Here is a 230,686-nt window from a genome sequence, read left to right on the forward strand (position 1 = left end):
TGTCTTCACGACCAGCGGGCGGTCGGCCGGGGCGACGGCCCGCGAGCCCATCAGGTCCGCCATGGTCACCAGGGAGCCCGGGGCAAGCGAGCCCTCGCGCATCGCCATCACGACGTCGCCCGCCTCGCGGAGGGCGGTCTCCCGGCTCTCCACGAGGACCGTGGCGCGACCCATCAGCGCGCTGTCGATTTCCCGCGCGGTCGGTTCGTGCGAGCCGACCGCGAGCACCACCGCGCCGTCGCGCACCAGACGCCCGTCGACCACCGGTTCACGGGCGGATGTCGCAGTGACGACGACATCCGCGCGACGTACCAGAGCCGCCGTTTCCGCGCCGTCCGCCGACGTATGCCGGTCCGCCCATCCGGGGACGGGGCCCCCGCGCCGGGTGACGGCCGTGACGTCGGCCACCGGAACATGGGCCCGGACGGTGGCGACGTGCCCCTCCCCCTGGGGGCCCGCGCCGAAGACCACCAGGCGCAGCCCTCCGCCGGCGTCTGCGAGCCCGTACAGCCGGTCCAGACAGGCCGCGACCGAGACGGCGGGGGTCCGCAGGGTCGTCAGCGCCACCCCGTCCAGGAGCGCCACCGGGGTCAGGGTCGCGCTGTCGTGCAGCAGATAGGTGGCGTTGATCCGCCGCAGCCCGCGCGCGGCGTTGCCGGGCGCGACGGTGGCGATCTTCACACCGAACCAGCCACCGGATTCCGAGGGCATGAGCAGTCCCTGACCGTGGGCCAGCGGAATGACCGCGCGCGGCACGTCGCCGTCCGGGTCGAGCCCCCCGGCCAGCGCTTGCCGGACTGCGGCGACGGCGCCGGCCGGGCCGAGCGCGAACACGTCCTCCTCGTCGAGCATTGTCGTCATCGCAGCACGAAGCCCGGCAGGAGGGTGTCGTCGGGGTCGACGGTGAAGCGGCAGGTCCCGGTGGCGTACGCCGTGCCCGTCACGGCCGGGACGACCGCGGGGAGGCCGTGGGCGTTGGTCAGGTGGGCGATCCGGGCGTGGAAGACGGATCCCACCACGGACTCGTGCCGCAGTTCGTCACCTGGGTGCAGTTGTCCGGCGTCGGCGAGCAGCGCGACCCGCGCGGCGGTGCCCGAGCCGCACGGGGAGCGGTCGACCTCACCGTCCGCGAACACCGTGACGTTGCGGTGGTGCAACCGCCGGGTGCCGTCGGGCCGTCGGGCCGGTGCGGCGGCCTCTTCGGTGAACACCGTCCCGTAGACGCCGGACAGCCGGGGATCCTGCGGGTGTTCGGCGGCGCCGGCGGCGTTGAGCGCGTCGCGGATCTCGCGGCCCGCCGCGATGAGCTGAGGGATGTCTTCCGGCCGGACCCGCAGCCCGAACCGCTCCACCGGAAGCACGGCGTACATGGCGCCGCCGAAGGCGATGTCGACGGCGACGGTTCCGCGCGAGGTTGCCACCTCGACGCCGCGCGTGTGGACGTAGCCGGGGACGTTGATGAATGTCACGTCCGCGACCCGGCCGCCGACGGTGCGCACGCTCGCCGTGACACGGCCGGAGGGTACGTCGATCACGACGTCCGTCGTTCCGTCGGCGGACGCCGGGACCAGGCCCGAGGCGACCGCCCAGGCGCCGAGGGCGATCGTGCCGTGGCCGCAGGCTGTGGAGAAGCCGTCCTTGTGCCAGAAGAGGGCGCCGAGGTGGGCGCCGGTGTCGTCCGGCGGCACCAGGAAGGCCCCGTACATGTCGGCGTGGCCGCGCGGTTCGCCGCACAGCAGGGCCCGCGTCCACTGGACCTCGTCGCTGGCCATCGCTGCCGTGCGCCGCTCGGCGACGGTGAGCCCGGCCCCGGTCACGGCCGGCGGGGCCTGCGGCACGATCCGGAACGGTTCGCCCCCGGTGTGCCAGTCCACCGTTTCGATCGGCACGGTGCCCAGCAGCCCGCGCGCCACCGCCGTCTCCGGCCTCTCCGGCGTCTCCGCCCTCCCGTGCCCTTCCGAAGTGTCAGCCGCCTTCGGTTCTTCCCGTGTCACCCGCATCACGCTCCCTGATGTCTCGATATGCCGTGGGCCGGTCCGCCAGGCGGCGTCCGGACAGGTGAGCGCGAAGGGCCGGACGCCGCACGGGCGGCCGGCCCATCGCGCGACTGCTCAAACGGTTCACACGGTGAACCCCGCCGGGTAGGGGTCCGTGGGATCGAGCAGATACTGCGCGGTCCCGGTGATCCAGGCGCGGCCGGTGACGGAAGGCAGTACGGCGGGCCGGCCGCCGACCGTGGTCTCTGCCAGGATCCGGCCGGTGAAGCGGGAGCCGATGAGGGACTCGTTGACGAAGTCCCGCCCGGTCGGTAGTAGCCCCCGCGCGTGCAGTTGGGCCATCCGGGCGCTGGTTCCCGTCCCGCAGGGCGAGCGGTCGAACCACCCGGGGTGGATCGCCATGGCGTGCCGCGAGTGCTCGGCGGTCGAGCCGGGCGCCTCCAGATAGACGTGGTGACAAACGTCTATGGAGGGATCCTCCGGATGCGCCACCGGGTTCTGCGTGTTGATCGCCTCCATGACGGCCAGGCCCGCGTCGAGCAGCCGGTGCTTCTCCTCCCGGTCGAAGGGGATGCCGAGGTCCTCGGTGCGCACGATGGCGTAGAAGTTGCCGCCGTAGGCGATGTCGTAGCGGACCGGGCCGAAGCCCTCGACCTCGACGACCTGGTCCAGCCCGTGACTGTAGGACGCGACGTTCTCCAGGGTGACCGACTCGGCGCGGCCGTCCCGCACAACGACCCGTGCCGTGACCAGCCCGGCAGGCGTGTCCAGACGGATGAGGGTCTCCGGCTCGACCACCTCGACCATGCCCGTCTCCACGAGAACCGTCGCCACGCCGATCGTGCCGTGCCCGCACATGGGCAGGCAGCCGGAGACCTCGATGTACAAAACGCCGAAGTCGGCGTCGGGCCGGGTCGGGGGCTGGAGTATCGCTCCGGACATGGCCGCGTGCCCGCGCGGCTCGCACATGAGGAGGGTGCGCAGCCGGTCACGTTGCTCGACGAACAGCTGCCGCCGCTCGGCCATCGTCGCGCCCGGCAGGACGCCGACCCCGCCCGTGACAACCCGGGTCGGCATCCCCTCGGTGTGCGAGTCGACGGCGTGGTAACAGGCGACCGAACGCATGTCAGTTCACCCCGGCGTCGATGAGGGCCTGGGTGGCGGCACGTACGAGGGCTTCGGTCTCCGGGCCCAGCGCCTGCCGGGGCGGACGGCAGGAGCCGCCGGTCCGGCCGATCATGTCCTGGCCGAGCTTGATGGCCTGTACGAACTCGGATTTGCTGTCCCAGCGCAGCACGGAATGAAGCTGGCGGTAGAGGGGGAGCGCGGTGTCGAGATCGCCTGCCAACGAGGCGTTGTAGAGGGCGAGGCAGGCGCGCGGGAAGATCTGGGGGTAGCCCGCGACCCAGCCCTTGGCGCCGGCGAGACCGACCTCCAGGAGGGTGTCGTCGGTGCCGATCAGGAGGTCGAGCCCGGGGGCGAGCTCACTGATGGCATAGCACCGCCGGACGTCGCCGGAGAACTCCTTCACGCCCACGATGAAACCCTCGGCATGCAGCTTGGCCAGCAGCTCCGGGCGCAGGTCGACCTTGGTGTCGATGGGGTTGTTGTAGGCGGTGACGGGAAGTCCGGCCGAGGCCACCATCCGGTAGTGCTCGAGAACAGCGCGGTCGTCAGCCCTGTAGGCGTTGGGCGGCAGGCACATGACGGCCTGACAGCCGGCGTCCTTGGCGAACTGCGCGTGCCGCTTCGCCTCGACGGCGCCGTAGGCTCCGACGCCCGGCATGACGGTGAAGCCCTCGGGGGCATTCGCGACGGCGGTCTCCACGACGCGGTCGCGTTCCTCGTAGGTCAGGGTCTGGTACTCGCCCAGCGAGCCGTTCGGGGCGACGCCGTGCAGACCCTGTTCGGCGAGCCAGGCGACGTTGTCCCCGTAGGCGCCGTGGTCAACGGCGAGGTCGTGGTCGAACGGGAGGCTGGTCGCGACGATGACGCCGTGCCAGGGCATGCGGTTCTGGGTCATTCGAGCTCCTCAGACGTGATCGGTGGTGGACTCGTCGAGACCGGCGAGCCCACCGAGGGTGGCGGGGGTCGCGATCAGCCGTTCCGCGGGCGCGTACGGCTGGTCGCGGGCCACGAGACAGTGCACGGCGGGCCCGCACATCCGGCCCTGGCACCACCCCATGCCGGCCCTGGTCAACTGTTTGACTTGCCGGTGGTCGGATGCCGATCCGTCGGCGGAGGCGGCCCGGACCGCCCCTGCGGTGACCTCTTCGCACCGGCAGACCAGCGTGTCGTCGGTCAGCCACGAGGACCAGGCCGTGGGCAGGGGGTGCGCCTGCGCCATCGCACGGGCGAAGGCACGGTGCCTGGCCACCGCGGCATGTTTCGCGGCCAGGCGCCGGACGTTCGGCCGGCCGGGCGACCGGAGGTCGGTGAGCACCGACACGGCGGCGATCGCGCCCTCGCTCACCGCGAGCACGGCCCCGCCCACGCCGCAGGTCTCGCCCGCCGCGTAGAGCCCGGGCACACCGGTGCGCTGTCCGTCGTCGACGGCGGCGGCCATGGTGCCGTCGCCCGCGTCGGCGAGGTCGCAGCCGAGGGGGATGAGGAGGTCGAGCTGGGGTACGAAGCCCCAGCCGACGCCCACGGTGTCGGCCTCGATCCGGCGCTCTGTACCCGGGAGCGTGCTGCCGTCGGCATCCAGGGAGGCGACGCGCACCATGGCGACCCTCCCGTCCCCTTCGGCGCCGACGATCGCGGTGCGGGTACGGACCGGGACGCGGTGCCGGGCGAGCGTGCCCGCGTACCGCGCGGCCTCAACCCACTTGGCGGGGTTGCGCAACAGCGGTACGGGGTGTCGCAGCCAGGCCGAGGGCGCAGCCGCCTCGCACACGGCGACGACCTCGGCCCCGCGTGCGGCGAGGGCCGCGGCGACCGGCAGCAGGAAGGGTCCCGTACCGCCGAGCACCACCCGGCGGCCGGCGGCGACTCCCCCACCTTTGAGCAGCGACTGGAGACCCCCGATGGTGAGCACGCCGGGCAGGTCCCAGCCGGGGAAGGGAAGTTGGCGGTCGTAGGCGCCGGTCGCCACCAGCAGTGCTGGTGCGCGCAGCACTACGGCGGTCTCCTCGGGCGCCCGGCTCCGGTCCATGGCGTGGACGGCGAACCCGTCGCCCTCACGGGCCGTGGTCCACACGTGGTGGTTCAACAGCAGCGTGAGCCGGCCGGTGCGCGCGTGGGCGGACAGTGTCGCGCACAGCGCCCGGTACGTGGGCAGTCCGTGGTGCAGATCCGCGGTCGGGATGGCGTGGCGCGCCTGTTGCGGGGGGTGGCGCCAGAACTGGCCGCCCAGGGCGGCGCCCGAGTCGACGAGAAGGACACGCAATCCGCCGTCCAGGGCGGTGGCGGCAGCCGCCATGCCGGCCGGGCCGGCGCCCACCACCACAAGGTCACCGGATGCACTCATCGTCGCCCTCCCCGGTCGTGATGGCCATGCCCGTGCGGGCCTGCACGAGGCACGCGCGTTGCCCGCCCGTTCCGTCGATGGTCACCAGACAGTCGAAACAGACACCGATCCCGCAGAAGACCCCCCGGGGCCGCTGTCCGAGCCGGGTGGTCCGCCAGGCGACCCGGCCCGAGGCGACGAGTGCGGCGGCCAGGGTCTGTCCTGGTACGAACGGCAGCGGTTCGCCGTCCACGGTGAACTCGCTCACTTCGGCATACCTCCGGTGGTGAGGAATCGGTCGGGCAGAAGGCCGGTGTGGGCGGCCGGATCGGCGCCCCGCCAGGGGCGGCCGAGCAGGTGAGCGGTGACCAGAGCGCCGGTTCCCGGAGCGAGACCGATACCGGCGCCCTCGTGGCCGCACGCGTGGACGACGCCGGGCACGCGGGGGTCCGGACCGATGACCGGCAGGTGGTCCGGGCAGTACGGCCGGAAGCCCCGGTAGGCGCGGATCAGATGGGCGGCGCGCAGGAACGGGAACAGACGGCACGCCTGGGCGGCGAGCGCGGCGACCACGGCCGGGTTCATGGCGGTGTCGAAGCCGACGCGCTCGCGGCTGGCGCCGATCAGAATGGTTCCCGCCCGGGTGCCCTCGACGACGCACGAGGTCTCCAGCCCCGCGTCGCAGGATGCAACGTTGGCGACGTAGTCGGCGGAGTACACCTTGTGCCGGATCGTGGGCGGCAGCGGCTCGGTGACGAGGACGAAGCCCCGGCGCGGCAGGATCTCGACGGGGGCGCCGAGTCGGCGGCCGACTTCGCCGCCCCAGGTCCCCGCAGCGTTCACCACGGCGTCGGCGGCCAGCACGGTGCCGTCAGCGGTGCGGACTCCGGCGATCCGGCCGCCGGCTCCGGTGATTGCGGCGATGGCTTCGCCGGTGTGCACCCGTGCGCCGCGCCGGACTGCGGCGCGCAGCAGTCCGGCTGCCGCGAGGACGGGCTGTACCTGGGCGTCCTGCGGGTAGTGGACGCCGCCGGGAAGTCCGGGCGCGATGTGCGGTTCGAGATCGCGGACGCGTTCGACGGGTTCGGTGCAAACGCCAACTGCCGCCTGGCTCGCGGCGAACGCGTGCAGGGCGGTGAGGGCGTCGGGTGTGCTCGCGACGACCAGGCCGCCCTTGGCTTCCAGTTCGACGGTGTCCGGGCCGAGTTCCTCGCCGGCCTCGTCCCACAGATCGCGGCTGAGCCGGGCCAGTTCCAATTCGGGTCCCGGTTCCTTGTCGGAGAGGAGTATGTTGCCCTCCCCCCGACTGGTCGTGCCGGCGCCAACGGGTCCCCGGTCGAGAACCGTGACGTCGAGGCCCGCCGCGGCGGCGTGGAACGCGCACGCGGCGCCCACGATGCCCGCGCCCACGACAACGACTTTCATGGCCACCCCTCAGTGCAATGTCACATGCTATAGCTAGGCTATACATCGGATTGATCCGAAGACAACGCCGCCGACCGGGTGATCTTCACTCCGGCGCCCGACGACGGCGCACTGCCCACCGTGCACATAGGGAGATGAATCGTTGTGAACCTGACCGGACACTCGATCCTGGCCGGCCGTGACGCCCCCGGTACGGGGGCCGCTTGGCACGCGATCGCCGCCGCGACCGGCGAGCCGATCGGCCCTCCGCTCCGGGACGCGTCGGCGGAGCAGATCGCCGAGGCGGCCCGGCTCGCCGAGGCTGACGCCCGCGCCTTCCGCGCCCTGCCGACGGAGCGCCGGGCGGGCTTCCTCGACGCCTGCGCGGAAGAGATCGAAGCGCTCGGCGACTCCCTTCTGGAACTTGCGGCCCGCGAGACCGGGCTCTCTCCGGTCAGGCTGGCCGGTGAACGGGGGCGGACCTGCGGGCAACTGCGCCTGTTCGCCGATCTGGTCAGAAGTGGAACCGCGCTCGGTGCACGGATCGACTCCGGGGCCTCCCGGACGGATGTACGGCTGCGCCGGATTCCCGTCGGTCCGGTAGCGGTCTTCGGCGCGAGCAACTTCCCGCTGGCGTTCTCGGTCGCGGGCGGAGACACCGTGTCCGCACTGGCCGCCGGCTGCCCCGTGGTGGCCAAGGCACACCCGTCCCACCCGGGCACCGGCGAGGCGGTGGCCCGCGCCGTCACGACGGCCGCCGCGCGCACGGGTGTGCCGGCCGGTGTGTTCTCGCTAGTGGTGGGCCGGGGCAACGAGGTCGGACTCGCCCTGGTCGGTGATCCGCGGATCGCTGCCGTGGGCTTCACCGGCTCCCGGGCCGGCGGGCTGGCGCTGGTCGCCGCCGCGCAGTCCCGCCCGACGCCCGTCCCGGTCCACGCCGAGATGTCCGCAGTCAATCCCGTGATCGTGCTCGACGGGGCCCTCGCCGAGCCGGGACCGGCGGCCGAGGGATACGTGGCGTCGCTGACCAGCAGCGCGGGGCAGTTCTGCACGAACCCCGGCCTCCTGCTGCTGCCGGCCGGGCCGACGGGCGAAACCTTCCTCGCCGCCGTGACTCGGGCCGTGGCGAGTACGGAGGGCCAGGTCATGCTCACCCCGGGAATCACCCGGGCGTACACAGAGGGGGTACAACGGTGGGCGGCTGTCGAAGGGGTGCGGGAGGTGGCCCGGGGCACAGCCGGGGACGGCCCGTTCGCGCCCGCCCCGGTGGTCCTCGAATGCGACGCGGCCACGTACACCGCACACGAGGGTCTCACCGGCGAGGTCTTCGGCGCCGCGGGGCTCATCGTGCGCTGGTCCGGGACGGAAGAACTCCTCTCCCTGCTGGAGAATCTGGAGGGGCAGCTGACAGCCACCCTGCAGGGAACTGACGCCGACCTGGCCACGGCCCTGCGACTCCTGCCCGTGCTGGAGGAGCGGGCGGGCCGCATCCTGTGGGGCGGCTGGCCCACCGGGGTCGAGGTCTGCCACGCGATGGTGCACGGGGGGCCGTGGCCCGCGACGAGTTCACCCGGAACCACGAGCGTCGGCACCCTCGCCATCGAGCGCTGGCTGCGCCCGGTCTGCTACCAGTCCTTTCCCGACCCCTTCCTGCCCCCCGAACTCCGCGACGACAACCCCCTGCGGGTCCCCCGCCTCATGAACGGCACCCACCCGCCCCGGTAAGCCGGCAGACCGCCCGCGCCCGTCAACTGCAGGCCCCGGCCTGGGCCCAACCCAACAACGCATCGGTCAGCCGGTCGTCCGCCGCCGTCGTTGGCCGCGGCTCAGGCGTCTGGACCGCCTCGGCCTCGGTCATGTTCGTACAGGTAGTCGTCGGTGAAAGCGAGAGCCGGCTTCGGACAGGAGGGCGATCTGAGCCGCTGTCCCGTCGCGTCCGTGCCCGCGCGCGGAGTCGGAGGCTCTCTTTCCCTCGGTTGCGTTCGACCCAATGCCTGTAGGAGCTGTCCGGGCGATCATGTTCGGAGCCAGATGGTGAGGGCTGCGGCGGTGGCGGTTCCGAGGTAGACGTAGCGGCGCTTGTCCTAGCGGGTGGCGACGGCTCTGTGCTGCTTCAGTCTGTTGACGGCCCGTTCGATGGTGTTGCGTTTCTTGTACCGCTCCGCGTCGAAGCCGGGTGGCCGTCCGCCGCGTGAACCCTTGCGTAGGCGGGCGGCCTGGCTGTCGGTCTTCTCCGGAATCGTGTGCCGGATGCCGCGGCGCCGCAGGTCCTCACGACAGGGCCTGTTGCTGTATGCCTTGTCGGCCGCGACGCTGTCGGGTTTCTTGCGGGGCCTGCCCGGCCCGGCTTTCGGGACACGGATCTTCTCCAGCACCGGCATGAACTGCGTGCAGTCCGCCCGCTGCCCGGGTGTGACGATGACGGACAGCGGGCGGCAGCGGCCGTCCGCGCTCAGGTGGAGCTTGGTGGTGAACCCGCCGCGCGAGCGGCCCAGGCCCGCACCTCCCGCACTACCTCCACCAATCGGCCGTGGAGGCTCTGCCACGCGGTGTCGCCCTGGTGTTCCGGCCTTTCGGCCCTCTTTGAGGCGGGAGCCGGCGGCGGGTCGGTACGGGCGCCGGCCGCGTGCTGGTGGGCACGGACGGTGGTGGAGTCGACGGAGACGTCCCAGTCGATCTCACCCGCCGCATCCGCCGCGGCCTGGACCTGCTGCAGCAGACGCTCCCACGTTCCGTCGGCCGACCACAGCCGGTGCCGCTCATAAACGGTCTTCCACGGCCCGAACCGCTCGGGCAGGTCCCGCCACTGCACCCCGGTCCGCACCCGGTGCAAAATCCCGTCGATCACCTGCCGGTGATCCCGCCACCGGCCGCAACGCCCATTACTGACCGGCAGGAACGGCCTCAGCCGTTCCCACTCGGCATCACTCAGATCACCCCGCCCCATGCCCATATAAACGACCCCGGCCCGAAGCAGTCACATGATCGGCCGGACACGTCCTGGCGGCGTCCAGTTGTGCGCAGCCGTCCAGCGCCGACGGCCCCAGAGCGCCGGTGCACCCCTCGGCTTGTAGGCCGAATCGGAAAGCGTGGTTGATTATGGCAACGATCAATTTGATCAACGCCGGAGACCGGGCAGGGAGATTGCTCCCCGGGCAGGCGAGGATCTGGTCGTGTGGCACCCTGGCCGCCGTCGGATCCAATGTCTCGTTGTCCGTGCTCAGTCAGGCTCAGCGGACCCCTTCGTCAGACGTGTACTCCTTGGAGCTCACCAGCTTCAGGGTTGTGACGGGACCAGCCGGGATGAACCTGAACTGGATAACTACCAACGACCACCCCACCACGGTGATTGAATCCATCCATTTCGCCTACTGCGTCATTTCGTAGCTCAAGGAGTTCAACGATGAGACGCTTTGTCGTGCACGACGAGGCAGGGAACATCGACCAGGCTGTTCGGATCCCGACAGATTCGCCGCTCCTGATCCTGACTCCCCCAGCGGGATATTTCTACACGGAGTGCGAGCCGCCGGAAGGGATGACCGAGGACTCCGACCTCCTCGCGTTCGTGAATTCCTATCGACTGGACTCGTCGCGTCCCAAGGTCACGCCGGTACGCCGGACGGACCAGTGCCGTATGAACGCCGCATAGCTGCCGGTCACCAGCTCCGAATGGAGTGACGGCCGGATCGAGTTGGACATGCCTTTCAGCATTCGCGAGACGCAGGCGAACAAGCGCGTGCACATCGTCCCGCTCGGCAGCACTGACCAAGATCGAAATAAGCCAGAGCCTCCAGCTTGCCCAACTGACCGCAAGACATACGGACCAACTCAAGACAGGGCAAACGTTGCCTGGTGCGGCACTAGTACCGGTCTGCACGAGAATGACACCGACTTTCGCCACTCGTGTCATAAGTAATCCACAGAGAATGTCAGCAGCTTGCCCTGCTCAAACCAGGTTCTCCAACTGACATCACAGTGACGATCACACGCAGACCATCACTGTGGCCGGGGAACAGCCACCGGGAGTCGCGGTTGGTCGCGGTGCTCATGTTGTCCCGGTTATCGATCCAGTGGAGCAGGAGCCCCACGGCCGGCTCGGGGACCGGGGATGGCGGGTCACCGAGCCGTAGCAGCACGAGGCCGTTGTCGTTGACGACGTCGTCAAAGGTGAGCCGGACGACGCGGCTGAGCGGTTGTGCGTAGAGCAGGACGATGGCTTCGGCGATACGGCTCCGCAGGGGAAGGCAGGCCCGCCCGGGAATCAGATGAGCCCTCAGTCCAATGTCACGGTGCCGTGCCCCGTGTCCTGACGACGGCGCTGCCGGTGGCGGCGTCCACGCACAGCACGCCGCGTCCCTCCGGCAGGGGAACATCGAGGTACTGCAGGCGCAGGCGTCCGACGTCATGGCCCTTCTCCCGGGCCTTTCCCAGGGCCTCTTGCTCGGCCTCTTCCCGCCCGACGGTCTTGCCGCCCTCCAGCACCACCACATGGTGCAGGTGCACGACGCGTCCGTCACTGGCCGGGTCGTAAACGGCCACCGTGTGTGTGAGCGACACCAGTGGCCCAATCCCAGCACTCATGTACTGCATGGTTCACATCTCCTGCCGGTCCATCAGGTGACCTGCGGCCAGTAGAACAGGTTGAGCAGCCAGGCGGTGAATCCGTTGCTGACCTGGGCTTCCCAGTCGACCCGGGTCAGCTTGCTCCGGGAGATCGCGCTGACAAATCCCGTGTCTTCGGTCTTCGTGGAGCCATCGGTGTCGATGAACTGCACCTGCGTGAAACTGGTGACGACAAAAGACCCCTGTTGCGGAAGGTCCTCATCGAACGAGGAGATCGAGAGCTGTCCGATCGTGTTCAGTGCAGGCTGTTCATAGTGGTACGAGACCGTCAGCGTCGGGACGTTATTGTTGTTCACCTGGCCGGTAGACGAATGCATGCCATCCACAGCGGCACCCTCTCAAGCCGAGTCGGAAAACACCCTGTATTTCCGAAGTTTAGACGCCATGGAAGCCCGACGGCGGAATCTTCACCCGCGACACGAATTGTCATATCGCACCCGGACACCAGGAATCCCGACCGCCCCCGGGGCCCGCTTACGCTCCGCCGTCCTGCCCGAGAACACGCCGTACCAGGGTCCGCGACATCAGGCACCGAACGGGCCGACCTCGCCGGGCCCCACGCCCAGCAGCGCGGCGCCGCCCTTCGCCTGGTGGCAGCCGGGAATCACAGCGTGTCCGCTTCGAGCTCGGCCTTGGGGCATCGGTACAGCGATTCTCGGCGAGAACGATCATGGTTCGTGGGTGGAGGTCTCCGCGTTCGGGTGGGGCTGGGTCTGAAGTCGTTGGCAGAGGTCGGCGAAGTTGGCGGGTGCCTGGGTGACGGCCTCGGGGTACGCCTCCTTGCAGATCGCCTCGTGCGGGGTGGTCGGCAGCGTGCCGAGGGAGGGCGTCCGGGTCAGGCTCCGCACCGCTCTGTCGGCGCCAGCCACGATGGCAGGTCAAGCCGTCAAGCTCGTCAGCGCTCCCCTCATCTGCCAGGACGCGGCGGGCCGCTGGCCCAGGCCCATCAGAGACTCAGAACCTCTAATTGCTATCGAATGAGAGGTGTCGCCGTCCGGGACAGCCTTGCCCCCAAGAGGTGACCTGCAGAAATGGGCGGTGTCCGATGTGGGGGTCCGCACCTTCCGCCGCACTTGTGGTCCCCCGCTGGAAGCAACCATCCCCACGGTTCAGCCCCCGCTCGGTGCAACCCTCTCCGGGGCGAGCGCAGCCTCCAGGCGGTCCAGGCGTTCGTAGAGGGCGCGGACGAGGCGGGCGCGGTTCCGGGCGCAGCGCACGGTGCCCTCCAGCGGAACGGACAGCCGGCCTTCCGCCTCGCGCAGGACGACGTCGGCGAGCGCGCTGGGCCCGCTGTCCTTGGGCAGCTGGTTCGCGCGGCGCCGGACGTCAGCGGCGGCCGCGCGGGCGTGACCGGTCAACTGGAGGCCGATCTGCTCGTAGTCGCGTTCGGCAAGAGCGTCCTCGTCGGTCCACGCGAGGACGGCCTTGACGAGGCACTCGTACGGCTCGCGGTCGAGCGGGAGCTCCGCCTCGATCAGGCCGTCGGGGTCATGGCGAGCCACTCGGGCATGGTCTTGATGAGCATGAAGGCGGTGACCGGCGGTGCGGTGTGCTCGGCGGACATGGCGGATCCTCCTGGGTGGCAGGTGATGGACGTACCGGATCGGCACGCACTCATCCTGCGGAGGACAACAGCTTTGCCACAATGGGAACTTCAGCAAGGGATCATTGCCTGAAATGGAATTACGCTGGTGAATAACTCAGAACCGGCCAGTCCGCCGCCGGTCATCGACGCCAATCTTGCCGTCGCGCTGGACGCTCTGCTGGCCGAGCAGAGCGTCACCCGCGCCGCCGCGCGCCTGCGCACCTCCCCGGCCGCCATGAGCCGCACCCTCGCCCGCCTCCGCCGTATCCTCCAGGACCCGCTCCTGGTCCGGGCCGGACAGACCATGGTCCCCACCCCCCGCGCCCAGGCGCTGCGCGACGAAGCCGCCACGGTGGTGAGCCGCCTCGGAGCGCTGCTCACTCCCGGCGCCGGCGTCGACCCCGCCACCCTGCGCAGCACGTTCACCCTCCAAACCGCCGACGTGGTCGGCGCGGCACTGGCTCCCGGGCTACTGGAGCTGGTCCGGCGGGAGGCACCGGGGGTTTCCTTGCGGTTCCGGGCCGAGGCGCTGGAGGCCGGACCGGCTCTCCGTGGCGGCGAGGTCGACCTGGAGGTCGGGGCCATCGACCACGTCGCCCCCGAAACCCAGGTCGAAGAGTGGGTCACCCTCCGGATGGCGGCGGCCGTCCGGTCCGGCCATCCCCTCACCGAGGGGCCCCTGACCCCGGCGCGGCTCGCCGCCGCCGAACACGTCGGGGTCAGCCGCCGCGGCCGGTTCACCGGCCCCCTGGACACCGCTCGGGCCGAGCAGGACCTCAAGCGGCGGGTCACCGTCGTCCTCCCCAGCCACCTGGCCGCGATGGCCCTCGCCGCCCGCAGCGATGTCGTCTGCCTCGTCCCCACCGCACCGCCCGGCGCCGCCACCTCCCCTCTCACCGATACCGCCACCGCCCTCGGTCTGCACCTCCTCGACATCCCTCTGCCCCTGCCGCCGGTGACCATCGGCATGGCCTGGCACCCCCGCCACGCCGCCGACGGAGCCCACCACTGGCTGCGCCACGCCGTCCGCCGGACGCTCCGCTAATGCGTTCGTACGAGCTGCGCACACCGTCGCCCCGTAGTTGCGGACCGTGTTCGGGGTGTCGAGCGAGTCCAGGAAGACGCCGGCCGCCGACCGAACCGCTGACGCGACTACAGACAGCAACTCACCTTCGCTGAGTGCCGAATGCCGTGTCAGCATGACGGTGGATCCACCAGCGAACTCGCTCGCGAGGGGTCCGATCACGCACACGCCGAGGATGCCGTCGTCCGTGGGGTGTGTGCCAACAGGGCCAGTCCGCTACTGGCGCGAGCATGGTGACCGACAAGCAGGACCGCGTTCTGTTCTGCACCCGCAAGCGCTGGTGCACGATGGCTGCCACATTCGACGGCCCACGCAAAAGCGCTCGGCCAGTTTCTCCGGCCGAGCGCCTGCATGAGCTGCTCGCGGCCTGATCGATACGACCGCGCAGCACGACGGCTTCGGGCGACCGCCCCGGGCGTGGGCCCTCCTGTGAGCGCCGCCACGCGTCAGCGAATGGCCTCGACAAGCCCCGAGTGGCGGGAGCCCAGGCTAGGAATTGGCCGCTTCAGCGCTTCCTGGGCCGAGGCACCGCAGGACGACGGGCCACGGCCAGAGTCGGCCTGCCGCGTCGCCCCAACCCGTCGGTGAGGCCAAGTGTTTCTAGTAGACGGGCGTGAGGTACCACTGCCGCTCGGCGTTCATGTTGTCGCAGTGGTAGCCCTTGATCTGGCCCTGCGCCTTCATGGCGTCGCCCCACGCGCGGCACTGCTCGAAGCTGGCCACCTTGATCGGCTTTCCGTCAGCTGCCTGGGCGGTCACGGCGGTACTTCCGGCGATGGCCGCGATTCCGGCCATCACAACGGCTGCCTTCGCAAGTTTCCTACGCATGTGTAACTCCTCTGTAAGGCCCGCCGACCGCCTGGTAGGCGGGCGGCTTCGTCAGGTATCCCGCGCGAAACGCTCGGCGACGAGGTGGCCGCCGACTCCCGCTTCTTGTCGGTTGCTGCCAGGCTAGGCAGCCAGTGGACCCCCGGTAAGGTCCACAATGGAGTCATTCCATAGGTCCACTCCACTCCCGTTCCGTCCGCGAGGGGGCAGGGTGCACGAGTCGTGGAGGCTCCGGACCGCTCGACCACACGATCGCCGAACTGTCGGACGCACCGGCCCGGTTCAGGCGCGCTCAAACCGGACTGAAGCCGGCGCGGCGCACCGGATTTGCGGCACACCTGCTACTGAATTTGTATGCGTGATGTCGGTCTGATCGGGGTCAGGTTTCCATGGTCAGGCCGGTGCCCGTGAGGCAGCCGTTGATCAGGTGTGGGCGGTACTGGACCTTCTTGAGGCTGCGTTCCGCGGCGGTGGCCAGCTGGTCGAGGTTTGCGGCGGCGAGGTTGCCGATGGTGCGTTTCACCAGCGACCAGATACCCTCCTGCGGGTTGGGATCGGGCGCGTAGGCGGGGAACACCTGCCTCTACGGCTCGGCGACACCGGTCATCTGCAAGCTGACCACGCTGTAACAACCACCCCGCCGAAGCAGACTGGCCCCACCCCGAAGCGGGGTGGGGCCAGTCCTGTGCTGGACGCCGGTCACACCATAGGGATCAACACCGACGGCAAGTCACCGGATTCGACAGCGGCCCGGTCAATCGACAGACCGGTATAGGCGCCGACAGCGGTGAACACCGCGTGCGGCAGCCGCTCGCCGTGCTCCTCCCGGTATGCGGCTTGTTCGGCTGCGCTGACGTCCGGCACGACCGGGAACACCGCGCCCGCCCCCTGCAGCGCCGCATCAAGGTCGGACCCTTCGCCGGTGTCCGTACCGAACTCGGCCCGCCACGCCCGGCCGTCCCCGGGCGCGTGGATGATCAGGCACGGCGGGTTCCACCAGTTCATCGTGAGGCAGACGATTTCCTCGTCCGGGTAGGGCTGCATCGACTTCACGCCCCGGTAGCCCGTGGACCACGTTGCCATCCCCCAGTCCTCCAGGACATACACCCACTCACCGCACGTCCCGTACATGGCCGGATTGACGCGGGGCGAGGGCTTGCCCGGCTGCCCCACCGGCACGACAAGATCCTTGTACGGGGTGCGCGCGGCGAGCTCGTCGAGGTCAGCACCCAGCGCGATGAGGAACTCATCGGGCTCCACTCCCCGGGCCGCGGTCAGCGAAATGCTGCCGAGCATCCCGGGAAGGGCAGCGTCCACGTCCGTGGTGCTGTGTGCGCCTATCCAGGCGATCCCTTCAGACATGCCGGTCACGCTATCGGCCAGGGCACAGGGCGCAGCACTTCTGTTGAGTCACTCAGCACCCGACTCGTCGCTCTCTTCTGCCCGCGCCGCGCGTTGGCCGTCGCCTGCGGCGAGGGCATCACGTTCATGCCGGCCGCAGCCCGCGAGTTTTACCCCCGCCCCGGAATCGTGTACGCCGACGTCGCCGGCCTGCCCCCGTCCACCGCGGCACTCGCCTGGCTTCCTCAGAACCACACCGCACGCGGCATCACGCCCTGTGCGAAGCCGCCGCCACAATCGTCCAGAGAAACAGACGACATGGGACCGGGTGCATCCCCGGATAATGCGGAGCTGCGTCACCGAGGCATCCGACGAAGCCCTGGCGAAGGCGGAGGACCTCCCGGCGTCGTCGATTGACGCGGAGCTGTACGAGCTGGAGGCCGGCCGCCAGGTCCGCCGGACCGAGTGTGGTCGGCGTGGCTGTGTGGCGACCACCTCGTGTCCGAGCGGCGCGAGGTGCTGCGGCAGTTCGCCAACGGCATCGACGCGGCCGGGCGCCGGGTACGGATGGCGCGGTGTGTTTCCCCTTGACCGCGGCCGCGGTCAAGGCGGCTCGCCAAGAAGCCCCGGCGGCGGGGGCTCGGCCCCGGCTGGCGCAGGCTGTCCTGAGCACACACCGGGCGTTGACTGCCGCCCTGTCGAGTCGCGGCGCAGCCCTGTCCCCGTGCGGCTGCGCGTTCGTTGCGTCACCCGAACGGCGGAGTGTCGTTACTCGCTATGAGCATCGCGCTGGGCGCGCGATCGAGTCTGCGGGAGGCATCAGGTGGTCACGCTCAATGTGGAGTGTGGGTTGTTCGAGGTCGACGGGGTGGTCCATGAGCTGCGGTTCGACGCTCCGCTGACTGCGCTGGCCGGGGAGACCCGGTCGGGCAAGAGCACGGTGCTGGAAGTCATTTGGTGGGTGCTGGGCGTGGACGGCGCGCGGCTGATGACGGCTGCGGCGGCGTGCAGCCGCGTCGGGTTCGTTGCCTGTATCGGGGAGTCTCGGTGGCGGATCACCCGCAGCACGGTGGATCGGGCGGAGGACGTGGTCTTCACCCATGGCACGCTGGGCACCGAGGAACGCCACCCGGTCAAGCGCTCGGAGTCCCGCAGGTCGGCCGCCGACGCCTTCCAGGACCTCCTCGGCATTCCCCGGCTGGGTACGGGCCGTACGCGTGTCACGTTGGATCTGCTGGTCCCGTGGTTCTACGCGCGCCAGCGAGACCTCCCGAACGACTACCTGGGCCGGCAGAGCAAAGAGCAGCGGATCGCGGTGGGGCGGGTGCTGTTAGGCGCCGATGACGAGGCGATCGACGCGCTGCGCCAGGAGGCCGGTGCCAAGAAGAAGAAGTGGCGGCGGGCGAGCAACCATGTGAAAAAGATCCTGCGCGATCGTGAGGAGCGCGAGCTGCCGTCCGTCGAGGACCTTCAGCGCCGTGCCGCCCAATGGACCGCGCAACACAAGGAGACATCGCTCAAGGCGCGGCAGGCCGGTGCGGCCCTCAGCCGTCAGCATGCCGAACTCGCGGCGCTCCAGGAGAAGGTCTCCGTGGCCGAGGAGGCACAGCGAGCCGCTCGTACGGCGGCCGACGAGCGGGAACGCACGGCGCGTCATCTGGAGGCGGCTGCCGCCGAGGCCCGTGGGCGCTTGGCCGGACTGCGGGAAGCGGCCACCGATCCGAGCCTGTGTCCCCAGTGTGCGCGGGCGCTCGATCTGACAGGGCTGTCGGAGGATGACTGCCCGGTGTGCCGTCGGTTCGATCCCGAGCGTCAGCAGCGGGCCGAGCAGTTCCAGCTGCGCATGTCCCAGGCGCAGCTGGCTGCTGAGCAGTCCCGTGAGGGCGCCCGTCGCGTGTCTCGGGCCGCCGATGATGCCCGCGGCCGGGCCAGCGACGCCGATCGGGCCGTGGTGGAGGCTTCGGCCGCCGCACGGGCCTTCGCCCAGGATGTGATCGCGCCGCAGCAGCAGGTGGTGTTGGAGGCGGAGGCTGCCGTGCGTGAGCTGACCGCGCGGCTGGAGCAGAATGTTGAGCACCTCCGGGAGCTCGCGGAGCTGGCCGAACTGCGCGAGTTGCTGCCGCAGCTGGAGAAGGACAAGGAGACCGCCGAGACCGCGTACGCCGCGGCACGGCACGACACCGATCTCATGGTGAAGCAGGGAACCGACCGGTGGTCCCATCATGTGCTGCGCCGGATGCGGGCATGCGACCCGGAGATCACCACCGTCTCCATCAGTCCGGATGACTTCTCCGTCACCATCAACGGCAGCGCGTTCGATGCCCGGGCCGTCGCCGGGCACGGCATGACCCGCACCAACGTCAGCGTCCTGCTGGCGTTGCGCGACACCGCGTCAGAAGTCCCCGCGATGCCTGTACCGCAGTTCCTGATCGTCGACGGCCCCTTCACGGGACTTGGCAGCAGCCCGGAGGACCGGCGGACCGCGGCCGCACTGCTCGACGGCCTGACAGACCTGGCCACCTCCAAGGATCGCTCCTCGGGCACTGGAGGGCAGGTCATCATCGCCTGCACCGAACTGCACGGCACCCCGGGACCATCCGTCCGCGAGATCCGTACCAGCTTCGCGGACGGCGTGATCCCGGGCCTGCCACCTCGTCAGGCCACCACGGCGTAGCGGAGCGGGAGCCTACGGGGACAACCGGCACCTCCGGCCGGCTCCCCTACCGCGACCGGCCCCCGGGCCTCAAGAGGCCCGGGGGCGTACTGTCTGCCGGCAGGAGGCACCTGGCGGAGCTGGTCGCCCCGACAGCCCACTCGGGCCGGAGCAAACGGCCATCTGGCTCGGGGTACGCCGCCGCACGATTGCCGACCGCGTCGCAACCGGGACGCGGGTCGTTCGCTCACCGCCCTTCCGGGGCTGGCTCCCTCACACGGGGCAGGCACGGCGGCGGCCAGGCCGGGTTCCAGCGCCAGGACGCCCACCGGTCGGCGTCCGCGAACGGCCCGGCCCGCTCGTCGAGCAGGGCGAGGACCTGGGCGCGGGCGAGCTCCACCGCCTGGTGCTCGGTGTCGGTGACGATGCCCAGGCGCCGGACGTGGGCGTACTCGTCTTCGTCCTTCCACGTCCATGTGCTCAGGTCTGGGTCGATGACAAGGTCGACGGTCAGGTCGAAGGTGTCGAACCCGGCCGCGGTGCGGCGGGTGGGGCGCTCGAAGTTGACGTACCAGTTCCGCAGCCCAGCCCCGGTGAAGAAGGCGTCGATGCTGAACCACGCCGCCGGCGGCTTCCACAGCAGCAGCTCCGTCTCCTGCCACACCCCGGGCGCAAGCTCCCACTCCCCCGACGCCATCGCGTCGAACGCCGCAATGCGCACCGTACGGTCGCCGTCGGCGCGGGCCTTGGCATAGAGGGCGGGCCAGCGGGTTTGTGCCCCCGGGGTGCAGGCGGTCACCAACGCCTCGCCGGTGTCGGTGACGACTCGTAGCGCCTGCTCGCTCCACACCCGCCCGGAGCGGTGCACATCGCGCCGCACCACCGTCTCCCCCGTCTCGAAGCTGCGCATCGGCCCCTCCCTCTGTTGGTCTCCGCCGGGACGTCCGGCAGGCCGGGTACCACCTCAGCGTGCCCGGGCCGGCATGGGCAAGCCGCCATCCGGGGCGGCGTGCCCAGGTTCCCCTTGGGCTTGCCCGCAGCTACCGGCGACGCCCGGTCCCGGCACGCTGCGGATCTTGTTCGTCTTGTCCGCGCCACAGGCCGACGACCTCTGTGAACTCATCTCCGAGCGGCAGGGACGCTCCCCCGAAATCGACCGGTCCCCGTGCCTCTTGAGGCCCGAGGACTCGTGGGTACTGTCGACGGGCCTGCTGTTCGGCGCGACGTCCACGAGAACCTGCAACACGGGGCGCAACACGCACGCCCGGACCGGCTCTGTAGAGGCGTTCCAGCAGGTCGGGCCTGCAACGCGGACCCTGTTGTATTTCCGTGTTGCAGGAACACCTCGAAGGCGCCCTCCCCGACCTGTGGTTCGCCGACAAGCGAATCGCCGCGTCGAAGCCGGGCTCCTCGAAGCTCTCCTGCCCGACGACGGGCCTGCCGACCGGCGAACCACGCAGATCTCGCCTCGTCTGCCCGCTTCCCGCGCAGCGGCGGGGCCTAGCCGAACCGAACGCTGGAGAAGGACAAGCCCTTCGGGCCTCCGTGGCCGGGGGCGATCCTCGTGGCGTTGCCCTTGCACTTCTTATCGGAGAAGACGGTGGCCGGCGAGTCCGCCCCGTTGTGCGGCGAGCGAGCTACCTGGGACATCGTCAAGCACTTGCCGTTCGGCGGGTCCTGGACGAAGAAAGGCTTGCCCCCGTTCTGAAAGGAGAACGGACCCTTCGCGGCGAGCGCTGTCCCTGTGGAGAAGGTCAGGGCTGTGGTCAGCCCAACGAGAAAAACGGTGATCGGACGGATACGACGCATCAGTGGGGCCTCCTGCTAGGCATCAAACGGAAGTGCTCTCCCAGAGAACGACGCTCCATCCCGGTGCGATACGACCGTCGTGCCGTCACCGGCCTGCTGATCTCCGACCGGAGGCAGACCTCGCCGCAAGCTGCCCGAGCGGTGACGTCCATCAGTCGGCAGCGGCGGTGCTTACCGCGGGGGCGTGACCGTACCCTCCGATGACGCGGCCAGGCCGGTGCCGGTGCGGGTCGTGCTGCCCGCCGACCCGGTGCTCGGGCACCCGGAGCAGGAGGTCGTGGCGCGGTGGTGGAGGCGGCGGCAGACCGAGGCGGGTTGGGTGTACCTCGTGGGACTGCCGTCGTATCAAGGCCGCGAGGACGGTGGTGTGGAGGCCGCGGGGTACCGGGTGTGGGTCAGGGCGTCCCAGCACGTGCGGCCGATGGACGGCGTCGACTATGACCAGGTCCCCACCGAGCCTCTTGCGTCGGCGCCACCGTCCGCGGTCCCGCGAGGTATTCGGGGAGCGCCGGCCTTCGGGCCGGGTCCTGGCGAAGGTGCGCGAGGGTCGGGGCCCGGCCCGCGGTGTGCTGCACGCGCCGGACGGCGAAGAGGCGCCCGAGGGAGCGCCGCTGCTCGATGTGCAGCGCGCCCTGGACGTCGCGGAGAACCCGGGGACGCGGCTCTGCACGCTGTGCGGGTGCGCGCAGGAGCTGACGCCGATGCTGCGCGGCTTCGACCACATCGGCGACTCCTGACTCGCGTCGGTCAGGGTGTGTCGCCGGAGTGGTAGAAGCGGCACACCACACCCGGGCCACCCGATGGGCGCGGGTCGTACAGCGCCCGGCCGCCGGGCCACCGCCCCAGCTCGTGGACAGGGCGACACCGCCGTCCATCTCTTCCGGCCGCCGGCCGGTGATGTCGAGCAGCAGGCCGTCCAGCGGCCCGCCGACCAGCGCGGCGTACGTCTGGTGCGGCAGCGGGCCCGGGTGCGGGTCGTCGTGATCGTGGCCGTACACCCGGCCGCGCAGCAGCTGCTCGTCATCGGCGTTCATCCGGCCGGCCTCACAGCCGCCACCGACAACCACCCCCGCCCCGAGCCCGTCCGCTACCGGCGGCGCCCGATGCCGAACCTGCCGCGCGGCTTCACGGCCGGCGCTTCGGCCGCCGCGCGTTCGGCTTCCTCCGCCTGGCGGCGCGCGACGCGCTCAGCCTCCGCACGGTCGGCGGCTTCCGCCGCACACGACCCCGTACAGCCGGCCCCACTCACCAGGCCACGAGGGCCGCGTGGTCTCCTGCCACCGGTCGTCGGTGAACTTCGCCCCGCAGTGCATGCACACCGGCCGCTGCGCCTCCCGGTGAGCGGCCTCGCGCTCCGCCTGGCGCCGGCGGGCCTCCCGGGGCTGGACCGCGTACAGCCGGTCGCCGTCGGGGTTGTCCAGAGCCTCGGACAGCGTCTGCCACTCATCGCGCCCGAGCCTGCGCCACACGGCGCCCGCGCCCCCGGCCGGGTCGGCGGCGATCCGCTCCAGCTCGGTGACGACCGCGGGCACCGCCTGGTGGTAGTCGACGGCCGTGAACTCCTCGCCCCGGTGACGGGTGCCCGCGAAGTAGGCGCGGGCGGCCTTCTCCAGGCGCTGGATCCGGCCCTCATGCTGTGCGGCGGTCTTCCCGGTGAAGACGAACGCCACAGCGAAGCAATCAGGCCCGAATAAACCAACAGGGTCGGGCGGCGGGCTGGGCCCCGGAGCGGCGGCGAGCCACCGCGGCCGCTCCGGCCGGGCACCCGTGGGGACCGCGCCGAGTTCTCCGGACGGACCGAGGCGCGCGCCGGGCCGTCCGCAGCGAGTGTGCCCGCCCCCGGGTTCAGCCGCCGCGCCTGTGCTGCGCGGGCAGCCGGGAGCGGACATCGTCCGGCGGCAGGAACCGGGCCCACCGCTCGGGGAATTCGGACGGCGCCCGGCCGTCGGGGCACTCGCCGATACCGTCGTCGTACTCGTCGCCGATCGGGTCGGCCTCCCGGTCGGCGGTAACGCCCGCCGCCGCCCCCGTCTCCGCCCGCTCCGTCTCCGCCCGCTCCGTCCGGGCCCGCGACCGCAGCCGGCGCTGTTTCTCCGCGCGGCCGGCGGCGGTGGCGACCGACGGCCACACCCGGTCGAGAGCGGCGTTCATCGCGGCGCCGACCAGCACCGCGAAAGCGGCCATGCCCATCCACAGCAGGACCGCGACCGGTGCGGCCAGCGATCCGTAGATCGTGGGGCCCTCGACGGTACGGGTGAGGTAGATGCGCAGCAGGAAGCTGCCGAGCACCCACATCCCGAGCGCCGCCACCGCCCCCGGAATATCCTCCGGCCAGGGCGAACGGACCGGTACGGACAGGTGGTAGAGCGTGGTCAGGAAGGCGACCGAGAGAAGCAGGACGACGGGCCAGTACAGCGCCCGGATGATGTCCTCGCTGGCCGGCAGCCAGCTCACGACCGTGTCGGGACCGACGACCATCAGCGGCAGCGCGATGGCGCCGACGACCAGCCCGGCGAGGTAGAGCCCGAACGCCAGCAGCCGGGTCTTGACGACGCCGCGCCGCCCGTCGAGCCCGTACATGATGGTGATGGCGTCGACGAAGACGCTCAGCGCGCGGGAGCCGGACCACAGGGCGATGGCGAAGCCGAGCGAGACGACGTCGGGGCGGCGGCCGGTGAACACATCGTTTATCAGCGGGCGGGCGATCTCGTTCACACCGTTGTCGGAGAGCACGGTGGCGGTGCCGTTGAGGATGTTCTGCCGGATGCTGTCGATGGTGGCGTGCCCGATCCAGGGCTCCATATAGCCGAGCACGCCGATGAGTCCGAGGAGCAGCGGCGGCAGCGACAGCAGGCAGAAGAAGGCGGCCTCGGCGGCCAGGCCGGTGACGCGGTTCTCCATGCAGGAGTTGACGGTGTCCTTGACCAGCAGCCACGCCAGCCGGCGCTTGGAGACGTTGCGGTAGAGGGCGCGGGCGCGTCTCAGGCGGCCCGCGGGACGCTCGGCTGGTTCGTTTGCTGGCTGCACCTCCTTACCGTATCCGGCATGACAGCAACGACTCATACGGTGATGAACCAGCCCCCGCCGCTGGCCGGATACGACGTCTTCGCGGCCGATCCGGTCCTCACCGAGGGCATCGCCCGGTACGTCGCCGACACCCGCCTCGACGAGGTACGGGAGGAGCTGAGCACACTGGGGCGGGCCGCCGGTTCGGCGCAGGCCCAGCGCTGGGGCGAGCAGGCCAACGCCGCTCCGCCCGTCCTGCGCACCCACGACCGCTACGGCCACCGCATCGACGAGGTGGAGTTCCATCCGGCCTGGCACCGGCTGCTCGGCCACGCGGTCGCCGCCGGCCTCACCGACGCCTGGTCGCGTCCGGACGGCCATGTCCGGCGTACCGCGGGCTTCATCGTGTGGACCCAGGTGGAGGCGGGGCACGGCTGCCCGCTGTCGATGACGCATGCGGCGGTGCCCGCGCTGCGGGCGGAACCGGCGCTCGCGGCCGAGTGGGAACCGCTGCTGACCTCGCGGGTGTACGACCCGGGCCTGCGTCCGGCGGCCGGCAAGCCGGGTGCGCTGGCCGGGATGGCCATGACGGAGAAGCAGGGCGGCAGCGACGTACGGGCCAACGCGACGCGTGCCGAACCGCTGGCCGCACCCGGCGAGTACGCGCTGACCGGGCACAAGTGGTTCTGTTCCGCGCCGATGTCGGACGCGTTCCTGGTGCTGGCACAGGCGCCGGGCGGGCTCACCTGTTTTCTGCTGCCGCGGGTGCTGCCGGACGGCAGCCGGAACGCCTTCCGTATCCAGCGGCTCAAGGACAAGCTCGGCAACCGGTCGAACGCCTCGGCGGAGATCGAGTTCGACGGGCGGAGCTGGGCGCGCCGGGTGGGCGCGGAGGGGCGCGGGGTCGCCACGATCATCGAGATGGTAGCGGCGACCCGGCTGGACTGCGTCAGCGGGGCGGCGGCGGTGATGCGGCAGGCGGTGGCGCAGGCGCTGCACCACACCGCGTACCGGGAGGCGTTCGGCGGCCGGCTGATCGACAAGCCGCTGATGCGCAATGTGCTGGCGGATCTGGCACTGGAGTCGGAGGCGGCGACGACGCTGGCGCTGCGGCTGGCGGCGGCGTACGACAGCGGCACCGAGCAGGACCGGGACTTTCTGCGGCTGGCGGTGCCCGCGGCGAAGTACTGGGTGACCAAGCGGTGCACGCCGATGGTGGCCGAGGCGCTGGAGTGCCTGGGCGGCAACGGCTATGTGGAGGAGTCGGGGATGCCGCGGCTGCTGCGCGAGGCGCCGCTCAACTCGATCTGGGAGGGCTCCGGGAACGTCCAGGCGCTGGATGTGCTGCGGGCGTTGCGGCGCGAACCGGCCGCGCTGAACGCGTTCCTGACCGAGCTGGGCGGCGTGCGCGGCGCGGACCACCGGCTGGACCGGGCGATCCGGGGGCTGCTGACCGAGCTCGCCGATCTGGACGGGATCGAGGCGCGGGCCCGGCGGCTGGTGGAGCGGATGGCGCTGGTGCTCCAGGGCGCGCTGCTGGTGCGCCACGCGCCATCCGAGGTCGCGGACGCGTTCTGCGCGTCGCGGCTGGGCGGCGACGCGGGCGCGGCGTTCGGGACACTGCCGCACACGCTGGGCCTGGGCGCGATCGTGGCACGGGCCCGGCCGGTCGTGGAGGGGTGACGGGTTATGGGTTACGGGTGAGACAGGAAGGTGGCGGGTGACCGGCCATCCCCGTCGCTCCTCCGCCTGTCCCCCGTCACCCCTTGTCTCTCCTCACCGCCCCGCGTCGTCCGTCGGCCCGCCACCATCGACACCCGCCGTCGCCGGCATCACCATTCATGGCAATTCCCTACCAAACATTGCGGTCCGTAGCAGCGGTTCTGTGCAATGGCTCCTTCGGGACGGCCCGGTGACGGCACCATGGGACGGCTCAAGCCACAGTGCGCAACGGAGAGCAGCGTGAACGACACACCGATCGACAGCATCATCTGGTCGGCCCAGGAGGTGCGCGAGACCGCACGGCGCCTCGCGTCGGTCCGTGAGGCGGCGCTCTGCGGTGACCCGTCGCACGACGCGCCCCGCCCGGTCATCGGCGAATCCTGGCGGCGGGCGCTGGGCTCGGGCGTGGACCCGGACCGGGACCGCCGTCAACCCCAGCTCACGGACGCGGAGTTGGCGCACCGGCGGCAGACCTCGCCGCTGGCGGCGGTGCTGCCGACGCTCACCGAAGGTCTGCTGCCGGCCGCCGACGCCGCGCAGCAGATCATGGTCGTCACGGATGCCGAGGGGCGGGTGCTGTGGCGGGAGGGCTGCGCGCCGGTCCGGCGGATGGCCGACCGGCACGGCTTCGACCATGGTGCCGACTGGACGGAGGAGATCGTCGGGACCAATGCGATCGGCACCGCGCTGGTGGCCAGGCGCCCGGTGCTGGTGCACTCCGCCGAGCATTTCGTCCGCACCCACCACCCGTGGACGTGCGCCGCGGCGCCGCTCCACGATCCGCGCGACGGCCGTCTGCTGGGCACCGTGGACGTCAGCGGCCCGGCACGCACCTTCCATCCCACGACGCTCCCGCTGGTCTCCGCGGTCGCCCGGCTCGCGGAGGGCGAGCTGCGCACGCGTCACCACACCTCCCTGGAACGGCTGCGGTCCAGCGCGGCGCCCGTGCTGGCGCGGATCGGCGGGCGGGCGCTGGCCGTCGACCCGCACGGCTGGACCGCGGGCGTGACGGGGATGTCCCCACCGGACCGGGTGGTGCTGCCCAAGGCCCCCGAGGCCGGGCCGCGGTGGCTGCCGCGCTACGGCATGTGCACGCTGGAGCCACTGCCCGGCGGCTGGCTGATCCGCGTCGGCCGGCCGGAACCGGCGCCCGCGCCCGGCCGGGTGCTGCTGGACGTCAGCGGCCGGGACGGTGCGACGGTCACCGTCACCGGCCCGGCCGGCAGCTGGTCGCACGAGCTGACCCCGCGCCATGCCGAGCTGCTCTTCGTCCTCGCCGCACACCCGGAGGGCCGCAGCGCCGCCGAACTCGCCCAGGACCTCTTCGGCGACGGCGGCCGTACGGTCACGGTGCGCGCCGAACTGTCGCGGCTGCGCCGCCATCTCGCCGGGGTCCTGGCGCACCGTCCGTACCGCTTCGCGGACGGCGTGGACGTCGCGCTGCTCCTGCCGCCCCGGCCCTGCGATCTGCTGCCGCAGTCCTCGGCACCCGCGGTGGCGGCGGCCCGGCGGGGGTGAGGCACGGGCCGGGCGAGGCAGACGGGTCGGGCGAGGCGGATGAAGTTCTGGCGCAGGCACACCGCCCAGGACTGACGCACCGGGCCGTGCCGTCGGCCGCCCGGACGACCATCCCGTCGATCAAGGTGTCCACACCGGTGGTACCGGTGGGTCCGGACAAGAACGGCCGGATCGATGCCCCGCCGCCCGCGGACCCCCATCCGGCGGGCCGGTACGCAGACGCCCCCGCCCCCGGGCCGGACGCCGCGCCGGGGCACACGTGTGATGTGCTGGCCGTATGAGCAACACGGTCACCACCTGGTATCTGGAGCAGACCTCGCCCGGCGATCTGGTCCCCGCCGCGGGCCCGCCCGCCGAGCAGGGCGTCCGTATCGTCCGGGCCGAGGTGCCGTCGCCCGAATTCAGCCGCTTCCTCTACACGGCGGTCGGCGGCGACATCCTGTGGACCGACCGGCTGGAGTGGCCGCACGCGCGGTGGGCGGAGTATCTCGGGCAGCCGGGGGTGGAGACCTGGGTGGCGTACGAGCGGGGCACACCCGCGGGGTTCATCGAGCTGGCGGCGCAGGCGGAGGGCGCCGTGGAGATCGTCTACTTCGGGCTGCTCCCCGCGTTCCGGGGGCGCCGGATTGGCGGGGAGCTGCTCTCCTACGGGACGGCGCGGGCCTGGGACCTGGCCGGGCGGTGGCCGGGGCGGGCGGAGACGAAGCGGGTGTGGCTGCACACTTGCAGCGACGACGGGCCGTACGCGATGGACAACTACCGGCGGCGCGGCTTCCGGCTGTTCGACACCACGGTGGCCGTGACGCCCCCGGCGCCGGCTCCGGGCTCCTGACCAGGGGTGGCGGAGACCGGCCCCGGCGACGAGTGACCCGCGACACACTGTCTCGATATGCGGGACAGTGGTGTCTGAATTCTGGATGACGGTGGACTGGCCGGAGAGCCGCGTGACACGCTTCCGGCATGTCCAGAGCTGGAATTGCCTTGGTGAGTCGGCGGCACGTCGACCTCGGCCGCATGTCCAGCGCCATGTGTCCGGCGAGCTGAACAGTCTCAGCACCGCCGTTCTTACGCCGTCCCCGTCGTCGCGGACGCGCTGACACCCCGACCTCGCACACCACCCGCCGACGGGTGGCGACGCGCCGTTTTCCGGTGCGTCCTGCCAGGTCGCAGTGGGTGCATCCTGCCAAGTCCGGACCCCTTGAGCCGCCCCGAAGGACGTACTCCCATGGCCGCCACCCCAGATGTGCCCCCGCCCCCGGCCGGGGGTGCTCCCGCCGCAGCATCGACGACCCGCCGCAGGACCGGACGACACCGCGGCGAAGGCCAGTGGGCCGTCGGCCACTTCACGCCGCTCAACGCCAATGAGCAGTTCAAGAAGGATGACGACGGTCTCAATGTACGGACACGTATTGAGACGATCTACGCCAAGGCCGGTTTCGACGCCATCGACCCCAGTGACCTGCGCGGACGCATGCGGTGGTGGGGTCTGTACACCCAGCGCAAGCCCGGGATCGACGGCGGCAAGACCGCGATCCTGGAGCCGGAGGAGCTGGACGACTCGTACTTCATGCTGCGGGTCCGCATCGACGGCGGCCGGCTGACCACCGAGCAGCTGCGGGTGATCGGCGAGATCTCGCAGGAGTTCGCCCGCGGTACCGCGGACCTCACCGACCGGCAGAACGTGCAGTTCCACTGGATCCGCATCGAGGACATGCCGGAGATCTGGCGGCGGCTGGAGGGCGTCGGCCTGTCCACCACCGAGGCGTGCGGCGACACCCCGCGCACCATCCTCGGCTCGCCGGTCGCCGGGATCGCCGAGAACGAGATCATCGACGGCACCCCGGTCATCGAGGAGATCCAGCGCCGGATCATCGGCAACCCGGACTTCTCCAACCTGCCGCGCAAGTTCAAGACCGCCGTCTCCGGTTCGCCGCTGCTGGACGTCGCGCACGAGATCAACGACATCTCGCTGGTCGGCGTGGTGCACCCGGAGCACGGGCCGGGCTTCGACATCTGGGTCGGCGGCGGACTGTCCACCAACCCCAAGCTCGGTGTGCGGCTGGGGGCGTGGGTGAGCGCCGAGGAGGCCGCCGACGTCCACGAGGGCGTCATCTCGATCTTCCGCGACTACGGCTACCGCCGGCTGCGCACCCGCGCCCGGCTGAAGTTCCTGGTCGCCGACTGGGGCCCGGAGAAGTTCCGCCAGGTACTGGAGGACGAGTACCTGGGGCGCAAGCTGACCGACGGCCCCGCGCCCGCGGAGCCCGACGGGCGCTGGCGCGACCACGTCGGCGTGCACCGGCAGCGGGACGGCCGCTACTACGTGGGCTTCGCACCGCGCGTCGGCCGGGTCGACGGCACCACCCTGACCAAGATCGCCGAGCTGGCCGCGGCACACGGCTCGGGCCGGCTGCGGAACACCACCGAGCAGAAGATGATCGTGCTGGACATCGACGAGGCGCAGGTCGACTCGCTGGTGTCCGGGCTGGAGGCGCTGGATCTGCGGGTGACGCCGTCCCCGTTCCGGCGCGGCACGATGGCCTGCACCGGCATCGAGTTCTGCAAGCTGGCGATCGTCGAGACCAAGGGCCGCGGCGCCTCGCTGATCGACGAACTGGAGCGCCGGCTCCCGGAGTTCGACGAGCCGCTCACCATCAACATCAACGGCTGCCCGAACGCCTGCGCCCGGATCCAGGTCGCGGACATCGGCCTCAAGGGCCAGCTGGTGCTGGACGACGACGGCAACCAGGTCGAGGGCTACCAGGTGCATCTGGGCGGCGCGCTGGGCCTGGAGGCCGGTCTCGGGCGCAAGGTCCGCGGGCTGAAGGTCACCGCCGCCGAACTCCCCGACTACGTCGAGCGGGTGCTGCGCACGTACCTGGCGCAGCGCGCCGACGGCGAGCGGTTCGCCCGGTGGGCGGCCCGTGCTGAAGAAGGTGCGCTGAAGTGAGCGAGCGCGCCGCCCCGTTCCACTGTCCGTACTGCGGTGACGAGGACCTGCGGCCCTCCGTGGAGGGTTCGGTCCGCGGTGAGGGCGCCGCCTGGGAGTGCCGTGCGTGCAGCCGCGCGTTCCGGCTGAAGTTCCTGGGCCTGCTCTCCCGGGGACAGGCCGCCGGGACGTCCCCGTCCGATGGAGGTGCGTCGTGACCCATGCCACCGATCTGCCCCGGCTCGCCGAGCGCGCGGGCCGCGACCTGGAGGACGCGGATCCGCTCGACATCCTCAGCTGGGCGGCCGAGACCTTCGGCCCGCGCTTCTGCGTCACCTCCTCGATGGAGGACGCGGTCGTCGCGCATCTCGCCTCGCGGGTGATCCCCGGCGTGGACGTGGTGTTCCTCGACACCGGCTACCACTTCCCCGAGACGATCGGGACGCGGGACGCGGTGGCGGCGGTGCTGGACGTCAACGTCATCACCCTGACGCCCCGTCAGACGGTGGCCGAGCAGGACGCCGAGTACGGGCCGAAACTGCACGACCGCGACCCGGACCTGTGCTGCGCGCTGCGCAAGGTCAAACCGCTCGAAGAGGGCCTGACCGCGTACGACGCCTGGGCGACCGGGCTGCGCCGGGACGAGTCCCCGACCCGCGCGGGCACCCCGGTCGTCGGCTGGGACGCCAGGCGCCGCAAGGTCAAAGTCTCGCCGATCGCCCGCTGGACGCAGGACGACGTGGACACGTACATCACCGAGCACACCGTGCTCACCAACCCGCTGCTGATGGACGGCTACACGTCGGTCGGCTGCGCGCCCTGCACCCGGCGGGTGCTGGCGGGCGAGGACGCGCGGGCCGGCCGCTGGGCCGGTTTCGGCAAGACCGAGTGCGGGCTGCACTGATGCGGACCGTACCGAGAACGGGCCCGCCGGGGCCCCACGGCCCGCAGGGCCGTCAGCGCACAGAGGATGTTCAGGACGTTGCGGATGTTCAGGAGATACCGATGACGGGCGCCACGGTGTGGCTGACCGGACTGCCGAGCGCGGGCAAGACCACGATCGCCCGCGCGCTCGCCGAGCGGCTGCGCGCCGAGGGCCGCCGGGTCGAGGTCCTGGACGGCGACGAGATCCGCGAGTTCCTCTCCGCCGGTCTGGGCTTCAGCCGCGCGGACCGGCACACCAATGTCCAGCGGATCGGTTTCGTCGCCGAACTGCTGGCGCGCCACGGCGTGATCGCCCTGGTGCCGGTGATCGCGCCGTACGCGGACTCCCGCGAGGCGGTCCGCAAGCGTCACCAGTCCACGGGCAGCGGGTATCTGGAGGTGCATGTGGCCACCCCGGTCGCGGTGTGCTCCGAGCGCGACGTCAAGGGGCTGTACGCGAAGCAGGCGGCCGGCGAGATATCCGGGCTGACCGGCGTCGACGACCCGTACGAAGAGCCCGAATCGCCCGATCTGCGCATCGCGTCGCACACCCAGACCGTGCCGGAGTCCGCCGCCGCGCTGCACGCGCTGCTCGTCGAAAGGGGACTGGCGTGACCACCGCGACCGCCCGGACCGGGACCGGCGGCGACTCCGGTGGCGACGGGAGCCCCTACGCGCTGTCGCACCTGGACGTCCTGGAGTCCGAGGGCGTGCACATCTTCCGCGAGGTGGCGGGCGAGTTCGAACGGCCGGTGATCCTCTTCTCCGGCGGCAAGGACTCCATCGTCATGCTGCACCTCGCACTGAAGGCGTTCGCGCCGGCCGCGGTGCCCTTCGCGCTGCTGCACGTCGACACCGGGCACAACTTCCCCGAGGTCCTCGACTACCGCGACCGCACCGTCGCGCGGCACGGGCTGCGGCTGCACGTCGCATCCGTCCAGGACTTCATCGACCGCGGCGAACTGCGTGAGCGCCCGGACGGGACGCGCAACCCGCTCCAGACCGTCCCACTGCTGGCCGCGATCGAGCAGAACCGTTTCGACGCGGTCTTCGGCGGCGGCCGCCGGGACGAGGAGAAGGCCCGCGCCAAGGAGCGGATCTTCTCGCTGCGCGACGAGTTCGGCGGCTGGGATCCGCGCCGCCAGCGCCCCGAGCTGTGGCAGCTCTACAACGGCCGGCACGCGCCCGGCGAACACGTCCGGGTCTTCCCGCTGTCCAACTGGACCGAGCTGGACGTGTGGCAGTACATCGCCCGCGAGCGGATCGAACTGCCCGCCATCTACTACGCCCACCAGCGCGAGGTCTTCGCCCGCGGCGGTATGTGGCTGGCCCCAGGCGGCTGGGGCGGCCCCAAGGACGGCGAGCCGCTGGAGACCCGGCAGGTGCGTTACCGCACCGTCGGCGATATGTCCTGCACCGGTGCCGTCGACTCCGACGCCGCCACCATCGAGGCCGTCATCGCGGAGATCGCCGCGTCCCGGCTCACCGAGCGGGGCGCGACGAGGGCCGACGACAAGCTGTCCGAGGCCGCCATGGAGGACCGCAAGCGCGAGGGGTACTTCTGATCATGAGCTCCACCATCACCGCCCACACGGGCGCCACCTCGCTGCTGCGGTTCGCCACCGCCGGCTCGGTCGACGACGGCAAGTCGACGCTGGTCGGCCGACTGCTGCACGACTCCAAATCGGTCCTCGCCGACCAGCTGGAGGCCGTCGAGCACGCCTCCCGCAACCGCGGGCAGGAGGCGCCCGACCTGGCGCTGCTGACCGACGGGCTGCGCGCCGAGCGCGAGCAGGGCATCACCATCGACGTCGCCTACCGCTACTTCGCCACCCCCCGGCGCCGGTTCATCCTGGCCGACACCCCCGGGCATGTGCAGTACACCCGCAACATGGTCACCGGCGCCTCCACCGCCGAACTGGCCGTGGTGCTGGTGGACGCCCGCAACGGCGTGGTCGAGCAGACCCGCCGGCACGCCGCGGTCGCCGCCCTGCTGCGGGTCCCCCAGGTCGTGCTGGCCGTCAACAAGATGGACCTGGTCGGCTACGCCGAGCCCGTCTTCGCCGCCATCGCAAAGGAGTTCACGACGTACGCGGCCTCCCTGGGCATCCCCGAGGTCACCGCCATCCCGATCTCGGCGCTGGCCGGCGACAACGTCGTGGCGCCGTCCGCCACCATGGACTGGTACGGCGGCCCGACGGTGCTGGAGCATCTGGAGACCGTCCCCGTCATCGCCGACCCGTCCGCCGATCCGGGCCGCTTCCCGGTCCAGTACGTCATCCGTCCGCAGACCCCCGAGCACCCCGACTACCGCGGCTACGCGGGCCAGATCGCCTCCGGTGTGCTGCGCGTCGGCGAGGCCGTCACCGTCCTGCCCTCGGGCCGGACCAGCACCATCGAGGGGATCGAGGCGCTGGGCCGGGCCGTGGACACGGCCTGGGCGCCGCAGTCGGTGACCGTGCGGCTCGCCGACGACCTCGACATCTCGCGCGGTGATCTGATCGCCCCGACCGCCACCGTGCCGGCCGCCTCCCAGGACATCGAGGCGACGATCTGCCATGTGGCGGACCGTCCGCTGCGGCCCGGCGACCGGGTGCTGCTCAAGCACACCACCCGTACGGTCAAGGCGATCGTCAAGGACATCCCGTCCCGGCTGACGCTGGACGATCTCTCCCAGCATCCGGCCCCGGGTGAGCTGGTCGCCAACGACATCGGGCGGATCACCGTCCGCACCGCGGAGCCGCTGGCGCTGGACTCCTACGCCGACTCCCGGCGCACCGGCTCCTTCCTGCTGATCGACCCGGCCGACGGGACCACGCTGACCGCGGGCATGGCGGGCACCGCCTTCGCGGCGGCCGCCGAAACCGCACCGGCCGCCGCGGCGGACGACGAGGGATGGGACTTCTGACCATGACCCAGGACATGTTCTCGACGTTCGCGAAGGAGGGCGGCCGCATCGGCAGCGGCGCCCGCGGCAGCGGCCAGGGCGGAGTCGGCCGATGTGTGCGCTGACGATGCCCCGCCCGCTGTCCCCCGCGTATCCCGCACCCCGCCTCCGAAGATCCACCGATCTGCCGGGCGCGCCCTGACCGGCGCGCGCTGAACCGGCACCTCCGAGAGGAACACCTCCCGTGTCTGCCGTTCGTCACCGTCTGCTGGCGGCCGCCGCCACCGTCCCGCTGCTGGCCCTCGCGCTGGGGGCCTGCGGCTACGGTTCCCAGGCCAGGAAGGACACCGCGTCCGAGGTCGTCCCGCAGGGCGCGAAGACCGACGGCCTGGACGAGGTGAAGATCGGGTTCTTCGGCAACACCACGCACGCCACTCCCCTGGTGGGCATCCGCAAGGGCCTCTTCCAGAAGGAGCTGGGCGGCACCCGGGTGAAGTCCTCGGTCTTCAACGCGGGACCCGCGGAGATCGAGGCCCTCAACTCGGGCGCCATCGACATCGGCTGGATCGGCCCCTCCCCGGCGATCAACGGGTACACCAAGTCGCACGGCAAGAGCCTGAAGATCATCGCGGGTTCGGCCTCCGGCGGCGTCTCACTGGTGGTCGACCCCAAGAAGATCAAGAGCCTGGCGGACCTCAAGGGCAAGACGATCGCGACCCCGCAGCTGGGCAACACCCAGGACGTCGCGCTGCTCAACTTCCTCGCCCAGCGCGGCTACACGGTCGACGCCACCACCGGAAAGGGCGACGTCACCGTCCAGCGCACCGAGAACAAGGTGACGCCGACCGCCCTCCAGCAGGGCGGCATCGACGGCGCCTGGGTGCCGGAACCCACCGCGGCCAAGCTCGTCAGCGTGGGCGGCACAAGGCTGCTGGACGAGAAGTCGCTCTGGCCGAACGGCAAGTTCGTCATCACGAACGTGATCGTCTCGCAGAAGTTCCTCAAGGAGCACCCCAAGGCCGTGGAGGCGGTGCTGCGCGGCTCGGTCCGGACCAACGCCTGGATCCGGTCCCATCCCGCCGAGGCGGCGCAGGCGCTCAACGACCAGCTCGCCGATCCGCAGATCGCCGGGAAGGCGCTGCCGGCGGACATCATCGGCCCGGCGTTCAAGAACACCGATGTCACCGATGACCCGCTGGCCGCCACCCTCCGGCAGGAGGCGGACCACGCCGTCAAGGCCGGTCTGCTCAAGCAGCCCGACCTCAAGGGCATCTACGACCTCACGCTGCTGAACAAGGTGCTCGGGGCCGAGGGCAGAGCGCCGGTCGACGACGCCGGTCTCGGCAGCGAGTAGTCCCGCCCCAGCAGCACCGCATCCCCAGGAGGTGACACCGATGACGACCACCACGCTCACCGAGCAGCCCGCCGCGGCGGATACCGGCACCGCGGCCCCGTACGCCGTTCGCATCGACCATGTCTCGAAGGCGTTCGGCCGCCCCGGCGCGCAGCAGCATGTCCTGGACGACATCAGCATCGATGTCGCGCCGGGCGAGTTCGTCTGCCTCCTGGGGGCCTCGGGCTGCGGCAAGTCCACCCTCCTCAACCTCGTGGCCGGGCTCGACGCGCCGTCCGCCGGCGGCATCGAGACGCCCGGCGGACGGCCGGCCCTGATGTTCCAGGAGCATGCGCTCTTCCCCTGGCTGACCGCGGGCCGCAACATCGAACTCGCGCTGCGGCTGCGCGGGCTGCCGCGCGCCGAGCGCCGCACCGAGGCGGAGCGGCTGCTCGAACTCGTACGGCTCTCGGGTGCGTACGGCAAGCGGGTGCACGAGCTGTCGGGCGGTATGCGCCAGCGCGTCGCGATGGCCCGCGCGCTCGCCCAGGACAGCCGGCTGCTGCTGATGGACGAGCCGTTCGCCGCGCTCGACGCCATCACCCGGGACGTCCTGCACGACGAACTGACCCGTATCTGGCGGGAGACCGGTCTGTCGGTCCTCTTCGTCACCCACAACGTCCGCGAGGCGGTGCGGCTCGCCGAGCGGGTGGTGCTGCTGTCCTCCCGGCCCGGCCGGATCGCCCATGAGTGGCGGGTGGACATCCCGCAGCCGCGGCGCATCGAGGACGCCGCGGTCGCCGATCTGTCCGTCGAGATCACCGAACAGCTCCGTGGGGAGATCCGCCGCCATGGCCAGCACTGAGACCGAGGCCCAGTCCGCTACCGGGAGCGGTGGCGCGACCGGCGCCGGGGAGAGCGCCGCCACGGCGGCGGCCGGTCCGGCCGGTGCCGCACCCGGCGGGCCGTCCGGGGACCTCGCCGGTCTGGAGGCCGGTCTGGACGCCCTGGACGCCGCGGTCGCCGACCGGCAGCCCTGGCTGCGTACCGTCGCCACGAAGGCGTTCCCGCCCCTCATCGCCGTCGTCATCGTGCTCGGCCTGTGGCAGCTCGCCTACCACTTCGCGCTCAAACCGCACTACCTGCTGCCGAGCCCCGTCGACGTGGGCCGGTCGTTGCAGGAGAAGTGGCTCGAAGGCACCCTGCTGAGTTTCGTGTGGACCAGCGTCTCGCGCGGCGCCCTCGGCTTCCTGGCCTCGGTCGCCATCGGTACGGCGCTCGGGCTGGTCGTCGCCCAGGTCAAGGTCGTGCGGGCCGCGATCGGACCGATCCTCAGCGGATTGCAGTCCCTGCCGTCGGTGGCCTGGGTGCCCGCGGCGATCATCTGGTTCGGGCTGAGCGACGCCACGATCTACGCCGTGGTCCTGCTCGGCGCCGTCCCCTCCATCGCCAACGGGCTGGTCTCCGGGGTCGACCAGATCTCCCCGCTCTACCTGCGGGCGGGCCGCACCCTCGGCGCGACCGGACTCGCCGGGGTACGGCACGTCCTGCTGCCGGCCGCGCTGCCGGGCTATCTCGCCGGGCTAAAACAGGGCTGGGCCTTCTCCTGGCGCTCCCTGATGGCCGCCGAACTCATCGTCAACGCACCCGATCTGGGCACCGGACTGGGCCAGCTCCTGGAGCAGGGCCGGGAGTTGCAGGACATGTCCTGGGTGCTGGCCGCGATCCTGCTGATCCTGATCGTCGGTATCGGCATCGAGTTGCTGATCTTCGCCCCGATGGAACGGCATGTGCTGCGCAGCCGCGGCCTCCTCATGAAGGGCTGATCATGTACGCGCCGCCCCCGCTCCTCGTCATCGCCCACGGCAGCCGCGACCCGCGGCACGCGGCGACCGTCACCGCGCTCTGCGCACGGGTACGGGAACTGCGGCCGGGGCTGCGGACCGAGGCCGGCTATCTCGACTTCACCGCGCCCGCCGTACCGCAGGTGCTGGAGCGGCTGGCGGCCGAGGGCGCGGAGGAGGTCGTGGCGCTGCCGCTCCTGCTCACCCGCGCCTTCCACGCGAAGTCCGACATCCCGGCGGTGCTGCGGGCGGCCACGGCGCGGCTGCCCCTGCTGACCGTGCACCGGGCCGAGGTCCTCGGCCCGTCCCCCCTCCTGACCGCCGCGCTGGAGCGCCGGCTGGAGGAGGCCGGGCTGCGGCCCGGCGACCGCCGCTCGACCGGGGTCGTCCTGGCCGCGGCGGGCTCCAGTGACCCGGAGGCGATCGCAGTGATCGCTGAAACCGCGCGGGAGTGGCGGCGCACCGCTGGTTGGTGTGCCGTGCGGCCTGCGTTCGCCTCCGCTTCCCTTCCCCGCACGGCGGACGCCGTACGGGCTCTGCGGGCGGCGGGCGTCGGGCGCGTCGCCGTCGCCCCGTACGTCATCGCCCCCGGCTTCCTCCCGGACCGCATCGCGGCCGGGGCCCGGGAGGCGGGCGCCGATCTCCTCGCGCCCGTGCTCGGCCCGGCCCCCGAACTGGCCCGCCTCCTGCTGCGGCGCTACGACCGGGCGGTCCGCACCCGCCGGGGCGCGCCCGCGCTGACGGCCTGAAGCCCCGTACCCGCGCGGCGCCGGCCGCCGCGCTCCGTGGGGGTGAGCGCGGTGGCCGGCGTGCGGTGCGGGTGTTTCACCGCGGCCCGGACGGGCGTGAGGTGCACTGCCGGGCTGGTTCAGAACCCTGTCGGATTGACGGGTCCAATTCAAGGTTCGCCAGGGCGTGTGCGGGGACGTGTGACATAAACAACAACCTTACATAAATGCAAATCACTGCACAGTCGGGCAAAAAGCCTCACCCGATGAAACATGAAGGTCTCAACTCCGTTTACTTTTACGTAACAGGGGGTGACACCGCACGAATCGTGTGCAGGAGAGTGCCGCCCGCCCGGCCGTCTCGCGCCCCGCAGGACGTCCACCCGGCGCAGCCGCCGCAGCCGCTCTCGGGACAGCCCCCACTCACCGCCTCCCGGGTCAGCAGACCGCGGCCCACCCAGTACTCGACCATCGACGCCACTTCGTCGGGCCCGACACCGACCCGCGCCGCGATGTCCTCCAGCCGTGCGCCACCGCGCGCCCGGCGCATTTCGACCAGTACGCGGCGGAGCGGACTCACGGCCCCGCCGGGCGCGCCACCGGCCGCGGCGCCCCGGCCGTCCCCGCCGCTCCCGGCCTCCTCCTCGGTCCGCTCCCCGGCCCGCCGCGGACCACGGAAGCTCACCACCACAGCCGTCCTATCTGGAAGACACCCACCGCCAGGAGCCAGGCGACGGCGAGTTGCAGCCCGTTGGAGAGCAGCGTCATCCGGCGCCCCAGCTCCTGCCACTGGGTGGCGATGGTCGTCATGCACGGCGTGTACGCCAGGAGGAAGACCAGGAACGCGAGGACGGCGGGCAGCGGATGGCCGCCGGACGAAGCGGTGAACGTCGCCCGCAGCCGCGTCCCCAGTTCGCCGCCGTCGCCCGCGGGCCCGGCGTCGTCCGGCTGCCGTGCGCCGTACGTCTGGGCGACGGTCGCCACCACCGCCTCCTTCGCGACGAAGCCGGTGCCCAGCGCGGCCGCGGCGTGCCAGTCGCCGAAACCCGCCGGGGCGAAGACCGGTGCGACGGCGCGCGAGGTGGCCCCGAAGACGCTTTGCTCGATCGGCGCCGCGCCGAATCCCGTGCCCGGGGCGGCGCCCGCCGGGATCGCGGAGAGCAGCCAGACGGCCGTGACGGTCGCCACGATGATGCCGCTCGCGGTCCGCAGGAACCCGGTGAGCTTGAGCCAGGTCTGGGTGCCGACGACCCGGAAGGTCGGCAGCCGGTAGGGCGGCAGTTCCAGGACCAGCGCCTCACCGCGCAGTTCGCGGAAGAGGGTGCGGCGCAGCAGCAGGCCGATGGTGAGGACGAGCAGGATCGAGACGACGTACATCGCGAAGACGACCGTGCCCGCCGCGCTGCCGAAGAAGACGCCGGCCAGGAGGACGTAGACGGTCAGCCGGGCGCTGCACGACACATACGGGATGATCATGCCGACGAGCAGCCGCTGCCTCGGGTTGCCGAGGATGCGCAGCCCCGCGAGCGCCGGGACGTTGCAGCCGAAGCCGACGATGATCGGGAGGAAGGCGCGCCCCGGCAGGCCCAGCCGGCGCATCGCGCGGTCCACGACGAAGGCCGCGCGCGCCATGTAGCCGGAGTCCTCCAGGACGGCCAGCAGCACGAACATGATGATCATCAGGGGCACGAAGGTGAGCAGTTGCCCCACACCGCCGATGACCCCGTCGACGAGCAGCCCGCGCAGCCAGTCCGGGGCGCCGAGCGCGTCGAGTCCGCCGGACGCGGCGCCCGCGACCGGCCCGTCGAAGAAGGCTTCCAGTCCGTCCTGAAGCGGCTTCGCAAGGGTCGTGGTGGCGGTGAACACCAGCCACATAACGCCCAGGAAGAGCGGGATGCCGAGCCACCGGGACGTCAGGACCCGGTCGACGCGGTCGGAGAGCGTGCGCCCGCGGCCCGCGCCGCCGTGCCGCTGGGTCCGGACGGCCGCCAGCACCTCGTGCACCCAGGCGTAACGGGCTTCGGCGCGCAGCAGACCGGCGTCGGAGTCTTCGTGCGGCGACCGGTCGGCGCTGTCGAGTGGGAGCGGCTCGGCGGTGCGGGCCGGGGGCGGCGCGTCGGCTTCGCGGTCCGGGTGCGGCGATCCTGCTTCATGGGCTGGGTGCGGCGATCCGGCTTCGCGGGCCGGGGGCGGCGGTCCGGTGGCGGCCGGGCCGGCGGATGCGGCGGCCGGGTGGCCGGGCGCGGCGCCCGGCTGGAGGGCGAAGGGGCGTGGCGGGCCGTCGGCGGACAGCTCCCGCCGTACGGCCGCGGCGAGGCCGGCCAGGCCCTGCCGTCTGCGCGGGACGACCGGCACCACCGGTACGCCCAACTCCGCCGCCAGCGCCGCCACATCGATGGCGATCCCGCGCGCCGCCGCGACATCCGTCATGGTGAGCGCCACCACACAGCGCACACCCGTCTCACGCACCTCCGCGATCAGATAGAGGTTCCGGGCGAGGTTGGCCGCGTCCGCGGCGATGACGACCAGATCGGGCCGCGCCTCGGCGGACCGGCCCGCGTCGGACGGCCGGTCGTCGGACGGCCGGTCGTCGGGGTGCCCGGTCAGCAGATCGCGGGTGAGTGCCTCGTCCGGGGAGCGCGGTACGAGGCTGTAGGTACCCGGGAGGTCCACCAGTTCCACGGCACCGCCCGGCCGGTCCGCAGCCGCCGGGCCGGCCGCCGCTTCCGGGTCTTCCGGGTCTTCCGGGTCTTCCGGATCGTCCGGCCGCCAGGTGCCGCGGGCGACCCGGACGGTCTTGCCGGGCCAGTTCCCGACGTGCTGACGCGCTCCGGTCAGGGCGTTGAACAGCGTCGACTTACCGACATTGGGGTTCCCGACGAGGACGACCACGGGCGCGGTACGGAGGCCCGGCCCCCGGCGCGCGCCCGGTCCCCCGGCACGCCCCTCGCCGCCGTCCGCACCGCGCCGCTTCCCGGGGTGCGCATCGTCCGTACCGCAGCAGGACTTGACCGCCCGCTCAGGCATGAACGGCCGCCCCGGGAACGGCAGCAATCGCCGAGCTTGCCGGGGCATGAGCAGTCGCAGAGCTTGTCGGGGCTTGAGCAGTCGCCGGGGCTCCAGGGGTCGCAGTGCCCGCAGCGGGCCCGGGACTGGCCGGGTCCGTGGGCGACGGGGGCAGTACGCGCACCCCGGCCGCGGTCGCGCCGTCCAGGGCCACCCGCGCATCGCCGAGGGCGACGAGCAGTCCGCCCGCGGTACCGCGCCCCACAACCCGTATCTCGGCACCTCGCACAAAGCCCAGCTCGGCGAGCCGGAGCCGGTCCGCCACCGGGACGCGGACCTCGGCCACCCGTACCCGGGTCCCGGGCCCGCAGCCTCGCAGGGTCATCGCTCCACTCCTCCCTGCAGCCCGCCCGGATCGCCGCCGGAGCAAGGCTTGGTTAGTGCACCCTAAGTGTCGGATTTCGATGATGCGCCGGGAAATTGGCGGAACCTCACCGGAGCGGCGATTCGAGGGCTTTCGCCGCCAGGGAAGGGACCTTGGCCCCGCTCGGGCGGGCAGTTCGGCCTCCCGGCCTCGATGGCGTCCACCGCCCGGTGCGTACCGCTCTCCACCGCTCCGCCGCCCCCTCGGTCACCGGATCCGGTCGGCGCGCGCGGCGGCGTCCGGATCGTCCGACGGCGGCGGCATCGCCGCGCCCCGGCCCACCGGGCACCGCACGGCGGCCCGCGCCCCGCCCCACCGGTCCGCACCCCGATCTCCCCACCCCGGGTCCCCACCTGGATCTCCCCGCCGGAGCGGGACCGCGTACCTGCGACACTGGTCCCGTCCACGCACCGCAGGAGGCAGCACGATGACCGAACCGAGCTCCGGCGCCTTTACGGAGGCACGCGCCCGGGACGTCCTGGCCGCGGCCGGGCACCCCGGAGCGGCGGCGGACGCCGAGCTGCTCTCGCTCGGCGAGAACGCCGTCTTCGCCCTCGGCGACCACGGGCCGGTCGTACGGGTGGGCCGCAGCCCCGAACTGCTGGCGCGCGCCGAGCGGGAGCTGGGCGTGGCCCAGTGGCTGGCGGCCGAGAACGTGCCGGCGGTACGGGCCGCGGAGCCGGTGGCCACCCTGGTCGACGGGCATCCCGTGACGTACTGGCAGCGGCTGCCCGAGCCCGTCCGCCCCGCGGATCCGGGCGATCTCGCCGCGCTGCTGAAGCGCGTGCACGCCCTGCCGGAACCGCCGTTCGCACTCCCCCGGCGCGAACTGCTCGACGGCGTCGAGCGCTGGCTGCGGCTGGCCGGCGACGCCGTATCGGCGCAGGACGCGGAGTATCTGCGCGGCCGGCGGGACGCGTTCGCGCTGGCCGCGACCGCGCTGGAGCCGCATCTGACCCGCGGCCCCATCCACGGCGACGCGCTGACCCGCAACGTCCATATCGGTCCCGACGGGCCGGTGCTGGTCGATCTGGAGACCTTCTCCTCCGATCTGCGCGAACACGACCTCGTCGTGATGGCACTGAGCCGGGACCGCTACGGCCTGCCCGCGGACGCGTACGACACCTTCGTGTCGGTCTACGGCTGGGACGTACGGGACTGGGAGGGCTGCGCGGTGCTGCGCGGCTCCCGGGAGACGGCCAGCTGCGCCTGGGTCTCCCAGCACGCCCCCGGAAATCCGGCGGCCCTCAAGGAGTTCCGGCGCCGGATCGCCTCACTGCGCGAGAAGGACGCGACGGTGCGGTGGTACCCGTTCTGACCAGCGGACCCTGAGCCCCTGCTCCGACCCCGTGCCCGCCGCGGCTCAGGGCTGGTACGGGATCAGCGGCCAGGCCCCCTCGACCCTCGCCCGCGGATCACCGGAGCGCCGCAAATACGCCTGGAACGAGGCGGCTTGGCCGGCCGCCGCCGTCTCCTGAAGGGCGTGCAGCGCACGGGGTGAGGGCAGCGCGACGGCCGGGTACTTCTCCCCGATGCGCCGGGCCACCCCGGCCGCGGCCATCGCGTCCGCGCCCGCTTCGTGTGCGGCGTCGAGCGGCACGCCGTAGTGCTCGCAGAGGGCCTGCAACGCACGCTTCCCCCTGCGGTAGCGGTCCACGTGCTTGTCGAGGACCAGCGGATCGACGACCGGCGCCGGGATGTGCCCGAGCCGCTCGGAGAGCGTGCGCAGGCCGTGGCGCCGGCATTCGCGGTCCAGCAGCGAGAGGTCGTACCGCGCGTTCATCACCACGAGCGGGATGTCCGCGCGCAGGGCCTCGGCGAGCGCCTCGGTGATCTCCTCCGTCGCGGTCACCGGCGAACTGCCGTGTTCTTGGACATATGAGGTCGATATGCCATGAATGGCCGTCGCCTCTTCGGGAATCGGCACGCCCGGATCGAGCAGCCAGGACCGCTTGTCCACCGCCCGGCCGTCCCCCTCCAGCCGGATCAGCGCGGCGGTGACGATACGGTCCCGCTCTATATCGGTGCCCGTCGTCTCCAGGTCGAAGCTGACCAGCAGCTCCTGATGCCAGCTCATGGCGGCCTCCTTCGGTGGTGCGTCCCCCGTTGCTCGCCCACTCTCCCACGCACCACTGACAATCCACCGGCCCGGCCCCGCACGCCCCGCACCGCCCCGTCCCGGCACCCGGTCCAGCCGCGCCCGCCCCCACCGGCCCGGCCGACGCGAACCGGTCACCGTCGCCGCGCCCCCGCCCCGGTCCGCCGAGCGCCCCTACGCTGGCCGCCATGGACCTACGGCTGGCAGGACACGGTGCGCTGGTGACGGGCAGCAGTTCGGGGATCGGGACGGCGATCGCCGAGACGCTGGCGGGCGAGGGGTGCGACATCCTCGTCCACGGGCGGAACGCCGCGGCCGCGGCCGCCGTCGCCGAGCGGGTCACGCTCCGCGGCGTCCGCTCGGAGGTGGTGCTGGGCGATCTGACCGAGCCGGGCGTCGCCGAACAAGTCGCGCTCACCGCACGGGACTTCGGGGCGCGCATTCTGGTCAACAACGCAGGTCCGTTCACCGAGCACGACTGGGACAGCGCCCGGCCGGCCGACTGGCGGGCCGCGTTCGAGGGGAACGTCCTGCCGACGGTACGCGTCACCCAGACCCTGCTGCCGTCGCTCCGCGCGCACGGCTGGGGCCGGGTAATCACCATCGGCAGCCGGGCGGTACGGACCCCGCTGCCCCGGATGGTCACGTACTCGGCGGCGAAGGCGGCCGTGGTGAACATGACCACGAGCCTGGCCCGGCACCTCGCCGGGACCGGAGTCACCGCGAACTGCGTGAGCCCAGGCGTGATCAGCACGCCGTCGCTGCACCGGATGTTCGAGGAGCGGGCGGCAGCGGCGGACGAGGCGGACCAGGCGGACGAGGCGGACGAGGCGGACGAGATGGGTGTGACGGACGCGAGGGACGTGACGGAGAGCGGCGGCGGGCGTGGACCGGTGACCCGTTCCGGTGCGCCGGTCCGGTCCGGGCCCGGACCCGTGGAGGCGGAGCTCGTCGCGGCGTACGCGCCGAACCCGACCGGGCGGCTGGGGCGCCCGCAGGACATCGCGGCCGCGGTCGCCTATCTGGCGAGCCCGCTCGCCGGCTACGTCAACGGCATCGAGCTGCGGGTCGACGGCGGCATCACCGGCACGCCGTAACCGGCGCGCACCGAGCGGCCGGGCGGGACGGCACGACACCGGCCCGCCCGGCGCCGCACAGCGGGGCGCCCGCCGCTACGACACCGGCCGCGAGTCGGCCCACTCGCTCTCGAATTCCTCGCGATACGTCTCGAAGAGGCCGTGCTCGCCGTCACGCCCCGCATGCCCGTCCCGGCCGTCCTGCCGGACCACCGCCCGGCCGCTGCCGCGCAGGACGAGGACCGGGGCCTCCATGCCACGGCTCTTGCGGAGGTAGGACTGGACGACGGCCAGGCCGTCGGGGCCGTCGCCGTCGACGAGATAGGCCGTGAAGCGCGGCGTCTCGTCGAAGACCTGGATCTCGAAGGCGCCCGGGTCGCGCAGCTGGGCCCGCACCCGCCGCATGTGCAGGATGTTCATCTCGATGGAGCGGCTCATCTCGCCCTTCTTCAGGCCGATTTCGCGCTCCCGGCGGCGGACCGCGCTGCTGGCGGGGTTGAGGAAGAGCAGCCGGACGCGGCAGCCGGACTCGGCGAGCCGTACCAGGCGGCGGCCGGAGTAGTTCTGGACGAGGAGGTTCAGTCCTATGCCCACGGCGTCCAGGCGGCGGGCGCCGCCGAAGAGGTCTTCCGCGGGGAGCTGGCGCTGGAGCCGCACCCGGTCGGAGTGGACGCCGACGACGTCGGCGTAGCGGTCGCCGACGAGGTCCTCCACGGCGTCGATGGGGAGCCGGCCGGAGGTGCGGGTGCCGGTGCCGGAGCCCAATATGTCCAGCAGCCGGGCCGAGGCGCGCTCCGCCTGGGCCAGGACCGTTTCGGACAGCGCCCGGTTGCGGGAGACAATGTTGCGGGCGACCTCCAGCTCGTCCAGGGCCAGTTCGACATCGCGGCGGTCGTCGAAGTACGGCTCGAAGCAGGGCCAGTGCTGCACCATCAGCTCACGCAGCTGGGGCAGGGTCAGGAAGCTGACGATGTTGTCGTCGGCGGGGTCGAGGAGGTAGCCCTTGCGGCGGCTGACCTCGCGGACGGCGACCGCGCGCTGCACCCACTCCTGACCGGCGGGGCCGGCCGCGGCGATGACCCATTCGTCGCCGTGCACCGGTTCGTAGACGGGGCGCAGGACGGCCGAGACGACGGCCCGCAGCCGCTGCTCGACGAGATTCAGCCAAATGTAGGCGCGGCCGGCCCGCCGGGCCCGGGTGCGTACCTCGGTCCAGGCGTCGGCGCCCCAGTCGAGTTCGGCCCCGATCTCCAGGGGGCGCGCCACCGACACCGCGCCGGGCGGTGCGTCGGCGGAGCCGCCCTCGTGGCCCTCGTGACCCTCGTCACCAGGGGGCAACTCCAGCCCGCCGCTCACCCGCCACCGCCTTCCGAACCCCCGTGCCAACGATCAAGGCAGACTACTGCGGCGCGGCAGGCGGTGCAGCAGGATGGATCGAGTCGGCTGCCAACTCCCCTTGCCCTCGGTGGCGGTTGTGGCCGGACCGCGCGGGCGGAGTGAGCGGATTCATAGCGGTGCCGCCGCGCGGCGCCCGCCGGGGGCCCCGCCGGTGGTCCGGCACCGGTTTCCGGCCCGCGCCGGCGGCCGGTGCGGGTGACCGACGGCACCTCACGCGAGGGGGTGGTCCACGGGCCCGCCGTTGACCCGGGTGCGGGCGCCCGCACCGGCGCCGGTCCGCGGCTGGCCGGATTGTCACTGGTGACCGGCTCGTATGTGCAGTAGGCGGAGACGGCCGTCGCCCGATCCTCCGGTAGGACGATCCGACATGGCGACAGATTGCCCACCTTTCAGCGAAAATCTCGCGAAGGTCCCACTGTGTTCGAGAAGTTGGGGAAAGATTCCGATTCGGTCCGCGGACGCGTGTCGTGGAGTCGCCGCAGCCCCCGACGAGAGAGTGGAAGAGTCTACGCATGCAGGTCTGGCCGGGACAGACGTATCCGCTGGGTGCCACCTATGACGGGGCGGGCACCAATTTCGCGGTGTTCTCCGAAGCCGCGAGACGTATCGAGCTGAGTCTGCTGCACGACGACGGTTCGGAGACCGCCGTCGAGCTGCGCGAGACCGACGCCTTCGTACGGCACGCGTATCTGCCGGGGGTGATGCCGGGGCAGCGCTACGGCTTCCGGGTGCACGGGCCGTACGAGCCGGAGCGCGGGCAGCGCTGCAATTCCGCGAAGCTGCTGCTGGACCCCTACGCGCGGGCGATGAGCGGCCGGATCGACTGGGACGAGGCGGTCTACGGCTACCACTTCGGCCGTCCGGAGGCGCGCAACGACCTGGACTCGGCGCCGCACACCATGGCCTCGGTCGTGGTCAATCCGTACTTCGACTGGGGAGACGACCGCCCGCCGCGCACCGCGTACCACGAGACGGTGCTCTACGAGGCCCATGTGAAGGGCCTGACGATGTGCCATCCCGAGCTGCCGGAGGAGCTGCGCGGCACCTACGCGGCGCTGGCGCACCCCGCGATCCTCGACCATCTGACGAAGCTGGGGGTCACGGCCCTGGAGCTGATGCCGGTGCACCAGTTCGTCCAGGACCACCGGCTGGTGGACGCGGGGCTGACGAACTACTGGGGCTACAACACCATCGGCTTCTTCGCCCCGCACAACGCCTACGCGTCCTGGGGCGACCGCGGGCAGCAGGTGCTGGAGTTCAAGACGGCGGTGCGGGCGCTGCACCGGGCCGGTATCGAGGTGATTCTCGATGTGGTCTACAACCACACCGCCGAGGGCAGCCATCTGGGTCCCACGCTGTCCTTCCGGGGCCTGGACAACGCCTCGTACTACCGGCTCTCGGACGACCGGCGGTACTACACGGACACCACCGGCACCGGGAACTCCCTGCTGATGCGGAGCCCGCAGGTGCTGCAACTGGTGATGGACTCGCTGCGCTACTGGGTGCAGGAGATGCGGGTGGACGGCTTCCGGTTCGATCTGGCGGCGACGCTGGCCCGCCAGTTCCACGAGGTGGACCGGCTGTCGTCGTTCTTCGATCTGGTGCACCAGGACCCGGTCGTCAGCCAGGTGAAGCTGATCGCCGAGCCGTGGGACCTCGGGGAGGGCGGCTATCAGGTGGGGAACTTCCCGCCGCTGTGGACCGAGTGGAACGGGAAGTACCGGGACACCGTGCGGGACCTGTGGCGGGGCGAACCGCGCACCCTGGCGGAGTTCGGGTCGCGGCTGACCGGTTCCTCGGACCTCTACCAGGCCGACGGGCGGCGGCCGATCGCCTCGGTGAACTTCGTGACCTGCCACGACGGCTTCACGCTGCACGATCTGGTCGCGTACAACGAGAAGCACAACGAGGCCAACGGCGAGGACAACCGGGACGGCGAACGCTTCAACCGGTCGTGGAACTGCGGGACGGAGGGGCCGACCGACGATCCGTCGGTGCGGCGGCTGCGGGCCCGGCAGATGCGGAACTTCATCGCCACGCTGCTGCTGTCGCAGGGCGTGCCGATGCTCAGCCACGGCGACGAGTTCGGGCGCAGCCAGCGCGGCAACAACAACGCGTACTGCCAGGACAACGAGGTGTCCTGGGTGCGCTGGCCGGACCGGGCCACCGGGACGGCCGGTACCGATGAGGGCGAGGGAACCGACGGGACCGAAGATGCCGACGGGACCGGGGAGGCCGGTGCGGCGGTGGCGGCGGACGAGGAGCAGGAGCTGCTGGAGTTCGTCCGGCAACTGGTGTGGCTGCGCCGCGACCATCCGGTCTTCCGGCGCCGGCGGTTCTTCCAGGGACACCCGGCGGAGGGCGCCTGCGACGAGCTGTCGGACATCGCCTGGTTCACCGCCGGCGGTGCGGAGATGGGGCCGCGCGACTGGCAGTCCGTGCACGCCAAATCGCTGACGGTCTTCCTCAACGGCAGTTCGATCTCCGAGCCGGGGCCGCGCGGCGAACCGATCAGCGACGACTCCTTCCTGCTGATGTTCAACGCGCACGAACAGGAGGAGGAGTTCACGGTTCCGGCGCGGCACGGCCGGCAGTGGCAGGTCGTGGTGGACACCGACCGGCCGCGGGCGGCGGCGCGCGGCGGCGGTGCCAAGGTCAAGGCCGGCGACCGGCTGACGCTCTGCGGACGGAGCCTGCTGGTGCTCCAGCGGCCCTCCCCGCGGCCCGCGTAGTGGCCACGGCCAGGACCCGCCGCGCGCACCGCCGCGGCGGCCCGGAGGAAACACCAACTCGAATGAAGCAACCAGCCGCCAGCGGGGTACGGGTGTTCCCATGACGCAGCCATCGAGTCCGTCACCGACCGCCACCTACCGGCTGCAACTCCAGCCGGACTTCCCGTTCTCCGCCGCCGCGGGAACCGTCCCGCACCTCGCCGCGCTGGGCGTCTCGCATCTGCACCTCTCCCCCGTGCTGGAGGCGGTACCCCGCTCCCCGCACGGCTACGACGTGGTGGACCACGCGGCGGTACGGGCCGAGCTGGGCGGCGAACGGGGACTGCGGGCCCTGGCCGCGACGGCCAAGGCGCACGGGCTGGGTCTGATCGTCGACATCGTGCCGAACCACATGGCCGTACCGGCGCCCATGTCGCTCAACGGGCCGCTGTGGGACGTGCTGCAGAACGGTCCGGCGTCCCCGTACGCCCGGTGGTTCGACATCGACTGGGACGCCGGGCACGGCGGCCGGCTGCTGCTGCCGGTGCTCGGCGGGCGGCTCGGCGACGAGACGCGGCACTTCCGCGTCGAGGACGGTGTGCTGCGCTACCACGAGCACGCCTTCCCGCTGCGGCCCGGCACGGAACGGCTGCCGCTGCCCCGGCTGCTGAACGCCCAGTGGTACCGCCTCGCCTGGTGGCGGCTGGCCCGCAGCGAGCTCAACTACCGCCGCTTCTTCACCGTTTCGGAGCTCATCGGCCTGCGCGTCGAGGACCCCGCGGTGTTCGAGGCGACGCACGGCACGGTGCTGCGGCTGGTCCGGGAGGGCGTCATCGACGGGCTGCGCGTCGACCACCCGGACGGCCTGGTGGACCCGGGCGGCTATCTGACCCGGCTGCGCGCGGCCACCGGCAACCGCTGGACGGTCGTGGAGAAGATCCTGACCGGTGACGAGCGGCTGCCGGCCGGCTGGGCCTGCGCGGGCACCACCGGCTACGACGCACTGCGCCACATCGACGGGCTCTTCGTCTGCCCGCAGGGCGCCGGCCGGCTCTTCTCCCACTACCGCGACTTCGTCACCCCGCTGGCCGACGAGGGCGGCGACTGGGAGGAGACGGTGCGCCGGGCCGCGTACGAGGTCGTCACGGACCAGCTGGCCGCGGAGGTGGAGCGGCTGGTGCGGACCGCGGCCCGGATCAGCGAACGCGTTCCGCACCCCGGCGACCACGCCCCCTGGGCGCTGCGCCACGCGATCCGTGAACTCCTGGTGCGGCTGCCCGTCTACCGCCCGTACGCGGCGGAGCCGGACGCGGACCGGGCCGAGCAGGACGCGGCGATGCTCGGCGAGGCCGCGGTGCGGGCGCGGACCGCGTTCCGGGTGGCCGAGGAGGCGCACGCGGTGGATCTGGTCCGGGACCTGGCGCTCGGTCTGTTCGGGGACGGGCCGGACTGCGCCGAGTTCGCCGCGCGGTTCGCGCAGACCGCCTCCGCGCTGCACGCCAAGTCCGTGGAGGACACCGCCTTCTACCGCTATCCGGTGCTGCTGCCGGCCTGCGAGGTCGGCGGCGATCCCGGGGAGCCCGCGCTCGGCCCGGAGGCGTTCCACGCGTTCTGCGCCCGGACGCAGCGGGACTGGCCGACGACCGGGACGGTGCTCACCACGCACGACACCAAGCGCAGCGCCGATGTGCGGGCCCGGCTCGCGGTGCTGTCGGAGTGCCCGGACCGGTGGCGGGACGTGCTGGGCCAGGTGGCGGGCGGCGGCGTGAGCGCGGCGGACGGTGCGGTCCCGGTGGACGCGATGGTGTCCTGGCTGGCCTGGCAGACCGCGTTCGGGCTGGGCCCGGCGGACGGCGGCCCGCCCGGGTCCGCCCGCGGCGCGGCGGCCACGGAGCGGGTGGCGGCCGCCGTCCTGAAGTCCGTACGGGAGGCCGGGCTGCGCACCTCCTGGACCGAGCGGAACGCGGCATACGAGGACGCCGTGGTGGAGTTCGTCCGCGGCGGCCCGTGCGGTCCGGCGGCCGGGCCGCTCACCGCGCTGGACGACGAACTCGCCCCGTTCATCCGCGCCAATGTGCTGGGCGCGACGCTGCTGCACCTCACCATGCCGGGGGTGCCGGACGTCTACCAGGGCAGCGAACGGGAGTACACCGCGCTCGTCGACCCGGACAACCGGCGGCCCGCGCGGCTGCGGCCCGAACTCCTCGCGGAGCTGGACGGCGGGGCCGCGCCGCACGATCTGTCCGGCGAGAAGCTGCGCCTGACCGCCGCGGCGCTGCGGCTGCGCCGGATGCACCCGCAGTGGTTCGGCGCCGGCGCGTCCTACGCACCGCTGCACGCGGAGGGCCCGGCGGCCGAGCACTGCGTGGCCTTCTGCCGCAGCGGCCGGGCGGTGGCGGTGGCGACCCGGCTGTCGCTGCGCCTGGTGGAGACCGGCGGCTGGTGGGACACATCGCTGCGGCTGCCGCCCGGCGGCCCGTGGCGCGATCTGCTGACCGGCCGCGAGGTGGCGGGCGGCGCGGTGGTGGGGGTGCGCGAGCTGCTGGAGCTGTCACCGGTGGCGCTGTTCGTGGCGGAGTGAGCGCCGCTCGGCCGACGGGCAGCCGACGGGCAGCGGACTCCGGCCGTCACCCGCCGCGCGCGGCGGCCCGGTGAACGTTGCCGCCGTCCCGGCCGGTTCGACGCGGCGGAAGACGGCGATGCCGCCGGGGCCGTTCGACGGGGACGGCGGCGCGGTCGGGGCCGGTGCGTTCATGGCCGCCATCAGGGCTACGCGGACGCTGGCGTCTCCCGTCACCTCCGGTGGACCACGCGTCCGTGCCGCGGGTGACACCGGGAGGCGGCCGCCCGGCGGTACACGGGGAACGGCGCGGCGGTAAATCGGTTGCGTTCCCGTGTCCGCCTGGCACCATGCCCGTGTACGTACCACCGTGACCTCAGGAGCACCGCATGCGCCGAAACCTCCGAATTACTCAGCGCCCCTTCCGGACGACAGTATTCGAGGTCTCGACCGCCCATGCAGCCCCGTCACACCACCCCGCGCGCCGCCGATCACCGCGCTGACACCTCCGCCCGGCCGCACACCCCCGGCACGGGCACGCACCACGACACCCGCGACGCCGGCGGCCCCCGCCGCGTCCGGCACACCCTGAACATCGGGATCCTCGCCCACGTCGACGCGGGCAAGACCAGCCTCACCGAGCGGCTGCTCTTCGACACCGGCGCCATCGACCGCCTCGGCAGCGTCGACGGCGGCGACACCCGTACGGACACCGGTGAGCTGGAGCGGCAGCGCGGCATCACCATCCGCTCGGCCGTCGCCTCCTTCACCGTCGGCGACATCCAGGTCAATCTCATCGACACCCCCGGGCACTCCGATTTCATCGCCGAGGTAGAACGCGCCCTGGGCGTGCTCGACGGCGCCGTGCTGCTGCTGTCCGCGGTGGAGGGCGTGCAGGCCAGGACGCGGGTGCTGATGAAGACGTTGCGGCGGCTGCGGCTGCCGACACTGCTCTTCGTCAACAAGATCGACCGGATGGGTGCCCGGAGCGACGCGCTGCTGGCGGACATCCGCCGCACCCTCGCCCCGGTCGCCGTCCCGATGACGGACGTTGTGGACCTCGGCACGCCGCGGGCGCGGGTGACGGTCCGCGCGCTGGACGATCCGGCGGTCCGCGACCGGCTCGCCGAGACGCTCGCGGAGGCGGACGAGACGGTCCTGGCCTGCCTGGTCGACGGACCGCCGCCGACCGCGGAGCTGCTGCGCACCGCGCTGGCCGCCCGGACCGCCGACGCCACCGTGTACCCGGTGTACTTCGGCTCGGCCCTCGGCGGGCAGGGCGTCGGCGCGCTCATCGAGGGCATGGTCCGGCTGATCCCGCCCGCCACGGTGGGCACCGGCAGCGCACCGTACGGCACGGTGTTCGCCGTCCAGCAGCCGCCGAACGGTGAGCGCACGGCCCATGTCCGGCTGTTCCAGGGGCAGTTGCTGGCCCGGCAGCAGATCGCGCTGCACCGCCGTACGGCGGACGGCGCGCACACCTCGCTGACCGGCCGGATCACCTCGCTCGACGTCATCGGCCGGGAGCCGGGCGCCGACGGGCCGCTCACCGCGGGCAATATCGCGGTGCTGCGCGGGGTGCCCGGTATCCGTACCGGCGACCGCCTGGGGCCGGTGGGGGACGGCGCGCCCACGGACGCGGCCGCCCACGGGCCCGCCGGGGCCGCCCTGTTCCCCGCCCCCACCCTGGAGGCCCTCGTCCGCGCCCGGCACCCCGCGCGCGCCGCCGCCCTGCGCACGGCGCTGCTGGCGCTGGCCGACCAGGACCCGCTGCTGCACGTCCGCCCCGCACCCGACGGCGCGACCTCGGTGCTGCTGCACGGCGAGGTCCAGAAGCAGATCATCGCCGCCACCCTCGCCGACGAGTACGGCGTCGAGGCCGACTTCGCGCCCAGCCGGGTGGTGTGCGTGGAGCGCCCGGCCGGGGTCGGCGAGGCGTGCCACGAGATCGCCCGGAGGAACCACACCGGGCCGTGGGCGACGGTCGGCCTGCGCGTCGAGCCGGGGCCGCGCGACTCTGGGCCGGTCTTCGCCTACGAGACCGAACTGGGCGCGCTCCCGCACGGCTTCCACCAGGCCGTCGAGGAGACCGTTCTGGCGACGCTGCGGGACGGGCCGCACGGCCGGGCGGTGACCGACTGCCGCGTCGTGCTGACCCGTTCCGGTTTCGTCGGGCCGGTCAGCACGGCCGGGCACTTCCGTACGGTGACCGCCGAGGTGCTGCTGCGGGCGCTGCACCGGGCCGGGACCCGGGTCCACGAGCCGTATCACGCCTTCGAGGCCGAGCTGCCGCTCGACGCGCTCGCCCCGGTCACCGCCCGGCTCGCCGCACTGGGCGCGGAGCTCGGCGAGGCGTCCGGCGGGCGGCACTCCTGGCTGCTCAGTGGCGCGCTCGCCGCCCGCCATGTCCCGGAGATCGAGGGGCTGTTGCCCGGACTGACGCACGGTGAGGGGGTGTGGACGTCCCACCCTTCGGGCGATCGCCCGCTGCGAGGGAGGGGCGCGGAGGACCCGGCGGCGCGCTGAACATCCGGTCCCTCCGGATGGCCAAGTCGACTGATTTATAGGTGAGTTGGCCGTACGGCATCGACGGGTTCCGAGCCGCGCGGGAAGGTGCCTGGCGCGCAACGCCCCGTGCCAGGCCGGTGTCGGACGGCCACTCCGCCCGCGCGGGGTCTCCGGCGACCTCATGCCGGTGAGCCTCCGGGCCGCGCGAGCCGGTGTCCACCACTGCCGGGCCGGGGGCAGGAGGCGCGACGGGCGCGCCCGAGGTCCCGCGGCGCGGTCTCGCCGGAACCACCCGGCAGGCCGGTCCCGGGCCGACGCCGGCCGCCGCGTCGGGCTGTCCGGCGGCGCGGCGGCGTGCTTTCTTCGTGGGACGGGTACCAGGGGCCACGGGCCGGGCGGCGGACCCGGTGCCGGGAGCGGACCGAGGACGAAGGAGGACAGCCGTGCTGTTCGAGGTGTGGGCGCCGGACGCCCGACGGGTCGGACTCCAGTGGGCGGGCGGCCGGTCGGGCGAACCGGTGGTCCCGATGGAGCGGGATACCGCCCGCGCGGGCTGGTGGCGCGCCGAGGCGCCGGCCCACGACGGCGACCGCTACGCGTTCCGGCTCGACGGCGGCCCGCCGCTGCCCGATCCGCGCGCCGCCCGACTGCCGGACGGGCCCGGCGGTCCGGGCGCGGTCGTCGACCACGGCCGGTTCGCCTGGCGGCACCCGTGGCCCGGCCGCCCGCTGCCCGGTGCGGTCCTCTATGAACTGCACATCGGTACGTTCACCTCCGAGGGCACCTTCGACGCCGCCGCCGCGCGGCTGGCGCACCTCGCCGCGCTGGGGATCACCCATGTCTCCCTGATGCCGGTCTGCCCGTTCCCCGGCACCCACGGCTGGGGATACGACGGCGTCGCACCGTGGGCGGTGCACGAGCCGTACGGCGGGCCGGACGGGCTGAAACGGTTCGTGGACGCCGCGCACGGCCACGGTCTGGGGGTCGTGCTCGACGTGGTGCACAACCACCTCGGCCCGTCCGGCAACTGCCTCCCGGCGTTCGGGCCGTACTTCACCGACACGCACCGCACGCCGTGGGGCGCGGCCGTCAACCTGGACGCCCCCGGCTCGGACGAGGTGCGCGGCTATCTCGTCGGCAGCGCGCTCGGCTGGCTGCGCCACTACCGGCTCGACGGGCTGCGGCTGGACGCCGTCCACGCGCTGCACGACGGCCGGGCGCGGCACTTCCTGGCGGAGCTGTCCGCGGCCGTGGACGAGCTCGCCGGGCAGCTGGGGCGCCCGCTCTTCCTGATCGGCGAGTCCGACCGCAACGACCCGCGCACCACCGCGCCCCGCGCACGCGGCGGGCACGGTCTGCACGCCCAGTGGAACGACGACGTCCACCACGCCCTGCACACCGCGCTCACCGGCGAATCCCACGGCTATTACGCCGATTTCGCCCGCGCCCCGCTGGCCGCCGTCGCCAAGACACTGACCGGGGGCTTCTTCCACGACGGTACGTACTCCAGTTTCCGCGGCCGCACCCACGGCGACCGGCTCGACCTGCGGACCACGCCCGCGCACCGGTTGCTGGCCTACACCCAGACCCATGACCAGATCGGCAACCGGGCGCGCGGCGACCGGCTCGCCGCCGGGCTCTCCCCCGGGCTGCTGGCCTGCGCCGCCGCGCTGGTGCTGGGCTCGCCGTTCACCCCGATGCTGTTCATGGGCGAGGAGTGGGGGGCGCGGACGCCGTGGCAGTACTTCACCGACCACCCGGATCCCGAGCTGGCCGAGGCGGTACGGGCCGGCCGGCGCCGCGAGTTCGCCGCCCAGGAGCGCGCGGCGCGGGGCACGCCCGGCGCCGGCGCGGCCGGTGACGACACGCCGGTTGACCCGTCGGACGGCTGGCCCGATCCACAGGACCCGGCCACCCGAAACCGCTCCGTACTGGACTGGGCCGAACCGGCCGCCGAACCGCATACCGCGCTGCTGGCCTGGCACCGGACCCTGCTGGCGCTGCGCCACACGACCCCCGCGCTGACCGATCCCGACCCGTCCGCCACCCGGGTCACCTACGACGAGGGGGCCCGCTGGCTGCTGCTGCGGCGCGGTCCGGTCCGGGTGGCGGTCAACCTGGCGCCGCGGGCCACCGCCGCCGTCCCGGTCGGCGCCACGGGCCTGCGCCCACTGGCGGCCTGGCCCGCACCATGTCTCCCCGACGGCGACGGGGTGCTGCGGCTGCCCCCGGAGTCGGCGGTCGTGCTCGGCCCCTGACGAGAGGGGAAGGGGGACGGAAACGGGCGTGCGCGTCCCCCGAATCGATCGCCTGATCGTCCATCGGACCGGCAGGTGATGGACACTGTGTCCATGCCGCTGCGTATCTCCGACCTGCTCGTCCGGCCCGACCTCGGCCTGTCGGTCACCTACGACGTACCGCCCGCCCTGCTGGCCCGCCGGGTCGAGGCGGCGACCGTCTCGGATCTGCCCGCCCCGGGGAAGTGGCTGCAAGGCGGTGAACTCCTGATGACCATCGGCCTGTTGCTGCCGGCGGACGCGGCCGCGTGCCGGGCGTACGTACGGGACGTGGCCGCGGGCGGGGCGACGTGTCTGGCACTCGGGCTCGGCCAAGGGCTGCCCTACCAGGAAGCGCCCGAGCCGCTGGTGACGGCCGCCCGCGAGGTGGGGCTGCCGCTGCTGACGGTGCCGGACGAGGTGCCGTTCATCGCCGTCACCAAGGCGGTCTTCGACGCGCGGGCGAACGAGCAGCGCGAGGTGCTGCACCGGGCGTTCGCGACCCAGCGGCGGCTGACGGCCGCGGCGACCGGTGACGGGCTGCGGCCGATGCTGGCGGAGTGGACGGCCGCCACCGGGGTCGGCGCGACGGTCCTCGACCCGCTGGGCCGGCTGCTCGCGGCGGGCGACCGGGAGGCTCCCGCGCCGCCCCCGGAGGCCCGCGACCTGATCGAGCGGGTGGCCGCGCGCGGGCTGCACGGCAGCGCGGCCGGCACCGCCGCGGGCCGCCGGCTGGAGGTGCAGCCGCTCGGCGCCCGCCGGCTGCGCGGTCTGCTGCTGCTCACCGGCCGCCCGGACGCCGCGGCCCGTTCGGTCGTCCCCGGCCTGGTCTCGCTGCTCTCGCTGGAGCTGGAGCGGCGGCATCTGCGCGACGAACCGGAGCGCCGCCGCCGCTCGGCGCTGCTCTCGGAGCTGCTGGCGGACGACCAGCCGTCGGCGGAGCGGGCCCGCGACCTGCTCGCCTCGGCCGGGCTGAGCGCCGAACGGGTGCGGGCCGTCGTGGTGGAGACGGCGTGCGGACCGGGCGGCGCCGCGTGGGCCGGGGCCGGGGAGGGCGCCGCGCAGGAGATGGCCGCCGATCTGGCGCTGGCAATGCCCGGCGGTCTGGTGCGGGTGACGGACGCCGGGCTCGTCGAAGCGGTGGTCGGGGAGGACCTGGACATCCGCGAGGTGCTCGGCCGGTTCGCCGTGCGCTGCCCGGCCGGTATCGGCCCGGCCACCGGTCCCGAGACGGTCCGGGTGTCGCTGCGCCAGGCGGCCGGACTGCTCGCCGTCAGCCGGGCCGGCGGCCGGCCGGCCGAGGTCCGGCAGAGCGAGGCCAGCCGGCTCCTGCTCGACCTGGGCGACCGGCACACCCTGCACGGCTACGCCGACACCGTGCTCGGCCCGCTCGATCTCGCCGACAACGGTGAGGAGTTGGTGGCCACCCTGGCGGCCTGGCTGGAGAGCGGCGGGGCCTGGGACGCCACCAGCCGGCGGCTCGGCGTGCACCGCCACACCGTGCGCAACCGCCTCGACAAGGCCATGGACCTCACCGGCCGCCGCCTCGACGACCCCGACGACCGCTTCGACCTCTGGCTCGCCACCCGCATCCGGGGCGGCGGCGCCCCCGCCCCGGGCGCCCCCGGCACGCCCGCACCGGACGCCCCCGGCACCCCTGGTACGGGCGGCACCTCCGGTCACCCGATCGTGCCGCCGCACGGGACACCGCGCGCCCGGTGAGAACCGGCGGCCGGGCGCCGGCCCGGGTCTCCCCGCTCCCCTCACCCGGGTCCTCCGCCACGGCCCCGCTCCCCTCCCGCCCTTCACTCTCGCCCCGGCAGCGTCTTTACTTTCGAGCGTGACCTACGAGATCCGCGTACCACCCGCCGCCGCCCGCTCCGCCCCGCCCGCCACCGGGTCCGCCGCGCCACCGCGCCCGCCGCAGAGCCCGCCGCCCGCCGGGGCGCCGCGGCACGGCAAGCTGGTGGCCGTCAGCGATCTGCACGTCCGGTACGAGGAGAACCGCGAGATCGTCGAGCGGCTGCGGCCGGAGTCCGACGACGACTGGCTGCTGATCGCCGGGGACCTCGGCGAGTACGTCGCCGATATCCGCTGGGCCCTGACCCTGCTCAGCGAGCGCTTCGCCACCGTGGTGTGGGTGCCGGGCAACCACGAGCTGTGGACGCCGAACGGCGATCCGGTGCAGCTGCGCGGCGTCGCCCGGTACGAGCATCTGGTGGCGATCTGCCGGGAGTTGGGGGTGCTCACGCCCGAGGACCCCTACCCGGTGTGGGAGGGCGCGGGCGGCCCGGCCGTCATCGCGCCCCTCTTCCTGCTCTACGACTACACGTTCCGGCTGCCTGGCGTGTACTCCAAGGAGGCGGCGCTCGCCGCCGCCGAGGAGGCCGGGGTGGTGTGCACCGACGAGTTCTTCCTGCACCCGGACCCGTATCCGACGCGGGAGGCGTGGTGCCGCGCCCGGGTGGCCGCCACCGAGGCCAGACTCGCCGCCGTACCGGAGGAGTTGCCCACCGTGCTCGTCAACCACTTCCCGCTGGTGCGCGAACCCACCAGGCCGCTGTGGCACCCGGAGTTCGCGCTGTGGTGCGGGACGACGGCGACCGCCGACTGGCCGCGCCGGTTCCGGGCCGCCACCGTCGTCTACGGCCATCTGCACACCCCCCGGCTGCTGATGTGCGACGGCGTGCCCCATCAGGAGGTGTCACTGGGCTACCCCAGGGAGTGGCGGCGCCGCTCCGGCACACCGGGCCGGCCGGTCCAGATCCTCCCCGCCACGGACACCCTCGGAACGACCGGGAGCCCCGCATGATCGACCGACTGCTGCCCGCGCCGATCGCGACCGCCGAGGCGTTCCACGACGACCCGCTGTCGGCGATGTTCCCCGAGGAACGGGAGCTGGTGGCCCGTGCGGTCCCCCAGCGGCAGAAGGAGTTCGGCACCGTACGCGGCTGCGCGCGCGACGCCCTGGCCCAGCTCGGCATCGCCCCCGCGCCGATCCTGCCCGGCCCCGGCCGGGCGCCCCGCTGGCCGACCGGGGTCGTCGGCGCGATGACGCACTGCAACGGCTACCGCGCCGCCGCGGTGGCCCGGTCCACGCAGATGGTGACGATCGGGCTGGACGCGGAGCCCAACGAGCCGGTGGCCGATCCCGGCGTGGTGGACCTCGTCACCCGGCCCGAGGAGCGCGCGCAGTTCCCCCGCCTGGCCGCCGCGCACCCCGAAGTCTGCTGGGACCGGCTGGTGTTCAGCGCCAAGGAGAGCGTCTACAAGGCGTGGTACCCGCTGACCGGCCGCTGGCTGGACTTCGAGGAGGCAAGCCTCACCCTCGACCCGGCGACCGCCACCTTCACCGCCCGCCTCCTCGTACCGGGCCCGGTCGTGGCGGGCACCCAACTCACCGAGTTCACCGGCCGCTGGCTGATCGACAAGGGGCTGGTGGTGACGGCGATAGCGGTACCTGTGGAGTGAGACGGGCTGCGGAGCGCGGCCGGACGGGTGGTCCGCCCGCGCCCCGCGACCCCGGCCGGGCACCTGCTACCGGGGCGGCCGCCGGGTCGGTGGCGGGTCGGTGCCGGTGGCCAGAGCGCCGGTGGTCGGCCGTGAACTGAACGCTCATCAGGCCACGGCACCCGCATCCGACCCGACCAAGGGGCTGGAGAGAGCGGACCGCCGTGATCACTCGCCGTCTGCGCGGTGCGTGACCGCCGCGACCGCCGCAGCGTCCTTTCAGGCCGCATCGTCGGCGCCCTCGATGCACCGTTCCATGCCTTTGAGGATGAGGGTCAGTCCGGCTTCGAACGCCGACTCGTGATCGATGACCGGAACGTCGGCCGGCAGACCTTCGCCGTTCCCGGGAGCGGCATCCGCCTGCTCTTCAAGCACACAGCCGACCGTGTACCGGCCGACGGCCAGCATCGCCATCTGCGCGTCGTTCTCGGGGACGCCGGAGGTGACAAGAAAGGCCATCTTGTGACGGATGCGGTCGAGATCGCCGGTCGGGGTGCTGCCGGCGTGGAGGCGTGCGCCGTCGCGGCGGAGCAGCAATGTGCGCCGCAGGCTGCGCGAGTTCTCAAGGAACCACTCGCGCCAGTCGTCCTCGGGTGACGGGAGCGGCGCGCCGGCGTGGGGGGCCATGGCCGCGTGCGCCATGGCAGCAAGAAGGTCCTTCTTGGTGCGGAAGTGATAGTAGAGCGACGGCTGCTCGACGCCGAGGCGCTTGGCCAGCCGCCTGGTGCTGACGGCTTCCAAGCCCACCTCGTCGAGCAGATCCAGCGCCTCGGTGACGACGGTCTCACGGTTCATCTTGGTCACATTGACAATCTATCGGTGATAGAAGACTCTGGAAAAAATAAAAATCAATCACCGATAGATTATGGGGTGGTCGTCATGACGGACGAGATCACGAAGCGCTCGCTACGGATTCTCGTCGCCGGTGGCGGCGTCGCCGGGCAGGCGCTGGCCTTCTGGCTCACCCGCGGCGGTCACCAGGTGACAGTCGTCGAGCGCTTCCCGGCGCTGCGCGCCTCCGGAGCCCAGGTCGACCTGCGCGGGCAGGGCATCGAGGCGGTCGAACGCATGGGGCTGCTGGACACCGTGCGCAGTCAGTTGGTGGACGAGGCGGGCGTCGCGTTCGTCGATTCCCGCGGGAAGCCGAAGGCGACGATCATGGCGAACACCTCCGGCACGGGCCGCCAGAGCCTCACCTCGGAGTACGAGATCATGCGCGGCGACCTGGTCCGCATCCTCCACGACGCGACCAAGGACGACGCCGAGTACATCTTCGGCAAGAGCGTCGACGGCTTCGACCAGGACGAGCACCACGTCACCGCCCACTTCTCGGACGGGACCTCCGGCGAGTACGACCTGCTGATCGGCGCCGACGGACAGGGCTCACGCACCCGCCGGGCGCTGCTGCCGGAGGGCTTCGATCCGTACTGGCGCGTCGGCATTCACATGGCCTACTGGTTTGTCCCGCGCATCGCCTCCGACAGCAACATCCGCGACACCTACATGGTCCCGGGCGGCCGCCAGATCATGCGGCGCAGCCACAACGCGACCGAGACCCAGGCATACTTCGTGATGCGCGAGGAGTCGGCGGAAGCCTCCGCGAGCCACCGCGCACCCGTCGAGCAGCAGCAGGAGTTCTGGGCCGGCCGCTTCCGCGACGCGGGCTGGCAGACCGACCGCTTCATCGCAGGCATGAAGACGAGCCCGTTCTTCTACTCCCAGGAGATCGTCCAGGTACGCACCGACACCTGGTCCAAGGGCCGTGTGGTCCTGGCCGGTGACGCCGCGCACTGCGCCTCCCCCTACAGCGGCATGGGGATCTCCGGCGGCCTGGTCGGCGCCTATGTCCTGGCCGGTGAGATCAACCGGCACGCCAACGACCTGCCGACCGCCCTGGCGAACTACGACAGCGTGCTGCGGCCCTTCGTCGACAAGATCCAGGCCGAGGTGAACCCCCGCCTGCTGCGCGTCGGCATGCCCATGAGCAAGCACGCGATCAGCGCCTTTCAGACCGCCACGGCGCTGGCCTGTCGCCTGCGCATCCCCGAACTCACCGCGCGCTTCGCGAAGGAAGACCGCGGCGGAGACTGGCAGTTCCCGGCGTACAGCGTCCCCGCCGCCACTTAGGCCACCCAGACACCCAGACATCCAGACACCCAGAACACACTCGGAACTCGACAGGGAAAACGACCGGTTCCTGCTCTCCTGCGTCGTGCTGCCCTGGGCCGTCGAGCCAGTCCGACGCCGCCCTGGTGCCCGTCGGTTGACGGCCCGGCTTCAGTCGGCGGCCGACTCCTCGTCGTCGTCCAGCTCGGCCGCGTCCGGGTCGCGCAGCGTCAGCAAGACCGGCAGCAGCCCCGGGTGAGATCCGCGACCCGTTGGCGTCCTCCGCCCGGTCGCCGTACCCGTCCCGAGGGCTCCTCACGGGGCTCCAGCTCGAACACGCCCTTGCAGACCGTCGTCTCACTCACTGGGGCGGCCTGCGCGGCGGCCCGGACGCCGCCACGCCCCAAGGACCGGGCACGAGCGGCCGCCATAACGGCGGGCCGCCCGCGACCAGGGTTTCGCCCCGCAGGATTCACTTGCGCGGAAAGAGGCTCTCCTCATTCACTTACGCGGAATGCGGCTCTGCTCGCCGAGCAGCCCGCTCAGCCCTCGCCCGGGATCAGCCGCAGCGAGATCGAGTTGATGCAGTACCGCTGATCCGTAGGAGTCGGATACCCCTCGCCCTCGAACACATGCCCAAGGTGCGAACCGCACCGGGCGCACCGCACCTCGGTGCGGGCCATGCCGTGCGAGCGGTCCTCCAGGAGTTCCACGGCGGCGGAGTCCTTCGGGTCGTAGAAGGACGGCCAGCCGCAGTGGCTCTCGAACTTGGTGTCGGAGCGGAACAGCTCGGCGCCGCAGGCCCGGCAGGAGTACACGCCTTCGGCCTTGGTGTCGGTGTATTCGCCGACGTAGGCGGGCTCCGTGCCGGACTGGCGCAGTACCTGGTACTCCGCCGGGGTCAGCTCGGTGCGCCACTGCTCGTCCGGCTTGTCGATCTCGTACGACATCTGCGGTCTCCTCAGCTCTCCAGGCGCGAGAGGATCGCGGGACCGAGGTCGGTCACATCGCCCGCGCCCATCGTGAGAACAAGGTCGCCGGGCTTCGCCATTCCGGCGATGGCGTCGGGGACGGCGCTCCGGTCGGGCGCGGCGGTGACATCGGCGCCCGCCTCGCGCGCCGCGTCGATGATCAGGGTGCTGGTGACGCCCGGGATCGGGTCCTCGCGGGCGGGGTAGATGTCCAGCACCACGGAGGCGTCGGCGAGGGCGAGCGACTGGCCCATCTCCGTGCCGAGCTCCTGGGTGCGGGAGAAGAGGTGCGGCTGGAAGACGACCAGGACGCGGGCGTTCTCCCCGGCCGCGCCGCGAATGGCTTCCAGGTCGGCGGTCATCTCGGTGGGGTGGTGCGCGTAGGAGTCGATGACCTGCACTCCGGCCGCCTCGCCGAGGAGCTGGAGGCGGCGCTTGACACCGGTGTAGGTGCCGAGCGCGGAGGCGAGGTTGTGCGGCGGCAGGCCGAGGGCGACGCCCGCGGCGAGGGCGGCGACGGCGTTGTGGGCGTAGTGCCGGCCGGGGACGGAGACGGTGAAGGTGAGGATCTTGCCGCTGCCGAGGACGACGGTGACGTCGCTGGTCAGGCCGCGCGGGTTGACCTTGAGGATGCGGACGTCGGCGTCCTCGGACTCGCCGTAGGTGACGACCTCGATGTCGTGCCGCCCGGAGATCCTGGCGGTCAGCTCGCGGGCGCCGGGGTGGTCGGCGGCGATGACGAGGGTGCCGCCGGGCCGGATGCGGCCGACGAAGGTCTCGAAGGACGCGTAGATCTCGTCCATCGAGGCGTAGTTGGCGTGGTGGTCCAGCTCGACGTTGAGGACGATGGCGACCTCGGGCGCGTACTTGTGGAAGCTGCGGTCGCTCTCGTCGGCCTCGGCGACGAAGATCTCGCCGGCGCCGTGCTCGGCGTTGGAGCCCGGGGCGTCCAGGTCGCCGCCGATGGCGTACGAGGGCTGGAGGCCGAGCGCGCCGAGGGAGACGGCGAGCATCGAGGTCGTGGTCGTCTTGCCGTGGGTGCCCGCCACCGCGATGGGGCGCAGGCCGTCCATCAGGGAGGCGAGCGCGTCGGAGCGGTGCACGACGGGGACGCCGCGGGCGTGGGCGGCGGCCAGCTCCGGGTTGTCGGCGCGGATCGCGGAGGAGACGACGACGCCGGTGGCGTCCTCGGCGAGGTGGGACGCGGCGTGGCCGAGGTGGACGGTGACGCCGAGGGCGCGCAGGGCCTGGGCGGTCGCGGAGTCCTTGGCGTCGCTGCCCGCCACCCGGGCGCCGCGCTGCGCGAGGATCTTCGCGATGCCCGACATGCCGGCGCCGCCGATACCGATGAAGTGCGGCCGGTCCATCGAGGCTGGGATGGCGGGTGCCATGGGCGGTTCTCCCTGATCGTCGCGAGCGGTGGTGCTGCCGACGATTCTCGCACCCGCCGCGGTCAGCGGCGGATCAGCCCTTGTGCGGTGGCGGCGGCCACCGCGGACGTGCGGGAATCGACCCCCAGCTTGGCGTAGATGTGCACGAGGTGGGATTTGACGGTGGCCTGGCTGAGGAAGAGCCGTTTGCTGATCCGCGCGTTGGACAGGCCGTCGGCGACGAGCTGCAGGACCTCGGTCTCGCGGCGGGAGAGCGCGGTCGCGGGCGTGCGCATCCGGTCCATCAGGCGCAGCGCGATGGTGGGCGCGAGCGCGGACTTCCCGGCGGCGGCGGTGCGCACGGCCGCGGCCAGTTCCTCCGGCGGGGCGTCCTTGAGGAGGTAGCCGGTGGCGCCCGCCTCGATGGCGGCGAGGATGTCGGCGTCGGTGTCGTACGTGGTCAGGACCAGTACCCGGGGGGCGCCGTCGCGGGCGGTGATGGCGGCGGTGGCCTGCGAGCCGAGCATCCGGCCGCCGAACTGGAGGTCCATCAGGACCACGTCCACATCGAGCCGCGCGGCGAGCTCGACGGCCTGTTCCGCGGTGGGGACGTCGGTGACGATCTCGAAGTCCGGTTCGGTCTCCAGGACGGCGCGCAGCCCGGCGCGGACGACGGGATGGTCATCGGCGAGCAGCAGCCGGATGGGGGTGTCGGTCACGTGGCGGACCCCTTGGCGGTGTCGGTGCGGGTACCGGGGGCGGGGGTGCCCGGCAAGGGCCCGGACGGCGCGGCGGCGCGGTCGGCGGCCGTGTCCGGTGTCCCGGCGGCGTCCGGCGCGGGGGCGGCCGGGCAGGGCAGGGTGACGGCGACGGCGGTGCCTTCGCCGGGGGCGGATTCCACGACGAGGGTGCCGTGCAGTGCGCGGGCGCGGGCGCGCATCGCGGCCAGTCCGAAGCCGGTGCCGGTGACCGCGGCGGAGCCGGGCGCGGGGACGTGCGCGGGGACGAAGCCGGCGCCGTCGTCCACGATGTCGAGGGCGACCTCGGTGTCCATGTAGCTGAGGGTCAGCTCGACGCGGTCCGCGGCGGCGTGCTGGACGGTGTTGGCGAGCGCGGACTGGGCGATCCGCAGCAGGGCGACCTCCTGCGGGGTGGGCAGGGCGGTGGGGACGCCGGAGACCTGGCAGTGCACGGCGAGGCCGGCGGTGCGGGCGGTGGTGGCGCCCAGCCGCTCCAGGGCGGCGGGCAGCGAGCCGGTCTCCAGGTCGGGCGGGCTGAGCGCGCGGACGAAGCGCCGGGCCTCGGCGAGGTTGTCGACGGCCGCCCGGCGGGCCTGGCGGACATGGCCGAGGGCGCTCTCGGGCCGCTGCGGGATCGCCCGCTCGGCGGCCCGCAGCAGGAGCTGGATGCTGGACAGGCCCTGCGCGAGGGTGTCGTGGATCTCGCGGGCCAGCCGTTCGCGTTCGGCGAGCACCCCGGCGGCGTGTTCCGCGGCGGCCAGTTCGCTGCGGGCGGCGGTCAGCTCCTCGATGAGGCGGCGGCGCTGTTCGCTCTCGCGGTAGAGCGCCTGGTAGCCGAGGACGACGGCGACCGCGACGGCGGCGCCCAGCCCGGGGCCGATGACGGTACCGATGCTGAGGGTGTGGGTGTGCCACCCGAAGCCGGCGACGGCGGTCGCGGTGGTGGCCGCGACGGCGGGCAGCGCCCAGCGCAGCGGCAGCAGGTGCAGCTGGACGAAGAAGAGCGGGAACGCCAGCCAGACGCCGTCCTGGGTGAGGGCCAGCAGCACCATCCACAGGAGCGCCACGACCGACAGCCAGAGGGCCGCGGCGGGGGTGGAGGTGCGCAGCCGGGGCAGTGCGGGGCCGGTGACGTAGACGGCGAAGAGGAGGACCGCGGCGGCGATCACGCCCGGTGCGTACGGGGCGTCGCCGGCGACCGCCCGGACGGAGGCGAGTGCGAGGAGTGCGGCCACCATCAGGTGCAGGCAGGTACGCAGCACACGTATGACGGGGGTGAGGGAGTGATCGGTCACGGCTTCTCCAGGCTAAGGGCCGCCCGGGGCCGCGGCATCCATCGAAAGGTGGAGGGCGGGCTGCACCTTTCGATCCCGGCGAACCACTCCCCGGCGCGATGCCCGCGCCCCCGCCCGGAGGAGACGGTGGGACCAGCCGCCGGGCAGTGGGCCCGGCGCCGGAACCGAGGATGGCAGAGCCTGTGTTCGTCGCCTGGAGAGACCTGGGATTCGCCAAGGGCAGGTTCGCCCTGATGGGCAGCGTCATCGTGCTGATCACGGTGCTGGTCGGTCTGCTGTCGGGGCTGACCGCCGGCCTGGGCCGGGAGAACACCTCCGCGATCACCGCGCTCCCCGCCGACCATCTGGTGTTCTCGGCGCCCGCCGAGGGCGGCAAGGTCTCCTTCACCGACTCGCGGCTGCCGGAGGCGACGGTGCGGGACTGGTCGCGGGTGCCGGGCGTACAGCGTGCGGAGCCGCTGGGGATCGCCACGACGAAGGCGGAGGCGGGCCGCCGGACGGCCGCGGTGACCGCGTTCGGGGTGCGGCCCGGGTCGCCGCTGGCGCCGGCCGGTGCCGCGCTCGGGGAGGGCGAGGCGGTGCTGTCCGCGAAGGCCGCCGCGTCCCTGGGCGTATCGGCCGGCGGCACGCTCTCGCTGGGCGGCCGGATGGTCAAGGTCACGGCGGTGTCGGGCGCGGCGATGTACAGCCATACGCCGGTGGTCTGGGTCTCCCTCGACGCCTGGCGCAAGCTGCCCGGCGGCGCGGGCGGCGCGACCGTGCTCGCCCTGTCCACCACCGGGACGCCCGCCCTGGCGGACGCCGACAAGAAGCTCGGCACCGCGACCGTGACCTCCGACGACGCACTGCAGGCCATCGGCTCGTACACCGCGGAGCACGGTTCGCTGCAACTGATGCGCGGCTTCCTGTTCGCCATCTCCGCGCTGGTCATCGGCGCGTTCTTCACGGTGTGGACGATCCAGCGCAGCGGCGATGTCGCGGTGCTGAAGGCGCTGGGCGCCTCGACCGGCTACCTGCTGCGCGACGCGCTGGGCCAGGCCGTGGTGCTGCTGGTGATCGGCACCGGCCTGGGGACCGCCGTCGCGGCCGGGGTGGGCGCCGCGGTCGGCGGCACCGTGCCGTTCGTGCTGGACCCGTCCACCGTTCTGATCCCGGCCCTGATCATGATCGCGCTCGGTGCCGTCGGCGCCGCGCTGTCCATCCGCCGCATCACGTCCGTAGACCCGCTGACCGCCCTGGGAAGTGCCCGATGAGCCTGGAACTGACCGATGTCACCCTCACCTACCCCGACGGCGGCGCGCGGCTGACCGCGCTGGACAACGTCTCGCTCACCGTCCCGGCCGGCAGCATGACCGCGGTGATCGGCCCGTCCGGCTCCGGCAAGTCCAGTCTGCTGGCGGTGGCCGCGACGCTGATCACGCCGGACCGCGGCCGAGTGGTGATCGACGGCCGGGACACCGCGGGGCTGGGCCGCGCCGCGCTGACGGCGCTGCGCCGCACCACCATCGGCACGGTCTTCCAGCAGCCGAACCTGCTGCCGTCCCTGACGGCCGCCGAGCAGCTCCAGGTGATGGCGCACCTGGACGGCCGCTCGCCCCGCGCGGCCCGGCCGCGGGCGCTGGAGCTGCTGGCGGCGGTCGGCCTGGCCGAGCAGGCCGACCGCCGGCCGCACCAGCTGTCGGGCGGTCAGCGGCAGCGGATCAACATCGCGCGGGCGCTGATGAACGAGCCGGCGGTCCTCCTGGTGGACGAGCCGACCAGTGCGCTGGACCAGGAGCGCGGCGCCGCCGTGCTGGACCTGCTCACCGCGCTCACCCACCAGCGCGCGACCGCGACGGTGCTGGTCACCCACGACCGCTCCCATCTGGGCGCGGTGGACGAGGTCGTGGAGGTGCTGGACGGACGGCTCAGCTCGCCGCGGGACCATCCGCCGGTTCGTCGTCCGCCGCGTGCGAGAACAGCTTGAGGACCGGCACGCCGACCTTGTGCCGGGCGCGGGAGGCCCAGTCGCGGTGGAAGAACTCCTCGACGAAGTGCGGGGTGGTCAGCACGATCACCTCGTCCGCGCCCGTCTCGTCGACGACGGACCGCAGCAGGTCGAGCGGGTGGTCCTCGACCACCTGCCCGACGGCTTGCGCGCCCGTGTCACGCAGCTCCGCCAGGGTGTGCGCCAGCGCGACCTCGGCGGGGTGCGCCGCCTTCGCGCCCTCCGGCTCCCCGCCTTCCCGTACGGCCTCGTCGAACTCGCCGAGGGCGACGTCGTCGATCGCCCGCAGCAGGATGTCCTGCTTGCCGCGCGGCTGCATGAGGACGACGAAGGAGACCTGGTCGTCGCCGTGCAAAGTGGTCACAAACTCGACGTCGGCGGGCGTCAGAGGCTTCTCGATCATCAATACGCTCGTGAACACGACGGGCGCCCTTCTTCTCTTCTTCTGGACGCCGCGTGGCCCGGCGTCCGACAGAAACCGTCCTGCCCCGTCGCCACACAGGGCCTGTTGGCCTTAAGTGTGCCCAACGGAAGCTAAGCGGAACGAGTTATTCCGCTGATTGTCAGGACCGACGGTAGCGGGTGAACAGAAACCCGGCTTCCTCCAGTACGGATACGAGGGCGAACCGCTCCGGAACGGGGAGCGCGGGGCCGCCGGCGATCCGCTGCGCGTCCCCCGCGGCGACGAAGGGGGCCAGCGACAGGCACAGCTCGTCCAGCGCGCCGGCCGCCGCGAACTGCCCCAGGAGCGACGGCCCGCCTTCGGTGAGCAGCCGGGTGTGGCCCCGTTCGGCCAGTACCGCGGTCACCCGCGCCGGGTCGACGCCCGTGCCCTCGCCCGCGAACAGCACCTGCGCGCCCGCCTCCCGGGCCGCCCGCACCCGCTCCGGCGGGGCGCCCGTGCCGGTCAGTACGAGGGTCGGGGTGAGCGGCTCGGTGAACAGCGGCAGGGTGAGGTCCAGCTCCAGACCGGCGCTCACCACCGCGATGGCGGGGGCCGGGGCCTGCCCGGCGGCGGCCCGGCGGGCGGCGAACACCGCGCGGGCGCGGGCCGGCCGGTAGCCCTCCTGACGAACCGTTTCGGCACCGACCACCACGGCATCCGCGAGCCCCCGCAGCACCCCGAAGATCCGCATGTCGGCGGCGCCGGAGAGCGGCTGCGAGCGGCCGTCGTGATGGGCCGCGCCGTCCAGCGAGGAGACCATGTTGGCGCGCAGCCAGCCGGTGCGGCCGGCCCGCACCGGATCGTCCGCCGCCGGGTACGCGTAGGCGTCGGCCAGCTCGTCCGGTGTCCACTCGCGGTCCGCGGCCTCGGCGGCCGCCGGTCCCGGTGCGGGGTGCGCCGGGTGCTCCTCGGCGGCGCGGGCCGGTACGTGCGGGGCGGGAAGGGGGAACAGGCGTCGCATGGCGGCAGTGTGACATGCCTCGCTCACGGCTCGGGCGGCCGCGCACAGCGGCTAGGCTGGAGAGCTGTGTCACCTTCCGAACCCTCGTCACCGCAGCCCGCCCCGATATCCGGCCCGCCGGCCGACAGGAGCGGCGCGGCCCCCGCCGCGCTCACCGCGCGCGCCCCGCACGTACCGGCCGACCGTCTGGTCGCCGAGATGGTGCCGCCGCCGCGCTTCCAGGGCGCCCGCTTCGACACCTACCTCCCGGACCCGAACCAGGCCAGCCAGGCCGAGGCCGTCCAGGTCCTGAGCGCTTTCGCGGCGGGTATCGACGGCGGGGGCGGCCCGGCCAGGCGGCGCTGGTTCGCGAAGAGCCCCCGGAAGCCCGCGGCGCCCAAGGGCCCGCGCGGTGTCTATCTGGACGGCGGCTACGGCGTCGGCAAGACCCATCTGCTGGCCTCGCTCTGGCACGCCACCCCCGCCCCGCCCGAGCGCAAGGCGTTCGGCACCTTCGTCGAGCTGACGAACCTCGTCGGCGCGCTCGGCTTCCAGCAGACCATACGGACCCTCGGCGACCACCGGCTGCTGTGCATCGACGAGTTCGAGCTGGACGACCCGGGCGACACGGTCCTGGTCTCCACCCTGCTCGGCAAGCTGGTGGACTCCGGTGTGGCACTGGCCGCGACCTCCAACACACTGCCCGGCAAGCTCGGCGAGGGCCGGTTCGCCGCCGCCGACTTCCTGCGCGAGATACAGGGCCTGAGCGCCCACTTCCGGCCGCTGCGCATCGACGGCGAGGACTACCGCCACCGCGGCCTGCCCGAGGCGCCCGCCCCGTACGACACCGAGACCGTCATCCGCACCGCGCACCACACCCCCGGCGCCTCCCTCGACGACTTCCCCGCCCTGCTGGAGCACCTGTCCAAGGTCCACCCCAGCCGGTACGGCGCCATGTGCGACGGCATCCGGGCGGTCTGCCTCACCGACGTCCAGGCGGTGCCCGACCAGTCCACCGCACTGCGCCTGGTGGTCCTCGCCGACCGGCTCTACGACCGGGAGATACCGGTGCTGACCTCGGGCAAGGCTTTCGACGAGCTGTTCAGCGACGAGATGCTGCGCGGCGGCTACCGCAAGAAGTACTTCCGCGCGATATCCCGGCTGACGGCCCTGGCCCGCGACGCCGCCCCGCTGGCGGCCGGCTGACCCTCGGCCCGCCACGGCCGGGGGCGCCGCGCTCCCGGACACGGGCGCGCCGCCCGGTCGTCCCGTGCGGCGCGCCGGCGTCCGGCGGTCACCGGCCGGGTGCGGCGGCGTCCGCCGGCGCCAGCGCCGCCAGCCCCGCCGGCAGCGCCCCCGTGTGGATCACGCCCAGCCGCTGGGTCGCCCGGGTGAGCGCGACGTACAGGTCGCTCGTCCCGAACTCCCCCGGCTCCACCACGATCACCGAGTCGAATTCCAGGCCCTTGGCCTGCCGCGGGTCGATCAGCACCACGGGGCTGGTCAGATCCGGGGAGGCGCCGGCGGAGGCGGCCGGGAGGGCGGCGGAGAGCGCCGCGTGGCGGGCGCGCGGGGCGATCACCGCGAGACGGCCCGCCTCGCGGGTCTCCCGTGCGACGGCCCCGGCGACCGCGTCGGCGACCTCGTCGGTGCGGAGCGCCCAGGGGCGGGTGCCCGTGGAGCGGATCGAGCGCGGCGGCGCGAAGGAGGGGTCCGCGGACCGGGGTACCGCCGCCGCGATCTCCATGATCTCGGTCGGCGTACGGTAGTTGACGCCGAGCCGGACGTGGTGGCGGCGGTCGCCGACGTACGGCGCGAGGATCGTCTCCCACGCACCGCAGCCGCCCGGCTCCGAGGTCTGTGCGGGGTCGCCGACCAGGGTCATCGAGCGGGTCGGGCAGCGGCGCATCAGCAGCCGCCAGGCCATCGCGGACAGCTCCTGCGCTTCGTCCACGATGATGTGGCCGAAGGCCCAGGTGCGGTCGGCCGCGGCGCGTTCGGCGGCGCTGCGGTGGTCGGCCTCCTCCTGCCGGTCCGCGAGCCGTTCCGCATCGATCAGGTCGTGCGCGGCCAGCACCTCCGAATCCTCCTCGTCGCGGTCCTCGAACTCCTGGGTGCGGGAGCCGTAGGAGAGGTCGAGCACGCCCTGCGCGTAGGCGATCCGCTCCTGGCGCTCGGCCTCCGCCGCGGCGCGGGCCGCCGAATCGTCCTCGCCGAGGAGTTCGGCGGCCTCGTCGAGGAGCGGCACGTCCGCCGGGGTCCATGCGCCGCCGGTCCGCCGGATCGCGTCCGCGTCGGCGTCCGGGAGGTGGACCGGGTCGGCGAGGAAGTCCGCGACCAGTTGCTGCGGGGTGAGGGCGGGCCACAACTCCGCGATGGCGTCGTACACTTCGGGGCTCGCCGCGATCGTCTTGCCGAGCTGGGCGATGTCGTCGGGGCCGAGGAGGTTGGGCCCGCCGTACGGGTCCGCGCCGATCCGCCCGGCCAGCTGCGCGGTGAGCGCGTCGATGACGTGGAACGCGAAGTACGGGCGGGCGAGGTTGTGCGGCAGCCTCGTCTCGCGCGCCCGGCGCCGCGCCTCGTACACCGTGTCCGCGTCCAGCCGCAGTTCGCCGTCCTCGTGGTCGATCACGGTCTCGGGGCCGGGCAGGATCTGCCGGTCCCGCACGAAGCGCGCCAGCGCGTCCGCCATCGCCGCACCGCCCTTGACCGCAGCGGCCCCTGCGGTGTCGGTCCCGGTCGGGGTCACGCCCGGGAAGAGCTCGCCGGGCGTGGCGAGCAGGACACCCGTCTCGCCGAGCGCGGGCAGCACCTCCTCGATGTAGCGGAGGAACGCCGGATTGGGCCCGACGATCAGCACGGCACGGCGGGCCAGCTGCGCACGGTGCGCGTACAGCAGATACGCGGCGCGGTGCAGCGCGACGACGGTCTTGCCGGTGCCGGGGCCGCCCTCCACGACGAGGACGCCGTCGTGCGGGGCGCGGATGATCCGGTCCTGCTCGGCCTGGATGGTCTGCACGATGTCGTGCATACGGCCGGTGCGCGCCGCGTCCAGCGAGGCGAGCAGTACGGCGTCCGCGTCGGCGCCCTCGTGCCCGGTGCGTACGGCGTCGGCGAGGTCCAGGATCTCGTCGTGCAGGGCGGTGACCCGCCGGCCCTCGGTCGTGAGGTGACGCCTGCGGCGCAGCCCCATCGGGGTGTGCCCGGTGGCCAGGTAGAACGGGCGGGCGACCTCGGCCCGCCAGTCGATGACCAGCGGAGTACGGTCCGTGTCGTCGCGCCGGATGCCGAGTCGGCCGATGTGGTGATCGCGGCCGTCACGGAATACCAGCCGGCCGAAGCAGAGCCCGTTCTCCCCGGCGTCGAAGGCGGCCAGCAGTCCGGCCTGCTCGCTCACCAGCACATCGCGCTCCAGCCGCGCCTGGGCATTGTTCCCCGCCGACGGCAGGGCCTCCCGCACCGCCGTCTCGGCCCCGGCCCGCAGTTCGGCGAGGCGCCCGTGGAGCAGATCGAGGAATTCCTGCTCGCGCCGCAATTCCCCGTCCGGCATTCTCTTGTTTGACAACTCAACCCCGCTCGGATAGAATTCGAAATGAAGCTGGATATGTGTTCCGATTCCATCGGGCACAGAAGACTTCAATATACGCAGAGAAATACCCCGGCCGTCAATTCGGTCCGGGGTATTTCTTTTTCTGCCGGGCTACGGGGCCGGGCGCCGGTGCCCGGCCCCGCGAGCTCCGGGAAGTGTCCGCGCTGCGGCCGCCGGGGCTTCCTCAGCCGAGCAGCTCGGCCGGCCGGTCGGCCTGCCGCTCCACGGTCCCCGGCGGGTTCCTTGGGTGCTCGGCGTCGTCGAGGGCGAGCAGGAACAGTCAGACAAGGGCGAGGAGTCTGCGGCACTCCCCCAGCCGCGCGCGTTCGGCGGCCGTCAGATCGAACCGGTCCAGGAAGGACACGACGTCGAGGGGCCGATCCACCCAACTGGCCACGTGTTCCGTGATCTCGGCCAGTTCGAAGGCGCGGTCGCTGAGACCGGAGTCCTCGAAGTCGACGACCCGTACGCGCGAGCCGTCCCAGCGGACAAGGACCGCACCGGCGCGGGCATCGGCATCCGCATCCCCGTCCGCCGCCCAAGAGGCAAGTCCGAACAAGCACTTCACGTCGACACCCCGCATGTTCAACACTCTGCTGCGGCACGTGCGAGCCCTCGGAGACACACCACCGCCGAACTTGAGCAGCGATGGCGCGCCCTCCAGCACGTCACGCTCAGCCCCAGCCGGATCGGCGACATCGCACGCGCCGCCCTGGTCCTCAACCGAATCTGGAAGTGATCGCTGCTGAAGGAGCACGGCAGTCCGTGGATTGATTCGGGTGCCCGTCGCGGCCAGGAGCTTATGCTTCTCGGCCATGCCTACCCACGCAGAGATAGTCGGCCTGGCCCTGGACCGGATCACGGCCGGATACGTCTTCCCCCAGCGAGCCTTGGAGATCAACAGCGCGATCCGGAGCCGGCTCGCCGCCGGGGCGTACAACACGCTGAGCGGCCCCGCGCTCTGCGAGGCCCTGACCGCCCACCTGCAGGAGGTCTGCCCGGACAAGCATCTGAGGCTGCTCTGGCAGGATGAGCCGCAGTCCATGGATCCGGCGGACGAGGATGAAGGCCGGGCGGCCTTCCTCGCCATGCTGAGGGCCGAGAACCAGGGCGTCCGCCGCTTCGAGCACCTCAAGGGCAACGTCGGCCATCTCGACATCCGGCGGATCGCCGACGCCGGCGAGGGCGCCCGCGCGATCGGTGCGGCGATGGAACTGGTCGCCCACACCAGTGCGCTCATCCTCGATCTGCGTGAGTGCCGCGGTGGCTCACCCGAGGGCGCCGCCATGTGGTGCAGCTACTTCTTCCCTGACGACCAGGTGCACCTCAACGACATCTACGAGCGCTCCACCGGCTCCACCCGCCAGTACTGGACCGCCTCGCATCTGCCCGCGCCGCGCTACCTCGACCGCCCGGTGTACGTACTCACCAGTGCCATCACCTTCTCGGGCGGGGAGGACGTGGCGTACACCCTGCAGGCGCACGGGCGCGCTGTTCTCGTCGGCGAAACGACCCGCGGTGGTGCTCACCCGACCGCCCGGCACCCGGTGACGGAACACATCACCATCACCGTGCCGACCGCCCGGACGATCAGCACCGTCACCGGGACCAACTGGGAGGGCGTGGGCGTGGTGCCGGACCTGGCCGCCACCTCGGAGCAGGCGCTGGAGGCGGCACACAAGGACGCGCTGCGACGCGCAGCGTAGCTGTTCCGGCGTAACCGTCCATCCGGGGATGACGGGGACTCAGCATTCCGTTGGGAAACCCCCATTGACCGCGTTCGAACACTGCGCCGCAGAGTCCCTGGAGGCCGGTAGCGTGCCCCGAGTGATCGTGCCCATCGTCGGGCGAGCGCCCCACGGCCGCCGGGCGAGCGGCTGCTGCACCGCCTGGCCGCCGCGGACGCCGGGATCGCGTTCGCGTCCGGTCCACGGTGACGGTCGGACCGGTCCCATGGGGTGACTTCGGCGTCAGATCGTGCTCTCGGCCGTCCTCAGGACGGCTCGTCCGTCCCTGCGGCTGCATCGCCGTCGACGTGGTGGGCAAGGTATTCCTGGAGCTCGCGGTGCCGGAACTGGTAGGCGATTCCCGCGACCCGGATCAGCCCGGCGCCGTAGCACCAGTGGAGGAACCGGCCCAGCCGCCAGGGGAGCGGTCGGCTGCCCCAGCGGCGCGTACACAGCAACAAGGCCATGTACCGAACGCTCGCCATCCCCCTGTTCCCGGTGGAGAGCCCCGCCCTGAGCCCGTCCATCAGCACACTCGCGAGTGTGATCACGACCGCGACGGTGACCACGGACACGACTCCGACCATGAGCCCGAATACCAGGCTGAACACGAGCCCGAACACGAGGAACGTCGAGAGCGAGTACAAGAGCCAGGCGGCGAGATCGTTCCGTACGACGCCGTTGGGATCCATGACCCCCGGGGTCCCGTGACGGGCAAGTCCGGTCACGAGCCCCGTTGTGGCACCTACCGTGAGCCCGAACGCCAGGCCGTACACGGGCCCGATCGTGATGGCGGACACGGCTCCGGCCGCGGTCGCGGACGCGAGCGCGAGCACGAATGCCCTGGCGAAGTGGCGCCGGCCGACAGGAGTACGCAGTCGCTCCAGATCCATGCGGACCGGTTGCGGCCAGACGTCCCTCCAAGCCGTGTATGTCGTCAGCACGCCGCCCAGGGCGACAACGCCCACGATGAAAAACATGATCAAGGAAGTGCCGGTGGGCGGCAGCAAGAGGAAAAGCACCGCCCAGCCCACCATGGATACTGCCGCGACCAGTGCGGCGCTGACGGCTCGGGGCAGGCGGGTGCCGGCCAGCGGCCATAACTCGTGCAGGACGATGTCGGTGCCCGACAGCAGCCGCCCGCCCACCTGTTGGCCAGTGGTCGCGTTCTGCTGCAGGTAGGCGGCAAGCATGGCGAGCCAGGCTCGGACGTCGTCGGTGGTGTAGGTGGCGCCGCGAGGAGCCGGACACTGGGCGGCAACAGTGGGGATGAACAGCCCCAGCAGGTGCTTCCCGACCGCCTCCGAGGTGTCCAGGGCCAAGCCGGGCAGGGATTGCGGATGACGCCGATAGGTACCGTCGGGCAGGCGCTCTTCGTAGACGGTCACCGCCAGCGTAAGCCGCCAAGGGGTGGACAGCCCGGCAGCCAGCGGCCCGTGCGGGTCCTGTGCCAATGCCTCCCGCACCCGGCTCCAACGCGCTGGGTCGTCGACCCGGTCACCGATAAACCGTTGCACCGAATCCGGATCGCACGGGCGGATCTCCACCCGTGCGGCGTCGTGGGCCCACACTCCCTCCGCTGCCAGCGCCTCGTGGACCCGGCTGCGGCAGGTCAGCACCAGCCCCGCTTTGCCCGTGGACTGCTGGTAGGCGTTGAAGGCGCGCACCGCCCGGCCCGCTCGGGAGGCGTAGCCGGGATCGGGATCGGTGTCCATCTCGTCCAAGCCGTCGAGCACCGGCAGCACCCGGCGGGCCTTCACCAACGCCTCGGCCGCCGCCACGGACAGGCGGTAGGCGTCGACCAGGTGGCGGGCGATCCACTCGTCCACCGGCTGGTCGGTGTCCCACGAGGCCAAGGACAACCGCACCGGCACCGGGTCTTCCCCGGTGCGGGTCTCCAGGAGACGGAGCATCAACTGCACGGCCAGCACTGTCTTGCCCGCCCCCGGTGCACCGGTGATCACCAGTCGGCGCGGCCGCAGGAGCCGGTAGTACTCCGCCACCTCTTTCAGCCGCCCCTCCGGACCGGCGTCATCCGCGTTGTGCGTGGGAGCAGGACGGAAGGTGAACCGGATATCAATGGTCTTGTCATGGTCACCCAGCAGTTGCCGCCCCGCCGCACGCTCGGCGTCCAGCACCTCCACGGCCAGCCGCTCCGCCACGTCCGCCGGCGCGGCTTCCTGCCAGCGCAGGGAGCGAACAGTGAGCCACCCGGTCCACACACCGACCGCCAGCGCAGCCAGACCGACAGCCATCCCCACAGGATCGACATCGCCCACCACGGCCCCGGGAAACGTCCGCCCACTGATCGCGACCGCCGCCCCGAGCAGGAGCGCGGTGACCGCCCCGAAGCCGAACGCCCCACCTCGTTTCCCCGTCATGAAGAGTCATGATGGCGCGCACACCTGGGTGCAGCTACACGGGCTGATCGCCTTCCCCCCCAAAGGAAACCGCCTCGCGAGACCGCACCCTGATCCTCAGGGCCGCCGCCGAGGCGATCCGCACCAGACGCGGCCTCGGGCGGTGCAGCACTTCGCCGTCGGCCGCCTGGGCTTGACGCGGGCCGGGCCGGACGAACCCCGCGACAGCCGCGGGGCCAGGGCGGCGGGACGGGAGCCCCGCGTGCCGTCACGGCGCACGGTGGTCACCTCCGAGGCCGGTGGCCGGTCGTACGCCGGGAACTACGGCGCGGCGGTCGGCCGGGCGCAGGCCGGCGGCGTCCGTACGCCGGCGGGGCCGCCCCTCAACCGGAGCAGGCGCCGCGCTGGGCCTCCTGCCATTCGCACACGGGGCACAGGACGGCACCGGGCTGTGCGACGCCGTACTCGGTGGGCGCACCGCACAGGACGCAGTCCGCGAAGGGCGGCCCGGCGGCCGGGGCGCTATCGGTGGGGTGGCCGGTGGGGGCGGGCGGCGCGTAGCACTCGTCCGTACCGTCCGTGTGAGCTGGCATGCCCCGACCCTACGCCCGGCGTCCGGTGTCAGCCGCGGCGGGAACTGAGCGCGCAGGTGGCCGCGGTGGCGGCGGCCGCGATCAGGGCGGTGGCGGCGAAGGGCAGCCAGGGGACGGTGATCGTGCCGTCCGCGGAGCCGGTGACCAGGCCCGTCACCGCGGCGTTGGCGGGCGAGGCGCCCAGGACGAGCAGCAGCAGCGCGGCGACCAGCCCGGCCGGGACGGCCGAGGCGGTGCTGCGCAGCACCGGCCGGTTGCACAGCGCGCCGATCGCGATGCCCAGCAGCACACAGGCGAGCGCGGCGAGCAGCCCGGCGACGGTCGCGGGCAGCACCGGCACGGCGACCCGGTGGTCGGCGGAGTGCGGATCGGACCGCAGCAGGACGTAGGCCGCGCCCCCCAGCGCGAGGAGCAGCGCGGCGCCCGCCGCGGTCAGCACGGCGGCGAGGTGGACGCGGCCGGGCCCGGCGGTGGCCGCGGCGCAGTGCCGGGCGGCCGGCGGCTCGATGGTGACGCAGATCCGGGTCAGCCACACGGCGATGGGCAGCAGTCCGGCGGCGGCCCAGCCGTACGCGTCGAGGATCGGGGCGCCGGACTGGATGCCGAGGGCCAGGAAGGCGGCGTACCCGAGGACCGGCGGCAGCCAGCGGTGCGAACCGGCGAACAGGGCCGCCTGGTAGCGGAGGAGAGCGATCACGGCAGCGGAGCCTCGTCGGGGTCGGGGTCGGGGTCGGTGCCGGGATGGATCACCGAGCGGATGTGCCAGGGTGGGCGGGCGGTGAGCAGGGCGCGCAGCAGCGCGTCGGAGTGGACGGCCGGGACGGTGAGGCGGGCCGTACCGTCCGCGCCCACCGTGACCTCGGGGTGGCCCGGCAGCTCCGCCGCACCGGGGACCAGGCCCGTCGGCCGGGTGGCCGGTTCGTGCGCGGCGGTCCGTACGGGCGGCTCGGCGGCCGGTCCGGACCACGGCGCGCTCCCCGGTGGGCCCACCGCCTCGATGACGACCCGGGGACCGGCCGCGGCCGTCGCGTCCGCCGCCGTGCCGCCCGCCGTGGTCAGCAGCCGCCCGTCCGCGATCCGGTAGTGCGCGTCGGCGAGGCCCGCCAGGCGGCGCGGGTCGTGGTCGACGAAGACGACCGTGCCGCCGTCCGCGATCCGCTCGGCGACCGCGCGGTCGAGGACCTCGCGCGCGGCCGGGTCCAGACCGGTCCAGGCTTCGTCCAGGACGAGGAGCCGGGGCTCGGCGAGCAGCGCCTGGGCGACCGCGACCTTCTGGCTGGTGCCTTTGGACAGCTTGGCCAGCGGCGTACCGGCGTGCCCGGCCGCCCCGAAGCGGGCGAGCCACTCGGTGGCGCGGCGGGCCGCCTCGGGGCCGCGCAGACCATGGACGCGTCCGAGGTGGGTGAGGTAGCCGAGGGCGGTGAACGGCAGCGCGGCCGGGAAGCGTTCGGGTACGTACGCGGTGCGCGGGCGGCCGGTGATCCGCCCGGTGGTGGGGCTGTCGATCCCGGCGAACAGGCGCAGCAGGGTCGACTTGCCGCTGCCGTTGGAGCCCTCGACGCGCAGCAGCGCGCGGCCCGGTACGTCGAGCCGCACATCCCGCAGCACCCAGGGCCCGCGCACCCCGTAACGCCGCCCGACCCCGTCCAGCCTCATAGGTCCCCCACCGTCCCCCACTCCCCTTGCTCCCCGGCTCCCCGGGGTTCCGCGGCGCCGCGCGGGCAGTGCCTCCCGCGCCACCGGCCAACGTACCGGCGCGGCCGCGGCGGTGTCAGTGGCGGCTGGCAGACTTGACCGGGTGACCAGCACTGAGACCACCGGCCCCGTAGACCCGGGCAGTTCCCGCACGTCCGGCACCTCCGGCGCCCCGGGTGGCCGCCCCGGTCCGACGAGCGCCGACAGCCCGTTCCACCATGAGGAGACCGACCGGGACGCGGCGCCGCAGTTCGTGCTGCCGCTGGTCGCGCGGATGGAGCGGGCCGAACCGCCGGCCCGTACGGACGCGCTGGAGACGGCGGCGCGGGCGGTGCTCGTGCTGCTGTCGGACGAGCGGGCGCACGGCACGGGCGAATGGGCCGAGGCGGTCCGGGACTGGGAGGACGCCCGGATCCGCAAGGTGGTGCGGCGGGCTCGCGGCGCGGAGTGGCGGCGGGCCGAGGCGCTGCCGGGTATCACGGTGACCGGCCGCCACGCCGAGGTGCGGGTCTTCCCGCCGGTGCCGCTGGACGGCTGGCCCAAGGACCTGGCCCGGCTCCAGGTCTCGGGGACGGAACTGGACGATCCGGAACCGCCCGCGGCGCCCGCCGCCGACCGGCCGGTGCTGTGGCTCCACCCCGGGCTGGGCATGTCGACCGGCAAGGAGATGGCGCAGGTCGGGCATGGCGCGCAGCTCGCGTGGTGGGAGCTGTCCGACGACGAGCGGGCGGCCTGGCGCGCGGCCGGACTCCCGCTGTCCGTACGGTCCGCGGAGCCGTCGGCCTGGGAGGCGCTGACCCGCAGCGGACTGCCCGTGGTGCGCGACGCCGGGTTCACGGAGATCGCCCCCGGGCCGACTGTCGTGGTGGAGGGGGCGCATCGAGTCGGTTCTCTCCCGCGCGTACGGCAGCCGTAGGGGGTGTCCGACGGGGCGTAGGGCGTGGCCGGCGGGGCGGTGACGGGCCGGGCCGGTGCCACCGGCTCCGTCGCGCCCGCACTCCTGGCGCCGCCACCGCGGCCAGAGTGTCCCCGCCCCGTTCCCCATCGGCTGAGCGCGCCCCGGGGGGTAGCCCTACCCGTCACCGGGCGGGTAGCAGGATCGCCCCGAACGATCACCTACGGAAATGCTGGGTCCAGCACATACCGCTGGTTACCCAATGATTCCGTAGGAGTTGGCTCGTGCGTGAGCAGGCATGGCAGAGGTTCCGTTCTTCCGGGCGGCGGGGCGGCCGTCGCAGAGCCGTGCCGGCCGTGGTGGCGGTGGCCGCGGGTGTCATGACGATGGGCGCCCTGGCGCCGCCCGCGGCGTCCGCCGCCGCCCGGCCGGACTCCGTCCAGCAGGGCCTGAACGCGCTGGTGCACGCCGACGGCATGCCCGCCGCACTGGCGAGCGTCCAGGACCGCGGAGGCCGCACCCATACCTACACCGCGGGCGTCGGCGACCTGGCCACCGGCTCGAAGGTGCCCACGGACGGGCAGGTGCGGATCGGCAGCAACACCAAGGTGTTCACCGCGGTGGTCATGCTGCAACTGGTCGGTGAACGGAAGATCCGTCTCGACGCCACCGTCGACACCTATCTGCCGGGCCTCGTCCGCGGGGACGGGATCGACGGACGCCGCATCACCGTCCGCCATCTCCTCCAGCAGACCAGCGGACTGCCCAACTACACCGAATACGACCTTCAGCTCCGGCACTACGAACCCCGCGAACTCCTCGGCATCGCGCTCCGGCACAAGGCCCACTTCGACCCCGGGAAGAAGTGGGAGTACAGCAACACGAACTACGTGCTGGCCGGTCTGATCATCCAGAAGGTCACCGGCCGGCCCGTCGCCAAGGAGATCGACCAGCGCATCATCAAACCCGTCGGGCTGCGCCACACCTACTTCCCCGCCCCCGGTGACACGACCATCCGGGAACCCCATCCCAAGGGCTACGACAGGGATTCGGCGGACGCGCCGCCGCGCGACATCACGGAGATGGACCCCTCCTGGGCCTGGGCGGCAGGTCAGATGATCTCCACCAACTCCGACCTCAACCGGTTCTTCACCGCGCTCCTCGGCGGCCGCCTCCTTCCGCCGGCCCAGCTCGCCCAGATGCGTACCACCGTGCCCGCCGACTACTTCGGCGACGGCGCCCGCTACGGGCTGGGGCTGGTGAGCAAGCCGCTGTCGTGCGGCGGTGTCTACTGGGGCCACGGCGGCAGCTTCCCGGGATACGAGACCCGGGGCGGAGTCACCGCCAAGGGCCGCGCCGCCAACATCGCGGTGACCATCCAGCCGGCCGACAAGACGGCCATGGAGCGTGTCGAGAAGGTCGTGGACACGGCCCTGTGCGCCCGCTGAACCACGCCGGTTAGGGACCTGCCGACGCGGCAGGGCGGAGCCGGAGACCTACGGCGCGGGGCATGGTGTGCCGGGTCACAGCCGGTGGGTCTGCCGCCGATGCCGCCACGGCGTCGGCGGTGCGCCTGCCGGTCACGGCGTTCGGGAACGGCGCGCTCGAACTGCCGGCGCCGCGGGCGACGGCGGTGGCGGTGGCGGTGGCGGGAGGAGTACTCCGGGCCGGCACCGAGGAGATCGCCGACCACCGCCAACACCCCGCCACCATCCGGGCGTTCGCCAAACACCACCCGCGGCCTCCGACGGTCACGGAGGATGCCCGTATGCGCCCCTTCCGTTTCCTCGCGACCGTCAACGACAACCGCCGCTTCGACGGACTGACCTCTCTGGCCCGCAAGGCCGAGGCCGTCGGCTGCGCCGCGTTCGTCCTGCCCGACCACCTCACCGCGTACGCCCCGATACCGCCGCTGGCCATGGTCGCGGCGGCCACCGAGCGGCTGCGGGTGGGCACCTTCGTCCTCAACATCGGCCTGCGCCATCCGGCCGTGCTGGCCCAGGATCTCGCCACGCTCGACGCGCTGTCCGGCGGCCGGCTGGAGATCGGCCTCGGCGCCGGCTGGAACAAACCCGAGCACGACGCCATCGGCATCCCCTTCGAGCCGGTCGGCGTCCGGATCAAGCGCCTGACCGAAGGGATCGCGATCCTCAAGGGCTGCTTCGCCGAAGGGCCCTTCTCCTTCTCCGGCGAGCACTACACCGTCACCGACCACGTCGGCGCGCCCGCACCGGCACAGCGCCCGCATCCGCCGTTCTTCCTGGGCGGCGGCGGCAAGCGCCTGTTGACCCTGGCCGCACGCGAAGCCCAGATCGTCGGTCTGGCGCCGCGGCTGGTGCAGGGCGACCGGCCCGGTCTCGAAGCCAGGAGCATGACGGCCGCGGCGACCGAGGAGAAGATCGGCTGGATCCGCGAGGCGGCCGGTGACCGCTTCGACGGTCTGGAGCTCAACACCTACTCCTCCGGCGGGCCGACGGTCGTCACCGGCGATCCGCGCGCCGCGGCGCGGCGCCGCGCCGACCACCTCCGCGAGCAGACGGGCGTCGAGCTGACCGTCGAGGAGATCCTGGATTCGCCGCATATGTTCATCGGCAGCGTCAAGGACCTGACGCGGAAGTTCGTGGAGTTGCGCGAGCGCTTCGGCATCAGCTCGTTCCTCATCGACGACCTGGACGCGCTCGCGCCGGTGGTGGAGGAACTCGCCGGACGGTGAAGACGCCGCAGGACGCGCGGGCCGGTCGAAGACCTGGGTGCGCGGCGGCTGCGGGAGACGGGCGGGCCAGGGGAACCGTCCGGCTTCGAAGTCCGTGACGGCGGTGGTGAAGCGGTACACCCGATGCCTGGACGTCGCCGTCTGCCGGGCCGAGCGTGGGGGCGTCCGGGTACGTGTGCCGAGCGGGTCCGGAACCGGGCGGCGAGCGAAGCGGAAGCCGAGGGACACCACCGTGCCGGGTCTCCGCCGCGCCCACCACGGAGGTGACCCGCTGCTCCGCCGGCCCGGGACGCCTTCCGGCCCTGGCGCGGGCGCGGCTGCTCACCGGTGACCTGCGCCATCGAATCCCCGGTGTGACTTGTGTGACGGCTGGGGCGACGACATAGGCTGCGTCGATCAGCGTGGAAGGGAGACGTTCGTGTCCGGTCCGATCGTATTCGAGGTGGCGCAGTGGCAGGGGTCGGGTGCCGCCACCGCCCGTAGGTTGCACAGCGGGGCCGCCTGGCTCGCCGAGCTGGTTCCCGCGAGCCGGCGGCGTACGGTCGCGCTCGACAGCGGCGTCGGCGGCGCGCGCGGCGGCGTACGGAACGCCGAGGTGCTGGAGCGGCATCTGCGGGCGGTGCGCGAGGCGCTGGCCGAGGTTCCGCCGGGCGAGCCGACGGTGACCATCGGCGGCGACTGCGGGGTCGACCTCGCCCCGGTCGAGACCGCGCTCGCCGCGTTCGGGGACCGGCTGGCGGTGGTGTGGTTCGACGCGCACGCGGACCTCAACACCCCGGAGTCGTCACCGTCCGGCGCCTTCCACGGCATGGTGCTGCGCGCGCTCCTCGGCGACGGGCCGGAGGGCCTGCGGCCCGTGCGGAACGTGTCGGCCGACCGCGTCGTGCTGGCGGGCGCGCGGTCACTGGACGCGGGGGAACAGGCCCTTGTCGAGAGCAGCGGCATCCGGCACCTGGGCGTCGGGCAGCTGGCGGAACCGGGGCCGCTCCTGGCCGCGGTGCGCGCCACCGGTGCCGAGGCGGTGTACATCCACATCGACCTCGACGTCCTCGACCCGCGGGTCTTCCCGGCCGTCGGCACCCCCGAGCCGGGCGGACTCGGCGTGGCGGAGCTGGTCGCGGCGGTGCGGGCGCTGACGGACGAGTTCACCCTCGCCGGCCTCGCGCTCACCGAGTACGAGCGGACCGAGGCCGCCGACCAGGAGGAGGCGGTACTGCGGCGGATCGTCGACGGCCTGTTCGGGCCCGACCGGCACGAGCACTGAGCGGCGCCATCGCACCGGCGCTCGCCGTCAGGGCCGACACCCTCGGGTCCGGCCGACACCCTCGGATCCGGGCCGTCAGCCCCGCAATGCGCACCGCCGCGTCCGGCACCCTCGGGTCCGGCCGACACCCGCCTGTCCGGCCGTCGCCGGCCGTCCGCCCCCGCGATGCGCGATAGGCGATAGGCGATGCGCACCGCCGCGTCCGGCACCGTCCGCCGCGCGCGGGCCGTGCCCGCGGGGGCGCCCGACTCCCCCGCCGTGGGCGGCCCGGGGCCCCCTGCGACCGTCCGGAGTCCTGGACGTACGGTGGTGTCCCGTGCTGACCTCTCTCCTCGGCTTCACTGCGGTGGCCGCGCTGCTGACCGTCTCCCCCGGCCCCGATTTCGCGGTGGTCCTGCGGACCGCTCTCGGTTCGGGGCGGCGGGCCGCCCTGTGCAGTGCGCTCGGCATAGCGGCCGGGTGCTTCGTCTGGGGGCTGGCCGGTGCCGTCGGGCTGACGGCGATGCTCTCCGCGTCGCAGGTGGCGTACGACGCGCTGCGGGTGGCCGGTGCGCTGTATCTGATGTGGCTCGGGGTGCAGGCGCTGCGCGCTGCCCGGCGCCTGCGGACCGCTCCGGCGGCGGACGGGGCGGTAGCGGCGGATGGGGCGGAGCCGACGGCGGCGGACGCCGGCGGCGTACGGCAGACGCCACTGCGGGCGTTCCGGACCGGCGCGCTGACCAATGTGCTCAACCCCAAGGTCGGGGTGGTCTATATGTCGCTGCTGCCGCAGTTCATCCCACATGGCGCGCCGGTCATCGCGACGACGCTGCTGCTGGTGGCCGTCCATGCCGCGCTGGGTGTGCTGTGGCTGGGCACCATCGCCGTGGCGGTCCACCGGGCGCGGGCCGTCTTCCAGCGTCCGCGCGTACGGCGGCGACTGGATCAGGCCACGGGCGGGGTGCTGCTCGCGCTGGGCGCGGCGGTGGGATTCGAGGCCGCGCGCTGATCCGGCGCGGGGCCGTACGGAGATCCGGCGGCGGAGCCGTACGGGGCGGCGGGAAGCTCAGAGCAAGCTCTGAACCCTGACGGCGCAGGATTCGGCCCGTCTTGACAGGGTCATGAGTACGTCACAGCACGGAGTGAACGGGGGGAACGATGCAACGTCTCGGTACGGGTATCGGCTGGCGGCCGGAGATCGCCGCGGAGATCGCCGGACTGTCCGGTGTGGACTGGGTCGAGGTGGTGGCCGAGAACATCTGCCCCGGCCATCTCCCGCCCGCCTTGCGGGAGTTGCGCGAGCGGGGCACCACCGTCGTCCCGCACGGTGTCTCGCTCGGCCTCGGCGGCGCCGAACGGCCCGCCGAGGGCCGGCTGACCGCGCTCGCCGAACGCGCCGTGGCGCTGGACGCGCCGCTGGTCACCGAGCACATCGCGTTCGTCCGCGCCGGCGGGCCGGGCACCGGGTCGCCGCTGCTGGAGGCCGGGCATCTGCTGCCGGTGCCGCGTACCCTCGACGCGCTGGACGTGCTGTGCGAGAACGTCCGGATCGCCCAGGACGCGCTGCCGGTGCCGCTGGCCCTGGAGAACATCGCCGCCCTCCTCTCCTGGCCCGGTGAGGAGCTGACCGAGGGGCAGTTCCTGTCCGAACTCGTCGAGCGGACGGGCGTACGGCTGCTGATCGATGTCGCCAACCTCCATACGAACCACGTCAACCAGGGTGAGGACCCGGCCGTCGCACTGGCCGAGCTGCCGGTCGAGGCCATCGCCTATGTCCATGTCGCGGGCGGGGTGGAGCGGGACGGGGTGTGGCACGACAGCCACGCCCACCCCGTGACCCGGCCGGTGCTGGACGTGCTCGCCGAGTTGTGCGCCCGGACCACCCCGCCCGGTGTGCTGCTGGAGCGCGACGAGGACTTCCCCGAGGGCGCGGAGCTGGCCGGTGAACTCGACGCGATACGTACCGTGGTGGAGGAGGCGCGCCATGGCCGACGAGCGGCCTGAGGCGGTCACGGGGGCCGGTGGCGGTCCGGGGGGCGGGGACACGGCCGCGGCCGGTCCCGGCGTGCCCGCCCGCACGGTCCCCCCGTACCCCGTCGGTACCGATACCGATACCAGTACCGACGCGGCGCGGCAGCGGCTGGCGCTCGCGCAGACCGCGCTGCTGTCCGCGCTCGTCGCCGGGACGCCGGCCCCCGAGGGGTTCGACCGTCGCCGGCTGCGCGTCCAGAGCCGGGCGCTGGCCGCCAAGCGGGCCGCCGTCGTGGGCAGGATCGCCCCGGAGCTGCCCGCTATCCTCGGCGAGGAGTACCGGCCCGCCTTCCTCGACTACGCCCGCCACCGGCCCCTCCACGGCGGCCACCGGCAGGACGCGCTGGACTTCGCGGCGCATCTGCTGGCCCAGGAGCGTCCCGCGGATCCGGCCGCGCGGCGGCAGTTGACACGGTGGTGGCGGGACCGGGCGGGGCCGAAGCCGCCGCCCGCCCGCCCCGCCGCCCGACTCGTGCGAGCCGTGCGGCTCGCCCTGCACCGAAGGTGACACCGTGTCCCTGGCACAATCGATGTATCTGGCAGTCATCCTCTCCTCGCTGGTGCTCGTCATCGGTACGGTCCGCTCCCGCCGGGCACCGCGCATCCGGCTGGTGGACGCCCCCACCCACGATGTGTGGGAGATAGCGTTCCTGGCCGGCGGGCCGGGGCGGGTGACGGACGCCGCCATCGCCGGTATGCAGGAGGACGGCCGGCTGGCCGTCGGCGGCCCCGGCGCGGTGACCGTACGCCGGGCCGTCGCGCACCACCCCGTCGAGCAGGCCGTACTGGACGCGCTCGCCCGGACCCCCGGCGGGGCGCTGAGCAGGCTGCGCGGCATGGTGATGCGGAGCCCGGCGGTGCAGGAGATCGGCGACCGGCTGGCGGACCGCGGTCTGATGCGGCGCCCGCGGCGGGGCCGGGGCTGGCGCCGGATGGCCCACGTCCAGGTGGCGGCCTCCGCGGTGCTGCTCCTCGGCGGTCTGCTGATGACGATCACGGGGACCGCCGGGGACGACGCGTTCACGGTGCCGTTCGTGGTGCGGATCGCGCCCGCGGCCATCCTGGGCATCGTCGTCGGCTCCCTCTGCAAGCTGGCCCACCGCAGCCGCCTCACCCCCGCGGGCACCCTCGCGCTCCGGGCCGCGCACGCGACCAACAGCCCCGGTGTCGTCGGCGGCGCCGTCCGGCCCGCCGCGATCGTGGTGGCGCTCGGCGGTGCGGCGCTGGTGGCCGACGCGGTGCTGCGACAGCAGCTGCTCGACGCGCAGTCCGCCATGGCGACCGCCGCCGGCGTGTCCGCCGCGTCGGGCGACACCGGCGCCTCGTCCACCACCACGTCCTCGGGCGACTCCGGCTGGGACTTCTCGGACGGTGGATCGGACGTCTCCTGGTGCGGCTCCGCCGACGGCGGGTCCGGCTGCGGCAGCTCCGGGTGCGGCGGCAGCTCGGGATGCGGTGGCGGGTCCAGTTGCAGCAGTGGGTCGAGTTGCAGCGGCGGGTCCAGCTGCGGCTCGTCGTGCGGCAGTAGCAGCAGCGACTGACGTCACACACCGGTCGCCCGAAGGCACGCCGTCCGAACGGCGTTGCGTAGCCCGTGGCCTGACATGACGTCCGGGGTTTCGGGCGCGCTCCACTCTTCCGGGGCATAGCGTCCGACACCGGCGGCCGGTGCTTTACATCGGCAATCACCGCCCCAACTATCCCTTTTGTATGTACACCGTGCGGCCAGGCGCCCCGGGCCACTCGCGGTGCGCCAACGCACCATACGAAGGGACGGCTCGTGAGAGCACTCGCGTTGTACGGCACCATCGGGTCGCTGATCCTGACCGTCCTCACCACCGCACCGGCGGGCGGTGCCACCGCACCGTCCGCCGCGCCGCCCGCCCCCGTCCGCCCCATCGTCTTCGGCCGGTGCGCGGCGGTGGAACACCTGTCGTCCTCCGTCGAGTGCGGCAAGCTCACCGTGCCGCTCGACTACGACCGCCCCGACGGCAAGAAGATCAGCCTGACCGTCAGCCGCTCCCGCGCCACCTCCCCCGAGGAGCGGCAGGGCGCCCTGGTCTTCAACCCCGGCGGCCCCGGCGCGAGCAGCATGGAATTCCCGCTCTACGGCGCGCTCGCCAAGTGGCGCAAGACAGCCCGCTCCTATGACTTCGTCGGCTACGCGCCGCGCGGCGTCGGCCGTTCGGCGCCGCTCTCCTGCCAGGACCCGAAGAAGTTCGCCAAGAGCCCCACCGACAGTCCGCGGTACCCCGGCGAGGAGTACAAGCGCGAGAAGCTGGCGGAGGCCGAGGAGTACGCGCGCGGCTGCGCCCGCAACGCCGGCGCCGACCTGCCCTTCTACAACTCGGTCAACAACGCCCGCGACCTGGACATGCTGCGGGCCGCGCTGGGCGAGGAGAAGCTGACGTTCATGGGCGCGTCGTACGGCACGTACTTCGGTGCCCTCTACGCGACGCTCTTCCCCGGCCACGTCCGCCGGATGATCTTCGACAGTGTGGTCAACCCCGACCCCGACCACGTCTGGTACCGCAACAACCTCGACCAGAGCATCGCCTTCGAGCGGCGCTGGAACGACTGGGCCCGGTGGGTCGCCGCACACCATGCCGTCTACCGTCTCGGCACGACCGTGGCACAGGTGCGGCGCGCGTACGACACGGTCGCCGAGAAGCTCAGGCGGGCGCCCCTGAACGGCAAGATCGGCCCCGGCCAGCTTCAGGGGGCGTTCCTCAAGACCGGCTACAACGACGCCTACTGGCCGAGCCGCGCCGCGGCGCTCTCGGCGTATCTGCACGGTGACCCGCAGCCCCTGATCACCCAGGCGTCGCCGCATCCCGAGAACGCCAAGGCCGCGGAGAACGGCAACGCCGTCTACACCGCCGTCGAGTGCAATGACGCGGCCTGGCCGCGGGACTGGCGGACCTGGGACCGGGACAACACCGAGGCCGCGCGGCTGGCGCCGTTCGAGACCTGGGACAACGTCTGGATGAACCTGCCGTGCGCCTTCTGGCCCGACCGGTCGGAGTCGGCCGCCGCCGGCATCGGCGCCGTGGCCGGCGAGGCGGCGGACCGCGCCGCCGCGCGCGACGGGCGAGACGGGCACGACGCAGCCGCGGACGACGCCACCGGGGAGAAGCTGGCCGCGGCCGCCGGCCATGCCACCGCGACCGGTATCGACAGTGCGCTGAACCCGCGCCGCCCGCTCGACGTCCGTACCGCGCCCGGCGCGCTGCCCCCGGTGCTGCTGCTGGCCGCCGAGCGGGACGCGGCGACGCCGTACCCGGGTGCACTGGAGCTCCAGCGGCGGCTGCCCGGCGCCTCCCTGGTCACCGAGAACGGCGCGGGCACGCACGGCATCGCGTTCGGCGACAACGACTGCGTGAACAGGTACGTCGAGGCGTATCTGCTGGACGGCAAGGTCCCCGGGGAGCGCGTGTACTGCGCGGCCCGCCCGGAGCCGGTGGCGGACGCGCACGCGCAGCACAAGCCGAAGAAGCAGTAGCGCGGCCGCGGACAGGGGAAGGGGCCGTCCCCGGGGGACACCGGTGGTGTTCCCGGGGACGGCCCCTGCCGCGTCCGCGTCAGGCCAGACCGGCGACCAGCTCGGCGACCGGCTTGCGGCGGCCGGTGTAGAAGGGGATCTCCTCGCGGACGTGCAGGCGCGCCTCGGAGGCGCGCAGATGACGCATCAGGTCGACGATGCGGTGCAGCTCATCGGCCTCGAACGCGAGGATCCACTCGTAGTCGCCGAGCGAGAACGCCGGCACGGTGTTGGCGCGCACGTCCGGGAAGCCGCGGGCCATCTTGCCGTGGTCGGCGAGCATCCGGCGACGGTCCTCGTCGGGCAGCAGGTACCAGTCGTAGGAGCGCACGAAGGGGTAGACGCTCACATAGGCGCGGGGGTTCTCGTCGGCCAGGAAGGCCGGGATGTGCGACTTGTTGAACTCGGCGGGGCGGTGCAGCGCCATGTTCGACCACACCGGCGCGAGGGCGCGGCCCAGGCGGGTGCGGCGGAAGAGGTTGTACGCCTCCTGAAGGGCGTCCGCGGTCTCCGCGTGCCACCAGATCATCAGGTCGGCGTCGGCGCGCAGGCCGGACACGTCGTAGGTGCCGCGCACCACGACGTCCTTGGCGGCGAGCTGGTCGAACAGCTCCTCCACCTCGTCGGCGTAGCCGCTGCGGTCCTCCGGGAGGACGTCGCGCAGCCTGAACACGGACCAGAGGGTGTAGCGGATGACGTCGTTGAGGTCCTTCGCCTTCTTGCCGGCGTTCGGGATCTTCTCGGGTGCGGGGGCGGAAGCGTCTGTCATGTCATCCATTCTCACTCGCCGGGGGCGGTGGCCTGCGGCAGGGTGCCGAGGACCTCGTCGGCGGCCCGCTGTGCCGAGCCGATGCAGGCCGGGATGCCGACGCCGTCGTAGACCGCGCCGCACACCCGCAGGGCACCCGGCAGCTGCGCCACCGCGGTACGGATCCGGGCGACCCGGTCCAGATGGCCGACGGTGTACTGCGGCAGACCGCCGTCCCAGCGGGTGACCGTGCTCGCCACCGGGCGCGCGGCCAGGCCCACCGCCGCCCCGAGGTCGGCGAGCGAGAGGCCGACCAGCTCGGCGTCGTCGCGCCCGAGGTCGGCGGTGTCGCCGTAGCGCCCGAGGGAGGTGCGCAGGACGAAGAGGTCCGGGCCGGCGTCGGCGAGCCAGCCCCATTTGTGGCTGGCGAACGTCGAAGCCTTGATCCGGTGCCCGTCGACGGGCGGTACGAGGAAGCCGCTGCCGCCGGGCACCCGGTCCAGGTCGGCGCGCCGGAAGGCCATCGTGACCAGCGCCATCGAGGCGTACTCGATGCCCGCCAGCTCGGCGGCGGCGGCCGGGGCGCCGTCGTGCAGCAGCCGGGCCGCGGCGCCCGCGGGGGCGGCCAGCACGACCGCGTCCGCCGTGAGAACGCGGTGGGCGCCCCGCTCCGTCACGCGCACCGCCCAGTGGTCGTCGCGCCAGGTCAGCTCGTCCACGGCGGTGCGGAGCAGGATCTCGCCGCCGGCGCCGCGCACGGTGTCGGCGACGGCGACCGGCAGCGTTCCGATGCCGCCGTCGAGGCCCGTGAAGACCGGTCCGCCGGGCGGCGTCGTGGCGGCGGTGCGCGCCTGGAGGGCCCGTACGCCCTGGAGCAGCGAGCGCTCGGTGCGGGCGGCGTCGAAGAGCTGGGGGACGGCGGCGCGCATCGAGATGCGGTAGGCGTCGCCTGCGTAGACGCCGCCGAGCAGCGGTTCCACCAGCCGGTCGACGACCTCGCGGCCGAGCCGGGCCGCGACGTACTCGCCGACGGCGACGTCCTCGCCGGCCTCGGTCCGCGCCAGCGTCTCGTCCTCGGCGATCCGGGCCAGACCGGCCGGGGAGAGCACACCGGAATCGGCGAGCGGGCCGAGATCGCCGGGGACGCCCATCACATGGCCCTTGGGCATGGGGCGCAGCGCGCCGCGGGTCCACAGGGCGGCGGTGGCCGTGGCGGGCGGCTGGAGCCGGTCGGCGAGCCCGACGGCGCGGGCGAGCCCCACCGCCTCCGGCCGCCTGGCCAGCATCGATTCGGCGCCAAGATCGACCGGTACGCCCGCGATATCGCCCGCGCGCAGTTTGCCGCCGATCCGGCCGGACGCCTCCAGCACGGTCACCCGGGCCCCGCCGTCGAGGAGGCGGTGGGCGGCCGCCAGCCCCGAGATGCCCCCACCGATGACGACGACATGACCGGGCGCCCGGCCCGTACTGGTGTGCGCTGCGCTCATGCCCCCACTCTCTCAGAGTCGGCCCGCGGCCCCGCCGGTGGCCACGGGCGGAGCCGCACCCGTACGTTGCCCGTTGACAGCGTGCGGCGGCGGGCAAAGACTCGGGGCGGGCGGCGGTGATCTTCGGACCGGCCGCCGACCGTCGAGCCGGGACAGCGAGGACACCGCCAGATGACCGACCACCGCGTACGGGATGTCTACATCGTCGATGCCGTGCGGACCCCCGTCGGCAAGTACGGCGGCGCCCTGGCCGGTATCCGGCCCGACGACCTGGCCGCCCATGTGGTCAAGGCCCTGGTCGACCGCACCCCCGAGCTGGATCCGGCCCGTATCGACGATGTCTGCTTCGGCGATGCGAACGGCGCGGGCGAGGACAACCGGAATGTCGCGCGGATGGCCGTGCTGCTGGCCGGGCTGCCCGTCACGGTGCCCGGCGTGACCGTCAACCGGCTCTGCGGATCCGGGCTGGAGGCGGTCATCCAGGCCGCCCGCGCCATCGCCCACGGCGATGCGCACATCGCGGTGGCGGGCGGTGTGGAGTCGATGAGCCGCGCGCCCTACGTCCTGCCCAAGCCCGACCGGGCCTTCCCCGCCGGCCATCAGGAGCTCTACTCCTCCACCCTGGGCTGGCGGATGGTCAACCCGCGGATGCGCCCGGAGTGGACGGTGGCGCTGGGCGAGGGCGCCGAGCAGATCGCCGACCGGTACGGCATCACCCGCGAACAGCAGGACGTGTTCGCGCTGGCCAGCCACCAGAAGGCGGTACGGGCCTGGCGGGAGGGCGCCTACGCCGCGGAGGTCGTCCCGCTGCCGGGCGTGGAACTGGAGCGGGACGAGACCATCCGCGAGACCTCCTCACTGGCGTCGCTGGCCAAGCTCCGGCCGGTCTTCCGTACGGCCGACGGCACCGTCACCGCCGGGAACTCCTCACCGCTCAACGACGGTGCGGCGGCCCTGCTGCTGGTGGACGAGGAGGGCCTGCGGGCCACCGGGCGCGAACCGCTGGCCCGTATCCGGGCGAGCGCGGTCACCGGCGTCGAACCGCAGTTGTTCGGGCTGGGGCCGGTGGCCGCGGTACGGCGCGCGCTGGAGCGGTCCGGGCGGGGCTTCGCCGACCTGGCGACGTTCGAGCTCAACGAGGCGTTCGCGGCCCAGGCGCTGGGCTGCCTCGGCCAGTGGCCCGAACTCGACCCGTCCGTCGTGAACCCGCACGGCGGCGCCATCGCCATCGGCCACCCCCTGGGCGCGTCCGGCGCCCGCCTCGCGGGCTCGGTGGCCCACCAGCTCGCCGCCCGCGGCTCGGGAACGGGCCTCGCGGCGCTCTGCATCGGCGTCGGCCAGGGGCTCGCTCTCGTGCTGGAGCGGTAGTTCCGGGACGCGGGGCTTGAGCGACGCGGGCCAAGGGGCGGCGCTGCCATGGCCCCGCCGGCCGCGTCCGTAACCGTGCCCGCACCCACCCCCGCACCCCGGCCCGTACCGGGCGCCCACGGGGCGCGCCTCGCCGTGGGGCGCACCTCACCCTGGGGCCCGCCCCGCCGCGAAGTGCCCCCCGCCGCGGCACGACCGCTGCCCGCACGGCAGGATGCGACCGCACCCGTCACTCACCGCTCATCCCTCAACTGATGTCCCTCGACCGGAGGTTGGCGCGATGGCCCTGCTCGATCCGGAGAACTGGCGCACCCTGCGCGGCGGCGAGGCCGAGGCGGTCGAGCCCGCGACGGGTGAGGTGCTGGGCGTCCTCACGCTCGCCGGCCCGTCCGATGTCGAGCGGGCCACGAACCGGGCCGCCCGCGCCCAGCGGGACTGGGCCGGTACGCCGTACCCGGAGCGGGCCGCGGTGCTGCGCCGGGCCGGCGATCTGATCCACCGGCACGCGCCGGAGATCTCCGAGTGGATCGTCCGCGAGGCCGGCAGCGTCCCGGGCAAGGCCGAGTTCGAGATCCGCACCGCGGCCGAGGAGTGCTACGAGGCGGCCGCGCTCGCCCACCGCCCGCTGGGCCAGGTCCTGCCGTCCGCCGCGCCCCGCCTCTCGTACACGAGCCGGGTGCCGGCCGGCGTCGTCGGCGTCATCGCGCCGTTCAACGTCCCGCTGGTGCTCGCCGTCCGGTCCGTCGCGCCCGCCCTCGCCCTGGGCAACGCCGTCGTCCTCAAGCCCGACCCGCGCACCGCGGTCTGCGGCGGCCACGTCCTGGCCGCCGTCTTCGCCGCGGCCGGGCTGCCGGAGGGACTGCTGCACGTCCTGCCGGGCGGCGCCGGTACGGGCCGGGCGCTGGTCGGGGACCCACGGGTGCGGGTCATCTCCTTCACCGGCTCGACCGCGGCGGGCCGCCGCGTCGGCGCCCGGGCCGCGCGCCATCTCAAGCGCGCCCACCTGGAGTTGGGCGGCAACAGCGCGCTGCTCGTGCTGGCGGACGCCGATCTGGACGCCGCGATGTCCACCGCCGCCTGGGCGTCGTTCTTCCACCAGGGGCAGGTCTGCATGACCGCGGGCCGCCACCTCGTCCACGCCTCGCTGCACGACGAGTACGTGGCCCGGCTGGCGGCCAGGGCCGACGCGCTCACCGTCGGGGATCCCTACCGCGAACAGGTCCACCTCGGGCCGGTCATCGACCGCGGCCAGCTCGACCGGATCGACACACTGGTGCGCGCCGCCGCCGCGGACGGCGTGCGGATCGCCGCCGGCGGCACCCACCGCGATCTCTTCTACCGCCCGACCGTACTCGCCGACGGTGGCACCGGGCCGGGCTCGGTGGGCGCCTCGGCCGCCTACGGCCAGGAGGTCTTCGGCCCCGTGGCGCCGGTCCGCGCCTTCCACACCCTCGACGAGGCCGTCGCCCTGGCGACCGACTCGGCGTACGGCCTCGCCCTGGGCATCGTCACCCGGGACGCGGCCCGCGCCCTGGACCTGGCCGCCCGTATCCCCACCGGCCTGCTGCACATCAACGACCAGACGGTCAACGACGAGCCGGTGGCGGCCTTCGGCGGCCTCGCCGACTCCGGCACCGGCGCCCGCTTCGGCGGCGACGCCAACCTCGACGCCTTCACCGAGACCCGCTGGACGACGGTCCGCGCGACACCGGCGGCGTATCCGTTCCAGCCCCGGGCTCGCACGAAGGGCGCTGCCCGGTAGCTGATCGAGAACGGATACCCGCCGTGTCCGCGTCGCGGGCGGCGGCCGTGGGGTGGCCGTGGGGTGGCCGTGGGGTGGCCGTGGGGTGGCCGTCAACCGCTCGGCGTTGTTCAGCCGGAAGCCACCGAGGGAGCTTCTCGGCGTGCCGGTCAGGACAGGATCTCGACGTACCCGTCGGTTCCGTGCACGCGGATCCGCTGCCCGTCCCGGATCAGCCGGGTGGCCTGCTCCACGCCCACGACGGCCGGCAGGCCGTACTCCCGGGCGATCACCGCGCCATGGGTCATCTGGCCGCCCACCTCCGTCACCAGGCCCGCGATTCCAACGAAGAGCGGCGACCAGCTGGGGTCCGTGAAGGCCGTGACCAGGATGTCGCCCGCGGTGAGAGCGGCCTCCGACATGTCCAGGATGACGCGGGCCCGTCCCTCGACGGTCCCGGCGGAGACCGGCAGGCCGATCAGGGCACCGGGCGGCATGTCGTCGCGCCGGTACGCCCCGGTGACGGCCTCGCCCTCCGAGGTGAGCACCCGGGGCGGGGTGAGCGCGTGGTACGAGCGGAACGCGTCCTTGCGCCGCTGGATGAGCCCGCCGTCCACCTGGTTCGAGCGCGAGACGCCGTGGAGCTCCTGGAACGTGAGGTAGAAGATGTCCTCCTTCTCGGGGAGCACACCGGCCTGCACGAGGCGTTCGGCCTCCGCCAGCAATGCCTGCTTGTAGACGAAGTAGCGGCTGATGATGCCGTACTTCGGGTACTCCCGGTACCCGATGAAGGTGCGGACCCGGTCGATCATCCGCTTGGCCTCGTCGGCCTTCCGGTCCCCGTCCGGCAGGGCCCGCAAGCGTGACAGCACGTCCTGTTCCTTCTGCCGCGCCTTCTGCCGGCCCTGCTCGAAGCGCCGCTCGGCGGCACCCGGCTCGAAGTTCCGGACATTGTCGAGGATCACCGGCACGAGCGTGGTGGGACGCTCGCACCACCGCGGCCTCGTGATGTCGATCTCGCCGACACAGCGCATGCCGTACCGGTCGAGGTAGTCCGCTATGGCGTCGCGCGCTTCGGTCCCGCCCGCGAGCGTCGCCAGCTCGTCCAGGAAGCCCTCGTCCTCGACGCCCTGGAGGAACGCCACCACCTCGGGCCGCGGGCGGATCACGTCCGCGACGTCCAGCAGCTCAAGTCCCATCTGGGACGTGACGTTGCCGGGGGCGGACAGCGTCAGCGTGTCAGCCGCGTTCTTCTCGCCCAGCCACTCCTGCAACTTGTCGTTGAGCCACCAGGTGGCCTCCATCCCCGCCATGATCGCCTGAAGGCTCAGCGGATCACCGAGCACTCGCTTGTGCTCCTCGAAGGCCGCCAGCAGGAAGTCGAAGAGCGCCGGTCCGGTCTTCGTCCCGATGTCGCGCCGCAGGGCGGCGATGGACGCCTGGCTGCGCTCGATCAGCTCGGTGACGATGGCCGGATCGGTCTCGATCGGGTCGGACGCGCCGCGGGCCGGCGGCCCGCCGGACTGCGGCCCGCCGGGCGGGGCGTCCGGGAGCGACGGGACGAAATCCGCGCGGTCGAGGACGGTCTCCAGCGCGTCCCTGATCAGCGGATCGCCCCTCCCCATGACGTCCAGGAGGCCGGCGCGGCTCGCGGGCGAGACCAGGCGCCGGGTGACGTCGACGAACAGCCTCCCGCCGGCCTCGTGCATCGGCACCATGGCCGTGAGCTGCCACATGGAGAACCCCAGGGGCTTCATGGGGTCGGTCATCATCTGCCCATGGCCGACGGAGACGTAGACGTGATTCTCCTGGTCGCCGCTCTCGGGGAGGGGGAACAGCGTCGTGATCGGCCGGCTCTGCACGATCTGGAAACCGTCGTCGGCCAGGCACCATTCGATGTCCTGCGGGCGGCCGAAGTGCGCTTCGATCCGCCGCCCGAGCGCCACGAGCCGCACGGCCTGCGCATCCGTCAGCGCCGGCTGCTCCTGCCGCCGCGGGCCGACCGCCACCTCCCGCGTACCGCCGGCCGGCAGGGCGTGCACGGCACGCTGTTTGGCGGCGATCGTCTTGGCGACGACTTCGCCGTCTCGCACCTTGAAGACGTCCGGGTTCACCAGGCCGGAGACCAGCGCCTCGCCGAGACCGAAGCCGGCGTCCACGGTGGCGACCTTCCGGTTGCCAGTGACGGGGTCGGCCGTGAACAGGATGCCGGCCGCCTGCGGGAAGACCATCCGCTGCACGACCACGGCCATCTGGACCGTACGGTCGTCGATGCCGTTCCGCCGGCGGTAGGTCACGGCCCGCTCGGTGAACAGGGAGGCCCAGCACCGGCTGATGTGCTGGAGGACCGCCGCCGGCCCCATGACGTTCAGGTACGTGTCCTGCTGACCGGCGAAGGAGGCCGTCGGCAGGTCCTCCGCCGTCGCGCTGGACCGGACGGCGCAGGCGGCCTGCTCGCCGAGCCGGGCGAGCGCGCCGGTGATCGCCGCCGCGAGATCGTCCGGGATGGCGATCCCTTCGATGGTCCGGCGAATCTCCGCGCTGAGCGCGCCGATCGCCTCCCGGTCGTCCGGGTTCAGGCGCGACAGCCGATCGAGCCGATCACCGAGCGAGGGCGCCTGCGCCACGATCCGCCGGAAGGCGTCCGTCGTCACGCAGAAGCCATCCGGCACGCGGATGCCTTCGATCCGCGACAGCCCGCCCAGGTGCGCGCCCTTACCGCCGACGGCCGCGACCTGCGTCTCGTCGACCTCTTGGAGATCCCGCACATACCGCTCGGTCATCGCGATACCTCCGGGGCAGCCGTGCACCCTGGCACCGACCGCACTGCCGGTCCCCCCACTGATTCGACGTCACCGCGTCCCCCATACGTCGACAACACACGCACGTCGTGCCCCTTTTCCGCAGGTTGTGGCCTCGGCCGACGATTTTGCGCTACCACCGGGGCCTTGCCGCAAGCCCCCCGGTGCGCTATACGTTGAAAATGGAAGGGAGAGAAATCTCCCGCCTTTGCCGTTGGGCGTCCACCGGAACTCACCGCCTTCTCGCGAAGCGGTGGCGCGCCGCGTACGGGGATGCGGTGCCGGCCCGGGTGGATGTCCCGTCGGCCTGCGGATGCCGCCGCCGAACCAGCCGTTCTTTCCCTTGCCGGCAAGGCCCGAACGCCATCGAGCGCGCCGCCGCCCCTCGGATCGCCGTGGCGGCCTCGGTCCGCGTACAACGCACCGCCTTACCGCCGCACGGGGACCGGCCACAAAGATCAGGAACCGGCGCAGGCAACGATGTCATCCGCGACACGGGCGGCAGCTCGGAAGCCCCGTCACTCCAGCCCGGCAGAGGTCACCAATCTCCGGGCGCCGGGGGACTGTTGCGGATACCGATGGATGTCAGGATTCCGCTGGTGATGGCGAGACTTCAACGGATAGAGTGCGGCGCGCGCTGCTCGTGATGGCGGCGGGTGAGGTCGGCGGTGGGGGGCGAGAGCACCGTGATGGAGCTGCAAAAACACGCAACCCAGGGCTTTCCCGCCCGAGACTCTGCACGCACGTTCGCTTTTCCTTGCCTGCGACGTTTACCACTCGACCGCAATGTCCTCAGGCGATCACCACGAAGTGGCCCACACAGCAACAGTGGGCCCCTTTTGTTTTTTCGTGGCCGTTCGCGGCCGGGTCCTCGTCCGGGGCCGTGAAGTGGATGCGCAGCGAGAAGCGCGGTTTCGTTTTCATGACGAGAGAGGTGTGGAGAGTGATGCCATGAACCGAGTCGGCAGAGACTCGCGCCAGTCGGCCCGGAGGCTTGTGAAGCCGCTGACGCGCATGGGGTTATCCGTTCTTTTACTGGCAGGCGGCGCCATGGGGGCGGCGGTTGGACCGGCCGCCGCGTCAACCGCCGATGGCACGCTGACCGTTGAGGTGCTGCGCGACTTCTTCGGCGAAGGCGTGATCAACACGACGATGGACGTGCCGCAGCGGGGCATGAAGGTGGAGATCTCCGACCCCGCCGGTCACCATGTCACCGGCGTCACGGACGCCACCGGAAAGGTCGTGGTGCCGCCGTCCACCGCGTTGAGCGGCGGCCGGTACCGCGTCGACGTCAGCGTCCCGGCACCGTACAGCGGCTATCTGCGCGCGGCGCCCGCGTCGACGGCGGAGAACCACTTCGACAGCTTCACGTCGTTCGTGGACGTGTCGGGCGGCAAGAGCGCCTCGGTGGTGACGGGGGTGTGGGATCCGGCTGACTACACGCTGCCGGACTCGCGCTATTTCGTGCCGGTCCAGAATGGCGCCGCCGGAGCCGACACCCGGGCACTGGTGGCGTTCGGGACGAAGACCCGAGGCACCTGTCCCACCGATGTGTCGTGCCCGGTCACGCTGGACACGCAGGACCAGGTGGGCACGACGTTCGGGCTGGCTTACGACAAGTACCGGAGCCGGCTGTTCCAGAGCGCGTTCGCCCGGCGGTACGCCCCGTACGGGCCGGAGGGCGGTGGCGCGATCTACACCGTACCGGTCAGCGGCGGGGGTGCACCGAAGCTGTTCGCGCGGGTGCCGGGCGCCACGGCGACGCAGCACGACACGGCACAGATGATCAAGGATCCCGGATTCACCGACGCACCGGGCAAGGAGAGCATCGGCGGTCTGGCCCTGTCGGAGGACGGTGCCACGCTGTACGCGGTGAACCTCCTGACCCGGAGCCTGGTGAGCTTCCCCGCGACCGGGGACACCGCGTCGGCGCCCGAGGCGACGGTGCGGATCCCGGACCCGGACTGCGCGGCGTCGGGTGACTGGCGGCCGTTCGGTCTCGCCACGCACGACAACAAACTCTACGTCGGTGGCGTGTGCGGCGCGGAGAGCACACAGAAGCGCGACGACCTGAAGGCCGTCGTCTACGCCTACGACGGCAAGCAGTTCACCACGGTGCTGACGCATCCGCTCACGGGCAAGCGCGGCTACGTCTTCGTCGGTGCCGCCCAGAAGGCATCCGCCCAGAACAGCCAGTGGAACCCGTGGAACACCGACCTGGCCACCTGGGACAAGAACAATCTCGGCGGTGCCTTCATCGATCCGCAGCCGGAGCTGGCCAGTCTCGCCTTCGCCCGCGACGGTTCGATGATCATCGGTTTCCGCGACCGGTTCATGGACGTGCTCAGTGCCAAGGGACTGGACCCCCGGCCGCAGAACAACACACCGGAAACGGGCATGTCCGGCGGTGACATCACCATGGCCTGCGCCAATCCGGCCGGCGGATACGCGTGGGAAGGCACCGGGAATTGCCCCAACCACGCCACCCCCGCCAACGACGGCGGCGAGGACAACGGAGTCGTCGAATACTTCCCGGGCGACTTCTTCTCCGGCGGACACCAGGAAACCGCGCTGGGGGCGGTGGCCTATATCCCCCGGCAGCAGTGGGTCGTCAGCACGGAGTTCGACCCGACCGTCAACGTCGAAACCGCCGGGACCGGCTACTACGACATCGCGACCGGTCAGGGGCCGGGCAACAACCCGGCCGCCAACGCGTACCAGTTCGTCGGTTCGGAACAGAACGGGTTCGGCAAGGCCGGCGGGCTCGGCGACATCGCGTACGAGGCGGCGAACGCGCCGATCCAGATCGGTAACCGCGTGTGGTTCGACGGCGACCACAACGGTATCCAGGACCCGGCGGAAGTACCGCTGCCGGGGGCGACGATCAACTTGCTGGACGCGGGCGGCAAACAGGTCGCCACGACCAGGACCGACGCCGCCGGCGAGTACTACTTCGGTGGTGTCGGCGCCGCCTACCAGCTCACGCCGGGTGCGAAATACACGGTGCAGTTCGACGTGTGCACCGCGGACACCGGCAAGGTGCCGAGCCAGCCCCCGGCGAGCGAACTGCGGTTCACGCTCCCGAGAGCCGGTGCCGACCGGGCGCATGACTCCAATGTGACCCCGCCGACCACCGGGCGGTTGTGCAACGGCTACGCGCCTGTCACGGCGCCGGACAAACCGGGAGGGGTCGACCACACGATCGACGCCGGGGTGTACATCCCGAAGGCCACCCCGACGCCGTCCCCGACTCCGACGCCGACACCGAGCTCGCCACCGGCCGCCACGCCGCCGTCGTCCGTGCTGCCTGCCAACCACCCGGCCCCGGCCGGTGGGAGCACGGGCTCGCTGGCGCACACCGGTATGGCCAGGCTGCCGGAGATGATCACGCTCGTCGGTCTACTGATGGGTGCGGGCCTGGCCATCGTGTTCCTGAGCCGGAGGCGTCGCGCCCAGAAACACCGCACGAACTGAACAACGGTGAACGGCCCGCCCGCGCCGCGGATGGCGCGGTCGGGCACATCACGTCCCGGCCGGTCCGCGAGGGCCGGCCTCGGCGTCGTCCGTCACCGGACTGTCGAGTGCCGCCGCGACCGTACGGCGGCCGGGCAGGGTGGTGATCGAGAGGGTGAATCGGAAGAGTGTCAGCGTCGAGCCGCGTGCGGAGCGCGGGAATCCAGCGAGCTCTACCGGGCCGTGCGGCTGACCGGCGCCGATGGCTGCGGCCACGCTGGGCGGCAGCCGTCATCGTCATGGTGGCCGCCGCGGTGGCCGCGTTCCTGATCCCCGGCAGCGGCTCCGGCCCCAGCGGTCCGCGCGCGCTGACCTCGGACGAGGCGAGCCGACTGGCGATCACGCGGTTCCGCAACTACGAGGCGCGCGGGCGCTCGGTGACGATCACGGTGCCGGGCGCCGCCGGCGGGCTGACCGTCACCGCTTCCCTCGACTACCGGGGCAAGCTCGGTTACGGCGTGGTGCACGGCACCGGACGCGACGCGTCCAGCGACGGGCTGATCGAGTGGACGGCCACCGCGGTGTACGTCCACCCGATGACGGACGCCCCGGAGCACGCACCCGCGTCACCGCCCCGGACGGGCTGGTACAGCCGTCCGCTGCGGTCGTCCGGCAGCGCGCTGGACAGTTCGCTGACCATCGCGCTCAGCCTCGGCAGCGACCGGCCGGACAACGCCCAGCTGCTGTCGCAGAACGGCGCCGCCTGGTGGGGACGGGACCAGGTGAACGGGCACCAGGTGGACATCATGACCGGGCCGTCCTCCCCCGACCGCGCCGGTACGGCGGGCAATGTGCGCTACTGGATCGGCTCGGACGGCACCATGTACCGGACCCGGGTCGGCGTGGCTTCCCAGGCGCAGCCGGTGGTCATCGACTTCGACACCCGGAAGTACGTTCCGGTCACCCCGGTACCCGGAGTCACCCCGGCGCGGTAGCCGCCGCTCAGGGCGCTCAGGACGTCTGCACCCGCGCGCCGGCGGCGAGCAGGGACGCCGACGGCAGCGGGATGCCTGCCGTGTCCGGCAGGGCCGGAACAGCCGGGACAGCGGTGGCGCCCGTGGTGCGGGCGTTGGGGAACTGCGGCTGCGGACCGGGCGCCGCGACCTCGGTGAACGGGATGCCACCGGGTGCCGTCGGCATCGTCCAGCTGCCGGCCGGCGAGGGCGATCCGGCCGGGAGCGGGCAGGGCGCGGTGGCCGGGAGCCGGGCGGGCACCGTGGTGCGCAGATCATTGCCGCGCAGGCAGTTGCCCCGTCCCCGGGTGGCGGTGCGGAACGTCCAGCCGACGTCCACTCCGTTGGCGGCGAAGGTGTTCTCCACGATCTGATTGCCGTCCGGAGGGATGTCTGCGGTCGCGGTGATCACCAGCCCGGCATTGCTGTTGCCGGCGATGCGATTGCGGAGGAACCGGTTGTCGCTGCCGCCGTCGATGCCGATGCCGATACCCCACCCGCCGTCGGCCTGTTGGGGGGTCGCCCGCTGCTGGTTGGCCGCGATCAGGTTGCCCGCGATGACGGCGCCCCGCTGTGGGAGCAGCTTCTCCTGGTGGTCGGAGTTGGTGGTGAGTCCGACCCGGTTGCCGACCAGGCGGTTGCCGACCACGTACATGTCGCCACTGGCGTTGGTGCCTTCGTAGCCGACCGCGTTGAGTTCGGCGACGTTGTCCCGCACCACGACACGGCAGGGCTTGCACTGTCCGACGTAGATCCCCGAGTCCGCCCCGCCCGAGGCGTACGAATGCTCGATGACACCGTCCTGCGCGGAGAACGCGTAGATGCCGTACAGACCGTTGCGGGTCGCGGTCACATGGGAAACCAGGAACGACTTCAGGAAGGTGACCGGCTCATCGCCGGTGTCGTAGCCCCCGGAACGCCCCGGCATCCCGGCGACGGCCTTCGCCGAACCGGTGACCAGGACCCCGTTCTGCGTGTTGTCCCGCACGGTCAGGTTCTCCACGGCCACCCCGGGCGCGGTGACAACGACCCCGTTCGGCTGCTGCAACCGCCCGTCGATGACGACCTTGTCCCGGGACTCGCCACGGAGAGTGACCTGCGGCGTGGAGATCTTCACCGACTCGCGGTAGACGCCCGGAGCGACCAATACCAGGTCACCGGAGTGAGCGAGAGACACCGCAGCCGAGATCGTCGGGGCGTCGGCCGGCACTCTGATCGTCACCCGCGCACCGGACGGCCGCCGGCCCTGGCTCGACCCGTCATCGCCGGACCCGCAGCCCGCCAGTACGCAGGTGAGTGTGCTCAGTAACGCGACCATCACGCGGAGACGCAGACGAGGCATGGCCTCATCCTGGCATGAAGTCATACCGGAGGAAGGCCGATCAACTCACCTCTCCCATAGGGGATATGGCATTCTTCCCACCGTGAGCCGAGCCGAGTCCCATCCGTCACGTCGCGCCTTCATCGGGGCCACCGGGGCCGTGGCGGTCACCGGGCTCGCCGCCGGGTGCGAATCGCCCGCAGCTCAGCCGAGCCCGGCCCCTTCCTCCGCCTCTTCCCATTCCTCCGCGTCCATGACACGGGTGTCGCCGGTCGGCCGCCATCAGGCGGGTATCACACTCCCGCAACCGGCCCAGCCGAACCTCCTGGCATTGGTGGCCGACCTCGGCGACGCCGTGGCCGCCGGCCCGCTGCTGGCCGAACTCGGCCAGGCCATTCGCGCACTCACCGCGGGGGCCGATCCACGGCTGCTGGGCCTGCCGCCGGGCGATCTCACCGTGACGATCGGGGTGGGCCCACGGCTGGTGCGCAGGGCCGGTCCCTCGCTGCCCGGCGCGGCGGACCTCCCCTGGTTCTCCCGCGAGCAGATCGCCCCCCAGGCACGCGGCGGGGACCTGTTGATACAGATCTGCGCCAGCGACGCCTTGCTGCTGCCGCTCACCGCCGCCGCGCTTCTGGACCGGGCCGGCGACCGGTTACGCGAACGCTGGCGGCAGTCCGGACGCCGCGGTCCGAACATCCCCGTGGACAAGGGCGTTTCCGCGCCACAGAACCTGCTCGGTTTCATCGACGGCATCGTGGGCCCGCACACGACGGCCGAACACCAGCGCCACCTGTGGCTGGCCGGGCCGGCTCCGGTCGCCGGCGGCACCCTTGCCGTACTACGGCGCATGGAACTCGACCTGCCGCGATTCGCCGCGCTCTCCGTCGCCGACCAGGAGGCGGTCTTCGGCCGGCGCCGGGCCACCGGTGCGCCTCTCTCCGGCGGCACCATAGCCTCGGCCCCGAACCTCGGCGCCAAAACACCCGACGGGCGCTACCTCGTACCGGCCGACGCCCACATCCGCCGGGCCAACCCCAACGTGGTCGGCGCCGGCCTCATGCTCCGCCGCTCCTACAGCACCGACGAGCCCACCCCGGGCCTGCTCTTCATCAGCTTCCAGAACGACCTGCGCACCTTCACCAGCACTCTTGCGCATATGGATGATTCCGACGCACTGCTGCGATTCACCACCACCACCGCCAGCGCAACCTTCCTCATCCTCCCCGGCTTCGACCAGCGGCGCCCGCTCGGGTCCCAGATGTTCCGCTGAACAGGCCGACGACGAATTCCCGAGGAACGGCACCTGCCGGCGAGTTGTCCACCCTCAAATGACCGAGGCCGGCCGCGTATCCGTTCAGCGCCGCAACTGCTCATCTGCGACAATTCCGTAATTCTTGCCGTCGCGCACCGGGCCCTCTCCTCTCGCCGGCGGAGTACGAACGGCAGCACCACCGGACCACTGAATTCCCCTTCGCCGCTTGACCCCCTGCACTCACACCCTTACGGGCACCGCGAGAGCCATCTTCACCTTTTCGAGGAGTTCCGCATCCACGTCACACACGGCAAGATGGGTGAAAATCCGATTTTCCCCTGGTGGGCCACGTTCCGCGATCTGCCCAACTGTGCGGATACTCCAGGTCGGCCCTCCCCACAGCTGCCAGTGACAGAGAATCCGGGAGAAGAAACATGCCTGACGACAGCCCGAATATGACCCATATCCAATTCGATTCCAGCTACGGCGGTGATGCGCTGTACGCCCCCGATTCCCCGCTGCGGGAGATCTGCGGTGACATCATCCCCTGGGATATCGGAGGTCCGCAGCCGGTGCTCATGGAGATCGAGGAAGCCGGTGGATTCCGGGGAGAGGTACTCGATCTCGGTTGTGGCCTGGGTGAGAATTCCCGTTTCCTCGCCGGGCGCGGGCATCGGGTCACCGCGGTCGATGCCTCGTCCAACGCGATCAGGCTCGCCGCCGAACGGGCGGCGGCGCTCGGTCTCGACATGCGGTTCGTCGTCTCCGACGCCATCACCCTGGAGGGGCTCGACCCGGACGCCCGCTTCGACACCGTGATCGACAGCGCCCTCTACCACGGCTTGGAACCGGAGCAGCGAAAGCGGTATCTCGCCACGCTGCACCGCGTCAGCACGCCAGGGGCGACGCTGCACGTGATCTGCTTCTCCGACCTGGTGCCCAAGGAAATCGCGGCGCCCAACCGCTGTTCCGAGGAAGAGCTGCGCGCCACCTTCACCGGTGCGGGCTGGTCGATCACCGGCCTGGAGCCCGCCACCTACACCGTGTCCGTCGAATTCAGCCGGGACATCCTGCACCAAATCGTGGACGTGCTGAACGTCCCGGGCGGGCGGGAGTTCGTCAACGGACTGTCCGCCGACGAGCAGAACCGGCTGCTCCTGCCGGTATGGGCCGTCACCGCCGACCGGGCCTGAGGTGCGTCCGGGCCTCGGCGGCCAGGGCCGCGGACGCCGACGCCCGGAGCGCGGACCGAACCCGCCGACCGGCTGCCAGGACTCGATGAACTCCCCCTGGTTGTCGGCACGTTGAGTGCGCATCGCGAGCGGCGCCGCCGTCCTGCCGGTTCCCTTCCTCCGTACCGGGCGGCACCCGACGAGGGATCACCACATCGCCTGGCTCTAGCCTCGTACCCGTTCCAGGAGAGGGAGAGCCATGGTGCCGACAACGACAGCGCCCGACGGGCGGACCGGTGAGAAGACGGGCCCAAAGGAGGCTCCGGCGCCGCCGCGCGGGCTGATCATTTTCCTGAACGGTACGTCGAGTTCGGGGAAGTCGAGCATCGCCGAGGCGCTGCTGCGGACGCTGGACGAGCCGTGCTTCCATCTGCCGGTGGACGCCTTCCACGCCATGCGCTCGCGGCGGGACATCGCGCCGGACGATCTGCCGGGTGTCCTCGAACGCACCTGGCGGGGCTTCCACCGCGCGGTCGCCGGGATGGCGGCGGGCGGCAACACCGTGGTGGTGGACCATGTGCTGAGCCAGCCGTGGCGGCTGCTGGACTGCCTCGGCCTGTTCGCGGCCGAGGATGTCGTCCTGGTCGGCGTGCACTGCCCGCTCCCGGAACTGGAACGCCGCGAGCGGGCCCGCGGGGACCGTCCGGTGGGGCTGGCCGCCGGTCAGCTGGCGAACGTCCACGCCCATGGCGTCTACGACATCGAGTGCGACACCGCCGCCGCCGACCCGCTGGAGTGCGCTCGGCGGATCAAGGAGTTCCTGCCGCGGCGGCCGACGCCCACCGCCTTCCAGCAGCTCCGGCGGAGCCTGGGGGTCAGCGGCCCGGCGTGATCCGCGGCGGCCGTCCGGCCCGGTCCGCCCGGCCGGCGCCCGCCCCGCCGGGCGCCGCCCCGTAGCCTTCGCCGTGACACGACGAAAGGGGCGCACAGGATGGCGGAGCGACTGGTGGTCGTCGGGGGTGACGCGGCGGGGATGTCCGCCGCGTCCCAGGCGCGGCGGCAGCGGAAGCCCGACGAGCTGGAGATCGTCGCGTTCGAGCGGAGCCATTTCACCTCCTACTCGGCCTGCGGTATCCCGTACTGGGTCGGCGGCACGGTCGACGGCCCGGAGGCGCTGATCGCCCGCAGTCCCGAGGAGCACCGCGCCCGCGGTATCGACCTGCGGATGCGTACCGAGGTCACCGAACTCGACCTGGACCGCGGCCGGGTGCGCGCCCGCGACCTGGACGAGGACGGCCGGGAATCGTGGACCGGCTTCGACAAACTGGTGCTGGCGACCGGTGCCCGCCCGCGGCGCCCCGCGCTGCCCGGTATCGACGCCCCCGGTGTGCACGGTGTGCAGACCCTCGACGACGGGCAGGCGCTGCTGGACACCCTCGCCACCACCGGGGGCCGGCGGGCCGTGGTGGTCGGCGCGGGCTATATCGGCGTCGAGATGGCCGAGGCGCTGATCGACCGGGGTTACGCGGTGACCGTCCTGGACCGCCGCGAGCAGCCGATGTCCACCCTCGACCCGGACATGGGCGCGCTGGTCCACACGGCGATGTGCGGGCTGGGCATCGAGACGGTGCGCGGGGCGGTCGTCACCGCCGTGCTGACCGATGGTGCCGGGCGGGCCCGCGCGGTCGCCACCGAGGACACCGAGTACCCGGCGGATGTGGTCGTCCTGGGCATGGGCGTACGTCCCGAGACGGCTCTCGCCGCCGCGGCCGGTCTGCCGCTGGGCGAGTCCGGCGGGCTGCTCACCGACCTGGGGATGCGGGTGCGCGGCCAGGACGCCGTCTGGGCGGGCGGCGACTGCGTCGAGGTCCTCGACCTGGTCTCCGGGCACACCCGGCACATCGCGCTGGGCACCCATGCCAACAAGCACGGCCAGGTCATCGGCGCCAATGTGGGCGGCGGCTACGCGACGTTCCCCGGTGTCGTCGGCACCGCCGTCAGCAAGGTCTGCGATCTGGAGATCGCCCGCACCGGGCTGCTGGAACGCCATGCGCTCGCCGCCGGTCTGCAGTTCGTCACCGCGACCATCGAGTCGACCAACCACGCGGGCTACTACCCCGGCGCCCGCCCGATGCACGTCAAGATGCTCGCCGAGCGCCGTACGGGCCGGCTGCTCGGCACGCAGATCGTGGGGCGCGAGGGCGCGGCCAAGCGGGTGGACATCGCGGCGGTGGCCCTCACCGCCGGGATGACGGTGGAGCAGATGACCGCCCTGGACCTCGGCTACGCGCCGCCGTTCTCGCCGGTCTGGGACCCGGTGCTGGTGGCGGCCCGCAAGGCGACGGCGGCGGTACGGGCCGCCGGGGCCTGAGCCGGCCGCGCCCCGGCGGCCGGCTCGGTGGTGCTCAGCGGGCGGTCTGCTCGTGGACGTACTCGACGAGCCGGGTCAGCGCCTGGGGGTCGGTGGTCGGCAGGACGCCGTGGCCGAGGTTGAAGATGTGGCCCTCCAGACCGGCGGCCGCGTCCAGCACCTCGCGGGCCTTGGTCTCGACGGCCGCGCGGGGGGCGAACAGGACGGCGGGGTCGATGTTGCCCTGGAGCGCCTTGCCGGGGCCGACGCGGCGGGCCGCCTCGTCCAGCGGGACCCGCCAGTCGACGCCGACGACGTCCGCGCCCGCCTCGCCCATGAGGCCGAGGAGTTCGCCGGTGCCGACGCCGAAGTGGATGCGCGGCACGCCGTACCCGGCGACCGCGTCGAAGACCTTGGCGGAGGCGGGCATGACGGCGCGCCGGTAGTCGGCGGGCGAGAGCGCGCCGACCCAGGAGTCGAAGAGCTGGACGGCGCTCGCGCCCGCCTCGATCTGCACCTTGAGGAAGGCGGCGGTGATATCGGCGAGGCGGTCCAGCAGGTCGGCCCAGAGCTGCGGGTCGCCGTACATGAGCGCCTTGGTGTGCTCGTGGTTGCGGGACGGGCCGCCCTCGACGAGGTAGCTGGCGAGCGTGAACGGCGCGCCGGCGAAGCCGATGAGGGGCGTGGCGCCCAGTTCACCGACGAGCATGCCGATGGCCTCGGTGACATACGTCACGTCGGCGGGCTCCAGGGCGCGCAGCCGCGCCAGGTCGGCGCGGGTGCGAATCGGCTTCTCGACGACCGGGCCGATACCGGGCTTGATGTCGAGGTCGATGCCGATGGCCTTGAGCGGGACGACGATGTCGCTGAAGTAGATGGCGGCGTCGACGCCGTGCCGGCGGACCGGCTGCAGGGTGATCTCGGTGACGAGTTCGGGGTGCATACAGGATTCGAGCATCGCGGTGCCCTCGCGGACCTTGCGGTACTCGGGCAGTGAGCGCCCGGCCTGGCGCATGAACCACACCGGTGTGTGCGGCACCGGCTCGCGGCGGCAGGCCCGGAGGAATGCCGAGTCGTGCGTGGCGGTCTGCGGCTGGCCCATCACGGGGGCCTCCCCTGCTCGACCGGAGCGGAGAGTTTCGGGAAGGTTGTTGGCGCTCACGCCCCGAATCTTCGCACGCGCGCGAGGGCGCCTCCGAATGGGCGACGCGCGCACCGGGTGTCCTCCCCGTATGAGGGCCTTCTTCGGCCTAATCTTCCGGGCATGGCTGCGGCTCACGAACACCTCGCGGACAGCGCGGACGAGACCCCGATCCCCTTCCGTCAGGCGGTCGAGGCGCTCCGCGCGGCACGGCTGAGGCCGGAGATCGAGATCGACCCGACACCCGCCCCGAAACGGCTGGCGCCGTTCGCGTACGCGCTGGAGGCCGCGGTCGTCGAACGGGGCGCGGGGCCCGGCGGGGAGGACGAGGATCTGGCGGACGGGCGGCTGGTGCTGCTCCACAACCCGGCCCGGCAGGAAGCCTGGCAGGGCACCTTCCGCGTGGTGACGCTGACCCGGGCCGAACTGGAGCCGGAGATGGGCACCGATCCGCTGCTGCCCGAGGTGTCGTGGTCCTGGCTCACCGGTGCGCTGGACGCGCGCGGGGTGCGCTACGGCGAGCCGAGCGGCACGGTCACCCGGGCCGGGTCGTACTACTTCGGCGGGTTGTCCGACCGCGAGCCGAAGACCCAGATCGAGATCCGGGCGTCCTGGACGCCGGCCGAGGGGCCGGGCGGGGTGCCGGACCTGGCGGCGCATCTGGCGGCGTGGGGCGATCTGCTGTGCCAGGTCGCGGGCCTGCCGCCGGCCTGCCCCGAGGCGGCGCAGCGCGGCGGTGTCGTACCGCTGCCGCAGCGCCGCGGTCCGCAGCCCCGCTGATCCAGGATCCGCCCGGCCGGGCGGCGCCGGCCTCCCCGGCCGGGCGCCGCCGGGCCCGCTGATCATCTCCGGGCGGTGCCGTGCCGGGTCCGGACGGCATCGCGTACGCCTCTGATCATCTCGGTGCACACTCGGTGCCCACCTCTGATCGATCACGCATCCGATTTGCCCGAATTGCCCCCAACTAAATCGTGATCAAAGTCTAAAGTCCCGCCGGATTGCTGCCGAAGAGTCCAGTGACCCTTCCAGCACGGATCATTCCGGCTCTCCCCAGCCGGCTTCCGTCCCCGCCACTCCTCCCAGGAGGCCCGGTGTCTGTTCTCCTCGAGCAACCTTCGAGCCTGGTCGCCTACCGCCCGAACAAGCCGACGGCCATGGTCGTCGTGGCCGACCCTCGCGTCCGCTCCACCGTCACCCGCCACCTGTGGGCCCTCGGAGTGCGTGACGTGATCGAGGCGTCGTCCATCGCGGAGGCCCGTCCCCGCGTCGCCAACCCGCGCGACATCTGCGTTGCCGACGTCCACCTGCCCGACGGCTCCGGCCTCACGCTCCTGTCCGAGACCCGGGCGGCCGGCTGGCCCAACGGCCTCGCACTGTCCGCCGCCGACGACATCGGCGCCGTACGCAACGCCCTCGCCGGCGGTGTCAAGGGCTATGTCGTCACCGGCACCCGCACCAACCTGGGCATCCCCGGCCGGCCCGGCGCCGCGCCCATCGGTGCCAACGCGGCCCGTATGCAGCGCCGCCCGCCCGGGGCCCCCGGGCACCCCGGCGGCTACCGCGAGCTGTCGGGCCGTGAGGTCGAGGTCCTGCGGCTGGTGGCGGAGGGCCAGTCCAACAAGGCCATCGGCGTCTCGATGGGGCTGTCGGCGCTGACCGTCAAAAGCCATCTCGCCCGCATCGCACGCAAGCTCGGCACCGGCGACCGGGCCGGGATGGTGGCGGTCGCCCTGCGCACCGGCATCATCCACTGACGCCGTCAGCACACCGTCTCGCCCGTCGAGGGAACGTTCCCTCGACGGGCGACGCGCATACACAGATACCCTTGACCGGTGACCGACGCCCAAAACACCGCAGCAGAGACGACACTGCGAGCAGCCGGAGACTCGCCTCCGGATACCGATCCGGCGCCGGTACCGCTCCTGGAACCCCGCGAAGGCATCCCCCCGGTGACCGCGACCGACGAGGCGCTCGCCGAGGTCGTGGCCGCCTTCGCGGCCGGCACCGGCCCCGTCGCCGTGGACGCCGAACGCGCCTCCGGCTACCGCTACGGCCAGCGCGCCTACCTCGTCCAGCTGCGCCGCGCGGGCGCCGGCAGCGTACTGATCGACCCGGTCGGCTGCCCCGACCTGTCGGCCCTCGGTGCCGCGATCGCCGACGCGGAGTGGGTGCTGCACGCCGCCACCCAGGACCTGCCGTGCCTGCGGGACATAGGGATGATCCCCACCCGGATCTTCGACACCGAGCTGGCCGGGCGGCTGGCCGGCTTCGCCCGGGTCGGCCTGGGCGCGATGGTCGAGAACGTCCTCGGCTTCGCGCTGGAGAAGGGCCACTCCGCCGTCGACTGGTCCACCCGCCCGCTGCCCGAGCCGTGGCTGCGCTACGCCGCACTCGACGTCGAGCTGCTGGTGGATCTGCGCGACGCGCTGGAGGAGGAGCTGGCGCGGCAGGGGAAGCTGGAGTGGGCCCGGCAGGAGTTCGCGGCCATCGCGGCCGCTCCCCCGGCGCCGCCGCGCAAGGACCCCTGGCGCCGCACCTCCGGTATGCACAAGGTGCGCAGGCGCCGCCAGATGGCGGTCGTACGGGAGCTGTGGACGGCCCGGGACCAGGTGGCGCAGCGGCGCGACGTCTCGCCCGGCAAGGTGCTCGGCGACGGCGCGATCGTGGAGGCGGCGCTGAATCTGCCGCCGAACACCCACGCACTGGCCGCGCTGCCCGGCTTCGGCCACCGCATGGGCCGCCGTCAGCTGGAGCAGTGGCAGGACGCCGTCGACCGCGCCAGGGCGCTGCCGGACAGTGAGCTGCCGCAGCCCGGCCAGCCGCTCAACGGGCCACCGCCGCCCCGCTCCTGGGCCGACAAGGACCCGGTCGCCGCGGCCCGGCTGACCGCCGCGCGCGCCGCGGTGACCACGCTGGCCGAGCGCCTGGGCCTCCCGCAGGAGAACCTCATCACGCCGGACACCGTGCGGCGGCTGTGCTGGGAGCCGCCGGCCGAGCCGACGCGGGAGAAGGTCGCCGAGGTGCTCGCCGGGTACGGCGCCCGTGACTGGCAGATCGAGCAGGTCGCCCCCGTCCTCGCCGAGGCGCTGGTGCCGCCGGCCGACGACTGAGCGTCGCCACCCCGCCCGACCGTGTCCTCGGTCGTCCCGCGCGCCGGATCGGCCGGCCCGCGGGACGGCCGAGGATTTTCTGTGCCGTCGGCCGGGCGGGTGTGACGTTCACCGCTCCGGCCGAGGGGGCTGGGCAGCTTGGTTACCCACAAGTAGCATGAGGGGTGTGACGCGCGCCCCGGGCGCGCTCCGCAGCAGTGCCATCCCGCACCTGGAGGAGAGCCAACGTGCCTCGTACCGCTAGGGACGTCGTCTTCGTCGACGGCGTCCGCACCCCGTTCGGCAAGGCGGGCCCGAAGGGCATTTACCACGAGACCCGCGCCGACGACCTGGTCGTCAAGTGCATCCGGGAGCTGCTGCGCCGCAACCCGGACCTCGATCCGGCCAGGATCGACGAGGTCGCGCTCGCGGCGACCACCCAGATCGGCGACCAGGGCCTGACCCTGGGCCGGACCGCCGGCATCCTGGCGGGCCTGCCCCAGTCGGTGCCCGGCTTCTCCATCGACCGGATGTGCGCCGGTGCGATGACCGCCGTGACCAGCGTCGCCGGCGGTGTCGCCTTCGGCGCGTACGACCTCGCGGTGGCCGGCGGTGTCGAGCACATGGGCCGCCACCCCATGGGTGAGGGCGTGGACCCGCACCCGCGCTTCGTGTCGGAGAAGCTGGTCGACGAGTCCGCCCTGTTCATGGGCATGACGGCGGAGAACCTGCACGACCGGCTGCCGCACCTGACCAAGGAGCGCGCCGACGCCTACGCGGTGCGCAGCCAGGAGAAGGCCGCGAAGGCGTACGCCAACGGCCAGATCCAGGCCGACCTGGTGCCGATCTCGGTGCGCCGCACCAACCCGGAGGCCGGCGAGACCGGCTGGGGCCTGGCGACCGCCGACGAGCCGATGCGCCCGGGGACGACGCTGGCGAACCTCGCGGCCCTGAAGACCCCGTTCCGGCCGCACGGCCGGGTGACCGCGGGCAACGCCGCCGGTCTCAACGACGGCGCCACCGCCTCGCTGATCGCCGCCGAGGACGTCGCGCGCGAGCTGGGCCTGCCCGTCAAGATGCGCCTGGTGGCGTACTCCTTCGCCGGTGTCGAGCCCGAGGTGATGGGCATCGGACCGGTCCCGGCGACCGAGAAGGCGCTGGCGCAGGCCGGTCTGACGATCGATGACATCGGCCTGTTCGAGATCAACGAAGCCTTCGCGGTGCAGGTGCTCTCGCTCCTGGACCACTACGGCATCGCGGACGACGACCCGCGCGTCAACCAGTACGGCGGCGCCATCGCCTTCGGCCACCCGCTGGCCTCCTCCGGTGTCCGCCTGATGACGCAGCTGGCCCGGCAGTTCGAGGAGCAGCCGCAGGTCCGCTACGGCATCACCACCATGTGTGTCGGCTTCGGCATGGGCGGCACGGTCATCTGGGAGAACCCGCACTGGAGCGGGGCAGCCAACGGACACCGCGAGGGAGCAGGCAAGTGAGTACCACCGCTGAGCTGTTGAAGGGCGCGGCCGAGCTGTTCCCCGACGAGGTCGTCACGCAGGCGCACGTACGCCATCTCGAACTGCCCCGGGGTGCGGGCAGGTTCGCGCTCATCACGCTGGACAACGGCCTGGACCACACCAAGCCGACCACCTTCGGCCCCCAGTCGCTGGCGAACGTCAACGCCGCCATCGACCAGGTGGAGAAGGAGGCCGCGGACGGCTCCGTCGTCGGCATCGGCATCACCGGCAAACCGTTCATCTTCGCGGTCGGCGCCGACCTCAAGGGCGTCGAGCTGCTCAAGCGGCACCAGGACGCGCTGGCCATCGGCACGGGCGGGCACGACGTCTTCAAGCGGCTGTCGGGCCTGGCCGTACCGACCTTCGCGTACTACAACGGCGCGGCGATGGGCGGCGGCGTCGAGATCGGGCTGCACTGCACCTACCGCACCGTCTCCAAGGCGCTGCCCGCGTTCTCGCTGCCCGAGGTCTTCCTCGGTCTGGTGCCGGGCTGGGGCGGCTGCGTGCTGCTGCCGAACCTGATCGGCGCGGACCGCGCGGTGCGCGTCATCATCGAGAACTCGCTCAACCAGAACCGCCAGCTCAAGGGCGCGCAGGTCTTCGAACTCGGCATCGCGGACGCGCTCTTCGAGGGCGCGGACTTCCTGGAGCAGTCGCTGGGCTGGACCGCGTCGGTGCTCACGGGCGATGTCGAGGTCGTCCGCGACGAGATCGACCGCGGTGCGGCCTGGGACGCGGCGGTGGCGCGCGGCCGGGCCGTCGCCGACGGCAAGGTGCACGGCGCTGCCCCGGCCGCCTACCGCGCGCTGGACATCATCGACGCCGCCAGGAACGGCGACCGCCAGCAGGGCTTCGACGCCGAGGACCAGGCCCTCGCGGACTTGATCATGGGCGGCGAACTGCGCAGCGGCATCTACGCGTTCAACCTGGTGCAGAAGCGCGCCAAGCGCCCCGCCGGCGCCCCGGACAAGAAGCTGGCCCGTCCGGTCACCAAGGTGGGCGTGGTCGGCGCGGGGCTGATGGCCTCGCAGCTGGCGCTGCTGTTCGCGCGCCGCCTTCAGGTGCCGGTCGTCCTCACGGACATCGACCAGGCCCGGATCGACAAGGGCGTGGCGTACGTCCACGACGAGATCGACAAGCTGCTGCTCAAGGGCCGGGTGAACCAGGACAAGGCCAACCGCCTCAAGGGCCTGGTCACCGGTCACCTCGACAAGGCGGCCGCCTTCGGGGACGCGGACTTCGTCATCGAGGCCGTCTTCGAGGAGATGGGCGTCAAGCAGCAGGTGTTCGCCGAGGTCGAGGCGGTGGTGCCGGAGCACGCCGTGCTGGCCACCAACACCTCCTCGCTGTCGGTCACCGAGATGGCGTCGAAGCTGAGGCACCCCGAGCGGGTGGTGGGCTTCCACTTCTTCAACCCGGTCGCGATCCTGCCGCTGCTGGAGATCGTGCGCGCGGAGCGGACCGACGACGCGTCGCTGGCCACCGCGTTCGCCGTCGCCAAGTCCCTGAAGAAGACCGCGGTGCTGGTGAAGGACGCGCCGGCGTTCGTCGTCAACCGCATCCTGACCCGCTTCATGGGCGAGATCCAGAACGTCATCGACGAGGGCACCCCGGTCGAGGTCGCCGAGCGGGCCGTCGAGCCGCTCGGACTGCCGATGTCGCCGCTGGTGCTGCTGGAGCTGGTCGGCCCGGCGATCGGGCTGCACGTCTCCGAGACGCTGCACGGCGCGTTCCCCGACCGCTTCACCGTCTCGCCGAACCTGGCGGCCGTGGTCAAGGCCGGCAAGCGCGGCTTCTACGTCTACGACTCCGGCAAGCCGGAGCTGGACCCGGAGGTCGCGGCCCTGCTCCGGCAGGGCACGGCGGTGCTCACCGAGGAGCAGGTCCGCGACCGGGTCCTGGACGCCGTCGCGCAGGAGATCGGCCTGATGCTGGACGAGGGCGTCGTCGCCGAGGCGCAGGACATCGACCTGTGCCTGATCACCGGCGCCGGCTGGCCCTTCCACCTGGGCGGCATCACGCCGTACCTGGACCGCGAGGGCGTCTCCGAGCGGGTGACCGGCAAGAAGTTCCTGGCCCCGGGCGTCGCGAGCGTGCCCGCATAGCCGCGGTGACCTGAGCGCGCGACGGCGCGGGCCTGCCGGATGCGGCGGGCCCGCGCCGTCGTGTGTGCGGGGATGTTTCGCTTGGGGCGCAGCCGCCGCCGAAGTGCCCTGCCCGCACGCCGAGTTACCCCGGCCGGTGCGCGGCGTCGGCGGCCGGATCCGGCGGGTGGTGCGGGCGCCGGCCGGCCGCGTGAGGCGCCGGCGGTGGCCGCGGGGCGGGGCGCGGTCCGCCGTGGGAAGGTTGCGGTATGGATTCCTTGGTCATCGTCGACGCCGCGAACGTCGTGGGCTCGGTGCCCGACGGCTGGTGGCGCGACCGGCACGGTGCGGCGGAGCGGCTGCGCGACGCGCTGGGCGGGTACACCGCCGCCGGGCTGCCGGGGCTGGCCGGTCCGCCGCTGGAGATCGTCCTCGTCGTGGAGGGCGCGGCGCGCGCGGTGGCGTCGGCCGAGGGCGTACGGGTGGAGTCGGCGCGCGGCAGCGGCGACGACCGGATCGTGCAGCTGGTGGCGGACGAGGGCGGCGGGCGGGACTGCCTGGTGGTCACCGCCGACCGCGAGCTGCGGCGGCGCGTCGAGGCGCTGGGCGCCCGGGTCACCGGGCCGCGCGCCGTCCGGGGCGGGCGGGACGGCGCGTAGCGCGGCGGTGTGTAGCGCGGCGGTGCGCCGGGCCGCGGGTCAGCGGATCCGGCCCGTGCCCCGCAGCCGGCTGCCCAGGCGGCTGTGCGCACGCCCGTACACGAAGTAGATGCCGAAGCCCAGCACCATCCAGACCGCGAACCGCAGCCAGGTCTCGGCGGGCAGGTTGAGCATCAGCCAGAGCGAGGCGAGCACGGACGCGACCGGGATCAGCGGCACCAGCGGGGTGCGGAAGGCGCGCGGCAGGTCGGGGCGGGAGCGGCGCAGCAGCACCACGCCGACGGCGACCACCACGAACGCGAACAGCGTGCCGATGTTGACCAGTTCGGCGAGTTCGTTGATCGAGGTGAAACCGGCGACGACGGCGACGACGAGGCCCAGCGCGACGGTCGAGCGGTAGGGGGTGCCGAAGCGCGGGTGGACCCGGGAGAAGAACTGCGGCAGCAGCCCGTCGCGGCTCATCGCGAAGAAGACCCGGCTCTGGCCGAGCAGCAGGATCATGCAGACCGAGGTCAGGCCGACGGCGGCGCCGAAGCTGATCACCCCGGCGTAGAAGGGGTGCCCGACGGCCTTGAACGCGTCGGCGAGCGGGGCGTCGGTGGTCAGCTCGGTGTACTTGACCATGCCGGTGACGACGATGGAGACGGCGACGTACAGGAGCGTGCAGATGGCGAGCGACCCCAGGATCCCGCGGGGCACATCGCGCTGCGGGTTGCGGGTCTCCTCCGCGGCGGTGGCCACGATGTCGAAGCCGATGAAGGCGAAGAAGACCACGGCCGCCGCCGCGAAGATGCCCATCACGCCGAAGTGCGACGGGGTGAAGCCGAACATCAGCTGGGACAGCGGCGCGGTCAGTCCGCCGCCGTGCGCGGTGGGCAGGGCCGGCGGGATGAACGGCCGGTAGTTGGCGGCGGTGATGAACAGGGAGCCGGCGACGATGACCAGCAGGACGACGGTGACCTTGATGCCGACGATCACCGCCGTCACCCGGGAGGAGAGCTTCATCCCGAGGACCAGGACGGCGGTCACGGCCACCACCAGCAGGCAGGCCAGCAGATCGAAGCCGAACCGCCCGTCGTGGGTGCCGGCCAGCTCCTCGGGCAGATGCAGCCCCGCGGTGTCCAGCAGCGAGCGCAGATAGCCGGACCAGCCGACGGCGACCACCGCACAGCCCAGCGCCAGCTCCAGGATCAGGTCCCAGCCGATGATCCAGGCCGGCAGTTCGCCGAGCGAGGCGTACGCGAACGTATAGGCCGATCCGGCGACCGGCACCGTGGAGGCGAACTCGGCGTAGCAGAGCGCGGCCAGTGCGCAGACCGCGCCCGCGACGACGAAGGCGACGGCGACGGAGGGGCCCGCCTGCTGTTTGGCGATCTTTCCGGTGAGGACGAAGATGCCGGTGCCGATGACGACACCGACCCCGAAGACGGTCAGGTCGAGTGCCGAGAGGGACTTCTTGAGCTCGTGCTCCGGCTCCTCGGTGTCCCGGATCGACTGCTCGACGGTCTTCGTCCGGAACATGCCACGGTCGCGGCGTGTGCCATGGGATGTGCTGCCGTGCTCTGTGCTCATGGGCGTACCTCCGCCTGGACGACCTCGCGACTCCTGAACTGACCGAGTCTCCGCAATCGCGGGAACCGGTCCGGGGACGTCGGGGCTCCACCGGGCGGGGATTCACCCGATGAGGCGCGGCGGCGGACATGGCAATGGGCCGGCCGGTGCACCCGCGGGGGGTGACCGGCCGGCCCATCGGCACGGGTGGTGCGCTCAGTCGCGGGCGGCCTCGGCGGGCTGGGCCTCCCCGCCCACGGCCGCGGCGCCGGCCGGGTCCGCGGTGTCCTCGAAGCGGCCGTCGATCCGGGCGACGAGGCCCGTCACCTGGCGGGCGATGTCCGGTGCGGTCAGTCCGATCTCCGCCATGACCTCCTTGCGGGAGGCGTGGTCGAGGAACCGCTCGGGGATGCCGAAGTCGCGCAGCGGGAGGTCCACCCCGGCGTCCCGCAGCGCCTGCGCGACCGCCGAGCCGACCCCGCCGGTGCGGATGTTGTCCTCGACGGTGACGACCACCCGGTGCCGGGCCGCCAGAGCCGGCAGCGCCGCGTCCACCGGCTTGACCCAGCGCGGGTCGACGACCGTGGTGGAGATGCCCTGCTTGTCGAGGAGCGCGGCGATCTCCAGGCACATCGGGGCCAGCGCGCCGACCGAGACGAGCAGGACGTCGGGCGAGGGGACGGTGGCGTCGGGCGCGCGCAGCACGTCCATCCCGCCGACCTTGCCGACCGCCTCGACGGCCGGGCCGACCGCGCCCTTGGAGTAGCGGACGACCGTGGGGGCGTCATCGACCTCGACGGCCTCGCGCAGCTGGGCGCGGACCTGGTCGGCGTCGCGCGGTGCGGCGATCCGCAGACCGGGCACGATCTGGAGCAGCGACATGTCCCACATGCCGTTGTGCGAGGCGCCGTCGGTGCCGGTGACACCGGAGCGGTCCAGCACGAAGGTGACCCCGCACTTGTGCAGCGCGACGTCCATCAGGACCTGGTCGAAGGCGCGGTTGAGGAAGGTGGCGTAGAGCGCGAAGACGGGGTGCAGACCGCCGGTCGCCAGCCCCGCGGCCGAGACGGCGCCGTGCTGTTCGGCGATGCCCACGTCGTAGACCCGGTCGGGGAACGCCTTGGCGAACTTCTGGAGGCCGACGGGCTGGAGCATCGCGGCGGTGATCGCGACGATGTCCCCGCGCTCGCGGCCGAGCTTGACCATCTCCTCGCCGAAGACGGAGGTCCAGTCGGCACCGGACGCGGCGACCGGCAGGCCGGTGTCCGGGTGGATGACGCCGATGCCGTGGAAGCGGTCCGCCTCGTCCTGTTCGGCCGGCTTGTAGCCGCGGCCCTTCTCGGTGAGGCAGTGCACGATGACCGGGCCGCCGAACCGCTTGGCGCGCTGCAGCGCGGACTCCAGGGCCTCCAGGTCGTGGCCGTCGATCGGACCGACGTACTTCAGGCCGAGGTCCTCGAACATGCCCTGCGGGGCGATGAAGTCCTTGAGGCCCTTCTTGGCGCCGTGCAGCGTCTCGTAGAGCGGCTTGCCGACGACCGGCGTGCGCTCCAGGAGGTCCTTGCCGCGGGCCAGGAACCGCTCGTAGCCGTCGGTGGTGCGCAGGGTGGCGAGGTGGTCGGCGAGGCCGCCGATGGTGGGCGCGTAGGAGCGCTCGTTGTCGTTGACGACGATGACCAGCGGGCGGGAGGAACGTACGGATCTCCCCGGCGAGCTGCTCAAGCTGTTCCGGACCCAGCCGGTCGAGGTCCCGCGGCCCCTTGATGCGGGTCAGCACCTCCCCACCGTCGCCCGCCATCGCCCCGGCCTGGCGCGCTTCGCGCGGCACCTTCTGCACTGTGCCTCCTTGCTGTCGAGCTTCGACTTCGAGCTGGTCGAGCTTGCCGATCAGCCGAGTCTAGTGTTCCGGCCGCGGCGTCGGCGGCCGGGCCTTGCGATGTATGTCACTCGGGTGCGGCGGCCAAACGGGCCCCGTCGGCGGCGGGCTCCGCACGCTGACCGGCCCCCACCGGATCGTGCCTGGTGGGGGCCGGTGTCGCCGGGTGCGGCGGGCGGTCGGCGGTCAGGTGCGTCCGGCCGTCTTCTGGGTGCGGCGGGAGATGGAGTCGATCACCACGGCGGCGAGCAGGACCGCGCCGGTGATCATGTTCTGGATCTCGCTGGCCATGCCGAGCAGGTTCAGGCCCTGCTGGATGGACTGGATGACCAGCATGCCCAGCAGCGCCGACCAGACCTTGCCGCGGCCGCCGAAGAGGCTGGTGCCGCCGATGACGGCCGCCGCGATGACGTTCATCAGGGTGTTGCCGGCGCCCAGGTTCTTGGTGGCGCCGCCGGAGAGGCTGGCGATGAACAGACCGCCGAACGCGGCGAGCATGCCGGAGACGGCGAAGACGCTGATCCGGATCCGGGTCACGTTGATACCGGCGCGGCGGGCCGCCTCGGCGTTGCCGCCGACCGCGAAGATCTGCCGCCCGTAGGTGGTGCGGCGCACCACGTAGTCGGCGATGACCAGGACCGCCAGGAAGAGCACCAGGGCCAGTGGCAGGCCCCGGGCGCCCGCGGGCTCGTTGAGCACGTACGCGACGGCGAAGGCGAGGACGGCGACGACGCCGGTGCGCAGCAGGATCTCGCCGAGCGGCCGGCTGGGCAGGGCCGCGGCGCGCCGGCGCCGGGCGCTCAGCAGCAGCGAGCCGGCGTAGGCGAGGACCGCGACCAGGGCGAGGCCGTAGGCGGCGGCCTTGTCCTCGAAGTAGTAGCCGGTGAGCTTCTCCACCACGCTGCCGCCCGGCGTGTTGATGGAGCCCTCCTTGCCCATCAGCCAGATCTGCAGGCCGCTCCAGCCGAGGAAACCGGCCAGTGTGACGACGAAGGCCGGTACGCCGACCTTGGCGAAGAAGAAGCCGTGCAGGGCGCCGATGCCGATGCCGACGACGACGGCGATCAGCACCGCGAGCCCGTCGCCGACGCCGTGGGTGGTGCTGAGCACGGCCCAGACGGCGGCGCCGACACCGGCCACCGAGCCGACGGACAGGTCGATCTCGCCGAGCAGCAGCACGAAGACGATGCCGACCGCCATGATGCCGAGGCCCGAGGTGTAGACGCCGATGTTCGCGAGGCTGTCGGCGGACAGGAAGTTGCTGTTCTTGAACTGGAAGACGACGGCGATGACGATCAGGCCGATGATGACCGGCAGCGAGCCCAGCTCACCGCCGCGCACCCGGCGTGCGAAGTCGTCGACGTATCCGGCGAGGCCCTTCTCGCGGACGAGCAGGCGGGGGTCGACGGCGGCCGGCTGGGGACCGGGCGCGGCGGCCGGAGCGGCCGGGTCCGCCGTGGTGTCCTCGCCGCCGGAGCGTTCGGTGAGGTCGCTCATCGCGCGTCCTCCTTCCTGACCTGGTCCGTACGCGCCTTGCGGCGGGTGACGGCGTTGTCCGAGGCGCCGGTGATGGCGGCGATGATCTCTTCGTGCGAGGTGTCCGCGACGTCGAAGACACCGTTGTTGCGGCCCAGCCGCAGCACCGCGACCCGGTCCGCGACGGCCTGCACATCGGCCATGTTGTGGCTGATGAGGATGGTGGCGAGGTTCCGCTCGCGCAGCCGCTCCACGAGGTCGAGGACCTGGGCGGTCTGCTCGACGCCGAGGGCGGCGGTCGGCTCGTCGAGGATGACGACCTTCGGGTCGCCGATCAGCGCGCGGGCGATGGCGACGACCTGCCGCTGGCCGCCGGAGAGCGAGGCGACGGGGATGCGGACGCTGGGGATGCGGATGGACAGGGTGTCCAGCAGTTCCTTGGCGCGCTTCTCCATCGCGATCTCGTCCAGGATCCCGGCGGTGCGCAGTTCGTTGCCGAGGTAGAGGTTGGCGACGACGTCGAGGTTGTCGCAGAGCGCCAGATCCTGGTAGACGGTGGCGACGCCGAGGTCCTGGGCGTCGTGCGGCCGGGTGATGCGGACCGGCCGGCCCTCCCATTCGATGGCGCCGTCGTCGACCGGGTGGACGCCCGAGATGGTCTTGACGAGGGTGGACTTACCGGCGCCGTTGTCGCCGACGAGGGCGACCACCTCACCGGGGTGGATCTCCAGGGTGACGTCCGTGAGCGCCTGGACGGCGCCGAAGCGCTTGGAGATTCCGCGCAACGCCAGCACAGGCGGAGCGGACACGTGAATCATCTCCTTCGCCGCCGTCGCAACGGCGGGGACGGTGGTGCGTGGGGCAGGGGTGTGCGCGGTGCGCTCCGGAGCCCGCTCCCGGAGTGGGGCGGTTACGGGACCGGGCACCGGTCCGGGCGGCGGGGCCACGGGAGTACCGCGCGGCCCCGGCCGGCGGGTGTCACTTGATACCGGCTGCCTCGCACGCCGCCTTGACGTCCGGCGTGCAGATGTCGCTCACCTTGTAGACCTTGTCCTTGACGAGCGTGTCCTCGATGTTGTCCTTGGTCACGATCTGCGCGTCGTACAGCTTGGCGGGGATGCCCTTGACCTCGCCGCTGAGGCTGTCCACCTTGGTGGGTGTCAGGGAGTCGGTCTTCTCGCCCTTGAGGAGCTTGACCGCGATCTCGGCGGTGATGTCGGCCTGCGGCTTGATCTGCTTGTAGATCGTGAACGCCTGGTCGCCCTTGAGGATCCGCTGGAGGCCGGCGAGTTCGGAGTCCTGGCCGCCGACCGGGACCTTGACGCCCTGGTTCTTGAGGGCGGTGATGATGCCGCCCGCCATACCGTCGTTGGCGGAGTAGACGCCCTGGATGGCGCTCTTGCCGAGCGAGTCGATGGCCGCGCTCATCTTCTTGTTGGCCTCGTCCGACGACCAGTCGGGGATGTCCTGCTCGTAGCTGATCTTCTTGACCTGCTTGTCGAGGACGCTGTGGGCGCCCTTCTTGAAGAACGGGGCGTTCGGGTCGGTCGGCGAGCCGTTGATCATGACGACATCGCTCTCCTTGGCCTTGTCGCCGAGCGCCTTGACCAGCGCCTCGCCCTGGAGGCGGCCGATCTTCTCGTTGTCGTAGGAGACGTAGGCGGAGATCTGCCCCTCGGCCAGCCGGTCGTACGCGACGACCTTGACGCCCTTCTTGGCGGCCTGGTTCACCCAGGACTTGGTGGCCTTGTAGTCGACGGGGTCCAGAATGATCACCTTGACGCCCTGGGTGATCAGCGCGTCGAACTGCTTCTTCTGGTTCTCGGTGTCCTGCGCCGCGTTGTTGTACATGACCTTGCAGTCGCCGCAGAGTTCCCTGATCTTCGCCGTCATCAGCGGGCGGTCGAAGGTCTCGTAGCGGGTGGTCTTGTTCTCCGGCAGCAGCAGTCCGATGGTTTTGCTGTCGCCACCGCCGCCGCCACCGTCGGCGGCCTTCCCGCCGTCGCCGGCCTTCCCGCAGGCGGCGACGGAGAGCGCCATCGAGACGGCTGCGGTGCCTATGACGACGCGACGCGTCCAAAGGTTCATTGGGGTTGCCTCCCTGACGTGGCCGCGTCGTTGCGGCCGAGGTGGCTGGAAGTCAACTCGGCCGCCAGCCCACCGTCAAGGAGTAAATCCTTAACGAGATGACAACGGTGCCATGCGTTAGCTGTCTGAACTCAGGGCGTCTACGCGGTAACGGGAGCGCCCGCGGTCCGCACCCCGCCCAGCAGCGTCGAGTCGCCCATCTCGCTCAGCACCAGCGCGAGCGCGCCCAGGACCTCCGCGCGGCCGCCGAGGGTACCCGGCACGATCCCCAACTGCCGTGCCGCGCTGGGGATCGCGTACCGCGACACCGATTCGCGGATCGGCCCCAGCACCAGCTCACCGGCCTCCGCGAGATCCCCGCCGAGCACCACCCGGCTCGGGTTGAGCAGATTGCAGAGATTGGCCACCCCGCTGCCGATATGGCGGCCCACGTCCCCGATCACCCGCCGGCAGCCCGGGTCGCCCTCGCGGGCCAGCCGCACCACCCGCGCCATGGTCAGCTCGGCGCCGTGGCTCGGCCGCAGCAGGGGGAGCACGTACGGGGCGGCGGTGAAGGTCTCCAGGCAGCCGCGGTTGCCGCAGCGGCACACCGGCCCGGCCTCGTCCAGCGTGATGTGCCCGATCTCGCCCGCCGTGCCGCCGGGGCCGCGGTAGATCTGCCCGCTGATCACCAGCCCCGCGCCGACACCGCTGGCGACCTTGATGTACGCCAGGTCGGTGGCGCCCCGGCCGCTGCCCCACACCAGCTCGCCCAGCGCGCCGAGGTTGGCGTCGTTGTCGACGTACACGGGCACGCCGAGGCGTTCGGAGAGCGCCCGGCTCGGGTTCGTGCCCGACCAGCCCGGCAGGATCGCCGTCGACCCGAGGGTGCCGGATTCGACGTCGATGGGGCCGGGCACGCCCAGACCCACCCCGATCACCTTGCCCGGTGCGATCCCGGTCGCCTCGATCAACCTGTTGACCAGCCGTTCCGCCCGGTCGAACCCCTCGGCGGCGGAGGCGTCCACATCGATCGGCTCGGCCTCTTCCGCGAGCACCTGGTGGGCCAGGTTCCCGACCGCCACCCGCAGATGGGAGTGGCCGAAATCGACCCCCACCACGATGCCCGCGTCACCGGAGAGCGAGACGCTGCGCGCCCGCCGTCCGCCCGCGGAGGTGGGGGTCACCTCGACGGTCCCGCCGTCCTTCAACTCACGAACGATATTGGAGACCGTGGCCGCGGACAGCCCGGTGCTCCGGGCGATCTCCGCCTGCGTCAGCGAGCCCGCCATGCGCACCGCGCGTACGACCCGCTCCAGATTGGCCCGGTGCAGCGAGGACTGCGACCCCGGAGTCTCCATCGGCTCATCCACTCCCGCCTGGGGCGGACGGCACGACGACCGTCCGCCTGGCCGCACCCACGTCCTCGGGGGGCGGCTTACGATTTCAACATGTGAACCCTAAGCAGAACTCCGGCCGGGAAGTCCCGTCAAGGCGTTGAGCGGAGCATGATCGGGAAGTGGCGCGGCCGCCGGCCGTGGTCCGCGCCGCCGGTACGGGACGTACGGAACCGTATCCGGACAGACCGCAGGGCGGATCCGCCGTGGCGGAGCCGCCCTGGAGGGCACGGGGCAACGGCCCCGGGTGCTACTTGATCGCGCCGGCCGTCAGACCGGCCTGCACCTGCCGCTGGAAGATGAAGTACACGATGAGCACCGGCAGCATCGCAATCATCATGCCGGCCATCAGACCGCCCCAGTCGCCCTCGTAACCCTGCTGCAGGGCGATGTTGGCCAGACCCTGGGTGAGGACGTACTTGTCCTCGTTCTGGTTGAGGACCATCGGCAGCAGGTACTGGTTCCACTGGCCCAGGAAGTTGAAGATCCCGATGCTGATCAGGCCCGGTTTGGCCATCGGCAGCATCACCTGGAAGAACGTCCGCAGATGCGAGGCGCCGTCGATCATCGCCGCCTCCGCCACCGAGGTCGGCAGCGTACGGAAGAACGACGTCATGAAGAAGACGGTGAAGGGCAGCGAATAGGCGATATAGACCATGATCAGGCCCTGGTACGTCGCCAGCAGCGGTATCCCGGGGAAGTCCCGCATCACGAAGAACAGCGGGATGACCAGCATGAAGACCGGGAAGGACATACCGGCCACGAACAGGTAGTAGATGAATCTGTTCCCGGGGAACGTGAACCGCGCCAGGACATAGCCCGCCATGGAGCCGAGCACCATCGTCCCGATGACCGAACCGCCCACCACGATAATGGTGTTGAGGAAGAACTTGCCGATGTTGGCCTTGTTCCAGGCGTTCGCCCAGTTCTCGAAATGCAGACTGTCCGGCAGCGACCACGGCGTGGTGAGAATGTCCCCGCTGCTCTTGAAGGAGCTCCACAGCACCCACAGCAGGGGCAGCCCCACCATCAGCGCCCACACGATCAGCATGCCGTGCGAGAAGACGTTCAGTACGCCGCCCTCGGCGCCCTTGCGGGATTTCCTCCCGCGGGCCGCGCCGCCGGTGCTCGGGCCGGATACCGCCGGCCGCCGGTCCACCGCGTTGGTTTCCGTCGTCATGCGCCCGTACCCCTAGAACTCGATCCGCTCACGCCGCGCGAAGCGCATCGTGAGAACGGCGAACAACAGCGTCACGACGAGCATGGCGACGCCCATGGCCGCGGCGTAGCCGAACTGGCTGTCGCGGAAGGCGGTCTGGTAGAGCCGCAGCGGTACGACATCCGTCGCGCCGTCCGGGCCGCCCATGTTGACCGACATGATCTGCACCAGCGCGAAGGCGTCCATCGCGATGATGCCCATGTAGACCCACCCCGTCTGCACGGTGTCCCAGAGCAGCGGAAGCGTGATCCGGAAGAAGGTGTGCAGGCGGTTGGCGCCGTCCAGCAGCGAGGCTTCGTAGATGTCCCGCGGAATGGAGGCCATGGCCGCCGAGAACAGCACGACATAGAAGCCGACATTCGCCCAGACCATCACGACCATGATGCAGGCGAGCGCGATGTCCTTCTCGCCCAGCCAGGAACTCTGGAGGGAATCCAGGCCCACCGCACCGAGCAGCGAGTTGAGCATGCCGTCGTGCGGATCCGGATTGTAGATGTTGAACCAGATCACCGAGATGATGGTGATCGAGATGACCTGCGGGAAGAAGTAGACGAACTTGTAGAACCCCGCACCGCGCACGCCGGTGATGACGGCGCCCCGACGGGACCGGCCGCCGACATTGAGCATGAAGGCGAAGAACAGCCCCAGCGCCAGTGTCGCGATCGGTACCAGTACGAGCATGATGACGTTGTGTTTGAGCGCGTTCCAGAATTCGTCGCTGTGCAGCAGCTTGTCGTAGTTGTCCAGACCGATGCTCTTGGCGGCGCCGCGGAGTCCGCTCCACTCCGTGGTCGATATCTGGAATGCCTGGACGAATGGTGAGATCACGAAGACCGCGTAAATCACCAGAGGCAGGGCCAGGAACCCCGCGATGAATCGGTACTTGCCGTGTTGCATTGCGCTCCCCGGCCCTCCCTCGTCAGCGGTGGTACCCGGTCAGGAACCGCGGTGGAACTTGGTGACGGAATCGTCCTTGGCGAACTCATCGGAGAACTGCTGCGCCTTCTTGATCCATTCGGCGGCCTTCATATCGCCGGTCAGCAGCTGGCTGGTGAGCCCGCCCATCTTCTCGTCCGTCAGCTTCGGATACCACTCCTGGAGCTGGATCATCAGCAGGTTCTTACCACCCGCCTTGACCACCTCGGCGGCGGAGGAGAGCCCCGGCGACAGCTGCATTCCGTCGGTCGCGCCCTGGACGGCGGTGAGCGACTTGACCTTTGTCGCGAAGTTCTGCGCATGCTTCTTGGAGAGCATGATCCGCAGCAGTTCCATACCGCCGGTCGGGTTCTTGCCGCCCTTGGCCACGATGAACGGCTCACTGGGCTCGGCGCGTACGGTGCCGTGCGGCATCTTGTCGCCGCTGCCGCCGTCGAACAGCACACCGACGGCCATACCGAAATCCTTCGGAGTGGTCGGCGCGGCCTCGTTCTCCACCCAGGAACCGTTGGGGATGAAGGCGGCCTTGCCGCGGGTCCAGGCGGTCTGCGACTGGATATGGGTCAGGCCCTGGCTGCCCTCCAGGAAGTAGCCCTTGGCGGCCAGCTCCTCATAGTGCTCGACCACCTGCTTGACCGCGTCGTTCGACGTCCACGCCTTCGGCTCCAGATTGTCGATCGCGATCCACTTGTCCAGCCCGCCGATCTTGGCGATCTGCGAGAAGAGATTGAAGTGGACGTAGTACGGATACTTGCCCGGGTACGTCCAGGGCGCCATGCCCGACTTCTTGATCTCGGCGCAGAGCTTGATCATGTCGTCGAATGTGGCGGGGTACTCCCAGCCCTTGTCCTTCAGCAGCTTGCTGGAATACCAGGTGCCGTAGACGGTGAAAGCATAGTAGAGGACATCAAAGGCGTCCTTGTGCTTGCCCTTTTCCAGGGTGCTGGGGTAGACGAGGTCCCGGACCTTCTTGTTCGGGTCGTCCAGCGAGGCGGCATCCAGCAGCGCCGTGAGATCCTGCAACTGGCCCTGTGAGGAAAGGGTGTTCATGTCCAGATGGTCGGAGCCGGAATTGTCGATGAGATCCGGCGGATTGCCGCCGGCGAAGCGCGGCTGGAGCTTCGGGCCGACCTGCTGCGTACCGGTGTGCTTGACGGTGACGCCGTATGTCTTGTTGTAGTCGGCCTCGGCGTCCTTGGCGTACTGGTCGCCCAGACCGCCCTTGAAGATGAAGGCTTCGACCGGTGCGCCGTTCTTCACGCCCAGCGGATTCTTCGCCGAGGTCGTGCCCTTGCTCTTCGCGCCGTTGTCACTCTCACCACCACCGCCTCCGGTGGCACACGCGGAGAGCACGCCCATCGCCGGCACGGCGACGATTCCCAGGGCGGCGGCCCTTTTTACCAGATCACGCCGGTTGAATTCTGAGGTGGATCCCATGCGCAAGTCCTCGCCTTCTTCAGGACTCAGGCGGTGTACCGGAGCCACCCCGGCACCGCGGGTCAGATGAAGCTGAGTTGTACGGGATGTGCACCGGGCGTGCTAGAGATATGCGGGGAAATCTTCGGCTTCCCCACAGATCCCCCCGGATCCACGGCCGCGTTTCACCGGCCGTTCGGACGCCGACAGGTATAGTCCACTTCCGGCCGACTGGGCAAGATCGAATGCAGGGTTCCACAGCAGTCTTTCCCTAGTTGAGACCTCCCCGACATGCGGCGGTCCGGCCGCGCCGGAGCCGCCGGACCGTGCCGAGCGCCACCCGGTCCGCAGAAGGCGGAATCCCTGCCCCCGCGCACGTCACGGATCCCACCGGAACCCTTGACACCAAAGCCCGCACCCCCTCTTACTTATGTCTGCATTTACACAACTGACAACGATGTCAATACCGTTGAGAGGGCTCGCGTGCGGCTCAGACACCGGCACACCCGACACCGGATCCGTCCCCTGCGGGGGATCGCCCGCCCCGCCGCCCTCGCGGCGGCCACCCTGCTCGTCCTCACCGCGCACGTCCCGGCCCAGGCCGCGCCGTCCGCACCCTCCAAGGGGTCACCGCGGTTCAGCTCCTCCTTCGAGGCCGGCGATCCGCGGCCCGACTGGACCGACACCGTCGAGCGCGGCCCCGACGGAAAACCGCGGGCCGCCGGCGTCACCCCGCAGACCGGGCCCGCGGCGCCCTCCATGACCACCAGGACCGACACCGGCCCCGCCGACTCCCCCACCGCCAAGGCGCACGCGGGCTTCAGCGGCACCCATGCGCTGCGCTACGCCGGCACCCACACCGCGGCGGGCCACGGCTACGCGTACAACAAGATCTTCGAGGTCAACACCCCGGTCACCGCGGCCACTTCACTGTCGTACAAGATTTTCCCCGAGATGGCCACGGCGGACGCCGCCTACCCGGCGACCCATGTGGCACTCGACCTGGCCTTCACCGACGGCACCTACCTCAGCCAGCTGCGCGCCGTCGACCAGCACGGCGCCCCGCTGACGCCGCAGGGCCAGGCCGCCTCCAAGACGCTCTACGCCAACCAGTGGAACAACAAGGAGTCGCGGATCGGCGCGGTCGCGGCCGGCAAGACCATCGCCCGCGTCCTGGTCGGCTACGACGCGCCCGCGGCGCCGAAGACCGCGCCGGCCTTCCGCGGCTGGATCGACGACGTCACCATCGGCCCCAAGGCGCCGGACAAGCCGCTCGCGCACCTCTCCGACTACGCCGTCACCAACCGCGGCACGCTCTCCAGCGGCAGCTTCTCGCGCGGCAACACCTTCCCCGCCACCGCCGTCCCCCATGGCTTCAACTTCTGGACGCCGGTGACCAACGCGGGCTCCGACTGGCTCTACGCGTACGCCAAGGACAACAACGCCGACAACCTGCCCACCCTCCAGGCGTTCAGCGCGAGCCATGAGCCGAGCCCCTGGATGGGCGACCGGCAGACGTTCCAGGTGATGCCGTCCGCCGCGGCCGGCACCCCCGACGCCTCGCGCACCGCCCGCGCGCTGCCCTTCCACCACGCCAACGAGACCGCACGCCCGCACTACTACGGCGTGACGTTCGACAACGGCCTCCGGACGGAGATCACCCCGACCGACCACGCCGCGATGATGCGCTTCACCTTCCCCGGCGCCGACGCGAACCTGATCTTCGACAATGTCAACAACAAGGGCGGGCTGACCCTCGACACCGAGCGCGGGATCGTCACCGGCTTCTCGGACGTCAAGAGCGGCCTGTCGGCCGGCGCCTCCCGGCTGTTCGTCTACGGCGTCTTCGACGCGCCGGTCACCAAGGGCGGCCGGCTCGACGGCGGCGGGGGCAAGGACGTCACCGGCTATCTGCGCTTCGCGCCGGGCGCCGGCCACACCGTGACGATGCGCATCGCCACCTCGCTGATCGGCGTGGACCAGGCGAAGGCCAACCTGGCCCGCGAGATCCCCGCGGGCGCGTCGTTCGACAGCGTCAAGAAGCGTGCGCAGGCGCAGTGGGACGGCATCCTGGGCCGCATCGAGGTGACGGGCGCCGACCGCGACCGGCTGACCACCCTCTACTCGAATCTCTACCGCCTCTACCTCTACCCCAACTCGGGTTCGGAGCAGGTGGGTTCGCGCGTCCGCTACGCCAGCCCGTTCGCACCGCGGACCGGTCCGGACACCCCGACGCGCACCGGTGCGAAGATCGTCGACGGTGAGGTGTACGTCAACAACGGCTTCTGGGACACCTATCGCACCACCTGGCCGGCCTATTCGCTGCTCACCCCGAAGCAGGCCGGGAAAATGGTCGACGGTTTCGTCCAGCAGTACAAGGACGGCGGCTGGATATCCCGTTGGTCCTCCCCCGGCTACGCGGACCTGATGACCGGTACGAGTTCCGATGTGGCCTTCGCCGACGCCTATGCGAAGGGCGTGAAATTCGACGCCGCGGCGGCCTATGAGGCGGCCGTCAAGAACGCCACCGTCGCCCCGCCGAACCCCGGCGTCGGCCGCAAGGGCATGAACACCTCGCCGTTCCTCGGCTATACGAGCACCGATACCCACGAGGGCACCTCCTGGGCGCTGGAGGGCTATCTCAACGACTTCGGTATCTCCCGTATGGGCAAGGCCCTCTACGAGAAGACCAAGAACCCCCGCTACAAAGAGGAGTCGGACTATTTCCTGGGCCGCGCCCAGAACTACGTCAAACTCTTCGACAACAAGGTCGGCTTCTTCCAGGGCAAGGACGCGAAGGGCAACTGGCGTCTGTCGCCGGACGCGTTCGATCCCCGGGTCTGGGGCAACGACTACACCGAGACCAACGCCTGGACCTACGCCTTCACCGCACCTCAGGACACCCGCGGGCTGGCCAACCTCTACGGCGGCCGGGCCGGTCTGGCCAAGAAGCTGGACGCGTACTTCGCCACCCCGGAGACCGCGTCCAAGGAATTCGCCGGCTCCTACGGCGACGTCATCCACGAAATGACCGAGGCCCGCGACGTCCGCATGGGCATGTACGGACACAGCAACCAGCCCGCGCACCACATCGCCTACACCTACGACGCGGCCGGGCAGCCCTGGAAGACCCAGGAAAAGGTCCGCGAGGTCATGTCCCGGCTCTACCTCGGCAGTGAGATCGGCCAGGGATATCCGGGCGACGAGGACAACGGCGAGATGTCCGCCTGGTACATCTTCAGCTCCCTCGGTTTCTACCCCCTGGTGATGGGCTCCCCCGAATACGCCGTGGGCTCCCCGCTGTTCACCAAGGCCACCGTCCATCTGGAGAACGGCCGCGATCTGGTCGTCAAGGCCCCCCGCAACAGCGACCGCAACATCTACGTCCAGAGCCTCCGCGTCAACGGCAAGCCCTGGAATTCCACCGCCCTCCCCCACGATCTGCTCGCCCGGGGCGGCACCCTGGAATTCGCCATGGGCGACCGGCCCTCCGCCTGGGGCACCGGCAAGAACGCCGCCCCCTCCTCCCTCACCCAGGACGACAGGATCCCCACCCCGCCGGCCGATGTGACCGACCCCGCCGCCGGTCCGCTCTTCGACAACACCTCCGACACCTCGGCGCCGTTCACCACGGCCCCCGTCGACCTGAAGCAGCCGACCAGGGTCACCTCCTACACCCTGACCTCGGCGGACCACACCGCCGCGCCGACGGGCTGGGTCCTGGAGGGCTCCAAGGACGGCCGACAGTGGCAGAAACTGGACCGGCGCTCCGGTGAACGCTTCCCGTGGGACAAGCAGACCCGGGTGTTCTCCCTCGCGCACCCCGACACCTACCGGCACTACCGGCTGGTGAACGACGGCGGGAGCGCCTCCCTCGCCCAGATCGAGCTGCTCGCGCGGTAGCCGGACGCCTGCCGCCACAGCTCCGGAACGACGCCTGCGGGCCGCATCACCTCATGGGGAGATGCGGCCCGTACGCATGGCGCGGGCGCGCCGCCTCCCGGGGGAGCGCGGGAGGGGTGACGACTCGGCCGGGTGCGCTGGTCGGGGCACCGGATACCCCACGTCGACGTCCGGACATCCGTCCGGCCGTCCGGCCCGCCCGCGCATGCGGAAGGGCCGCACCCCCGGGAGAGGGTGCGGCCCTTCGTGCCTCCGCCGCCGCGTGCCGGGCGGCCGGCGCGGCTTACTTGCGGATCAGCGAGCGCAGCACGTACTGCATGATGCCGCCGTTGCGGTAGTAGTCCGCCTCGCCGGGGGTGTCGATCCGGACCTTGGCGTCGAACTCCACCGTGGTCCCGTCCGGGGCGGCAGCGGTGACCTTGACGGTCTCCGGGATGCCGCCGTCGTTCAGCGCGGTGACGCCGGTGACGGCGAAGGTCTCCTCGCCGGTCAGGCCGAGCGAACCGGCCGAGGCGCCCTCCGGGAACTGGAGCGGCAGGACGCCCATGCCGATGAGGTTCGAGCGGTGGATACGCTCGTAGGACTCGGCGACGACGGCCTTGACGCCGAGCAGCGCGGTGCCCTTGGCGGCCCAGTCGCGGGACGAGCCGGAGCCGTACTCCTTGCCCGCCAGGATGACCAGCGGGATGCCGGCGGCCTGGTAGTTCTGCGAGGCGTCGTAGATGAAGCCGACCGGCCCGCCGTCCTGGGTGAAGTCGCGGGTGAAGCCGCCCTCCGTGCCCGGCGCGATCTGGTTGCGCAGGCGGATGTTGGCGAAGGTGCCGCGGATCATGACCTCGTGGTTGCCACGGCGCGAACCGTAGGAGTTGAAGTCGCGACGCTCGACGCCGTGCTCGGTGAGGTACTTGCCGGCCGGGGTGTCGGCCTTGATGGCTCCGGCCGGGGAGATGTGGTCGGTGGTGACCGAGTCGCCCAGCTTCGCCAGCACCCGGGCGCCGGCGATGTCGGCGACCGGGGTCGTCTCCATCGTCATGCCCTCGAAGTACGGGGGCTTGCGCACGTAGGTGGACTCGGCGTCCCACTCGAAGGTGTTGCCGGTCGGGATCGGCAGCGCCTGCCACTGGGCGTCGCCCGCGAAGACGTCCTGGTAGGAGGAGGTGAACATGTCCTGGCCGATCGCGGAGGCGACGACCTCGTTGACCTCGGCCTCAGACGGCCAGATGTCCTTGAGGTAGACGGGCTTGCCGTCCTGGTCCGTGCCGAGCGCGTCCTTGGTGATGTCCACCTTCATCGAACCGGCGAGGGCGTACGCGACGACCAGCGGCGGCGAGGCGAGGTAGTTCATCTTGACGTCGGGGTTGATCCGGCCCTCGAAGTTGCGGTTGCCGGAGAGCACCGAGGTGACGGCCAGGTCGTGCTCGTTGACGGCCTTGGAGACCTCCTCCGGCAGCGGGCCGGAGTTGCCGATGCAGGTGGTGCAGCCGTAACCGACGAGGTTGAAGCCGACCTTGTCGAGGTACGGGGTCAGGCCCGCGCGGTCGAAGTAGTCGGTGACGACCTTGGACCCGGGGGCGAGGGTGGTCTTGACCCACGGCTTGCGGGTCAGGCCCTTCTCGACCGCCTTCTTGGCCACCAGCGCGGCGGCGACCATGACGTACGGGTTCGAGGTGTTGGTGCAGGAGGTGATCGCGGCGACGGTGACGGCGCCGTGGTCGATCTCGTACGTCGAACCGTCGGGGGCGGTGACGGTGGTCGGACGCGACGGCACGCCGTCGACGGCGGCCGGGGAGTCGGAGGCCGGGAAGGACTCCTTGCCCGCCTCGTCGTCGTCCTCGACGTAGTTGCGGACGTCCTGCGCGAACTGCTGGGAGGCGTTGGCGAGGACGATGCGGTCCTGCGGGCGCTTCGGGCCGGCGATCGACGGGACGACCGTCGACAGGTCCAGCTCCAGCTTCTCGGAGAAGTCGGGCTCGGCGGCCGGGTCGAGCCAGAGGCCCTGCTCCTTGGCGTACGCCTCGACGAGCGCGACCTGCTGCTCGCTGCGGCCGGTGAGCTTGAGGTAGTTCAGGGTCTCGTCGTCGATCGGGAAGATCGCGGCGGTGGAGCCGAACTCCGGCGACATGTTGCCGATGGTGGCGCGGTTGGCGAGCGAGGTGGCGGCGACGCCCTCACCGTAGAACTCGACGAACTTGCCGACGACGCCGTGCTTGCGCAGCATCTCGGTGATCGTGAGGACCAGGTCGGTGGCGGTGGTGCCGGGGGTGAGCTCACCGGTCAGCTTGAAGCCGACGACCCGCGGGATGAGCATCGAGACGGGCTGGCCGAGCATCGCGGCCTCGGCCTCGATGCCGCCGACGCCCCAGCCCAGCACGCCGAGGCCGTTGACCATGGTGGTGTGCGAGTCGGTGCCGACGAGGGTGTCGGGGTACGCCTGGCCGTTGCGGACCATGACCGTACGGGCCAGGTGCTCGATGTTCACCTGGTGGACGATGCCGGTGCCCGGGGGGACGACCTTGAACTCGTCGAACGCGGTCTGGCCCCAGCGCAGGAACTGGTAGCGCTCCTTGTTGCGGCCGTACTCCAGCTCCACGTTCTGCGCGAACGCCTCGTGGGTGCCGAACTTGTCGGCGATCACGGAGTGGTCGATGACCAGCTCGGCCGGGGCCAGCGGGTTGATCTTCGCCGGGTCACCGCCGAGCTCCTTGACGGCCTCACGCATGGTGGCGAGGTCCACGACACAGGGCACGCCGGTGAAGTCCTGCATGATCACGCGGGCCGGCGTGAACTGGATCTCCTGGCTGGGCTGGGCCTGGGAGTCCCACCCGCCGAGCGCCCGGATGTGGTCGGCGGTGATGTTCGCGCCGTCCTCGGTGCGGAGCAGGTTCTCCAGCAGCACCTTCAAGCTGTAGGGAAGGCGCGCGGCGCCCTCGACCTTGTCCAGCTTGAAGATCTCGTACGACTCGTCGCCCACGCGCAGCGTGCTGCGGGCGTCGAAGCTGTTCGCCGACACGACAGTCTCCTTCATGCATGAATTCGCGCGTACCACCGCAATCCTGCCGTCACAGGTCACGCCAATCCGCTAAGGTAAACCTTAGTTAGGTATGCCTTACTGGCGCGGCAGCGGTACGCCTCTCGGCAGATATCTCGATGTCGAGATAACTCTAGTACATCGCCGCGCCGGGGTCATGCGCCGGAGGCGGTTGTCCGCTCGCAGCGACGGCGGAGCGGCGTGATCGACGCCTGGTGACCGCCGGGCCTTCCCGCCACGGGCCGAGTGATCGTGTGCGGCTCAGAGATCGTGTACGGCTCAGGGGTCGTGTGCGGCTCACGGATCGTGTGCGGCTCACGGATCGTGTGCGGTTTGCCGTCCGGGGACATGATGAGGAAATGGACCAGGGAGACCGAACACTTCTCAGCTCGTCATTCGGCGCGGCGGCGGTCGCCTACGCCGAACACCGTCCGGACTACGCGCGGACCGCGGTGCGCTGGGCGCTCAAGTCCGCGCCCGGCCTGCGCGTACTCGACCTGGGCGCCGGAACCGGCAAGCTCACGGCCGCGCTGGTCGCGCTGGGCGCGGATGTCGTCGCGGTCGAACCCGATCCGGCGATGCTGACCGAGCTGCGCCGCGCGCTGCCGGCTGTCCGCGCCCTGCCGGGCAGCGCCGAGGCGATTCCGCTGCCGGACGGTGCCGTCGATGCCGTGCTGGCCGGCAATGCCCTGCACTGGTTCGACATGGCCGTCGCGGGACCCGAGATGGCCAGGGTCCTCGCACCGGGCGGCGTCCTGGCCGGCCTGTGGAACGTCATGGACGACGGGGTGGAGTGGGTCGCCGGGCTCGCGCGGGTCAGCGGGAGCGCGGCCATCGGCCCACGCGACACGCCCACCGGCTGGCGCGCCGAGGCGGCCGGCATGCACCTTCCCGGGACGGGCACGGCCGCCCTGTTCGGCGCACCGGAACAGGCCGAGTTCCCGCACGGGCAGCGTCGCACCGCCGACTCCCTCGTCGCGACCCTCACCACGAGGGCGGGGATGCTGGTCATGCCGGAACCGGAACGAGAGGCCACGCTGGACCGGATCCGCGCCTACCTCGCGAGCCGACCGGAGACCGCCGACGCCGAGTTCACCCTTCCGATGCAGACCTGCGTGCTGCGCGCCCGGAGGTCGTGAAGGCCGGCGGCCGGCGCCCGTTCACCTAGCGCGGAGCCGCCGCGCCGGGGTGCCGGGTGGCCGCGCCGGGGGTGCCGGGTGGCTGCACCGGCTGGGACGGTTCCCGCGGGACCGTACGTCGAGCTGCCATTCGTTGCCGTCGTACATTGCCGTCATACGCCGCTGCCGCACGCGGGCATCCGTGGCGTCCTCTTCGGGACTGCGTGACGGCCCGGTTCAAGGTCGGACCCAGGCGTCTCCGCCGGTCCCCCCTTACTGAAGGTGCGCTTCGAAGGCTTCCCGGATCGCCGGAAGCATGCCGCGGTGGCGGTCCACGGCACTGGCGATTTTCAGCGGTTTCCTCGTGCCGCCCCGCTGCGCTACTTTCGCCTGCTAGGTGCTCCATATCGGATTGCACCGACACAAAGGGGTGGAAAGTATGCGCAAGATTGCGTTATCCGCCGCAGGTCTGTCCCTCGCCGTGGGGCTCGGACTCGCCACGGCGCCCAGCGCCGGTGCGGCGACGCCCTGCCCGTCCGGAGCAGTCTGCATCCGTGAGACGAACGGCAGCATCCTGAACCAGAACACCTTCTACAGCTACGGCGCCCACAACCTGTCGAACGTCACCGGCGACCGGGTGATGGTCAACAACCAGACCGGCGGCGCGGGCTTCCAGTTCTGCTATGGGTACAACGGCGGTGGTGGCTGCTCCGTCGTGATGCGTGGTGTGGGCGAGTACCTGCCGTACAACATGACGCCGATCAACTCCGTGGTCCTCGTGCGGTAATCAGCACCTGCACCGGGGCCGACCGGCTCTCCTCCGGCGCCGAAGGCAGCGCCCTGTCACCGGCAAGCAGCCGGTGACAGGGCGCTGTTGCGTGCCCGGCCCTCGGCGTCACCGCCGGGATACGACCGGACACGGGAGTGGACGGCCCCGCTGCCGCCGGCCCGGTCGGCCGGGGCGGCCCGGTCCGGTGATCGGCGGACGTCCGGCGCGCGCCGGGGCGCTACAGCTTGCCCGCCTCGCGGACGCTGTGGAGGTGGACCAGGACGTCGAAGGCTTTGCCGATGGCGAGCTCGGGCGTCTTCTCGTTCGGGTACTGCGTGCCGACGTCGTGTGTCGGGCGCGCGCTGTCCAGCCAACTGCGGGCGGCGGCGGGGGCCTTGCGCAGGTCGGCGTAGTAGTCGCGGTAACGGACCTGGTCGAGCGTGTACTCGTTCATGCCCGGACCGGCCGGATCGACGGTGAACTTCTTCCACTCGCCGCCGATCGGCTCGTCCTTGGAGAGGAAGGAACCCTGGTCGAAGGTGGTGCCTATGGCGAGGTAGTCCGCGCCCAGGGTGTCGCGGAGGAACGAGCCCTGTGTCTTCGGGTACATCTCGGGGTCGGCGGCCACGTAGCCGGCGTGGCCGTTGTGGGCCGACAGCAGGATCCTGCCGCCGGTGCGCCGCTGCCACCATGCCGTGGTCTCGGCCATCACCTGGTCGCGGTAGCGCTCCATGTCGTTCAACGACTTCTTGTCGTCCATGTTGACGGCCAAGAAGGTGTAGGTCTGCGCGATGTTGCGGGCGTTCTGAAGAACGAGCTCGAAGTCCCCGCCGCCCCCGGACCCCTGCCGTTGTACGAGTTCCACTACTTGCTGCGCCTTGGCCGCTTTCTGCTGTCGCTCGGCGAGCGGCAGCTTCAGGTAGGCGAAGACGTCGTCGAGCGGGCGCAGGCCGGTGAGGAGCTCGTTCAGGCGCGGCAGGGATTCCGGACGGTTCTGCCGGACGTAGTCGGTGACGCTGTCGAAGACCCGCCCGTCGATGCTGGGCGCGCCGATGTCGTCGCCCAGGAAGTGGACCGGGCGGTCGGGGTGCCTGCGGTTGTGGTCGCGCATCCACTGGACGAGGGTCACGAACTCCTCGCGGTCCCAGGGAGATCCGGCCATCACCTCGTGCACGACCTTCCGCGCGTCGCCACCCTCGCCGCGCTGGAGGTAGTCGTCGATCCGCAGCCCCGCCGACCAGCTCACCTCCAGGGTGAACGTGGTGAATCCCTTCTGCTCGACGAGGTAGCGGAAGAGCCGGTCCTTCAGGGCGAAGAACTCGTGCGAACCGTGCGTGGCCTCGCCCACGCCGACCACCTTGGCGTTGCCGACCATCGTCCCCAGGGCGCGCAGATCGGCCGTACCGGTGCCCGGCTCCGTCGACCGCAGCGGATGCGCGATCCGGTCCAGCGCGCGGACGGGGGCCGACGCGACGGCCGACGCGGACGCCGCCGGTGCGGCGTACGCGGCCGCCGCGGGGGCCAGCGTCGCGGCCAAGGCCACCGCCACCGCCGCGAGCCGCTTCCCATTGCCGATCATGTGTGATCACTCCTCAACGTGCCTGGTAACAAGTGCTGCTGAGAAGATCTTCACGCGTACGACGTCCCCGGCACGATGGGGTCGGCCGCACACTTTCCCGGGGGATAACCCCCATGACCTGGGTTTCCGGGTCAGGTGCCGTGGGCCCCCGGAGGACGCACCCGCCGCCTCCCCCGGAGCCGCACCGCCGTGGCGACGGCGGCAAGGGTGATGATCGCGATTCCCGAGGCGGCCAGTACATACCGGGGCCCCATGGCGGCGGTGAGGGGGCCGCCGAGACCGGTGCCCACCGGTGCGGCGGTGAGCAGGGCGGCGCCCCGGGCGGCCAGGACCGTGGTCAGCCAAGCCGCCGGAGTGCGGTCCTGGAACAGGGTGAAGGACAGTGCCGTGAAAGGTCCGTAGATCACGCCGCCCAGTGCGAAGCACGTGACGGAGACGGGTACCGGCGCAGCCAGGCCGAACGGTACGAGCGTCAGGCCCCAGCCGGCGACGATGCACAGGGTGACCGGCCACAGGGGGAGCTTGCGCAGCGCACCGGCGGCCAGGGCGCCGAGGACGGCGCCCACCCCGAAGACCGTCCAGTACAGCCCGAGGAGGCTCGCCTGCGCGTGCAGGTCAGCGGTGACATACAGCGGGAGCGCGACCTCCACCGGACCGTAGAGGAAGTTGAAGAACCAGGTCAGTACGAGGATCCCGAGAAGCTCGGGCTGTCCGCGCAGGAAGTGCAGACCGGCCGCCGATCGGCCGGTGTCGACCGGCGCGGCCGTCCCCACCGCCTTGGCCGCGCCGCCCAGCCGGCCGACCTGGACGGCGAGGACGGCGAAGGACATCGCGTCGAGGCCGATGATCCAGGCCGGGCTGACGGCCGTCGCCAGAAATCCGGCGAGTGCGGGGCCGACGATGACGGACGCCGAGGTGGTGGAGCTGACCAGCGCGTTCGCGGCCAGCCGCTGTTCCTGGGGCAGTACCTCGGCGAGCAGGGAGTACTTTCCCGCGCTCCCCCAGGCATGCAGTACCGACGAACCGGCCAGCAGGACGACGTACAGAACGGGGTGCAGCACCCCCGCCGCCCAGGCCAGCGGCACACCGCCGAGCAGTACCGCGCGGAGCCAGCTGTCCGCGGCCATCAGCCGCCGGCCGGGGAGGCGGCGCAGCCAACGGCCGAAGACCAGCGCCCCGGCAGCCCCCGGAAGGGCGTACGCGGCAACCGCGGCACCGACGACCAGGGTGGACCGGCCGGGAGACGCGATCAGAACGGCCAGCCATGCCACGGCGACCACGCTCATCCCGTCACCGAGGTCGGAGGCCGCCAGGGCCGGCAGAAGCCGCCGGAACTCGGCGTGGGCGAACAGCGGCCGATACGTGCGCGGCAGCAGGCGAGTTGTCCGTGGCCGGGTTGTCGGTGGGTGAGTCACCCGGTCAGACTCAGGGTTCAAGTGCGCTTGACGTCAAGGGGGATCGGTGCGGGAGCTGGGCATCGGGGACCTTGCGCGGCGAGTCGGGATGCGGCCGTCGGCCCTGCGCTACTACGAGAGCATCGGTCTGCTGCCGCCGGCCGGGCGGGTCGCGGGGCGGCGCGTCTATCCGGTCGGCACGGTGCGGCGGATCGCGCTGATCAAGATGGCGCAGCGGGCCCGGTTCACCCTCGCCGAGATCCGCCAGTTGCTGGACACCACCGTCGACCGGGGCGCCACCCGGCAGTGGCGCGCGCTCGCCGAACGGAAGCTCCCCGAACTGGACCGGTTCCTTCAGGAGACGCAAGCGTTGCGGGACGCCGTCGCCGACTGCCTCGCCTGCGGGTGCATGAACTTCGACAGTTGCCAACTCCTCTCCTCCGGCCCGGCCGGAGACGCCGCCTGAGACGCTGGCCCCGCCCCCGCCGCCGAACCGCGGACGGCAGGGGCAGGCGGCAGGCGCCATGCTCAGTGGGCACGCCGGGACGGTTTCCGAAGGACCGGGCGCGGGCCCGGGGCACCGGTGATCCTGGTGGCGGTGGGAGCGGCGGGAGGCGGTGACGGGCCGGGACCCACCAAACCCGTCACCGCCTCGCGTGATCACCGTCGGACGGCGGTACTCCCCGCGCTGTCAGCCGGGGCGGATTCCGGATCCGGGGCGGGTGCCGATACCGGATCGGGGGTGGGTGTCGACGCCGGATTCGGGACCGGTTCCGGGGCGGGTGCCGGTGGGGCCGGGGGGAACGGGATCTCGGCCAGGGCCGGGAGGAGCGACTCCTCCTCGTAGTCGAGGTGCGCCGTCAGTTCCTTCGACATCCGGACCAGCTCGGCGCGGAAGTGGTGCGGGTCGGCGGCGCCGATGTCGGCCAACAGGGCGAGGAGTTCGTCCTTGATGCGGGCGACCGTACGGTGTTCGTCGCGGAGCCGGTCGAGGGCTTCGCGCAGATGCGGATGGTGGTGCGCGAGGGCGGGGAAGACATGCGCGTCCTCGCCGGTGTGGTGGAACGTCAGCGTCTCGCAGAACGCCAGGCAGTGCTGCCGGATTTGCAGGCCGAGCCCCGGTACCGGCGGCTCGCCGGGCCCCTGGTGCGCCGCCCGCGCGGCGAGATGGGCGTCGGCCTCGGCACGTATGTACCGCAACTGCGAGCGCAGCCAGGTGTGGACCTCGATGAGCTTGTCGGCGAGGTTGTTGACCTCGCGAGGGCCCGCCGCTCCGTGTTCGGGGCGCTCCAGCACCACGACCGGCAGGGTCCGGGTGGTGCGCGCCTGATAGTCGGCGTATCCGGGCGCCACCCGCACCACCTGCCGGAACAGTCTCTCGCGCCGTGCGCCCTCGGCGGGTACCGCTATCGCCTCGTACGCCTCGGTGCCGATCTCCACCCGCACCGCGGGATGGGCGAGCAGGTTGTGGTACCAGGCGGGATGGCTGGGCGCGCCGGCGGCGGACGCGACGATCAGCAGCAGCCCGCCCTCGCGCACATAGGCGAGGGGGACGGTGTGCCGCTCCCCCGACTTCGCGCCGGTGGTGGTCAGCAGGAGGAGGTCACCGCCCTCGAAGGGGCCGCCGACCTCTCCTCCGTTGGCTCGGAACTCCTCGATGACCTGCTGGTTGAAGGACTTGGGCATACGGTGTCGGATCTCCGGAGATGTGGTTGCGGATGTGGGTACAGGCACGCAGGGGTGCCCGGGGGCTCGCGAGTGCCGGGGTACACACGGGTACCTGGATGCGCACGGGCCCAGCGGTGCATGGGTGTGTGGTGGTGAGGTGAGGTGGGTGCGTGGCGCGCAGGGACCGTACGCGGGCCCTCGTCCGGCGACGGATCTCGCTCGCGCCGCGCAGCCGGGTGCGGTCGCCGAGGTGCGGCGGCCATCGGAGAGGCGTGGCGAGGCGAGGTCACACGGCGGTGCGGGGCACCGCTGAGGACAAGGGACGGCGCGCGGAGGCGCCTACGTCAAACGCAGGATGCGGAGTATGAACTCAAGGCAGATCCCTTGGTGAAGGTGTTCGCCCGACTACCGGCCTGCCCACTGCTCTTCGGCCGGTGTCACGTGACACGCGGACCATTACAACCACCCGTTTCGCCGCCTGTCAACGCGGCGGTTCGTGCGGGAACGGCGCGCGGAATCGCCGTTCCCCGCGTCCGGGACCGCAGCCCCGCCCGGTCGCGCCCGCAGTCACCGGACGGTCGGCCATCCCGGCAGAGCGGCGAGCAGTTCCCGCCCCCGGACGATCACGGCGACCTCCGCGTCCCGGGAGAGGTCACACAGTCGTGGAAGGAGAAGAGGTCGTAGTTCTTGAGGCCATCGGTCGGCGGGGCAGGTGTCCGATCACTCGTCCCCCTCGCCGGGGAGGGAGGTGTCGGCGGGTGCGCCCGGTCCGTACGCGGTCAGCGTGCGGTCGATGGCAGGGCCGAGGAAGTCCCGGGCCAGGTCGGCGCGCCGGGCAAGCCAGGCGGGGTCGGCGGGGGTGGGGGCCGGGACGTCGTAGCGGCGGGCCCGGATGTCGGCGACGACCTCGGCCGGGGCGTCCAGTTCGGCCAGGACGTGCAGTGCCTCGCCCTTGCTGATCAATGTGCCGTCGCGCAGCGTGACCGTGGCACGGGCCAGGACCAGCAGCCCGAGGTCGACCCAGATGTCCTGGAGCCAGCGGTCGGGGTGGTCCAGGGCGGGCCGCCAGAAATCCCGCAGGGATACGAGCACGGAAGTGGCGAGCTGTACGTCGGTGACCGGCGGGAGCAGGGCCGCGGGGTCCGCGCCGTACAGGACCCGGCCGAACGTGTGGAGTTCGCGCCGGGTGATGGGGGTCACCGGACGGTGCTTCAGTTCCCGGTGGGCCCAGGTGAGGTGGCTGCGTTCGGGGTCTGCCACCTCGTCGGCGGCTACGTAGCTGCAATGCAGTTTCGCGGCCAGGCGCTCGGTGCTGTCCAGATTCTCGTGCAGCTCGCCGAGGCGGCGCTCCTCCTCGGGCGTGCACCGGCGGTCGGTGATCGCGATCAGGTCGAGATCGCTGCGGCCCTCCTGATAGTCACCACCGCCGAGCGATCCGTGCGCCCAGAGGGCGAGCAACTGAGGCTGTGAAAGCCGTTGTTGGAGTTCCTCTCCGAAACGCCGGAGGAGGGCGGTGGTGGCTGTGGTGTCGGTGAGGGGCTCCGGTGGTGTGGTCCGGGAGGAGAGGGGGGTGTGGGTGGGATCGGAGGCAGGTTTCATGAGGGCAGTCTGGGCCGTACCCGGCGGCGGAGGAAGGACATTCGGTGCGGTGGGAGGGGCGGTGAGAGCGCACTCGGGCCGGTACCGGCCCCCTACGCTGACCGCCGTGACGATCCCCTCGGCATCCGTTCCCCAACCCCTTTGACGTGACCGGCGGTTCGCGCTGCTCGCCTCCGCCCGCACCATTTCGGTCCTCGGCAACGCCTTCGCCCGGGTCGCCCTCTCCTTCGCCGTACTATCGCTGCCGGGGGGCGATCCCCGGCCGGCTCTCGCTGGTGCCGGCCTGCCAGGCGCTGCCGCAGTTGGTGTTCGTCCTCGTCGGCGGGTTGATCGCGGACCGGATGTCGCGCTCCCGGCTGATGATCGCCGCGGACCTCGTCGGCGCGGCCGCGTACGCCGGGCCGGCGGCCATGGTGCTGACCGGGCACACACCGCTGTCCGCGATGTGCGCGCCGGCGGTACCGGCCGGTGTGGCCACCGCGCTGTTCGTGCCCGCGACGGACGGCGTCGTACCGCTGATCGTGCCCGCCGAGCGGTTGCAGCACGCGAACGGGATGCTCCGGGTCGGCACGAACAGTTCGATGCTGCTGGGGCTCGCGCTGTCCGGCGTGACCGTCGCGTTCGTCGGCGTCGGCCATGCGCCGGCGGGCTGCACCGCGCTGGTCGTCCTGGCGACGGCCGCGGTGCTGTGCTCCCCACAGGTACGCGGGCTGCGGGCGCCGGCTTCGAGGACGGGGGCCGCAGGAGGGGCGCCAGGGTGGGATGGATGCCCGTGAGCCGTGCGGCCAAGGGCACCGTGATGCGGGAGAGTGACGCTCGCCGCCGCGGCACAGGCGCTTCGGTTGACAACGCCGAGTGCCAACGACAAGGGTCGGTGACAAGGACCAATGGCTGATGACCGATGACCGGGGTCGGCGGCACATGGCACAGACCAGTGACAGCAGCGGCAGGTGACGGCAATGGGTGAGAACAAGCAGCGCATGCTCGCCGGTGAGTGGTACCTCCCCGACGATCCCGAACTCGCCGCGGATACCGAGCGCCGTATCGAGCTCTGCGGGACGTACAACGCGCCCGGGGCGCGCACGGCCGCCGAGCGCGCCGGGATCCTGGCGGAGCTGTTCGGTGCGGTGGGTGAGGGGGTGCGGATCCGGCCGCCGTTCCACTGCGACTACGGGCGGTACATCAGCGTCGGGCCCCGTACGTTCGTGAATTTCGGCGCGGTCTTCCTGGACGCGGCGCCCATCACCATCGGCGCCGACGTCCAGATCGGTCCGAACGTGCAACTCCTCACACCGCTCCACGAGTTGGACACGGAACGGCGGCGGGCCGGCTGGGAGAAGGCGGTGCCGGTGACGATCGGCGACAACGTCTGGCTCGGCGGCGGGGTGATCGTCTGCCCCGGGGTGACGATCGGCGAGAACACCGTGGTCGGTGCCGGATCGGTGGTCACCAAGGACCTGCCGCCGGGAGTGCTGGCGGTCGGCAACCCGGCCCAGATCATCCGCTACCTGGACGCCGGTACGTCCCCGGCGAGCCCGGCCGATCCGTTCTGACCGCACCGCGCCTTACCCGAGCGCACCGGGCCACCGTCACCGGTGCCGGCCCCTCACGGGGTCACCAGCCCCTCCCGCACCAGCGTCACGATCTCCTCGTCCGACAGTCCCAGCCTGCGCGCCTCGGTGATCAGCCGCTCGGCGGCCTCACCGAGGCGGGCGCGGCCGGGGGACGCGGTGCCGGTGATCATCGCGCCGCGTCCGCGACGGAGTTCGATCAGCCCCTCCTCCTTGAGCCGCTGGTAGCCGCGGAGCACCGTGTGCACGTTCACGCCGAGGGAAGCGGCGAGCGCGCGGGCGGCGGGCAGCCGTTCCCCGGCCCGTACCGAGCCGTCGGCGATGGCACCGCGGACCGAGGCCGCGATCTGGTCCCCGAGGGGCACGGAGGAGGCGGGGTCCACCTGGATCAGCACCTCGGTCTCCCTACTTCGAACGTGCGCGGTCCAGGTACGTGTTGAGCAGTGCGACGGCGGTCGCCGCGTCGTCGACCGTCACCACGAATTCCCTGCCGCTCGTCAGCCGGAGCACGGCTCCCTCACCCGAACGGAGCACGAGGCCGCTCCGGCCGGGCTGTACGCGGTAGCCCCAGCCGCCGAACTCCGTGGCGATCACGATCTCGCGGCTGGTGGCGTCCACGATGCGGTGCAGGGGGATGCGCCGGAAAGGGTACGGCAGCAGCGTCGGCGCGAGGGCCAGGCCCCGCCGGTCCACCGTCACCCGTACCGATGCGCAGGCGCCCGTCACGACGGCGGCGGCCAGCAGTACGGCGCCGACGACCCAGCTGTCGGTGAAACCCAGGACCAGCCCGGCGCCGCACACCAGGATGCTCACCGCTGCCATCAGTGGTGAGCTGACGGTGTGCGACCAGCTCGCTCGACTCCCGCCGGGGAGGTCGAGCCGGGGCTCGCTACCGGGCGCCCGACGCGCGGCCCGGTCGCCCGGCCCGGCGAGCAGCCGTCCCACGCCGCCGGCCAGCAGGGCGAAGACGAGCGCCACGGCAATGTGCCAGTACGGAAGGCGGACCGCCGAAGCGTCCGGGACCCCGGCGTTGCAGAGCAGCGTCGCACCCGTCAAGTACGCGGATGATGCGGCCACGGCGTATCCGACGACGGGCTGCCAGCGGGCCGACGGGCCGGCACCGGACCGGCGGCCGAGCACGGCGAACACGATGCCGAAGACGGCGAGCGGGGCGATACTCAGGATCAGGTACCCGCCGGGCGATGTGTAGCCGTCGGCCTGGCCGTTGGGACCGAAGTGGGTGGCGAGGTGCTCGGGCAGCCGGCCGGCCACGGCCGCGTAGACGCCGCCGAGCACAACTGTCGCGAGGACGAAGGGAAGCACGACAACCCAGGCCCGCGGTGGGCTGGTTGCAGGCTGATCGGCACGCAGGGAAGAGTTCATGACTACCTCCAATTGTTCGCATGGTACTAGAACAATAGGCGATTGCACATGCATCTCATATCTGAGATACGGTCGCCCCATGGCAGACGACTACCTCGTACGCATCGGCAAGCTCATCCGTGACGCCCGGCAGCACCGGGGCTGGACACAGACGCAGCTCGCCGAGGCACTCGGAACCAGCCAGAGTGCGGTGAACCGCATCGAACGCGGCAATCAGAACATCAGCCTTGAGATGATTGCCCGTATCGGCGAGGCCCTGGACAGTGAGATCGTCTCGCTCGGCTATGCCGGTCCGATGCATCTGCGCGTGGTCGGCGGCCGCCGGCTCTCCGGCAGCATCGCCGTGAAGACGAGCAAGAACGCCTGCGTCGCGCTGCTGTGCGCCACGCTCCTGAACGCGGGCCGGACAACTCTGCGTCGGGTGGCCCGTATCGAGGAGGTCTACCGCATCCTCGAAGTGCTCGGCAGCATCGGCGTCCGCACCCGCTGGATCAACGACGGCAACGACCTGGAGATCGTCCCGCCGGCCGAGCTGAACCTCGCCGCGATGGACACCGAGGCGGCCCGCCGCACCCGCAGCGTCATCATGTTCCTCGGCCCGCTGCTGCACCGGATGGACCGCTTCAAGCTGCCGTACGCCGGCGGCTGCGATCTCGGCACCCGCACCGTGACCCCGCACATGACGGCGCTGCGCCACTTCGGCCTGGACGTCACCGCGACCGACGGCACCTACCTCGCCGAGGTCAACCGCGACGTCTCCCCCAAGCGCGCGATCGTCCTGACCGAACGCGGCGACACCGTCACCGAGAACGCCCTGCTGGCCGCGGCCCGGCACGACGGCGTCACGGTCATCCGCAACGCCTCCTCCAACTACATGGTCCAGGATCTCTGCTTCTTCCTGGAGGAGTTGGGCGTCAAGGTCGAGGGCATCGGCACCACCACGCTCACCGTGCACGGCGTCGCGCGCATCGACCGCGATGTGGACTACGCCCCATCCGAGGACCCGGTCGAGGCGATGAGCCTGCTGGCGGCGGCCGTTGTCACCGAGTCGGAGCTGACGATCCGCCGGGTCCCGGTGGAATTCCTGGAGATCGAACTCGCGGTCCTGGAGGACATGGGCCTGGACCACGAGCGCAGCACGGAGTACGCCGCCGACAACGGCCGCACCCGGCTGATCGACCTGACCGTCCGCCCCTCCAAGCTCCAGGCCCCGCTGGACAAGATCCACCCGATGCCCTTCCCGGGCCTGAACATCGACAACGTCCCGTTCTTCGCGGCCATCGCGGCCAGCGCCCAGGGCCAGACCCTCATCCACGACTGGGTCTACGACAACCGCGCCATCTACCTCACCGACCTCAACCGCCTCGGCGCCCAGGTCAAACTCCTCGACCCGCACCGCGTCCTGGTCGACGGCTCGACCCGCTGGCGCTCCGCGGAAATGATGTGCCCCCCGGCCCTGCGCCCGGCCGTCGTCGTCCTGCTCGCGATGATGGCCGCCGAGGGCACGTCCGTACTGCGCAACGTCTATGTCATCAACCGGGGTTACGAGGACCTGGCGGAGCGGCTCAACTCCATCGGGGCGCAGATCGAGATCTTTCGGGATATCTGATACGCGAGCGCCGCCGCACCCCGTCTGACCTGTGGCGAAGCGGGTCAGGATCGGGGGCGGCGGCGTCTCTGGGACTTCCCTGGGACTTTGGGCCCGCGACGGGCTGCAGACTACCCTCCACGGCCTCTGCCGACCGGCCACGGCTACGCGAAGATCGCGTCGATGGCGGCGCTGCCCCGTGCGCCCGAACCTGCGCACGCACCCGCAGCCGGTGCTCGGTCTTGTGGCCGTAGGCCATCTTCTTCAACCGCACGCGTTCGGCGGCACTCGGGGCTATCGGGTAGGCAGTGCGGATGGGCATGGCGGGCGAACCGACCGGCCGAAGTGGATCACTGGCAAACCGCAGCCTGCCCCGCCCGCCGCCGGGGCGGGGCCCACACGTCGCGACGGGCGCGGATCGGGCAGGAGAGGCAGCGCAGTGCTGGAGCCGCCTCGGACGGTGCGTCCTGGATCTCGAACCCGATGTCCTCCAGACAGGTGCGCTCTGGATCGTAGATTGTTCCCGTGATCGAGGAGACGTCGGCCGAGCGGATAGCGCGGTCCACAAGACGGAGGCGCGCTGCCCCGAAGAAGGGGAAAGGTGGTGGCGGACTGCTGCGTTCGTCTGCGCTGATGGCAGCGGGCACCGTGGTCTCGCGTGCCACCGGACTGATAAGGCAGGTGCTGCAGGCCGCTGCACTGGGCACCGAGCTGCCGGCCACCACCTACAACCAGGCCAACACGGTGCCCGACCAGCTTGTACATTCTGCTGATCAGCGGCGCACTGAACTCCGTCCTGGTTCCCCAACTGGTCCGGGCCCGCGCGGAAGACCCCGACGGCGGCGCCGCCTTTGAGCAACGCCTGGTCACCTTGGTGTTGTGCGTCCTGGGCGTGGGGACCGCGCTGGCCACGTGGGCCGCTCCTGAGATCATCAGCATCTACCAGCGCGACACACCCGCCACGCACGACGCGTTCGAGCTGACCGTGGTCTTCGCCCGCTTCCTGCGCCCACAGATCTTCTTCTACGGCGTGTTCAGCATCGTCGGCCAAGTCCTCGGTTCCCGAAGCTGGTTCGGTGCGATGAAGTGGACACCGGTCCTCGACAACCTCGTCCTGATCGCCATGTTCGGCCTTCACCTCGGCCTGATGACCGCCCCGAACAGGTCTCGGACATCACCGACACCCAGGTCAGGCTGCTGCCCCACGACGGCGTCGGCTACACCGCCTACAGCTACGCCCAGCAGATCTGGATGCTGCCCCAGTCGGTCGTCACCTTCTACGCCTGCGAAGACACCCGCACACCGTTCCGGATGGCGCTGTGGATCAGCAGCGTCGACATCGCTTTCGCCACGGCCTGCCACCTCCTGTTGCCCCCGCGCTGGGCGGTCACGGGAATGGCCGCTGCCTACGCTCTGTCCTACGTAATCGGCCTGCTGCTCACCGCCTTGTGCCTGCAGCGACGCACGGAGGGACTGCTCGACGGGCGGCGGATCTGTCGCACCTACGCAAAACTCACTGCGGCCGCTATCGCCGCCGGGAGTGCGGGTGGCTCATCGCCCGCTTCTGCAGCCAGAGCCTGGCATCAGCCTCTTGGACTCCCGCGCTTTCGCTGGCTGCGGGCAGCATCGCGATGGCCCTGCTGTTCCTGCTCTTTGCACGGATCTCGCGGATCGCGGAGCTGCGCAGCCTGCCGGGGCTGGGATGAACCTGGCACCAACGAAGTCAACCCCCGAAGGACTTCCGGAGCCGACCACTAAGCACTTGATCTTGAACGGCGGAGGGCGCCCGTGGGGGCGCACCCGCAGGTGTCGCACCCCTGGGTGTGATCTCGTCCGCCCCATCCGCTGCCGGCTTGGGGCCTGTCGCCGCTTCAGCGCCGAAGAATAGGTTCTTGCCGAACATCCGCGTCAGATCGTGCGCCAAGCCCGCGCCGACCGTGATGGGTGGCTGACGGGGCATCGGGCACGAGTGGGCATCCAGCATCGAGTACCACTAGATGAGGAGAATTCATGCGGGCCAAAAGGACCACGGCCGCGTTGGCCGGACTTGTGCTGACGGCCGGACTTTCCGTGGCACTGGAGTCCTCCGCGCAAGCGGCGGCTTCATGCGAGGGCACCTACACGATCGTCGTCGGCGGCACCGGCAGTTCATGGAACAACGACGGCTTCACCGGCAACATCCAGCAGCACGTCGGCTACCCGACCCAGATCCCCAACGGCGCGAGCGCCCGGGCAGGCGTCAACGAGCTGAATCGGCTGGTGCGCGACCAGCGCAACACGTGTCCGGGCCAGCACGTCAAGATAGGCGGGTACTCCCTGGGCGCCGCAGTGGTGCACATCTGGGTCACCGAGAACTGGCGGACCTTCGGCAACGTCAACGCCGTCCTCGTCTCGGACCCCAAGCGCCAGGGCCCTCCCGGCGCCAACGGCGGCGCGGTGCCGTTCGGCGGTGTCATCGGCGCTCCGCTCACGGGCGCCGACAAGTCCTTCGGCAACGTGCCGGTCAAGACGATCTGTCACTGGGACTACGTCTGCGACGAGTCCGCCGGCATCTGGACGTACCCGCAGAACCACATGAACAACTACCCCAACGACTTCAACATGGACCACCACAACGACAGCGCCAACGAGGTCTGGTACAACGGCGCCTGGTATCCCGCGTAGCCACACGACACCTGCCTGCGGCCGGTCCGTTCCGACCGCGGGCAGGTGGTGGGCTCCCCGCTCCGGAAGAAGCTGTGCTTCTTCGGGGAGTAGCCCGTCAGGGACCCCGGGCGTTGGACACCAGAAGCACTCGGATCTTGATGGTCCGGGTGGATATGGAGTCCTGTACAGATGGTGATGAAGCACTACCCTGCCGAGTTCAGGGCGGACGCGGTCGCGTTGTACCGCCTGAGGCCGGGAGCGACGATCAAGTCGGTCGCCACCGGTCTAGGGGTGAACACCGAGACGCTGCGCAACTGGATCCGGGCCGCACACAGCTGACCGACCCCGTCGGCTCCCACCGTCAGGCCGACAAGCGAGCCCGCCGGCGCAAGGCCGGTCAGGCGCCGCCTGCCTGCGCCGGCGAAACGCAATGCCCGCCACCGCGATGTCCTGGCCGCCGAACGCAAGGGACGCGCCCGCATTCGCAGCGAGAAAGGCGTCCGCCGGGGTGGACGCCCTCTCGAAACTGCGGCCTGAACAACCCGGCGAACCTACGCGGTCACAGGACTATCCGGCCTGCTTGGAGCAGATCTGGTCATTGGCGGGCAGCTTGCCGGTGGCCAGGTACCGGTTGACCTTGTCGTCGACGCAGGGGTTCTCGTAGACGCCGTAGACCGCGTGCCGGTTGGCGCCCTTGAGGGTGATCAGCTTGGAGCTCGGCAGCAGGCCGTGCAGGGCGACGGCACCCTTGTGCGGGGTGCGCGGGTCGCCGGTGGCGGACACGATCAGCATGCTGGCGTCGTGCTTCACCTCGGTGGGTTCCTCGCGGGGCCGGTCCCAGAAGGCGCACGGGCTGATGTTGTTGGCCAGTGCGCCGAAGCGCGGGTACGTGGCGCGGCTGCGCTCGATGTCGCGCCAGTAGACCTCGGGGTCGCGCGGGGCCGCCCTGTCCCCGCAGAGGATCGCGGACTGCACGCTGCCGTGGGGCGACCCTTCGGCGGTCATCGCGAACCGCAGGGTCGCGGCGAACTGCGGCGACAGCCGGGTCGGCTGCCCGGCCGCGGCCTTGTTCAGCACGGACACCTGTTCAGCGAGGGATGCCCGGGCCGTGTCGGTGTCGCTGTCGGTTCCGGTGAGCAGGACCAATGGGATCCGGGTGTCATCGAGCGGGAAGCTCTCCGGGGCGGTGCCGACGGTCAGCGGGCCGCGCGCGGATGCCTTGATGATGCGGTCGATGGTGGCGAGGACCTGGGCGCGGGTGCGGCCGAGGCCGTAGGTGTCGTTGCGGGCGGCAGCCCACGTGGCCCAGTCGGCGAGCGCCTGCTCGTTCTCGCCGGCGGCGTCCTTGACCAGCCGGGGACCGTACTCGCGTGGGTCGAGGGCCCCGTCCAGCACCACCCGGTCGTAGCGGCCGGGGAACATCTGGGTGTAGACGGTGCCCAGGTAGGTGCCGTACGAGTAGCCGAAGTAGGAGATCTTCTTCTCGCCGAGCGCGCCGCGGGCCGGTCTCCTTCATCCGCGCATGGAATTCCGGCGGGGATTCGAGGGCGGTGCCGCCGGGGCCGCCGTTGTTGAGCAGGATCGAGCCGATGCGGTGGCGGGTGTCGGTGGCCTTGAGCCGGTGCCGTGGCGGTGGGGACGGTGCCGAGGCAGGCGGCGAGGGCGAGGCCCACGGCCGAGGTGCGACGCATGGCGGGGCTGGGTGTGATCACGAAGTCTCCTTGAGGTGCTGGGTGTTGCGGTCGGGAGTACCTATGCATGCGCCGCGTTCCCCATGGGTACGGCAACCGCCGCACCGGCCGACGCGACGGCCAACGCGACTGGGGTCCGGGCCAGTTGACACCTGCCGATCTCTTCGGCCTGTATCTCACACCGCCTCTGTCACACGGTCCCTTCCCGTTAGGCGTTCAGTGCAGGAGCTGGTCGAGGACGGCTGAGGCGAGTGCCGCGTCGAGCGCTCCGACGCCGGTGAGGTCGGCCACCGTGATCGCGGTGTCGGGCCGGTCGACGGGTGTTCCGAGCAGCAGGCCGGCCGCGATGTCGCCGTCCCGGGCGGTGGCGCCGGCGCGGACGGCGTGTCCGAAGTCGCCGTGGTCGAGGCACTGGGCGTGGTCGTCGGTGGCGATGAGCTCAGCGCGGTGGAAAAGTGCCGGCGGGAGCTCGTTCTTGTGCGGCATGTCCGTGCCGATGCCGGTCACGTGTGCTCCCTCGCGTACCTGGGCGGCATCCAGGACGGGGACCGTTGCCGGAGTCGTGGTGATGACCATGTCGGCGGCGGCCGCCTGTTGTGCCGAAGCGGGCCGGGCCGGCAGGCCGCGCGATATGAGGTCGTCGCACAGGGCGGCGGCTCTGTGCGGGTTGCGGCCGTGGACCAGCACCGTGCTGACCGGGCGGAGTTCGGCCAGCCAGGTCGCCTGGAGGCGGGCCTGTTCGCCGGTGCCGAAGACGGCCAGGATGACGGCGTCGGGCCGGGCCATGGCATGGGTGATGAGCGCGCCCGCGGCGGCGGTGCGCCAAGCGGTCAGCAGACCGCGGTCGTCCAGGAGCGCGCGCACCTGTCCGGTGTGGGCGCTGACGACGCAGACCAGTCCGTGGTTGGTCGGAAGGCCGAGGGCGGGGTTGCGGTAGAAGCCGGTGGCGATCTTGACGGTGAAGTCGGTGGCGCCGGTGATCCAGCCGGCTTTGACGTGGCAGTCCCCGTCGGTTTCGGGGAAGTCCAGATGCAGTGGCGGCGGCACGCTGGTGCGGCCTTCGGCGTGCGCGATGAGCGCGTCGCGGACGGTGTCGAGGACCAGTTGTGAGGTGGCGGTCTTCTTGATGGCGGCCGTGTCGAAGACGGCAAGGGTCACCGCCGCCCTCGCAGCCACTCGGCGAAGGCCGCCAGTCCTTCTTCCGGGTTGCGGCGGCCGATGCCGATGCGGAAACGGTCGGCGGGGGTGGCGGTGAGTTCGGAGCGGTAGATGCTCGCGGGCAGCAGCAGGACACCGGCTTCCGCCACCAGGCGAGTGCAGAGATCCTCCACCCCGTCGGCGCCGTGGTAGCGGGGGTAGGCGACGCATCCGCCGTCCGGCGCCTGCCACTCGAAGTCGTCCGCGAATTCGGCGAAGAACGCCTCGAAGACCGGCAGGTTGGCCGCGATCAGGGCCCCGTTGCGGGCCAGGATCGTCTCGCGGGCCTTCAGTGCGATGCGGGCCAGGACCTCGCTGGGCGCGGAGTTGCAGATGGTGGTGTAGTGCTTGGCCCGCTCCAGGCGCGAGCGCAGTTCGCGGTCGCGGCAGGTGATCCAGCCGATGCGCAGTCCGGGCAGCCCCAACGACTTCGAGGTCACGTTCAAGGACAGTGCGCGCTCGGACAGGTCTGCGGCCTGCGGCAGGGTGCGGGCGGGGTCGCGTTCGAGTCCGCGGTAGACCTCGTCGCTGAACAGGTGGATGCCTCGCTCGTCGCACAGGCGGGCCAGCGCGGTGAAGTCGGCGGCGTCGATGACCTTGCCGGTGGGGTTGTTGGGGAAATTCACCGACACGACCCGGGTGTTGGGCCGGATGGCCGCCGCCACCTTGTCGAGGTCCAGGGCCCAGTCCCGGTCCGGATCGAGGGCCACGCCGGTGACCTCGCACAGCGCCAGCGGCACGGTCTCGGCGGCCTGGTAGTTCGGGGTCACCACCACCGCGTGGTCGCCCGCGTCGAGCAGGACGTTCATCGCCACGTAGAGGGCTTCCTCGGCGCCCGCGAAGCAGAGGACATCGTCGGCGTCGGCGTGCTCGTACGTCTGGGCGATCACCTCGCGCAGGGCCGGGTCGCCGAAGGTCTCGGTGTAACCCAGGGACAGGTTCTCGAAGGTGTCGCGGTCCTTGTCCTCGGCCAGGGCGAGCAGTTCGCTGAGTGTCATGCTCTGGACGTCGGAGGCGGTCAGATGGTGGCGGGCGGTGAATTCCCAGCGGGAGAAGTACGTTTCCAGGCGGAAGTCGGGCAGCCGGGTCATGGTTGTCGGTCCTTTGCGCTGGGTGCTCTGAGTTCGGTCAGCAGGCCGTAGACGGTGGACCGGGACACTCGCAGGGCCCCGGCGACGACAGGGGTGGCGCGGCGCACCGCGAACACCCGGGCCTCGTCGAGGCGGCCGAGGACGGCAAGGCGGTCCTGGCGGGTCATGCGTTCGATGGGGCGGCCCGTTTCGCGGACGTAGGTGCCGATCACGTGCTGGATGCGCTCGGACCAGTCCTGCTCGAACAGCGGCTCGGGGCCCTGCACGGTCGGCGCGCCGAAGGCGGACAGGACCGCCGCGGCCTGTTCCAGCGGAGTGCGGTCGAGATTGATGCACAACACCGCGGACGGCTCACCCCGCGCATCCCGCAGGACCGCGCTGACCGATGACAGACGGCGGCCGTCCGCGAGCAGCTTCTCGTACGGTCCGTACACGTCCTGCGCCGACGGGTCGAGCTCGTCCAGTTCGCCGAGCAGCGAAGGATCCCCCGGGCCACGGGAAGTCATCGGGTTCCAGATCTCCAGGACCCGGTCGGTCTCAGGGTCGTGCAGGACGACCTCGGCGTACGGGCCGAGCAGCAGCGCGACGGCCCGGCATACCGGGCTCCACATCCGCACACGAGAGTCCGGTCCCTCTTCCACGTTCCCCATATTTGGACAGTACATCCAGGCTAGACAAAAAGTCCACGCCAGTCCGCCGGGATCCTCTCGCGGCAGATCAGGCATTTACCCGGCTGAAGAGCGCCACCGAAGAAGCCACGCAGCGGACGACGACACCTTCACGGCGGTACACCGGTTCGTCCACGCGGCGGCGGACCTGCGCATGGGCGCGGTCATCCGCGTACTGATCGAAGACCTCGTCATCGACGTGGGGCCGGCACGTATCCGCACCCGCACCGCAAACACCGTCGAGGCGCTGGTCGACGCCGCGCACGCCCCGCCACCTGGGCACCGTGCGCGCCCTCCAGCAGGAGCGTGACCGCGGTCCGCAACGCGTGGCCGACGCTCGTGACCGCTTGGGCCAGCGGCGCCTTCAGCTGCTCACCCCCGCCCCAGATTCTGCAAGGCAGAATCTCGTATCCTATTCTGCGGCACGGACGACACCCTGTGGCCATGACCACGACGCGCACTCGCCGAGCGAGGCTCGCAGCTGACCCCGGGCACCGCCGGCAGCCTCGCGTTCGCGGGCATGCCGGTCGGTGCTCCGGGCGCAGGCAACCTTTCCGGCCGACTCGGACGCCGTTGGACCACAGTCGGCTGCGTCACCCGGTTCACCGTCTTCATGCCAGCGTGCGGGTTCGCACCGCACGCGGAAATCTTCGGTGCGCCGCGCTTCCTCGTCGGTATCGGCCTCGGTGGCCTGGTCCCGTCGGCGAACACGCCGACCGCGGAGTTCGTCTCCGGTCGGCACCGTTCGATCAGCGCCACGGTGATGCTGTCCGGCGTGCCGCTCGGCGGCTGCCCGGCCGCGGTCGTCGCGATCCCGGCCACCCCCACGCTCGGCTCGGAGAGGCGCTACTTCTCAGGCGGCACCGGGCTGCCGCCGGCGGCGTTGCCCGTCCTCGCACCGCCGGAATCGCCGGCGTGGCTGAGGACCCGTGCCCGGACCGCCGAGGCGGAGCGGATCGAGCGGCAGGACGGCCCACACCGCGACGAACGTACCGACGTCGCCGGCCGTCCGGGTCCCGGCATCATGGTGCGAGCGCCGTACTCGCTCCCGACGGCGCAGTCCAGCCTGGCGACCGTCACCAACTCTTCGCCCGGTACGGCCTCGGCACGTGGTTGCCGAGGCTCACCGCAAGCGACGCCCGGTCCGGCCTCGGCGGCAACCCGCCAGCCTATCCGCCGGCGCTCAGCCTGGGCGCGGTCGCCGGCTCGGCGTTCACCGTGTGGGGTGCGATCCGGATCGGACCGTTGCGCAGCGCGATCACCGGCGCCGGCCGCGCCGCCCTCGGTGTGAGCTCGAACTCTGTGCTGTTCACCGCCGCGTCCGCAGTGTCCGCCGTCCCGCTCCTCGTCACTCGGCCTGCCTCCGGCGCGGTCGTGGCCACAGCGCACTGACCCACCCGATCGAGAGGCACTCATGACCCACACCTCACCCGTCCACATCCCGGCGGTCGATGCCCCTGACCAGCCCGATGTCACCCCCGCCCTCAAGGACCTCTACCGCGGTTTCGAGCAGGAACTGCTGGTCCCGCTGTGGACGGAGATCGGCGACCTCATGCCGGCCCATCCGCGCTCGCGCGCCGTACCCCACCTGTGGCGGTGGCAGCGCCTGCGCCGGCTCGCGGCGGAGGCCGGCGACCTGGTGCCGGTGGGCCGCGGCGGTGAGCGCCGGGCGATCGCGCTCGCCAACCCGGGCCTGGGCGGCCGCCCGTTCGCGACCCCCACGCTGTGGGCAGCGATCCAGTACCTGATGCCCGGCGAGGACGCGCCGGAGCACCGGCACACCCAGCACGCGTTCCGGTTCGTCGTCGAGGGCAAGGGCGTGTGGACCGTCGTCGGCGGCGACCCGGTGCCGATGCGACGCGGCGACTTCCTGCCGCAGGCCGGCTGGAACTGGCACGCCCACCACAACGCGACGGCCGAGCCGATGGCGTGGATCGACGGCCTGGATATCCCGTTCCAGTACGTCACCGAATCGCAGTTCTTCGAATTCGGCCGTGACGAGATCGGCGAGACCGAGCGCACTACGCCGGAGCGGTCGCGTTCCGAGCGGCTCTGGGGCCACCCCGGCCTGCGTCCGCTGTCGGTGGGTGCGGTCGCTCCGGGCTCACCGCTGCTGGCCTACAAGTGGGAGTTCACCGATCGGGCGCTGGCCGACCAACTCGCCATGGAGGCGGAGAAGTACGGCGGCACCGTCGAACCCGGCCATGCCGCGGTCCGCTACACCAACCCCCACAACGGCGCCGACGTGCTGCCAACGATCCGCGCGGAGATCCACCGCATCGTGCGCGGCGCGGAGACCGCGCCGGTGCGCGAGACCGGCTCGTCCGTCTACCAGGTCTTCGACGGCTCCGGCACCGTCACCGTCGGCGACACGACCTGGTCGGTCACCCGCGGCGACCTCTTCGTGGTCCCTTCGTGGGTGCCGTTCTCGGTGAAGTCCGAGGCCGGCGACACCGACTCCGACTCCGGCGCGCTGGACCTCTTCCGGTTCAGCGACTCCCCCGTCTTCGAAGCACTCCAGCTCGACCGCACCGACAAGTAGGACATCTGAGATGAAACTCGCGACCATCCGCACCCCTGACGCGACTCGCGCCGTCAAGCTCGAGGACAGCGTCCTCGTGGACCTCGGTGAGCCCGACCTCGGCACACTGCTCGCACGACCCGACTGGGCCGAGATCGCGGCCGCCCGCACTGTCGCATCCGGCGCTGCGACGTACGACGTCGAGGGCGCGGACTTCGCGCCGGTCGTGCCGCAGCCCTCGAAGGTGATCTGCGTCGGCCACAACTACTCCCGCCACATCGAGGAGATGGGCCGGGAACTGCCGTCGTACCCGACTCTCTTCCCGAAGTTCGCCGACACCCTCACCGGCGCGAACGACCCGGTCGAGAAGCCGGCCGAGACCGATGCGCTCGACTGGGAGGTCGAGCTGGTCGTGGTGGTCGGCAAGCCGGTGCGGCGCGCGAGCGAGGACGAGGCCGCGGCCGCGATCGCCGGCTTCACGGTGATGAACGACGTGTCGGTGCGCGACTGGCAGTTCCGCACCATCGAGTGGACCCAGGGCAAGATCTGGGATTCCTCCACGCCGGTCGGCCCCTACCTGGTCACCCCCGACGAAGTGGGCGGCGTGCGGCCCGCGCTGGAGGTGTCGACCACCGTCGACGGCCAGGTGATGCAACGCGACAACACCGGCACGCTGCTCTTCGACCCGGTCCTCCTGGTGCAGTACGTCTCCACGATCACCCGGCTCAACCCGGGCGACCTGATCGCCACCGGCACTCCGGCGGGCGTCGGTCACGCCCGCGATCCCCAGGTCTACCTGGCCGGTGGCGAGACCGTCGTCACCGAGATCGAGGGTCTCGGCGCGTGCACCAACGTCATCGTCAAGGGGTCCTGATGTCACGCACATTGGCAGACGCCCGCCACTGGATGCGGCAGGGCACGAAGCTGCTGCTCGCTTCGGTGGACGGCCTCGACCCGGCGTCGTACGACGCCGCCGGCGGGCTGCCCGGCTGGACCCGCAGGCACCTCGTCGCCCATGTGGCGGCGAACGCCAACGCACTCGGCAACCTGGTGCACTGGGCCGCCACCGGCGAGGAGACCCCTATGTACGCCTCCCCCGAGGAACGCGCCGCCGGGATCGCGCGCGGTGCGCGACTGCCCGCCGAGGAACTCACCGCGTGGGCCCACGAGTCGGCCGAACGGCTCGAAACGGCGATGGCGGTGCTGCCGGCCGAGCGCCGGCAGGCCGAGGTGGTCACCGCCCAGGGCAGGACCGTACCGGCGAGCGAGATCCCATGGCTGCGCAGCCGCGAGGTCTGCGTGCACGCGGTCGACCTGGCCACCGGCATCGGCTTCGCGGATCTGCCCGAGGAGTTCCTGGCCGCGCTGGTCGTCGACATCAAGGCCAAGCGCGGCCTCGACACGGTGCCCGACGGGCGGCTTCCCGACGTCGCCGCCTACCTGGCCGGCCGCCCGTACACCCTCGCCGGGGCCCCCGAGCTCGGCCCGTGGCTGTAGGAGGAGAGAGATGAGCAATCCGGATGTCATTGTCGTCGGCGGCGGCATCGGTGGCCTCTCGACGGCCTTCGCGCTGCGCCGCCAGGGGCTCGCGGTGCGCGTGCTGGAGTCGGCCGCCGAGTTCGGCGAGGTCGGCGCAGGGCTGCAGATCGCACCGAACTGCACACGGATCCTGCACGAGTACGGCCTCCTCGACCAGGTGGTGAAGCGTGGCGTAGCACCGGCCGACATGATCATGTTCGACGCCGTCGACAGCTCGGAGCTGACCCGGCTCGACCTGCGCGACCTGGAGCGGACCTACGGCTTCCCGTACATCGTGATCCATCGCTCCGATCTGCACGGCCTCTTCCTGGACGTCTGCCGCAGGACCGGTGTGGAACTGCTCAACGACCAGCAGGTCGTCGGCTACGAGCAGGGCACCGGCTCCGCGTCGGTGCGGCTCGCCGACGGGCGCGTCGAGACGGCGCCGCTGGTGATCGCGGCCGACGGACTGCATTCCGTGGCGCGCCGGCAGTACGTCGGCGACCCGACCGTGTCGTCGTCGTACGTCGCCTACCGGGGCGCGGTGCCGATCGAGCAGGTCCGTGCCAACCAGGTCGACGAGGACGCGGTCGCGGTGTACGTCGGCCCAGGGTGTCACTTCGTGCAGTATCCACTGCGTGGCGGCGAGATGTTCAACCAGGTCGCCGTGTTCGAGTCGCCGAAGGCGCTGGCCGGTGTCGAGGGCTGGGGCTCGCCCGACGAGCTCGACGCCGCGTTCGAGGGCACGTGCGAGCAGGTGCAGCTGGGGCTGCCGATGCTGTGGCGTGACCGGTGGTGGCAGATGTACGACCGCGACCCGATCGACCAGTGGGTCTACGGCCGGGTGGCGCTGCTCGGCGACGCCGCGCACCCTCCCCTCCAGTACATGGCGCAGGGCGCGATCATGGCGATCGAGGACGGCTGGGTGCTCGCTTCGCATGTCGCGCGCAACCAGACGGCCGGCGGTGTGGACTGGGCGTCGGTGCTGGCCGCGTACCAGGCGGTCCGGCCGGAGCACTGCCGCCGCGTGGTGCTGACCGCGCGGGTCTGGGGCGAGCTGTGGCACCTCGACGGAGTTCGGCGCGAGCAGCGCAACGCCATTCTGCGGTCGCGGGACACGCACGACTACACGTTTACCGACTGGGTCTACGGCCCGACCGCACTGTTCCCCGAGGACGAGCCGGAGATGTACCGGGCCATCCCGTTGGCCGGCGCCGGACAGGATGGGTCCACGACACACGACAGCCGCTTGCACCCCACCCCAGGTCATGAAAAAACTCCAACGCCGCAACCAGCGGGCTGAAGCCTGACAGCCACCGGCGGTCGCCGAAGACCACCCACCATTCACCCCGGCCCCTGAGCCGCAAGCACCTCAATTTCCACGAGGCCGGGACACTCTCCACGGAAAGAGAAGATCATGAGCATCCAGATCCGTGCCGGCGTCGTCGAGGAGGTCGGCGCTCCCTTCACCTACACCGACCTCGAGATCGATGCCCCCGGACCGGGCGAGATCCTCGTACGCATCGTTGCCTCAGGTGTGTGCCACACCGACGCCAGCACCCGCAGCGGCGACATGCCGCTCCCGCTGCCGGGCGTGCTCGGTCACGAGGGCGCCGGCATCGTCGAAGCCGTCGGCCCCGGCGTCACGAGCCCGGCCGTCGGCGACCACGTCGTGCTCGGCTGGCCGTTCTGCGGCGAGTGCAAGCACTGCAGGGAAGGCGAGCCCCGCTACTGCCTGAGCATCGCCCCGGCCCTCGTGTCCGGCATGCGATTCGCCGGCGAGAACGCGGGCACCTCCGGCTACCGTCGCCTCGACGGCTCACCCGTGTCGGGCCATTTCTTCGGGCAGTCATCGTTCGCCACCCACTCGCTCGCGACGGCGAGCCAGGCCGTCGTCATTCCGGACGACGTCCCACTCGAGATCGCCGGCCCGCTCGCCTGCGGCATCGCCACGGGCGCGGGGGCCGTGCTCAACACCGCCCGGCCACAGGTGGGCGACAGCATCGTCGTCTACGGCGTCGGCGCCGTCGGCCTGGCCGCGATCATGGCAGCCAAAAACACCCCCGCCACGACGATCGTCGCCGTCGACGTCCACGACTCCCGTCTCGACCTGGCCAGGCGTTACGGCGCCACGCATGTCGTCAACGCCGGCAGCACGGCCGATGTGGTCGCGGCCGTCCAGGAGATCGTCGGTGGGACGGCCGACTACGCCCTGGACTGCACCGGTGCCATCAAGGTCGTCGAGCAGGCGATCGACACCGTCGGAATGCTGGGGACGGCCATCCTCATCGGTGGCGCGCCGGCCGGGGCGAGCTTCACCGCCGACCACTTCCGCACCCTCTTCGGCAAGCGGATAGTCGGCACCCTGGGCGGCAGCGGACGCTCCCAGCGGCTCATCCCGGCTCTGCTGGCCCTGTGGCGGCAGGGCAGGTTCCCGTTCGACGAGCTCGTCGAGATCTTCGACTTCGAGGACATCGAGGGGGCGCTGGAGGCGAGCCACCACGGCGACGTCATCAAGCCCGTGGTCAAGATGCCCGAGCCCACTGCCTGATGGTCGGCGACGCTCAAGGAAGGAACACGACACCATGACCATGGAGCTGACCGAGAACCCGGTCTGGGACGGCAAGCTGTACTCCGACGGATGGCGGGAGGGCTCGGGCGAGAAGATCACCGTCATCGCACCGGGCTCGGGAAGGGCGGTCGGCCAGGTGGCGAGCGCGACCCGGACCGACCTCGACACGGCAGTGGCGAGCGCCAAGTTGGCGCAGCGAGCCTGGGCCAAGGCTTCCTACACCCAGCGAGCTGCGGTGATGCTGAAGGCCGCAGCGCTCCTGGCGGCCGACCCGGCCCGACTACAGGACATCCTGGTCCCCGAGTCGGGTTCCGCGTGGGGCAAAGCCGGCTTCGAGGTGGGCCTGGTGGTCTCGGAACTGCAAGAGTGCGCGGCGCTCGCCTCGCACCCCAACGGCGAGATCCTGCGGTCGGTCAAACCACGTCTCTCGCTGGCGCGTCGCGTGCCTCTCGGTGTTGTCGGTGTCATAGCGCCCTTCAACTTTCCGGCGATCCTCGCGATGCGTTCGGTCGCACCGGCACTCGCACTCGGCAATGCCGTGATTCTCAAGCCGGACCCGCGCACCCCCGTCTCCGGTGGCCTCGCGCTCGCCGAGCTGCTCGCCGAGGCCGGCCTGCCCGACGGCGTACTGCACGTGTTGCCGGGCGGGGGCGACCTCGGAGCGGCGCTCGTGACCCACCCGGACGTGCCGTGCATCTCCTTCACCGGATCGACCACGGCGGGCCGCAAGATCGGCGAGGCCGCCGGTCCCCTGCTCAAGCGGGTGCACCTCGAACTCGGCGGCAACAACGCGACGCTCGTCCTGCCCGACGCCGACGTCCGGGCAGCGGCGTCCGCCGGAGCGTGGGGATCCTTCCTGCACCAGGGCCAGATCTGCATGACGACCGGTCGCCACCTCGTGCACCGCTCCCTCGCGGACGAGTACATCGCCGCCCTGTGCGAGAAGGCCGGGAACCTGCCCGTCGGCGACCCGTCCGACGCCTCCAACGCGCTCGGCCCGCTCATCGACACCGGGCAGCGCGACCACGTCCACAGCGTCGTGACCGGGGCCGTGGCCAAGGGCGCAACCCTCGCGGCCGGCGGCTCCTACGACGGCCTCTATTACCGGCCGACCGTGCTCACCGACGTCACATCCGACAACCTTGCCTGGTCGGAAGAGATCTTCGGCCCGGTCGCCCCGGTCCAGGTGTATGACAACGTCGACGAGGCAATCGAGATCATCAACGCCTCCGAGTACGGCCTGTCGGTGTCGATTCTGACGTCGAACGCGTACGCCGCGTTCGAGCTGTCCGACCGCATCGACTCGGGCGCGGTCCACATCAATGACTCGACCGTCGACGACGAGGCGGTCGCCCCCTTCGGCGGGTGGAAGGCTTCCGGGGCCGGCGGCCGGTTCGGCGGGCCGAACGCCAACATCGACACGTTCACCGAGACGCAGTGGGTCACACTCCAAAGCGAGATCGAGCGCTATCCGTTCTGAAGCTCCGCCTGATCGACCATGGACGGGTAAGACCGGATTGCCGTGAGATTCGATGGAGGGGCGGGAGTGCTGCGCGGATGGATGACACCTGATCCGTGGCGCGGGTACTCCGGTCAGAAATTCTTGCCTGAGCCGGTCTCTCTTCGGTAATGACAGTGCCGGGCGGTTGCTTGGTGACGTCTGCGCCGGTGAGACCGGTTCAGGGCACACGTGGCCGCGTCATCGTGGAGCTCGGGGCGAGGGAGCAGCACAGCCGGGCCCGGACCGGGGCCAACTCGCCACTCAGACCAGCAGGTTCCGCGACCGCCGCCAGCGCCAGTCCTATATCGTCCACGGCTGCTTCCACGGCCGCCACGTGCGCTACATCCTCGAATGGAACCCTTGGAGTTCCGGACCAATAGATGGTGGCGGTCTCGTCACAGCGGGTGGTCAGGCCGGCCCGCTGCTGGAGCTTGTCGATGCATGACGATCAGCCGGCAAAGGACTGTCACAATCGACGCCGCCTTGCCCGCCGGAGGCAGATCGCTGCTCGGCGTCATCCGGTTGAGAGTGGCTGTTCTTCTGTACCGAGGGATAGATTCTTCTGTTATGAAGAACAAGCCGTCGTACTCCGTCACCTCCGTGGATCACGCCCTGCACCTCGCGTCCCTGCTCCAGCAGGAAGGCCCGATGCGGGTGACGGATGCGGCCGAACGCCTCGGCGTCTCGCCCTCCACTGCGCACCGGCTGCTCGCGATGCTGGTCTACCGGGACTTCGCAGAGCAGACGCCGGACCGCAGATACCGTGCCGGCAAGGTGCTGCGACCTGCGGAGATGTCCGAGGCGCCGGTGGCGCTGCTCCGCAGGGTCGCGCTGCCTCATCTACAGCGCCTGGTGGACGAGACGCAGGAGTCGGCCAACGTGATGGTGCTCGCGGGGACGGAGGTCCGCTTCATCGCCACCGTCGAGTGCGATCAGATCCTCCGTGTCGGCGACCGCGTGGGGCGGTCGCTGCCGGCCCATATGACGTCAGGAGGGAAGGCGATCCTCGCTGCGCTGTCGCCGGACCAGGTGACCGCCTTGTACGACAGCGTGGACGACATCGAGCTTCCCCGGCTCAGGCGCGAACTCACTCTCGTCCGCAAGCGCGGCTTCGCCATCAACGACCAGCGCACCGAGACCGGCCTGACCGCCCTGGGCATGCTGATCCGGAACCCGTCCGGTGAGCCCGAGGCGGGCCTGTCACTCGCCATGCCGACAGCCCGGTTCGACCGAGAGACACTGCCCACCTTGGTAGGTGCCATGTCCGCCACCGCGACAAGGATCGAAAACGACCTCGCGGCCACTGCATGACCGATAACCACAGGGGATTGCGAGACGGCGTCCTATGTGGTGGTTGCTCGTCGGGATGTTCAACGGGCGGCGGGGTACGCGGAGTTGAATCGCTCCGGACGGGTTGCGGGAGCTCGTCCGGCCGTTCATCCGGGGCCGGCCCTTCCCCCTCCCCCTCACGGAGCGGACGGCCAGGATCCCGCACGAGCCGACTCCTCAGAAGCTCCGCAGGCAGGAGCGCAACCCCAGGGCGCGTCCGACCCATGACGACGAAGGGTCGAGCGCGGTCTGCCCGGCGGGCTCCCACTCGGTGGTGCGGCGAGGCTTGGCCACCGTGCCCAAACAGGTCCTGGTGACCTCCGGCGCCCAGCATGCGCTCACGCTGGTTCTGAGGCTCCTGTCCGCCCCGGGCGATCTGATCATGGTTGGGAATCCGCCCTGTCCGAGTGCTCTGCAGGCCATGCGCCGCGTCGCCTTCCTGCGCGAGAAGTGGGACCGGGAACTCGGCTACGCGCTGCGCAAGGAACGCTGGGCGTTCCGGGGCAACCGGATCGCGGTGCGGTTCCCGTACGAGTGCCACGACGCGAGCGGCCGGTGGTGGCGCAGCTACGGCAATGAGTGGTGGGAGTTCACTGCCGACGGGCTGATGCACCGCCGCGAGGCGAGTATCAACGACGTGCCCATCGCCGAGGCGGACCGGCGCATCTTCGGCTCGCGGCCGGCGGCCGAACGGGGCGTTGCCCTCCCGCTCTGTGACGACCTCACCCCCGGTGGAGAGTGGAGCGGCGAGCGGCCTCATGCGGCTCAGCGTCCAAGGCGGAGGACGGAGTGAGGGCGAATGGGGGCCTACCTGGCCGAGCGAAGTCGGGACCTCGGGGACCTCGCGCCCTACGACAACGCCGGAGGCGGAGCCGCAGGGTGCGGGGAGCCCGCTCGCCGTCGTGGGTGAGGTCGTGAACGCCTCGCGGATCAGGCCGGGTGCGGCGGTACGGCCGCGCGTCGGCGTCCGTCACCGCCGACGGGCCGCTGCCCGACGTCGCCGCCGGCGCGCTGGGTGGCAGGATGGATCGGTGAACACCGCACAGAACCAGAACGCCCCTGTCGTACGTCCCATCACCGACGCCGACATTCCCACCGCGGTTGATACCCTTGCCCGCGCCTTCGCCGACTACCCCTACACACGGCACGTGATCGCAGCGGACGATCACGAGGAGCGGATCCGGCGGTTCCAGGAGTTGTGCCTGACCCGCATCGGCATGGTGTACGGCCGAGTCTGGGTAGCCGGCGAAGGCCGCGCCGTGGCTGTCTGGGCCATACCCGGCCAGGATCCCTCGCCCGTCTTCGCCGAACTCGGGCCGATCCTCGGCGAACTCAGCGGCGACCGGGCCGCCGCTTCCGCGGCCGCGGAAGCGGCCATTACCCCGTACCGGCCCCAGGAGCCGGGATGGTTCCTGGAAACCGTGGGAACTGCCCCCGAGGCTCAGAGGCAGGGTCTCGGCAGTGCGGTGCTGATTCCCGGTATCCAGGAGGCCGAGCGCGCTGGGTATCCAGTGTTCCTGGAGACCTCCAGCGAGGCGAACGTGCAATTCTACGAGCGCCTCGGATTCAAGGCCACAGCCGATGTCCAGCTCCCCGACAACGGCCCCCGCACGTGGTGCATGCGCAGGGACCCACGCTGAGAGGGCATTTGACCTAGACAGGTTGCCCTTTACGTTCCAGTAAGTCCCTGCCGGGTTGGGGCGGTCTCGTCCGTTATACGTTTGGTGAGGTTGTCGATCGAGGCGATGTGGATCATGGCTTCGGAGCTGGCGGGGAGGGTCTCGCAGTCGCGGGCGAGGCGTCGGCGCACCGTGATCCATCCGAGGCTTCGCTCGACCACCCATCGCCTTTTGACGACGTCGAGGCTGCGGACTCCGGGTTTTCCGTTGACGACTTCGACGTCGATTCCGAGGTTGGCTCCGTGCTCGACGACGGCGTTCTTGAAGCCGGTGCCGACCCAGCTTTTGGAGATGGTGCGGTAGGTCTTTTCGACTTGACCGAGGAGGCGTATCCCGAGGGCGTTCTCCGGCAGGCTCGCGACGGTGACGGTCACGGCAAGGATGAGGAGTTCGGTGTCATCGACCACTGCCCCGGCGGTGGCGGACTCGCGGCGCGAGTGGCCGAGGCGATGCGCACCGGGGACGCCCACCCAGGGACGGAGACGACACCGTCCCGATCCGACGCCGCTCGCACCAGGAGGAGAGCGAACGGAGAAAACAGGCGAGCTACTGCGCCTCCGAATCAGCGGAGAGGCTCGTACCACCAGCAGACCAGCGGCCCGTTGGATGCTCCGCGCATGCGGTTGAGCATGACCACTTGGCACCGCAAAATTCTCGGCGATCCCGCCTCAGCCGGTCAGCAATCAGATCGCCTGAGCAGCGAAGCAACACGGATGACGACCCATCAGAATGAGCGTCACGAGCGTCATTTCAGCGTCAAGATATCGCCCGTAACGCCCACACCCCCACACACAAAACCGCAGGTCAGGCGGCCTTCGCGACTGGATCAAGGATCGCCACGCACTCCACGTGATGCGTCATGGAAAAGGTGTCGCATGAAGCGGAAGCCAGAATAGCCGCAGGTCAGCGCAGGCATATGGCCGCTCCGAGCACCCTCCCGGGCGTCTGGAACGTCACAAACGACCCACGGCACACCCCGGCCGGGCCGCGGCGGCGAGGTCTTCCAGCAGCGCATCGGCCACCAGCTCCTCGACCACGGCGGTGCCGTATCCCGGAGGGTTTTGGACCGCCCACTGGAACGCGGCCCTCAAGGCTGCGGCGACAGACGGACTCACCAAGAAGCCGCGCATCCACGATCTGCGCCACACGCGGCCCGCCGGCGGTCCACGGTCGACCTGTCGATACCGAGGTCCGCCGCGGCCTGCTGGTTCGTCCCGCCCTCCGCACAGCGCAACACAATCTTCGCTCGCAATGCGAGGAACTGGGCCGTTTTCGCCCGCCGTGCCCACTGCGTCAGCTGGCTCCGTTCAGCCTCGCCCAGGACCAGGTCGGCCTTCGGCCGGCCAATCCAGCCGACGCCCTCAAGCCCAGCCATCCGCTCCGCGGCGAAAGCCCGACGCCACTTGCCCACCGTCTTGGCCTGGACACCGACGATCCGTGCGACCGCCATGTTTGATAAACCGTCAGCGCACGCCAGGTGATCCGGTCCTTCTGAGCCGCGCGCCGGTCCGGCAACCCTGCCCGGCGCGCCAACTCGGCGTGCTCGGCTTCGAACCGCGTGATCTCCACAGCGGAAGGCCGCATGCGACATACCAACAGGGCAGTAATTAACCCTCAGAACTTCTGGCGCATCACACCAGATTGCCCCAAACCGATTGGTTCGCTTTGACCCTGCACTGCGGAAGCGGCATCTGTGCGCCGTCGTAGGCCGTGACCTCACCGACGGCGGAACGCGGCTGACTTTCCAACGACCTGTCGGCCGAGATCTCCCCTTGCTGATGTCATGCGTCATCGATCGCGCGGCATGACGACCCCGGCCAGGGGGTGGTGAGGCTATGCGTGGCTGGACAGTCTCAGCCTCAACTCACGTCGTCGCAAAAGGAAATTCGCAGGCAGTCGCCGATGGAACGGTGGCTGACGCCCACCGCATCCCCACTCGGTACGCAACGCTTCTCACCCGTCACCGGCGACGACGAAGTGGAGCGGGCTGTTCCCACCTTGCTGCGCGGAGTCGCGGTCGACTATCCCCAGCTGGTGGAGATCAGCCGCAGGAAAAGGCGGAGATCGCGTTCGTCCGGTCCTCCAACTGCACCGTGGGCTCCGCCAAGGGCAGGCGAAGCAGCGATTTACCACATTTCACGACTGGCCGCTCCCCCAGCGGTCACGCGACAAAGCCGATTGGTGGTCGCCGCGGCGGCGTTCTCTGTGGTCAGGCCGCGGTGCTGCGTCACGGGTGCCTGTGTCCGGTGGGTCGGTCCCGTTCGGGCTCCTCGCGTGCCCGCACCCGCATCCGGAGATCGCCAGGGCTGTTGGTGGATGTCATGACGCCCCGTACCCGGGTGCCGGGTACGGGTTCCAGGCGCCAGCGGCTCGCGATCGTCGCGGCCACGGTCGTCATCTCCGCGCGGGCATAGGACTCCCCGATGCACATGTGGCTTCCCACGCCGAAGGGGACGAACGCTCCGCGGGGAACGGGCGCGCGATCGGGCAGCCAACGGTCGGGGTCGAATCGGAGGGGGCCGGGGAAGTACCGCGGATTGCGGTGCAAGACGAGGGCACTGAAGATGAACTCGGTTCCTCCGGGAAAGTGGTATCCGCACAGCTCGACGTCGTCGACGGCGCGCCTGATCGTGATACCTCCGGGGTTGCGCATCCGCAGTGCCTCATCGATCACCCGGCGGGTGTAGCGGAGCCGGCGCAGGCCATCCTGGTCGAGGGGGCCGGTGACCGTATCGCGCAGCTCTTGGTGGAGTTCCCGGTCGACAGCCGGGTGCTGCCCGAGTTCGTGGAAGAGCCAGGCCAGTCCTCCGGCGACAGTGTCCGTGCCCGCGACCAAGAGCGTGATCAGCTCATCGTGAACCTGCCGGTCGGTCATGGCCTCGCCGCTGTCGTCGTCCTGGGCTCGCAGCAGCATCGACAACACGTCATGGTGCTCGGTCAGGGGGCCCTCACGCCGGGTGCGGATGAGGTGGTCGATCGCGGCGCGCAGCCGTCGGCTCGCGTCCGCCAGGCGCCTGTTGCCGGGGGTGGGCATCCGGTGCCACAGATCGGTGGGGTCGAGCACGCGCGTGTACATGCCCCGTAGGACGATGGGCATGGCGTGGTGGATGTCGGCGGCGAGGTTGTCGTCGAGCGCGGTGGAGAACAGGGTGGCGGTGACGATGGCGAGGGAGAGGTCCCGCATCTCCCGCGTGACGTCGATGATCTGGCCGGGCCGCCAGGACTCGGACCGTTCGGCCGCCAGGCGCGCCATCGTGGAGACGTGCTGTGCGATCTGGACGTGGTGGAAGGCCGGCTGCATCATCCGCCGCTGCCGCAAGTGGAACGGTCCTTCGGACGTGGCCAGGCCCTGTCCGAGGTAGTCGTGCAGCTTCTCGAAGGAACGGCCCTTGGCATACCGGGCCGCATCCGTGACCAGGACCCGGTGCACCAGCTCCGGACCGACCAGGACGTACGACGGGCTGGGGCCGAGATGGACGGCCACCAGTTGGTCGTGGACTGTGAGGGCGTCGAGGAACTCCAGTGGCCGCCGCCATAGATGGAGGGCGTGGCCGATCACCGGAAGGCGTCCTGGAGCGACCGGTGGGGAGATGTGGGTGGCGCTGCTCATCGTTGCCCTTTCGACGGACGGGCGAAGACCGGCGGAGACTGGCCGGGAGCAGGCGATACACCGCCCGGTGACGGAGCGGCCGGTTCCACCCTGTCCGGGCCGTTGTACCCGCCTGCACGGACGGATATCCCGCGCGGGCGGGGGCATCCGCCAAGGACCCGCTCCCTCTTGGAGATCGCGCGGACAGGTGCTCCGCGGCGAGGAGCTCCCGCGCCAAGGAAGCTCTGTAGAACGGGCCTACGAGTGAAGAGATGAGACGTCAGGCAGGTGCCTGAGCCGGGCGTCTCCGCCCTGGTAGCGTTCACGGCATGTCTGCTGCTTCGTGTGCGGCCGCTTGCGCCGCAGTGACCAGGACGTCCCGCTAGCGGCGGGACGTTCGACTCACACACTCCTCCTGGACGTCCAGCCGCTTCGTGATCAGACCGGAGCGGCACGTTCGTGCCGCTCAGAACTTCTTCTGAGCGACGGAGCACCTGATGCTTCCAGGCATCCTTTCTTCCCGCGGGCACAGCCCGTCCTCGGCACGCGCATGGCTGATGCTGTGCGCAGTGTCCATGCTGCAGTTCTTCATCGCGGTCGACGTGACCGTGGTCAACATCGCCCTGCCCTCGATCGGCGCTGACTTCGACGTTGACGGGCACGCTCTGACCTGGGTCGTGGTCGGGTACACGGTCGCCGGCGGTGGGCTGTTGATGCTCGGTGGCCGACTGGGCGACCTGCTCGGGCGGCGGCGCGTGCTGCTGCTCGGCACCGGCCTGTTCGGCGCCGCGTCGCTGCTGGCGGGCCTGGCCTCCACGTTTGCGCTGCTGGTGGTCGCGCGCCTGTTGCAGGGCGCCGGTGAGGCCATCGCGCTGCCCGCTGCAATGGCCACCATCGTCCTGATGTTCCCCGAAGGTCCGCGCCGGTCGCGGGCCCTGAGCGTGTGGGCGGCGGTGGCCAGCTGCGGTCTCGTGCTTGGATTCGTCCTGTCCGGAGTCATCACCGCCCACCTCGGATGGCGGTGGATCTTCCTGGTCTCGGTCCCGTTCGTCCTGATCGTGCTGCTGGCCGCTGTCTTCCTGGTCGAGCGGGACCGGCCCGCGGCCAAAGACGCCCCGCAACTGGACCTTCCCGGCGCGCTGCTGCTGACCGCCTGCCCGCTGCTGTTCATCTTCGGTGTCGTCGAGGCCGGTGAACCCGGAACGCCCGCATGGGTGGTCCTGGGGGCGCCGGCCGGGTCGGTGGCCGCCGGAGCAGGGTTCGTGAGGGTCGAGACACGCTCGTGCAACCCGCTGCTGCCGCTGCGCTTCTTCGCCAACCGCACGCGTGTGGCGGCCAACCTGGCCACGATGCTGCTGAGCCAGGCGCTGTCGACCTCGTTTCTGCTGTTCACCTTCTATCTGCAGGACCGGTTGGGCATCGGCCCGCTCGGCGCGGGTCTGACGATGCTGCCTCTGGCGGTCTCGCTGATCATTTTCTCCATGCTTGTGCCCCGCCTGCTGGGCCGGTGGGGAACACGCGCGTGCGTGCTCGCCGGAATCGGGTTCACCGCGGCCGCGATGGCCGCGATCGCGGCCATCGCGGCCCTGCGGGCAGGCGGCATGACGATGATCCCGCCCATGCTCCTGATCGCGGCCGGGATGGGGTTCGGCATCGTGGGGCTCCAGTACCTCGCGGTCAGCGGCGTCACCGAGGACGACGCCGGGACCGCCTCGGGCGTCCAGCGCGCGGCTGACCAACTGGGCGGTGCGGCCGGGGTAGCAGTCTGTGTCGGGATCGGGTTCGCCCCGTCCTTGCACTCCTTCGATCCGTTCCTGGTGGCCACCCTGCTGGCCGTCATGGGGCTCGTGACCGGCGCGGTTGTGGCTTTGCGCATGCCCGCGCCCGCTCCCACAGCGGACCTGCAGGAACAGGCCGGGTGACTCTCGCCCCGCAGGGGTGTGCCGCCATGACGGTCGGGGCGGCACACCCCTGCGGGACTTTCTGGTCAACGCCCTCTACGGCCGAGCGAAGGTTACGTGCCCGTCCTGCCCTCATCCATAACCGACCCGTTGTGGGACCAGTGCCAAGCCCTCCTGCCCAAGCGGGCAGTGGCCGCTCATCCGTTGGGCTGCCACCGTCCCCGCATCCCCGACCGGTTCGTGTTCGACAAGCTCCTGGCCCGCCTCGTGCTCGGAGGCACCTACCAGCAGCATGCCGACCACAGCTGCTCGGCAACTACGATGAGCGCTCGGCAGGATGAGTGGATCGCCAATGACCTTTTCGGGCGGCTGCACCGGCTGGCGCTCAAGGCGTACGACGAGGCCATCGGCCTCGACCTTGAGAATCTCGTGGTGGACGGTTGCATCGTGAAAGCCCCCGGCGGTGGCCAGAACACCGGGCGCGGTCCGGTGGACCGGGGCAAGAGCGGTCTGAAGCGTTCGGAACTGGTCGACGGCGGGGGCTTGCCGTTGGGGTGGGTCCTGGCTGGCGCAAACCGCGACGACTCGCCGCTGTTGCGCCCCACCCTGGAGGCCCTGCGCCTGTTCGGGTTCCATCTGCCACCGTCGATCACAGTGCACCTGGACGCCGGCTACGACTCACAACCCACCCGGGCGCTGCTGGAAGAGCTGGGCTGCGCTGGGCGCATCAACCCGAGGGGGCAGTTCGTGCCGATCAACCACACCCACCGGTGGATGATCGAACGGACCAGCTCCTGGCACAACAACCGGGGGTTCAAGGCGTTAGCGATCGTGACCGACCGGCGCGCGGTGGCGCAGGACGCGTGGGTGGCGTTGGCCAGCGCGGCCATCGTGATCCGCAGGCTGCTACGCCGGGCCTGGACAGCCTGCCGGTGGGATGCCCGTCCCGCCCGACGACCCTGACCTATCCGCGCGACCTCTTACAGTGCTTTCGACGCTGGGCTTCGACACCAGGCGTTTCCGCTGATTCCGCCAGTCTGCTATTGGGCCTCCTGGCAGGTACCCGCACCGGACTTTCACCGGCACGCGACGCCGAGCTTGTGGCTGATGGTCAATCACCTAAAACGTCAACCTCCGCCTTCTGGACGCAAAATGGAACAAGATCGAGCACCGGCTGTTCTCCCACATCACTATGAACCGGCGCGGCGAGCCACTGACCAGCCACGACGTCATCGCCAACGGCATCGCCGCGACGGAATCCCTCCGATCCCGCCCCAGCTTCAGCCCTGCCCCGGTCGCGCATGGCTGGTCCACCCGCCCCTGACCGGCGTGGACCACGACCAGTGGGACCGGCTCATCGGCGAGCGGGCGACGGCCCGGGAGGCACACTGGGAAGAAGACCTCCGCCAGCGGCGCGGCGGCGACCGGCAGAAGACTCCGGCTGCCGGCCTCTACACCGGCCGGCGCCCCGGGCTCACCCTCGTCGACCGGCTCCTGGCCACGCTTCTCTACGAGCGATTCAGGCTTGCCCAGGTCGCTGTCGCCCCGCTCTTCGCCGTCGTCCCCGTGCCCCTCAACCGGGCCATCAGCCAGACCCGGTGCCTCCTCCACAAGGCCGGGCACACCATCGAACCCATCAGTACACACTTGGCCACCCTGGACGGCCTGACCGACCTCGCCGCACGCCTCGGTATCACCCGCGACCCAGTGATCAAGACAGCGAGTTAATGATCAGCAAGCCCTGACCCGGCCTTGGGTCAGGGCCCAGGACCCCCGTTCCCCATGCGATGTCACACGTCGGGTGACATTCACCTGCCGTCGCTCTCTGATATCGGCGTTTCGCTGTGTCCGAGTTCACGGGTGGTGAATCCGTGTTTGCGTGCCCCGATGACGATGGCGAGTGTCGGGATGAGAAGCGCGAACGCGACCCAGGTGAGAGAGGGTGCTCCAACCCCACTGAGGACGAGCCCTCCGACGATGCCGCCTGCGGCGATCCCGATGTTCCACCCTGTGGTGAGGAGTGCTTGGGCGACGTCACCGGCGTCGCCCGCAGCTTCAGCGACCGCAGTCTGCAACAGCGTTGCGGTGCCGCCGAACGCGAGCCCCCAGACGGCCGCACTGGCATAGACCAGAGCGGGGACACCGGAGAAGATGCCCAGGAGGACTGTGGCTGTGGCGAAGAGTGCGCAGGCGAGGATCACGAGCGTGCGCAGGTGCCGGTCGATGAGTGCTCCGGTGATCCAGATGCTCACCAGCGACACCAGACCGAAGGTGAGCAGCACGGCGTCGACCTGCCCCGCCATGCCAAGCGGGGCGAGCAACGGGGCGCTGTAGGTGAAGAGGATGTTGTGCGCGAGGACGAACATCAACGTCACGACCAGGACCGGCGCGACTCCGGGAATGCGGAGAGTGCGGGCGAGCGGGAGCCTGGAGCCCTTGGGCTGGCCGGGGAAGTTCGGTACAGCTGCGATGACCCACACGATCAGTGCGAGGGTGAGGGCGGTCATGATCCCGAACGCGAATCGCCACTCGACGAACTTGGCGAGGAACGCGGCAGCAGGAACCCCGACGGACAGCGCGACGGTTCCGCCCGCCATCGCGATTGCCATAGCCTTGCCGCGCTGGTGAGCGGGAACCATTCGTCGCGCGTACCCGGCCAGCAAGGCCCAGAGCAGCCCCCCGACGATCCCGCCCAGGAACCGGGCGGCCAACGTGAGCGGGAAGCTGTCGGAAAGGGCTGTGACCGTGTTGGCGACCGCGAATCCGGAGATCGCGAACAGCAGCAAATGTCGGCGTTGCCACCCGATTGTGGCTTTCGTGAGGGGAACTGCGGCGAGGATCGCCCCGATCGCAAAGACAGTGACGCTCTGTCCCGCGACGGTTTCGCTCACTCCCAGGTCCCGGCTCATCTCAGGTAGTACCCCGGCGGGCATCGTCTCGGTCAAGAGCGTGATGAACCCGGTGGTGGCCAGAGCCAGCAAGCCTGCCAGAGGGAACCGAGCGTCGACTGTGGAATGACGTGGCAGGACGTCTGTTCGTGTCATAGCCTCATCGTCAAAGGGTGACATCAATGTGAAGGTCAAATCGATGCCCGTCGCGGCGCGGAGAGCAGGAGTGTGGAGATGAGGATCGGCGAGCTGTCCAAACGCACGGATGCGCCGGTGAGGATGCTCCGCTACTACGAGGAGCAGGGGCTGATCCACTCCGAGCGGCTAGCCAACGGATACCGAGATTACGAGGACTACACCGTCGACCGGGTCCGGCAGATACGGGGCCTGCTCGATGTGGGTCTGCCGACCCGGATCATCAAGCAGATCCTGCCCTGCTTGAACAGCCCGCGGACGATACACATGCCCTACGTCACCCCGGACATGATCGCGACGCTCGAAGACGAACGTGACCGCATGGCCGAGAAGATCGAATGCCTCACGAAGAACCACCGAGCCATCAACGACTACCTCGACGCAGTGAGTCACGAAGTCCGAACTGTGCCTGCCGCTGGCGACTCCGCCCGACCCGCCGGCCAGCCGTGAGGCATCGCACGAACTTCTTCAAGGCGATCCCTACGCCTGTCCCTGGCCATTCGACAGCAACGGACACTGGATGCCGCCCGAAGAGGAGGTCACACGGTGCCTCCGATCAGGCAAATGCCTCTGCCCTGTCCGTGAGAGGAGAGGGCAGAGGATCATTCATGCGGCGACGGTGAGTGGAACGTCCAGGCGTTCCCAGGCGCCGAGGACGGCCTTGTGTGCGTCCGGTTGCAGATGCGCGTAGCGCTGGGTGGTCTGGAAGCTCTCGTGGCCGAGGTGGTGCTGGACCTCGTAGAGCGAGACTCCGTTCTGGACCAGCCACGAGGCGCAGGTGTGGTGCATGGAGTGCGGCGGGTAGTGCGGGACGAGGCGCTGCTCGCCGTCCGTGTCGAAGCAGTAGGCGGCTTCGACAGTGGGCCACCAGGTCTGCCGGCGCCAGTTGCTGTCGGCGAGGAGCCGCCCGGCCCGGCCCTTGGTGATGGTGGTGAACACCACGGCGTCACGGTCGAGTCGATGGATGTGGCGTTCGAGGGCCTCCAGGACGTGAGGACGGAGCGGGCCCCCGTCGGCTCTTGGAGCTCTTGGGGTATTCCTTGATGCCGCTCTTGGTGCTGACCTTCACTACGAACAGGCGCGAGCGGCGCTGGTCTATGCGGTGGCAGTGAAGGCCGGAGAGTTCGCCCCAGCGCAGTCCGGTGTAGACGCCGAGCAGGCACATCGTCCGCCAGGCGGCGGGGAGTTCGTCGAGGATGCTCTGCGCCTGGTCGAGTGTGAACCACTGCGGCGGTTTGACCCCGATCTTCGGCAGGTCGATGCTGCGGCAGGGACTCACCGCGATCACGTCGTCATCGACGGCCGCGCGCATGATGGAGGACGTCAGGTTGTAGGCCCGCTTGATCGCGGCGGCACCCGAGCCCTTCTCGACCAGGCCGCGGATCCAGCTCTGGATGTCCATGCGGGTGATGGCCCGCATCTCCCAGTCCGCCCAGTAGGGCATGGCGTGGTTCTTGATGCGCGACGCGTCGCCCCGCAGGGTGTGGGGTTCAATCAGACGGGCGTTCCACCACCGGTCGTGCCATTCACTGAACTGCGTTTCACCGGCCCGCGGGTCGCGCATGCCTCCGCGGGCGAACTGGGTCTCCGTCTCGATGCCCCAGGCACGCGCCTGTGCCTTGAGGGGGAACGACTCGCTGAACCGGTCTCCTGTCCGGTTACATACAGTCGCCTGCCATTTGCCGGATTTCAACTTGCGGAGGTACGAGGCTCTTCTCCTTGTTCAACGGTGACGGGCCGGGATGGGCCAGGGTCAGCGGCGGGCCGCCGGCGGTACGACGGCGCGGCGGCTGATGAACTCGTCGAGGCCGGCCGCGGGGACCCGTACACGGGACCGGCCTGGTCCGGTACGGAGGTCGACAACAGGCAGGTCACCAGCAGCGATGAAGCGGTAGACAGTGCGGCGGTCAACGTCCAAGGCGGCGGCGACGGCAGGGGTGGAAGGGACCTTTTGGATGGAGGTTGGGCTAGTACTGTAACGGCGCTTGAAGTGACGAGGTCGCAGTTCATGGGCTGTGGTCTCGTCACCTCAAGCGCTGTTGCAGTACTAGTGGTCACACACGCCCTCACCCCTCACAAGATGGCCATCCAGATGCTCCCCAACCCCTACGGAAAGCGCGGCCGGAGCCGCTACCGCGAGGAGGGCGGGGCATTGCGCTTTTCGTACCTGCTGTGACCTTGACGTTCAACTCCAGCACGAGATGAGTCGAGGTTGAACGTCAAGGTCAACGAGCTCGTGCACGGTTGGCGGTGAGACGTCGGGCCTGGATGGTTGATCATGGTCGGGTGGTGGGGAACCCGGCGCGTGCAGTGATCATCAGCAATCGGCGGATCACGGGCCTAGACATCACGAGCCGCTCCTCCATGTCTCTGAGCGCGGCGACGATCGGATGAGGAGAAGTAAGCCGTGTGGGAACCGGAACCACCGAGGCGTCATCCGCCGACTTCCGGCTCCGCGAGTTGGGGTGTGGTCCCTCTGCGAGGTATTGCTTCCACCCACTTGTCCCGGGGCGGACCTTCTCGATGCGTTTGCCGGGAGGTTCCAGTCCGTGCCGCTTCGCATAGTCGATGGCCTTCCCCCACTCGGCGAACTGGTTGCCATCGGCGACACGGACACGCTCCTCGGTGAGAAGCCGTTCGACCGACTCGGTCGGCTTGGCTCGTCGCGTACGAGCGACGAGCCGTTCGGCTCAGGGCGCGGAGCTACGCCTGCGTCCAGCATGTCCGCCAGATGCCGCCTGGTCGCCCGCTTCAGTCGGCGTCACCCCCTCAGGACGATGACCATGTCGAAGGTAGTAGAGGCCGTCCTCGGTGACCTCCACACGAGCGCTTCCCTGTCACTCCGGCTGCCCCCTAACAACCCTCGATCACGCAAGGCATAAGCCGACCGCCAATCCCCCGGCGCCCAGGCTCCGGGATGCTCCTCACCGGCTGCGAGCCGTTCGAGCAGTGCGCGTTGCCATTCATTCGGGTCAGACCGTCGATCCCACGATCGCCAACCCACAACGCACTCACATGCCCTGTACAGAGCCGAAAGAGTGACTCCTGCCCGTGGGAGTTCTCTGGGACTTTCCTGGGACTTCCGGCCGCATCAGCCAGTACGAGCGCGAAACAACCGAAAGGGCATTCATGCAGGTCAACGACCTGCGACGGCCAGACATCGCAAGTCACGGCGTTGGCTGGTCTCTTCCGGGATATCTGAGGGGCGGGGGCCGCCGCACTCCGTCCGGCCTGCGCGAGCGCGGGCCGGACGGACTCCCCCCGCCACAAGGCCCTGACCTGGCGTCAGCGCACACCATGGACCTTCTGAACACCCCTGGACGGGGTCACAACCTGTGCCAGGTGGTTCCGCCGTCAACGGCGGCGTGACACAGAGGCATCTGCTGGAGGCAACGCCTGCCGGCGAGTTGGCCGCCAGGACGGCTACGGCTCCCGGTGGGGAGTGGTCCGTGCCACCCGGCCCGTACCCCGTCCCCGACGGTGAACGGCCCGGCGGAACCGGCCCTCTCGGCCCCGTCCCGCTCCGACCGCAGCCGCTCACCCGCTGACCACGAGGAAGGCGAGGGCGGCGATGCCCGTGGTGACGGTGAGGGCGGTGAGGGCGTAGGGGAGGCGGCCCTGCCGCAGGGGTGTCGTCGACCGCAGTTGGCGGTCGGTACGGGCGGTCCGCCGGGAGACCGCGTGGAGGAGGACCGCGGTCAGGGGCAGGGCCACGAGGAGCAGTGCGATCGTCAGGGGGAGGCTCTGGTGGCTGGTGACGTGGGCGAGGCCGAGCGCCACGGTGACCTGGGACAGGACGGTGCGTTGCCAGGCCAGAGCGGTGCGTTCGGGCTGGAGCCCCGGGTCCCAGAGGGGCGGCGGGGCCGGTTCGGTGGGGCGCGCCCGGGGAGCGGGCCGGCGGGTCACGGGGTGGGGAGGATCAGCAGGGCCGTGGCCAGCAGGGCCAGTCCGGCGATGGCGAACGGCAGGAACCGGCCAGCGCGCAGGCGGGGCAGGGGGCGGCGGACCCGTAGCGCGTGTTCGGTGGCGGACCACCGGCGCAGGGCCGTGACGGCGGTGGCGATGCCGAGCAGCACGAGGACGGTGGCGAGGGCCTGGCGTGCCGGGGTGTGCGTGGTGAGCGCGGCGATGCCTATGCCGCCTGCGGTGAGGGCGAGGGCGGTGCGCTGCCAGGCGAGGAAGGTCCGTTCGTTGGCGAGCGTGAACCGGGGGTCGGGCTCCTCGCCCTCGCGGTAGGGGTCGAACAGGGGCGGGCGCGCGGCGGGCTCGGTGCGGCCGGGTTCCGTGGGCCGGGGTCCCGTGAGGTGCTCTGTGGGCTGCTCTGTGGGGTGGGGCATGGCGGCTTCCGGGAACGGGCCGGGCGGGGTGCGCGGTGGGCGCGCCCCGTCCGGGTCGGCGGTCGGTGGGGACTGTCGGCCGGGGCCGTCAGGGGATGCCGGTCAGTGGTCGGCCGTCATCGGTGGGCTGGTGCGAGGCCGGTGGTGCCTTCGGTACCGGTGGTTCCCGTACCGGTGTCGGTACGGGTACCGGTTCCGGTGCTCGTGGCGGTGGCGGTGGCGCCGGCGTTCGCGGGGGTGCGGGTGGCAGTCGGTTCGGTTCCCGGGGTGCCGTCGGGTGCGTTCAGTTCGGCGATCATCGACTTGGAGAGGCCGAAGAACCAGGTGACGACGCAGGCCACGGCCGCCGCCAGGAACCAGCCCACGGTGTAGATCAGGGCGGCGGGTCCGATGCCCCGGCTGCCGTCGAGGAGCGGGAGCAGGACCAGACCGGCCGGGCCGATGGCGGTGGAGCCGGTGGTGGTGCCGAGTTGGGCGAAGAGCCCTACCAGACCGCCGCCCACCGCGGCGCCGATGCCCGCGGTGATGAAGGGGCGCACCAGCGGGAGGGTGACACCGTAGATGACGGGCTCGCTGACCCCGAGGACGCAGGTGGGCAGTGCGGACTTGACGGTGCGTCGCAGCGAGGGGTTGTGCCGGGCTCGCAGGTAGACCGCCAGGGCGGCGCCGGCCTGGCCGCCGCCCGCCATGGCGAGGATCGGGTACAGGGCGCTGAAGCCCTGCTGTTCGATGAGAGTGGTGTGGATCGGGATGAGCGCCTGGTGCAGTCCGAGCATCACCAGAGTGGAGAAGAGACCGCCGAGGATGACGCCCGCGCCCGCTCCGGCGTGGGTGAGCAGCCAGGTGGCCCCGTTGCCGATGCCGCTCGCGATCTCGCCGGCGACCGGCATCAGGATCATCAGCGCGGCCAGCCCCGAGAGGGCCACGGCGACGGTGGGGACGAGCAGGGCCTGGAGGGCGTCCGGGACCCAGCGGCGGGCCCACTTCTCCAGGTAGGCGCAGAGTACGGCGGCGGCGAGGGCGCCCAGTACGCCGCCCTGGCCGGGCTTGAGCGGACCGGCGAAGGTCTCGACGTTGGCCACCCCGGCGTAGACGACGATGCCGGAGACCGCGCCGCCGAGGACGGGGGTGCCGCCGAATTCCTTGGCCGCGTTGAAGCCGACGAAGACCGCGATGAGGGACATGAACCCCTGCGAGAGCGCGGTGGTGACCGGTATCACGCCGGCGAGGGCACTGGAGTGGGTGGAGAGGGCGATCGAGTTGAGCAGTCCGCCGATACCGGCGATGACACCGCAGGCGATGAGGGCGGGGATCAGCGGAACGAAGATGTTCGCGATCTTCCGGATGAAGAGCTTCCCCTTGGTGGAGTTCTTCCTCTTCTGTTCCGCCTTCATGGCCGCGCCCTTGGCGGCGAGGGCCGCGGCGTCACCGGACACCGGGTCACCGGGCGGCCCGGCGTCGGATTCCCCGGCGGGCGCCACGTCCTCGGCCTCCTCGACCAGGATGCGGAAGGCGTCGGCCACTTGGGCGACCGCGGCCGGGCCCAGCACGATCTGATAGGTGTCGTCCTCCACCACGCCCATGACTGCGGGGTGCTCCTTTATCCGCCGGGCTTCGATGCGGCCGGCGTCGACGACGCCCAGCCTCAGCCGGCTGATGCAGTGGGCGATGGAGGTGATGTTGGCGGGGCCGCCGATGAGTTCCAGGAGGTCCCGGGCGGTCTGGGCGTGCTTGTCGTTCGCGTGCATGGGGCCGTTCCGTACGTCGTTGTCTGGAGGAGGCACAGCGGGTGGGTGTCGGGGCAGGTCAGGGCGTGGGGGTCGGGGTGGCTGACGTGCTGGGGGGTGTGGTGTCGAGGGCCGCGCGGAGCCGGCCGTCGTGGTCGGTGAGGAGGCCGGCGGCACGGTCCGCGGTCACACCGGCGAGGATCATCAGGATGGCGCGCTTGACCTCGCCGTCCGCCGCGTCGAGGGCGGTTTCGACGGTGGACTCGTCGGCGTCGGTGGCGAGGTGGACGATCCGGCGGGAGCGGGCGCGCAGCTTCTCGTTGGAGGCGCGCACGTCCACCATGAGGTTGCCGTAGGTCTTGCCCAGCTTGATCATGACGGCGGTGGAGAGGGTGTTGAGGACGAGCTTTTGACAGGTGCCCGCCTTCAGCCGGGTGGAACCGGTCAGGAACTCGGGGCCGACGACGATCTCCAGCGGGATGTCGGCGGCCCGGCCGAGCTCGGAGGGCGAGTTGCAGGACAGGCCGACGGTCAGGGCCCCGGCGGCGCGGGCGTGCCGGACGGCGGCGACGGCGAAGGGGGTGCGGCCGGAGGCGGAGATGCCCACCACGGTGTCCTCGGGACGCAGCCCGAGCCCGTCCAGGGCCCGGACGGCCGCGTCCCCGTCGTCCTCGGCGCCCTCGACGGCGCTGAGCATGGCCTCCGTCCCGCCGGCGATGACGGCCACGACCTGGCCGGGGCGGGTGTTGAAGGTGGGCGGGCACTCGGCGGAGTCGAGGACGCCCATCCGTCCGGCGGTGCCCGCGCCGATGTGGATCAGGCGTCCGCCGCGCCGCATCCGGTCGGCGACCGCGTCCACGGTTTCGGCCAGCCGGTCGGCGACGCCCGCGATGGCGGTGGGCACCTTGGCGTCCTCGGCGTTCATCAGCCGGATCAACTCGACGGTGGAAAGGGTGTCGACGGCGGCCAGTTCAGGCCGGTGGGCCTCGGTGGACAATCCGTCGAGCTGGGCGCGCAGGGTCCGGTAGGGGGCGTTCATGGTGAGCTCTCCGCTCTGGTGCGGTGGGTTTGCGGTCCTGCGGGGGTGAGGTCGTCGCCGGGGTCAGCGGTCGGTGGGGGCGTTTGCCTGGTGGCGGGGCAGGACGGCGCGGAAGGATGCGGCGAGGCCCCGCTGGGCCCCGGAGTGGTAGGTGCGCTGGGCGACTCCGGTGACCAGGCAGTCGACCACCAGGAGCTGGCTGGTACGGCTGCTCATGGAGACGGAGCGCAGATCGCTGCCCTGGGCGGCGGCGGCCGTGGCCAGCACGACGTCCGCGTAGTGGGCGGCCGGGGAGCGCGGGCGAGAGGTGAGGGTGACCGTGGTGGCGCCGTTGTCGGCGGCGGTCCGCAGCGGGTCGACCACGTCCAAGGTGGTGCCCGAGTGGGAGATGCCGATCGCGACGTCCTCCTCACCGAGGTGGACGGCGCTGGTCATGGCCCGGTGGGCGTCGCTGTGGGCGTGCGCGACCCGGCCGATCCGCATGAGCTTGGCGGCCAGGTCGTCGGCGACCGATCCGGAGGAGCCGATGCCGTAGACGTCGATGCGGCGGGCCCGGCTGATGGCCGTCACGGCCGCGTCGAGGGCGTCGATGTCGAGCTGGGAGGCCGTATCGGCGAGGATCTGCCGTTCCTCGGCCGCCAGCTTGGCCACCACACGGTCGAGCGGGTCGTTCAGGGCCACGGCGCCGACCGTGGGCACGGCCTGGGTGTTGGTGATGACGGCCGCCAGCTCCACCAGCGCGCGCCGGAGTTCGCGGTAGCCGGCATAGCCGAGGAGGCGGGCGGTACGGACCACGGTGGTGTCGCTGGTGTGGGCGTGGTCGGCCAGGTCGGACACGCTCATCCGGGAGCAGGCCACGGGGTCGGCGAGCAGCGCGCGGGCGACCCGTTGCTGCTGGGCGCCGAGGCTCGGTACCAGGGACCGCACCTTCGCGGGCAGTGGGTGCTGGATCTCCACCTCGGCGAAAGTTTCTTCCGTCGTCTTTCTCATGACACGAAAGTTACTACCGTCGCCGGCTCGATGGCGTGGGCCGTTGGACCCCCGGCCGCCCGACGAAGGGCCCGACGGCCTCTGGTCGCCGTTCCCTGGCCGGGGCCCCGGCCTGTTCCGGCAGGCTGCGGTGAGGGCTCCGGAGCCTTGAGGCCCCTGGGGATTCCGGTGGCCGGTGAGCCCTGGAGGCTCGGAACCCTGGCGCTCGGTGCACGGGGGGGCTGGGGTCAAGCACCCCCGCCCCGCGGCGGTCCCAGCCGCCCGCGCGGCAGCCGCCGCAAACCCCCTGCCGCCGTTCGGCTGCCCGTCCATCGACGCCCAGCCGGACGTCGAGCCGACTCACGACCGCCCGCTGTCCCGCGCACCGGACCTGGCCCATGGCGCGGGGGCCCGTCCCGGCTCAGGCGGCCGAGGGCTCGGTGGCCGGGTTCGGGTCCGCGTGGGTGTCGGCCGGCCGGAACTCCGGGGTGGGACGGCGGAAGCCGCGGGTCAGCCACAGGAGGCAGGCGAAACCGCAGACGAGCCAGCAGGCTCCGATGGCGAGGGCGACCGCGCTGAGCCGGGTCAGCAGGTAGACGGTGACGCAGGCACCCAATGCGGGGAGGACGACATGGCCCAGCACCCCGACGCGGCGGGTGCGCCGGTTGCGGACGAAGTACGCGATGACGCACACGTTGACGACGGTGAAGCCCAGCAGCGCGCCGAAGTTGATGAACGAGGTCGCGGTCTCGACGGAGAGGCCGAGGCCGACGACGCACATGGCCCCGGTCACCAGGAGGCAGCGGACGGGCGTCCCGGTCCGGGCATTGAGCGCGCCGAAGAACCGCTTGGGCAGCACTCCGTCCCGGCCCATGACGAACAGCAGGCGGCTGGAGCCGAGTTGGACGGCGAGTCCGGAGGCGAAGCCGCCGACGATGCCGGCCAGGTTGGTCCAGTCCGCGAAGAACACGCCGCCGACCTGGATGGACATGGTGTACCCGGCGACCTGCGGATCGCCGAACACGCCACCCGCGTGGACCAGTTGCATGAGGTAGGCGACGACCGCGAAGAGGACGCCGCCGATCGCGATGACGAGTACGACCGCGCGGGGAATGGTGCGCTCGGCGTCGAGGGTCTCCTCCGAGAGGGTGGTGACGGCGTCGAAGCCGAGATAGGAGTAGGCGGCGACGGCCGCGGCGGTGGAGACCCCGTCGAGGCTGGTGTGCGCGTTCCAGACCGGCGCCGTGTAGGACGTCGGCTGGTGGTGCCCCAGGTAGACCAGGCAGTAAGCGGCGAAGAGCAGCACGAGGAAGACGGCCAGGCCGGTAAGGACCCTGTTGACGCGGTCGGAGAGCACGACCCCGAAGATGTTGATGAGCGTGGTCAGGCCGGCGTTGATCAGCATCCACGCCCAGACGGGGACGGCCGGGAACTGGGCGTTGAGGTACACCGACTGCACCAGCCAGGCGACCATCGGCAGGAACAGGTAGTCGAGCAGGATGCTCCAGCCGACGAGGAAACCGATCGGGGAGCCGATCTGCTTGCGGGCGTAGACGTACGCCGACCCGGAAGCGGGATGGTGCCTGGCCATCTTGGCGTAGCTCAGCGCGGTGAGCAGAATCGCCCCGGTGGCCAGGACGAAGGCGGTCGGGGCGGTTCCCGCGCTGGCGGCGGCGATCACCTCGAAGATCACCATCACCAGGCTCGGCGACATATAGGCCAGCCCGAAGGTGACGACGGAGAGCAGGGAGAGCCTGGGCGCGAGGCCGGCCGGTTCCGCGGCGGTCATTGCGGGCCGTTCTCCCCGGCGGGACGGCAGAAGACGACCGGGCCGGCCGGGCGCAGGTCGTTCCGGGTCTCCGGCGAGATGGCCGGCCGCCACGTGGCCGGGTCGATGTGCCCGTTGTAGAGCGGGAGTTCCAGGGGGCTGTCGTCCGCCCGGAACTGGTCCCAGGGCCAGGAGTCGCCGCTCGTCCCGAACTTGCGGGTGGCCGCGACGCGGTCGAAGTCGATGACACCGAGCAGCGTGGTGTCCTCCATCCCGGCGGCGACGCGGATACCGCCTTCGGGGTCGACCAGCAGGCTGTGCCCCTGCGCGGTGGGGGCGGCTCCGTTCACGCTGGCCACCCAGATCTGGTTGACGATCGCGTTGGCCTGGTTCAACGGGATCTCCTGGGCGCGGCCCGACGTCGAGGTCTGCACGAGGTTGACGACGAGTTCGGCGCCCATCCACGCCAGATGCCGGGTGACCTCCGGGTACCACGCGTCATAGCAGATGGACAGGCCCACCCTGCCGGTGCCGGGCATGTCGAAGACGACGAACCGGCGGCCGGGGCACATCGGCTCGTACGGGCGCCAGGTGAAGATCTTCCGGTAGTCGGCGACCAACTCCCCCTGCGGGTTGTAGACCACGGCGGTGTTGTGGACCGCGCCGTCCGCGCCGCGTTCGAGCACGGTTCCGGGGATCAGCCAGATGCCGAGCTCCCGTGCCAGGCCGGCGAGCGCCATCCCCCGGGGGCCGTCGAGGGGTTCGGCGTAGGCGGTGTAGTACTCGCGCTCGCTCATCGTCTCCGCTCCGAGGGAGCAGAGGTGGAGCTCGGGGTAGATGACGAGTTCCGCGGCGTTGGGCGACTTCATCAGCGATCGCAGGCCCTGGGCGAAGTCCTCGAAGGACTGCGCGGAGGCTTGGACGAGGGCCAGCCGCAGGTGTCGGCTCATGGGGGCCGGTCTCCTTGCTCCTTGACGACGGTGGCACGGGAACAGGTGGGGCGTCGAGGTATCGACGCGGGGGTGCGGAGGCACCGGGCTGCACCGCCGCGGAGTTCACCCCCCGTTAATTAAACGAAATTTAGATAATGAATGAGGGCGGGTCAATGGGTGCCGCGGGAGAAGTCCGGACCGTGTGCCAGCATGAGAGCCATGCCCCGCCCGAAGAACCAGGCCGAACGCCGCGCCCACCTGATCAACGCCGCCACCCGGGCCGTGATCAAGCGCGGGTCCACCGGCACGAAACTGCGGGACATCGCCGAGGCCGCCGAGCTCACCCCCGCCTCGGTCCTCTACTACTATCCGGACGTCCAGGACCTGTACGCGGCGGTCCTCGAACGCGGCATCACGACCTACTGCGAGCACCGCGAGCAGGAGATCGCCGCCGTACAGGGCCCGGTGGAGCAGCTGCGCGCCTGCATCCGCTCCGGCGTCCCCTGGCCCGGCGAGGCGGAGCAGAACACCCGGCTGCTGTTCGAGCTCTTCCCGGTGGTCCTGCGCAACGAGGCGGCCGCCGAACAGGACCGGGTCTTCGTCGCGCGGCAGGCCGAGCTCTACCGCGACGTGCTCCAACGCGGCGCCGATGGCGGCGACTTCGCGCTGGCCGGCGCCGCCCCGGCGCTCGCCCGCTCCTTCGTCGCCCTGGAGGACGGCTATGCCATCGAGCTCATGATCGGCGCCGCCACCGCCGAGGAGATCGAAGCCCGGCTGCTCGCCCACGCCCGCCTTGTCACGGGCAATCCTGCTTTCACGCCGGGGAGCTGACGCTCTTTCAGCCAGTCCGGCGAGCGCTGGAGGGCAGGAGGGCTGGAGGGCTGGATTCGCAGAAGGGTGGCAGTGGGTGGGGTGGTCAGGACAACTGCGCCCGTTCCCCGTTCCCCATACCGCGCCCGTTCCCCGTTCCCCGTCGCGCATGCGGACGCCGGCGCCTCATCGCGCTGTCACGCCATGGGCGGAGGGCGGCAGCGACGGCGTGGTCCACGGCGCCTTCCGGAGGACCGGGCGGGCCTGGGCCCTGCCGTCACCTTCCCGTCTGCCCCGCGGTGCGACGACGGGAAGGTGACGACAGGCCCCAGCGGCTCACGCGGCTCGGAGTTCCTGGGCCGCGCCTTTCGACAGGCCGACGCGTACCAGGGCGGCCGCGAATCGGGCGTGGTCCTCCGGCTGCGTCAACCGCCCGAGGCCGTCCGGAGTGTGCGGCAGTCCCAGACTCTTCGCCGTCTCGCAGGCCCTCTCGTCGAAGAAGGGGCGCAGGTGTGGCCAGACGGCCTGGACCTCCCGGCAGAAGATGTTCGCGCCGACCGGGCCGATCCTGGGGACCTCCCGCAGCAGTTCCTGGAGCTTGCCGCGGTCGCCGCCGGATTCTTCGTGCATCCGCCGGAGGTCGCCGTGCCAGCGTTCGAGCACCAGGTCAGCCCCCTTTCCGAGAGCCGTGGCGGTGCTCTCGTCGTAGCGGACGTAATGGGCCCGGCCCAGCGCGTCCACCCGGTCCTGCCAGCCGGAGTCCGCCATCGCCCGTGACGTGCGGAAGCCCGCTGCGAACAGTTCCCGGGCCGCGTGCGTAGCCGTCTCCGCCTTGATCCGGATCGAGCACAGCGTCGTGAACACCAGCAGTTGGTACAGCGGCGCGGGTTTGTCCCGGAGCGCGATACCGGCTTCCTCGGCGTACGTCTGCCCGTGCGCGGACAGCAACTCGGCAACGATCTCGTCGGACTTCATGAGGGCTCACATCCTCCGGACGTGGTCGTCGTCGCTGACGGACCGCATCGCCGTGGCACCATCGAGGGGCCCGCCCTCCCCCGGCAACGGGCGGGCGATACCCCCGTGGAAAGCCCGCCGTCCGACGTGGGGCGGTGCCCGCACGGTGATCCCCCCTTCGCTCTTCCGAGACTCGCGAAATACGGAAGCGTGGCAGCAAGCGCTGGGCGCGCACGGCAGGAGGCAGCACACCGCGCGGCGGGCGCGGAGCGCTGATCGGCCCGGCACGGGCCGTTCCTTCAACGATAAATTCCGCCGACGGCATGTGCACCGCGGCCGTCGCGGAGAGCGGTGCTCGCAGGGACCGGTCAGGTCGCGCCCTGCACCACGGCGCGGGGACGCCGCATCGCCGTTCCGGGGGCAGTTGCCTGCCGGCGCGTTACGGGTTCCGGGCCGTCGGGAGACCGCGGGTGCGGCGCCGGACCGGCCGCGCGTCGCACCACCACACGGAGGCGGACGGGGCCGGATCGCGGCGGTCTACCCGTGATCGTCCGCACCGCCGGGCCGGGTGAAGCGGTCGAGGAGGCGGACGGCGATGTCGATGGCGCGGTCCGCTCGTGTGCGGTCCCCGGAGACGCGGTAGTGCTCCGACGACGGTGGGCGGCAACGCCGAGCGCACCCGTCACAGAGCCCGAAAGTGGGTGTGAATGTGGGGGTCCTCCGGGACTTCTCCGGGACTTTCGGCGGCAGCAACAGGCACACATCGCGTACCGCTGCGCGCTCCGGGCCGTCGCGGTCCATGCCGGGCGTCGCCCGGCGGTCAGAGGCTGGTGAGCAGGCCGTCGAGCGGGGCGGGTGTGCGGTCGGGGTCGAGGGCCTCGACGAGGACACGGCCGTAGTGGATCTTGCGGCCTTTCTTCGTGCCGAGGAAGCGCCGCAACTGCTGCTGTGAGGTGCGGTCCTGCTGTGCGGGCTGACGCAGGAAGGTCCGCAGGGCGCGCTGGTCGCCCTCCGCCCGGACGAGTTCCGCGACCCGTGTCACGCCCAGCGCGCGGATGAGCTCGTCCTCCAGATCCGCCGCGCAGACGAAGAACTCCGGCTGTGCCGTATCGGCCCGCTCCAAGGCGCGGGCGTAGTAGGGCCGCTCCGCCTCGTCGCACAGTCCCGTGAGGCGGAGGCCCAGGCCGGTCGGCCCGAGGAGACGGGCGAAGCGACCGACGCTCATCGCACCGCCCATCGACAGGACGCAGACGCCTTCGGCCGCCAGGTTCCGGCCACGGCTCGCGGCCAGCGCGTCGACCGCCGCGGCGTCGCTCAGTCCTTCGAGCAGGACGACGGCCCGGACGGGCAGCTGCACAGCCAGTTCGCGAGCGCAGTCGCCGGGACCACCGGCCGCCCACTCGGCGACCGCCTCCCCGAACGTCCGCATATCAGCCATGAGGCGGAGTCTCCCTCCTTCCCGGCCACCACACCAGGGAATTTCCGACGGCACGTCGATCGGCGGTGTGCTACCGGCCCGAGGCCCGAACACGGGCGTCCGGCACGGGATTTGCCCCAGTCGGCGCGCCAGGGAGACGACCGATTCCCCTGCCTCCAGTTCCTCGGAGGCGTGGACGCTCCGATTCGCATGGCACCAGTAGAAACGTTGTCGCCGCGGCAAGGTCAACCGGCGCCGTCATCGCCTGGCCGGTGAGTGCCACGGCGTCCATGACGTGCCCGGCGGGATCCTGCCGGGCACGTCATGGGGTGGGGCGGCGCAGTGCCCTCGGGAGGACGAACCACAGGCCGGTGAACATGGCGAAGGTGGCGGTCGTGACCGTGACGGCCGCGATGCGGCCGAGGACGACATCCATGAGCAGGAGAACGGCTCCGTTGAGCGCGAGGGCGAGGAAGACCAGGCCGACTTCGGCGAGCCGCGCGGACAGGGCGACGATCCGGACCTTGGCACCCCGGTGGAACAGGCCACGGTGCAGTGCGACCGGCGTCGCGAGCACCGCCGAGGAGACCACCGTGAGCAGCAACGTCACGACATACGTGGTGCGTTCGAAGGTGTCGAGGTGCGGAAACTGACTGGTGAAGGCCACGCCGAGGAGAAAGGCGAAGACGATCTGCACACCGGTCTGCACGACCCTCAGTTCCTGGAGGAGCTCGACCAGGTTGCGGTCGGCCCGCTCCGCAGGTGTCTCCCGGCTCAGCGGAAACCGACCGCCACCGCCCGGGGGGATATGAGACATGAGGCATATTTTGTTCTCCGCCGCCCGGTCAGATCACGCGACGCACCGCATCGCGTCTGAACGGGCCAAGCACTCCGCAGGGCGATCACAGCCCTTGTACGGACCGCCTCGGACGTCGCGCACGTCCCGCGTATCCCTGTACCCCTGGGCCCTGCTCATCCCGCATACATCCCACAGAATTCATGGCCTTCCGTCAGGAGTGGCGGGCGGGAGTTGGACTTCTACGGGACTTCGGGCGGAACTTCGGGCCGGGGCTCGGGTGGGCGGGCGAGTCCCGGCGTCACGTCGCCGCTTCCCGCTCCGCATCGTTTCGGGCGGCCTCCATGAATGCGGCGATGCCGTCGAGGAGGCGCTGCAAGCCGAAGGTGAAGAGGCCGTCGAGGTCGAAGTCGTACCCGGACTCGGTGAGCCGTCCGAGGGCCGGGAACCGGCCGGTGGCCAGGAGGGCCTGGAACGCGGGCTCCTGGGCGTCCATCCACTCCTCGCTGTCGAGGCCGGTGAGCGCCTCCGCCTCCCGCTCCATCTCGACGTTGAACGCCGTGCCGCGCACGTAGTTGAACAGAGTGAGGTGCACGGTGAAGGCGAGGGAGAAGTCCAGGCCGTGGCGCTCCAGGGCGGTGAGCACCCACTCGGTGAAGGGCAGCGCGCCGGCGACCGCCTGCGGCCGGGCCAGCGAGAGAGCCGGTGCGAGCCAGGGGTGGCGGCGGAACATGTCCCACAGCATCCGGGCGGCGAGGGTGAGCTGTTCCCGCCAGCCTTCCGGCGGGACGGCGGGGAACGTCCACCGGGAGAACGCCGCGTCCATCATCCGCATCAACAGGTCGTCCTTGTCCGCCACGTGCCGGTACAGCGACATGGTCGCCACCCCGAGATCCGCGGCGACGCGGCGCATGGAGACCGCGGCCAGTCCTTCCGCGTCGGCGACGGCGATGGCCGAGGTGACGATCCGTCCGAGGGTGAGTGCCTCGTCCGCGACGGGCTGGCGGCGGGCGGGTGACGCGGGAGCGGGTGACGCGTCCGGACGTCCGGCGGCCGGGGGCCGGCCGGTGCGCGCCGGCTTGCTTCTGGCTTCGACGACCGTCCCGACACCCCGGACCGCGCGGACCAGACCTTCCTGCCGGAGCTCGGCGAGCACTCTGGTCGCGGTCGCCATCGCGACCCCCCACTGCCGGGTGATCTCACGGGTTGACGGCACCCGATCGCCCGGCGCCAGCTCGCCCGCCTCGATCCGCTGCCGCAGTTCGGCGACGATCCGGCCTGAGCGAGGCGCCTCCTGTCGGTTCACCGATACCCCTCCGCACTAGTGCACCCGATCGCCGCCACCCTAACCGCCCCCGACGTTCCGGTTGCCGCGGCCGTACCTGCCTCCGCGCCGGGGAGACACCTCCCCCGCGCACCGGATGGCGGGAGCAACCCGCCCCTTCAGCCCTGGTGCACCAGTGCACCAGGCGGCCCAGATCTCGCCTAATCTCCTTGTTCAGCGCAGTTTTGGGGGTTGCTGCGACGCGCGCGTACGCCGTACATTCGGCGCCATGGGGAACACCGACATACTCATCTCCGGCGCCGGTATCGGCGGACCCGCGCTGGCCTACTGGCTGCGCGCGGCAGGCTTCACCGTGACGGTCGTCGAGCGGGCGCCCGCGCCCCGGCCCGGCGGCCAGACCGTGGATCTGCGCGGCGCCGGCCGCACCGTGATCACGCGGATGGGCCTGATGGACCGTGCGCGGGCGCTCTGTGTCGACCAGCGGGGCCTCGCCTACGTCAACGCCCCCGGGCGGATCACCGCCCGGATGCCGGCGGACAGCTTTGGCGGCGAGGGAATCATCTCCGAGATCGAGATCCTCCGCGGTGACCTGGGCCGCCTGCTGTACGACGCCACCCTGCCGGACACGGAGTACCTGTTCGACGACACCATTACCGGGCTCGACCAGGACGACGACGGAGTCACCGTCACCTTCGAGCGGGCCGGGCCGCGTCGCTTCGGGCTGGTCGTCGGGGCGGACGGGCTGCACTCAGCGGTGCGCGCGGCGGCCTTCGGCCCGGAGGCGCACCACATCCGGCCGCTGGACCTCTACACCGCATGGTTCACCGTCACCGAGGAGATGGACCTCGACGGCTGGTACCAGATGTACAGCGCACCCGGCGGGCGCGTCGCCTCGGCCCGGCCGGGCCGCCTGCCCGGCGAGGTCAAGGCCGGTCTCAGCTTCCGGTCCCCGCCGCTCGCCTACGACCGCCGCGACATCGCCGCCCAGCGCGAGCTGGTGGCCGGGCGCTTCTCCGGCGCCGGCTGGGAGGTCCCGCGCCTGCTGCGGGGGATGCGTACGGCGTCCGACTTCTGCTTCGGCTCCGTGGGCCAGGTACACCTCGACAGCTGGTCGCGCGGCCGGGTGGCGCTGCTCGGCGACGCCGGTTACTGCCCGACGCCGCTGACCGGTCTGGGGACCAGCCTCGCCCTGGTCGGCGCCTATGTGCTGGCCGGTGAACTCGCCGCCGCCGACGGCGACCACCACATCGCCTTCCGGAACTACGACCGCATCATGCGTCCGTACGTCCGCCAGGCCCAGGAGCTGCCGCCCGGCGGCGCCTCGGGGTACGCACCCGCCGGCGCGCTCGCCATCCGGTTGCGGGACCTCTCGATGCGCGCGATGAACCACTGGCCGGTACGGAACCTGCTCGCCGCGCAGTTCGCCAAGGCCGGGAACATCGCCCTGCCCGACTACGGCCGCGCGGCGGTGCGGGAACCCAGGGGCGCCGCCTGACGGCGTATGCGGACCTGAGTCGGTAATACGGGGGACGGGGCCGCGTCGCAGCCCCGTCCCCCGTCCCCCGGTCCCCGGCCGTCGCTCAGCCCAGGCGGGTGAGCTTCGCGGTGAACGATGGCTCGACGAGGTTCTGCTGGAGTGCCACCGGTACCTTTACCTCGCCCTGGCCGCTGCCCGCCGTCAGCAGGCCGACCTCCGTACCGGCCTTGGCCGCGTGCGGGAGCTTCTTTCCGCCGTCGGTGAGTTTCAGTTGCACGGCGGCGGCGGGCCAGCCGACGACCGCCATGTCCGCGGTCGCCACGACCGGCGTCCGGCCGCCGAGTCCGTCGTCGATCGCGCCGACGACCTGGCCCTTCTTGACCACCGTCCGCTCCGTCAGTTCCTTGCCCGCCGCCAGGATGAGCTGCTTGCTGTGCTCGGTGGCGGTCTCGATGATGTTGGGCTTGTGCTGTCCGAAGACCGCGCCGACGATCAGCTGCGTGGTCGTGCCCACCTTCTTCTCGGCGGCGAAGAGCAGATTGCCGCCCGCCTTGGTGGTGGAGCCGGTCTTGATGCCCACCACACCGAACATCGGCACGAGCTTGTTGAAGTTGTACTGCGTCCGCGTGGTGGGGTCACCGGGACTGCCGGTGCCCGATGTCGTGGTGGCGGTGTAGTTCGTCATCTTCGCGATCTCGCGGAACACCTCGTCCGCCATCGCCTTCTTCGCCAGTTTCACCTGGTCCTCGGCGGTGCTGACCGTGGTCTCCTTGAGCCCGCTCGCGTCGGTGTACGTCGTGTTCGTCATCCCGAGCTCCTTCGCGGTCGCGTTCATCTTCTCGATGAACGCCTCCTCGGAACCGGCGTCCCAGCGGGCGAGCAGCCGGGCGACGTTGTTCGCGGACGGCAGCATGACGGCCTCCAGGGCTTCGCGCTGGGAGATCTGCTGCCCCTTCTTGACCTCGACGACCGACTCCTTCTCCTTGCGGCCCTGCGTGTAGTCGTCCTCGGCCTTCTGGTCGACGGGGAGGGACGGGCCCTTCGCCCCCTTCTCCAGCGGGTGGCCCTTCAGCACGAGGTACGTGGTCATCACCTTCGCGACGCTGCCGATCGGCAGCGGCTTCATCTCGCCGAACGCGCCCATCCGGCCGAGACCGTTGACGTCGACGACCGCCTGCCCCTCCGTCGGCCACGGGAGCGACGGCCCGGCCCCGTCGAACGTGTGCGTCTCCTGCGCGGTGAGCACCGTCTTCGGGTCGGGCAGCGGCCGCACCGCCTGGACGACTACGAGGCCGACCACGAGCAGCGCCGCCAGCGAGCCCCATATCTTCACCCGCCGGGCGGCCGTACGCATCGGAGTCTCGGGCGGCGCCGGGGTGTTGGTCAGCTGCGCCAGGAGGTCCAGCGGCGGCTGGGTGTCCGGCTGCGGGCGGGCGGCGTCCGGGACCCCGGCCGCCGGGCCGGCAGGCCGGTCGGCGAAGGGCGCGGCCGGCGGTCCGGCGAGGGCGGGGCCGCCGGCCGCGGTGCGGTTTCCCGCCTCCGGTGCCTGCGTGTCCACCGCTCGCCAGGCGGGCCCGGTGTCCGCTTGCCGGGCCACCGGTGCGCCGCCGCCCGCTCCCCCGGCCGGTCCGTCCCCGGCGGACGGAGCGGCGGCGCCGCTACCGGGGGCGGCCGGCGGACGGGGCCCGGCCTGGCCCGGCGGCATCGGCTGCGGAGGCTTGGGCGGCGCCACCGGCTGCGGGGGCTTGAGCGGCGACATCGGCTGCGGGGGCTTGAGCGGTCGTGGGTCCGTCGACTTCAGCGCCACGAACCGGCTGGTCCGCTCCGCGTCCGGCGCGTCGTCCGCCTGCGCGGCCGGGCGCTTCGGTACGCGGACGGGCAGCGCCGACGGCCTGGGCTCGGCACCGGTGCGGGCGGCCGTCCCTGCGTCGGCCCGTACCGCGCCGGTAGCCCGTACCGCCCCGTCTGCACCGTTGGCATCGTCGCCACCGTCGGATTCCGCGCGCCCGGCGTCGGCCGCGCCCTCCGGGGTCACGGAGCCCGTGCGGGTCTCGGAACCCGTACGGGTCACGGAACCCGTACGGGCCTCGGAGCCCGTGCGGGCCTCGGTGGCTTTTCCGGTCTCGGTGGCCTTGCCGGTCTCGGTGGCCCGGCCCGGCTGAGTGGCCTGGCCTGGCTGGGTGACCCGGCCCGGCTCGGCGGCCTTGCCCGGCTGGGTGGCCTGGCCGGACCCGGCGACCTGGCCAGGCCCGGCGACCTTTCCGGGGTCCCCGGCCTCCCCGTTCTCGCCAGCCTCGCCGTGCGTGCCGATCGTCCCGGTCCCAGCGGCCTTGCCGACCGCACCGACCACGCTGTTCGTACCGTTCGTACCGTTCGCGTCGGCCTTGCCGGTCCCGTCGCCCGCGCCCGCCTTACCGTCCCTGCTGTCCCTGCTGTCCTCGTCGGCCGCGCCCTTCTCGGTCCCGCGGCCCGTCACGGCCTCGCCGCGCGTCACGGCCTGACCGCTCGCCGCAGCCCTGTCTCCGGACGTTCTGTTCCTCGGCGTGAACGCCCAGGAGGGGGCAGCCTTCCCGGCGTCATGACCCGTCGACTCACGACCCGCCGGGTCGCGACCAGCGGGGTCGTTGTCCGCCGGCTCGCGACCCGCGGACCCGCGCTCCGCGGAGTCCTTGTCCGCCGGACCGTGGTCCGCGGAGCCGTGCGGCGCCACCGGGGGGAGGTCGTCACGTCGCCGAGGGGCTTGGTCCCCCGTCAACTCCCCTGACGACTGCTGCTCTTCCGGTCTGCCAGGGGATGCGCCCGCCACCGTGTCTCCTTCGTCCCTTGCCCTGTGCCTGGTCGGTGTCCGCCACTCCGCAGAAGAAGTGGATCACCGAGCTGCTAGACGGGTCGAAACACGTGATGGTTCCGGGAGAGAACACGCCGTATGTAATGAATTGACTACCACTGTGGCGCAGGTGTCCGGTGACACCGTGTGGGGCCCGGCTCGATCGACCGGACGGCGGTTGCCGGGAGCCCCGGGGCGGGGCCTGCCGCGCGGCCGCGCCCCTGGTTTTCCGGGGGCGCGGCCGCGCGGCGGACCGTTGTCGGAGGTCAGCCCAGGGAGAGGGATTTGAAGGCGCGGGCCTGGTCGGTGATGGCGCGCTCGGTGGGCAGGCGTTCCATGGAGGAGGCGCCGAAGAAGCCGGCGATACCGGAGGTGTGCTCCAGGATGTAGCGGGCGTCCGCCGGTTCGGCGATCGGGCCGCCGTGGCAGAGCACGATGATGTCCGGGTTGACCCGCTTGGCGGCGTCGTGCATCTCCTGCACGGCGGTGGCCGCCTGATCGAGGGTGAGGGCGGTGGCGGCGCCGATGGCGCCCTTGGTGGTGAGCCCGACATGCGGTACGAGGACGTCCGCGCCGGCCCGTGCCATCTCGGCGGCCTGGTCGGGATCGAAGACGTAGGGGGCGGTGAGCAGATCGCGCTCATGGGCCTGGCGGATCATGTCGATCTCCAGGCCGAAGCCCATACCGGTCTCCTCCAGGTTCGCGCGGAACGTGCCGTCGTACAGTCCGACGGTGGGGAAGTTCTGTACGCCGGTGAACCCGACGGCCTTCAGCTGGTCGAGGAAGTTGCCCATGATCCGGAAGGGGTCGGTGCCGCACACTCCGGCGAGTACCGGCACGTCCCGTACGACGGGCAGGACCTCGCCCGCCATGTCCAGCACGATGGCGTTGGCGTCGCCGTAGGGCAGCAGGCCCGCCAGCGAACCCCGGCCGGCCATCCGGTACCGGCCGGAGTTGTAGATGATCAGCAGGTCGACGCCGCCGGCCTCCGCGCACTTGGCGGACAGGCCGGTGCCGGCGCCGGCGCCGATGACGGCGTGGCCGGCGCCGACCTGGTCGGTCAGGCGGGCCAGGGCTTCATTGCGGTTCACGAGTGGCTCCTGTTCGGTCGGTACGGGTTCAGGCGTGCGTGGTCGTGCGGTCGTTCGGTCGGTACGGGTTCAGGCGTGCGCGGACGCGCGGTCGTGCGCGGTGATCAGCCGGTGGAGGTGGTCGGCGGCGGCGACGGCGAAGGCCGGGTCGTTGAGGTGCGCGTCGATCTCGTGCAGGGTGACGGCGCTGTCCGCCAGGGCCGCGCGGAGCGCCACGAGACCGGCCCGGTCGGCGGCCGGGTCGTGGAAGGAGCCGTCCGGTGCGTCCACGGCGGAGACGCCGCGCAGCGGCCAGAAGACCGCCGCCGGGCCACGCGCCGCGGCCAGCTTGTGCCCGAGGGTGGTGCCGAGCGCCGCCATCTCCTCGGCCGTGGTGCGCATCAGGGTGACGGTGGGGTTGTGGACGAGCAGCCGGCGTTCGGCGAAGCGCTCCGGGACGGTCTCCGCGGGGCCGAAGTTGACCATGTCCAGCGCGCCCGGGGCGATCACCTGGGGGATGCCCGCCCGGCCCGCCGCGGTGAGCCGGTCGGGCCCGGCGCTCAGCACACCGCCGACCAGTTCGTCCGCGAGTTCGGTGGTGGTCAGGTCCAGGACGCCGGCGAGGAACCCGCCGGCGGCGAGCTTCTCCAGGGCCCGGCCGCCCGCACCGGTGGCGTGGAAGACCAGGACCTCGTAGCCGAGCTCGTCCAGGCGCCGGCGGGCGGCGTCGACCGCTTCCGTGGTGACGCCGAACATGCTGGCGCCGATCAGCTTGCGGCCCTGCGGCTGCGGATGGTTCAGGCTCCGCTCGTGGTGGGCGGCCATCCCGGCGGCCGCGGCCACCGCGTTCCCCAGGATCCGGGAGGACACGGAGTTGATGCCCGCGACGTCGACGACGCTGTACATCATGGTGAGGTCGCTGCTGCCCACGTACGGCGCCACGTCCCCGCTCGCCATGGTGGAGACCAGCAGCTTCGGTACGCCGACGGGCAGGGCCTGCATGGCACGGGCGGCGATGAACGAGCCGCCGCTGCCGGCCACCGCCAGCACCGCGTGCAGCCGCCCCTGCCGGTACAGGTCGGCGACGACCCGCTCGACGCCCTCGGCCATCGCCGCCACGGCCGCGCCGCGGTCGCCGCCCGCCCGCAGTGCCGCCAGGTCGTGCTCGGCGCGGCGTGCCACGGCGGCGGCGTCGATGTCACCGGCGGGCGCGCCGGCCGGCGGCGGCAGCACACCGGCGTCGACGGTCACGACCTCGCAGCCGGCGGCGCGCAGCCGCGTCGCGAGCCACGCGTACTCCGCTCCCTTTGTGTCCAGTGTCCCGACCAGCACCACGGTCGCCATGTCCTTGCTCCTTTGAACGGACGGTGCTCCTGATCCTGCGTCCGGCGCCGGCGGGCGGCAAAGACCACTTGGGGGCAATTGGCCTGCGGGGCGCCGGCCGGCCCGGCGCCCGTCCGGGCGGGTGGGGCGCGGCGGGGGATCATGGGGGCATGGACCGGATACCGCCCACCCGTCTGTCGCGTCTGCTGACCGGGTGGTCCAAGGGCGGCACCGAGGCGCTGCCGCGGCTGCTGGCGGACGCGCTGCGCGAGCTGGCGGAGCGCGGCGACGTGGCCCCCGGCACGGTGCTGCCCTCGCAACGCGCCCTCGCGGCGGCGATCGGCGTCAGCCGCAGTACGGTGACGGCCGCGTTCGGGCTGCTGGAGGCCGAGGGGTGGCTGGAGAGCCGGCAGGGCAGCGGGTCCCGGCTGCGGGGGTCCGGGGCGGTGGGCGAACCCGCGACCGAGGGGCGGCTGGCCAGTTTCGGGACCCGGGACGGTGGCATCGACCTGTCCAGCGGCGCGCTGGACGGGCTGCCCGCGGTCGCGGCGGCGGTCGGCGCCCTGTCCACCCGGGACCTCACGGCCGCGCTGGCCGGCGACGGCTACTTTCCGTACGGGCTGCCGGAGCTGCGTGCGGGGATCGCTCAGTATCACCGGTCCGCGGGCCTGCCGACGTCACCGGAGCAGATCCTGGTCACCGCCGGGTCCCAGCAGGCCGTCTGGCTGATCACCCAGGGGCTGGTAGAGCCGGGTGACACGGTGATCGTCGAGGATCCGACCTACCGCGGCGCCCTCGAAGCGCTGCGGGCCCGCGGTGCCCGGCTGGTCCCGCTGCCGGCGGACGCCGCCCCCGGCGAGGGCCCCGCCGCGCTGGCACGGCTGGCCGGTCATGTCCGCCCGCGCCTGGTCTATCTGCAGCCGTCCGTCCACAACCCCACCGGCCGCGGGATGGGCGAGCCCGCCCGCCGGGCCTGGGCCGCCGCCTTGGCCGAGCACGGTCTGTACACGGTGGAGGACAACGCCTACGCGGAACTGTCCCTGCGCGACGATGCCGCGCCCGTCTCCCTCGCGCCGCGGCTGCCACCGGCCGCCACCGCCACCGTCGGCACCCTGTCCAAGCTCTTCTGGGGCGGTCTGCGGCTGGGCTGGATACGCGCCTCCACCACCGTCATCCGCCGCTTGGCCGACATCAAGAAGTCCGTCGATCTGTCCTGCCCGGTGGTGGACCAGATGCTGGCGGTGCAACTGCTCCGGCAGCTGCCCGAGGCGCGCGCCCGGCGCCGCGCCCAGCTGCGCGAGCGCCTCGCGGAGACCGAGCGGCTCCTCGCCGACCGGGCGCCCCGCTGGCGGTGGGAGCGCCCCGCGGGAGGCTCCGCCCTCTGGGTGGAGATCCCCGGTGCCGACGCCGAGGCCACCGCTCAGCTCGCCCGCCGCGCGGGGGTACTGATCGTCCCCGGCCCGGCCTTCTCCGCCGTCGACGGTTTCCGCCACCATCTGCGGCTCCCGTTCGCCGACCGCGACGGGGGCCTGGAGCGGGCCCTGCCCGTCCTCGTCGACTGCGCGGAGCGGAGCCGCCCCCCGCACTGAGGGCGCGGGGGGGCGGCCAGGAGCGGGGATTTACAGCTCGGTCCAGGTGAACGCCACGCTGTCGCCGTCGGCTATCCGGAACTGGCAGCCGCCCACCGGTGTGGCGACGCCGTTGACGGCGATGTTCCAGTACGCCTCGGAGCCGCCCGTATGCCCGGCGATGGACGCCACGAGGTAGTCGTTGAAGGACGCGTACCAGGTGCCGTCCCAGGTGAAGCCGGCCGCGTGGGCGGCGTCGTCCAGGGCGGCGGTCGGGGTCGCACCGGGCGAGGGGTTCGCGCCGTTGTTGGTGCCGTCGCAGATGTGCGTGCCGCCGGAGGCGGTGGTGACGGTGTGACCGGTCGTCTTGAGGTCGGCGTTGTAGAGGACCGAGCCGGGGCCGGTCACGGTCAGGTGCACCGTGACCGGCGCGGCCGCGGCCGGGGCGGCCTGGGCGGTGGCCGCCGGTGCCCAGGCGGTGAGGGCGAGGCCGAGGGCCGCCGCGGTGACGAGGATGCGGTGCCGCAGGTTTCCGAACATGTGAAGCCGTCCTTGTCCTTCGGGTGGGGTGGGGATGGGGCGGGTGGTGGTACGGGGGTCAGGCGGTGCGGCGGCGCCGTACGGCGAGCACGGTCACCGCGCCCGCGACGGTGAGCGCGGCGGCGGCGCCGGCCAGGGACAGCGCCGGGGTTCCGGTGGCGGCGAGGCCGCCGCTGCCGCCGGTGGTGGTCTGCGCGGGGCCGCCGCCTGACGGGCCGGAGCCGCCGGAGTCGGCGCCTCCGGAGTCGGTGCCGGGGCCGGCGGGGGGTGTGCTGCCGGTGGTGGGGGTGGGGCCGGTGCTCGGTTCCGTCCCCGTCCCGCCGCCGGTGGAGCCGCCGGTGGCGGGGCCGCCCGTCGCGCCGCCGGAGTGGGTTCCGCCGTGGGTGGCGCCCCCGTCCGTACCGCCGGTGCCGGGGTCGCCCGTGCCGCCGGTGGTGGTGCCCGGGGAGCAGTCGACGGGCTCCAGACCGTCCGCGGCGTTCCGGCCGTCGATCCGGTCGAGGGACTTCCCGGCGAGGGCGGGGACCGCCTGCGCGGTGGCGCGCAGGGCGCTGCCGTCGGCCTTCGGTTCCTGGTAGCCGACGGCGCCGCGGTCCGCCTCGGCGCCGTCGCAGCGCACCTGGCGCGAGATCAGCCAGGCCAGGCCCTTGGCCGCGGTCGCGGTACGGCCGCCCGCCGTGAGGGCCTGGACGTCCAGAGCCGTCGTGTTGGTGTTGCCGGGTGCGGTGCCGAAACCGTTGTCGGAGAAGCCGCCGTCCGCGTTCTGGTGCTTCTCCAGCCAGTCCAGGCCGGGGGCGGCGTCGGCCGGGCGGCCGGCGCCGAGCAGGGCCTGGACGGCGAGACCGGTGCTGTCGGTGTGGGAGGAGCATTTGGCGGGGTCGGCGCGGAACGTCAGGGGGTAGCCGCCGTCCGCGCAGCGGGAGCGGGCGAGGAAGTCGACGGCGGCGGACGGCAGTTTGCCGGTGCGCTGGAGGGCGAGGACGGCGAGCGACTGGGTGAACTGGTTCGACATGTCGCCGGTCGGCAGGTCGTCGGTGAAGCGGCCGCTGTCCTGGAGCCGGCCCAGCAGGGTGGCTACCAGGTCGTGTCCGCCGAAGTCCGTGGGGTCGCGGTGCTCGACGGCGGCGACGAGCGCGAGTTTGGCGGCGCCCCCGGCGAAGACCTTCCCGGGGGTACCGCGGTCGACGTAGTCGCCGGTGTGGGCCGCCAGCCAGTCCGTCGCCTTGGCGGCGACGCGGCCGCCGGTCCCGGTGGAGGCGAGGGCCAGGACGATATCGGCGGTCAGCCCCTGGTCGCCGGAGGCGTTGCTGCCGTCCTTGAGCTGGGCGGCCGCCCAGGTGGCGGCGGAGTTCGCGGGCGATGTCAGGGCCGGGGGCGGTGCGTCGGCCGCCGCCGCGGTGGGGCTCAGCACGGCGGCGGCCAGCGCGAGCGCGGCCAGGGCGGCGGCCGGTCTGCCGCGTCGGGCGGTCGGGGACATGAGGGGCTCCTTGCTCTGGGGGATCCGGGCCGTCACCGGTGCGGTGCCGTGCGCCGTGGCGGGGTGAAGCGGACCGGGGCGTCAAACGCGGCACGGCGGGCGGCGCGGCGCAGCACCGCCAGGACCGCCGGGCCGACGAGGAGGATCGCGAGAAGATTGGTGATCGCCCGCCCCGTGTCCCAGCCGAACGTGGACGTGGTGAGGGTGAAGAGAAAGAAGGTGTGCAGGTTCTCCAGGAGCGGGGCGCCCGCCGTGAAGGAGAGCTGGGTGCCGGGGCCGGCGGTGAACGGCCAGAACCACATGTTCATGATGAAGCCGAACACATAGGCGGCGAGCACCCCGTACGCGGCGAGCATGGCGATCTCCGCCTTGCCCCGCACCCGTTGGGGCAGCAGCCCGGCGCCCAGCCCGATCCAGGCGGCGGACACCATCTGGAACGGCAGCCAGGGCCCGACGCCCGCGGTCAGCAGCGCGGAGGCGAAGAGGGAGACGGCGCCCAGGGCGAACCCGAAGCCGGGGCCGAAGACCCGGCCCGCCAGCACCAGGAGGAAGAAGACCGTTTCGATGCCCGCCGTGCCCGCGCCGAGCGGGCGCAGACCGGCGTTGACGGCGGACAGCACCCCGAGCAGGGCGAGCGCCTTGGGGTCCATACCGCCGGAGGACAGTTCCGCCAGGACGACGGCGAGGATCACCGGCATCGCGAGGAGGAACAGCAGCGGCGCGTCGGCGGCGTGTGCCGTGGCCGCCGGCTGCGGGGGTGCGAACAACGGCCAGCAGAACATGGCCAGTCCGGCGAGGGTGGCCAGTAACAGGACCACCGAGGTGCGCGGTTCGAGGCGGATCACCGAGGTGCGGCGGCCGGACGGGCGCTCCGTGGCGGCGCGGGCCGCGGGGTCTTTCCCGGGGTCCGGCGCGGTGTCCTCCGGCGCCGCGGGTGCGGCGTCGGTGGGGCGCGGCGGGTGGTCCGCCGGGCGGGGGCCGCCGTCGGTCCCGGCGGTCATGTGGGCACCTCCTCCGTGGCCAGCGCCCGGACTATCTGCTCGACGGTCAGCCAGGGCTGCGGTGCGAGGACCTTCGCCACCTGAGGGGCGAACGCCGGTGAGGAGACGACGACCTCGGCGGTGGGGCCGTCGGCGACGATCTCGCCCTCGGCCAGCACCACCACGCGATCCGCGGCCCCGGCCACGAACTCCACGTCGTGGGTGGCGACCACCACCGAGCGCCCCTGCGCGGCCAACTCCCGTACCACGTCGGTGAAGCGGCGTTTGGCGTGGTAGTCGAGGCCGCGGGTCGGCTCGTCCAGCAGCACCACGCCCGGTGCCGCGGCGAGCTGCACCGCGAGGACCAGGGCGAGCTTCTGGCCCTCGGAGAGGTCGCGGGGGTGCCGGGTGCCGGGGATGCCGGGGGCCAGGGAGTCGAGCAGGGCGCGGCAGGTGCCGGGCGGGGCGGTCGACTCGCGGTCGCTCTGGGCGCATTCCGCCGCCACCGTCTCCAGATAGAGCAGGTCGCTCGCCGTCTGCGGGACGAGTCCGACCAGGGACCGCGCCGTCCGCGCGGACGCCGTACCGGGATCGGTCCCCGCCACGTCCACGGTGCCCGAGCGGCGTGGCCCCGAGCCCTGGAGGGCCCACAGCAGTGAGGACTTGCCGGAGCCGTTGCGGCCCATCAGCGCGGTGACCTCGCCGCGGCGCAGGTCGAGGTCCAGCTCCCGCACCGCGATCGTCGGGCCGTGGGCGACGGTGACCCGCCGGGCGGTCAGCCGCACGGCGCCGGGTGCGGCGCCGGCCGGTGCGGGGGTGTGCGCGGCGAGCCGCGCCCGCAGTTCACCGGCGCGGCGGCGGGCGTCGCGGACGGAGAGCGGCAGCGGCCGCCAGCCCGCCAGGCGCCCCAGCCGCACGACGGGCGGTGCGACATCGCTGTCGGCCATCAGGTCGGCGGGGTGGCCGTCGCGTACGCCGCCGTCCCCGTCCAGATGCAGCAGCCGGTCGGCGTACTGCACCACCCGCTCCACGCGGTGCTCGGCGACCAGCACCGTCGTCCCGAGGTCGTGCACGAGGCGGATGATCGCCGCGAGGACGTCCTCGGCGGCGGTCGGGTCCAGCGCCGATGTCGGCTCGTCCAGGACCAGCACCCTGGGGTGGGTGGTGAGCACGGAGCCGATGGCCACGCGCTGCTGCTGGCCGCCGGAGAGCGTGCGCAGCGCGCGGCGGCGCAGCTCGGCGATGCCCAGCAGGTCCAGGGTCTCCTCGACGCGTTTGCGCATCACCTCCGGGCGCAGGCGCAACTGCTCCATACCGTAGGCGAGTTCCTCCTCGACCGTGTCGGTGACGAAGCCGGCCAGCGGGTCCTGGCCGACGACGCCGACCAGATGCGCGAACTCCTGCGGCGGGAAGTTCTCGGTGCTCTGCCCGGCCACGCTCACCCTGCCGTGCAGCCGGCCGCCGGTGAAGCGCGGTACGAGGCCGTTGACGGCGCCCAGGAGGGTGGATTTGCCCACGCCGGTGCGCCCGGTGACCAGGCACAGTTCGCCCTCGGCGATGTGCAGGCCGACGTCGCGCAGGGCGGGCCGCCCGGCCCCGGGGTAGGTGAAGGTCACCTCGTCGAACCGGATCACGCGACCGGCTCCCCGACCCGGGCCCCGGTGGCGGCGGGCGCCGCCGTGCCGTGGGGCGCCGGCTCCGCGGCGAGTTCGGGCGGCGGCGCCAGCCAGGCGGGCAGCGCGCCGAGCAGGATCGCCACGGTGGGCAGCAACGAGACCTCCGGCCAGGTCAGCGGGTTGAGCGAGGGGTAGAGGTGGGCCGCGTTCACCTTGGTGGTCACGGACATCAGCGCCGCGGCCAGCAGGCCCGAGCCCACGACGACCGCTTCGCCCGGCCGCCAGCGGTCCGGCCGGTAGCGGGTGCGCCGCAGCCGCCGTCCGCCGAGCAGGAATCCGGTGGTGGCGACGGCCAGGCCGGCGAGCAGCATCGGTGCGCCCAGATAGCGGGGCGAGGCGGCGTCCATGACGCCATAGAGCCCGGCGCACACCCCCAGCAGACCGGTGATCACCAGGAATCCGGTGAGCAGGCGGGCGCCGGGCGCGGTACGGCCGGTGCGTCCGTAGCCGTGCGAGGCCATGGCTGCCGCGAGGGCGAGGGACCGGTTGAGGGCGTCCTCCAGCACCGGGACGAGGATGCCGCGCAGGGCGCGCAGTCCCTTCTGTCCGCCGGCCCGCAGCCGCCGGGCGCGGCGGACCCGCAGGACGCTCTCGACGAGTTGCGGTGCGAAGGTCAGCGCGACGACGACCGCCGTGCCGATCTCGTAGAGCGCGCCCGGCAGTGTCTTGAGCATCCGTTTGGGGTTGGCCAGGGCGTTGGCGGCGCCGACGCAGACCAGCATGGTGGCCAGCCGCAGTCCGTCGTAGCAGCCGCCGAGCAGTTGCTCGGCGGCCACGGGGCCGAACAGCCGGATGCCGGCGGCCCATTCGGGCAGCGGGAGCTGCGGCAGTGTGAACAGGATGTGCTCGCCCTGTCCGCCGCCGAAGACGATCCGGAAGACCACCCGCATGGTGACGATGAAGGCGCCGAGCAGGACGTACATCCGGAAGGCGAGTGCCCAGGGGGCGTCGCCGCGCCGTCGCACCACCACATAGCCGCAGACCGCCAGGATCATGATCAGCAGCAGTGGGTTGGTGGTGCGGCCGGCGCAGGTGGCCAGGCACAGCGCCCACAGCCACCACGCGCCGGGGTGCACGGTGCGGGGCAGCGGTCTGCCGAAGGGCAGCAGGCGGTACGTCATGCGGACCGGTCGGCTCGGGCGGCCCGTCGTCGGCGCCAGGCAGTGGCGCCGGCGGCGGCCGCGACCAGGGCGGCCGCGGCGGCTCCGGCCACCGTGCCGACGGGGATGCCACCGTCCGGCGCGGCGGCGGCCGGTGGCGGTCCGTCCCGGCGGCCGGTCCACCCGGCCGCCGGGGTCGGCTCGGCCGCGGTACCGGGCAGCGGCCCCTCGGATGCCGTGGGCGAGGGGTCCGCGGTGTGGTCCCGCGGTGTCTCCGTCGCGGGCTCGGACGGCTGGTCCGGCCCGGCCTGCGGTCCGGGGGTGGCGGCCGTCCCATCGCGTCCGGCGGAGCCGTCCGGCCGCCCGGCCGTGGTGGGGCCGGTGGCGGGTGCGCCGCCGCCGGACGTGGTCTGTCCGCCGCCGGACGTACCGGGGCCGCCGGCCGGGCCGCCCGTCCCCCCGCCGCCGGTGGTGCCGGCGCCGCTGCCGCCCGACGAGCCGTCGGCGGCGGGGCGCAGCGGTGCGATGCGTGGTGCCGTCCTGGTGTCCTCGGACCGATTCCTGGCGAACGACCAGCCCTCGAAGCTGCCCGGCGGCGGTTTGCGGTTCGTCACGCCCCACTGGCTGTAGGTCCACGGACCGCCGTTGCCGGCGTGCCAGTACGACCAGTAGGCGGTGGCCGGCGGGGTGTCGACGCAGGGTTCGCTCTCCGGGCCGGGCAGTCCGTCGATACGGCAGACGAACGCCTCGCCCCACCGGGTGGTGCCGGTGATGTGGATACCCGCGTTCTTCAGCGCGGTCAGCCCGGTGGCCTGGTCGCCGGGCGCGCAGCGGACGAGGGAGGGGCCGCCGAGGTCCTGGAAGTCGATGACGACGGTGACGCCGGTGCCGTCCTTGCAGTAACCGGCGCTGCCGCGGGTGGTGTCGACCAGCGCGGTCCGCGCCGCCGGGTCGGCGGAGACCGTGGGGGCGAACGCCGCCGTGGCGCCGAGGAGCAGCGATATGCCGGCCGCGAGCGCCGCGGCCCTTGGTCGGTGGCCGGCCATCAGATGCCTTCCGGACGGGGCCGGCATCAGGACCCACGAGCCACCCCGGCCGCACGGCAAACCCCTGACGCGCATTCCTTGCAGAAAGCGGCAGGGGCCGGCGAACAGGGCGTTCGGGCTCCACGCTGCGGACCATGACAGTGAGAAGCGGTGCACGTAGCGCACTGGGCGGTCCGGCTCGCAGCGTCGGTGCGCTGCTCACGGTTGCAGGTCAGCGCCGGATTCCCACCGGCTTTCCCCACTGCGTACGCATGAAGTTGTCGGCCCGTCACCTGACGGAACCAGGCAGTATCGTACGCCCGTTCCCCTATGCCCACCAGACCCGCGGCCGGATGCCCGCCGGTGGGCGGCGGCACCTGCTTGGGAGCCCGTTTTCCGCGATAAGAGGAACCTGTTCTCCGCGGCGATCCGTTGATCTACAGTGCCCGGGAAGCTCCCGTCACCTGGTGACCTGTAAGGATTCCACGCATATGCCGACCGAGACATTCGAGTTCCAGGTAGAAGCACGCCAGCTTCTGCAGATGATGATCCACTCGATCTACTCGAACAAGGACGTGTTTCTGCGCGAGCTGATCTCCAACGCGTCCGACGCGCTGGACAAGCTCCGCCTCGAAGCCCTGCGCGACGACACGCTCGGGGCCGACGTGTCCGACCTCCACATCGACATCGAGGCCGACAAGGACGCCCGTACCCTCACGGTGCGCGACAACGGCATCGGCATGTCGCACGACGAGGTCGTCCGGCTCATCGGAACGATCGCCAACTCCGGTACCGCGAAGTTCCTCAAGGAGCTGAAGGAGGCCCAGGACCCGGCCGCCGCGGAAGGGCTCATCGGGCAGTTCGGCGTCGGCTTCTACGCCAGCTTCATGGTCGCCGACGAGGTCACCCTGGTGACCCGGCGCGCGGGCGAGAGCAAGGGCACCCGCTGGGCGTCCACCGGCGAGGGCACCTACACGATCGAGACGGCCGACGACGCCCCGCAGGGCACCTCGGTCACGCTGCGGCTCAAGCCGGCGGACACCGAGGACCAGCTCTTCGACTACACCTCTCCCTGGAAGATCAAGGAGATCGTCAAGCGGTACTCGGACTTCATCACCTGGCCGGTCAAGATGGCCGCGGAGCCCACGGCCGACGCCGAGGGCGGCGCGGACGGCGAGAACGCTGAGAACGCTGAGAGCACGGCCCCGCCGGAGCCCGAGACGCTCAACTCCATGAAGGCCCTGTGGGCCCGGTCCCGCGACGATGTGTCCGATGACGAGTACCACGAGCTGTACAAGCACATCAGCCACGACTGGAACGATCCGCTCGAAACCATCCGCATGCAGGCGGAGGGCACCTTCGAGTACCAGGCGCTGCTCTTCATCCCCTCGCGCGCACCCCAGGACCTGTTCTCGCAGGGGCACAAGCGCGGTGTGCAGCTCTATGTGAAGCGCGTCTTCATCATGGACGACTGCGAAGCGCTCATGCCCGAGTACCTCCGCTTCGTCAAGGGTGTCGTCGACGCGCAGGACCTCTCGCTCAACGTGTCGCGCGAGATCCTCCAGCAGGACCGCCAGATCCAGCTGATGCACCGCCGGCTGGCGAAGAAGGTGCTGTCCAGCATCAAGGAGATGATGGCCGCCCACCCGGAGCGCTACGCCACGTTCTGGCGGGAGTTCGGCCGGGTCCTCAAGGAGGGTCTGCTCGGCGACTTCGACAACCGCGACGCGATCCTCGGTGTCTCCTCGTTCGCCACGACCCACGACGAGGCGGAGCCGACCACCCTCCAGCAGTACGTGGAGCGCATGAAGGAGGGGCAGCAGCACATCTTCTTCATGACGGGCGAGTCCCGTGCGGCGATCGAGAACTCGCCCCATATGGAAGCCTTCCGGGCCAAGGGCGTCGAGGTGCTGCTGCTGACCGATCCCGTCGACGAGGTGTGGGTCGACGCCGTCCCCGAGTTCGACGGCAAGCAGCTGCGCTCCATCGCCAAGGGCGAGGCCGACCTCGACACCGAGGAGGAGAAGAAGGAGGTCGAGGCCGAGCGGGAGAAGCGGCAGCAGGAGTTCGCGGAGCTGCTGACCTGGATGACGGCGCGGCTCGGCGAGGACGTCAAGGAGGTCCGGCTCTCCTCCCGTCTCACCGTCTCCCCGGCCTGCATCGTCTCGGACACGCACGATGTGACCCCGGCCCTGCAGAACATGTACCGCGCCATGGGCCAGGACATGCCCCGTACCAAGCGCATCCTGGAACTCAACCCCGGCCACCCGCTGGTCGCCGGCCTGCGGACGGCCCAGGCCGAGCGCGCGGACGACGCGGACCTCGCCGAGACGGCCGAGCTCCTCTACGGACTGGCACTGCTCGCCGAGGGCGGCGAACTGAGCGACCCGTCCCGCTTCACCAAGCTGATGGCGGACCGCCTGGAGCGCACCCTGTAGGCACCTGTGGGTACCCGGCCGCGGGGCAGGCCGACGAACGCCTGCCCCGCGGACCGGTGCGCAGAGCGCGCGCCGGCGACAACGCGGCCGGCGCCCCCATTCCCCGGCCGTTCGGCATAACTCCCGTGAATCGACCGGGATTTCAGCACTCCCCCGACGGCCACCGCGCAACCACCTCCGCGGGAACAGCGGACTTCTCCTCTTCGGCTTTATCCGGTCGGCCCGGAAAACGGGAACGGCCCGCGGAGCGGAACGCCGGTGTCCGGTACGGCGATTCACCGGCCGGCCCCGCCCGTAACGCCCCCGACGGCAATGTCGTGTAAATGTTCTAGCCACTTCGAACCATACGGGCTAAGATCCTCGGTAACCGGCAACGCACGGCCCGTTCCGCGGACTTGACCTGGGAGGCTGCAATTCCATCCATCGGTCTCCTTCTGCGATTTCGGCCTGTCCCGTCCTGCTGACGCAGTACCGCTCGCGAGAAATTCCGCGCGAGGGTAAAGGCGACGAGACGCCGTCGCGTTACCGAATGGGCGCGGCCTGACGTGCCTTTCCGGCGCAGGCCGGGCCCGGCAAGAATATGCGGCGGAATTCTTTCACCCGCATACGTCACATATGAGTACCCGATCTTCCCGCAATGCGCTTTCGCGCACTACACGAAGAGTAAGGAAATCTCGATGACTACTGCCCTCCTCGCGGCCGAGACGGATCTGGATCTCGACCTCGCCGACCTCGACCTGGACATCCAGACGGCGGTCACCGGCGGTGCGAACGCCCCGCTCGAACCGACGATGTTCACGTTCATCACCTGTGACACCGGTGGCGCCACGGGCACCTCGTGCGCGTTCACCAACGGCTGCAACCCCATGTGCTGCTGACCCCGGGGTCCTGAACCGACCGGACTCACGGAGTCCTGAACGTCCAGGCCGCAGGCCGCCATCGGCGACACCCGCCGATGGCGGCCCCGGCCGCCTGACCCGACCGGAAAGAACCTCAGCATGACGCGGCGCAGCCCCTTCACAGCCGTCGGACCGGTTCTCCTGCGGTCCGCCGCCCTCCCCCACGACACCTTCGACGAGGCCGTCGAGGGGTTCGGGCGCACCACCGCGCCGACCGACGCGGAACTCGTCGCGTACCTCACCGGTATCGCCGCGCATCCCGTGCTGCGCGAGGCCATCGCGGTGTCGAGTGACGCCCTCTCGGCGGAGCTGGACAAGATCGCGGGCGGTACGGCGGTCAGCCGCAAGAAGCTGATCCGCGCGGCGATATCCGTCACCCGCTACGCCCGGCGGATCACCGGCCGGCCCACGCCGTTCGGCCTCTTCGCCGGAGTGTCGGTGCCCGGCGGGCAGGACCGCCCGGCGGACGCCCCCGCCGCCGGTGCCGCGGTCAAGTCGGCCCGCCCCGACGCCGGCTGGTTCGACGGGCTGGCCGCGAAGTGGCTGGCCGACCCGGATGTCCGCGGCTCCTTGCACGTCGTGCTGAACAACCTCTGCTTCGTCCGGGGCGACCGGCTGGTACTGCCGCACGTCCGGCTGCGCAGCGCGGGCGACGAGAAGGCGACCACCACCCGGCAGGCGAGCGAGGAACTCTCCCTGCGGTGCACACCGGTCCTGTCCTGGGTCCGGGAAGCGGCCGCCCGCCCCGTGCCGTACCGGGAACTGCTCGCCGCGGCCGTGGCGGCCCACCCCCGCCTCGGCGAAGCCCGTCTCGAAGCCTTCCTCGGCAGCCTGGTCGCCCACGAGGTCCTGCTCACCCAGCTCGCCCCGACCCGGCTCGACGATCCCTACCTGGAGTCGCTGGAGCGCGTCCTGCCCGCGGACTCGGACGAGCGCGCCCACCTGGCGGCGGTGCGCGCCGCCCTGGCCACGTACGGCGGTACCGCGCCGGGCGAGGGCCGCGAGCCGTGGCGCCGTCTCGTCGAGGTGTCGGGCCGGGCGCACCGCTCCCGGGCGGTCGCGCCTCAGGTGGACCTGCGTCTGGACACCGATGCCGAGATTCCCCCGGCGGTGACCGAGGAGATCGAGCGGTACGCCGCGGCGATGTGGTCGATGTCGCCGAAGAACGAGTCCTACGCCCATATGCGGGGATACCGGCGCGCCTTCCTCGACGCCTACGGGCAGCACGGCGCGGTGCGGCTCGCCGAACTCGTCGACCCGCACCGCGGACTGGGCTACCCGGACACCTACCTCCACCCGAGGACCAGCAACGAGTTCCCGTCCGGGAAGCGGGCCGCGGCCGGCGCGGACGACCGGATCCAGGCGCTGGCCGATGTGCTGCACCGGGGCCTGGCCGATGAGCGGCGGGAGGTCGTCCTCACCGAGGAGGACGTCCGGCGGCTGACCGTCGATCCGGACGCGCCGGTCCCCGCCTCGCTCGAACTCTGCTTCCAGCTCCTGGCCGGCAGCGCGCAGGACCTGGCGGCCGGGAGATTCGACCTCCTCACCACCCCGTCCGTGGGCACGCCCACCGCCGGCGCGATGGCGGGGCGGTTCGCCGCGCTCACCGACAGCGCCGAGGACCTCGGCCGGCTGATGGCGGACACGGACGGCGCACTGGCCGCGCAGGTGACGTTCCGCCCCGTGCTGCCCCGCGCGCTGAACGTGATGCAGGTGCCCGACCTCCTCCCGCATTCGATCCCCGTGGGGACCTTCGGCGATCCGGGCGGGGAGGGCTGTATCGACTGGCGGGACCTCGTCGTCGCCGCGGACGGCGACCGGCTCCGCCTGTACCGGGAGACGACCGGCCAGGAGATCCGGCCGGTGATCCCCCATGTGCTGTCGCTCGGCACCGCCGCACCCAATCTCGCGCGCCTCCTCGGGGAACTCCCGTACTGCGGTGAGGACAAGACCTGGCAGCCGTGGGACTGGGGACCGTTCGAGCACCTCCCCTGGCTGCCCCGCGTCCGGCTCGGCCGGGTCGTGCTCTCGCCCCTCAGCTGGCGGCCGAGCGCGGCGATGCGGGAGAGCGCGGGACGGGGCAAGGACTGGGGGCGGGCGGTGGACGCCTGGCGGACCGGTGCGCGCGTCCCCGACCGGGTCACCGTCGGCCAACGCGACCAGCTCTGCGAACTCGACCTGGGCAACGCCTTCCACCAGGAGATACTCCGCCGCGAAATCGCCCGGGGCCGGGTGACCGTCGCGGAGAGCCCCCGGGACTCCGGCGAGGTGTACGGCTGGCTGGGCGGCCGGAGCAACGAGATCATCGTGCCGCTCCGGGGCGCACCGCGGCCGCCCGGCGCGGAACCGTCGGCGGCGGAGCTGGACGTGCAGCGCCTCGCCAACAGCGCCGCCGCGACCGCCCATCACCCGGGCGGCGAATGGGCCTTCGTCGAACTCCACGGTGTGCCCGAGGTCCACGAGGAGCTGCTCACCCGCCACCTCCCCCCGCTGATCGACCGCACCGCCGGGCGGGTCGACCGCTGGTTCTTCATGCGCTACCGGGAGGCGGGCCACCACATCCGGCTGCGGCTGCACGGGGACCCCGCGGAGCTCGCCAGCACCGTGTGGCCGGAGCTGCTGGGCTTCTGCGACTCCCTGAAGAAGGCCGGTCTCATCCGGGACTTCAAGGTCTCCTCGTACGCACCGGAGGTCTCCCGCTACGGCGGGCCGGAGGGGGTCCGGCGCGCCGAGGAGTGGTTCTGCGCCGACAGCGGGCTGGCGACCGGTCTGCTGACCCTGTTCGCCGGTGGCGGCGGCGTCCGCAAGGACCTGCTCCTGCTGGCGGGTTACGTCCATCTGCTGGAGTCGCTGGGGCCGTGGGACTGGTGTTCCTGGGTGCACCGGTCGCTCCCGAGGGAGAACGGCGCCGCGCCCGCCCGGTCCGATATCGCGGCGGCGGCGCGGCTGGTGCCGCCGGGGCGCGCCCGGGAGGAGCTGGCCCGGGTGCTGCCCGCGCCCGCACTGCCGGCGCTCGACCGGGTCGCCACGACGGCGCGCGGACTCGGTGAACTGCTGCTGCCCGGTATCGGCCGGTACGCCGGACGGGGCTGGCAGGACACCGCGGTGGCCAGTCTGCTCCATATGCACCACAACCGGCTGTACGGCATCGACCCGTACAGCGAGGCGCGCAGCCTGGCCCTGCTGGCGCACGCGGCCCGTGCCCACCTCGGCAGGGCCCGGCACACCGCACCGTCCGGCGCCGCACCGGCGGCGACGGCCGAGGAGAGGAGCGGGCAGTGACCCCGACCGTGCCGGTACCCCGACACCGGGACCGGGCCCTGGCGCTCGTCGACACCCTGGCCGACCGGTTGCGCGACCCCGCGCGCCTGCCCCACGCCACCACCGGGACGGAGCCCGCCGACCGCTGGAAGACCACGTCCCTCGCCAGCGGATACGCCGGTATCTCACTGCTCTTCAGCAGCCGGTCCGATGCCGAACCGGATGACCGGCGTACCGCGCACCGGTATCTGGGCCTGGCCGCGGACAGTCTCAAGAGCCAGCCCAGGCCCCACTACGGCCTGTTCTACGAGATCGCCGGCCTGGGGTTCGCGCTGGACCTCGCCCACCGGGCCGGCGGGGGCTATGCGAAGGCCCTCGCCTCGCTCGACGCCCGTGCCGCCGAGGGCGCCCGCGGCCTGTGCCACGTGGTGGAGACCGTCCCGCTCGGCCCGATGGCCCGGTTCGACGTCCTGGACGGCCTGGCCGGTCTGGGCCGGTACCTGCTGCTGCGCGGACTCGGCGGCTCCGCCGAGATGGAGCGGATCCTCACCGCCCTGGCGGCCATGCTCGGCACCACCGAGCACGTCGGCCGCCAGGTCCCCCGCTACTGGTCGACCACCCCGCCGAACTGGTACCCGACGACCGACCGCGCCCTGCGCGAGTCCGGCCACCTCAACCTGGGGCTCGCCCACGGCATCGCCGGACCGCTGGCCCTGCTCTCCCTCGCCCACCGGCAGGGCGCCGTGACCGACGGCCAGGAGGAGGCGATCCGCCGCCTGGTCGGTCTGCTGGACCGGTTCCGGCAGACCGATGAGTACGGCGTCTTCTGGCCCCATACCGTCTCCCTGGACACCTTCGAGGGCAACGCGCCCGGCGCCGGCCGCGGCCGGGTCGCCTGGTGCTACGGAACCCCCGGCATCTCCCGGGCCCTGCAGCTCGCCGGGCAGGCACTGGGGCGGGAGGACTGGCTGCGCCTGGCCGACGACTCGATCGGCGCGGTGGCCGCCCTCCCCCTGGACGCCTGGCGGGCCGATCACTGGTCGCTGTGCCACGGGTGGGCCGGTGTGCTGCATCTGCTCCGCTTCTTCACGGACGGGCCCGTCGGCGCGCGGGCGGACGCGCTCATCGACACCGTCGCCGAGCGGATCCTCGACGGCTTCGACACCGCCGGCTGCCCGCCGCTGGAGATCGGCCACGACGGTCTGCGCCCCGGCAACGAACCGGCCGGATTCCTGGAGGGCGCCGCGGGCCTCGCCCTCGCCCTCGACTCCTACGCACGTCCCGGGCGGACACTGCCCTGGGACACCGTTCTGATGGTGAACTGAATGCCCCGCACCCCTGCCACGCAGACGTCCGAAGAGCAGCCCCTCGCCGGGCGGTCCGCCGACGGGTCCGGACCCGACCGGGGCTCAGGAGCGGCACCGGCACCGGGCGGCACCGTCCGGTGCGGCGCACTCGATCTGCCGCTCCCCCGGTTCCTGCGCGCCGTGGCCGACCAGTTGGAGGGCACGGACGCGGCGCCGCCCGACGGACTGCTCCCGGCGGCCGAGGTCTTCCTCGGCGCCGGCCTGCCCGCGCTGCGGGCCGCCGACCGCCCGCACGCCTGGCTGGAGTACCGCCTGCTGACCTCGCCGGCGGCCACGGGGGCACCCCACCTCTACGCCGCCCTGCTCGGGACGGTGCGCGAACTCCTCGCCGAAAGGACCGTCGAGGACTTCTTCTTCGTCCACAAGACCCCCGGCCTGCGGGTGCGCTTCCAGACCCGCCCCGACCTCCGGGAGCGAGCCGCCGGCCTGCTGGCGCGGACCTGGGACGACTGGCGGGCCCGCGGCATCCTCACCGGCGTCCACCACGCCGTGTACGAACCGGAGCAGCACCTGTTCGGCGGCCCGGAGTCGATGCGCAGTGTGCACCGCGTCTTCACCGCGGACTCCCTGGTCTGGCTCCGGCACCTCTCCCTGGCCCAGCCGCCCGCGCCGGTGTGGGCGCTGTCGATGGCCATGATCCGCGTCCTGTTCACGGAGCTGCACATCACGGACTTCGAGGACCGGGACGTCTGGGACCGGATGCGGTGGCAGGTCGGCCGGAGGTTCACCGGGGACCCGCCCGCCGGCTGGGCGGACACCGCGGCCAGGCTGCGCCAGGTCTGGTACTCCCCCGAGCGGCTCGACGCGCTCCGCGGCCCGGCCGTCGAGGACGACTTCGCCGCGTTCCGCGAGTCCGTCGCGGAGATCTGCGCCCAGTGGCGCGCGGAGTACTTCACCGGGCCAGGCGCGCGGGTCGGCCCCCGGGAGGCGGCCGCCTTCCTCCTCGTCTTCCACTGGAACCGCGCACGGCTGCCGAAGGACTGGCAGATCGGCATCACCGAAGCACTGGTACAAGGACCGGCGAAGGACGGGGCACATGACTCCTGACGTACACGGCGCACCCACCGGCGGCGACGCGTTCGGCGCCATGCTCCAGGACTGCTGGGCGGGCGGCGGAGCGGGCAGCGGGGTCCGCGAACTCCTCGAACGGGACGACGGGCAGCTCTACCACTCGGACGCGGGCCTGTACTTCACCGCCGCCGACGCCTGGCCGGACGTCGACCGGGAGCTGCTGCGCCGGGTCCGCGGCACGGTCCTCGACATCGGGTGCGGCGGCGGCCGCACCATGGCCGAACTCCAGGGGCGCGGACACGAGGTGCTCGGCGTCGACCCCTCCCCGGGAGCCGTCCGCCTGTGCGGCGAACGCGGACTGCGCGCCATCGAGGCCACGGCGGCCGATCTCGGCGCCGTCGACGGCGAGTTCGACACCCTCGTGATGACCGGCAACGGGCTCGGCTTCCTCGAAAGCCGCGAACAGGCCCCGCGCGTCCTCAAGGAGCTGGCGCGGGTGGCCCGGCCCGGGGCGGCGCTGCTGGGCACGACGTTCGACCCCGCCCGCCTGACGGCACCGTCCGAGACGGAGTACCGCGCGCGCAATGTGGCGGCCGGCCGTCTCCCGGGGCAGTGGCGGATCCGGGTCCGCTACGCCGGTCTGGCGACCGACTGGTTCCGCTACGCCTTCCTCTCCCCCGACGACCTGGCGGAGCTCACCGCCGGCTCCCCCTGGCGCATCGAGGAGATCCACTCCGGGGACTTCCACTACCTGGCCCATCTCGTCCTGGACTGATCCCGCTGGGCGGTGCCACCAGGCGTCACCAGGCGCCGCACGGACAGCACCGCGGGGCGCCCGTGGCTTCCCGGGCACCCCGGCGCGCCCGTGGGCGGGCCGGGGTGCCGCCCGCGTCAGGGCGCGGGTTCGAAGTGGAAGGCGCTGATGAAGCAGTCCCGGGGCTGGTTCACCGCGAAGGTGATGCAGTCGACGAGTGACTGGGCGGTCAGGGTGTTCTCCGGTCCGCGCGGGGCCGTCTCCCACTCGGGCGAGAGGGGGTCGATGTTGTCGAAGTCCGGCGGGAAGAGGGAGATGACGCGGACGCCCCGCTCGCGCAGCCGCTTGGACAGGATGCCGGTGAAGGCGCTCTGCGCGCCCTTGGCGGCGTAGAAGGCGTCGTGTGCGGAGGAGCCCGCGAAGTTCGGGACGCCGCATACGGAGACCATGGTGACGATGTCCGGCTGCGCCGAGGCGAGCAGCAGCGGCAGGAAGTACTTGGTCGCCAGCACCGTGCCGGTCGCGCCGGATCCGGTGGTGGCGAGGATCGCCTCGTCGTCGGCCGACAGCAGGTCCTCGCCCTCCAGCCAGGCGGCGCCGTTGTTGATGAGGAGGTCGACGTGGTCGGTGTGTTCGCGGACCGCGTCGGCGAACGCCCGGACCGATTCCGGGGAGCTGATGTCGCAGGCGAAGGCGTGGACGCGGTCGTGGCCGAGCGCCCGGATCTCGTCCCGGGTCCGCTCGGCGCCCGCCAGGCTGCGGGCGGAGAGGTAGACCTCGGCGCCCAGCCGGGCGAAGGCGATGGCGAGGGTGCGCCCGAAGTCCCGGGCGGCACCGGTGATGACGACGCGCCGGTTTTCGATGGTCATGCGGATGGCTTTCTGTTCGGGAGCGGGAGGCGAGATCAAGGGGGCAAGAGGCAGGGGTGGGTGACAGGCCGCCGGGCCGCCACAGGGTCCGGTGGTCAGGTGCTCAGCTCGAAGACGCCCGCGCGGTTCAGTTCCTGGCAGCGTGCGATGTCCGCGCGGAGTGCCGCCTCGTCGCGGTTGCGCAGCAGCACCGTCAGCGGTCCGCCCTCGATCGAGCGCTGCACCACCTCGTCGCCGGGTGCCGGGGCCTCCAGTACGCCCGCGTAGGAGCCGAGTGCCTGGATGGTGTCCAGATGGCGGATGCGGACGAGGCGGCCGGGGCGGCGGGTGATGAAGGAGTAGTCGGCCAGGAAGCCGGCGCCGTACCCGGCGAGTTCGCGGGCCAGTGTCGGCAGCGGTTCACCGCCGGCCCTGGGTGCGAACTTCACGACCTTGCACGTCCGCTCGCCGAGAACCAGCTCGAAGGTCACCGGCCCCGCGCGCAACCCGGCGGCCTCCACCACCGGCTGAAGGCGGTCGGCGAGGCCGCGCACCGTCGGCGCGTCCGGGGGCACGTTGATCACGCTGGTGAGGTACGCGAACGGGCCCTCGTCGAGGCAGAAGCACTCCCAGCGGTCGGTGAGTTCGAGCCGGCCGCCGGTCACCCGGCCGCCGGCGAAGTGCGGGACGCCGGCGACGTGGTCGTGCGCGACCAGGCGGGTGCCCCGCGCCCAGAGGTCCGCCGTCTCCCGTTCCGGCAGCGGCGCACCGGCGCGGCACAGTACGGCGGAGCCGAGGTCGTCGGAGAACTCCGGGCGCAGCACCACGGTGCCGCTCCGCGCGGCCAGGTGGCCCGGGAGCTGCTCGGGAGCGGTCAGGACGGTGAGGTCGAGGGCCAGGTCCGGATCGGCCGCGGCGACCAGATCGCGCTGGGCGACCTTGCCGGCCCACGGGTGGGCGGCGGACTCGGGCGGGGGCGTCGGGGACACGGCTCTCTCCTCGGTGAACGTCGGGCTGCGGACGGGGTGGTGGGACGCCGCGGACGGGGAAAGCCGTACGGGGCGGCCGGGGATGTGTAGCCGTACGGGCCGGCCGCCCCGCCGCGTCAGTCGCGTCGCAGGTGGGCGGGGAGCGCGATGTCCGGGGGCAGCGCCGGGTCGGGTACGAGCGCGCCGCGCACGGTGGTCAGCGGCAGTACGCCGGCCCACAGGCCCAGTTGCGCGTCGGGGCTGTCGCCGTCGTCCGGCGGACCGGTGCGCACCTTCACCGACGCCTCGTCGAGGCCCAGCGCCAGCAGGGAGGTCGCGGCGAGTTCCTTGCGGCTGGGGCGCCGTGCGTAGTCCCACTGGCCGGGGGCGGCCTGTTCGGTCAGGACCCGCAGGCCGGTGAGCTTCTCCGCGTCGTCGGTGACCTGGCGCGGTACGCCGTAGATCATGGCGCAGCGGTAGTTGATGCCGTGCTCGAAGACCGACCGGGCCAGGACCACACCGTCCACGTGCGTGACCGTCACACAGACGGTCCCGTCCGGGGCCTGTATCAGGCTGCGGCTGGCCGACGAGCCGTGCAGGTACAGGGTGTCGGCGGTGGCGCCGTACACGGTCGGTACGACCATGGGGGTGCCGTCCACGAGGACGCCCAGGTGGCAGAGGAAGCCCGCCGCCAGGACGGCGTCGAGGTCGCTGCGGGCGGTACGGCCCTTCTCCTTCATGCGGCGCAGCCGGGTGCGGTCGGTGACCGGCAGCTCGGTGTGCGGCTGTCCGGCGGCCGGGAGTTCGGTGCCCGGGGGGCGGGGCGGCGGGTTGTTCAACGTATGACCTCTGTCGGTGCGGGCGGTACTGGCTGTCCGGTGTCCGCGGTCCCGGTGGGGTCCGCGTGGTCCGTCCGCAGCAGCCGCCGGACCGCCGCCGCAGCTTCGGCGGCGGCACCGGGTGCCGTCTTGAAGCCGGCACCGGACCAGCAGGCCGCCACCACGACGCGCGGTTCCCCCGGGAGCGGTCCCAGGAACGGACCGTCCGGATGGTACAGATCGGCGCCGAACCTGCCCAGGAGATAACGGGCTTGGCCGATCCACGGCCAGCGGCGGACGGCGCCGGAGCGGATGTGGGCGATCTCCTCGCCGGTGAGCTGCCCGCCGCCCGCGGCGGGTACGTCCCATTCGTCCACCGGGCGTCCGGTGAGGTGTCCGCCGGCCGCCGGGCCGCCGGTCTGGGGCCGTCCCCACATACCGGTCGTCAGATCGCTGACGGCGGGCAGCCGGCGGCCGCCGAGGTCGAAGAAGGCGTACCGGATGCGCTTGGTGCGCGGTGCGCCGCGGCCGGGGCGCACCGGCAGGCGGTCGCCCAGCAGGGCCGGGGTGCCGCTGCCCGCCGCGACCACCGCGCACCGCGCGGTCACGGCGCCGGCCGGGGTGACGGCGCGGACGCCGCGCGGGTGCGTTTCGAGTGCCACCACGGGGCCGGGCAGCAGGGTGGCTCCGTACCGCAGGGCCCGGGTGCGGTAGTGGGCCGCGGTGGCGGGCGGATCGGCGTAGCCGCCGCCGGGCTCCCACACCGCGCCGGCGATGCCGTCGGCCGCCAGGTCCGGCCAGCGGTCGCGGACCTCCGCGGGGCCGAGGAGGTCCACGGTCACCCCGGCGTCGCGCAGCTGCGCGAGACCGCGTTCGGCCTCTTCGACGTCCCCGTCACCCAGCAGGACGAGGGAGCCGGTGCGACGGAAGCCGCAGGCGGCGCTCTGTCCGGCGGGATTCCCCCACAGCAGCCCGTGGCTGCGGACGGCCAGGGCGCGCATCGCCGGATCGGGTTCGTAGGCCCGGACCAGGCCGCCCGACCAGTCGGTGGCCGAGGCGGTGCCGGGGCCGGGCGCGGTCATGGCGACGGACAGTCCGGCCTCGGCCAGGTGGGCGGCGGTGGCGGCGCCGACCACACCGGCGCCGACGACCACCACGTCCGGTCCGGGCGCGGGACCGGGCGCGGGGGACGCCGCCCGGAGCACCGGTACGACTTCCCAGCCCGCGGCGCCGTCGGCGTCCACCGGGTCGCCGTCCGCGTCGAACGCCAGGCCCGCGTGGGCGCGCAGGGCGGCCAGCAGCCGGCCGCCGCGCGCGCCCGGGTCACCGGCGAGGGCCCGGACCAGGCAGCCGAAGGCGGCGTCGACGTGGGTGTAGGGGCCGCCGCGCAGCCGTACGACGCGGGCGCCGCGGGCCTCGTCGGCGCCCAGCAGCCCGGCGAACTCGGCCACGGCGCAGTCGTCGGTGAACAGCAGCCGGCCCGCGAAGCCGGCCGTGCGCAGCCGCCGGGCGGTGGCCGCCGCCCCGAAGTGCGTGCCGCAGACGACCAGCGCGGCCGGGCCGTCCCGGCGTACCGGTGGCGCGGTCCGCCAGGCGGCGCGGAACCGTTCGGCGAGCCGGCGTCCGTAGTCGGTGCCGTCGTCGGCGACCGCCGGGGTGCCGGTCGCCTCGGTGGCGCGGCGCAGCGCGGCGGGCTGGCCCGTGTCGAGCGGGCACCAGCGCAGCGCGCCGCCCCCGCCGCCGCGGAGCAGGCCGGGGGCGGTGGCCAGCGGCAGCAGTAGCGGCAGTCCGGCATCGCGGTAGACGGGCAGGGCGTGGCCGGCGCCGATGCTGTTGAAGTGCCCGACGACGGCGGCGTATCCGCCGTCGCCGGTCACCGCCTCGGCGACGGCGGCGGCCCGTCCGGCGTCCCCGCGGTCGTCGTGGCGCTCCCAGGTGATCCCGCGGTCGCGGTGGGCGTCCGCCGCCCGGGTCAGCAGTTCGCCCCAGGCGGCGCGCGGTCCGCTGAACGGTCCGACCACCGCGACGCGCAGCGGCCCGGCCGCCGCGGCGGGGTGTGAACCGGCCGCCGCGGCGGGGTGCGGGCCGGCCGTCTCAGCCACCGAAGACCGGTCCGGCCGGCGGGTCGAGGCGGCGGCCCGGTTCGGGTGCGGCGAGGGCGGCCGCGGTGACCGGGCGGCCGGGCCGCTCGCCGAGCAGGGCGGCGAGGCGGGCGGCGCCGGCCGGCATGACCGGGGCGGCCCAGGCGGCCAGCGCCGCGGCGGCGGCGAGCTGGGCGGTGAGGGCGGCGCGGTGGGCGGCGGCGCCGTCGGGGCGGTCGCGTTCGTGGGCGTGCACATGCCCGAAGTCGGCGGTGCGGGCCACCGCGTCGTCCAGCAGCGCCACGGCGCGGCGCGGGTCGAACCCCGCCGTCCCGTACGCCTCGCGCAGTTCCGCGACGGTGCGCAGCAGCCCGGCCCGCAGCCGCTCCCAGTCGGGTCCGGCGGGCCGTTCGGCGGGCACCCGGCCGTCGCAGTCCCGTGCGACGGCGGCGCACAGCCGGTGCAGCCAGCCGTCCCAGCCGGTGCGCAGGTGGCCGATGGTGCGGTCCAGGTCGGCCGGGGCGAAGCTGGTCTGGCGGCCGTCGGGGCGGTCGGCGAGCACATGGTGGCGCAGGGCGTCGGAGCCGGCCCCGGCGAGCGCGTCGTGGGCCCAGACGGCGTGCCGCCGGCTGGTGGAGAACTTCTGCCCGTCCAGTTGGTAGAACTCGTTGACCACGAAGGCGGTGGGCAGCGGGAGGGCCGCGTCGTACGCCATGAACAGGGCGGGGAAGAGCACGGCGTGGAAGTAGCCGTTGTCGAAGCCGAAGAACTGCACGGGTCCGGTGGCCGGTCCGCCGCCGGGCCCGCGCCGGTCCGACTGGTAGAGGTAGCCGGGTGCCATCTCGCACCACACGTAGGCGCGCTGGTCGGTGAATCCGTCGACGGGCACCGGGACGCCCCAGTCGGCGGGGTGGCTGACGGCGATCTCCGGCAGTCCGTCGGCGAGCATGGTCTCGCACAGCACCCGCAGATGGGGCGGCATGCGGACATCGGCCCAGAAGGCGGTGAGCCGGTCGGCGAAGGGCGCCAGCGGGAAGTACAGGCGGGTGCAGTCGCGCAGTTCGGCCGGGAGTCCGCAGGTCTCGCAGTGCGGATCGGTCAGGTCGCCGCAGTCGTTGGGGCGGCCGCAGGGTTCGCAGGCGTTGCCGTGGGAACCGGCGCCGCAGTGCGGGCACTTGCCGGAGACGTACGCCTCGTACAGCCAGCGCCGGCAGCCGGTGCAGTAGGGCAGCGGGCGGGTGCGGGCGACGAGGTGCCCGGCACCGTGCAGCCGGCGCAGGAAGTCCTGGACGAACGCGGGGTAGTCCGCGTCGCGGCGGGGGTGGACGATGCGGTCGAAGGCGACCTCGGCCGCGTGCCAGGTCCGTTCGATGGACGCGCCGTAGCCGTCGGCGACGTCCTCGCCGGTGCGGCCGTCCTTGGCGCCGCGTACCGGCACATAGCTCTGGTGGTCGTCGAGTCCGGTGGTGTAGCGGGCCTCGACGCCGTCGGCGGCCAGGAAGCGGCGCAGCACGTCCCCGGCCACGTACGGCCCGGCGATATGGCCGACGTGCAGATCGCCGTTGGGGGTGGGGGGTGTCGCGGTGATCCAGACCGGGGCGCTCATGCGCCGGACCGGGGGCCGGGCTCCGGTCCGTCCGGCTGCGGTTCGTGCAGCGGCCAGTACAGGGAGACCCAGACGAGGGTGTCCGTACCGGGGTTGTGCACCACGTGTTCGTGCTTGCGGGGCAGGACGACGACGTCCCCGGCCTCGAACGTGCCCTCCTCGCCGGCCAGGTCGAGGCGGCCGGCGCCGGACGTGATGATCATGACCTCGTCCTGGTCGTGGCAGTCCGGTGCGGAGCTGGCGCCGGCCGGCAGGAAGCAGGCCATGGCGCCCAGCGGGGGTTCCTCGTCCTGGCCCTGCCAGGGGATGACCCGCTGGCAGGCCATGCCGAACTCACGGGTGGCCGCGTCCTCGTTCAGCCGAAATTTCGTGATCATAAAAGGTATGCACCCCGAAAGTTGATCCGGCACGTCGTCCGGAGATCCGGAATTCACGCTTCGCCGCGGCAACTGTGGTGCGGGGCGTTCGCGGAGGTCAACGGATCTCCACGCGATGTGCAGGAAGGTGCCACCGGCGGTGGCGCAAAGAAGCGACAAGAGGCGACAAAGGGCGACAGGTTGCCCGGGTCGGACAGGGAGAACGGCAGCCCCCTGCCATGTTTCTCCCCACCCGCCCCAATGTTCCCTCGCGGCCCGTTAGCGTCCCGTCAGCTCAGTCGGCGAGGACCCGGCAGCGATACCGGTAGCGAGGGAAGGGCGAAGTTTCATGGGGAATCCGCTCGGTCACTGTGCGCCCGTCCATGACGTCGTGGGAATCGGCTTCGGCCCGGCCAACCTGGCCCTGGCCATCGCGCTGGAGGAGCACAACGAGAGCGTGCCGCCCGACCGGGCGGTCACCGCGATGTTCCTGGAGCGGCAGCCGCGGTTCGGCTGGCACCGCGGCATGCTCATCGACGGCGCGACCATGCAGGTGTCCTTCCTCAAGGACCTCGCCACCCTGCGCAACCCCACCAGCCGCTTCGGCTTCGTGCCCTATCTGCACGACCGCGGCCGCCTCGTGGACTTCATCAACCACAAGATGCTCTACCCCACCCGGGAGGAGTTCCACGACTACCTGGAGTGGGCGGCCGCCGGCGTCGACCATCTGGTCGGGTACTCCTCCGAGGTGACCGAGATCCGCCGGGCCGGCGATCTGCTGGAGGTGGCGGTGCGCCGCCCCGACGGCACCGCCGTGCACCTCGCCCGCAATGTCGTCGTCGCCTGCGGACTGCGCCCCCGGCTTCCCGAGGGCGTCAAACCCTCCGAACACGTCTGGCACAGCAGCGAGTTGCTGCCCCGGCTCGCGGACGCCGGCCAGGACGGCGCCCGGCGGTTCGTGGTGGTCGGCGCGGGGCAGAGCGCGGCGGAGGCCGCCGAGTACCTGCACCGCACCTATCCCGCCGCGGAGGTGTGCGCGGTCTTCTCCCGCTACGGCTACAGCCCCGCCGACGACAGCCCGTACGCCAACCGCGTCTTCGACCCGGAGGCGGTCGACGTCTACTTCGGCGCGGACGAGGACGCCCGGCGGCAGCTGATGGCGTACCACCGCAACACCAACTACGCCGTGGTCGACCTCGAACTCATCGAGGACCTCTACCGCCGCGCCTACCAGGAGAAGGTCCACGGCCGCGAACGGCTGCGCGTCCTGGGCACGACCGAGGTGACCGAGGTGTCCGACGGCGCCGGCGGCGCGACGGTGCGCACCCGCTCGCTGACCACCGGGGCCGTGGACGAACTCACCGCCGACGCCGTAGTGTTCGCCACCGGCTACGAGGAGCAGGACCCCCTCCCGCTGCTCGGCGCGGTGGCCGCCGACTGCGCGCGGGACGCCGCGGGGCGGCTGCGGGTCGGCCGCGACTACCGGGTGGCGACCACCGCCCCCGCGGGGCCCGGCATCTACCTCCAGGGCGGCACCGAGCACACCCACGGCATCACCTCCTCGCTGCTGTCGATGGTGGCCGTACGGTCCGGCGAGATCCTCGGGTCGGTACTGGCCCGGCGCGCCCCCGCGCCCGCCGCCGAACGGCCCACCGTGGCCGGCGCCGGCCATGAGTGAGACCGGGGCCGACGCCGAGGTCGTGGTGGTCGGCGGCGGTGTGGTCGGCGCCGCGGTCTTCCACGAACTGGCCGCCCGCGGCGCCGCCGTCACCCTGGTCGAACAGGACCGCGGCGGGCTGGGCTCCACCGCCTGGAGCGGCGGCATCGTCCGCTGCTACCACGACGACCCGGAGCTGACCGACCGCGCCCTCACCGGCTGGCGCCACTTCCGGGAGTTCGCCGCGCACACCGGCGAGAGCGCCGCCTTCCACCCGTGCGGCTTCCTCTACCTGCCGCACCCCGACCGCGCCGGGGCCGCCCGGCGCGAGACCGCCCGGCTGTCGGCGCACGCGCCCGCGCGGTGGCTGACCGCGGAGGAAGTGGACAGCCGCTTCGGGCAGTTGCTCGCCGCCCCCGCCCGCGGCGGCGCCGTATGGGAGCCGGAGGCCGGCTGGCTGGACGCCACCGAGGTGACCCGCGGCTATCTGCGGGCCGGCCGACGCAAGGGCGGCACGGTGCTGGAGGGCGTCGCGGTGCACAGTCCGCTGCGCGGGGGCGACGGCCGCCTGCACGGCGTGCGGACCACCTCGGGCGCGGTCCGGGCCGCCACCGTGGTGCTGGCCGCCGGGGCCGCGACGCCCGGTCTGCTGACGTCCTGGGGGATCGAGCACGACCTGTGGGCCCAGGCCGTCCAGGTCGAACTGCGGCGCCCCGCCGCCCCGGTCACCGGCCAGCCCGCCTACACGGACGACGAGTTCGACGTCAACGGCCGCCCGGATCCCGACTCCGGCGGCATCTACCTGGGCCACCCGACCGGCCGCCGGGTGCCCGGCGCGGGCCGCGAACCCGTGGACGCCGCCCAGTCGCAGCTGGCCGCCGAGGCCGGGGCCCGGCGGTGGCGCTGGGTGCCCGGCAGCCAAAGCCTGGGCGGGCTGCGGGCCGCCGAGTGCTGGGCGCCGGACGGCGGCGGCCGGGTCGTCCGCCACCCGCGCGAGCCGGGCCTGCTGCTGGCCACCGGCTTCAACGGGGGCGGATTCAAGATGGCGCCCTGGGCGGCCGCCGAGACCGCCCGCCTGATCGGCATCGACGGCAACCACGCGCCGCCCCCGGCGCACGACACGAACGGAACCAGCCGATGAGTCTGCCCACAGCCAAGGACGTCAAGGGTGTTCTGCCGGTCGTCCTCATGCCCTACACCGACAGCGGCGAACTGCACGAGGACGACTTCCGCCGCCAGGCCGACCACATGTTCCGGGCCGGCTGCGACGGGTTCGTCGTCGGCCAGGTCTCGGAGGTCCTGCGGCTGACGCACACCGAGCGGCTGCGCGTCGCCGAGCTGTGCGCCAAGTCGGCCGACGGGCGCGGGGTGTCGGTGATGAGCACCGGTGCGGAGACCGCGGAGGCCGCGGTCGAGTACAGCCGGCACGCGCAGGACGTCGGCGTCGACGCGCTGCTCGTCATGCACCCGGCCACGATCGGCCTGGGCGAGGACGAGATGGTCGGCTACTACAGCCGCGTCATCGAGTCGGTCGACATCCCGGTGATCGTCCACCACGCCAAGAGCCTGGCCAAGCAGCCGCTGACCATCGGCGCCCAGGCCCGCCTGCTGGAGACGTACGGCGAGGAACGGGTGATGTTCAAGCCGGAGGCGCAGCCCACCCCGCCGCGGGTGAGCCAGCTGCGCGACGCCACCGGGGGCCGGGCCAGGGTCTTCGAGGGCGACGGCGGCATGATGCTCCTGGACTGCCACGGCCGGGGCCTGACCGGGACCATCCCCGCCACCGAGATCGCCGAGATCGTCGTGACGCTGTGGCGGCTGCTGGAGGCGGGCGACCGGGCGAACGCCGAACGCCTCGGCCACCCGCTGTCGTACCTCATGTGCCACATGATGAACAGCACCGACTACTACCTGTCGATCGCCAAGCGCTTCCTGAAGGAACGCGGCCTCATCACGACCACCTATGTCCGGGGTCCCAGCCGCCACGTCCTCGACGACGAGTCGTGGACCGAAGTGAACCGCACCTACCAGCACCTGCTCACCCTCGCGAAGGAGCTCGCTCGATGAAGAACTACGCCTTCACCATCCGTCTCCGGGACCAGGCCGCCGCCGACAAGTACATCGCCCTGCACCGGGAGGTGTGGCCGGAGATCGTCGGCCCCGGCGGCGCGCTGGACACCATCGGCGTCCGCAAGCTCCAGATCTTCTTCATCGAGCCGCTCACCCTCTTCATGTACGTCGAGGCCGAGGACCACTTCGAGCCGGTGCGCGACTTCCTGCGCGCCAACGACCTGGACCCCCGGGTCCAGGAGTGGGACGACATGATGCACGACGGCGGCGGCAGCCTCCTGGTGCGCCACCCGGGCAACGACGGCCGCCTCAACTGGGCCCCGATGCAGCGCGTCCACCACGTCGACTTCACCGACACCCTCCCGGACCTGGAGGACAAATGAGCACGCCCGCACCGCACGCACCGGCCGTCCGGGACCGGCTGACCGTCCTGGACTGCACGCTGCGGGACGGCGGTTACTACACCAACTGGGAGTTCGACGACGCCCTGGTCGAGGACTATCTGCGGGTCTGCGCCCACACCGGCATCGACATCGTGGAGCTCGGCTACGCCCGGTTCGACCCGGGCGGCCGCGGCCCCTACGGCAGGCTCCCGGCCGGGCTCACCCCCAACCTGCCCAAGGTCCTGCCCGACGGCCACGGACTGCGGTTCGCCGTGATGGTGGACGCGTCCGGCCTCGCGGGCGTCCCCGCCGCCGAGACCGGCCCCCGCCTCGCGGAGCTGCTGGCCACCGGCTCGCTCCCGGTCGACCTGGTACGTGTCGCGGTGCACCACAGCCGCGCCGCCGGCCTCGCCGCCGAGATCGCCTCGCTGCGCGCCGCGGGCTTCGGCGTCGGCCTCAACCTGATGCAGATCGACCTGGCCACCCCCGCCGAAGTCACCGCCCTGGTACGGACGGTGGCGGACCTGGGGCCGCTGGAGGCGGTGTACGTCGCCGATTCGCTCGGCTCGCTGCACGCCGCGCGCATCGCCGAACTCGTGGAGCTCTTCCGCACCGGGCAGGACGCCCCGGTCGGCATCCACGGCCACGACAACCAGGGGTTCGCGCTGCGCAACACCCTGGCCGCCGCCGAGGCCGGGGCCACCTGGCTCGACGCCACCGTCCTGGGCATGGGCCGCGGCGCGGGCAACGCCCGCACCGAGCAGTTGCTCGCCGCCCTCGGCACCGCCCCCGACACCCTCCAGCCGATGCTGGACCTGGTGGCCCGGCGGTTCGAACCGCTGCGGGACACCCACCGGTGGGGCGCCGGCGCCCTGTACGCGATCGCCGGGATGCGCCGCGTCCACCCGACGTACGTACAGCGGCTGGAGGAGAACGCGGAGCGGGACGTCGAGACCAAGCTGCGGGCCCTGCGCCACCTGGCCGGGCAGCACGCGACGTCGTTCACCCCGCAGGCACTGGAGGACGCGCTGCGCCATGCGTGTGCCTGAGACCGGCCCGGTCCCCCTGGAGGAGGCGCTGGCCGACCACACCGCGGTGGTGTTCGACCTGGACGGGGTGCTCGTCGACTCCAACGAGCTGAAGGTGGACTGCGTACGCGACGCGCTCGCGGTCTTCGGCCCGGAACTCGTCGATCCCTTCGTCGACGAGTTCCGCCGCACCTTCGGCCGGACCCGGCGGGAGCACTTCCTCGCCTTCCACCGCGACTACCTCGGCGGCCGCAACACCGGGCGCGACGAGGACTTTGAGCCGTTCTACGCGCGCTACGCCGGTGACTACGCCGCCCTGCTGGGCGAGCGGTACGCCAAGGCACCGCTGTGTGCGCACGCCGACCGGCTGGTGCCCGCCCTCGCCGCCCGCGGCGTACCGCTGTACGTGGCGACCGGCACGCTCACCCCGGAGGCCGAGCGGCTGCTGGGGTGGCACGGTCTGCTGGACGCCTTCCGCGGTGTGCTGGGCGGGGAGGAGCCCAAGGCGCGGCGGCTGTCCGGCGTGGTGGCCGGAACCGGCGCCGCGCCGCACCGGACGGTCCTGCTGGGCGACTCCCGGCAGGACCTGCTCGCCGCGGGGGCCGCCGGCACCGCCTTCGTCCTCGTCACCGGGTACGGCTTCTTCCCGCCCGGCGAGATCCTGGGCGGCCCCGGCGGACCGGCCGGCAAGGAGGTGGCGGTGGCGGCCGGATTGGATCCGCGCGGTTTGGTGACCGGGGCCGTCGTGGCGCAGGGTCCTGGGCAGGCAGGTCCGGTGAACGCCGAACCTCGGTCGGCGCCGTGAGCGGACCGGGCAGGTCCGGGCCCCGGTGCCCGGACCGCCCGGTACCGCGAGGGCCGGCCCGCCGCACCGGCCCGCTCCGCCCGGAGCCGGCCGCCCGAACCGGAAGGACGACGCAGCCTTGACGACCGACCGCACCGACCGCACCTCCCCGGTGGTCATCTCCGGCGTCAGCAGAGGACTGGGGGCCGCGCTGGCCCGCCGGTTCGCCGAACTGGGCCGGCCCGTCGCCGGCTGCGCCCGCGACCGGGCCGCGCTCGCCGCCCTGCGCGCGGACCTCGGCCCCGGCCACCTCGTCAGCGCGGTGGACGTCACCGACGCGGACGCGGTCGCCCGGTGGGCCGCCGAGGTCGGCGAACGCCTGGGCGCCCCCGGCATGGTGGTGGCCAACGCCGGGCACATCACCGCGCAGGCCCCCGTCTGGGAGGTGCCCCCGGCGGAGTTCGAGCACATGATGCGGGTCAACGTCGTGGGCGTGTACGCGATGGCCCGTGCCTTCCTGCCGCTCCTCGGCGACGGGGGCACGCTGGTCTCCGTCTCCTCCGGCTGGGGCCGCAATCCGCGCGGACTGCTCGCCGCCTACACCGCCGCCAAGTTCGCGGTGGAGGGGTTCACCCGGGCCGTCGCCCAGGAGACCGGCGCGCTGCGGCCGGGCGTGACGGCCGTCTCGCTCGACCCCGGCGGCGGGGTGGACACCGACATGCTCGCCACCTGCCTGCCGGATGAGCACAGCCAGTACGAAGGCCCCCGCGAGTGGGCGCTGCGGGCCGCGGACTACCTGCTGCACCATGTGCCCGCCGCGCCGAACGGCGCGGCACTCACCGTCCCGTCCGGCTGACGGCGCGCCCCGCCCGGACCGCGGCCGACCGGCCGCCCCAGCACAGGAGAAGCCCATGCCAGCACGCGGTACGGTCGCCCTCGTCGACGCGTACTCCTCGGCCCACCGGCTCGCACCGCTCTTCCGGGAGCGCGGCTACCGCTGTGTCCATGTGCGCAGCACCCCCGTCATCCCCGCGGTGTACGCCGGTTCGTTCGTCGCCGGTGACTTCGCGGCCGAGGTGGTGCACGACGGCGCCCTAGACGACACCGTGCGGCAGTTGCGCGCGCAGCGGCCGGTGGCGCTGCTGGCCGGGATCGAGAGCGGGGTGGAGCTCGCCGACGAGCTGAGCGAGGCGCTGGGACTGCGCACCAACGGCACCGCGCTGAGCGCGGCCCGGCGCGACAAGTTCCGGATGGCGGAGGCGGTCCGTGCCGCCGGGCTGCGCGCGGCCCGCCAGCTGCTCACCGCCGACGAGGACGAACTGCGTGCCTGGTACGAGGAGATGGCCCGGGAGCAGGGCTCCGCGGGGCGGGTGGTGGTCAAACCCGTCAAGAGCGCCGGCAACGACGGGGTGTTCTTCTGCGACAGCCCGGAGGAGGCCGGCGCCGCCTTCCGCGCGATCGTCGGCACCCGCAGCGCCCTGTCCCTGGAGAACGACGCGGTGCTGGCCCAGGAGTACCTGTGGGGCGGCGAGTTCTACGTCAACACGGTCAGCCTGGACGGTGTGCACCATGTCTGCGACGTGTGGAAGACCAGCCATCTCCACGCGAACGGCGTCCGCGACCTGCTGGACGGCGCCTGGCTGTTGGAGCGGCACGGCCCCGTCCAGGACCGGTTGGTGCGGTACGCGTGCGGGGTGCTGGACGCGCTGGGCATCCGCAACGGCCCGTCGCACACCGAGCTGAAGCTCACCCCCGACGGGCCGTGCCTGATCGAGACCGGTGCCCGGGTCTGCGGCGGGGACCTGCCGAACCTGGTGCGGCGGGCGGTGGGCGAGAGCCAGCTGGAGTGGACGGCCGACGCCTACACCGACCCCGAGCGCTTCCGGTCCCGGGCCCAGGCGCCCTACACCGTGCGGGAGTTCGTCTCCTCGCAGGCGGTGGTGGCGCCGCGTCCGGGCACGCTCCTGGGGTATCCGCGGCTGGACGAGGTCAAGGCGCTGGAGAGCTTCCACGAGGTGAAGATGGCGGTGGCCCCCGGTGAGCGCGTCCACCGGACCGTCAACGACTTC

The 230,686-nt window shown here is 71.9% G+C and carries 189 protein-coding genes and 12 pseudogenes (2 of these 201 only partly in view); 99 read left to right on the forward strand and 102 right to left on the reverse strand.

Annotation, left to right across the window (positions count from 1 at the left end):
* From IH09_RS14325 to IH09_RS14355, 7 genes are all read right to left on the reverse strand, one after another.
* A protein-coding gene (locus IH09_RS14325) for an ornithine cyclodeaminase family protein (RefSeq protein WP_052856614.1) crosses the window boundary here: on the reverse strand, positions 1 to 861 show its 5' portion. 81 nt of this gene lie to the left of the window's left edge; 861 of the gene's 942 nt are visible here — the first part of the coding sequence; the start codon lies at positions 859 to 861; its stop codon lies beyond the left edge, outside the window.
* Positions 858 to 1,913, reverse strand: coding sequence for a proline racemase family protein (locus IH09_RS14330; RefSeq protein WP_318279452.1), 1,056 nt, complete (start codon positions 1,911 to 1,913; stop codon positions 858 to 860). The genes IH09_RS14325 and IH09_RS14330 overlap by 4 nt, the downstream gene beginning before the upstream one ends.
* A gap of 207 nt (positions 1,914 to 2,120) precedes the next feature.
* Positions 2,121 to 3,122, reverse strand: a complete 1,002-nt coding sequence (locus tag IH09_RS14335) for a proline racemase family protein (RefSeq protein ID WP_052856615.1) — start codon at positions 3,120 to 3,122, stop codon at positions 2,121 to 2,123.
* 1 nt (position 3,123) lies between these two features.
* Positions 3,124 to 4,020, reverse strand: a complete 897-nt coding sequence (locus tag IH09_RS14340) for a dihydrodipicolinate synthase family protein (protein WP_052856616.1) — start codon at positions 4,018 to 4,020, stop codon at positions 3,124 to 3,126.
* 9 nt (positions 4,021 to 4,029) lie between these two features.
* Positions 4,030 to 5,466: an FAD-dependent oxidoreductase gene (locus IH09_RS14345; protein ID WP_052856617.1), complete on the reverse strand. Its 1,437-nt coding sequence runs from the start codon at positions 5,464 to 5,466 to the stop codon at positions 4,030 to 4,032.
* Positions 5,450 to 5,713 (reverse strand): (2Fe-2S)-binding protein, encoded by a 264-nt coding sequence (locus tag IH09_RS14350; protein WP_052856618.1) that lies wholly within the window; start codon positions 5,711 to 5,713, stop codon positions 5,450 to 5,452. The genes IH09_RS14345 and IH09_RS14350 overlap by 17 nt, the downstream gene beginning before the upstream one ends.
* Positions 5,710 to 6,870 carry an NAD(P)/FAD-dependent oxidoreductase gene (locus tag IH09_RS14355; RefSeq protein WP_052856619.1) on the reverse strand — a complete coding sequence of 387 codons (1,161 nt, stop codon included), beginning with the start codon at positions 6,868 to 6,870 and terminating at the stop codon, positions 5,710 to 5,712. Before IH09_RS14355 ends, IH09_RS14350 begins: the two co-directional genes overlap by 4 nt.
* Before the next feature lie 144 nt (positions 6,871 to 7,014).
* Here IH09_RS14355 and IH09_RS14360 point away from each other — a divergent pair, with 144 nt between their 5' ends.
* The gene (locus tag IH09_RS14360; protein ID WP_052856620.1) at positions 7,015 to 8,574 is read left to right on the forward strand and encodes an aldehyde dehydrogenase family protein; all 1,560 of its coding nucleotides are present in this window, start codon (positions 7,015 to 7,017) and stop codon (positions 8,572 to 8,574) included.
* Positions 8,575 to 8,864: 290 nt separating this feature from the next.
* Here IH09_RS14360 and IH09_RS39030 read toward each other — a convergent pair.
* A pseudogene (locus tag IH09_RS39030) lies at positions 8,865 to 9,796 on the reverse strand (IS5 family transposase).
* A gap of 456 nt (positions 9,797 to 10,252) precedes the next feature.
* Here IH09_RS39030 and IH09_RS14375 point away from each other — a divergent pair.
* Complete coding sequence (locus IH09_RS14375) at positions 10,253 to 10,498, forward strand: hypothetical protein (protein ID WP_052856621.1); 246 nt, start codon at positions 10,253 to 10,255, stop codon at positions 10,496 to 10,498.
* A gap of 635 nt (positions 10,499 to 11,133) precedes the next feature.
* Here IH09_RS14375 and IH09_RS14380 read toward each other — a convergent pair.
* From IH09_RS14380 to IH09_RS37155, 5 genes are all read right to left on the reverse strand, one after another.
* Complete coding sequence (locus tag IH09_RS14380; RefSeq protein WP_240150775.1) at positions 11,134 to 11,430, reverse strand: hypothetical protein; 297 nt, start codon at positions 11,428 to 11,430, stop codon at positions 11,134 to 11,136.
* A gap of 32 nt (positions 11,431 to 11,462) precedes the next feature.
* Complete coding sequence (locus IH09_RS14385; protein WP_131123230.1) at positions 11,463 to 11,798, reverse strand: hypothetical protein; 336 nt, start codon at positions 11,796 to 11,798, stop codon at positions 11,463 to 11,465.
* A 342-nt stretch (positions 11,799 to 12,140) separates the two neighbouring features.
* Complete coding sequence (locus tag IH09_RS14390) at positions 12,141 to 12,341, reverse strand: hypothetical protein (RefSeq protein ID WP_190233288.1); 201 nt, start codon at positions 12,339 to 12,341, stop codon at positions 12,141 to 12,143.
* 240 nt (positions 12,342 to 12,581) lie between these two features.
* Positions 12,582 to 12,974, reverse strand: a complete 393-nt coding sequence (locus IH09_RS14395) for a DUF6415 family natural product biosynthesis protein (protein WP_052856625.1) — start codon at positions 12,972 to 12,974, stop codon at positions 12,582 to 12,584.
* Positions 12,947 to 13,036, reverse strand: a complete 90-nt coding sequence (locus IH09_RS37155) for a darcynin family protein (protein WP_318279453.1) — start codon at positions 13,034 to 13,036, stop codon at positions 12,947 to 12,949. Before IH09_RS37155 ends, IH09_RS14395 begins: the two co-directional genes overlap by 28 nt.
* Positions 13,037 to 13,163: 127 nt before the next feature.
* On the opposite strand from IH09_RS37155, the gene IH09_RS14400 reads away from it, so the two are divergent.
* Positions 13,164 to 14,102: a LysR substrate-binding domain-containing protein gene (locus IH09_RS14400; RefSeq protein WP_110952288.1), complete on the forward strand. Its 939-nt coding sequence runs from the start codon at positions 13,164 to 13,166 to the stop codon at positions 14,100 to 14,102.
* 269 nt (positions 14,103 to 14,371) lie between these two features.
* Positions 14,372 to 14,512, forward strand: coding sequence for a hypothetical protein (locus IH09_RS39035; protein ID WP_165484759.1), 141 nt, complete (start codon positions 14,372 to 14,374; stop codon positions 14,510 to 14,512).
* Positions 14,513 to 14,741: 229 nt separating this feature from the next.
* Here IH09_RS39035 and IH09_RS14405 read toward each other — a convergent pair whose 3' ends face one another.
* The 3 genes and pseudogenes from IH09_RS14405 to IH09_RS14415 form a co-directional block, all read right to left on the reverse strand.
* Positions 14,742 to 14,969, reverse strand: coding sequence for a hypothetical protein (locus IH09_RS14405; protein ID WP_190233289.1), 228 nt, complete (start codon positions 14,967 to 14,969; stop codon positions 14,742 to 14,744).
* A gap of 379 nt (positions 14,970 to 15,348) precedes the next feature.
* Positions 15,349 to 15,540: pseudogene (locus IH09_RS14410) on the reverse strand (IS630 family transposase); the annotation flags it as partial.
* 128 nt (positions 15,541 to 15,668) lie between these two features.
* Entirely contained in the window at positions 15,669 to 16,331 is a 663-nt protein-coding gene (locus tag IH09_RS14415) for a hypothetical protein (protein ID WP_205379755.1), read from the reverse strand.
* A gap of 343 nt (positions 16,332 to 16,674) precedes the next feature.
* On the opposite strand from IH09_RS14415, the pseudogene IH09_RS39870 reads away from it, so the two are divergent.
* Together IH09_RS39870 and IH09_RS14420 are read left to right on the forward strand one after the other, a co-directional pair.
* Positions 16,675 to 16,883, forward strand: a pseudogene (locus tag IH09_RS39870) (hypothetical protein); the annotation flags it as partial.
* A 277-nt stretch (positions 16,884 to 17,160) separates the two neighbouring features.
* On the forward strand, positions 17,161 to 18,984 hold the full coding sequence (locus IH09_RS14420; RefSeq protein ID WP_240150777.1) for a hypothetical protein: 1,824 nt from the start codon (positions 17,161 to 17,163) through the stop codon (positions 18,982 to 18,984).
* A 226-nt stretch (positions 18,985 to 19,210) separates the two neighbouring features.
* Here the strand turns inward: IH09_RS14420 and IH09_RS14425 are convergent, their stop codons facing one another.
* Both IH09_RS14425 and IH09_RS14430 read right to left on the reverse strand, forming a co-directional pair.
* Entirely contained in the window at positions 19,211 to 19,873 is a 663-nt protein-coding gene (locus tag IH09_RS14425; protein ID WP_052856629.1) for a DUF402 domain-containing protein, read from the reverse strand.
* Between the two features lie 590 nt (positions 19,874 to 20,463).
* Positions 20,464 to 20,772, reverse strand: coding sequence for a hypothetical protein (locus IH09_RS14430; RefSeq protein WP_052856630.1), 309 nt, complete (start codon positions 20,770 to 20,772; stop codon positions 20,464 to 20,466).
* Between the two features lie 217 nt (positions 20,773 to 20,989).
* Here IH09_RS14430 and IH09_RS14435 point away from each other — a divergent pair.
* Positions 20,990 to 21,509 (forward strand): annotated as a pseudogene (locus IH09_RS14435) (DUF6233 domain-containing protein).
* Positions 21,510 to 21,519: 10 nt separating this feature from the next.
* Here IH09_RS14435 and IH09_RS39875 read toward each other — a convergent pair.
* The 3 genes and pseudogenes from IH09_RS39875 to IH09_RS14445 all read right to left on the reverse strand — a co-directional run bounded on the left by IH09_RS39875 (position 21,520) and on the right by IH09_RS14445 (position 23,799).
* Positions 21,520 to 21,806: pseudogene (locus tag IH09_RS39875) on the reverse strand (hypothetical protein).
* A gap of 153 nt (positions 21,807 to 21,959) precedes the next feature.
* On the reverse strand, positions 21,960 to 22,442 hold the full coding sequence (locus tag IH09_RS14440; protein ID WP_052856631.1) for a hypothetical protein: 483 nt from the start codon (positions 22,440 to 22,442) through the stop codon (positions 21,960 to 21,962).
* A 175-nt stretch (positions 22,443 to 22,617) separates the two neighbouring features.
* Positions 22,618 to 23,799, reverse strand: a complete 1,182-nt coding sequence (locus IH09_RS14445) for a YhjD/YihY/BrkB family envelope integrity protein (RefSeq protein ID WP_052856632.1) — start codon at positions 23,797 to 23,799, stop codon at positions 22,618 to 22,620.
* Between the two features lie 18 nt (positions 23,800 to 23,817).
* On the opposite strand from IH09_RS14445, the gene IH09_RS14450 reads away from it, so the two are divergent.
* The 14 genes from IH09_RS14450 (at position 23,818) to IH09_RS14520 (ending at position 37,684) form a co-directional block, all read left to right on the forward strand.
* Positions 23,818 to 25,461, forward strand: a complete 1,644-nt coding sequence (locus IH09_RS14450; protein WP_052856633.1) for an acyl-CoA dehydrogenase family protein — start codon at positions 23,818 to 23,820, stop codon at positions 25,459 to 25,461.
* Between the two features lie 279 nt (positions 25,462 to 25,740).
* Positions 25,741 to 27,018 carry a helix-turn-helix domain-containing protein gene (locus tag IH09_RS14455; protein ID WP_318279454.1) on the forward strand — a complete coding sequence of 426 codons (1,278 nt, stop codon included), beginning with the start codon at positions 25,741 to 25,743 and terminating at the stop codon, positions 27,016 to 27,018.
* 277 nt (positions 27,019 to 27,295) lie between these two features.
* Positions 27,296 to 27,850, forward strand: coding sequence for a GNAT family N-acetyltransferase (locus IH09_RS14465; RefSeq protein ID WP_052856635.1), 555 nt, complete (start codon positions 27,296 to 27,298; stop codon positions 27,848 to 27,850).
* 128 nt (positions 27,851 to 27,978) lie between these two features.
* Positions 27,979 to 28,062, forward strand: a complete 84-nt coding sequence (locus tag IH09_RS39880) for a putative leader peptide (RefSeq protein ID WP_023590579.1) — start codon at positions 27,979 to 27,981, stop codon at positions 28,060 to 28,062.
* Between the two features lie 181 nt (positions 28,063 to 28,243).
* Positions 28,244 to 29,968, forward strand: coding sequence for a nitrite/sulfite reductase (locus tag IH09_RS14470; RefSeq protein ID WP_052856636.1), 1,725 nt, complete (start codon positions 28,244 to 28,246; stop codon positions 29,966 to 29,968).
* Positions 29,965 to 30,165, forward strand: coding sequence for a hypothetical protein (locus IH09_RS14475; RefSeq protein ID WP_052856637.1), 201 nt, complete (start codon positions 29,965 to 29,967; stop codon positions 30,163 to 30,165). Before IH09_RS14470 ends, IH09_RS14475 begins: the two co-directional genes overlap by 4 nt.
* Positions 30,162 to 30,851: a phosphoadenylyl-sulfate reductase gene (locus IH09_RS14480; RefSeq protein WP_052856638.1), complete on the forward strand. Its 690-nt coding sequence runs from the start codon at positions 30,162 to 30,164 to the stop codon at positions 30,849 to 30,851. The genes IH09_RS14475 and IH09_RS14480 overlap by 4 nt, the downstream gene beginning before the upstream one ends.
* Positions 30,852 to 30,952: 101 nt before the next feature.
* Positions 30,953 to 31,486, forward strand: coding sequence for an adenylyl-sulfate kinase (gene cysC, locus IH09_RS14485; protein WP_052856639.1), 534 nt, complete (start codon positions 30,953 to 30,955; stop codon positions 31,484 to 31,486).
* Positions 31,483 to 32,436, forward strand: coding sequence for a sulfate adenylyltransferase subunit CysD (cysD, locus tag IH09_RS14490; RefSeq protein WP_052856640.1), 954 nt, complete (start codon positions 31,483 to 31,485; stop codon positions 32,434 to 32,436). The genes cysC and cysD overlap by 4 nt, the downstream gene beginning before the upstream one ends.
* A 2-nt stretch (positions 32,437 to 32,438) precedes the next feature.
* Positions 32,439 to 33,779 carry a sulfate adenylyltransferase subunit 1 gene (locus tag IH09_RS14495; protein ID WP_052856641.1) on the forward strand — a complete coding sequence of 447 codons (1,341 nt, stop codon included), beginning with the start codon at positions 32,439 to 32,441 and terminating at the stop codon, positions 33,777 to 33,779.
* Between the two features lie 223 nt (positions 33,780 to 34,002).
* Positions 34,003 to 35,112, forward strand: a complete 1,110-nt coding sequence (locus tag IH09_RS14505) for an aliphatic sulfonate ABC transporter substrate-binding protein (protein WP_052856643.1) — start codon at positions 34,003 to 34,005, stop codon at positions 35,110 to 35,112.
* Positions 35,113 to 35,152: 40 nt separating this feature from the next.
* Positions 35,153 to 35,956: an ABC transporter ATP-binding protein gene (locus IH09_RS14510; protein WP_094792277.1), complete on the forward strand. Its 804-nt coding sequence runs from the start codon at positions 35,153 to 35,155 to the stop codon at positions 35,954 to 35,956.
* Positions 35,943 to 36,917 (forward strand): ABC transporter permease, encoded by a 975-nt coding sequence (locus tag IH09_RS14515; protein ID WP_052856645.1) that lies wholly within the window; start codon positions 35,943 to 35,945, stop codon positions 36,915 to 36,917. The genes IH09_RS14510 and IH09_RS14515 overlap by 14 nt, the downstream gene beginning before the upstream one ends.
* A gap of 2 nt (positions 36,918 to 36,919) precedes the next feature.
* Positions 36,920 to 37,684, forward strand: a complete 765-nt coding sequence (locus IH09_RS14520) for a sirohydrochlorin chelatase (RefSeq protein WP_052856646.1) — start codon at positions 36,920 to 36,922, stop codon at positions 37,682 to 37,684.
* Between the two features lie 277 nt (positions 37,685 to 37,961).
* Here IH09_RS14520 and IH09_RS14525 read toward each other — a convergent pair whose 3' ends face one another.
* Genes IH09_RS14525 through IH09_RS40645 form a run of 3 tightly spaced genes read right to left on the reverse strand, consistent with a single transcriptional unit; the run spans position 37,962 to position 41,054 of the window.
* On the reverse strand, positions 37,962 to 38,351 hold the full coding sequence (locus IH09_RS14525) for a FeoC-like transcriptional regulator (RefSeq protein ID WP_052856647.1): 390 nt from the start codon (positions 38,349 to 38,351) through the stop codon (positions 37,962 to 37,964).
* A complete protein-coding gene (feoB, locus tag IH09_RS14530; RefSeq protein ID WP_110952311.1) occupies positions 38,345 to 40,690 on the reverse strand; it encodes a ferrous iron transport protein B in 2,346 nt (781 codons plus the stop codon). The genes IH09_RS14525 and feoB overlap by 7 nt, the downstream gene beginning before the upstream one ends.
* The gene (locus IH09_RS40645; RefSeq protein ID WP_110952290.1) at positions 40,683 to 41,054 is read right to left on the reverse strand and encodes a FeoA family protein; all 372 of its coding nucleotides are present in this window, start codon (positions 41,052 to 41,054) and stop codon (positions 40,683 to 40,685) included. The genes feoB and IH09_RS40645 overlap by 8 nt, the downstream gene beginning before the upstream one ends.
* Before the next feature lie 466 nt (positions 41,055 to 41,520).
* Between IH09_RS40645 and IH09_RS14535 the strand changes: the two genes are divergently transcribed.
* A complete protein-coding gene (locus IH09_RS14535; protein ID WP_052856649.1) occupies positions 41,521 to 42,411 on the forward strand; it encodes an aminoglycoside phosphotransferase family protein in 891 nt (296 codons plus the stop codon).
* A 45-nt stretch (positions 42,412 to 42,456) separates the two neighbouring features.
* Here the strand turns inward: IH09_RS14535 and IH09_RS14540 are convergent, their stop codons facing one another.
* Positions 42,457 to 43,170 (reverse strand): 3'-5' exonuclease, encoded by a 714-nt coding sequence (locus IH09_RS14540; RefSeq protein WP_052856650.1) that lies wholly within the window; start codon positions 43,168 to 43,170, stop codon positions 42,457 to 42,459.
* A gap of 209 nt (positions 43,171 to 43,379) precedes the next feature.
* Between IH09_RS14540 and IH09_RS14545 the strand changes: the two genes are divergently transcribed.
* Positions 43,380 to 44,288, forward strand: a complete 909-nt coding sequence (locus IH09_RS14545; RefSeq protein WP_052856651.1) for an SDR family NAD(P)-dependent oxidoreductase — start codon at positions 43,380 to 43,382, stop codon at positions 44,286 to 44,288.
* Positions 44,289 to 44,363: 75 nt separating this feature from the next.
* Here IH09_RS14545 and IH09_RS14550 read toward each other — a convergent pair whose 3' ends face one another.
* On the reverse strand, positions 44,364 to 45,623 hold the full coding sequence (locus tag IH09_RS14550) for an SAV2148 family HEPN domain-containing protein (RefSeq protein WP_110952291.1): 1,260 nt from the start codon (positions 45,621 to 45,623) through the stop codon (positions 44,364 to 44,366).
* Between the two features lie 554 nt (positions 45,624 to 46,177).
* Between IH09_RS14550 and glgX the strand changes: the two genes are divergently transcribed.
* Both glgX and treY read left to right on the forward strand, forming a co-directional pair.
* Positions 46,178 to 48,397 (forward strand): glycogen debranching protein GlgX, encoded by a 2,220-nt coding sequence (gene glgX, locus IH09_RS14555; RefSeq protein ID WP_052856653.1) that lies wholly within the window; start codon positions 46,178 to 46,180, stop codon positions 48,395 to 48,397.
* 100 nt (positions 48,398 to 48,497) lie between these two features.
* Positions 48,498 to 50,957 carry a malto-oligosyltrehalose synthase gene (treY, locus tag IH09_RS14560; protein WP_052856654.1) on the forward strand — a complete coding sequence of 820 codons (2,460 nt, stop codon included), beginning with the start codon at positions 48,498 to 48,500 and terminating at the stop codon, positions 50,955 to 50,957.
* Here treY and IH09_RS14565 read toward each other — a convergent pair.
* Entirely contained in the window at positions 50,928 to 51,131 is a 204-nt protein-coding gene (locus tag IH09_RS14565) for a hypothetical protein (RefSeq protein ID WP_190233290.1), read from the reverse strand. The genes treY and IH09_RS14565 overlap by 30 nt on opposite strands.
* A 261-nt stretch (positions 51,132 to 51,392) precedes the next feature.
* On the opposite strand from IH09_RS14565, the gene otr(A) reads away from it, so the two are divergent.
* The 5 genes from otr(A) (at position 51,393) to IH09_RS14590 (ending at position 59,191) form a co-directional block, all read left to right on the forward strand.
* Positions 51,393 to 53,462 carry a tetracycline resistance ribosomal protection protein Otr(A) gene (gene otr(A) / locus IH09_RS14570; protein ID WP_110952292.1) on the forward strand — a complete coding sequence of 690 codons (2,070 nt, stop codon included), beginning with the start codon at positions 51,393 to 51,395 and terminating at the stop codon, positions 53,460 to 53,462.
* A 425-nt stretch (positions 53,463 to 53,887) separates the two neighbouring features.
* Positions 53,888 to 55,702, forward strand: coding sequence for a malto-oligosyltrehalose trehalohydrolase (gene treZ / locus IH09_RS14575; RefSeq protein WP_052856656.1), 1,815 nt, complete (start codon positions 53,888 to 53,890; stop codon positions 55,700 to 55,702).
* A 93-nt stretch (positions 55,703 to 55,795) separates the two neighbouring features.
* Positions 55,796 to 57,442, forward strand: a complete 1,647-nt coding sequence (locus IH09_RS14580; protein WP_110952293.1) for a PucR family transcriptional regulator — start codon at positions 55,796 to 55,798, stop codon at positions 57,440 to 57,442.
* A 118-nt stretch (positions 57,443 to 57,560) separates the two neighbouring features.
* Positions 57,561 to 58,532, forward strand: a complete 972-nt coding sequence (locus tag IH09_RS14585) for a metallophosphoesterase family protein (protein WP_052856657.1) — start codon at positions 57,561 to 57,563, stop codon at positions 58,530 to 58,532.
* Positions 58,529 to 59,191, forward strand: coding sequence for a 4'-phosphopantetheinyl transferase family protein (locus IH09_RS14590; protein WP_052856658.1), 663 nt, complete (start codon positions 58,529 to 58,531; stop codon positions 59,189 to 59,191). The genes IH09_RS14585 and IH09_RS14590 overlap by 4 nt, the downstream gene beginning before the upstream one ends.
* A 258-nt stretch (positions 59,192 to 59,449) precedes the next feature.
* Here the strand turns inward: IH09_RS14590 and IH09_RS14595 are convergent, their stop codons facing one another.
* A complete protein-coding gene (locus IH09_RS14595; RefSeq protein WP_052856659.1) occupies positions 59,450 to 60,025 on the reverse strand; it encodes a TetR/AcrR family transcriptional regulator C-terminal domain-containing protein in 576 nt (191 codons plus the stop codon).
* Positions 60,026 to 60,109: 84 nt separating this feature from the next.
* Between IH09_RS14595 and IH09_RS14600 the strand changes: the two genes are divergently transcribed.
* Positions 60,110 to 61,357, forward strand: a complete 1,248-nt coding sequence (locus IH09_RS14600; RefSeq protein ID WP_052856796.1) for an FAD-dependent monooxygenase — start codon at positions 60,110 to 60,112, stop codon at positions 61,355 to 61,357.
* Positions 61,358 to 61,549: 192 nt separating this feature from the next.
* On the opposite strand, the pseudogene IH09_RS39885 reads toward IH09_RS14600, so the two are convergent.
* From IH09_RS39885 to IH09_RS14620, 5 genes and pseudogenes are all read right to left on the reverse strand, one after another.
* Positions 61,550 to 61,761: pseudogene (locus tag IH09_RS39885) on the reverse strand (ISAzo13 family transposase); the annotation flags it as partial.
* Between the two features lie 117 nt (positions 61,762 to 61,878).
* A complete protein-coding gene (msrB, locus tag IH09_RS14605) occupies positions 61,879 to 62,286 on the reverse strand; it encodes a peptide-methionine (R)-S-oxide reductase MsrB (protein WP_052856660.1) in 408 nt (135 codons plus the stop codon).
* A gap of 11 nt (positions 62,287 to 62,297) precedes the next feature.
* Positions 62,298 to 63,698 (reverse strand): UDP-N-acetylmuramate--L-alanine ligase, encoded by a 1,401-nt coding sequence (murC, locus tag IH09_RS14610; RefSeq protein ID WP_052856661.1) that lies wholly within the window; start codon positions 63,696 to 63,698, stop codon positions 62,298 to 62,300.
* Between the two features lie 62 nt (positions 63,699 to 63,760).
* Positions 63,761 to 64,396: a response regulator gene (locus IH09_RS14615; RefSeq protein WP_052856662.1), complete on the reverse strand. Its 636-nt coding sequence runs from the start codon at positions 64,394 to 64,396 to the stop codon at positions 63,761 to 63,763.
* Positions 64,393 to 65,655 (reverse strand): sensor histidine kinase, encoded by a 1,263-nt coding sequence (locus IH09_RS14620; RefSeq protein ID WP_205379775.1) that lies wholly within the window; start codon positions 65,653 to 65,655, stop codon positions 64,393 to 64,395. The genes IH09_RS14615 and IH09_RS14620 overlap by 4 nt, the downstream gene beginning before the upstream one ends.
* A 239-nt stretch (positions 65,656 to 65,894) precedes the next feature.
* Between IH09_RS14620 and IH09_RS14625 the strand changes: the two genes are divergently transcribed.
* Positions 65,895 to 66,965, forward strand: a complete 1,071-nt coding sequence (locus IH09_RS14625) for an ABC transporter permease (protein ID WP_052856663.1) — start codon at positions 65,895 to 65,897, stop codon at positions 66,963 to 66,965.
* Positions 66,962 to 67,678: an ABC transporter ATP-binding protein gene (locus tag IH09_RS14630; protein WP_052856664.1), complete on the forward strand. Its 717-nt coding sequence runs from the start codon at positions 66,962 to 66,964 to the stop codon at positions 67,676 to 67,678. Before IH09_RS14625 ends, IH09_RS14630 begins: the two co-directional genes overlap by 4 nt.
* Here the strand turns inward: IH09_RS14630 and IH09_RS14635 are convergent.
* Positions 67,620 to 68,102: an indole-3-glycerol phosphate synthase gene (locus tag IH09_RS14635; RefSeq protein ID WP_094792260.1), complete on the reverse strand. Its 483-nt coding sequence runs from the start codon at positions 68,100 to 68,102 to the stop codon at positions 67,620 to 67,622. The genes IH09_RS14630 and IH09_RS14635 overlap by 59 nt on opposite strands.
* Positions 68,103 to 68,262: 160 nt before the next feature.
* Positions 68,263 to 69,105 (reverse strand): dihydrofolate reductase family protein, encoded by an 843-nt coding sequence (locus IH09_RS14640; RefSeq protein ID WP_052856666.1) that lies wholly within the window; start codon positions 69,103 to 69,105, stop codon positions 68,263 to 68,265.
* 66 nt (positions 69,106 to 69,171) lie between these two features.
* On the opposite strand from IH09_RS14640, the gene zapE reads away from it, so the two are divergent.
* Complete coding sequence (gene zapE / locus IH09_RS14645) at positions 69,172 to 70,290, forward strand: cell division protein ZapE (RefSeq protein ID WP_052856667.1); 1,119 nt, start codon at positions 69,172 to 69,174, stop codon at positions 70,288 to 70,290.
* An 88-nt stretch (positions 70,291 to 70,378) separates the two neighbouring features.
* Here the strand turns inward: zapE and IH09_RS14650 are convergent, their stop codons facing one another.
* Entirely contained in the window at positions 70,379 to 72,634 is a 2,256-nt protein-coding gene (locus tag IH09_RS14650) for a HelD family protein (RefSeq protein WP_190233291.1), read from the reverse strand.
* A 319-nt stretch (positions 72,635 to 72,953) separates the two neighbouring features.
* Entirely contained in the window at positions 72,954 to 73,256 is a 303-nt protein-coding gene (locus IH09_RS14655) for a hypothetical protein (protein WP_190233292.1), read from the reverse strand.
* 232 nt (positions 73,257 to 73,488) lie between these two features.
* On the opposite strand from IH09_RS14655, the gene IH09_RS14660 reads away from it, so the two are divergent.
* Entirely contained in the window at positions 73,489 to 74,379 is an 891-nt protein-coding gene (locus IH09_RS14660; protein WP_052856668.1) for a S41 family peptidase, read from the forward strand.
* Positions 74,380 to 74,666: 287 nt separating this feature from the next.
* Here IH09_RS14660 and IH09_RS14665 read toward each other — a convergent pair whose 3' ends face one another.
* The 4 genes from IH09_RS14665 to IH09_RS14675 all read right to left on the reverse strand — a co-directional run bounded on the left by IH09_RS14665 (position 74,667) and on the right by IH09_RS14675 (position 79,009).
* Positions 74,667 to 76,781 carry an NACHT domain-containing protein gene (locus IH09_RS14665; protein WP_052856669.1) on the reverse strand — a complete coding sequence of 705 codons (2,115 nt, stop codon included), beginning with the start codon at positions 76,779 to 76,781 and terminating at the stop codon, positions 74,667 to 74,669.
* A 362-nt stretch (positions 76,782 to 77,143) separates the two neighbouring features.
* Positions 77,144 to 77,353: a hypothetical protein gene (locus IH09_RS37195; protein ID WP_110952296.1), complete on the reverse strand. Its 210-nt coding sequence runs from the start codon at positions 77,351 to 77,353 to the stop codon at positions 77,144 to 77,146.
* Between the two features lie 28 nt (positions 77,354 to 77,381).
* Positions 77,382 to 78,050: a hypothetical protein gene (locus IH09_RS14670; RefSeq protein ID WP_052856670.1), complete on the reverse strand. Its 669-nt coding sequence runs from the start codon at positions 78,048 to 78,050 to the stop codon at positions 77,382 to 77,384.
* Complete coding sequence (locus IH09_RS14675; RefSeq protein WP_052856671.1) at positions 78,047 to 79,009, reverse strand: ATP-binding cassette domain-containing protein; 963 nt, start codon at positions 79,007 to 79,009, stop codon at positions 78,047 to 78,049. The genes IH09_RS14670 and IH09_RS14675 overlap by 4 nt, the downstream gene beginning before the upstream one ends.
* Positions 79,010 to 79,151: 142 nt before the next feature.
* Between IH09_RS14675 and IH09_RS14680 the strand changes: the two genes are divergently transcribed.
* The 8 genes and pseudogenes from IH09_RS14680 to IH09_RS14720 all read left to right on the forward strand — a co-directional run bounded on the left by IH09_RS14680 (position 79,152) and on the right by IH09_RS14720 (position 89,432).
* Positions 79,152 to 79,964 carry an aminoacyl-tRNA hydrolase gene (locus IH09_RS14680; protein ID WP_052856672.1) on the forward strand — a complete coding sequence of 271 codons (813 nt, stop codon included), beginning with the start codon at positions 79,152 to 79,154 and terminating at the stop codon, positions 79,962 to 79,964.
* Between the two features lie 263 nt (positions 79,965 to 80,227).
* Positions 80,228 to 81,391 (forward strand): serine hydrolase domain-containing protein, encoded by a 1,164-nt coding sequence (locus tag IH09_RS14685; protein WP_052856673.1) that lies wholly within the window; start codon positions 80,228 to 80,230, stop codon positions 81,389 to 81,391.
* A 119-nt stretch (positions 81,392 to 81,510) separates the two neighbouring features.
* The gene (locus IH09_RS14690; RefSeq protein ID WP_190233293.1) at positions 81,511 to 82,656 is read left to right on the forward strand and encodes a TIGR03621 family F420-dependent LLM class oxidoreductase; all 1,146 of its coding nucleotides are present in this window, start codon (positions 81,511 to 81,513) and stop codon (positions 82,654 to 82,656) included.
* Positions 82,657 to 83,074: 418 nt separating this feature from the next.
* Positions 83,075 to 83,920 (forward strand): arginase family protein, encoded by an 846-nt coding sequence (locus IH09_RS14695; protein ID WP_052856675.1) that lies wholly within the window; start codon positions 83,075 to 83,077, stop codon positions 83,918 to 83,920.
* Positions 83,921 to 84,236: 316 nt separating this feature from the next.
* On the forward strand, positions 84,237 to 84,908 hold the full coding sequence (locus tag IH09_RS14700; RefSeq protein ID WP_052856676.1) for a LysE family translocator: 672 nt from the start codon (positions 84,237 to 84,239) through the stop codon (positions 84,906 to 84,908).
* Positions 84,909 to 85,057: 149 nt separating this feature from the next.
* Positions 85,058 to 86,438 (forward strand): annotated as a pseudogene (locus tag IH09_RS37200) (DUF692 domain-containing protein).
* Between the two features lie 4 nt (positions 86,439 to 86,442).
* Complete coding sequence (locus IH09_RS14715; RefSeq protein WP_318279456.1) at positions 86,443 to 87,471, forward strand: TIGR04222 domain-containing membrane protein; 1,029 nt, start codon at positions 86,443 to 86,445, stop codon at positions 87,469 to 87,471.
* 239 nt (positions 87,472 to 87,710) lie between these two features.
* A complete protein-coding gene (locus tag IH09_RS14720) occupies positions 87,711 to 89,432 on the forward strand; it encodes an alpha/beta hydrolase (RefSeq protein ID WP_318279457.1) in 1,722 nt (573 codons plus the stop codon).
* Positions 89,433 to 89,511: 79 nt separating this feature from the next.
* On the opposite strand, the gene hemQ is transcribed toward IH09_RS14720, so the two are convergent.
* Both hemQ and hemG read right to left on the reverse strand, forming a co-directional pair.
* Complete coding sequence (gene hemQ, locus IH09_RS14725; protein WP_052856798.1) at positions 89,512 to 90,240, reverse strand: hydrogen peroxide-dependent heme synthase; 729 nt, start codon at positions 90,238 to 90,240, stop codon at positions 89,512 to 89,514.
* An 11-nt stretch (positions 90,241 to 90,251) separates the two neighbouring features.
* Positions 90,252 to 91,706 (reverse strand): protoporphyrinogen oxidase, encoded by a 1,455-nt coding sequence (gene hemG, locus IH09_RS14730; RefSeq protein WP_052856681.1) that lies wholly within the window; start codon positions 91,704 to 91,706, stop codon positions 90,252 to 90,254.
* 171 nt (positions 91,707 to 91,877) lie between these two features.
* On the opposite strand from hemG, the gene IH09_RS14735 reads away from it, so the two are divergent.
* Together IH09_RS14735 and IH09_RS14740 are read left to right on the forward strand one after the other, a co-directional pair.
* On the forward strand, positions 91,878 to 93,074 hold the full coding sequence (locus tag IH09_RS14735; protein ID WP_052856682.1) for a thiolase family protein: 1,197 nt from the start codon (positions 91,878 to 91,880) through the stop codon (positions 93,072 to 93,074).
* Positions 93,075 to 93,354: 280 nt separating this feature from the next.
* Positions 93,355 to 94,836, forward strand: coding sequence for an aldehyde dehydrogenase family protein (locus IH09_RS14740; RefSeq protein ID WP_052856683.1), 1,482 nt, complete (start codon positions 93,355 to 93,357; stop codon positions 94,834 to 94,836).
* Between the two features lie 149 nt (positions 94,837 to 94,985).
* On the opposite strand, the gene rph is transcribed toward IH09_RS14740, so the two are convergent.
* Positions 94,986 to 97,598, reverse strand: coding sequence for a rifamycin-inactivating phosphotransferase (rph, locus tag IH09_RS14745; RefSeq protein ID WP_052856684.1), 2,613 nt, complete (start codon positions 97,596 to 97,598; stop codon positions 94,986 to 94,988).
* Positions 97,599 to 98,408: 810 nt separating this feature from the next.
* Complete coding sequence (locus tag IH09_RS39890; protein WP_275126247.1) at positions 98,409 to 98,540, reverse strand: hypothetical protein; 132 nt, start codon at positions 98,538 to 98,540, stop codon at positions 98,409 to 98,411.
* 126 nt (positions 98,541 to 98,666) lie between these two features.
* Between IH09_RS39890 and IH09_RS14750 the strand changes: the two genes are divergently transcribed.
* Complete coding sequence (locus tag IH09_RS14750; RefSeq protein WP_052856685.1) at positions 98,667 to 101,090, forward strand: SdrD B-like domain-containing protein; 2,424 nt, start codon at positions 98,667 to 98,669, stop codon at positions 101,088 to 101,090.
* A gap of 48 nt (positions 101,091 to 101,138) precedes the next feature.
* On the opposite strand, the gene IH09_RS14755 is transcribed toward IH09_RS14750, so the two are convergent.
* Positions 101,139 to 101,345 (reverse strand): hypothetical protein, encoded by a 207-nt coding sequence (locus tag IH09_RS14755; RefSeq protein ID WP_052856686.1) that lies wholly within the window; start codon positions 101,343 to 101,345, stop codon positions 101,139 to 101,141.
* A 23-nt stretch (positions 101,346 to 101,368) separates the two neighbouring features.
* Here IH09_RS14755 and IH09_RS14760 point away from each other — a divergent pair, with 23 nt between their 5' ends.
* Positions 101,369 to 102,064 carry a hypothetical protein gene (locus IH09_RS14760; RefSeq protein WP_190233294.1) on the forward strand — a complete coding sequence of 232 codons (696 nt, stop codon included), beginning with the start codon at positions 101,369 to 101,371 and terminating at the stop codon, positions 102,062 to 102,064.
* Positions 102,065 to 102,080: 16 nt separating this feature from the next.
* Here the strand turns inward: IH09_RS14760 and IH09_RS14765 are convergent, their stop codons facing one another.
* The gene (locus tag IH09_RS14765) at positions 102,081 to 103,292 is read right to left on the reverse strand and encodes a right-handed parallel beta-helix repeat-containing protein (protein ID WP_318279461.1); all 1,212 of its coding nucleotides are present in this window, start codon (positions 103,290 to 103,292) and stop codon (positions 102,081 to 102,083) included.
* A 214-nt stretch (positions 103,293 to 103,506) separates the two neighbouring features.
* On the opposite strand from IH09_RS14765, the gene IH09_RS14770 reads away from it, so the two are divergent.
* The 4 genes from IH09_RS14770 (at position 103,507) to IH09_RS14785 (ending at position 108,201) form a co-directional block, all read left to right on the forward strand.
* A complete protein-coding gene (locus tag IH09_RS14770; protein ID WP_052856688.1) occupies positions 103,507 to 104,676 on the forward strand; it encodes a Dyp-type peroxidase in 1,170 nt (389 codons plus the stop codon).
* 416 nt (positions 104,677 to 105,092) lie between these two features.
* On the forward strand, positions 105,093 to 105,851 hold the full coding sequence (locus tag IH09_RS14775; RefSeq protein WP_240150779.1) for a class I SAM-dependent methyltransferase: 759 nt from the start codon (positions 105,093 to 105,095) through the stop codon (positions 105,849 to 105,851).
* A 238-nt stretch (positions 105,852 to 106,089) separates the two neighbouring features.
* Complete coding sequence (locus IH09_RS14780; RefSeq protein WP_110952298.1) at positions 106,090 to 106,722, forward strand: chloramphenicol phosphotransferase CPT family protein; 633 nt, start codon at positions 106,090 to 106,092, stop codon at positions 106,720 to 106,722.
* Positions 106,723 to 106,821: 99 nt separating this feature from the next.
* Complete coding sequence (locus IH09_RS14785) at positions 106,822 to 108,201, forward strand: FAD-dependent oxidoreductase (protein ID WP_052856690.1); 1,380 nt, start codon at positions 106,822 to 106,824, stop codon at positions 108,199 to 108,201.
* 34 nt (positions 108,202 to 108,235) lie between these two features.
* Here IH09_RS14785 and hemE read toward each other — a convergent pair whose 3' ends face one another.
* A complete protein-coding gene (gene hemE / locus IH09_RS14790; RefSeq protein WP_052856691.1) occupies positions 108,236 to 109,282 on the reverse strand; it encodes a uroporphyrinogen decarboxylase in 1,047 nt (348 codons plus the stop codon).
* Between the two features lie 162 nt (positions 109,283 to 109,444).
* Between hemE and IH09_RS14795 the strand changes: the two genes are divergently transcribed.
* From IH09_RS14795 to IH09_RS14820, 6 genes are all read left to right on the forward strand, one after another.
* Entirely contained in the window at positions 109,445 to 110,101 is a 657-nt protein-coding gene (locus IH09_RS14795; protein WP_052856692.1) for a DUF3000 domain-containing protein, read from the forward strand.
* Positions 110,102 to 110,412: 311 nt separating this feature from the next.
* On the forward strand, positions 110,413 to 111,075 hold the full coding sequence (locus IH09_RS14800) for a response regulator transcription factor (RefSeq protein ID WP_052856693.1): 663 nt from the start codon (positions 110,413 to 110,415) through the stop codon (positions 111,073 to 111,075).
* 78 nt (positions 111,076 to 111,153) lie between these two features.
* The gene (locus tag IH09_RS14805) at positions 111,154 to 112,431 is read left to right on the forward strand and encodes an HRDC domain-containing protein (RefSeq protein WP_110952299.1); all 1,278 of its coding nucleotides are present in this window, start codon (positions 111,154 to 111,156) and stop codon (positions 112,429 to 112,431) included.
* A gap of 227 nt (positions 112,432 to 112,658) precedes the next feature.
* Positions 112,659 to 113,903 (forward strand): thiolase family protein, encoded by a 1,245-nt coding sequence (locus IH09_RS14810; RefSeq protein ID WP_052856695.1) that lies wholly within the window; start codon positions 112,659 to 112,661, stop codon positions 113,901 to 113,903.
* A complete protein-coding gene (locus IH09_RS14815) occupies positions 113,900 to 116,029 on the forward strand; it encodes a 3-hydroxyacyl-CoA dehydrogenase NAD-binding domain-containing protein (protein WP_052856696.1) in 2,130 nt (709 codons plus the stop codon). Before IH09_RS14810 ends, IH09_RS14815 begins: the two co-directional genes overlap by 4 nt.
* 248 nt (positions 116,030 to 116,277) lie before the next feature.
* Complete coding sequence (locus IH09_RS14820; protein WP_052856697.1) at positions 116,278 to 116,667, forward strand: NYN domain-containing protein; 390 nt, start codon at positions 116,278 to 116,280, stop codon at positions 116,665 to 116,667.
* Between the two features lie 39 nt (positions 116,668 to 116,706).
* Here IH09_RS14820 and IH09_RS14825 read toward each other — a convergent pair whose 3' ends face one another.
* The 9 genes and pseudogenes from IH09_RS14825 to ngcE all read right to left on the reverse strand — a co-directional run bounded on the left by IH09_RS14825 (position 116,707) and on the right by ngcE (position 128,626).
* On the reverse strand, positions 116,707 to 118,239 hold the full coding sequence (locus tag IH09_RS14825) for an amino acid permease (RefSeq protein ID WP_052856698.1): 1,533 nt from the start codon (positions 118,237 to 118,239) through the stop codon (positions 116,707 to 116,709).
* A gap of 195 nt (positions 118,240 to 118,434) precedes the next feature.
* A pseudogene (locus IH09_RS14830) lies at positions 118,435 to 119,904 on the reverse strand (1-deoxy-D-xylulose-5-phosphate synthase N-terminal domain-containing protein); the annotation flags it as partial.
* A 376-nt stretch (positions 119,905 to 120,280) separates the two neighbouring features.
* Positions 120,281 to 121,591, reverse strand: coding sequence for a sugar ABC transporter permease (locus IH09_RS14835; protein WP_052856699.1), 1,311 nt, complete (start codon positions 121,589 to 121,591; stop codon positions 120,281 to 120,283).
* The gene (locus IH09_RS14840) at positions 121,588 to 122,388 is read right to left on the reverse strand and encodes an ATP-binding cassette domain-containing protein (protein ID WP_110952300.1); all 801 of its coding nucleotides are present in this window, start codon (positions 122,386 to 122,388) and stop codon (positions 121,588 to 121,590) included. The genes IH09_RS14835 and IH09_RS14840 overlap by 4 nt, the downstream gene beginning before the upstream one ends.
* 160 nt (positions 122,389 to 122,548) lie before the next feature.
* Positions 122,549 to 123,658, reverse strand: coding sequence for a substrate-binding domain-containing protein (locus IH09_RS14845; protein ID WP_052856701.1), 1,110 nt, complete (start codon positions 123,656 to 123,658; stop codon positions 122,549 to 122,551).
* A 140-nt stretch (positions 123,659 to 123,798) separates the two neighbouring features.
* Complete coding sequence (locus IH09_RS14850) at positions 123,799 to 124,998, reverse strand: ROK family transcriptional regulator (RefSeq protein ID WP_052856702.1); 1,200 nt, start codon at positions 124,996 to 124,998, stop codon at positions 123,799 to 123,801.
* 286 nt (positions 124,999 to 125,284) lie between these two features.
* Complete coding sequence (locus tag IH09_RS14855; RefSeq protein WP_052856703.1) at positions 125,285 to 126,214, reverse strand: carbohydrate ABC transporter permease; 930 nt, start codon at positions 126,212 to 126,214, stop codon at positions 125,285 to 125,287.
* Positions 126,215 to 126,226: 12 nt separating this feature from the next.
* A complete protein-coding gene (locus IH09_RS14860; RefSeq protein WP_052856704.1) occupies positions 126,227 to 127,150 on the reverse strand; it encodes a carbohydrate ABC transporter permease in 924 nt (307 codons plus the stop codon).
* 39 nt (positions 127,151 to 127,189) lie between these two features.
* Positions 127,190 to 128,626, reverse strand: coding sequence for an N-acetylglucosamine/diacetylchitobiose ABC transporter substrate-binding protein (gene ngcE / locus IH09_RS14865; protein ID WP_052856705.1), 1,437 nt, complete (start codon positions 128,624 to 128,626; stop codon positions 127,190 to 127,192).
* Between the two features lie 462 nt (positions 128,627 to 129,088).
* Here ngcE and IH09_RS14870 point away from each other — a divergent pair, with 462 nt between their 5' ends.
* A complete protein-coding gene (locus tag IH09_RS14870) occupies positions 129,089 to 132,508 on the forward strand; it encodes a GH92 family glycosyl hydrolase (RefSeq protein WP_052856706.1) in 3,420 nt (1,139 codons plus the stop codon).
* 283 nt (positions 132,509 to 132,791) lie between these two features.
* On the opposite strand, the gene acnA is transcribed toward IH09_RS14870, so the two are convergent.
* Positions 132,792 to 135,518, reverse strand: a complete 2,727-nt coding sequence (acnA, locus tag IH09_RS14875) for an aconitate hydratase AcnA (protein ID WP_052856801.1) — start codon at positions 135,516 to 135,518, stop codon at positions 132,792 to 132,794.
* Positions 135,519 to 135,895: 377 nt separating this feature from the next.
* On the opposite strand from acnA, the gene IH09_RS14880 reads away from it, so the two are divergent.
* Positions 135,896 to 136,675, forward strand: a complete 780-nt coding sequence (locus tag IH09_RS14880; protein ID WP_052856707.1) for a class I SAM-dependent methyltransferase — start codon at positions 135,896 to 135,898, stop codon at positions 136,673 to 136,675.
* A gap of 418 nt (positions 136,676 to 137,093) precedes the next feature.
* Complete coding sequence (locus tag IH09_RS14885; protein WP_052856708.1) at positions 137,094 to 137,441, forward strand: hypothetical protein; 348 nt, start codon at positions 137,094 to 137,096, stop codon at positions 137,439 to 137,441.
* 220 nt (positions 137,442 to 137,661) lie between these two features.
* Here IH09_RS14885 and IH09_RS14890 read toward each other — a convergent pair whose 3' ends face one another.
* Both IH09_RS14890 and IH09_RS14895 read right to left on the reverse strand, forming a co-directional pair.
* Entirely contained in the window at positions 137,662 to 139,002 is a 1,341-nt protein-coding gene (locus tag IH09_RS14890) for an erythromycin esterase family protein (RefSeq protein ID WP_052856709.1), read from the reverse strand.
* A 131-nt stretch (positions 139,003 to 139,133) separates the two neighbouring features.
* Complete coding sequence (locus IH09_RS14895) at positions 139,134 to 140,417, reverse strand: MFS transporter (protein ID WP_052856710.1); 1,284 nt, start codon at positions 140,415 to 140,417, stop codon at positions 139,134 to 139,136.
* A gap of 46 nt (positions 140,418 to 140,463) precedes the next feature.
* Here IH09_RS14895 and IH09_RS14900 point away from each other — a divergent pair, with 46 nt between their 5' ends.
* Positions 140,464 to 140,862, forward strand: coding sequence for a MerR family transcriptional regulator (locus IH09_RS14900; protein ID WP_052856711.1), 399 nt, complete (start codon positions 140,464 to 140,466; stop codon positions 140,860 to 140,862).
* Between the two features lie 194 nt (positions 140,863 to 141,056).
* Here IH09_RS14900 and IH09_RS14905 read toward each other — a convergent pair whose 3' ends face one another.
* Both IH09_RS14905 and IH09_RS14910 read right to left on the reverse strand, forming a co-directional pair.
* Complete coding sequence (locus IH09_RS14905; protein ID WP_110952301.1) at positions 141,057 to 142,082, reverse strand: nitroreductase/quinone reductase family protein; 1,026 nt, start codon at positions 142,080 to 142,082, stop codon at positions 141,057 to 141,059.
* Positions 142,083 to 142,784: 702 nt separating this feature from the next.
* Positions 142,785 to 143,663, reverse strand: a complete 879-nt coding sequence (locus IH09_RS14910) for a nucleotidyltransferase (RefSeq protein ID WP_240150781.1) — start codon at positions 143,661 to 143,663, stop codon at positions 142,785 to 142,787.
* 275 nt (positions 143,664 to 143,938) lie between these two features.
* Here IH09_RS14910 and IH09_RS14915 point away from each other — a divergent pair, with 275 nt between their 5' ends.
* Together IH09_RS14915 and IH09_RS14920 are read left to right on the forward strand one after the other, a co-directional pair.
* Positions 143,939 to 144,439, forward strand: a complete 501-nt coding sequence (locus IH09_RS14915) for an MFS transporter (RefSeq protein ID WP_052856713.1) — start codon at positions 143,939 to 143,941, stop codon at positions 144,437 to 144,439.
* A gap of 183 nt (positions 144,440 to 144,622) precedes the next feature.
* Positions 144,623 to 145,216, forward strand: a complete 594-nt coding sequence (locus tag IH09_RS14920; RefSeq protein WP_052856714.1) for a sugar O-acetyltransferase — start codon at positions 144,623 to 144,625, stop codon at positions 145,214 to 145,216.
* A 53-nt stretch (positions 145,217 to 145,269) separates the two neighbouring features.
* On the opposite strand, the gene IH09_RS14925 is transcribed toward IH09_RS14920, so the two are convergent.
* A complete protein-coding gene (locus IH09_RS14925; RefSeq protein ID WP_052856715.1) occupies positions 145,270 to 145,629 on the reverse strand; it encodes a GntR family transcriptional regulator in 360 nt (119 codons plus the stop codon).
* A 10-nt stretch (positions 145,630 to 145,639) separates the two neighbouring features.
* A complete protein-coding gene (locus IH09_RS14930; protein WP_052856716.1) occupies positions 145,640 to 146,617 on the reverse strand; it encodes a DUF1648 domain-containing protein in 978 nt (325 codons plus the stop codon).
* 79 nt (positions 146,618 to 146,696) lie between these two features.
* Here IH09_RS14930 and IH09_RS14935 point away from each other — a divergent pair, with 79 nt between their 5' ends.
* The 4 genes and pseudogenes from IH09_RS14935 (at position 146,697) to IH09_RS14945 (ending at position 151,190) form a co-directional block, all read left to right on the forward strand.
* Complete coding sequence (locus IH09_RS14935; RefSeq protein WP_052856717.1) at positions 146,697 to 148,226, forward strand: helix-turn-helix domain-containing protein; 1,530 nt, start codon at positions 146,697 to 146,699, stop codon at positions 148,224 to 148,226.
* Between the two features lie 612 nt (positions 148,227 to 148,838).
* Positions 148,839 to 149,911, forward strand: a pseudogene (gene murJ / locus IH09_RS37205) (murein biosynthesis integral membrane protein MurJ).
* 304 nt (positions 149,912 to 150,215) lie between these two features.
* Positions 150,216 to 150,869 carry a cutinase family protein gene (locus IH09_RS14940; RefSeq protein ID WP_052856718.1) on the forward strand — a complete coding sequence of 218 codons (654 nt, stop codon included), beginning with the start codon at positions 150,216 to 150,218 and terminating at the stop codon, positions 150,867 to 150,869.
* A 177-nt stretch (positions 150,870 to 151,046) separates the two neighbouring features.
* On the forward strand, positions 151,047 to 151,190 hold the full coding sequence (locus IH09_RS14945) for a transposase (protein ID WP_190233296.1): 144 nt from the start codon (positions 151,047 to 151,049) through the stop codon (positions 151,188 to 151,190).
* Positions 151,191 to 151,418: 228 nt separating this feature from the next.
* Here the strand turns inward: IH09_RS14945 and IH09_RS14950 are convergent.
* From IH09_RS14950 to IH09_RS14970, 5 genes and pseudogenes are all read right to left on the reverse strand, one after another.
* Positions 151,419 to 152,472 (reverse strand): annotated as a pseudogene (locus IH09_RS14950) (alpha/beta hydrolase); the annotation flags it as partial.
* A 286-nt stretch (positions 152,473 to 152,758) separates the two neighbouring features.
* Positions 152,759 to 153,700, reverse strand: coding sequence for an ornithine cyclodeaminase family protein (locus tag IH09_RS14955; RefSeq protein ID WP_052856720.1), 942 nt, complete (start codon positions 153,698 to 153,700; stop codon positions 152,759 to 152,761).
* Positions 153,697 to 154,830, reverse strand: coding sequence for an aminotransferase class I/II-fold pyridoxal phosphate-dependent enzyme (locus IH09_RS14960; RefSeq protein ID WP_052856721.1), 1,134 nt, complete (start codon positions 154,828 to 154,830; stop codon positions 153,697 to 153,699). The genes IH09_RS14955 and IH09_RS14960 overlap by 4 nt, the downstream gene beginning before the upstream one ends.
* Positions 154,827 to 155,480 carry a helix-turn-helix transcriptional regulator gene (locus tag IH09_RS14965; protein WP_052856722.1) on the reverse strand — a complete coding sequence of 218 codons (654 nt, stop codon included), beginning with the start codon at positions 155,478 to 155,480 and terminating at the stop codon, positions 154,827 to 154,829. The genes IH09_RS14960 and IH09_RS14965 overlap by 4 nt, the downstream gene beginning before the upstream one ends.
* Positions 155,481 to 155,547: 67 nt before the next feature.
* Entirely contained in the window at positions 155,548 to 155,763 is a 216-nt protein-coding gene (locus IH09_RS14970) for a hypothetical protein (RefSeq protein WP_052856723.1), read from the reverse strand.
* Positions 155,764 to 155,979: 216 nt separating this feature from the next.
* Here IH09_RS14970 and IH09_RS40650 point away from each other — a divergent pair, with 216 nt between their 5' ends.
* The 10 genes from IH09_RS40650 to IH09_RS15020 all read left to right on the forward strand — a co-directional run bounded on the left by IH09_RS40650 (position 155,980) and on the right by IH09_RS15020 (position 166,579).
* The gene (locus IH09_RS40650; RefSeq protein ID WP_404827263.1) at positions 155,980 to 156,789 is read left to right on the forward strand and encodes an MFS transporter; all 810 of its coding nucleotides are present in this window, start codon (positions 155,980 to 155,982) and stop codon (positions 156,787 to 156,789) included.
* Between the two features lie 123 nt (positions 156,790 to 156,912).
* Complete coding sequence (locus IH09_RS14980) at positions 156,913 to 158,040, forward strand: cupin domain-containing protein (RefSeq protein WP_052856725.1); 1,128 nt, start codon at positions 156,913 to 156,915, stop codon at positions 158,038 to 158,040.
* Positions 158,041 to 158,050: 10 nt separating this feature from the next.
* Entirely contained in the window at positions 158,051 to 158,893 is an 843-nt protein-coding gene (locus IH09_RS14985; RefSeq protein ID WP_052856726.1) for a fumarylacetoacetate hydrolase family protein, read from the forward strand.
* Positions 158,893 to 159,516, forward strand: coding sequence for a maleylpyruvate isomerase family mycothiol-dependent enzyme (locus IH09_RS14990; protein WP_052856727.1), 624 nt, complete (start codon positions 158,893 to 158,895; stop codon positions 159,514 to 159,516). The genes IH09_RS14985 and IH09_RS14990 overlap by 1 nt, the downstream gene beginning before the upstream one ends.
* A gap of 10 nt (positions 159,517 to 159,526) precedes the next feature.
* On the forward strand, positions 159,527 to 160,840 hold the full coding sequence (locus IH09_RS14995) for an FAD-dependent monooxygenase (RefSeq protein WP_052856728.1): 1,314 nt from the start codon (positions 159,527 to 159,529) through the stop codon (positions 160,838 to 160,840).
* 114 nt (positions 160,841 to 160,954) lie between these two features.
* Complete coding sequence (locus tag IH09_RS15000) at positions 160,955 to 162,088, forward strand: NAD(P)-dependent alcohol dehydrogenase (RefSeq protein WP_205379760.1); 1,134 nt, start codon at positions 160,955 to 160,957, stop codon at positions 162,086 to 162,088.
* Between the two features lie 40 nt (positions 162,089 to 162,128).
* On the forward strand, positions 162,129 to 163,589 hold the full coding sequence (locus IH09_RS15005) for an aldehyde dehydrogenase family protein (RefSeq protein ID WP_052856803.1): 1,461 nt from the start codon (positions 162,129 to 162,131) through the stop codon (positions 163,587 to 163,589).
* A 588-nt stretch (positions 163,590 to 164,177) separates the two neighbouring features.
* Positions 164,178 to 164,921, forward strand: a complete 744-nt coding sequence (locus tag IH09_RS15010) for an IclR family transcriptional regulator (RefSeq protein WP_052856729.1) — start codon at positions 164,178 to 164,180, stop codon at positions 164,919 to 164,921.
* A 304-nt stretch (positions 164,922 to 165,225) separates the two neighbouring features.
* Positions 165,226 to 165,732: a DUF1348 family protein gene (locus IH09_RS15015; RefSeq protein WP_240150782.1), complete on the forward strand. Its 507-nt coding sequence runs from the start codon at positions 165,226 to 165,228 to the stop codon at positions 165,730 to 165,732.
* A 238-nt stretch (positions 165,733 to 165,970) separates the two neighbouring features.
* A complete protein-coding gene (locus IH09_RS15020) occupies positions 165,971 to 166,579 on the forward strand; it encodes a GNAT family N-acetyltransferase (protein WP_052856730.1) in 609 nt (202 codons plus the stop codon).
* A 29-nt stretch (positions 166,580 to 166,608) separates the two neighbouring features.
* Here the strand turns inward: IH09_RS15020 and IH09_RS15025 are convergent.
* The 3 genes and pseudogenes from IH09_RS15025 to IH09_RS15035 form a co-directional block, all read right to left on the reverse strand.
* A pseudogene (locus IH09_RS15025) lies at positions 166,609 to 167,016 on the reverse strand (transposase); the annotation flags it as partial.
* A gap of 713 nt (positions 167,017 to 167,729) precedes the next feature.
* A complete protein-coding gene (locus tag IH09_RS15030) occupies positions 167,730 to 168,068 on the reverse strand; it encodes a helix-turn-helix domain-containing protein (protein ID WP_052856731.1) in 339 nt (112 codons plus the stop codon).
* A 777-nt stretch (positions 168,069 to 168,845) separates the two neighbouring features.
* The gene (locus IH09_RS15035; RefSeq protein WP_190233297.1) at positions 168,846 to 170,228 is read right to left on the reverse strand and encodes a cytochrome P450; all 1,383 of its coding nucleotides are present in this window, start codon (positions 170,226 to 170,228) and stop codon (positions 168,846 to 168,848) included.
* Positions 170,229 to 170,776: 548 nt separating this feature from the next.
* On the opposite strand from IH09_RS15035, the gene IH09_RS15040 reads away from it, so the two are divergent.
* From IH09_RS15040 to IH09_RS15055, 4 genes and pseudogenes are all read left to right on the forward strand, one after another.
* The gene (locus tag IH09_RS15040) at positions 170,777 to 172,129 is read left to right on the forward strand and encodes an MFS transporter (protein WP_052856733.1); all 1,353 of its coding nucleotides are present in this window, start codon (positions 170,777 to 170,779) and stop codon (positions 172,127 to 172,129) included.
* Positions 172,130 to 172,225: 96 nt separating this feature from the next.
* On the forward strand, positions 172,226 to 173,071 hold the full coding sequence (locus tag IH09_RS15045) for an IS5 family transposase (RefSeq protein WP_052856734.1): 846 nt from the start codon (positions 172,226 to 172,228) through the stop codon (positions 173,069 to 173,071).
* A 184-nt stretch (positions 173,072 to 173,255) separates the two neighbouring features.
* Positions 173,256 to 173,363 (forward strand): annotated as a pseudogene (locus IH09_RS37220) (ISAzo13-like element transposase-related protein); the annotation flags it as partial.
* A 74-nt stretch (positions 173,364 to 173,437) separates the two neighbouring features.
* Entirely contained in the window at positions 173,438 to 173,836 is a 399-nt protein-coding gene (locus IH09_RS15055; protein ID WP_052856736.1) for a hypothetical protein, read from the forward strand.
* 80 nt (positions 173,837 to 173,916) lie between these two features.
* Here IH09_RS15055 and IH09_RS15060 read toward each other — a convergent pair whose 3' ends face one another.
* Positions 173,917 to 175,152 (reverse strand): MFS transporter, encoded by a 1,236-nt coding sequence (locus IH09_RS15060; RefSeq protein ID WP_052856737.1) that lies wholly within the window; start codon positions 175,150 to 175,152, stop codon positions 173,917 to 173,919.
* 78 nt (positions 175,153 to 175,230) lie between these two features.
* Here IH09_RS15060 and IH09_RS15065 point away from each other — a divergent pair, with 78 nt between their 5' ends.
* Positions 175,231 to 175,641 carry a MerR family transcriptional regulator gene (locus tag IH09_RS15065; RefSeq protein WP_052856738.1) on the forward strand — a complete coding sequence of 137 codons (411 nt, stop codon included), beginning with the start codon at positions 175,231 to 175,233 and terminating at the stop codon, positions 175,639 to 175,641.
* A 156-nt stretch (positions 175,642 to 175,797) separates the two neighbouring features.
* On the opposite strand, the gene IH09_RS39900 is transcribed toward IH09_RS15065, so the two are convergent.
* The 10 genes from IH09_RS39900 to IH09_RS15110 all read right to left on the reverse strand — a co-directional run bounded on the left by IH09_RS39900 (position 175,798) and on the right by IH09_RS15110 (position 185,981).
* Complete coding sequence (locus tag IH09_RS39900; RefSeq protein WP_342636981.1) at positions 175,798 to 176,133, reverse strand: site-specific integrase; 336 nt, start codon at positions 176,131 to 176,133, stop codon at positions 175,798 to 175,800.
* Between the two features lie 4 nt (positions 176,134 to 176,137).
* The gene (locus tag IH09_RS15070) at positions 176,138 to 176,884 is read right to left on the reverse strand and encodes a tyrosine-type recombinase/integrase (RefSeq protein WP_240150783.1); all 747 of its coding nucleotides are present in this window, start codon (positions 176,882 to 176,884) and stop codon (positions 176,138 to 176,140) included.
* 60 nt (positions 176,885 to 176,944) lie between these two features.
* Positions 176,945 to 177,196, reverse strand: a complete 252-nt coding sequence (locus tag IH09_RS37225) for a helix-turn-helix domain-containing protein (protein ID WP_205379789.1) — start codon at positions 177,194 to 177,196, stop codon at positions 176,945 to 176,947.
* A gap of 1,532 nt (positions 177,197 to 178,728) precedes the next feature.
* On the reverse strand, positions 178,729 to 179,097 hold the full coding sequence (locus IH09_RS15080) for a DUF202 domain-containing protein (protein WP_052856740.1): 369 nt from the start codon (positions 179,095 to 179,097) through the stop codon (positions 178,729 to 178,731).
* Positions 179,094 to 179,528, reverse strand: coding sequence for a YidH family protein (locus IH09_RS15085; protein WP_110952307.1), 435 nt, complete (start codon positions 179,526 to 179,528; stop codon positions 179,094 to 179,096). The genes IH09_RS15080 and IH09_RS15085 overlap by 4 nt, the downstream gene beginning before the upstream one ends.
* Positions 179,529 to 179,644: 116 nt before the next feature.
* Entirely contained in the window at positions 179,645 to 181,276 is a 1,632-nt protein-coding gene (locus IH09_RS15090) for a PTS transporter subunit EIIC (RefSeq protein WP_052856741.1), read from the reverse strand.
* Between the two features lie 58 nt (positions 181,277 to 181,334).
* Positions 181,335 to 182,294 (reverse strand): N-acetylmuramic acid 6-phosphate etherase, encoded by a 960-nt coding sequence (gene murQ / locus IH09_RS15095; protein WP_052856742.1) that lies wholly within the window; start codon positions 182,292 to 182,294, stop codon positions 181,335 to 181,337.
* A 63-nt stretch (positions 182,295 to 182,357) separates the two neighbouring features.
* Entirely contained in the window at positions 182,358 to 183,284 is a 927-nt protein-coding gene (locus tag IH09_RS15100; protein ID WP_052856743.1) for a MurR/RpiR family transcriptional regulator, read from the reverse strand.
* 400 nt (positions 183,285 to 183,684) lie between these two features.
* Positions 183,685 to 185,052 carry an APC family permease gene (locus tag IH09_RS15105; protein ID WP_052856744.1) on the reverse strand — a complete coding sequence of 456 codons (1,368 nt, stop codon included), beginning with the start codon at positions 185,050 to 185,052 and terminating at the stop codon, positions 183,685 to 183,687.
* Positions 185,049 to 185,981 (reverse strand): carbon-nitrogen hydrolase family protein, encoded by a 933-nt coding sequence (locus tag IH09_RS15110; protein WP_052856745.1) that lies wholly within the window; start codon positions 185,979 to 185,981, stop codon positions 185,049 to 185,051. Before IH09_RS15110 ends, IH09_RS15105 begins: the two co-directional genes overlap by 4 nt.
* A 201-nt stretch (positions 185,982 to 186,182) precedes the next feature.
* Between IH09_RS15110 and IH09_RS15115 the strand changes: the two genes are divergently transcribed.
* Positions 186,183 to 186,794: a TetR/AcrR family transcriptional regulator gene (locus tag IH09_RS15115; protein WP_052856746.1), complete on the forward strand. Its 612-nt coding sequence runs from the start codon at positions 186,183 to 186,185 to the stop codon at positions 186,792 to 186,794.
* Between the two features lie 315 nt (positions 186,795 to 187,109).
* On the opposite strand, the gene IH09_RS15120 is transcribed toward IH09_RS15115, so the two are convergent.
* The 4 genes from IH09_RS15120 to IH09_RS15135 all read right to left on the reverse strand — a co-directional run bounded on the left by IH09_RS15120 (position 187,110) and on the right by IH09_RS15135 (position 191,246).
* Positions 187,110 to 187,748: a hypothetical protein gene (locus tag IH09_RS15120; RefSeq protein ID WP_052856747.1), complete on the reverse strand. Its 639-nt coding sequence runs from the start codon at positions 187,746 to 187,748 to the stop codon at positions 187,110 to 187,112.
* Positions 187,749 to 188,547: 799 nt separating this feature from the next.
* A complete protein-coding gene (locus tag IH09_RS15125) occupies positions 188,548 to 189,165 on the reverse strand; it encodes a TOPRIM nucleotidyl transferase/hydrolase domain-containing protein (RefSeq protein WP_052856748.1) in 618 nt (205 codons plus the stop codon).
* 301 nt (positions 189,166 to 189,466) lie between these two features.
* Entirely contained in the window at positions 189,467 to 189,961 is a 495-nt protein-coding gene (locus IH09_RS15130) for a DUF6328 family protein (protein WP_052856749.1), read from the reverse strand.
* A gap of 280 nt (positions 189,962 to 190,241) precedes the next feature.
* Complete coding sequence (locus tag IH09_RS15135) at positions 190,242 to 191,246, reverse strand: TetR/AcrR family transcriptional regulator C-terminal domain-containing protein (RefSeq protein ID WP_052856750.1); 1,005 nt, start codon at positions 191,244 to 191,246, stop codon at positions 190,242 to 190,244.
* A gap of 247 nt (positions 191,247 to 191,493) precedes the next feature.
* Here IH09_RS15135 and IH09_RS15140 point away from each other — a divergent pair, with 247 nt between their 5' ends.
* Positions 191,494 to 192,720 (forward strand): FAD-dependent monooxygenase, encoded by a 1,227-nt coding sequence (locus tag IH09_RS15140; RefSeq protein WP_052856751.1) that lies wholly within the window; start codon positions 191,494 to 191,496, stop codon positions 192,718 to 192,720.
* An 85-nt stretch (positions 192,721 to 192,805) separates the two neighbouring features.
* Here the strand turns inward: IH09_RS15140 and IH09_RS15145 are convergent, their stop codons facing one another.
* The 3 genes from IH09_RS15145 to IH09_RS15155 form a co-directional block, all read right to left on the reverse strand.
* Positions 192,806 to 195,178: a D-alanyl-D-alanine carboxypeptidase gene (locus tag IH09_RS15145; RefSeq protein WP_318279459.1), complete on the reverse strand. Its 2,373-nt coding sequence runs from the start codon at positions 195,176 to 195,178 to the stop codon at positions 192,806 to 192,808.
* 617 nt (positions 195,179 to 195,795) lie between these two features.
* Positions 195,796 to 196,620 carry a phosphoenolpyruvate hydrolase family protein gene (locus IH09_RS15150; RefSeq protein ID WP_052856752.1) on the reverse strand — a complete coding sequence of 275 codons (825 nt, stop codon included), beginning with the start codon at positions 196,618 to 196,620 and terminating at the stop codon, positions 195,796 to 195,798.
* A gap of 69 nt (positions 196,621 to 196,689) precedes the next feature.
* Positions 196,690 to 197,943, reverse strand: a complete 1,254-nt coding sequence (locus IH09_RS15155; protein ID WP_052856753.1) for a Tm-1-like ATP-binding domain-containing protein — start codon at positions 197,941 to 197,943, stop codon at positions 196,690 to 196,692.
* 149 nt (positions 197,944 to 198,092) lie between these two features.
* Between IH09_RS15155 and IH09_RS15160 the strand changes: the two genes are divergently transcribed.
* Entirely contained in the window at positions 198,093 to 199,511 is a 1,419-nt protein-coding gene (locus IH09_RS15160; protein ID WP_052856754.1) for an aminotransferase-like domain-containing protein, read from the forward strand.
* A 30-nt stretch (positions 199,512 to 199,541) separates the two neighbouring features.
* On the opposite strand, the gene IH09_RS15165 is transcribed toward IH09_RS15160, so the two are convergent.
* Genes IH09_RS15165 through IH09_RS39910 form a run of 6 tightly spaced genes read right to left on the reverse strand, consistent with a single transcriptional unit; the run spans position 199,542 to position 206,309 of the window.
* Positions 199,542 to 200,030 carry a DUF4430 domain-containing protein gene (locus IH09_RS15165; RefSeq protein ID WP_052856755.1) on the reverse strand — a complete coding sequence of 163 codons (489 nt, stop codon included), beginning with the start codon at positions 200,028 to 200,030 and terminating at the stop codon, positions 199,542 to 199,544.
* A gap of 58 nt (positions 200,031 to 200,088) precedes the next feature.
* Entirely contained in the window at positions 200,089 to 201,507 is a 1,419-nt protein-coding gene (locus IH09_RS15170) for a prenyltransferase/squalene oxidase repeat-containing protein (protein WP_052856756.1), read from the reverse strand.
* 32 nt (positions 201,508 to 201,539) lie between these two features.
* On the reverse strand, positions 201,540 to 202,508 hold the full coding sequence (locus tag IH09_RS15175; protein WP_110952308.1) for an ECF transporter S component: 969 nt from the start codon (positions 202,506 to 202,508) through the stop codon (positions 201,540 to 201,542).
* On the reverse strand, positions 202,505 to 204,121 hold the full coding sequence (locus IH09_RS15180; protein WP_052856757.1) for an ATP-binding cassette domain-containing protein: 1,617 nt from the start codon (positions 204,119 to 204,121) through the stop codon (positions 202,505 to 202,507). The genes IH09_RS15175 and IH09_RS15180 overlap by 4 nt, the downstream gene beginning before the upstream one ends.
* The gene (locus tag IH09_RS39905) at positions 204,118 to 205,284 is read right to left on the reverse strand and encodes a CbiQ family ECF transporter T component (RefSeq protein WP_052856758.1); all 1,167 of its coding nucleotides are present in this window, start codon (positions 205,282 to 205,284) and stop codon (positions 204,118 to 204,120) included. Before IH09_RS39905 ends, IH09_RS15180 begins: the two co-directional genes overlap by 4 nt.
* A complete protein-coding gene (locus IH09_RS39910) occupies positions 205,281 to 206,309 on the reverse strand; it encodes a hypothetical protein (RefSeq protein WP_052856759.1) in 1,029 nt (342 codons plus the stop codon). Before IH09_RS39910 ends, IH09_RS39905 begins: the two co-directional genes overlap by 4 nt.
* 470 nt (positions 206,310 to 206,779) lie before the next feature.
* On the opposite strand from IH09_RS39910, the gene htpG reads away from it, so the two are divergent.
* The 6 genes from htpG (at position 206,780) to IH09_RS15220 (ending at position 216,039) form a co-directional block, all read left to right on the forward strand.
* The gene (gene htpG, locus IH09_RS15195; protein WP_052856760.1) at positions 206,780 to 208,726 is read left to right on the forward strand and encodes a molecular chaperone HtpG; all 1,947 of its coding nucleotides are present in this window, start codon (positions 206,780 to 206,782) and stop codon (positions 208,724 to 208,726) included.
* 677 nt (positions 208,727 to 209,403) lie between these two features.
* On the forward strand, positions 209,404 to 209,604 hold the full coding sequence (locus IH09_RS15200; protein WP_052856761.1) for a hypothetical protein: 201 nt from the start codon (positions 209,404 to 209,406) through the stop codon (positions 209,602 to 209,604).
* A gap of 120 nt (positions 209,605 to 209,724) precedes the next feature.
* Positions 209,725 to 212,907 carry a lantibiotic dehydratase gene (locus tag IH09_RS15205; protein WP_052856762.1) on the forward strand — a complete coding sequence of 1,061 codons (3,183 nt, stop codon included), beginning with the start codon at positions 209,725 to 209,727 and terminating at the stop codon, positions 212,905 to 212,907.
* Positions 212,904 to 214,211: a lanthionine synthetase C family protein gene (locus IH09_RS15210; protein ID WP_052856763.1), complete on the forward strand. Its 1,308-nt coding sequence runs from the start codon at positions 212,904 to 212,906 to the stop codon at positions 214,209 to 214,211. Before IH09_RS15205 ends, IH09_RS15210 begins: the two co-directional genes overlap by 4 nt.
* Positions 214,212 to 215,300, forward strand: coding sequence for a thiopeptide-type bacteriocin biosynthesis protein (locus IH09_RS15215; RefSeq protein WP_052856764.1), 1,089 nt, complete (start codon positions 214,212 to 214,214; stop codon positions 215,298 to 215,300). It begins immediately after the preceding gene.
* Positions 215,290 to 216,039, forward strand: a complete 750-nt coding sequence (locus IH09_RS15220) for a class I SAM-dependent methyltransferase (protein WP_052856765.1) — start codon at positions 215,290 to 215,292, stop codon at positions 216,037 to 216,039. Before IH09_RS15215 ends, IH09_RS15220 begins: the two co-directional genes overlap by 11 nt.
* A gap of 116 nt (positions 216,040 to 216,155) precedes the next feature.
* On the opposite strand, the gene IH09_RS15225 is transcribed toward IH09_RS15220, so the two are convergent.
* The 6 genes from IH09_RS15225 to IH09_RS15250 all read right to left on the reverse strand — a co-directional run bounded on the left by IH09_RS15225 (position 216,156) and on the right by IH09_RS15250 (position 222,716).
* Complete coding sequence (locus IH09_RS15225; RefSeq protein WP_052856766.1) at positions 216,156 to 216,887, reverse strand: SDR family oxidoreductase; 732 nt, start codon at positions 216,885 to 216,887, stop codon at positions 216,156 to 216,158.
* A 95-nt stretch (positions 216,888 to 216,982) separates the two neighbouring features.
* A complete protein-coding gene (locus tag IH09_RS15230) occupies positions 216,983 to 217,855 on the reverse strand; it encodes a hypothetical protein (protein WP_052856767.1) in 873 nt (290 codons plus the stop codon).
* 116 nt (positions 217,856 to 217,971) lie between these two features.
* Entirely contained in the window at positions 217,972 to 218,574 is a 603-nt protein-coding gene (locus IH09_RS15235; RefSeq protein ID WP_052856807.1) for a pyridoxamine 5'-phosphate oxidase family protein, read from the reverse strand.
* A gap of 95 nt (positions 218,575 to 218,669) precedes the next feature.
* On the reverse strand, positions 218,670 to 220,754 hold the full coding sequence (locus tag IH09_RS15240) for an FAD-dependent oxidoreductase (RefSeq protein ID WP_052856768.1): 2,085 nt from the start codon (positions 220,752 to 220,754) through the stop codon (positions 218,670 to 218,672).
* Positions 220,747 to 222,339, reverse strand: coding sequence for a class I tRNA ligase family protein (locus IH09_RS15245; protein ID WP_052856769.1), 1,593 nt, complete (start codon positions 222,337 to 222,339; stop codon positions 220,747 to 220,749). The genes IH09_RS15240 and IH09_RS15245 overlap by 8 nt, the downstream gene beginning before the upstream one ends.
* Positions 222,336 to 222,716 (reverse strand): cupin domain-containing protein, encoded by a 381-nt coding sequence (locus tag IH09_RS15250; RefSeq protein ID WP_052856770.1) that lies wholly within the window; start codon positions 222,714 to 222,716, stop codon positions 222,336 to 222,338. Before IH09_RS15250 ends, IH09_RS15245 begins: the two co-directional genes overlap by 4 nt.
* 328 nt (positions 222,717 to 223,044) lie before the next feature.
* Between IH09_RS15250 and IH09_RS15255 the strand changes: the two genes are divergently transcribed.
* The 8 genes from IH09_RS15255 to IH09_RS15290 form a co-directional block, all read left to right on the forward strand.
* On the forward strand, positions 223,045 to 224,373 hold the full coding sequence (locus IH09_RS15255; protein ID WP_052856771.1) for a lysine N(6)-hydroxylase/L-ornithine N(5)-oxygenase family protein: 1,329 nt from the start codon (positions 223,045 to 223,047) through the stop codon (positions 224,371 to 224,373).
* On the forward strand, positions 224,366 to 225,493 hold the full coding sequence (locus IH09_RS15260) for an NAD(P)/FAD-dependent oxidoreductase (protein ID WP_052856772.1): 1,128 nt from the start codon (positions 224,366 to 224,368) through the stop codon (positions 225,491 to 225,493). Before IH09_RS15255 ends, IH09_RS15260 begins: the two co-directional genes overlap by 8 nt.
* The gene (locus IH09_RS15265; RefSeq protein WP_052856773.1) at positions 225,490 to 226,419 is read left to right on the forward strand and encodes a dihydrodipicolinate synthase family protein; all 930 of its coding nucleotides are present in this window, start codon (positions 225,490 to 225,492) and stop codon (positions 226,417 to 226,419) included. The genes IH09_RS15260 and IH09_RS15265 overlap by 4 nt, the downstream gene beginning before the upstream one ends.
* A complete protein-coding gene (locus tag IH09_RS15270) occupies positions 226,416 to 226,805 on the forward strand; it encodes an L-rhamnose mutarotase (protein ID WP_052856774.1) in 390 nt (129 codons plus the stop codon). The genes IH09_RS15265 and IH09_RS15270 overlap by 4 nt, the downstream gene beginning before the upstream one ends.
* Positions 226,802 to 227,854, forward strand: a complete 1,053-nt coding sequence (locus IH09_RS15275; protein WP_052856775.1) for a beta/alpha barrel domain-containing protein — start codon at positions 226,802 to 226,804, stop codon at positions 227,852 to 227,854. Before IH09_RS15270 ends, IH09_RS15275 begins: the two co-directional genes overlap by 4 nt.
* A complete protein-coding gene (locus tag IH09_RS15280; RefSeq protein ID WP_052856776.1) occupies positions 227,841 to 228,638 on the forward strand; it encodes an HAD family hydrolase in 798 nt (265 codons plus the stop codon). The genes IH09_RS15275 and IH09_RS15280 overlap by 14 nt, the downstream gene beginning before the upstream one ends.
* 118 nt (positions 228,639 to 228,756) lie before the next feature.
* A complete protein-coding gene (locus IH09_RS15285) occupies positions 228,757 to 229,473 on the forward strand; it encodes an SDR family oxidoreductase (RefSeq protein WP_190233299.1) in 717 nt (238 codons plus the stop codon).
* A gap of 55 nt (positions 229,474 to 229,528) precedes the next feature.
* Positions 229,529 to 230,686, forward strand: the 5' portion of a protein-coding gene (locus tag IH09_RS15290; protein WP_052856777.1) for an ATP-grasp domain-containing protein. It continues 108 nt past the right edge of the window; only the first 1,158 of its 1,266 coding nucleotides appear in the window; it begins with the start codon at positions 229,529 to 229,531; its stop codon lies off the right edge, out of view.

The organism is Streptomyces celluloflavus (assembly GCA_000720995.1).
GTDB lineage: Bacteria > Actinomycetota > Actinomycetes > Streptomycetales > Streptomycetaceae > Streptomyces > Streptomyces celluloflavus.

What these genes read in the sequence shown, in the direction of transcription:
- IH09_RS14590 (WP_052856658.1), top strand. Translation starts at nt 58,529, where the DNA reads ATGATCGACCGACTGCTGCCCGCGCCGATCGCGACCGCCGAGGCGTTC.
- IH09_RS15250 (WP_052856770.1), bottom strand. Translation starts at nt 222,716, where the DNA reads ATGATCACGAAATTTCGGCTGAACGAGGACGCGGCCACCCGTGAGTTC.
- IH09_RS14510 (WP_094792277.1), top strand. Translation starts at nt 35,153, where the DNA reads ATGACGACCACCACGCTCACCGAGCAGCCCGCCGCGGCGGATACCGGC.
- IH09_RS15170 (WP_052856756.1), bottom strand. Translation starts at nt 201,507, where the DNA reads ATGTCCCCGACCGCCCGACGCGGCAGACCGGCCGCCGCCCTGGCCGCG.
- IH09_RS15245 (WP_052856769.1), bottom strand. Translation starts at nt 222,339, where the DNA reads ATGAGCGCCCCGGTCTGGATCACCGCGACACCCCCCACCCCCAACGGC.
- IH09_RS14630 (WP_052856664.1), top strand. Translation starts at nt 66,962, where the DNA reads ATGAGCCTGGAACTGACCGATGTCACCCTCACCTACCCCGACGGCGGC.
- IH09_RS40645 (WP_110952290.1), bottom strand. Translation starts at nt 41,054, where the DNA reads ATGACCCTGCGAGGCTGCGGGCCCGGGACCCGGGTACGGGTGGCCGAG.
- IH09_RS14450 (WP_052856633.1), top strand. Translation starts at nt 23,818, where the DNA reads ATGACAGCAACGACTCATACGGTGATGAACCAGCCCCCGCCGCTGGCC.
- IH09_RS14620 (WP_205379775.1), bottom strand. Translation starts at nt 65,655, where the DNA reads ATGGTGGCCGCACTCCTCGCACTCGCCTCCGTCCGGGCGGTCGCCGGC.
- IH09_RS14470 (WP_052856636.1), top strand. Translation starts at nt 28,244, where the DNA reads ATGGCCGCCACCCCAGATGTGCCCCCGCCCCCGGCCGGGGGTGCTCCC.
- IH09_RS15200 (WP_052856761.1), top strand. Translation starts at nt 209,404, where the DNA reads ATGACTACTGCCCTCCTCGCGGCCGAGACGGATCTGGATCTCGACCTC.
- IH09_RS14750 (WP_052856685.1), top strand. Translation starts at nt 98,667, where the DNA reads ATGGGGGCGGCGGTTGGACCGGCCGCCGCGTCAACCGCCGATGGCACG.
- IH09_RS14600 (WP_052856796.1), top strand. Translation starts at nt 60,110, where the DNA reads ATGACGGACGAGATCACGAAGCGCTCGCTACGGATTCTCGTCGCCGGT.
- IH09_RS15275 (WP_052856775.1), top strand. Translation starts at nt 226,802, where the DNA reads ATGAGCACGCCCGCACCGCACGCACCGGCCGTCCGGGACCGGCTGACC.
- IH09_RS14655 (WP_190233292.1), bottom strand. Translation starts at nt 73,256, where the DNA reads ATGCGGGGTGTCGACGTGAAGTGCTTGTTCGGACTTGCCTCTTGGGCG.
- hemE (WP_052856691.1), bottom strand. Translation starts at nt 109,282, where the DNA reads ATGGGCCAGCCGCAGACCGCCACGCACGACTCGGCATTCCTCCGGGCC.
- IH09_RS15155 (WP_052856753.1), bottom strand. Translation starts at nt 197,943, where the DNA reads ATGGCGACCGTGGTGCTGGTCGGGACACTGGACACAAAGGGAGCGGAG.
- msrB (WP_052856660.1), bottom strand. Translation starts at nt 62,286, where the DNA reads ATGTCGTACGAGATCGACAAGCCGGACGAGCAGTGGCGCACCGAGCTG.
- IH09_RS14340 (WP_052856616.1), bottom strand. Translation starts at nt 4,020, where the DNA reads ATGACCCAGAACCGCATGCCCTGGCACGGCGTCATCGTCGCGACCAGC.
- IH09_RS14795 (WP_052856692.1), top strand. Translation starts at nt 109,445, where the DNA reads ATGGCTGCGGCTCACGAACACCTCGCGGACAGCGCGGACGAGACCCCG.
- IH09_RS15265 (WP_052856773.1), top strand. Translation starts at nt 225,490, where the DNA reads ATGAGTCTGCCCACAGCCAAGGACGTCAAGGGTGTTCTGCCGGTCGTC.
- IH09_RS14425 (WP_052856629.1), bottom strand. Translation starts at nt 19,873, where the DNA reads ATGCGCAGCTTCGAGACGGGGGAGACGGTGGTGCGGCGCGATGTGCAC.
- glgX (WP_052856653.1), top strand. Translation starts at nt 46,178, where the DNA reads ATGCAGGTCTGGCCGGGACAGACGTATCCGCTGGGTGCCACCTATGAC.
- IH09_RS14640 (WP_052856666.1), bottom strand. Translation starts at nt 69,105, where the DNA reads ATGCGACGCCTGTTCCCCCTTCCCGCCCCGCACGTACCGGCCCGCGCC.
- IH09_RS15120 (WP_052856747.1), bottom strand. Translation starts at nt 187,748, where the DNA reads ATGAAGTCCGACGAGATCGTTGCCGAGTTGCTGTCCGCGCACGGGCAG.
- treY (WP_052856654.1), top strand. Translation starts at nt 48,498, where the DNA reads ATGACGCAGCCATCGAGTCCGTCACCGACCGCCACCTACCGGCTGCAA.
- IH09_RS37195 (WP_110952296.1), bottom strand. Translation starts at nt 77,353, where the DNA reads ATGCCAGCTCACACGGACGGTACGGACGAGTGCTACGCGCCGCCCGCC.
- IH09_RS15255 (WP_052856771.1), top strand. Translation starts at nt 223,045, where the DNA reads ATGGGGAATCCGCTCGGTCACTGTGCGCCCGTCCATGACGTCGTGGGA.
- hemG (WP_052856681.1), bottom strand. Translation starts at nt 91,706, where the DNA reads ATGAGCGCAGCGCACACCAGTACGGGCCGGGCGCCCGGTCATGTCGTC.
- IH09_RS14855 (WP_052856703.1), bottom strand. Translation starts at nt 126,214, where the DNA reads ATGACGACGGAAACCAACGCGGTGGACCGGCGGCCGGCGGTATCCGGC.
- IH09_RS14945 (WP_190233296.1), top strand. Translation starts at nt 151,047, where the DNA reads ATGAAGCACTACCCTGCCGAGTTCAGGGCGGACGCGGTCGCGTTGTAC.
- IH09_RS14760 (WP_190233294.1), top strand. Translation starts at nt 101,369, where the DNA reads ATGGTGGCCGCCGCGGTGGCCGCGTTCCTGATCCCCGGCAGCGGCTCC.
- IH09_RS15010 (WP_052856729.1), top strand. Translation starts at nt 164,178, where the DNA reads ATGAAGAACAAGCCGTCGTACTCCGTCACCTCCGTGGATCACGCCCTG.
- IH09_RS14775 (WP_240150779.1), top strand. Translation starts at nt 105,093, where the DNA reads ATGCCTGACGACAGCCCGAATATGACCCATATCCAATTCGATTCCAGC.
- IH09_RS14860 (WP_052856704.1), bottom strand. Translation starts at nt 127,150, where the DNA reads ATGCAACACGGCAAGTACCGATTCATCGCGGGGTTCCTGGCCCTGCCT.
- murC (WP_052856661.1), bottom strand. Translation starts at nt 63,698, where the DNA reads ATGGCACCCGCCATCCCAGCCTCGATGGACCGGCCGCACTTCATCGGT.
- IH09_RS14355 (WP_052856619.1), bottom strand. Translation starts at nt 6,870, where the DNA reads ATGAAAGTCGTTGTCGTGGGCGCGGGCATCGTGGGCGCCGCGTGCGCG.
- hemQ (WP_052856798.1), bottom strand. Translation starts at nt 90,240, where the DNA reads ATGACAGACGCTTCCGCCCCCGCACCCGAGAAGATCCCGAACGCCGGC.
- IH09_RS14660 (WP_052856668.1), top strand. Translation starts at nt 73,489, where the DNA reads ATGCCTACCCACGCAGAGATAGTCGGCCTGGCCCTGGACCGGATCACG.
- IH09_RS14405 (WP_190233289.1), bottom strand. Translation starts at nt 14,969, where the DNA reads ATGCGTAGGAAACTTGCGAAGGCAGCCGTTGTGATGGCCGGAATCGCG.
- IH09_RS14980 (WP_052856725.1), top strand. Translation starts at nt 156,913, where the DNA reads ATGACCCACACCTCACCCGTCCACATCCCGGCGGTCGATGCCCCTGAC.
- IH09_RS15235 (WP_052856807.1), bottom strand. Translation starts at nt 218,574, where the DNA reads ATGAAGGAGAAGGGCCGTACCGCCCGCAGCGACCTCGACGCCGTCCTG.
- IH09_RS14885 (WP_052856708.1), top strand. Translation starts at nt 137,094, where the DNA reads ATGCGCAAGATTGCGTTATCCGCCGCAGGTCTGTCCCTCGCCGTGGGG.
- IH09_RS14465 (WP_052856635.1), top strand. Translation starts at nt 27,296, where the DNA reads ATGAGCAACACGGTCACCACCTGGTATCTGGAGCAGACCTCGCCCGGC.
- IH09_RS15280 (WP_052856776.1), top strand. Translation starts at nt 227,841, where the DNA reads ATGCGTGTGCCTGAGACCGGCCCGGTCCCCCTGGAGGAGGCGCTGGCC.
- IH09_RS14935 (WP_052856717.1), top strand. Translation starts at nt 146,697, where the DNA reads ATGGCAGACGACTACCTCGTACGCATCGGCAAGCTCATCCGTGACGCC.
- IH09_RS14995 (WP_052856728.1), top strand. Translation starts at nt 159,527, where the DNA reads ATGAGCAATCCGGATGTCATTGTCGTCGGCGGCGGCATCGGTGGCCTC.
- IH09_RS14920 (WP_052856714.1), top strand. Translation starts at nt 144,623, where the DNA reads ATGGGTGAGAACAAGCAGCGCATGCTCGCCGGTGAGTGGTACCTCCCC.
- IH09_RS14840 (WP_110952300.1), bottom strand. Translation starts at nt 122,388, where the DNA reads ATGATTCACGTGTCCGCTCCGCCTGTGCTGGCGTTGCGCGGAATCTCC.
- IH09_RS39880 (WP_023590579.1), top strand. Translation starts at nt 27,979, where the DNA reads ATGTCCAGAGCTGGAATTGCCTTGGTGAGTCGGCGGCACGTCGACCTC.
- IH09_RS14890 (WP_052856709.1), bottom strand. Translation starts at nt 139,002, where the DNA reads ATGATCGGCAATGGGAAGCGGCTCGCGGCGGTGGCGGTGGCCTTGGCC.
- IH09_RS14540 (WP_052856650.1), bottom strand. Translation starts at nt 43,170, where the DNA reads ATGAGCTGGCATCAGGAGCTGCTGGTCAGCTTCGACCTGGAGACGACG.
- IH09_RS15090 (WP_052856741.1), bottom strand. Translation starts at nt 181,276, where the DNA reads ATGCACGCGAACGACAAGCACGCCCAGACCGCCCGGGACCTCCTGGAA.
- IH09_RS14835 (WP_052856699.1), bottom strand. Translation starts at nt 121,591, where the DNA reads ATGAGCGACCTCACCGAACGCTCCGGCGGCGAGGACACCACGGCGGAC.
- IH09_RS39035 (WP_165484759.1), top strand. Translation starts at nt 14,372, where the DNA reads ATGGTGACCGACAAGCAGGACCGCGTTCTGTTCTGCACCCGCAAGCGC.
- ngcE (WP_052856705.1), bottom strand. Translation starts at nt 128,626, where the DNA reads ATGGGATCCACCTCAGAATTCAACCGGCGTGATCTGGTAAAAAGGGCC.
- IH09_RS14825 (WP_052856698.1), bottom strand. Translation starts at nt 118,239, where the DNA reads ATGAGCACAGAGCACGGCAGCACATCCCATGGCACACGCCGCGACCGT.
- IH09_RS14595 (WP_052856659.1), bottom strand. Translation starts at nt 60,025, where the DNA reads ATGAACCGTGAGACCGTCGTCACCGAGGCGCTGGATCTGCTCGACGAG.
- IH09_RS14415 (WP_205379755.1), bottom strand. Translation starts at nt 16,331, where the DNA reads ATGTCTGAAGGGATCGCCTGGATAGGCGCACACAGCACCACGGACGTG.
- IH09_RS15085 (WP_110952307.1), bottom strand. Translation starts at nt 179,528, where the DNA reads ATGCCCCACCCCACAGAGCAGCCCACAGAGCACCTCACGGGACCCCGG.
- IH09_RS14785 (WP_052856690.1), top strand. Translation starts at nt 106,822, where the DNA reads ATGGCGGAGCGACTGGTGGTCGTCGGGGGTGACGCGGCGGGGATGTCC.
- IH09_RS14345 (WP_052856617.1), bottom strand. Translation starts at nt 5,466, where the DNA reads ATGAGTGCATCCGGTGACCTTGTGGTGGTGGGCGCCGGCCCGGCCGGC.
- IH09_RS15165 (WP_052856755.1), bottom strand. Translation starts at nt 200,030, where the DNA reads ATGTTCGGAAACCTGCGGCACCGCATCCTCGTCACCGCGGCGGCCCTC.
- cysC (WP_052856639.1), top strand. Translation starts at nt 30,953, where the DNA reads ATGACGGGCGCCACGGTGTGGCTGACCGGACTGCCGAGCGCGGGCAAG.
- IH09_RS15065 (WP_052856738.1), top strand. Translation starts at nt 175,231, where the DNA reads ATGAGGATCGGCGAGCTGTCCAAACGCACGGATGCGCCGGTGAGGATG.
- IH09_RS14845 (WP_052856701.1), bottom strand. Translation starts at nt 123,658, where the DNA reads ATGAACCTTTGGACGCGTCGCGTCGTCATAGGCACCGCAGCCGTCTCG.
- IH09_RS14940 (WP_052856718.1), top strand. Translation starts at nt 150,216, where the DNA reads ATGCGGGCCAAAAGGACCACGGCCGCGTTGGCCGGACTTGTGCTGACG.
- IH09_RS15130 (WP_052856749.1), bottom strand. Translation starts at nt 189,961, where the DNA reads ATGTCTCATATCCCCCCGGGCGGTGGCGGTCGGTTTCCGCTGAGCCGG.
- IH09_RS14535 (WP_052856649.1), top strand. Translation starts at nt 41,521, where the DNA reads ATGACCGAACCGAGCTCCGGCGCCTTTACGGAGGCACGCGCCCGGGAC.
- IH09_RS14960 (WP_052856721.1), bottom strand. Translation starts at nt 154,830, where the DNA reads ATGACCCGGCTGCCCGACTTCCGCCTGGAAACGTACTTCTCCCGCTGG.
- IH09_RS15260 (WP_052856772.1), top strand. Translation starts at nt 224,366, where the DNA reads ATGAGTGAGACCGGGGCCGACGCCGAGGTCGTGGTGGTCGGCGGCGGT.
- IH09_RS14580 (WP_110952293.1), top strand. Translation starts at nt 55,796, where the DNA reads ATGCCGCTGCGTATCTCCGACCTGCTCGTCCGGCCCGACCTCGGCCTG.
- htpG (WP_052856760.1), top strand. Translation starts at nt 206,780, where the DNA reads ATGCCGACCGAGACATTCGAGTTCCAGGTAGAAGCACGCCAGCTTCTG.
- IH09_RS14565 (WP_190233290.1), bottom strand. Translation starts at nt 51,131, where the DNA reads ATGAACGCACCGGCCCCGACCGCGCCGCCGTCCCCGTCGAACGGCCCC.
- IH09_RS15100 (WP_052856743.1), bottom strand. Translation starts at nt 183,284, where the DNA reads ATGAGAAAGACGACGGAAGAAACTTTCGCCGAGGTGGAGATCCAGCAC.
- rph (WP_052856684.1), bottom strand. Translation starts at nt 97,598, where the DNA reads ATGACCGAGCGGTATGTGCGGGATCTCCAAGAGGTCGACGAGACGCAG.
- IH09_RS15270 (WP_052856774.1), top strand. Translation starts at nt 226,416, where the DNA reads ATGAAGAACTACGCCTTCACCATCCGTCTCCGGGACCAGGCCGCCGCC.
- IH09_RS37155 (WP_318279453.1), bottom strand. Translation starts at nt 13,036, where the DNA reads ATGTCCGCCGAGCACACCGCACCGCCGGTCACCGCCTTCATGCTCATC.
- IH09_RS14545 (WP_052856651.1), top strand. Translation starts at nt 43,380, where the DNA reads ATGGACCTACGGCTGGCAGGACACGGTGCGCTGGTGACGGGCAGCAGT.
- IH09_RS14965 (WP_052856722.1), bottom strand. Translation starts at nt 155,480, where the DNA reads ATGGGGAACGTGGAAGAGGGACCGGACTCTCGTGTGCGGATGTGGAGC.
- IH09_RS14780 (WP_110952298.1), top strand. Translation starts at nt 106,090, where the DNA reads ATGGTGCCGACAACGACAGCGCCCGACGGGCGGACCGGTGAGAAGACG.
- IH09_RS14380 (WP_240150775.1), bottom strand. Translation starts at nt 11,430, where the DNA reads ATGAGTGCTGGGATTGGGCCACTGGTGTCGCTCACACACACGGTGGCC.
- IH09_RS14850 (WP_052856702.1), bottom strand. Translation starts at nt 124,998, where the DNA reads ATGGAGACTCCGGGGTCGCAGTCCTCGCTGCACCGGGCCAATCTGGAG.
- IH09_RS14990 (WP_052856727.1), top strand. Translation starts at nt 158,893, where the DNA reads ATGTCACGCACATTGGCAGACGCCCGCCACTGGATGCGGCAGGGCACG.
- IH09_RS15220 (WP_052856765.1), top strand. Translation starts at nt 215,290, where the DNA reads ATGACTCCTGACGTACACGGCGCACCCACCGGCGGCGACGCGTTCGGC.
- IH09_RS14905 (WP_110952301.1), bottom strand. Translation starts at nt 142,082, where the DNA reads ATGCCCAAGTCCTTCAACCAGCAGGTCATCGAGGAGTTCCGAGCCAAC.
- IH09_RS15105 (WP_052856744.1), bottom strand. Translation starts at nt 185,052, where the DNA reads ATGACCGCCGCGGAACCGGCCGGCCTCGCGCCCAGGCTCTCCCTGCTC.
- IH09_RS14515 (WP_052856645.1), top strand. Translation starts at nt 35,943, where the DNA reads ATGGCCAGCACTGAGACCGAGGCCCAGTCCGCTACCGGGAGCGGTGGC.
- IH09_RS14735 (WP_052856682.1), top strand. Translation starts at nt 91,878, where the DNA reads ATGACCGACCACCGCGTACGGGATGTCTACATCGTCGATGCCGTGCGG.
- IH09_RS39910 (WP_052856759.1), bottom strand. Translation starts at nt 206,309, where the DNA reads ATGGCCGGCCACCGACCAAGGGCCGCGGCGCTCGCGGCCGGCATATCG.
- IH09_RS15030 (WP_052856731.1), bottom strand. Translation starts at nt 168,068, where the DNA reads ATGGCGGTCGCACGGATCGTCGGTGTCCAGGCCAAGACGGTGGGCAAG.
- IH09_RS15160 (WP_052856754.1), top strand. Translation starts at nt 198,093, where the DNA reads ATGGACCGGATACCGCCCACCCGTCTGTCGCGTCTGCTGACCGGGTGG.
- IH09_RS39890 (WP_275126247.1), bottom strand. Translation starts at nt 98,540, where the DNA reads ATGAAAACGAAACCGCGCTTCTCGCTGCGCATCCACTTCACGGCCCCG.
- IH09_RS15115 (WP_052856746.1), top strand. Translation starts at nt 186,183, where the DNA reads ATGCCCCGCCCGAAGAACCAGGCCGAACGCCGCGCCCACCTGATCAAC.
- IH09_RS14430 (WP_052856630.1), bottom strand. Translation starts at nt 20,772, where the DNA reads ATGCGTCGTATCCGTCCGATCACCGTTTTTCTCGTTGGGCTGACCACA.
- IH09_RS15205 (WP_052856762.1), top strand. Translation starts at nt 209,725, where the DNA reads ATGACGCGGCGCAGCCCCTTCACAGCCGTCGGACCGGTTCTCCTGCGG.
- IH09_RS14675 (WP_052856671.1), bottom strand. Translation starts at nt 79,009, where the DNA reads ATGAGGCTGGACGGGGTCGGGCGGCGTTACGGGGTGCGCGGGCCCTGG.
- IH09_RS15035 (WP_190233297.1), bottom strand. Translation starts at nt 170,228, where the DNA reads ATGAGCAGCGCCACCCACATCTCCCCACCGGTCGCTCCAGGACGCCTT.
- IH09_RS15060 (WP_052856737.1), bottom strand. Translation starts at nt 175,152, where the DNA reads ATGACACGAACAGACGTCCTGCCACGTCATTCCACAGTCGACGCTCGG.
- IH09_RS15140 (WP_052856751.1), top strand. Translation starts at nt 191,494, where the DNA reads ATGGGGAACACCGACATACTCATCTCCGGCGCCGGTATCGGCGGACCC.
- IH09_RS14740 (WP_052856683.1), top strand. Translation starts at nt 93,355, where the DNA reads ATGGCCCTGCTCGATCCGGAGAACTGGCGCACCCTGCGCGGCGGCGAG.
- IH09_RS15000 (WP_205379760.1), top strand. Translation starts at nt 160,955, where the DNA reads ATGAGCATCCAGATCCGTGCCGGCGTCGTCGAGGAGGTCGGCGCTCCC.
- IH09_RS14335 (WP_052856615.1), bottom strand. Translation starts at nt 3,122, where the DNA reads ATGCGTTCGGTCGCCTGTTACCACGCCGTCGACTCGCACACCGAGGGG.
- murQ (WP_052856742.1), bottom strand. Translation starts at nt 182,294, where the DNA reads ATGAACGCCCCCTACCGGACCCTGCGCGCCCAGCTCGACGGATTGTCC.
- IH09_RS14820 (WP_052856697.1), top strand. Translation starts at nt 116,278, where the DNA reads ATGGATTCCTTGGTCATCGTCGACGCCGCGAACGTCGTGGGCTCGGTG.
- IH09_RS15005 (WP_052856803.1), top strand. Translation starts at nt 162,129, where the DNA reads ATGGAGCTGACCGAGAACCCGGTCTGGGACGGCAAGCTGTACTCCGAC.
- IH09_RS15125 (WP_052856748.1), bottom strand. Translation starts at nt 189,165, where the DNA reads ATGGCTGATATGCGGACGTTCGGGGAGGCGGTCGCCGAGTGGGCGGCC.
- IH09_RS14520 (WP_052856646.1), top strand. Translation starts at nt 36,920, where the DNA reads ATGTACGCGCCGCCCCCGCTCCTCGTCATCGCCCACGGCAGCCGCGAC.
- IH09_RS15215 (WP_052856764.1), top strand. Translation starts at nt 214,212, where the DNA reads ATGCCCCGCACCCCTGCCACGCAGACGTCCGAAGAGCAGCCCCTCGCC.
- IH09_RS14650 (WP_190233291.1), bottom strand. Translation starts at nt 72,634, where the DNA reads ATGCCGGACGGGGAATTGCGGCGCGAGCAGGAATTCCTCGATCTGCTC.
- IH09_RS39905 (WP_052856758.1), bottom strand. Translation starts at nt 205,284, where the DNA reads ATGACGTACCGCCTGCTGCCCTTCGGCAGACCGCTGCCCCGCACCGTG.
- IH09_RS15175 (WP_110952308.1), bottom strand. Translation starts at nt 202,508, where the DNA reads ATGACCGCCGGGACCGACGGCGGCCCCCGCCCGGCGGACCACCCGCCG.
- IH09_RS15225 (WP_052856766.1), bottom strand. Translation starts at nt 216,887, where the DNA reads ATGACCATCGAAAACCGGCGCGTCGTCATCACCGGTGCCGCCCGGGAC.
- IH09_RS14910 (WP_240150781.1), bottom strand. Translation starts at nt 143,663, where the DNA reads ATGAAACCTGCCTCCGATCCCACCCACACCCCCCTCTCCTCCCGGACC.
- IH09_RS15110 (WP_052856745.1), bottom strand. Translation starts at nt 185,981, where the DNA reads ATGAGCCGACACCTGCGGCTGGCCCTCGTCCAAGCCTCCGCGCAGTCC.
- IH09_RS14665 (WP_052856669.1), bottom strand. Translation starts at nt 76,781, where the DNA reads ATGACGGGGAAACGAGGTGGGGCGTTCGGCTTCGGGGCGGTCACCGCG.
- IH09_RS14930 (WP_052856716.1), bottom strand. Translation starts at nt 146,617, where the DNA reads ATGAACTCTTCCCTGCGTGCCGATCAGCCTGCAACCAGCCCACCGCGG.
- IH09_RS14635 (WP_094792260.1), bottom strand. Translation starts at nt 68,102, where the DNA reads ATGATCGAGAAGCCTCTGACGCCCGCCGACGTCGAGTTTGTGACCACT.
- IH09_RS14880 (WP_052856707.1), top strand. Translation starts at nt 135,896, where the DNA reads ATGGACCAGGGAGACCGAACACTTCTCAGCTCGTCATTCGGCGCGGCG.
- IH09_RS14375 (WP_052856621.1), top strand. Translation starts at nt 10,253, where the DNA reads ATGAGACGCTTTGTCGTGCACGACGAGGCAGGGAACATCGACCAGGCT.
- IH09_RS14495 (WP_052856641.1), top strand. Translation starts at nt 32,439, where the DNA reads ATGAGCTCCACCATCACCGCCCACACGGGCGCCACCTCGCTGCTGCGG.
- feoB (WP_110952311.1), bottom strand. Translation starts at nt 40,690, where the DNA reads ATGCCTGAGCGGGCGGTCAAGTCCTGCTGCGGTACGGACGATGCGCAC.
- IH09_RS14985 (WP_052856726.1), top strand. Translation starts at nt 158,051, where the DNA reads ATGAAACTCGCGACCATCCGCACCCCTGACGCGACTCGCGCCGTCAAG.